We start from the raw sequence: 216,336 nt of genomic DNA, 5'->3' as shown, positions 1-216,336 counted from the left end.
CCACCCTCCCCGAAACCACGACGGCCCCCGAGGCTCAGCCTGAGCGCCGCCCCATCCGCGATCTGCCCGACGAGCTGATCAGCCAGATCGCCGCCGGCGAGGTGGTGGAGCGCCCCGCCTCCGTGGTGCGCGAGCTGGTGGACAACGCCCTGGATTCGGGTGCCCGCCAGATCACCGTGCGCCTGCTGGCCGGCGGCGTGCGCCTGATTGCGGTGGAAGACGACGGCTGCGGCATTCCGCGCGAAGAGCTGCCCGTGGCCTTGCGCCGCCACGCCACCAGCAAGATCACCGATCTGCATGACCTGGAAACCGTGGCCACCATGGGCTTTCGCGGCGAAGCACTGGCCGCCATTGCATCGGTGTCGGAAACCTCTATCCTGTCGCGCCCTGCGGGCCAGGAATCGGCCTATCTGCTCGATGCCCGCAGCGGCGAGCTGCGCCCCGCCGCCCGCAACCAGGGCACAACGGTGGAAGTCAAGGAACTGTTCTTCTCCACCCCGGCGCGCCGCAAATTCCTCAAGACCGATGCCACCGAACTGGCGCACTGCATTGAATCCGTGCGTCGCCATGCACTGGCTCGGCCCGATGTGGGCTTTGCCATCTGGCACGAAGGCAAGCTGGCCGAGCAGTGGCGAGCCGCCACCGGCACACCCGAAGAAGCCATCTCCAGCCGTCTGGCCGATGTGATCAGCGACAAGTTTGTCAGCAATTCTGTCACCGTGAATCACTGGGCAGGCCCGGTGCATGTCACGGGTCGCGCCGGCATTCCGGACGCTGCCCGCTCGCGCCCCGATCAGCAGTTTTGCTATGTCAACGGCCGCTTTGTGCGCGACAAGGTGCTCACCCATGCCGCCCGCGCCGCCTACGAAGATGTGCTGCACGGCACCAAGCAACCGATTTTTGCGCTGTATATCGAGATCGATCCGGCCCGCGTGGATGTGAACGTGCACCCCACCAAGATCGAAGTGCGTTTTCGCGACAGCCGCGAAGTGCACCAGGCCGTGCGTCACGCGATTGAAAACGCCCTGGCCACACCGCGCGCCGCCGCCGTGGTCGAAGCTGCCGCAGCGGAAGCCGCCAGCGACGCAGCCCGCCAACCGGGCCTGATTGCCGAAGCAGGCGCAGCCCCAGGCAAAGCTGCCACCCAGTCCTGGCCGCAAACCCGCATGGCTTTTGGCGAGGAACGTGTGGGCACGCCGGTCAGCGATCTGGCCAAGCTCTGGGCTCCCATGCGCGAAGAGCAAGCTGCGCCGGCAAGTACTGCGGCCCCTGTGGCCTCCGAACCGATCGCCCCGCCGCTGGCACCATCCACCGCAGCCTCCGAAGTGCCGAGCGTGGTTGAGACCTCAGCTCCTGTTCAAACCGCTGCTCCGGCAGCCACGGCGCCTTTGGTGTCGTCCGCAACGCCTGCTGCAACCCAGACCACGCCAGACAGCGATACCGTCAAGCACCGCCCATCGGGCCAAAGCAGCTATTTCACAAGAAATACGGCTTCAGCCCCGGCGGCATATACGCCAGCAGCTATCAAAGCTGAGGTAGTCCCTGCGACTTCAACACCATCCGCAGCGCCTGCACCAACTGCTGCCCGCACCACACCGGCAGCGGCCGACAGCGCCCCCGTCTGGCCACTGGGCCGGGCCGTGGCGCAAATTCACGGTGTCTATATCCTGGCCGAAAACAGCCAGGGCATGGTGATCGTGGACATGCATGCCGCCCATGAGCGCATCGTCTACGAACAGCTCAAGAACTCCGTCAACAGCAGCGACGGCGAGCAGCAGATTCCCAGCCAGCCGCTGCTGATCCCCGCCACATTTGCCGCCACGCCCGAGGAAGTGGCCACGGCCGAAGACCATGCCGAAACCCTGCTGGCGCTGGGCATGGAGGTCTCGCCCTTCTCACCCAAGACACTGGCCGTGCGCGCCGTCCCCGCCTCTCTGGCCCAGGGCGATGCCGTGGAGCTGGCCCGCAACGTGCTGGCCGAGCTGGCCCAGCACGACGCCAGCACCGTGGTGCAGCGCGCCCGCAATGAAATTATGGCCACCATGGCCTGCCATGGCGCCGTGCGCGCCAACCGCAAGCTCACCCTGGACGAGATGAATGCGCTGCTGCGCCAGATGGAAGTGACCGAGCGCTCGGACCAATGCAACCACGGCCGCCCCACCTGGCGCCAGCTGAGCATGAAGGAGCTGGACGCGTTGTTTTTGCGCGGCCGCTAAAGCAAGGAAGGCTGGCGGCGCTTGAAGCGCCTATTTAACAGCTACATTGTTTCCATCCATAACGATAGCGGGCCGGGAGATACAGGCCCCGGCCGCAGCCATGAATCCCACCGCCAGCGCAACGACGACCGTCAACCCCGAACCGGCCGAGGCCCAGTCCTTCATCGCCCGCGTGCGCGCCGCCCTGCCCCAGCTGCCGCCCACCGAGCGGCGCCTGGGCGAGTTTTTGCTGGATTTTCCCGGCAATCTTTCCAGCTATGCGGCGGCCGAGATTGCCAAGCTCACCGGCGTCTCCAACGCCACGGTCACCCGTTTTATCCGCCGCCTGGGCTATGAGAGCTATGAAGACGCCCGCCGCCATGCGCGCGCGCAGGGCGACAAGGGCTCGCCCCTGTTTCTGGCCGCTGCCGCCGCCCAGGGCGCGCCTACGGCCGATGTGATTGCCACCCATCTGCGCCAGGCCAGCGACAACCTGTCCGTCACCATCGGCCAGATTTCGGCCGCCCAGCTGGATGCGATTGCCAAGGCCTTGATTGCGGCGCGCCAGCTGCTGTTTGTGGGCTACCGTCAGAACCGCAACTTTGCCGCCTATCTGCGCTGGCAGCTGCTACAGGCCCTGGACATGCCCAGTCAGGTGATTCCCGGCGCCGGCGAAACATTGGGCGAATACGCAGCCCATCTGGGCGAAGGCGATGTGGTGGTGGTCTTTGCCCTGCGCCGCAGCGTGCCTGTGGTCAGCGAATTCGCGCGCCAGGCCAGGCAAATGGGGGCCAGGCTGCTGTGCATCACCGACCATGCCAGCCCCGCACCCGAAGCCGACTGGCTGCTGCGCGTACAGACCTCGGCCCCGGGCCCGCTGGACAATCATGCAGCGCTGTTCATGCTCTGCCACCTGATTGCCACCACCACCTTGCAGCAAAGCGGCCAGCCCGGTCGCCGGCGCATGGCCGCCATCGAAGCCAGCCACGATGCGCTGGACGAGCTGCGTTGATGGACTGAATTGAATTGAAGCTAGACGCTACCGAAACAGAAGCAGTTAGCGTTGTTTATTCATAGAGTTCACATGTATCCACATCTGAACTCCATGAATATCAAGCGCTAGCAGCTATCAGTTTCATACCTGCTCCAAGGTCTGCAGCTGCAAGCCCTTGAGCGCAGCCTGCACCGCTGCCACCACAGGCGAGAGCACGGGCACGGCAAAGCGCGGCGCCAGCCACAGCGCGGCTTCGGCCAGCGGGCCGCCGCCAATCACCACCGCCTGGGCGCCATCGCCGTCCACACAAGCGGCCACGGCTGCGGCCAGACGTTCGCACTGCAAAGCCGGGTCTGCGGCCAGCGCCAGGGGCTGGCCTTCTGCGATGCGGGTGCCGGTGAACCAGGGCGTCAAACCCAGGGCCGAGACCGAAGCCGCAATCGAGGCCTCCAACCCCGGCGTGGTGGTGGCAATGCCAAAGCGGCGCGGCAGGCCTTCGGCGTCGCGGGCCGCTTGCAACATGGCGGCTTCGCCTATGCCAAAGGTTTGCACCTGCGCAGGCAAGGCGGCCCGCAGCAAGTCCAGACCCGGGTTGCCAAACGCGGCCACGATGATGGCGCAGGGCCGGGGGCTGTCATCGGCGTCGGCAAACTCCCGCCCCAGCCTCAACACCTCCTGCTCGGCAATGGCCAGGCCGGCCTCATCGGTAATCATGGCCGCACCACGGGCGGCCGTCGCCGTTTGCAGGCGCACGCCGGCGGGCAGACAGGCCAGCGCCTGGCGGGCCATCAGCGCCGTGGTCTGCTGCGAGGTATTGGGGTTCAGCAACAGAATCTGCGCCGCCAGCGGCTTGTCTTGCGAATCTGGCAAAGCGCTCATGCTGTGCGCTCCTGACCGGCGGCCACGCCGCTGCGCGCCGCAGCTTCACTGTGCGCATGCGATTCGCCTCCCGCCCCCTCTTCGATGGAGCGGCCAAAAGTCTCGGGCGCAAACTGCACGGCAATCGCAAAAATGAAGTACATGGCGGCAATCATGCCGAACATGCCGGAGACACCGTGCAGATCGAACATCTTGCCCGCCAACGTCTGCGACATGGCGCCGCCAATCGTGCCCAAGGCCAGCAAAAATGAAGTGCCCAAGGCGCGGATGCGGGTGGGGTAAAGCTCGGGCGCAAAAATCCAGATGGAGGTGTTGAGCGTCAGCACGCAGAACTGGAAGATGGCGCCGCAGATCAAAATCATGGCCACGCTGTCGGTGAAGTTGCCAAAGGCCAGCCCCGCCAGACAGGCGGCAATCGCGCCCACGGTCAGCACACGCTTGCGCGGAAAGTAGTAGCCCATGGTGGAGGCGGCCACCGCCCCCAGCAGGCTGCCCACCTGCATGACGATGGTGAAGCTGAAGCTCTTGGTGATGGAATAACCCTGGGCCACCAGGATGGTGGGCATCAGCGTGAGCACCGACAGCTGGGCACCAAAAGTCATCCACGAGGCCAGGCCCACGGCAATGGTGCGGCGTGCATAACCGCCCTTGAAGATATCGGTGAACGAGCTGCGTTGAACGCTCTGCGCAGCAGCGCCCGGCTCTCCCGCTGCGTTCTTGCTGATGAATTCGCGCACCTCGTATTGGGCGTTGGCCAGCTTGCCCGATGCCAGCATGCTCAGCACCTGGTTGGCTTCATCAACCCGGCCCTTGGAGAGCAGAAAGCGCGGCGTCTCGGGCACGAAGCGGCGGTAGAAGACGATGAAGATGGCCGGCAGCACCAGGCAACCGAACAGCCAGCGCCAGGAATCCTCACCGGGGAACAGCGTGAACACGCCCAGCGCAAATGCCGGGGCCAGCATATTGCCCAGGCCGCCGCCGCCCACATTGATCAGCCCCACGGCCGTGCCGCGAAAGCGTGCCGAGCAGAACTCGGCCAGCATGGTCACCGCCGTGGTGATTTCCCCGCCCAGGCCAAAGCCGACCACAGCGCGGGCAATGGCCAAGAAGGCATAGTCCGGCGCCAGCGCGCACCCCACGGCGCCCAGCGTGAACAGGCCCAGATTCACATTGAGCATGAAGCGCCGCCCCAGGCGGTCTGCCAGATAACCCGACAGCAGCCTGCCCATGGCGGCGGCAAAGAAGGTGATGGTGTTCAGAAACCCGATGTCGGTGGCATCCAGCTTCCACTGTTCACGCAGCAGCGGCCCGACCAGACCCACGGCGTTTTGCTCGAACACGTCAAACAACACGCCGCAAACCACCAGAAAAATGATGCTTTTGTGCGAGCGCGTCACGCCAATCTGATTGAGCGCGCTCTCCAGCTGCTGCATTTGCGCTGCGCTGGCCATGCCTGACGCCGAGGGCGTTACGGGAATCTCTGCTGCCATACAAGCCTCCTGTGTTCCGTGAACCAAATGAAATTTCAGCGTTGCGAATATGAAATTATTTTTTCTTATTAGACAAGGTGAAATTTAAATTTCAAACACAGGTTTACCCGGCTTGCAGTCGCTTGGCTGCATTCGTTTCGCAGCGAGGGCCAAGCATCCGCAGATTTGGCGCCTCATAGTTTTGCCAAGTGAAATCCAAATTTCACAAATCAAAAGACATGGCAAAACAGATTCAGCACCAAGTTGGTGCTATCACATTTAAAGGCTCCCAAACGCTTGCTCATGGTTCTTTCCCAGGTAGCAAAGACAAGTTGTGAGCATCCAGATTTTTTTGCAACAGCAAGACCTGCGTTCATGCACCAGCTAAGTGCTTGCCACCGCTGAAAAAATACCCAAAACACGCACCAACAAATTGCACGCACGCACCAGAATTGCGCCGACGCGCACCGAAACTATGCATGAAGGCATAACTTTTTGGCATAATCTTGGTTTTGCTAGTTTGCACGCCCCCTGTTTAGTCAGAAAGTTCTCTTATGAAGTACGAGTCCGTAGGCCAGTTCCTGGAAGAAGTGGCACAACGCAACCCCGGCCAGCCCGAATTCCTGCAAGCCGTCACCGAAGTGATGGAAAGCCTCTGGCCCTTCATTGAGAAGAACCCCAAGTACGCTGAACACTCGCTGCTGGAGCGCCTGGTCGAACCCGAGCGCATCATCCAGTTCCGCGTCAGCTGGTCTGACGACAAGGGCCAGGTGCATGTGAACCGCGGCTTCCGCATCCAGCACAGCATGGCCATCGGTCCTTTCAAGGGCGGTCTGCGCTTCCACCCCTCGGTGAACCAGTCCGTGCTGAAGTTCCTGGCTTTCGAGCAGACCTTCAAGAACGCTCTGACCACTCTGCCCATGGGCGGCGGCAAGGGCGGTTCCGACTTCGACCCCAAGGGCAAGAGCCCTGCCGAAGTCATGCGCTTTTGCCAGGCTTTCGTGACCGAGCTGTTCCGTCACGTAGGTCCTGATACCGATGTGCCAGCTGGCGACATCGGCGTGGGTGGCCGTGAAGTGGGCTACATGGCCGGCATGTTCAAGAAGCTGTCGAACAACGCTGCCAGCGTGTTCACCGGCAAGGGCCTGTCCTTCGGCGGCTCGCTGATTCGCCCCGAAGCCACTGGCTACGGCACCGTGTACTTCGCCCGTGAAATGTTGGCCACTCGCGGCCAGTCCTTTGAAGGCAAGACCGTGTCCGTGTCCGGTTCGGGCAACGTGGCTCAGTACGCCGTAGAAAAGGCCATGGAGCTGGGCGCCAAGGTCGTGACCGTGTCCGACTCCTCGGGTACTGTGTACGACGCAGCGGGCTTCACCACCGAAAAGCTGGCCATCCTGATGGATGTGAAGAACCACAAGTACGGCCGTGTCAGCGACTACGCCAAGCTGGTTTCCGGCGTGGAATTCCTGGCCGGCAAGAGCCCCTGGTCCATCAAGGTGGACGTGGCCCTGCCTTGCGCTACGCAGAACGAACTGAACGAAACCGATGCCAAGACCCTGATCGCCAACGGCGTGCTGTGCGTGGCTGAAGGCGCCAACATGCCTTCCACCAACGAGGCCGCCCGCGCCTTCGAAGCTGCTGACGTGCTCTACGCTCCCGGCAAGGCATCCAACGCCGGTGGTGTGGCCACTTCCGGTCTGGAAATGTCGCAAAACTCGGCCCGTCTGTCCTGGCCTGCCGAAGAAGTGGACGCCCGTCTGCTGCAAATCATGCAAAGCATTCACGCCGCTTGCGTGAAGCACGGCAAGCGCGAAGACGGCACGATCAGCTACATCGACGGCGCCAACGTGGCCGGCTTTGTGAAGGTGGCCGACGCCATGCTGGCACAAGGCGTGATCTAAGCCTTCGCGCTGTTCACCCCCAACAAAAAAGGTCCTTCGGGACCTTTTTTGTTTGCCCGTTTCATGACCGCCACCCGGCTTTCACGCCTGCGTCACAGGTGCTCCCTAATCTGCATCGCTTGTTAATCAGATTGCAAGGATGTCCATCATGGAACGCCGCCGCTTCTTGGGCCATAGCCTGGCCACCAGCGCACTCGCCACCGGTGCGGGCCTGCTGCCGGCCCTGCTCAAGGCCCAGACAGCGCCCGCCGCCATCACCCGTGATGCGACCCGGGCCCTGCTGACGTCGGGTGTGCAAAGCGGCGATGTACTGGCTCACAACGCCGTCGTCTGGGCCCGTGCCAGCCGTGATGCACGCATGTGGCTGGAGTGGAGCACCACGGCCAGCTTTGCCAACAGCACCCGTTTGCGCGGCCCCGATCTGCTGGAGAGCACGGACGGCACCGGCCGCATCGAGCTGCAAGGCCTGCCGGCCGGGCAGGACATCTTCTACCGCGTGACGCTGGAAGACTTTGGCAGCGCCAATGTGCACTCGCCTGCGGTTCAAGGCCATTTGCGCACGCCGCTGGCCGGCGGCTCGCAAGCCAGCCGGCCGTTCCGGCTGGTTTGGAGCGGCGACACCGCAGGCCAGGGCTTTGGCATCAACGAGGCCTTTGGCGGCATGCGCATTTACGAGCAGATGCGCCGCACCAACCCCGATGTGTTCCTGCATAGCGGCGACACGATTTATGCCGACGGCCCCATCCCAGCCGAAGTCAAGCTGCGCGACGGCTCGGTGTGGAAGAACCTGGTCACACCCGAAGTCTCCAAGGTGGCCGAAACCCTTGACGAATTTCGCGGCCGCTATCGCTACAACCTGATGGATGCCAACGTGCGTGCCCTGGGCAGCGAGGTGGCACAGATCTGGCAGTGGGACGATCACGAAGTCACGAACAACTATTCCGATAGCAAGGACCTTACGTCCAACAAGGCCTACACAGAGAAAAACATCCAGCTGCTGGCCGCACGCGGCCAACGCGCCTTCATGGAGTACGCGCCCATGCGCCGCCTGGGTGCGCAAGAGCATCAGCGCATCTACCGCGTGCTGCCTCAGGGCCCGCTGGCCGATATCTTTGTGCTGGACATGCGCAGCTACCGTGGCCCCAACAGCCACAATCTGCAGACGACGGAGAGCGCCGGCACCGACTTTCTGGGCCGGCCCCAGCTGGCCTGGCTGATCGACGGCCTCAAGCAAAGCCGGGCCACCTGGAAACTGATTGCCGCCGACATGCCTATCGGCCTGTTTGTGCCCGACGGCAAAGATGCCGAAGGCCACCCTGTCTGGGAAGCGGTGGCCAATGGCGAGCACGGCACGCCCAAGGGCCGCGAGCTGGAAATGGCGCGCCTGCTCAAGGGCATCAAGGATGCAGGCATCAAGAACGTGGTCTGGCTCACGGCCGATGTGCACTACACGGCAGCCCACCACTACAGCCCGGAGCGTGCCCAATTCCAGGATTTCGACCCCTTCTGGGAATTTGTCTCCGGCCCGCTCAACGCCGGCGGTTTTGGCCCCAATGAAGCCGACAAGACCTTTGGCCTGGACGTGGTCTACAGCAAAGCGGCGCCGCACCAGAATTCAGCCCCCAGCGAGGGCTACCAGTTCTTCGGCCAGCTGGACATCGACCCGCGTTCGCAGGCGCTGACCGTGGTACTCAAGGACTTGAACGGCCAGTCGCTGCACACCCAAACGCTGCTGCCGCAACGCGCCTGAAGACCTAAGACGCCGCTGCCAAGCTAGGGCAGGCCCCATGGCCGACAGCTACCCCTCCCAAGTACAAAAGACAGGCCTCAACACCCTGTCTTTTTCATACCTTCTTTCGGGAGAAACTCATGCCATTCACCTACCGCGCCGGCTTTGCCAGCTTGCTGTGCAGCAGCGCCTTCATGGTGTTCAGCCAAAGCGCCATGGCCCAGACTAGTACGCCCCAGGCCAGCGGCCTGTCGCGCACCATGGTGGGCAAAGCCGATGTCTCCGTGCCCGGCCGCGAAGCCGTAGTGGCCAAAGTGGAAGTGGCTCCCGGCTCGCGCGCCGGCCGCCACACCCATCCGGGCGACGAGATCAGCTATGTGACCGAGGGCGAGGTGGATCTGCTGGTAGACGGTCAGCCGCCGCGCACCGTCAAGGCCGGCGAATCCTTTGTGGTGCCGGCAGGCGTGATTCACGATGCGCACAACGCCAGCAGTGCCGCCGTCAAGCTGGTGGGCGTGTATGTGGTGGAAAAAGGCAAGCCGTTGGCCACGCCCGCACCCTAAACCGCGGCACAAGAAAGCCAAGGCCAGAGCATGCTCCCGCCTTTTTCATGGGCGCTCGTCCGGATTATTTGCGCTTGGCCGCCGCATCGCACCAGCGCTGTGCCACCTGGGGCGAGGTGCTGCACACGGCATCGTGGGTGACCGTGGTCACGGCGCGCTCAAGCAGTTGGATATCGGCCTCGTGCTGACGAGCCACATGGGGATCCTCAAAGAAGATGGCGCGGTGGCAGCGCTTTTCCAGCACCAGATCGGCAATCTGCGCGTCTCCTCCCAGAGGGCCGCTGTTGTAGCGATCCACCCAGGGCTTGCCCGCGGGCCAGCCCTTGCTCCAGGCCAGCTCGTTGAGCTTCTGGCCCGTGGTGCCGGTGCCCACGCGGCGGCGATAACGTGAAAGCAGCTCGAAATTGCGGTCCACAAAATCCAGCATGGTGGGCTTCATGGCATCGTGGGCGATCAGCGCCAGCGTCTGGTTTTCATAGTCGTGAAAGCGGTCGGCATTGCGGTCGCGCGCCAGCCCGGCATGAATGCGCTCCATCTCTATCCAGTCGCGGGTCGATGCCACGGTGGAGAGAAACGGCTTGCCGTGAATCACGCACTGGCGTTTCATGGCCAGGGCCTCGGGGAAGATGGAGGAAGGATCGACCGGGTCCATCAGATAGATGGCGCCGTCCAGTGTGCGTTCGTCGCCTTCCATGCCCACCACTTCGGCGACCAGCTTCATCAGCCCGCCTTCGCGGCCATAGGGGTAGCGCACCAAGCCTTTATAGCCCTGCAACATGCCGGCAGCGGTGATCGCATCATAGGTGCGGCCCACCGCGTGAAAGCCAAGCTTCAGCTCCCGGATTCCCGCCTCGCAGGCGCGCAGCAGGGAAAACAGCGCGGCATCCTCGGTTTGGTGATGCAATTTGTTGGCGGCAAGCCCCAGGCAGATCGACATATCTAAACAGTCCTCAAACAGGCATCAGACGCTTATTGGAAAAGCGCAAGCAGCTACGAATAAAAGAGCATTCGTGATTCAAAACACCCACAAGAATAGCGCCAATTCATGACAGCAAAACCGGCACACGATTTGCCGCCGCCATACTTGCCCAGCACTTGACAGCCCACCCTGCACCCCATGCCTGCCTCAGCCCGCTTCTGGACACTGCGCCGCCTCCTACTCGCCCTGGGCCTGATCGTGCTTGCGGCCCTGTCGGTCTGGGGCATGCAGGTGCTGGACGCCAAGCAGCGCCTCTGGATTTTCCAGCCCAGCGACCGCAGCTGGTCCGGCGTCAACACCGCAGGCATGCAGGATGTCTGGATCGATTTCCGCAGCCGCGACGGCAGCGACGCCAGGCTGCCATGCGCTATGGATGCCGGCCAACAATCGCCAGGCCCCGCTGCTGCTTTATCTGCACGGAGCACGCTGGAATGTGAAAGGTTCCTCGCCCCGCATCCGGCGACTCAACGACATGGGCTTTTCCGTGCTGGCCGTGGATTACCGGGGTTTTGGTCAAAGCAGCAAAACCCTGCCGTCCGAAGCTTCCGCCACCGAAGATGCCCGCGCCGGCTGGGACTGGCTGGCCCGCAAAGCGCCGGACCGACCACGCTATATCTTTGGCCATTCGCTGGGCGGAGCGATTGCGATTGACCTGGCCGCCTCCGTCAAGGATGAATCCGGCGTTATGGTCGAGTCCACCTTCACCCGCATTGCCGACGTGGTCAGTTCCATGCGCTGGGGCTGGCTGCCCGTGGGGCCGCTGATCACGCAGCGCTTTGATTCGGTGAACAAGGTCGCCGCCATCGGCTCTCCCCTGCTGGTCGTGCACGGCTCGGCAGATCCGCTGATTCCCGTCGCTCTGGGCCAGCAGCTGTTTGAAGCCGCGCAAGAGCCCAAGCGCCTGATCCTGGTGGACGGCGCCACCCACCACAACACCCAGACCAAGGCCATGGCCCAGTACCGCTCGGCACTGCATGAGCTGTTCGGCCTGAACCTGACCAAAAGCAGGAGTTGAAGCCTGGGCACCTCACTTCAAAGATGTTTAGGCTATTTAAAAACCAGTTTTTATTATTTTTTTTTATAGAGATTTTTTCAGAATGCAGGCACTGGCCTTAGCGCCGTCACCTTGTGATTCCAGCCATGCATTCCCGTCGTACTTTTCTGCAGCAATCCCTGCTGGCCGTCTCTGCCGCTTCCACCGCGTCCTTTTCGCTGACTGCCCTGGCCAAAGCCACCGAAGGAGCGGCCATTCCGCAGGCCAGCCGCATTCTGGTCGGCTTTGGTGCCGGCGGCGGAATTGATCAACTGGCCCGCGTGTTGGCCGACAACATCGCTCCCCAGCTGGGCAAGGGCCATTACGTGGTGGTCGACAACAAACCCGGAGCGAATGGGCAAATTGCCGCCCAGACCTTGCTGAACGCGGCGCCCGACGGCAGCACCTATCTGATCGCTCCGCTGATCACGCCGGTGCTCTCGCAAATCGTTTACAAAAAGCCCGGCTACGACCCGGCTCGCGACTTTGCCCCTGTGAGCCTGCTGGCGCACTTCCAGTTTGGGCTGGCCGTACCGGCCAAGCACCCGGCACGCAATATTCAGGAGTACGTGGCCTGGCTCAAAGCCCATCCGCAGCAGGCCAATTTCGGCAGTCCGGCCGTGGGCAGCCTGCCTCACTTCTTCGGTCTGCTGCTGGGCGAAGCAGCCCAGGTCAACATCGTCCACGTGCCGTACAAGGGCGGTCCGGCCATGATGACGGACCTGATCAGCGGTCAGCTGGCCTCGGCCATACAGACCACCAGCGAACTGGCGCCTTTGCACAAAGAGGGCAAGGTGCGCATTCTGGGAACTTTCGGCACTGCGCGCACCAAAGAGCTGCCCGAGATTCCCACCTTCACCGAAGCCGGTTACCCCAAGGCCGTGGGCAGCGGCTGGTACAGCCTCTGGGCACGCAAAGGCACTTCGCCCCAGGCCATCGCCGCCGTCAACCAGGCCGTCAACTCCGCACTGAGCAACCCCAGCCTGCAGACCAAATGGAGCGAGCTGTCCTTGCAGCCCGATCCCCGCACACCCGCCGCGCTGGAGCAGCTGCGCGTCGCGGAAGTCGCCAAATGGCGCCCCGTGATCACCGCCTCCGGCTTTGCCATTGAATAACCCAGACCTTTGGCGAACTGATCCGATGACCGCTCCGAATATTGTTTTCATCCTGGCCGACGACTTGGGCTGGGCCGACCTCGGCGTCTATGGCGCCACCGACTTCAAGACGCCTCACCTGGACCGCCTTGCTGCCCAAGGCGTGCGCTTCAACCAGGCCTACGCCAACTCCGCCGTCTGCTCGGCCACGCGCATCGCGCTGATTACCGGACGCTACCAGTACCGCCTGCGTGCCGGCCTCGAAGAACCGCTGGCCCGCCATGGAGGCCAGCTGGGTCTGCCGCCCGAGCATCCCACCCTGCCCTCCCTGCTCAAGGACGCCGGCTACGACACCGCGCTGATTGGCAAATGGCATCTGGGCCAACCGCCCGCCTATGGGCCGCAGCGCAGCGGCTATGACTATTTCTTTGGCAACCACCATGGCGCCATCGACTATTTCACGCACAAACCCGGCGTGGGCGAACAGTTCGGCCGCGACCTCTGGCAAGGCAGCAAGCCCGTGGAGCGCACGGGCTACTACACCTATATCCTGGGCGATGAAGCCACCCGCTATGTGCATGAGCGCAAGAGCAGCGACAAGCCCTTTTTCCTCTCGCTGCACTTCACGGCACCGCACTGGCCCTGGGAGGGGCCGGACGACGAGCATGTCGCACACAGCATCAAGGACCTGTTTCACTACGACGGCGGCAGCCTGAAGAAGTACGGCGAGATCGTCGAGGCCCTGGACAAGGCCGTGGGCCAGGTGCTGCAAGCGCTTGATGACAGCGGCCAGGCAGACAACACCATCGTCATCTTCACCAGCGACAACGGCGGCGAGCGCTTTTCCAAGACCTGGCCCTTTACCGGCCAGAAGACCGAGCTGCTCGAAGGCGGCATCCGCGTGCCCACGCTGCTGCGATGGAGCGCCCGTATTCGGCCCCAGGTACAGGAGCAGGTCACGGCAACTTTTGACTGGCTGCCCACGCTGCTCGCTGCGGCAGGTGCCAGGCAGCACCCAGACTACCCCAGCGACGGCCAGAACATCCTGCCTATCCTGGAGGATCAGCTGGCAGGCAATGCAGCCCATGCCGACCGTACCTTGTTCTGGCGCTACAACTCCCAATCCCAGCGTGCCGTGCGACAAGGCCCCTGGAAATACCTCAAGATCAACGACAACGAATTCCTGTTCAACGTTGTCGAGGATGCCCGCGAACGCGCCAACCTCAAGCACCATCAGCCCGAGATCTTCGCCCGGCTGCGCCAGCAATGGGAGCAATGGGATCAGCAGCAGCTGCCAGCCGCCGAAGCCATTTACAGCCATGGTCTGTCTCCCGACATTCAGGCCGACCGCTATGTGCCCGCTCGCCTGAGCCAGGGCTAATAGCCGCAGAACAGGTGCAGCCACTGCAGCGGCACACCTGGTGCGTTATCCTTGGCAATCAGCAAAGCAGATGGTCCGGTCGTTCCGGGCCATTTGTTTTTGTGTTCTGCCCGCATCGTTTTCTGCCTCCCATGACTGTTCCACATCAGCTGCCCTGTATCGCCATTGCCGGCCCCACTGCCTCGGGCAAGACCGCCGCAGCGCTGGCGCTTGCAGACCGTCTGGCGCAGCGGGGGCAAAAAGCCGAGATCATCAGCGTGGACTCGGCCCTGGTCTATCGCGGCATGGACATAGGCACGGCCAAACCTTCTGCCGCCGAGCTGGCCGCCGTACCTCACCACCTGATCGACATCATCGACCCGCTGCAAGCCTATAGCGCGGCCGAGTTTGTGCGCGATACGCAGAGGCTGGTGGCTGAAATCCGCGAGCGCTCGGCCATCCCGCTGCTGGTGGGCGGCACCATGCTGTACTTCAAGGCCTTGATGGACGGGCTGGACGATATGCCGGCCGCCAACCCCGAGGTGCGCGCCCAGCTTGACGCCCAGGCCGCGCAACTGGGCTGGCCCGCCATGCACGCCCGACTGGCCGAAGTCGATCCCGTTACTGCGGCACGTCTGGCGCCCGCCGACAGCCAGCGCATTCAGCGCGCGCTAGAGGTATGGCAGGTTTCGGGCAAGCCGCTTTCGAGCTTTCACACCAGCAAAAGCAAAGCAGGTCCCGCAGAACAACTGGGCCTTGCAGCTCTTTTTTCTCTGGAACCCGAGAACCGGACCTGGCTGCATCAGCGCATCGCGCTGCGCTTCGACCTGATGCTGGAACAAGGTTTTCTGGGCGAAGTGCGCACGCTGCGTGCACGCGGCGATCTGCATCTGGATCTGCCCTCGATTCGCTGCGTGGGCTACCGCCAGGCCTGGGAGGTACTGGATGCCCATGAGGCCGATCCATCCAGACCGCTGGACATGGCGGGGCTGCGCGAACGCGGCATCGTGGCCACGCGCCAGCTGGCCAAACGCCAGATCACCTGGCTGCGCTCCATGCCCCAGCGCCAAGCCATTGCCTGCGATGCCCCGGATGCGCAAGCGCGGCTGCTGACGGCTGCCATGCAGCTGATTGATTCGGCAGCTTGATCCAACGCAGCAAGCCGGCAGCACCGGCATGCTTCAAGACCGGTTGTCACGCTCTAAGATGAGGACATGCCTCATCCATCTGCTGCCCCTGTCCTGCTAGAAGTCAAAGAACTGGCCAAGCGCTATGGCGATGATGCACAGAGCAGCACGGTATTCGAGCAGGTCAGCTGCAGCGTGCAGGCCGGTGAGTTTGTGGCCGTTGTGGGAGATTCCGGCGTGGGCAAATCCACGTTTCTCAACTGCCTGGCCGGGCTGGACTCCTGGCAGCAAGGCCGGATCCTGCACCAGGGCACCGATCTCTCCAGCCTGGACGAAACCCGGCGCGCCATCTGGCGGCGCCAGCACCTGGGTTTTGTGTTCCAGGCCTTTCATGTGCTGCCGCACCTGGATGTGGCGCAGAACGTGGCCCTGCCCCTGATGCTGCTGGGGCGCATGAATGCCCAGGGCCAGCAGCGTGTGGAGCAGGTGCTGCAAGCCGTGGGCCTTGCGGGCCTGGGTTCGCGCCTGCCCCAGCAGCTGAGCGGCGGGCAATTGCAACGCGTTGCCATTGCACGGGCTCTGGTGCACTCGCCGCCGCTGCTGCTGGCCGATGAACCCACGGGCAATCTGGACCCCGGCACGGCCCAGCAGATCATGGACTTGCTACTGCAGCAGACGCGGGAACAGCACACGGCGCTGGTGCTGGTCACCCACTCCAGAGAGGCCGCCCGTCGCGCAGACCGTGTGCTCAGGCTCACCGCGCAGGGCATGCAGAGGCAGGGGCAGATGCAGACTCCAACGCAGGCAAGCAACGCGTGATTTCCGGCCCGCCTCTTCTTCAGCTGCTGGCCAGCTTTTCCTGGCAGGAGCTGCGCCAGCACCCCTGGCGCACGGCCACGGCGCTGATCGCCATCATGCTGGGCGTGGCGCTGGGCTTTGCCGTGCATGTCATCAACCAGTCGGCACTAGACGAGTTCTCGCGCGCCGTGCGCAGCGTCAACGGCCAGCCCGACCTGCAGCTGCATGCCATGCAAGGCGGCTTGCCACTGGATCTTTATGCCCAGCTGGCACAGACCGAGGGCGTGGCCCTGGCCGTGCCCTGGATTGAAACCACGGTGCTGCTGCCTCGCAGCAAACAAGACAGCAATCCAGACCAAGCACCGCCCCCCACACCAGGCACGCGCGCAACCGCAGGCTCAGCACCAGGCACGCCACTGCGGGTCATGGGCAGCGATGCCCTGAAACTGGCACCCGTGGCGCCGGCCCTCATGCCCCGCCTGTTCGAAGGAAACAGCCGCCTGGATCTGTTTGCGCCCGATGCGGTTTTTCTCAATGCCGCCGCCTTGCAGGCTCTGAACCTGAAGCCGGATCAGGCGCACAACGCAGCACTGCAATGGTTTCAGAACGGCCAGCGTCAAACCCTGCGCATCGCCGGCACATTGGCCGCCGCCGGCGCGCCGGTGGCAGTCATGGATATTGCCGCCCTGCAGGAGCGGCTGCAGCGCTGGGGCGACATCGACCGCATTGACGTCTTGCTGGCAGAGAGCAGCTCGCGCAGCGCGTTGCTGACCCGCTTGCATCAGTTGCAGGCATGGCAGCCGCGCATACTGGTTCAGCAACCCGGCGACGACCAGCAGCGCATAGGCGAGATGTCACGCGCCTACCGCGTCAATCTCACAGTGCTGGCGCTGGTGGCCTTGTTTACCGGCGCCTTTCTGGTGTTCTCGGTACTGGCGCTGAGCGTGGCCCAGCGTGCGCCCCAGTTTGCGCTGCTGGCCGTGCTGGGTACCACGCCACGCCAGCGCCTGGCCCTTGTGCTGATGGAGGCTCTGGCCCTTGGCATCACCGGCAGCATGGCCGGTATTGCGCTGGGCACAGGCCTGGCCTGGCTGGCGCTAAACCTGCTTGGCGGCGATCTGGGCGGCGGCTTTTTTTCCAGCGTACAACCGGCGCTGCAATGGAGCCCGGCGGCCGCCCTGGTGTTTGCTTTGCTGGGAGTGGCGGCCACCGTGGCCGGAGCCTGGTGGCCGGCACGGGCCGCCATGGATTTACCGCCGGCGGCCACACTCAAAGGCCTGGGAGCCGGTCATGAAAAGCCCGCGCGCCTCGTACCGGCGCTGATCTTGCTGCTGAGCAGCGTGGCCCTGGCCTTCATGCCGCCGATAGCCGGCATCCCGCTGGCAGCTTATGCCGCCGTCGGCTTGCTGCTGCTGGGCGGCATGGCGGCCCTGCCCTGGCTTCTGGGCCGCGTGCTGGCGCTGATGCCCCAGGCCTTCAGACGGCGACCTCTGCCTTTGCTGGCATTCGAGCGCGCCAGGCGCATGCGCCACGCCACCACGGTGGCTGTCGGCGGCGTGGTGGCCAGTCTGAGTCTGGCGGTGGCGCTGACCGTCATGGTGACCAGCTTTCGCGGCAGTATGATCGAATGGCTGGATGCCGTGTTGCCGGCTCCGCTGTACGTGCGTGCGGCAGGCGGTTCCAGTCGGGTGGATGCCGCCCTGCTCCCGGCCGGCCTGGCGGCCCAGATTGCCCGGCTGCCCGGTGTGGAGCGCGCACAAGCCATGCGCACGACCACTTTGATGCTCAGCCCGCAAAACCCCGGCATCAGCCTGCTGATACGCCCTTTGAGGAGCCGGCCCGGCGAGCCGGCGCAGCAACTGCCCTGGGTGGCGGGCCCGGTGGAGTCCAGACATGCGCAAGTCAATGGACAAAAGCTGGTTGCCGTGCATATCAGCGAGGCCGTGGCCCAGCTGTATGACTTGAAGCCCGGCGACGACTGGCCGCTGCTTTCACAGGCTTTTAGCCGTCAAGCGAAGGATGGTCAAGCACAAGAAGCTCATTTTTATATAGCAAGCATCTGGCGTGACTATGTGCGCCAGTTCGGCGCCATTGCCATCGACTGGCAAGACTATCTGCGCCTGGGCGGCGATGCACGCGCCAGCGACATTGCCATCTGGCCCCGGAGCGCCGGCGCCCAGCCATCGACCCCAGCTTCTGCACCGATACAGACAGCCATAGCCGATATGCTGGCTGCCACGGGCCAGACCGTACCGGCTCTGGAATATGTGAGCAGCACCGCGCTGCGAGAGCGGTCTTTGCGCATTTTTGATCGCAGCTTTGCCGTCACCTACTGGCTGCAGGCCGTGGCCATAGCCATCGGTCTGTTCGGCATTGCCGCCAGCTTTAGCGCGCAGGTGCTGGCGCGGCGCAAGGAGTTTGGACTGCTCGCCCACCTGGGCCTGACGCGCCGCAATATTCTGGCCGTGGTGGCCGGCGAAGGCTTGGCCTGGACGGGCCTGGGAGCCATTGCCGGCACGCTGTTAGGCCTGGGCGTCGCCGTGATTCTGGTGCACGTAGTGAATCCGCAAAGCTTTCACTGGAGCATGGACTTGCGCCTGCCGCTGCTGCGGCTGCTGGCCTTGGCCGCTGCCGTGGTGCTGGCCGGCGTGGTCACGGCCTGGTTGGCCGGACGACAGGCTGCCAGCGCCGATGCCGTACTGGCCGTCAAGGAGGATTGGTAAGTGATCGAACTTCAACGCCGCCGCTATCTGCAGGCCGGACTGGCTGCGGGCGGCCTGGTGCTGCTGCCGCCCTCCTGGGGCCTGCCGGCCAAGACGCTGCAGTTTCCGCGCGACTTTGGCAGCCACCCTGAGCTGCAAACCGAATGGTGGTACATCACGGGCCAATTCCAGGCCGGCGGCAAACCCTGGGGCTTTCAGCTGACGTTCTTTCGCTCGCGCGTGAACGGTACGCAGGAGCTGCACTCGGCCCTGGCGGCAAAACAGCTGATTTTTGCCCATGCCGCACTGTGCGATGTACAAGGCCAGAAACTGCAGCACGATCAGCGCATGGCGCGCGCCGGTCTGGGGCTGGCCGGAGCCAGTGAAGCCGATACCCAGGTGCATATAAACGACTGGCGGCTGCAACGCCTGCCCCAGCCGGGCAAAAGCGCGGATCAGGGCAGTCGCTACCAGGCGCATCTGGCGGCCAAGGATTTCACGCTGGATCTCCAGTTTGAGAGCACACAGCCGGTGCTGCTGCAAGGCAAGGCCGGTCTTTCAAGCAAGGGACCGGATGCAGGACAAGCCAGCTACTACTACAGCCAGCCGCAGCTCAAGGTCGGCGGCTCCATCGTGGTCGGCGGCAAGCGTCTGGCCGTGGAGGTCGGCAGCGGCTTGCGCAACCGCGCCTGGCTCGATCATGAATGCAGCCAAGCCTTGCTGCACCCGGATGCGCAAGGCTGGGACTGGATTGGCATGAATCTGGACGACGGCAGCGCGCTGACCGCATTTCATCTGCGGCGCAAGAATGGCAGCGCCCTGTGGGCCGGAGGATCGTTTCGTGCAGCAGGCCAAACCCAGGCCCAGATATTTACTGCCGATCAGGTGCTGTTTGAGCCGCTGCGCTGGTGGACCAGCCCTCACAGCCAGACCCGCTACCCTGTGGCCTGGAGCGTGCAGACACCGGCCGGCCGCTACGAGGTTCAGGCACGGGTCGACGACCAGGAGCTGGACAGTCGCGCCAGCACCGGCGCCATCTACTGGGAAGGTTTGTGCGAGCTGAAGCGTGTGGCCGCCGACGGCAGCAAGCGGGTCGTGGGCAGCGGCTATCTGGAGATGACGGGTTATGCCAATGCGATGAAGCTCTGAGATGCGAAAAACTAAGGGCCGCTATCAGCGGCCCTTGGCATTTCAAGCTCCCTCTTATTTTTTCTTTTCCAGCCAGGCAATCAGCTCACCCATGATGCCCTTGCGGAACAGCAGCACGCACAGCACAAAGATCAGGCCGGTGACGATGGTGACAGACTCGCCCAGAGTGCCGAACCATTCCACGCCCGACAGACGCGCCAGGAAGCTGCCGAACTCGCCAATCTTGTTCTCCAGCGCCACCACCACGGCCGAGCCCAGAATGGGGCCGGACAAGGTACCCAGACCGCCCATCAACGTCATCAGAATGACGTGACCGGAGGTGGTCCAGTGCACATCGGACAAGGTGGCAAAGCCCAGCACCACGGTCTTGAGCGAGCCGGCCAGACCCGTGAGAGCTGCCGAGATCACAAAGGCCAGCAGCTTGAAGCGGTTGACGTCATAGCCCAGGGAGATGGCGCGCGGCTCGTTTTCCTTGATGGCCTTGAGCACCTGACCAAACGGCGAATGGATGGTGCGCACGATCAGCATGAAGGCAACCGTCACCACGGCCAGGGCCACGTAGTACATGACCAGATCGCTGCTCAGATCGATAATGCCAAACAACTTGCCGCGGGGTACGCCTTGCAGCCCGTCTTCACCGCCGGTGAACTTGGCTTGCAGCGCGACAAAGAACAGCATCTGCGCCAATGCCAGCGTGATCATGGAGAAATAAATGCCCTGGCGACGAATGGCCAGCCAGCCAAAGACCAGACCCAGCAGGCCGCCGAACACCGTGCCCAGCAACATGCCGATCTCGGGCGTCACGCCCCAGGCCTTGATGGAGTAGCCCGCGATATAGGCCGCACCGCCGAGAAAAGCGGCATGGCCGAAGGAAAGCAGGCCGGTATAGCCCAGCAGCAGATTGAAGGCCGAAGCAAACAGTGCAAAGCACATGAGCTTCATCACGAACACGGGATAGGCTCCCATGAAGGGCGCGACAATCAGACCCAGCAGCAGCAGGCCGTAGCCAATGGGCGCAATGCGTTGAACAAGCGTCTTGGATTTCATGTTGTGCCCCTCTTATTTTTCTTTACCGAACAAGCCTGCAGGGCGAATCAACAACACGATGACCATGATGAAGAACACGACGGTGGAAGATGCCTCGGGCCAGAACACCTTGGTCAGCCCTTCGATCACGCCCAGCCCCAGGCCGGTAATGATGGCGCCCATGATGGAGCCCATGCCGCCGATCACCACCACGGCAAACACCACGATGATGAGGTTTTGCCCCATCAGCGGCGTGACCTGGTAGACCGGCGCGGCCAGCACGCCGGCAAAGGCGGCCAGTGCGGCACCGAAGGCGTAGGTCAGCGTAATCATGACCGGCACGTTCACGCCAAAGGCTTCCACCAGACGCGGGTTTTCGGTACCGGCACGCAGATAGGCGCCGATGCGGGTTTTTTCGATCACAAACCAGGTGGCAACACAGACCACGATGGATGCCACAACCACCCAGGCGCGGTAGTTGGGCAGCACCATAAAGCCCAAATTGGTCGCACCCTCCAGCAATTCAGGCGTGTCGTAACCCAGACCGGACACGCCATAAACCGAGCGGAACACGCCCTCGATCAGCAGCGACAGCCCCAGCGTGAGCAGCAGGCCGTAGAGGTGATCGAGCTTGTAGATCCAGCGCAGCAAGAAGCGCTCTATCAGCACCCCCAAAATCCCCACCAGCACCGGCGACAGGATCAGCATCACCCAGTAGTTGATCTGGAAATAGCTCATGGCCATCCAGGTGATCATGGCGCCCAGCATGAACAGTGCGCCATGCGCAAAGTTGATGACGTTGAGCAGGCCGAAAATCACGGCCAGACCCAGACTCAGAATTGCGTAAAACGAACCGTTGACCAGACCTAAAAGGAGCTGGCTCATCAGGCCGGGCAATGAAACACCGAAGATTTCCATGGGACAGACGCTGGTGGTGCTAGTGGGGGCTAGTGGGTTTCAGAAGAGCTTCAAACCAGTGTGCGGATGCTTATTTCCAGAGCGCGCACTTGGTCTCGGCCTTGGTCGTCCAGACCGTGTCTGCAGGCAGCTTGTTCAAGACCTTGAGGTAGTCCCAGGGCTTGGTGGATTCGCTGGGCTTCTTGGCTTCGACCAGGTACATATCGTGGGCAAACGTGCCGTCCGGACGGATCACGCCCTTGCCGTAGAAGTCGTTGATCGGCGTGCTCTTGAGGTGGGCCATCACCTTGTCGGCATTGGTGGTCTTGACCGCTTCCACAGCCTTCAGGTAGTTCATGACGGCCGAGTAGTCGGCGGCCTGCACATCGGTGGGCATGCGCTTGGTCTTGGCAAAGAACTTGTTGGCGAATTTGCGTGATTCGTCATTCATGTCCCAGTACCAGCTGGTGGTGTGCAGCAGGCCTTCGGTGTTCTTCAGACCCAGGCTGTGAATGTCGGTCAGGAACACCAGCAGACCGGCGGTCTTCATGGTCTTGTTGATGCCGAATTCCTTGGCGGCCTTGACGGCGTTGATGGTGTCGCCACCGGCATTGGCCAGACCCAGGATGTGCGCCTTGGAGGCCTGAGCCTGCAGCAGGAAGGAAGAAAAATCCGAGGCATTGAGTGGGTGCTTGACCGAGCCCAGCACCTTGCCGCCCTTGGCCTGAATCACCTTGGTGGTGTCCGCCTCCAGCGCCTGACCGAAGGCATAGTCGGCCGTCAGAAAGAACCAGTCCTTGCCGCCGCGATCCACCACGGCGCCGCCCGTGCCCTTGGCCAGGGCCACGGTGTCATAGGCGTAGTGCACGGTGTAGGGATTGCATTGCTCGTTGGTCAGCGCCGAAGAGCCTGCGCCGCTGTTGAAGTGCACGCGCTTTTTCTCGTTGGCCACTTGCGAGACGGCCAGTGCCGTGCCGGAATTGGTGCCGCTGAAGACCAGCGAAATACCCTGGGTATCAATCCATTCGCGCACCTTGGAGGCAGCGATATCGGCCTTGTTCTGGTGGTCGGCGGAGATCAGCTCAATGGGCTGACCCAGCACCTTGCCGCCAAAATCGTCAATCGCCATCTGCATGGCAAGCGCGCCGTTCTTGCCTTCCACATCCGCATAAAGGCTGGACATGTCGGTCACAAAACCGATCTTCACTTTTTCCTGGGCCTGTGCCAGGGGGCTGGCCAGACCGGCCGCGACCAACATGCACGACAAAACGCTCAACTTTGCTTTCATCTCTGTCTCCTAAGGTGGAATCTGCGTTTATGAATGGGAAAAATCAGACGCCCAGCAATTCGTTGAGTACCGGCATCTTTGCCTTCAGCTCGGCTGCGCCAAAGCGCTCCACCACATGGCCGTGTTCCACCACATAAAAGCGGTCGGCCAGCGGTGCGGCAAAGTGGAAGTTCTGCTCCACCATGACCACGGTGTAGCCCTTCTGGCGCAGCGTGGTGATCATGCGGGCCAGGGCCTGCACGATGACGGGCGCCAGGCCTTCGGAGATTTCATCGAGCAGCAGCAGACGTGCGCCCGTGCGCAGGATGCGGGCCACGGCCAGCATCTGCTGCTCGCCGCCCGACAGGCGCGTGCCCTGGCTGTTACGGCGTTCGTAGAGATTGGGGAACATGGCATAGATCTCATCCACACTCATGCCTGGCTGACCCGTCTTGAGCGGCGGCGGCAGCAGCAGGTTTTCCTCGCAGGAAAGGCTGGCGAAGATGCCGCGTTCCTCGGGGCAGTAGCCCACGCCCAGATGGGCAATCTTGTGCGTGGGCAGATGAATGGTTTCCACGCCATTGATCTTGATCGAGCCCTTGCGCGAGCCGGTCAAACCCATGATGGCACGCAGCGTGGAAGTGCGCCCTGCGCCGTTGCGGCCCAGCAGGGTGACGACTTCGCCGGGCTGCACCACAAGGTCCATGCCATGCAGCACATGGGATTCGCCATACCAGGCATTCAGAGCCGAAATTTCAAGCGCCGCTGTACTTGTTTTATTCATTCGTATCACTCAAATCACGCACGAAACCATCACAGAGACCGCGAGGAAGGGCCGCCGCGCACCGAGACTGCCGTCCCTCTCAGGGGGAAGCCGCAAAGCGGCACCGAGGGATTCATCAATGCGCCCCCTGCAGCTGACCGTCGGTGGTACCCATATAGGCTTCCATCACCTGCGGATTGCGGGACACCTCTTCGTACGCGCCTTCAGCCAGCACGGCGCCACGCTGCAGCACGGTGATGCGGTCGGCAATGGTGGAGATGACTTTCATGTTGTGCTCCACCATCAAGATGGTGCGGCCGGCGGAGACCTTCTTGATCAGCTGGGTCACGCGATCCACATCCTCGTGACCCATGCCCTGGGTGGGCTCATCAAGCAGCATCAGCTCCGGCTCCATGGCCAAGGTAGTGGCGATTTCCAGCGCACGCTTGCGGCCGTAGGGCAGATTGACGGTGACCTCATCGGCCAGATCCTGCAACCCCACTTCGGCCAGCAACTCCATGGCGCGGTCGTTGAGCTGGTTAAGCGTCTTCTCGCTGGTCCAGAAATGAAAAGCCGTGCCCAGGCGGCGCTGCAAACCGATGCGCACGTTCTCCAGCAAGGTGCTGTGCGGAAAGACGGCCGAAATCTGAAAGGAGCGAATCACGCCGCGCCGCGCAATCTGTGCCGGCGCTTCCCGGGTGATATCTACGCCGTTGAAGCGGATGGCGCCCGAGGTCGGTTCCAGAAACTTGGTCAGCAGATTGAAGCAAGTGGTTTTGCCCGCCCCATTGGGACCGATCAAGGCATGAATCGAGCCGCGCTTGACGGCCAGATCGACCTTGCTGACGGCCGTAAATCCCTTGAACTCTTTGGTGAGGTGATGGGTTTCAAGAATGAGGTCGCTCATGTGCGCTGGGCCGTTCGTCCTGGATGCTGCAAAACAAATGTCGGGGCGCATCAGGTGTGCACTCCCTTCCCTTGCCTGGCATCTTGGGCCGTGATGCTGCACTGCCGCAGGGGGAAACTCCCAGGTTCCTTATCTGCAGCGCCTCATGTTTACCCTTCCTAGTCAACAAATACGGAGGATGCATAAACAGCAAACACTTACATGCAAAAACTTCACAAAACGAGAGTTTGCGCGACACCGCGACCGCGCGAGCAGTGCTGACTTCGCCGTCAGATATGGTCCAAACGGACTAATAGCTTGCGTATATAGCTATCAAAATTGATTATAAAAAGTAAGAAACAGCCATGACCCTGGCCTTCCGGTATGCGACCCTGATGCCGAAAACCCTTAGCTCGAAGATTCCCCTGTCTGCTGCTCAGTTACTAGCCTGACGCCGGCAAATATGCTTGAGCTTTGTCGCCCTAAATGAATTAAGCGACAAACAAGAGTTTTGCACTCTCATTTTTGTAGTGGTTGGCGCATGGATTGTCGCCATTTCGAATGCTTTGATAGTCAAAGTGCTTGATAGAAAAGCGCAAGCAGCTATCAAAACAGAGGAAGCAAAGACTGCGGCTTGAGGGCTGAGCCACAACAGTCTGTCTTACTGCAAGGTGCCGCTGCCGCCTTCGCCGGTTTCGGGCAAGGCCAGCGGCATCACGCCAATGCCCTCTTCCATCAGCTCCATGGCCTGCTCGGGGCTGGTCTGGCCGCGGATGGCGCGTTCGTCGGTTTCACCGTAGTGCATGCGACGGGCTTCCTGCGCGAAGTTCTTGCCCACGTCCTCGGTGTTTTCGGCCACCTTGCGTGACCACTGCACCCAGGCGGAATGCATGGCATGGAGCTGCTCGCGCGCCTGCGCCGTGAGCTCGGGGGCCGGGGACTTGGCCGGAACCGGAGATGCCGAGGGCTGCGCTGAATGCCGCTCGGTGACCGGCGCTGCCGGTGGAGGCTGCTGCGCACCCAGATTGAGGCGCGGAGCGCTCAGGCGCTTGACTATATTGCTGTCCCCGCAGCTGGGGCACTGCACGAGCTTGCGCGCCAGCTGGCTCTGGAAGTCGTCTTCCGAACCGAACCAGCCTTCGAACACATGGCCCGCAGAGCAATGAAGATCAAGCACTTTCATGAAATTCTCTTGAGCGCAGACGGAATACGGCTCCATCATGCACCCTGATTACGATCAATCCCGGCGATGCACCAGATAACGATAGACGAAGCCTGGGAAAGCCAGCGTCAGAAACAGGGTGCCGGTGATGGCATAGAACTCCCAGCCCTGTGGCGAGACCTGGCCTGCACGGCGCTCGAGCAGATAGCCCAGGCCGCCCACCAACAAATACAGCACCAGCATCTCGATCAGGCGCACCCACATGGGTTTACGGCCGGCCATCACCGGACCCGCAATGGCCAAACGCTGGTTGATAAAAGGCAAATTGGCTGCCACAAGGGCAGCCAAGATCACAAGCCAGATAGAAGCGGTGATAGACACGCTAAGGCATTCCTACAAATAAGGGGAGTAGGCGACAAGCCTCCCCCCTTTTGTCATCAGGAGGCCAGGGCACGCACGATGGCGTCGGCGCACAAGGCCATGAGGCCGCCCGGCAAGATGCCGAGCAACAGCACCAGCGCACCGTTGATGGTCAGAACCACGCGCACATCCAGAGGTGCGGACACGCTGGTGGCTGTGATTGGAGCATCAAAGTACATGACCTTGACCACGCGCAGGTAATAGAAAGCGCCAATCAGCGACATGATCACGGCAAACACGGCCAGACCGATGTGCAGCGTGCTTCCCGAAGAAATCAGCGCTTGCAGCACGGACAGCTTGGCGTAGAAGCCCACCAGCGGAGGGATACCGGCCATGGAGAACAGGCAGATCGCCATCACGCCGGCATAAAGCGGGCTGCGCTGGTTCAGACCGGCCAGGTCGGAGATCTCTTCGCTTTCAAAGCCTTCACGGGCCAGCAGCAAGACCACACCGAACGCAGCCAGAGCCGTCAGCACATAAGTGACGATGTAGAACATGGCCGAGCTGTAGGCGTTTTCCACGGTCGCGGGATCCACCTTGCCGTCCACCACGCCCGACATCAGGCCCAGCAGCACAAAGCCCATTTGCGAGATGGTCGAGTAGGCCAGCATGCGCTTGAGGTTGGTCTGCTGCAGACCGGCCAGGTTACCGATGAGCAGCGAGCACACGGCCAACACCATCAGCATCTGCTGCCAGTCGATGGCCAGCGGCAGCAAACCATCCACCAGCAGACGAATGATCATGGCAAAGGCCGCCAGCTTGGGAGCGCCACCGATCAAAGCGGTAATGGCCGTGGGAGCGCCCTGGTAAACGTCAGGCACCCACATGTGGAAAGGCACGGCGCCGAGCTTGAAGGCCAGACCGGCCACGATGAAGACCAGACCGAAAACCAGCACCTGGTGCTTGATTTCACCGGAGTTGATGGCCTTGAAGACCTGGCCGATATCCAGCGAACCGGTAGCACCGTAGAGCATGGACATGCCGTACAGCAGGAAACCGGAAGCCATGGCGCCGAGCACGAAGTACTTCATGGCCGCTTCCACCGAAGCGGTGTGATCGCGGCGCAAAGCCACCAGCGCGTAGCTGGACAGTGTCAGCAGCTCCAGGCCCAGGTAGATGACCAGGAAGTTGTTGCCGCCGATCATGATGAACATGCCCAGCAGCGACAGCATGGACAGGGTGAAAAACTCACCGCCGCGCAGCATGTCGCGTTCGGCCGCATAGGGGCGGCCGTAAACCATGGTGACCATCATGGCGACCGTGGCAAAGCACTTGAGCCAGTTGCCCATGGCGTCCGAGACAACCATGTTGCCCCAGCCGTAGAAGGTGTTGCCGCTAGAGGCATACATACCCTGCATCACTGCTACGACGAGCAAGGTGAGCATGGTCAGAACATAGGTGCCTGTGCGGCGGGCGCTTGTCACGCCCAAGTCCACCAAGGCGATGACGCAGGCCATCACCAGGAGAACAATCTCCGGGTAAATCGCCAGCCAGCTGATGTTGTCAATCATCTCGAGTCTCTCGTTTCAGTCTGGTCAGTTGAGCTTGCTGATAGCCACATGCTTGATCAGCTCGGCCACGGACACATCCATCACATCGGTGAACGGCTTGGGATACAGACCCATGACGAGCACGGCGACGGCCAGTACGCCCAGTACCAGGAATTCGCGGCAGTTGATGTCCTTGAGTTCCTTCACGTGGTCATTGGCCACAGGACCCAGGTACACGCGCTTGTACATCCACAGCGTGTAAGCAGCACCGAAGATCAGCGCCGTGGCAGAGCCCAGGCCAATCCAGAAGTTGTACTGCACGGCACCCAGAATCACCATCCACTCACCCACGAAGCCGGCCGTTGCAGGCAGACCGCAGTTGGCCATGGCGAACAGCAGGGCGAAGGCAGCAAACTTGGGCATGGTGTTGACCACACCGCCGTAAGCGGCGATTTCACGCGAGTGAACGCGGTCGTACAGCACGCCGATGCACAGGAACATGGCGCCGGACACAAAGCCGTGGGCAATCATCTGCACCAGACCGCCGGCGATGCCGAGGCTGTTGAACATGAAAAAGCCCAGGGTCACAAAGCCCATGTGTGCCACCGATGAGTAAGCCACCAGCTTCTTCATGTCGCGTTGCACCAGAGCCACCACACCCACATAGATCACGGCAATCAGCGACAGCGTGATCATCAGGCCGGACCACTGGTGCGAAGCATCAGGAGCGATAGGCAGCGAAAAGCGCAGGAAACCGTAGGCACCGAGCTTGAGCATGATGGCGGCCAGCACGGCGGAACCACCGGTAGGCGCTTCCACGTGAACGTCTGGCAACCAGGTGTGCACGGGGAACATGGGCACCTTCACGGCAAAAGCAGCGAAGAAGGCAAAGAAGATCAGCGTCTGTGCGGTGCTGGACAGCGGCAGCTTGTGCCAGTCCAGAATCTCGAAGCTGCCGCCCGACTGGGTATACAGGTAAATCAGGGCCACCAGGGTGAGCAGCGAGCCCATCAAGGTGTACAGGAAGAACTTGAACGCAGCATAGATCTTGTTTGGACCGCCCCAGATACCGATGATCAGATACATCGGAATCAGGGTGGCTTCAAAGAACACATAGAACAGCATGCCGTCCAGTGCGCTGAACACGCCGATCATCAGACCCGACAGGATCAGGAAGGCGGCCATGTACTGGTTCACGCGCTCGGTGATGTTCTGCCAGGAGGCAATCACCACGATGACCGTGATGAAGGCCGTCAGCGGCACAAACCACATCGAGATGCCGTCCACGCCCAGGTGGTAGTGGATATTGAAGCGCTCGATCCAGAGCGCTTTCTCGCCAAACTGCATGGCAGCTGTCGTGGTGTCGAAGCCGGTCACCACCGGAATCGTCACCGCCAGGCCAACCAGTGCACCGATCAGGGCCAGCCAACGCACCGCATTGGCCTGCCCTTCGCGGCCCATGGCCAGCAGGAGGGCGCCAAATGCAATTGGCACCCAGATTGAAAGACTCAACAAACCCATTTTTGTTATTCCTCTACTACTTGTTGAGCCACACGAAGTACGTCATGAGGGCAAAGATACCCAGCAGCATGACCAACGCGTAGTGATAGAGATAGCCTGTTTGCAGGCCACGCACCCATTGACCCAGCTTGGCCATGAGCTTCCAGGAACCGTTGACCACGGCGCCGTCGATGATGGCCTGATCGCCCACCTTCCAGAAGACGGTACCCGTGCCACGCGCACCGCGAGCGAAGATGTTTTCGTAGACCCAGTCCACGCCGTACTTGCCTTCCAGCATCTGATACAGACCGATTTTCTTGGAGAAGGCCATGATGGCCGCAGGAATCTCGGGCTTGACCATGTAGAACACATAGGACACCACCACACCAGCCAGTGCCAGCCAGAACGGCGCAGCCGTGAAGCCGTGCAGCGCCATGGGCAGCCAGCCGTGAATCTTCTCGGCCAGTTCTGCCATGGCACCGTGCTTGGCACCGTCCACGTAGATCACGCCCTTGAAGAAGTCGCCGAACAGCATGGGCATCAGCGCAATCGCGCCTATCACCACCGAAGGAATGGCCAGCAGCATCAGAGGACCGGTCACCACCAGTGGCGACTCATGCGGCTTGGCATCGTGGCCATGACCGTGGTGGTCATCGTGGGCGTGATGATCATCATGGTGAGCATCGGGATTCTGGTCGTAGCGCTCTTTACCGTGGAACACGATGAAGTACAGGCGGAACGAATAGAAGGCCGTGATGAACACACCAGCCAGCACCGCGAAGTTGGCAAAGCCAGCTGCAGGCAGGTTGGAAGCGTGCACCGCTTCGATGATGGCGTCCTTGGAGTAGAAACCGGAGAAGAACGGTGTACCGATCAGCGCCAGGTTGCCCAGCAGGAAGGTGATCCATGTGATGGGCATGTACTTGCGCACGCCGCCCATCCAGCGGATGTCCTGGTTGTGGTGCATGCCCATGATGACCGAGCCGGCCCCGAGGAACAGCAGCGCCTTGAAGAAAGCGTGGGTCATCAGGTGGAACACGGAAACCGAGTAGGCCGACACGCCCAGGGCGATGGTCATATACCCCAGCTGCGACAGCGTGGAGTACGCAATCACGCGCTTGATATCGTTCTGGATGATGCCCAGGATACCCATGAACAGGGCCGTGATGGAGCCGATCACCAAAATGAAGTTCAGGGCCACATCCGACAGTTCGTACAGAGGCGACATGCGCGAAACCATGAAGATGCCAGCCGTCACCATGGTCGCCGCGTGAATCAGCGCGGAGATAGGTGTCGGGCCTTCCATGGAGTCAGGCAGCCACGCGTGCAGCGGGAACTGGGCCGATTTGCCCATGGCACCGATGAACAGGCAGATGGCCGTCACCGTTACCAGCAGCCAGCCCGTGCCGGGCAGCTGAGTGTTCTGAATCTCGGGCAGCTTGGCAAAGATTTCAGAGTAGTTCAGCGTGCCGGTGTAGGCAGCGATAAGGCCAATACCCAGAATGAAGCCGAAGTCACCGACACGGTTGACCAAAAAGGCCTTCATGTTGGCGAAGATGGCCGATTCCTTCTTGTAGTAGAAGCCGATCAGCAGGTAGGACACCAGGCCCACGGCTTCCCAGCCGAAGAACAGCTGCAGCAGGTTGTTGCTCATGACGAGCATCAACATGGAGAAGGTGAACAGCGAGATATAGGAGAAGAAGCGGTTGTAGCCCTCGTCTTCTTCCATGTAACCCATGGTGTAGATGTGAACCATCAGCGACACAAAGGTCACCACGCACATCATCATGACCGTGATGGAATCGATCAGGAAACCGACCTCCATCTTCAGGCCGCCGACGACCATCCAGGTGTAGATGGTCTCGTTGAAACTGGCGCCGTCAAAGACAACGCTCTTGAACGTGAGGGCCGACAGGATGAAGGCCGCGAGCACGCCCAAAATGGTAAGAGAGCTGCTGCCGGCGCGACCAATCTTGTTGCCGCCGAAGGCTGTGCCCCAGATACCCGCTAGCGCGGAGCCCACCAGCGGCGCCAATGGCACCGCGAGCAGCAGGGATGCGGAAAGGGTTTGACTCATTCTTGAGAACCTTGCAAATAACGGCGGACTCAACCCTTGAGGGAGTTGAGGTCTTCCGCATCGATACTGCTCTTGTTACGGAACAGCAGCACCAAGATCGCCAGACCGATAGCCGATTCCGCAGCAGCCACCGTCAGGATGAAAAACACGAATACCTGTCCGTGCATGTCGCCCAGGTAACTGGAAAACGCGACGAAGTTCGTGTTCACGGCCAGGAGCATCAGCTCGATGGCCATGAGCAAGACGATCAGGTTCTTGCGGTTCAGAAAAATGCCAACAACGGCGATCGCGAACAGCATCGCGCCCAACGTCAGAAAGTGGCCCAGAGTAAGCGTCATGCTTTTGTCTCCACTGCTGGCGCCGAAGCTTCGGCGGCAGGTTGTTGTGCAGGCTGAGTGACCGATTGCTTGACCAGCTTGATGCGGTCTTGCGCACGTACACGAATCTGCTGCGCCGGGTTGACGGCCTTGCTGTCCTTGCGCTTGCGCAGCGTCAGGGCAATGGCGGCAATCATGGCCACCAGCAGGATCACGGCAGCGATTTCCACGGGGTACAGATACTCCGTGTACAGCAGCTTGCCCAGTTCATGGGTGTTCGAATAAGGAACGGTCTGTCCAGCAGCGTTGACGATGGTGGCACTTGCTGCCTTCACATCTTCCACATCGCCGAAACCACCCATCAGAACCATGCCCATTTCAACGGCAATCAGCAAACCGAAGGGGGCTGCATACCAGAAATGCTTCCAGAAGCCGCGGCGTATGTCCTCGATACGGATATCGAGCATCATCACCACAAACAAGAACAGCACCATCACGGCACCCAGGTACACCAGTACCAGGGCAATGCCGAGGAATTCAGCCTTGAGCAGCAGCCAGATAGCCGCAGCTTGCGAGAAGGCCAGAATCAGATTGAGCACGGCATGCACAGGGTTGCGCGCCGTGACCACACGGAAGGCCGCAAACAGCAGCACAGCCGAGAACAGATAGAAAAAACCAGTTTTGGCGTCCATGGATCGAATCTTTTCAAGTGATCAAGGAGCCGCTTCAGCGGTACTTGGCATCTGCTGCCTTGTTGGCAGCGATCTCGGTTTCATAACGGTCACCCACTGCCAGGAGCATGTCCTTGGTGAAGTAGAGGTCACCGCGCTTTTCGCCGTGATATTCAAAGATGTGCGTCTCGACGATGGAATCCACCGGGCAGCTTTCTTCGCAGAAGCCGCAGAAGATGCACTTGGTCAAATCGATGTCGTAGCGCGTGGTACGGCGCGAGCCGTCATCACGCACATCGGACTCGATGGTGATCGCCATGGCAGGGCACACGGCTTCGCACAGCTTGCAGGCAATGCAGCGCTCTTCGCCGTTGTCATAACGGCGCAAAGCGTGCAGGCCACGAAAGCGCGGCGACTGAGGAGTCTTTTCTTCGGGGAACTGCACCGTGATCTTGCGACGGAAGGTGTAGCGGCCGGTCAGGGCCATGCCCTTGGCCAGTTCCCAGAGCATGAAGCTCTTGAAGAAATCTTTGATTGAGAATGGAGTTGCAGCGACTGCAGACATGTGTACCCCGCTTATTTCCAGATGTTCCAAGGCGAGTACAGCCAAGCACCCACAACAACCAACCACACCAGAGTGACTGGAATGAAGATCTTCCAGCCCAGACGCATGATCTGGTCATAACGGAAGCGCGGGAAGGTGGCGCGAATCCAGATGAAGCAGGACACGACCAGGAAGGTCTTGATCGCCAGCCAGATCCAGCCTGGGATAAAGCCCAGGAAGTCCACCGGAGGCAACCAGCCGCCCAGGAACAGAATCACGGCCAGGATGGACACCAGCCACATGCTGGCGTATTCGGCCAGGAAGAAGACTGCGAAGCCCATGCCCGAGTACTCCACCATGTGACCGGCCACGATTTCGGCTTCGCCTTCCACCACGTCAAACGGGTGACGGTTGGTTTCGGCAACGACGGAGATCAGGTAGACCACGAAAATGGGCAACAAAGGCAGCCAGTTCCAGGACAGGAAGCTCACGCCCATGGCGGCGAACTGGCCCTGGCCCTGGCTCAGCACGATCTGCGTCAGGTTCATGCTGCCGGTCACCATGATGACGACCAGGAAACAGAAGCCCAGAGCGATTTCGTAGCTCACCATCTGTGCAGAAGCACGCAGCGCGCCCAGGAAGGCGTACTTGGAGTTCGAGGCCCAGCCGGCAATGATCACGCCATAGACTTCAATCGAAGTGATGGCCATCATCAGCAGCAGACCTGCGTTCACGTTGGACAGCGCCACATCAGGCGCAAAGGGAACCACCACCCATGCAGCCAGGGCCGGCATGATGGCCATGACGGGGCCAACGTAGAACAGGCCCTTGGCAGCGCGTGTGGGCTGGATCAATTCCTTGGTCAGCAGCTTCAGGCCGTCGGCCAGAGGCTGCAGCAAACCCATGGGGCCCACGCGGTTGGGACCCAGGCGAATCTGCATGAAGCCAAGGAGCTTGCGCTCCCACAGCGTCAGATAGGCCACGGCACCCAGCAACGGAGCCACGATGGCCACGATACCCAGCAAAATCCAGATGACGGGCCAGGCCGCATCGGTCCAGAACGGGGCGGTGGACAGGCCGGCACCCCAGGCTTTCAATGCGTCGATCATGCGGCGCCTCCCTCATGAGCCAAACGGGCGTCGGCCGTCAACTGCAGCGATGTAGCGCGGCGCACGATGCTGTCGAGCTGGTAAATGCTTGCGACCACGGGAGCTGGCAAGTTGCCGGCGGCAGTCACGGTCACGGCGGCAGCCGTGGCATTGTTCAGCGCCGTTGCGGGCACCTGGTTGGCACCGGCGGTGGCAACAGCCAGCACGTCTTGCGAAGTCTCGAAATCCACGCCTGACACGCCCATCAGATTGGAGAGCACGCGCAGCACCTTCCATGCGGGACGGGTATCGGCCAGAGGCTTGACCACGGCGTGGAAGCTCTGGACGCGACCGTCGGCATTGACGAAGCTGCCCGAGGTTTCGGTGAACGGCGCAATGGGCAACAGCACATCGCTGAATTCCATATTGGCCTTAAAGGGGCTCAACGTCACCACCATCTGGGCCTTGCCCAGTGCCTGCACCGCTGCCTTGCCGGCAGCGCTGTCGAACTGGGGTTCGGTGTTCAGCAAGATGGCAGCCTTCAGACCGCCAGCCAGCATCTGGCCTGCGTTCTGGCCGTTGGCACCGGGAGTTGCCTTGACCCATTGCGCGCCCACGGTGTTGGCGGCTTCAGTCAGGTAACCCACGCTGGCACCGGTTTGCTCGGCAATCCAGTTGGCCAGGGCCAGCAGTGCAGATGCCTGGGCATGGTGCGCAGCGGCATTGCCCAACAGCACGGCCTTTTGCTCGCCCTTGAGCAGCGAAGCCGCAATGGCTTGTGCTTCAGCATGTGCCTGACCTGCCACTGGCGCATTCACGCCCTTGGCTTCGGCCACGGCAGCGGCCACATCGGCCAGAGCCTGGGTCCAGTCGGCGGCTGCGACCACGGAGGCGGCGACGGGCAAAGCCCAGTCATACACTCTCTCATTGATAGCAAACACCGCACAGCCCTTCTTGGCTGCCTGGCGAATACGCTGTGCAAACAGCGGGTGATCCTTGCGCAGGTTGGAGCCCACGATCAGCGCGGACTGCAAATTGCTCAGTGCCGTGATGGGCAGACCCAGCCACTGCACGCCCTTGGCGGCGGTGAACTCGGCATTGCGCAGGCGGTAGTCGATGTTCTCGCTACCCAGGCCGCGTACCAGCTTGCCGGCCAGGAACAGTTCTTCCAACGTGCTGTGCGGGCTCACCAGAGCGCCGATGGCGTTTGCGCCATGGTCGTTCTTGATTTGCTGCAGACCATTGGCCACGTATTCCAGCGCGGTTTGCCAGTCGACTGGTTTCCACTCTCCGCCCTGCTTGAGCATGGGCTGAGTCAGGCGTTCGTCGCTGTTGAGCGCTTCGTAGGAGAAACGGTCGCGGTCGGCAATCCAGCATTCATTGACGTCGTCGTTCTCGAAAGGGACAACGCGCATGACCTTGTGGTTCTTGACCTGCACGATCAGGTTGGAACCTGTGGAATCGTGGGGCGACACCGACTTGCGGCGCGACAGTTCCCAGGTACGGGCGCTGTAGCGGAAAGGCTTGCTGGTCAACGCGCCCACCGGGCAGATGTCGATCATATTGCCCGAGAGCTCGGAATCCACCGTATCGCCCACCACCGTGGTGATCTCGGAGTGTTCGCCGCGGTGAATCATGCCCAGTTCCATGACGCCGGCCATTTCCTGGCCGAAGCGCACGCAACGGGTGCAATGGATGCAGCGGCTCATTTCCTGCATGGAAATCAGCGGACCAACGTCCTTTACAGGCACCACACGCTTTTCTTCTTCGTAGCGCGAGCTGCTGCTGCCGTAGCCAACTGCCAGATCCTGGAGCTGGCATTCGCCGCCCTGGTCGCAGATGGGACAGTCGAGCGGGTGATTGATGAGCAAAAACTCCATCACCGACTGTTGGGCCTTGATGGCCTTTTCGCTCTTGGTGCGCACGATCATGCCTTGCGTCACGGGCGTGGCGCAGGCGGGCATGGGCTTGGGAGCCTTTTCAACATCCACAAGGCACATGCGGCAGTTAGCCGCAATGGAGAGCTTCTTGTGATAGCAGAAGTGAGGAATATAGGTGCCGGCCTTCTCGGCAGCATGCATGACCATGCTGCCTTCCAGGACCTCTACCTTTTTTCCGTCCAGTTCAATTTCAACCATATGCTTGTCTCGCGATCAGGCGCTTACGCGGCCTGCTTGGAAGCGTTCTGGATCTTCGCTTCAAACTCGTGGCGGAAGTGCTTGATCATGGCACGCACCGGCATGGCTGCCGCATCGCCCAGCGCACAGATGGTGCGCCCCATGATGTTCACGGACACCGAGTCCAACAGCTCGATATCTTCCGGACGGCCTTCGCCGTGCTGAATACGATTGACCACGCGCCACAGCCAGCCCGTGCCTTCTCGGCAAGGCGTGCATTGGCCGCAGGACTCGTGGGAATAGAAGTACGACAGGCGCAGCAGGCTCTCGACCATGTCACGCGAATCGTCCATCACGATCACGGCACCGGAACCCAGCATGGAGCCTGCCTTGGAGATGGAGTCATAGTCCATCGTGCATTCCATGATGACGTCCGCAGGCAGCACCGGCGACGAAGAGCCCCCAGGGATCACGGCCTTGAGCTTGCGGCCGGTGCGCACACCGCCCGCCAGTTCCAGCAGCTTGCTGAAAGGCGTGCCCATGGGAACTTCGTAGTTGCCGGGCAGGTTCACATCGCCGCTGACCGAGAAAATCTTGGTACCGCCGTTGTTGGGCTTGCCGCATTCCAGGTAAGCCTGGCCGCCGTTGCGGATGATCCAGGGAACGGCCGCAAAGGTTTCGGTGTTGTTGATGGTCGTGGGCTTGCCGTACAGACCGAAGCTGGCCGGAAACGGTGGCTTGAAGCGGGGCTGACCCTTCTTGCCTTCCAGCGATTCCAGCAGCGCGGTTTCTTCGCCGCAGATATAGGCGCCGAAGCCATGGTGAGCATGCAGCTGAAAGCTGAAGCTGCTGCCCATAATGTTGTCACCCAGGAAACCGGCGGCACGGGCTTCTTCCAGAGCGGCTTCAAAGCGGTCATAGACCTCGAAGATTTCGCCGTGGATGTAGTTGTAGCCGATGCTGATACCCATCGCATACGCGGCAATGATCATGCCTTCGATGACGATATGGGGGTTGAACATCAGGATGTCGCGGTCCTTGCAGGTACCGGGCTCGCCCTCGTCCGAGTTGCACACCAGGTGCTTCTGGCCGGGGAACTGGCGGGGCATGAAACTCCACTTCAGGCCCGTGGGAAAACCGGCACCACCGCGGCCACGCAGACCGGATTCCTTCATGGTGGCAATGACCTGATCTTGCGTCAGACCTTCGCCGCCATCCTTGCCCAGCAGCTTGCGCAGGGCCACATAGCCGCCACGCGCTTCGTAGTCCTTGATGGACCAGTTGCTGCCGTTCAGATCCGCATAGATTTGCGGATCGATGTGGCGATCATGAAAGCAGGTTTCATTGCCTGTGGAGGCGAACTTGGCCAGCACGGCATTGGCAGCAGGATTGTTCAGGATCGTGCTCATGCCTTGCCCTCCGCTGCGCGCAGGCCGTCGACCAACTCGTCCAGCTTGTCATTGCTCATGAAGCTGCACATGCAACGATCGTTGACCAGCATCACGGGCGAATCGGCGCAGGCACCCAGGCACTCGGACTGCTGCAGCGTGAACAGACCATCTTTGGTGGTCTCGCCCATCTTGATGCCCAGCTTGTGCTCCAGGTGGTGCAGTGCCTTGTAGCCGTCACGCAGCTGGCAAGGCAGGTTGGTGCACACATTGAGCTTGTACTTGCCAACGGGATGCTGGTTGTACATGTTGTAGAAGGTGGTCACTTCGCGCACGGCGATTTCGGGCATGCCCAGGACCTCGGCAATCACAGCCTCGCTCTCCTGGCTTACCCAGCCCTGCTCCTGCTGCACGATGGACAGGCAGGCCATGACGGCAGACTGTTTCTGTTCAGCCGGATACTTGGCCACCTCACGCGCAAAGCGTTCTCTGGTCGCTGCGGTAATCATCGGTCAACGTCTCCAAACACGATGTCCAAGGTACTGAGCACCATCACGGCGTCAGCCAGCATGTGACCGCGGCTCATTTCATCGAGAGCGGCCATGTGCACGAATCCTGGTGGACGAATCTTCAAGCGATAGGGCTTGTTGGCTCCATCGCTGATCAAATAAATACCAAACTCACCCTTGGGGTGCTCGACGGCGGCATAGGCCTCGCCTTCGGGAACCGCGAAGCCTTCGGTAAAGAGCTTGAAGTGGTGGATCAGCTCTTCCATGTTGGACTTCATGGCTTCGCGATGCGGAGGAGCCACCTTGTGATTGTCCGTAATCACCGGGCCGGGATTGACACGCAACCAATCCACGCACTGCTTGATGATCTTGTTGGATTCGCGCATTTCAGCCACGCGAACCAGGTAACGGTCGTAGCAGTCGCCGGTCGCGCCCACGGGCACATCGAAGTCCATTTTGTCGTAGACATCGTAGGGCTGCGTCTTGCGCAGATCCCAGGCCACGCCGGAGCCGCGCAACATCGGGCCGGTCATCCCCCAGTTGATGGCACGTTCCGGAGTCACCACGCCGATATCGACGTTGCGTTGTTTCCAGATACGGTTATCGGTCAGCAGGGTTTCGTATTCGTCCGCGCACTTGGGGAAGCGCTGGGTAAAGGCTTCGATGAAGTCCAGCAGCGATCCCTGGCGGTCTTCATTCATCTGCTCCAATGCGCGCGCATTGTGCAGCTTGTTGGCCTTGTACTGGGGCATGGTGTCCGGCAGGTCGCGGTACACGCCGCCTGGTCGGAAATACGCCGCGTGCATACGCGCACCGGAGACTGCCTCATACATGTCCATCAGCGCTTCGCGCTCACGGAAGGTATAGATCAGAATGGTGGAGCTGCCGGCATCGTTGCCCGAGGAGCCCAGCCACATCAGGTGATTCATGATGCGGGTGATTTCCGAGAACATCACACGGATGTACTGGGCGCGCACGGGCACTTCCAGGCCCAGCAGTTTTTCAATGGCCAGACAGTAGGCGTGCTCGTTGCACATCATGGACACATAGTCCAGGCGGTCCATATAGGGCAGCGACTGGATATAGGTCTTGGTCTCAGCCAGTTTCTCGGTACCGCGATGCAGCAGGCCGATGTGGGGGTCAGCACGCTGCACCACCTCACCGTCGAGCTCCAGCACCAGACGCAGCACACCGTGCGCTGCCGGGTGCTGCGGACCAAAGTTCAGGGAATAGTTCTTGATTTCAGCCATGGTCTTCCGTCAGAAGGCGACGCGCGCCTTTAGTGCAGGCCTCCGCCGTAATTGTCTTCACGGATGATGCGCGGAGTGATTTCTCGCGGCTCGATCGTGACGGGCTGGTACACCACACGTTGCTGCTCGGCGTCGTAACGCATTTCCACATAGCCCGAGATGGGGAAGTCTTTGCGGAAAGGGTGGCCGATAAAGCCATAGTCGGTCAGGATGCGACGCAGATCGTCGTGGCCATCGAATACGATGCCGAACAGGTCGAAGGCTTCGCGCTCGAACCAGCCGGCGGCATTCCAGATGTCGTTGATCGAAGCGACCACGGGGAAATCGTCATCCGCGCAGAACACGCGCACACGCAGGCGCTGGTTCAAGGTCAGAGACATCAGGTGCGACACCACGGCAAAACGCGGGCCTTCCTTGCCCACTTCGGCATAGGTGGAGTAGTCCACACCGCACAGGTCCATCAGCATCTCGAACTTGCAGCCTTCTGCATTGCGCAGGATCTGCATGACTTCGACATACTGGTCCGCCGACACTTCCACCGTCACTTCGCCCAGAGCCAAGGTCACGTTACGTACCTTGTCGCCCAACGCCGAAGTCACCACATCCCGCAGTTTTTCGGGGTGAATTGCAATTGCAGTCATCTCAACCCTTTAAACGCGAGCAATGGTGTGAGTGCGGCGGATCTTCTGCTGCAGCTGGATGATCCCGTAGATCAACGCTTCTGCAGTCGGAGGACAGCCAGGCACATAAACATCCACCGGGACAATGCGGTCGCAACCGCGCACCACGGAGTAGCTGTAGTGATAGTAGCCACCGCCATTGGCGCAAGAGCCCATGGAAATCACCCAACGGGGTTCCGACATCTGGTCGTACACCTTGCGCATGGCCGGAGCCATCTTGTTGCACAAGGTACCGGCCACAATCATCAAGTCCGAGTGGCGGGGGCTGGCACGAAACACTTCGGAGCCGAAGCGACCGATGTCATAACGCGCAGCCGCTGCGTGCATCATTTCCACAGCACAGCAAGCCAGACCAAATGTCATGGGCCAGATCGACCCTGTTTTGGCCCAGTTCACCACCGCGTCATAGCTGGTGGTGACAAAGCCTTCCTTCATCACGCCTTCGATCATCGTGTTTCCTTAGAGTAGCCGCTCATTCCCAATCCAGGGCACCTTTTTTCCACTCGTAGGCAAAGCCCACGACCAGAACGGCCAGGAAGATGAGAACAGCAACGAATCCTGCTCCACCCACGTCCTTGAGCGCGACAGCCCAAGGCAGCAGAAATGCGATTTCCAAATCGAACAGGATAAACAGGATGGCGACGAGGTAGTAGCGCACGTCAAATTTCATGCGCGCATCTTCAAACGCCTCAAAACCGCATTCATAGGGAGAGTTCTTGGCCGCATCAGGACGATTGGGACCCAGAACGTAACCGAGCACCAGGGGCACTACACCCACAGCGATGCCAATAAGAATGAACAAGAGAACGGGAAGGTACTGATCGATGTTCATCAGTGTGGGCCTTGTATTAAAGACATGCCTCACCGATCACCGCCTGATCAGCAGGGCAGGCTTTTAGTTATGTGTTGGTGCCGTCGGCGAGACTCGAACTCGCACAGCTTTCGCCACTACCCCCTCAAGATAGCGTGTCTACCAATTCCACCACGACGGCTTCGTCTCAATTGTCCGGCAACCTCGGAAACCTTCGTTGCAAAGATTTTGATCCCCAGACAATCCATAGATTCTAGCTTGAAAAACCCCTGCTTTTAGGAGTTCTTCAAGTTTTCATCAAATTATTTCGCAGGAGTTTGCGCTGCACCTTCTGTGCCGGCTGCAGGAGCCACGGGAGCTGGCACGGATGCATCAGGAATGGCCGCAGGTGCAGCGGGTGCTGCAGGCGCGGTGACAGGCACATTCTCCAGCACGCTGCCGGAGCTGACGGGACGGTTATTACCCAGGTAGGCCAGAGCCAGGGTGGTAATGAAGAACACAGTGGCCAGAGCCGCCGTGGTACGCGACAGGAAGTTGGCACTGCCCGATGCACCGAAGAGGCTGCCGGAGCTGCCGCTACCAAACGAGGCACCCATGTCGGCGCCCTTGCCATGCTGAATGAGGATCAGGCCGATCATGGCCAACGCGGCCAGCATCTGGACCGCGAGAATCACGTTGGATAAGAATGAGACGTTCATATATAAACCTGCTAATTGTTTGCTCTGCTGCGCTTTGCCAAGGCAAGGCGCTTATTGCGCAGCCGCAATAATGGTCAAGAAATCCGCCGCCTTGAGAGCGGCACCACCCACCAGACCACCGTCGATATCGGCTTGCGCCAGCAACTGGGCCGCATTGACCGCATTCATGCTGCCACCATAGAGCAGCGGCACACGGCCCGCTTTTTCGGTAGCCGCCGCCAGCTGCGCACGCAGCACGGCATGCACTTCCTGGGCCTGCTCGGGGCTGGCCGTCTTGCCAGTACCGATGGCCCAGACGGGCTCATAGGCCACCACCAACTCGCTCACGCACAGACCCACCTGATGAATCACGGCCGCCAGTTGGCGTTTGACCACCACTTCGGTCTGACCGGCTTCGCGCTCCTGCAAGGTTTCACCCACGCAAACGATGGGAGTGATGCCCTTGGCCAAAGCAGCCTGCGCCTTCAGCGCAACCACCGCATCCGTTTCGCCATGGTATTGGCGACGCTCGGAGTGACCGACCAGCGCATAGCGCACGCCAAACTCCTTGAGCATGGCGGCAGAGTTTTCACCGGTGAACGCACCCTGCTCATGCTGGGACACGTCTTGCGCTGCCACATCAATAGCAGAACCCGCAAGCTCCGCCTGAATCTGAGCCAGATATACCGCAGGTGCAGCCACTGCCACACCGGCCTTGTTATCCGCAGGCAAGCCTTGCTTGAGTGCCTGCAGCAAAGCTGCGTTGGCAGCCAGGCTGCCGTTCATCTTCCAGTTGCCGACAATGAGTTTTTGCTTCATTTTTCCCAAGTCAAAACGATTTTTCCGGTGTGCTGACTCGACTCCATCAGCGCATGCGCTGCTGCTGCGTCGGCCGCATCGAATTCACGATAAATGGCTGGGCGCACGGTTCCGGCTTCCAACATGGGCCAAACCTTGCGCTGCAGCGCCTGCGCAATAGCGGCCTTGAAGGCCACCGAACGCGGGCGCAATGTGGAACCTGTAATGGTCAGGCGCTTGCGCAGCACCAGACCGGCATCGAACTCAGCCTTGACGCCGCCCTGCACCGCAATGATGACCAGACGACCATCGGCTGCCATGCATTGCACTTCGCGCGCTACATAGCTGCCGGCGACCATGTCCAGCACGACATTGACGCCCTCGCCTTGCGTGATGCGCAGCACTTCTGCGCCAAAGTCCTGGGTCTTGTAGTTGATGGCGTGATCGGCACCGAGCTTGAGGCAATCCTCGCACTTGGCGTCCGAGCCCGCCGTCACAATGACTTTGGCACCCCAGGCCTTGGCAATCTGAATGGCAGTAACGCCAATACCGCTGCTGCCGCCTTGCACCAGCAAGGTCTCGCCCGACTGCAGCGCACAACGATCGAACACATTGCTCCAGACCGTAAAAAAGGTCTCGGGCAAAGCAGCGGCCTGTACATCGCTAAAGCCTTGCGGCACCGGCAGACATTGCTGCACCGGCGCCACGCAGTACTGCGCATAACCGCCACCAGCGACCAACGCACAGACGCGATCGCCAATCTTCAATCCAGCTTGCGCCATGGCCGCTTCATCGCCGGAGACGATGATCCCCGCCACTTCCAGACCCGGAAGATCGGAAGCACCGGGCGGTGGAGCGTAATGGCCTTTGCGCTGCAGCACGTCAGGGCGGTTGATGCCGCTGGCGGCCACACGGATCAGCAATTCGCCCTCAGCCGCCACCGGCATGGGACGCACACCCATGCGCAGCACGTCGGGCGCGCCAAAGGCGGTGATTTCTACCGCACGCATTGTGTTGTGTTCCATATCAGAGCCTAGGTTTCAAAGTCAAATCAGGCTTGAGCCTTAATGGATCAAGCGCAAGAAGCTATCAATACAAGAGCATCCACAGCAAGGCAGCTCAAGCACAAACGGGAACCCTCCATACAGAGGATTCCCGCTCAGCGATTACTGCTGTTGCTGTTGTTGCTGGTCGTCAGCGCCGCCGCGGTTTTCGCGTGGCTCACGGTTCTCGCGGGGTTCGCGCGAGTCACGGTTCTGACGGGGAGCACGTTCGCGGTACTCGCGGGGTTCGCGAGGCTCACGCTCAGGCATGCCGGCGGGACGCTCGGTCAAAGCCTTCATGGACAGCTTGACGCGACCCTTGTCGTCGGTTTCCAGAACCTTGACCTTGATGACCTGACCTTCTTGCAGGTAGTCGGTCACTTTTTCCACACGCTCGTGAGCGATCTGGCTGATGTGCAGCAGACCGTCCTTGCCGGGCAGCAGGTTGATCAGAGCACCGAATTCCAGGATCTTGACGATAGGGCCTTCGTAGATCTTGCCGATTTCGACTTCAGCCGTGATCTGTTCGATACGCAGCTTGGCAGCTTCAGCCTTCGCGCCGTCAGTGGCGGCGATGGTGATGGTGCCGTCTTCCTCGATGTTGATCTGGGTGCCGGTTTCTTCGGTCAGCGCACGGATGGTGGCGCCGCCCTTGCCGATCACGTCACGGATCTTCTCGGGGTTGATCTTCATGGTGAACAGCTTGGGAGCGAAATCGGACACTTCGGTCTTGGCTTCGCCCATGGCTTCCTGCATCTTGCCCAGGATGTGCATGCGCGCTTCCTTGGCTTGTGCCAGTGCCACTTGCATGATTTCCTTGGTAATGCCCTGGATCTTGATGTCCATCTGCAAAGCCGTGATACCGCTGGTGGTACCGGCCACCTTGAAGTCCATGTCGCCCAAGTGATCTTCGTCACCCAGGATGTCGGTCAACACGGCAAAGCGGCTGTCTTCCTTGATCAGGCCCATGGCGATACCAGCCACGTGTGCCTTCATGGGAACGCCGGCATCCATCATGGACAGGCAGCCGCCGCAGACCGAAGCCATGGACGAGGAGCCGTTGGATTCCGTGATTTCCGACACCACGCGGATGGTGTAGGGGAACTCTTCCTTGGTGGGCAGGCAAGCGGCCAGAGCACGCTTGGCCAGACGGCCGTGGCCGATTTCGCGGCGCTTAGTCGAACCCATGCGGCCCACTTCGCCGGTGGCAAAGGGAGGCATGTTGTAGTGGAACAGGAAGCGGTCTTCGAACTCGCCGGACAGTGCGTCGATACGCTGTGCATCGCGCTCGGTGCCCAGAGTGGAGATCACCAAAGCCTGTGTTTCACCGCGGGTGAACAGGGCCGAACCGTGGGTACGGGGCAGCACGGAGTTGCGGATCTCGATGGGGCGCACGGTGCGGGTGTCGCGGCCGTCGATGCGGGGCTCACCGGCCAGAATTTGCGAGCGAACGATGCTGGCTTCGATATCGAACAGCATGCTTTCGACCTTGACGCCGTCAAACGCCACGCCTTGCTCGGTCAGGCCGGCCTTCACGTCGGCGTATGCCAGACGGCAAGCGTGCGTGCGCACTTGCTTGTTGCGCTCTTGATAAGCGGCGCGCAGCTTGGCTTCGCCCAGCTCGGCCACCTTGGCGATCAGAGCTTCGTCCTTGGCAGGCGCAGTCCAGTCCCACACGGGCTTGCCGGCGTCACGCACCAGTTCGTGAATGGCGTTGATGGCGACCTGGCCTTGCTCGTGGCCGTAAACCACGGCGCCCAGCATGACTTCTTCAGGCAGCTGTTGGGCTTCGGATTCCACCATCAGCACAGCGGCTTCGGTACCGGCAACCACCAGATCCATCAGCGAATCCTTGCGCTGGGTCTGACCGGGGTTGAGCACGTACTCGCCATTGATGTAACCCACGCGGGCCGCACCGATGGGGCCGTTGAAAGGCAGGCCGGACACCGACAGGGCGGCGGACACAGCGATCATCGCAGCGATGTCGGCATCCACTTCGGGGTTCAACGAGATGGTGTGGATGACCACGTGCACGTCGTTGTAGAAGCCTTCTGGGAACAGAGGACGGATGGGACGGTCGATCAGACGCGAAGTCAGAGTCTCCAGCTCCGAAGGCTTGGCTTCGCGCTTGAAGAAGCTGCCGGGGATCTTGCCTGCAGCATATGTCTTCTCGATGTAATCAACGGTCAGGGGGAAGAAATCCTGGCCCGACTTGGCAATCTTGGAACCCACCACGGTGGCCAGCACCACGGTGTCGTCGATATTGACCAGCACGGCGCCGGAGGCCTGACGGGCGATTTCGCCGGTTTCCATGGTGACCGTGTGCTGGCCCCATTGGAAAGTCTTGGTCACTTTATTGAACATGGTCATCTTGACTCCTTGTTTGATAGCCGAATGTGCACATCCAGCCTATAAGTGGAGTGCAAACAGAACACGATGCCATTCCAGTGCTGCGCTTAATGCTATGAATAGTGCAGCATTGGAATGACACAGCTTCGCTCTGTTTTGCTTTCTCCGAAGTAAAAAACGCCTGAGCTAGCGTGCTAACTCAGGCGTTTCGATCTTGCACTGTGCTTACTTACGCAGGCCCAGCTTGGCGATCAGAGCGGTGTAACGCTCAGCGTCCTTGGACTTCAGGTAGTCCAGCAGCTTACGACGACGGCTCACCATGCGCAGCAGGCCGCGACGACCGTGGTGGTCCTTGGCGTTTGCCTTGAAGTGAGGAGTCAGTTCGTTGATGCGAGCAGTCAGCAGGGCCACTTGCACTTCTGGGCTACCAGTGTCGTTTTCGGAACGAGCGTTAGCCTTGACAACTTCAGCCTTGATAGAGGCAGCGATCATTTTGTTTTCCTTGGAGATTGGCACTCGGCAGGCGAGCACCTTGGTTACTTGCGCCGGGGCTGGAAAGGCTCTGGCGTGCGTCTTGCACCATGCAAAACCTGTCGATTATATCAAGAGCCTCTCAACCCTCCCAAACACCCACCCCAAGCGCAGTCATGTGAGCCGCCGAGATCAAGGTAAACCCCGGCAAATCGAGCTGGTTTCAGACTCAACAATGCGCAGGTCTGCCACCTTCGAGGAAAGCACGATGCCCGCACTGAACTCCAAGTTTGTCGCCACTGTCGCTTTAGCTGTGCTGAGCGCAAGCCTGACCCTACGTACCCCGCAAGCACAGGCCGCGAGCACGAACAAAGCAGAAAAACGCCAAAGTGGGCGCATCAAGATCCAGAACATTCGCAGCAGTTCCGAAGAAACGCCTGCAGAGCGAGATCGCAGGCTGTATCGCGAATGCCAAGGCAGACCCAACGCCGGAGCTTGCGCGGGGTATACGCACAAACCGCCCAAAGGAAAGCGTTAAACATCCGCGGCTGCGTGACCGTCGGTCCAGGCTTCAACACGCACCTTTCGGGTGCAGTGGCTCCATCAGCCCAAGGAGCCGCTTATCCAGCAAACACGACCTTCAGTCCAAGTGCTACGCACAAAGCATTCAGCGCTATCTAGCATGGCGCCATGAATGCTAGTGTTAACCACACATCCAGGCACCCTTTTGGGCGCCCCCCTCAAAACTGTCCAGGCTTCACATCTATCGAGCTGCTGACAGTTATTGCCATTATTGGCGTACTTGCGGCCATTGCCGTTCCAAGCTTTAAGCCCATTATTCAACGCTGGAGCGTTCGATCCGTCACCGAATCCATGGTCAGCACCTTGTATTTGGCAAGAGCCGAAGCCATCAAACGCGGCGGCGGTGTGGTGATTCGAAAAAAAACCAACAACACCGATGGCTGCACACTTGCCCCCACCAATCAAGACTGGGGCTGTGGTTGGGGTATTTTTTACACCGACAACGCTGGCAATCTTGCTCCTATAAAAAGTATTTCCCCCGCCAAAGGCATTGAAGTCACCGTCGCCAGCAGTGGCGGATCGATTACTTTGGATCGCTGGGGAAAGATGAGCGGCATCAATGCCAAAGGCATCTACATATTACCCGCCGGTGGTAATTTAAACCCACCAGCACAAGGCATATGCAGCAGTTCCGGCGGAAGAATACGCGTCATCGGAGATCCGCCATGCACATAAAAACAAGCAGAAAACAAAATGGCTTTACTTTAATAGAGTCCTTGATCGCCATTCTACTAACAGCTCTCGGCATACTGGGGATATTAGGCGTTCAGATGAGAACTTTGGCAAATACCCAAGACACGATGCGCAGAACGCAAAGCATACGCCTGATCGAGGACTTGAGTGAGCGGATAAAAAATCAAACTAGCGGCATTGCCAACGCCAGTCAATACACGACAAGCTGGGTAGATTTAACGCAATCCATCACGACCCCTTCAGCCGATTGCACAACCACCAACTGCACTGCAGTTCAACTGGCTGATTTTGATAAAAATATTTGGCTCAACTCTGTCAAAAATAGTCTACCTCTTGGCAAGGTACGCGTTTTTGCAACTGCGGACGGAAAGTCTTTGGGCGTCATGCTGGCATGGCGCTCCAATGAAAGCAGCGCAGGAACTATGGCCGCAGCACAAGCCGTAGACGCCTCAGGAGCTACGGTGCAGTGCCCCAAACTCAACGCCAATGACGACAACAGTCCAAATATGAGTTGCCATCTTCAGTTCATCAGCCTGGAAGAACGATGCCAAACCATTGGATCAACTGCCTACTGCGCTTCTAATTAGTCGTCAACATGACTCATATATTTTCAAATAGCAGTTTTAAATGCAGGCCATATCAGCAAGGTTTGACATTGATTGAACTCATGATAGGTATTGCACTTGGATTGCTTGCGATTGCAGTTGCCATGGGGGCTTTACTCGCATCCAAAAATGCCAGCACTACGACCTCTGACAGCACTACCATGCAACAACAAGCGTCTTTTGTTTTTCGAGTGATTGGGCAACAGATACGCCAAGCGGGCAGTCTTTCTTTGAAACCTTCAGATAGCCATCTCGAAACCGCTCAATTCATTGATAGTACGTCACTGAGCAGCTATACAGCAATATCCGGAAAAGACGCCCCTGGCAGCAGCGAATATTTATTCACAGTTGTCTATCAAAATTCACCTAGTGAAAAACTTTATCCCATATCAAGTGGCACTGCCTCCACGGGAGCACAATTAAGAAATTGCCTCGGAGAAAACCCCTCGTCATCGCCACCCGCAGCACTTCAAAACGCCTTCAAGCGGGATGGCAACATACTGTACTGTGCCGGTACAGGTAGCAAACAGCCACTCATTGGTGGAGACTCGGCAAACGATATCAAAGTCAAAAATTTCCAGGTTCGTTATCTTAGACAAACCGGAGAGACGAATCCGACATTCACCTATGTCACAGCGGCAGCGCTCACAGATAAGATCTCTTGGTCACAGGTGCAATCCATCGAGGTGTGCCTTGAGTTGGAAGGCAGCGAAAATATAGATACGGTTGGATCAAGCTATATCAATTGCAACAATCAATCGGTGTCTCGCGGAAGTAGATTACGCAGCGTTTTTAGAAATACATTTCGATCTCGCAGCGATGCATGGCCAGTCAGCAATTGAAAGTCGAATTATGACTCCATCAACAAGAAAATTACAGCAAGGTGCGGCGCTATATGTCGTAGTCGTACTGGTTTTACTCTCCATGTTGATAGCATTATGGGCTTCGCGATCCGCCATTTTCAATGAGCTTGTAGCAGGCAACGATGCAGATTATCAGAGGGCCATGGAATCCGCCCAGGCCATGGTACAGGATGCGCAAGACGATATTTATCGACACCTTTACGATGGTACAAAATCCTCATTACGAACTGGCAGCACCCAGCAATTCCCGGGAAGTCAAACTATTTATTTTGGCAGCTGGAGTAATGGACTATCTGCACAAACTCTTCAGTGCAAAGATGCAATCTGCCTAAGAAGAACAAATGCAGAAGACTTCTGGAACGACCCTACGACCCTGCAATCCATGCTGACTCTTGGTGCCAGGTATGGACAATATTCCGGTGCAAAGCAAACAGGATCCACCACCATAACTCCTCCCAACCCCATCTTATCAATGACCGATGGAAATAAAGGAGCTTGGTACTGGATAGAGCCCATGCCTTACGGAACATCAGGATTAAGCCCTGGTGGAAATACAAGCAAGCTGATTCAAGGAACAAACACATCTGTAACCGATGCAGACATGGTTTTTAGAATTACTGCCTTGGCTTTTGGTATCAAAGGATCCAGTAGCAGCACAGCATTCAAAGATCATTCACCCACAACCGCAGTGATTCAAACAATAGTATCTATGCCGGCCATTACAGGTGAATAGCATGAAAAAAAAATCAACAACTCACATACTCACTTCATCTTTGATGCTTGCAGGGCTACTAACGCCTCATTATGTATTATCAACCCCCCTTAGCCTTGTACAGCGCCCAGCAGGCAGTGCAAGTGTGGAACCCGCACCCAATGTTATTATCTCCGTCGACGACTCTGGCAGTATGGGCGCGTCCGGAATCTCAAGCCTCAAAAGTGCACTAAAAGATACTTTTGCAGCGAGCAATATCCCAGACAACCGATTACGGATAGCATGGCAATCCATGAATGGCTGCGACGAAATCCCCAGCAGCAATTGCAGCAACAAAAATACACTAAAAATTCTAGATACCGCCCACCGCACCAATTTTCTAACTTGGGTTGACACCCTTGTGGCATCTGGCGGAACGCCTTCACACAAAATGGTCAGAAATGCGGGTGATTTTCTGATGCGTACAGATTTAGGAATTAACTCTCCTTGGGCAGAAATCCCTGGAACCAGGACAGGAAATATTCTGTCATGCAGAAAATCTTTTCATATCTTCATGACGGATGGCGGCTGGAATGGCTCTGCAAAGACCACAAATGCCATGATAGATGCAGACAGAGACACATACCCGGCCATAACAAAAACAAATATTGACAATATATCAACACCGCTACCAGATGGAGTCAACACCTACGACCCTTCACAGCCTTATGCCAATATTTATAAGGATGACTGGGGTGGAGAATATACTCGAAGCAATAAAAAAGATGCAATAAACACACTATCTGACTTGGCTTTTTATTATTGGTCGAGAGATCTACAACCATCCATCGCCAATGAAGTAAAGCCCATTATAAAAATTAGTGATCAAAAAACAATAACAGGATCAAATAATAGATCAATCACCTTTAGCCCATACTGGAATCCCGAGAACAATCCGGCAACTTGGCAAAATTTAATCACTTACACCATCGGCTTTAACAATGCCGCAAGCTGGGGCTCCTTGCTGACATGGGGTGGGACCACGCATTCCGGAGCCGACTACAATGATTTAGCCACAGGCGCAAAGAAGTGGCCTACCGTTTTATGCAATAATTCAAATAATTATGCATCCAATGGCAATCAATCCTGCGATGGATCTACTGGCTACAACGCTTACATAAATAGAGACAATCGCACTACTGAGTTATGGCACATGGCCATTAATAGCCGAGGGAAGTTTGTTCCCGCCAGCAATAGTGAAGACTTGAAAAATGCTTTCAAAGATATTGTAAGCAGCATCATTGAAGACACCACACAGCCCGTCACAGGTTATGCAGGCTCGTCAGACTCCATTAATGGAAATGACGCAAAACTTTACACATCCACCTATGATGCTAACGGCTGGAAAGGCGCAGTTTCCTCTCAAATAATAACTACAGAAACAGGCGCGTTATCAGACAATACTGACTGGGGCGTAAACACTAGCAATAGAGCCGCGAACACCGCAGATAAGCTCAATGCTCGCATCTCGCAAATCAGTAGTCGTCTGATATTAAGCAGCAATGGGATTGGTGGTATCAGCTTTAACTACACCAACCTCGGTGATGCGCAAAAAACAAGCCTCACCGCATCTCTAGCAAGCAACGCGACCAGCGCCGCCAGAACAGCACTTGGCACAGCCATAGCGGACTTTATTCGTGGAGATAACTCCAATTATGGAAAAACGGTCCAGGGACTGACCTTCAGAACAAGAACCTCCATACAAGGGGATATTGTTAACTCTTCAATATGGTATACCGGCGCCCCCAGCCAAGGCTACAGCCAGGCGGGCTATGCCTTGTTTGCAGAACGCCATAGTACACGCACCCCCATGCTTTATGTGGGTGGCAATGATGGAATGCTGCACGGATTCTCGGCGATTGATGGGCAGGAGAGGATTGCCTATGTTCCACAAGGCGTCATAGCCAATCTGCCACAACTCGCCAACAGCAGTTATAGCCACCGCTATTTTGTAGACGGCTCTGCATTTTCGGGTGACGTCGATATCGGTTCGACCAGTAGCAATGCTGCCGATCGTTGGCGCACAATGTTGATAGGTAGTCTGGGGGCAGGAGGTAAAGGCTACTTTGTGCTGGATGTGACTCAACCTGGAGCGACTGTATCTAGTGGATATGCAAGCAACTTCTCTACCTCAAATGCAGGTGGTCTGGTAGTCATGGACAACACAGCAGGAACTGATGCAGATATCGGAAATATTTTCAGCGCTCCGGTGGTTAGCGAATACAACTCGCAGATTTCGACTCAAGTTGTCAAAATGAACAATAACCGCTGGGCTGTAGTGATGGGCAATGGCATCAACAGCACAAATGAAAGACCGGTTCTGCTAATTCAATATCTGGATGGAAGTAAAGAGCTTTTGAAAATTACCGCAGCATCGTCCGGTGCCAATGCCAGCAGTAACGGATTGGCCGCTCCGCGCCTGGTAGACCTCAACGCAGACGGCACTCCCGATATCATCTATGCGGGTGATTTACGTGGGAATTTGTGGAAATTCAATGTTGCCAGCGATACATCACAAAATTGGGGCGTTGCTTTCAATGGATCACCTTTATTTACGGCCAGTTATACGGCCAACAATGCGACCACCATTCAACCAATTACAACAAGCCCCTTGGTCAGAATAAACAAAAGCGCGGGTGGACTAATGGTAGCGTTTGGCACAGGAATTAATGTTACCGAAGAGAATAGAACAGATATTTCCAAACAAAGCTTTTATTCTGTTCTTGATAACACGCGCTATAAGGTATGCATTGCAGGAGATAGCTCATGCACAGCGGGAAAAATTATCGTGGACGCGCAGGCTGCAACGCCTACCACAGTGAGCAAAAATAACTTAGTCGCCAGAAGTTTTTCAAATAATGCGATTGCAGGCTCCGGAAATAGTACAAATCAAGATTTCTGGAATATGGGCACTCAAACCGCACTCAGCTACCTCAACAGCAAAGGCTGGTATTTTGATTTACCTGAAACAGGAGAAAGGGTCATTCGAAACCCTGTATTTTATACAGCGTCCAGCAATGTTATCAACATACGCTCCGACGTTCCCGCATCCGGGGGGAACACCGAAGGAGAGACATGCGAGCCAACATCGACTCCCGCCAAGGCCTGGAGCAGTCTTTTGGGCATTGAATTTGGTCTCAAGCCAACACAACAGCTAATTGATACCAACGGAGATGGACTCTACAACTCATCGGATAATGGAACGAATCGAATGACAGACTCCCCACAGGGAATTTCATTTAAAACCGGCGCTGGCAAAGTAAACATCGGAAACCAGCAGACGTCCAAGACCGGAAAGCTGAGCAACCCTGTTTCGTCTCTGAATTGGCGCCAACTTCAGTGAAATCAAATCAAATGAATACCAAGAAAGAACAAAATGGATTTACGCTGATTGAGCTGATGATTACGGTGGCGGTTGTCGGAATCCTGACCTCCATCGCATATCCCAGCTATGCGGAATACATTCGTCGTGGGCATAGAAACGAAGCCAAAGCAGGTCTGCAGCAGGCCGCACTATGGATGGAGCGGGCCGCCACGGCCAACGGCATCTACCCCATCACCTCCGATAGCACACAAAAAACAGCCATGGACAAGATGCTGGGCCAATACAGCAGCGCTTACTACACCTTGAGTTTTTCAAGTTCAGATACATCCTCCTTTGTGCTACAGGCTATCCCCCAGGGGGGCCAAGCGTCAGACAAATGCAAAACGCTGACGTTCAATCAAGCAGGGCTCATGGGAGCCAACGGCAAAACCCAAGGCACCTCAGGCTACGACGCAGACTGCTGGGGCAAGTAATCCCTTCGAGGACTGCATTACCATCGTGGGCAAGATGACCCATCACACCCACTTCATGCAACTAGCGCTTGAGCAGGCCGCTCAAGCGCTTTTTCTTTCCTCACCCAATCCCCGCGTCGGTTGTGTGATCGTCGACTCTGCCGGCCACGTGATTGGCCAAGGCTTTACCCAGCAGGCTGGCGGCCCGCATGCCGAAGTGATGGCACTGCGTGATGCAACGGCCAAAGGTAACGATGTGCAGGGTGCCACTGCCTATGTAACGCTGGAACCCTGCTCTCACCACGGCCGTACCGGGCCATGTTGCGATGCCTTGATCGCCGCAGGCATTGGCAAGGTAGTAGGGGCATTGACTGACCCCAACCCGCAAGTAGCCGGCCGCGGCTTTGCCAGGCTGCGCGCCGCAGGCGTGAAGGTGGAGATCGGCCCTGGCGCTGCACAGTCGCGCGAGCTCAACATCGGTTTTTTCAGCCGCATGATTCGCGGTACGCCATGGGTTCGCATGAAGGCCGCCAGTTCGCTCGACGGCGCAACCGCCCTGCACAACGGTGCGAGCCAGTGGATCACCTCCCCTCAGGCCCGTGCCGACGGTCATGCCTGGCGCGCCCGCGCCTGTGCGATTTTGACGGGCATAGGCACGGTGCTGGAAGACAATCCACGCCTGAACGTGCGCGATATAGCAACGCCACGCCAGCCGCGTATTGCCGTGGTCGACAGCAAGCTGGACATACCGCTGGATGCTCATGTTTTGAAAGCACCTAGCGGCTGCCTTATCTACAGCTGCAGTGCAAATCAATCCAAAATCGATGCACTGCAAGCGTTAGGCGCTACTGTTATTCATGCACCCAATACGCATGGCAAGGTCGACCTGGCTGCTATGCTGCGCGATCTCGCCCAACGCGGCACCAACGAACTGCATGTAGAGGCCGGTTTCAAACTCAATGGCTCGCTGCTGCGCGAAGCGTTGGTGGACGAATTGCTGCTTTATCAGGCACCCAAGCTGCTGGGCGCGGGTGCCATGGGCATTGCCAATATCGGCCCGCTGGATACGCTGGACCAAGCAGTTGCTCTGGAGCTGCACGATGTGCAGCGCATGGGCCCGGATCTGCGCATCATTGCCCGTATCCAGAACCGCGCGGCTTTTTAAAGCACGACAGCACTTTGCAGATCAGAGCCAACGCTCCCGCCTCCGTCCGACAAGCAGCAGGCCAGCGCCGGGCTATATCTTGACCATGTCCGACCTTGCAGCCTCCGCATACTCAACCCCGCCATCCACAGCAGCGGCGGGCCGCATGGCATTTCTTGCTGCACTGGCTCTGACAGCGGTTTTGGCGGGCTGCGCAGCGCCTTTGCCACACGATGTGGAGCGCCCCATCTCTTCGGCTTTCAGCACACCCGAAGACACCGAGCTGGGCCGCCTGATCGCTACCGCCCGGCCGCCCACGACCAAACCCAATGCATCGGCTTTTTCCCTCCTGGCCGGCCCGCAAGCGGCCTATAGCAGCCGACTGGCCTTGGTTGACGGCGCCCAGCAAACCCTGGATTTACAGTATTACGCCATTCATGCCGACCAAAGCACCAGCCGGCTGTTGCGAAGCATTGTGCAGGCCGCCAGACGCGGCGTGCGCGTGCGCGTGCTGCTGGACGATTTTCACAGCACGGGGCCGGATGCACAGGTGATGCGCTTGGCCTTTGTACCGAATATCGAGATGCGCATGTTCAACCCGCTGGCTGGCTCGCGCAGCTCCAGCCTTGGGCGGGCCTGGACCATTCTTACGGACTTCCAGCGTGCCCAGCAGCGCATGCACAACAAGCTGTTCGTGGCAGATAACGCCCTGGCCGTGATCGGCGGGCGCAATCTGGGCGATGCCTACTTCGATGCGGCACAGGATGACAATTTCGTGGATCTGGATGTGCTGAGCGCGGGCAGCATCGTCAAAGACCTGTCTCACAGCTTTGACAGCTACTGGAACAATGTGCGCGCCTACCCCGTGCAATCGCTGATCAGCAAGCAGGATTTGCTGCAGCTGCAAGACCAGTTCAAACGCGAAGATCAAGCCCAGCATGCTTCAGAGACTGCCGCCCAGTCCCCTGCCGAGGCCCGCTCCAGCATCTGGGACGAAAAGCCCATGGACTTGCAAGGCGTCGCCTGGACCTGGGCACTGGCCGCCGTGCTGGCGGACAGCCCGGCCAAAATCCCCACCGAAGCCGACCAAAGCAGCAGCAACACGACAGACCCGGGCAGCCCGGGGCCGAGAGCACAGCTGCAGCACAGCGCTCCACCCCCTACCGGCTTGCACAGGCTGGCAGCTCCAGCGCAGCAGGCCGATTCTGTGGTCGATGGCTTGCTGACCCTGGTACGCAACGCCAGCAAAGACCTGCTGGTCGTCTCGCCCTACTTTGTGCCTGGGCCGGAAATCATGACCGCCTTCAGCGCCGCCCGCGAGCGCGGCGTGCGCATCCGCGTGCTAACCAACTCCCTGGCCTCCAACGATGCACCGCTGGCCCATGCTGGCTACGCACGCCATCGCAAGCAATTGCTGCAGATGGGGGTTGAGTTGTACGAGCTGCGCAGCGAGGCTGCCAATGTCAGTTCGGCGTTTCGTGCCGGCTCCACGGGTAGCTCGGGCGGCAGCACAGGCAAATCGCGCGCCATGTTGCACTCCAAACTGCTGGTGGTTGACGGTCGGCTGGTCGTGATCGGCTCCATGAACCTCGATCTGCGCTCACAGCTGCAGAACACCGAAATCGCCGTGCTGATTGCCAGCCGCTCCTTTGGCAGCCAGGCCGCCGGCAGCATTGAGGAAACCCTGTCGGAAAACAGCTGGCAGGTAGAAATAGCCAAGGATGGCGAGCTGATTTGGCGAGCCCCCAAGGACAGCGATCGCACCGATATGCGCACCGAGCCCGATGCCAGCCTGCCGCTGCGACTGATGCTGCAGCTGCTGGGCCCACTAGCTCCGGACCGGCTGCTTTAAATTCTCAGGCCGCCTCAGGCCAGGACCACTCCTGCGCCAGATCACGCTGCGGTAGCGCTGCCACCCAGGCGCTGATGGCCAGCTGATCGGTTTGCGTGCGCAGCTCCTGATAGGCAATTTCGGCTTGGGGAAAGCGTCTGCGCATCAGATTGAGCCATTGCTTCAGGCGCCCAGCACGCTGGCGCGGCTCCAGATCCTCGCAGACCATATGCCAGAAACGCTGCACCTGGGGCAGCAGATCGGGCCAGTCCACGGGCCGGGCTGCAGGCGCATCCTCCTGGCCCAGCGCCGCGCGAATCGCCAACGCCAAGCCCGGGTCGGCCACAATGCCGCGGCCCAGCATCAGATCCTCGCAACCCGAAACCTCCAGGCAGCGCAAAGCCTCCTCCACCGTCCAGATCTCGCCATTGGCCACCACAGGCACGCTCACCGCTTCGCGAATGCGCGGAATCTCCTCCCAATAGGCGGGAGGACGGTAGCCGTCGAGCTTGGTGCGCGCATGGACCACGATTTCGCAGGCACCGCTATCGGCCATGGCCTGGGCGCACTCCGTCATCAAGGTGCGGTCGTTGAAACCCAAACGCATCTTGGCGGAAACCGGCATATGCGCAGGCACGGCAGAGCGCACGGCAGAAACCACACGGGCAATCTGCTGCGGATCCTGCAGCAAGGAAGCACCGCCGCCATGGCGGTTGACCACCTTGGCCGGGCAGCCAAAATTCAGATCAATCCCCTCCGGCCCCAGGCGGGCCAGATTGGCCGCGTTTTCGGCCATGCTCACAGGGTCCGAGCCCAGCAACTGCGCACGCACGGGCACGCCTGCCAGCGTCTTGCTGCCATTGCGCAGCTCGGGCATGGTGCGCAGATAGACCTTGTCCGGCAGCACAGAGCCGGTGATGCGAATGAATTCGGAGACGCAGCGATCCGAGCCGCCCACACGGGTCAGCACATCACGCAGCACAAAATCCAGCAGCCCCTCCATGGGCGCAAGCAACAGTCTCATTTCGCGTACCGGAACAAATTTCAATAAAAAATGGCTAAAGCGCTTAAAGCTACATAAACAATAGCATCACCTGACCGCGTCGCATGTTTGAGCGGCAGCCGATTGTGGAGCATCCCAACCGCTTTGCTTTGCGCAAGACCCGAGATTCATACCTCTGTCATGGTCGTGACTTGCAATAGCCGCTTGATTTCACTCTTGCCGCTTTTACCGACTGCCATGTTGCTGCAAAAAACCGCCAAAGCCCTTGAAGAACTCCAGCCCGGAACCCGCATGCTGCCGCAGCGCGCGCGCTCCGTGCTGCTGATGGCAGGTGGCAAAAGTCTGGTCGAGCTGCAGCAAATGCTGGGCCTGGAACATGCACAACTGGCACAGCAGCTGATAAGTGAAGGCTATCTGCAACTGCAAACCGGCACGCCACAGCAAACAACAGGCATTCCGACAGGCATCCCAACCGCCGATCCCGCGCCAAGCCCGGCTGCACCTGCAATGGCACCATCTACCATGTCCATGGCCGGAACGCGCATGTATCTATTTGACCTGTGCGAGCGCCTGTTTGCCAACCGCCAAGAAGCACTGGCTCAGAGCCTGCGCCAGCAATTGCGTGCAGCGCGCGACATCATCAGCCTGCGCGAAGCAGGCTTGGCCATGCTTGATGCGGTACAGGAACATGCGGGGCAAGAGCGTGCCAGCGCCCTGCGTGAGCAGCTTTCGGCCTTGCTGGAAACGCATGCAGACATAGACGCGGATATCGCAGCCTGAGGCCGGGCTCCGTGCCTGGCGTCCGATTTCAGGCCCTGCTCAGCGCTTGGCCGCCAGTCGCCACAGCGAAGTCACTTCCGCCGCGCGGGCCGCATGCAGCGGATCTTCCCTGTCCTGCACCTTGCCATGGCGGGGGCGTATATCGTCACGTCCCAGCACCTCAAGACCAGCTTCATCTATCCAGGCTAGCAGGCTTTCGCGTGTGCGCAGTTTCAGGTGCTCGGCCAGATCGGACAAGATCAGCCAGCCTTCGCCGCCGGGCAGCAAATGCCCACGCAGGCCTTGCAAAAAGCCGCGCAGCATGCGGCTGTCTTCGTCATAAATGGCTTGATCCAGCAGCGATGCGGCCTTGCCCGGCAGCCAGGGCGGGTTGCAGACAATCAAACCGCTTTGGCCCTGTGGGAACAGATCGGCCTGCAGCAGCTCTGCCCGGGCACTCAATCCCAGGCGCTTCAGATTGTCCTTGGCACAGGCCAGAGCGCGCTCGCTCATGTCCGTGGCCAGCACTTTCTGCACTCCGCGCTTGAGCAGCAGGGCCGACAGCACGCCGGTACCCACGCCGATATCCCAGGCCACGGCCTTGCCGGCAGCCGGAATTTCCGCTTTGGCCACCAGGTCCAGATACTCGCCGCGCACGGGCGAGAACACGCCGTACTGCGCATGGATGCGGGCATTCTTGCCCAGAGCAGCAATCTCCACGCCCGCTTTGCGCCATTCATGGGCGCCCACGGCGCCCAGCAGCTCGCGCAAGGGGATCAGCACCGTCTTGGCACCGGCCTGGGTCGGTACCGGGCCCCAGGCTTCGGCACAGGCTTCGCTCCAGTCAGGAGCACGGCGCAAGGTGCAATGCCACTGCGCATCCAGCTCGATCAGAATGCTGGACAGCAGACGCGATCGCTGGGCCTGAGCCTGGCGGTGCAAATGAAAGGCGTGGGGAAAAACGGCCGCAGGGGCGCTGGCAGCCTTGGTGTTCTTGCGTGGAGCACGCTCCAGCCTACGGCTCAGCGCCAGCATCAGCTGGCGGGCATTGTGAAAATCGCCGCGCCAAACCAGGGCCGAGCCCTCACAGATAAGCTTGTAAGCCGCCTGGGCGGACAAAGTGTCGTCGGCCAGTTGCAGACGCTTGGGCTGCGGCATGGCACTTTGGGTGCGCCACAGGGCCTGATGTGTTTGATCAAGACCTTGCCACTGCAACAAGGTAAAGGCCAGGGAAGAGGATGTATCAGAATTCACGGCCTTACCTTGTGAGAAACGGCGAACGAAAGAGAGAGCGTTTAGCCGTTGAGAGGGCGCTTGACGCGCACTTCTTCGATCTTGATGCTGCCGATGACAGCTGTCTTGGCGGTAGACATTTCGCGCTTGAAGCCCGCCATTTCGTGGAAACGCAGGGCACGCTCGTTGCGCAGCGGGATCCAGGCGGTCACGTTGGTGCAGCCTTCTTCCAGCAGACCATCGCGGGCGGCATCCCACAGGGCGATGCCAACACCTTGACTCCAGTGAGCGGGAGAGGCATAGATTGCCCAAATCTCACCGGTGGTCTGGCGAGACTTCTCATCGCGTGAGCGGTCAAAACCGACGAAACCGACGATCTTGTCGCCTTCGATGGCAACCTGAACCTGGGGTTCGCAAAATTCAATGGCTTCGCGCCAGTAAGCCTGACGCTTTTCAACAGACGACATGGACTTCAACTGGTCGTCGGGGATCAGCCCACGGTAAGCCTCCAGTGCGGAAGCAGTATGGATCTGGGCAATCGCTTTTGCATCGCGAAGAGTGGCGGGACGAACCTGGATACTAGACATGGAAAAACCGGGACGTAAACATGTGAGAATAGGAAGGCCGCAATTGTCTACGGATTCCATTTTTAAGTACGCGCCATGGCAGTAAGCCATGCGCGCAAGTACGGCTGTCCGTAAATTCTTGCCCCAGGGCAAACGATGTGCTATGCGCTCACCAAAATGAAGCAGCTAGCACAAGCCCATCAAGGGTTTGCTTGAGATTTGATACAAAATTCAAACAGCTGCAACCCGCTCTATCGCCGCCATGGACGATGCGGAAGTTGCCCCCGCAGCAAGCGGATGCCGCGCCCCTACCGCTCGAATCCGGCTAAAACCAACGGCGCATGAAATCCATCACGCGATCGAATTTCTCGCCAAAAGGTGGATAAAGCAGGGAAGTGGCGGCCCAGCGCGACTGCACAAAGACGGCTTTCTGGTGCGTAAAGCGCAAAAATCCTTGCTCCGAATGGTAGGCACCCCAGCCGCTATCGCCCACACCGCCAAACGGCAGATTGTCGTGAGCCACATGCAGCAAGGTATCGTTCACGCAGACACCGCCGCTGACGGTGCGGGCCAGCACCGCATCGCGCTCGGTCTCGTTGTTGCCAAACCAGTACAGGGCCAAAGGCCTGGGACTGGCGTTGATGGCATTGATCACATCCTCGATGTGCTCGTACGAGATCACCGGCAGGATGGGGCCAAAGATTTCCTCTTGCATCAGCTGCATCTGCCCCGTGGTGCCAAACACCAGCGCCGGCGCCAGCTGACGCTCCACGGCCTCACCCCAGCTCGTCGCATCGCCTTCGGCCGCAGGCGCCGCCGCCTCGTGCATCCAGTGCACTTGCGCGCCCAGGCTCTGGGCCTGGCGCAGCATCTGCTTCAAGCGCGCCAGATGGCGCTTGCTGATGATGGCCGTGTAATCCGGGTTGCCCGAGATCGAGGGGTAGAGCTTTTGCACGGCAGCCCTGAAGGCCTCGGCAAACGCTTGCTCCTGTCCGCGCGGCAGCAGTACATAGTCGGGCGCAATACAGGTCTGACCCGCATTGACCAGCTTACCATAGGCAATCTTGAGCGCGACCTCCTGCATATCGCAGCTTTGCGAGAGTATGCAAGGCGACTTTCCGCCCAGCTCCAACGTGGTGGGCGTCAGATGCACCGCCGCCGCCTGGGCCACGCGGCGCCCTACAGCCGTGGAGCCGGTAAACAGCAAATGGTCGAACTGCAGACCCGAGAATTGCGTGGCGACGCCCGTATCGCCCTGGATCACACAAAATTCGTCGGGGGCAAAAAAACGGGCCACCAGCTCGGCCATCTTGGCCGAGGTGTGCGGCGTCAACTCGCTGGGCTTGAGCATGACGCGGTTGCCCGCAGCCAGCGCAGTGATGGCAGGCGCCAGCGACAGCTGCACCGGATAATTCCAGGGCGCGATGATGCCTACCACCCCCAGGGGCTGGCGCTCGACCCAGGCCTTGCCCGGCTGCAGCATCAGCGGAGTACGCACGCGCTGGCGCCTGGACCACACTCCCAGATGCTTGAGCGTGTGCTTGAGCATGTTACGCACCAGCATGAGATCAAGCATCTCCGTCCAGCGCTCGGAGCGCACGCCAAAGTCTGCCTGCACGGCGGCAGACAGCTCGGCACCGCTTTCCACCAGCATTTTCTGCAAGCGCAGCAGGCGCTCGCGGCGCACCAAAATGGGCACGTCCACCTGCGCGCGGCTGGCTTGGTATTGCAAGTCAAAAATGCGGTGCAAGTCCATGTAGTTCATGCCTGTCTGAAAAGCTCTTTAATCACAGCCTCAACCATAGCCTGAGACTGCGTAAACACGGCGTAAAAAAAGAGCCTGATGCATACAGCATCAGACTCTTTGGTACGAATGAGAGGCCGTCTGCAACCCAGTATGAGGGCTGCAGACGGCCTTGTCATTACGACTCGTGCACTTCGCGTGGCTGCACGTCGGTCACGTCGCCGGCGCCCGGCAGCACGCCACGACGCGAGCGCGAATCGCGTTCTTCAGCCGCAGAGGCCTTGCCCGACGATTGCGCCATCCACTCGGCACCCGAGCGGTACACCGTCTGCCAGCCGGCAAACGGGCTCATGCCGCCCATGCTCATGGGCATGATGGGCTGGCCGGTGAGCCTGGCCCACAGGGCACGCAGGCCCCAGAGCAGCGCCAGCGAGCCGGCCACTGCCATCAGGCACAGAAAGAACACCAGACCCACCAGCATCAGCACGATGCGGATGGCCCAACGGGTAGCGGTGGTGGCGAAATCGTTCAAAGCAAAACCTTTCTATTGCTCAAGAAGCTCAGGCAGTGCCCGCGGCCTCGAACCTGAATACCCCGGGCGCAGTGACCGGGTCCACTTGTACAGAGATGGTACTCTTGGGCAGGAACTTGCCTTCAAGTAACAACTTGGACAGCGGGTTTTCAATACGCTGCTGAATCGCACGCTTGAGCGGACGGGCACCGAACACGGGATCGAAGCCAACCTTGGCCAGCTCGGCCAGAGCCTGCTCGGACACCTGAATGCCCAGATCCATTTTCTCCAGACGACGCTCCAGCAGTTTGAGCTGAATCTTGGCGATTGCCTCGATATTGCGTGCGTCCAGCGCATGGAAGACCACGGTCTCGTCGATACGATTCAAGAATTCGGGTCGGAAATGGGTTTTAAGTTCCCCCCACACCGCTTCTTTGATGTCATCGGCGTCCTGACGCACCATGGCCTGGATCAAATGCGAACCAATGTTGCTGGTCATCACGATCACGGTGTTCTTGAAGTCCACCGTGCGACCCTGGCCATCGGTCAAGCGACCATCGTCGAGCACCTGCAGCAGCACATTGAAAACATCGGGGTGGGCTTTTTCCACCTCATCGAGCAGCAGCACGCTATAGGGCTTGCGGCGCACGGCTTCCGTGAGGTAGCCGCCCTCCTCGTAGCCCACATAGCCTGGTGGCGCACCAATCAGACGTGCCACAGAGTGCTTTTCCATGAATTCGCTCATGTCGATGCGCACCAAGTGGTCTTCGCTGTCGAACATAAAGCCTGCCAGCGCCTTGCACAGCTCGGTCTTGCCCACGCCGGTGGGGCCCAGGAACAGGAAGGAGCCTGTAGGGCGATTCGGATCGGACAGACCCGAGCGCGAACGGCGGATGGCATTGGCCACGGCAGAGATCGCCTCCTCCTGGCCCACCACACGCTCGTGCAGCTTGTCTTCCATGCGCAGCAGCTTGTCTTTTTCGCCCTGCATCATCTTGGCCACGGGAATGCCGGTGGCACGGCTCACCACCTCGGCAATTTCCTCGGCACCGACTTGTGTGCGCAGCAGCTGGTTGGCGGGCTTGCTGCCGCCTTCCTCTTCGTTCTGGGCTTCATGCAACTGCTTTTCCAAAGCAGGCAGCTTGCCGTATTGCAGCTCGGCCACCTTGTTGAAATCGCCTTTGCGCTTGAACTCCTCGATCTGCACGCGGATCTGGTCGATCTCCTTGCGGATCTGCTCCGAACCCTGGGCGCTGGCCTTCTCCGAAGTCCAGACCTCTTCCAGATCGGCGTATTCACGCTCCAGATTCTCGAGTTCTTCCTCAATCAAGGCCAGACGCTTTTGCGAAGCCTCGTCCTTTTCCTTCTTCATGGCTTCGCGCTCGATCTTGAGCTGAATCATGCGGCGCTCGAGCTTGTCCATGACCTCGGGCTTGGAGTCCATCTCGATCTTGATCTTGGCCGCAGCCTCGTCGATCAGGTCGATGGCCTTGTCCGGCAGAAAACGGTCGGTGATATAGCGGTGCGACAGCTCGGCCGCCGCCACGATGGCGGGGTCGGTAATGTCCACGTTGTGGTGGCTTTCGTACTTGACCTGCAGCCCGCGCAAGATGGCAATTGTGTCTTCCACCGAAGGCTCGTTAACCATCACCTTCTGGAAGCGCCGCTCCAGCGCCGCGTCTTTTTCGATGTACTTGCGGTACTCGTCCAGCGTGGTGGCACCCACGCAGTGCAACTCGCCACGCGCCAGGGCGGGCTTGAGCATATTGCCTGCGTCCATGGCTCCATCGGCCTTGCCGGCGCCCACCATGGTGTGGATTTCGTCGATGAAGAGAATGATCCGGCCTTCGTCCTGCGAGACTTCCTTGAGCACGGATTTGAGGCGTTCTTCAAAATCACCGCGGTACTTGGCACCCGCCAGCAGGCCAGCCATGTCCAGCGACAGCACGCGCTTGTTCTTCAGGGATTCAGGCACTTCACCGGCCACAATGCGCTGGGCCAGACCTTCCACGATTGCGGTCTTGCCCACGCCGGGCTCACCAATCAGCACGGGATTATTCTTGCTGCGGCGTTGCAGCACCTGAATGGCCCGACGGATTTCATCGTCGCGGCCGATCACGGGGTCAAGCTTGCCGCTGCGGGCACGCTCGGTCAGGTCCAGGGTGTATTTTTTGAGGGCTTCGCGCTGGCCTTCGGCTTCCGCGCTGTCCACGTTCTGCCCACCGCGCACGGCGTCAATGGCCGACTCCAGACTGGAGCGGCTGACACCGCTTTCCTTGAGCAAAGCGCCTGCACGGCTGGACGAGCCCGCGCCATCGGCCAGGGCCAACAAAAACAGCTCGCTGGCGATGAACTGGTCGCCACGCTTCATGGCCTCCTTGTCGGTGGCCTGCAGCAGACGGGCCAGCTCCGAGCCCACTTGCACGTCGCCTTGCTGCTGCACGCGCGGCAGATCGGCCATGGCCTTCTCGGCCGAGCTCTTGAGTTGCTGCACATTGCAGCCTGCACGCTGCAGCAGCGCGGACGGACCGTCGGGCTGGCGCAGCATGGCAACCAGCAGATGCAGAGGGTCGATGGTGGATTGATCGGCGCCCAGCGCAAGCGACTGCGCATCGGCCAAAGCTTCTTGAAATTTGGTAGTCAGTTTGTCAATTCGCATAGTGTGGGTCTCCACTCCATAACAGATTCATTGCTCATAATCTAAGCACATAGCGGAGATTTTCAAGGTCTGCGCCTGCAACAAAGTCTCCGGCTTGCGCCAGATCAAAGGCCATCCATCGCGGCACACCAGCGCCCGTCAAGCATCCTGCTGCAGCCGGGAAAACTGCGTAGGAGTCATGCCCAAATGCGTACGAAAGCTGCGCAGCAGGTGACTGGCGCTGGAAAAACCCGTCTGCGCCGCCACCCGGGCCAGCGTCGGCCTGTGTCCCGATGCCGCCAGCAAGCTGCGTGCCTGGCCCAGCCTGCGCTGCAGCACCCAGTCATGAACGGTGCAGCCCATGCTCTGGTGAAACATGCGGGCAAAGTGAAACTCCGACAGACAGGCCACCCGGGCCAGAGCCTGCAGCGTCAGCGCCTTGCTGTCTGCCAGATGCGCCTCGACATAGTCCAGCACCCGGCGGCGCGCCAGCGAAGACAGACCGCCTGCCACTCTGAGCGCAGCCTGTCTGCGCTGGGGCGTTGCCGATTGCAGCACCAGGCTGTCCAGCACCTGCTGACTCAACGTATCAGCTTGCAGCCAGCTGGCTGCATCGCTCCAGTCCAGCGCGTCCAGCGTCTGCGCCCAGCGCAGATAGGTGGCATCCTGGGCATAGATTTGCGGTGCAGGCGCATGGCTGCGCGGCTCGGCATCAAGCAGGCGCACCACACGCTCGGCCCAGGCCTGATCCGAAACGTAGAGATGCAGAAAGCGCACCGGCTCGCGCACCAGCCATGACGATTCATGCTGCGCCGGAAAAATGCAAAAACGCCCTGCCTCACCGCGCGCATCCGCATCGCCCTTGAGCTGCGAGCCCTTGCCACCCGCCAGATACACGCTGAGCGTGTGATGGCTTTGCCGGCTATAGACCACCTCGTCATCGCGATTGGCCCAGACCGCCAGTTGCAGCGACTGGGTCAGCTTCGCCTGCCGCTGCAGCTGCGCGTGCGACTGCGCCAGCACCTGACAAAGATGCTGTTGCGGTGGTCGGGATAAAGACTGCAAGGCAGGCGCGTGCATGGCCCATTGTGTCCCAGCGCTTCAACCAGGCCTGTGCATCCCGGCTTGCAGCGCCACAAAACCGCAGGAAAATGCAATGCCGCAACCAGGCCGCCGCGCATCATGGCCAGCATCTTGTGATTGCCGAGAAAGCCATGATGTTGCCTTTGTATGCCCTGGTCGTGCTGATCTGGGGCTCCACCTGGATCGCGCTGAAAATGCAGCTGGGCAGCGTGCCCATAGAGATCTCGATTGCCTACCGCTTTGGCCTGGCCGCCCTGGTTTTGTTTGCCTGGCTGGCCCTGAGCCGCCAGTGGAAAGTGCCGCGCGGCCCGGCCGTGCCGCGGGTGCTGGCACAGGGTCTGTGCCTTTTCAGTCTGAACTTTGTCTGCTTCATGCACGCCAGCGAGACGCTGACCAGCGGCCTCGCCGCCGTGGTCTTCTCCAGCGCCAGCATCTGGAACGCACTGCTGGCCCGACTGATCTATGGCCGCAGGCTGGCACCCCATGTGCTGGCCGGCAGCAGCCTGGGACTGACGGGTCTGGTCATTCTGTTCTGGCCCGAGCTGGCCCAGGGCCAGCATGCCAGCTGGCAGGGTCTGGCCTGGGCTCTGGGGGGAACGCTATGCTTTTCTTGCGGCAACATGCTCTCCGCCTCGCTGCAGAAGCTGGGCTACAAGCCGCTGCATACCAATGCCTGGGGCATGCTGGCGGGCACGCTACTGCTGGCGGTCTATGCGCTGATGGCAGGCCTGCCATGGACGTTCGACACCCGCCCCGGCTACACGGCGGCACTGCTGTATCTGGCGCTTCCCGGCTCGGTGATTGCCTTTACTGCCTATCTGACACTGGTGGGCCGACTCGGCCCCGAGAAAGCCGCCTATGCCACGGTGCTGTTTCCCATCGTGGCACTCAATATCTCGGCCCTGGTCGAGGGCTATGCCTGGACAGGCAGCGGCCTGCTGGGTCTGGCCCTGGTAATGGCCGGCAATGTGCTGGTCTTCAAGCCGCCGCGCTGGATGGTGGGACTGACACTTCAGAAATCGTAGCTTAATGCGCTTTATGCACAAGGGCTAGAGCCAAATTATTCATAGAATTTCAGATGCTGCATCCTCACCGCCCCACGCCAGCCGCACTGCGCAACTCAGACTAGCTCCAACGCGCCAGTGCCTGTTCATCGCTGACGCGGGCATCCACCCAGCGCGCGCCCTGCGGGGTTTCTTCCTTCTTCCAGAAAGGCGCTTCGGACTTGAGAAAGTCCATGATGAATTCGCAGGCCTCAAAGGACTTGCCGCGGTGGGCGCTGGTCACGGCCACCAGCACGATCTGCTCCATGGGTTGCAACAGGCCGATGCGGTGAATGACCTTTGCGCCGTAGATGTCAAAACGCTGCACGGCCTTGTCAATGATGGCTTCTATGCTTTTTTCGGTCATGCCCGGGTAATGCTCCAGCTCCATGCTGGAGACGGCATCGCCCTCGTTGCGGTCCCGCACCGTGCCCACAAAGCTGCAAACCGCGCCTACGCGCGCATCGCCGGCACGCAAGGCGGCGATTTCGGCACTGAGGTCAAAGTCCTGGGTCTGAATGGATACACGGGCAGCAGTCATGCCTGCATTGTCGCAGGCCAGCAGGGGAGGCGGGAGAGCATTAGGATGACGGATAACGCACAGAGCAGGCAGACACTGCCCTCGCCGCGACTTCTTCACGCCCATAAAGCCAGAGCCATGGTCACCCACACAATCAACACGCCCACCTACACGCTCTATCCGTCGCCGCGCAACGAGCATCGGATCATTTTTGAGTTCCAGGTTTTCGTGCCCCACCCCTACGCCATCATTTACCTGCCCGACTACAACTTCAAAGGCAAGGCCACGCTGTTCTCAGCCCACCGTGTGGCAGACGGCAAATCGGGCCACCTGGTGACTTGCGAGCTGGCCGAAGATCTGGCCCGCTTTGAGCGCCTGTTTGAACCCGATTGAGGCATTGACGCCATGGACGACACCAGCCAGATCCAGCCACCGCCCAGTTTTGCCGAACTGTTTCGCACGCGCAGCGGCAAGCTGTCCGCACCAATTGCCGAGGTCGTGGCCCGCTACGAGCTGTGCGAAGACCTGGCCAGCCATCTGACGGAGCAGGCACAGACGCTTTATCACTCGGGCAACTCGTCCGAAGAACAGGTGCTGCTGGGCATGCATGCCGGTCTGGCCTCCGAGGGTTCTGTAGTCAGCGCGGGCGAAGCCGGCTGGATCGTGCAGCGCATGGCCGAGTTGCTGGAATGGCGCGCACCCCAGCTGCCCGAGAACGGCGAAGATTAAAGAGAAATCAACCTCCAGCCCTTGTTGAACAAGCGCTGGCAGCTATCAAAACAAAAGCCGTGCAGCAAATACTGCACGGCTTTTGTTTTTTGCGTCTAAGCGCGTAGGCGCTGATTACTCGCCTGCTGATCCAGCGCTCTTCCAGTCCGCATAGCGGTTCAGAATGCGCTGCACTTGGCCATGGGTCCACTCCCCGCCCTTGGCGGCCGCAATGCCGCGGGCATTGAGTTCGGCCGCCATGGCCCGGTGGGTCAGGCCTTTTTGCAGCAGTTCGGCAAACAGCGCCTCATGCTGCCTGGCAAAGGCATCGGCTGCCGATTTGCGCTTTTCCACCGTGGCGCGGATATTCGCCGCCCCGGCCGTACCCAGCTTGACACCGCGCTCGCGCGCCTCGGCCAGCGCCTTGCGCGTGCGGGAGCTGATCTCGGGGTTGATTTCAGTGGAAAGCGAATCGGCAGTTTCGGTCATGGCATTACGGGTGGGATATAGCTCAGGGTCTGACCCAGGAACCATAACAGGAACAGTACCACCGGCGCATGCACCAGCAATTGCACAAAGTTGAAGCCGATCAGATCACGCGCCTTCAGACCCAGCACGCCCAGCAGCGGCAGCATGTAGAAGGGGTTGATCAGATTGGGCAGCGCTTCGGCCGCGTTGTAGATCTGCACGGCCCAGCCCAGGTGGTACTGCAAATCATTGGCCACCTGCATCACATACGGTGCTTCGACAATCCATTTGCCGCCGCCCGAGGGCAGGAAAAAGCCCAGCACGGCCGAGTACACACCCATGAGCACGGCATAGGTGTCGTGCGTGGCGAAGTTGGTGAAGAAGGTGGAGATATGGTGGGCAATGCTTGCACCCTCCGCGCCCTTGACTTCCGTCATGATGGCCGCAATCGCGCCGTACAGCGGGAACTGGATCATCACACCGGTGGTGGTGGGCACGGCGCGGGCCACGGCATCCAGAAAGCTGCGGGGACGCCAGTGCAACAAGGCTCCGGCCATCAGGAAAATCAGGTTGTAAGTGTTCAGCCCCGAAATCGCCTGAATGAAAGGCTTGCTGGAGAACTCCTCCACCATCCAGCCCACGGTCAGCGCCACCAGCAAGAGGATGAGAATCGGGCTGTGCTCCAGCCATTCACCGGGACGGGTGGGCTTGGACTGCTTGTGCACCACTTCGTCGCTGATGTCCACCTCGCACTGGGCCGCATCGCGCGCCGTCTTCTCGCCAGGCGCTGTCATATAGGCCACGACGATGGAGATCACCATCAGCACGCCCAGCAGCACACCCGACTGCCACAGGAAAATGGTCTGCGTGAACGGAATCACGCCCGTAATCGCCAGAATGCCGGGCGGCAGGCTGGCGGCATTGGCCTGCAGCTGCGCTGCCGACGAAGAAATGCCCAGCGCCCACACGGCACCCAGGCCCAGATAGACGGCGGCGCCAGCGGCACGGTAGTCCATCTTGATATCGGTGCGACGTGCCAGCGCCTTGACCAGCAGACCGCCAAACACCAGGCTCAGACCCCAGTTGAGCAGCGATGCAGTCAGGGACACAAAAGCCACCCAGGCCACGGCCTGGCGGCCATTGCCTGGAACGCGGGCCAGCGATTGAATCAGCTTGGATGCGGGCTTGGAGCTGGCCACCACATAACCGCCAATCACCACAAAGGCCATCTGCATGGTGAAGGGGATCAGGCTCCAGAAACCCTTGCCAAAGGCCTTGCTGGTTTCCTGTACCGGCGCGCCGATCGCAAATGCGGCCAGCACCACGATGGCAATACCGGCGACGGCAAACACCCAGGAATCAGGGAACCACTTTTCCGCCCAGCTCGCGCAGCGCATTGCAAAACGGGCCGTGCGGGTCTCCTCCATATTGACGTGAGTTGTCATGAGGTAACTCTTTCAGTTTCTTTTAGAAAGACGGGATTCTCATAGAGGCTCACTATTAAATGAATGAAATGATCCATGGGTAAACCCTGGTAGGTATTTGCACCGGTTGCGCTTCGTGCCGCGGCAATTCAATAAAAAGCGGCCTGCACATCACATGCAGGCCGCTTTGGACATTACCGGCAGCCGGAGCGCTGCCTACTATCAGCCTCCCGTCACCGGCGGGAAAAACGCTACTTCATCGCCGCTCTTGAGTGCTGCATCGCCCAGGCACATATCCTGATTCAGCGCCATGCGCACGGCCTTGCCGTGGGCCAGCGCTTCGGCGGCGGACGGGCTTTGCCCCATCAGCTCCTCGCGCAGCGCACCCACGGTGGCGGCGGCGGTCTGGCGCTGCTCGCTGCCTGTGCCCATGGCTTCTCGAATCGAGGCGAAATAACGCACGGTAATAGTGTTGATGCCGCTCATGCCATTAGCTCCGAAAACGGAATGAAGCTCACGCTGTCTCCCTCGGCAATCGTGGTGCCGGCGGGGTTGTCCACCACACCGTCACCCCAGGCGGTGGACGTCAGCACGCCCGAGCTCTGGTTTCTGAACAGCTCCAGCCCGCCACGCTGGTTATAGCGCACGCGCAGGAATTCGCGGCGCTTGTCGCCCTTGGGCCAGACAAAATCGGCCCGCGCCTGTATGGCACGCGGCAGCACGTTCTGCACGCCTTGCAGGCGCAGCAGGAATGGGCGCACCAGCACCTGGAAGGTCACAAAGCTGGAGACGGGATTGCCGGGTAGACCGATGAAATGGGCAAAGCCATGGTCTTTGCGGTTCACGCGGCCGTAGGCAAACGGCTTGCCGGGCTTGATGCTGATCTGCCAGAGATCGAGCTGGCCCAGCTGCTGCACGGCGGGCTTGATATGGTCTTCCTCGCCTACGGAGACGCCGCCGCTGGTGACGATCACATCATGGTTTTGCGCCGCTTGCTCCAGCGCCTTGACGGTGGCTTCGCGGTCGTCGGGAACAATGCCCAGATCCGTCACTTCACAGCCCATGCGCAGCAGCAACGCACGCAGGAAAAAGCGGTTGCTGTTGTAGATGCTGCCAGGCTTCATGTCCTGTGGCGCAACAGTGCCGGGCATGACCAGCTCGTCGCCCGTGGAGAACATGGCCACGCGCGGCTTGCGCGCCACGGCCAGCGTGGCAAAACCCATGCTGGCGGCCAGACCCAGATGGGCAGGCGCGAGGCGGGTGCCCGCCACAATGACGGTGGCGCCCTGCTGGATATCGTCACCCGAGAGGCGAACCCACTGTCCGACCTCGGGCCTGGACTTGATGCGCACACGGCCGTCGTCCAGCACTTCGCAGTCTTCCTGCATGACGATGGCATCGGCTCCAGCCGGTACGGGCGCGCCCGTGAAGATGCGGGCCACCGTGCCTGCGGCCAGAGCATCCGGCGCCGTGCCGGCGGGTATGCGCTGGGAAACGGGCAGCACGGCATCGCCGCTGGCGCATTCGGCCGCACGCACGGCATAGCCGTCCATGGCCGAGTTGTCTTGCGGCGGCACCTGCAGCGGCGAGACGGCGGCCTCCAGCAGCACGCGGCCGTCGGCATCAAAGGTATCGACCTGCTCGGAGCCCGTCAGCACCAGGGCGTGTGCCAGCAGCTCCTGCAAAGCCTCGTCCAGCGGTTTGAGGGGCTTGCGTGGTGTTTGCATTGCTTTGTCCTTGTTCAATTTCTGTACTCCAGCTGCGGGCCCCGGGCCAGCAGCCATTGCAGCACTTGCTCGGGCCGGTTCAAGTCCAGTACCGGCTGCGTGGGCAGCTGCGGCAAATCGGCGGCCGCATCGGTCGCCACCGCCAGTACCCGGGCATCCTGCGCATACAGCGGCTGCAGAGGCTTGCCGCTGTCCAGCCGGTCCTGCTGATGGCGCCAGACCTCGATCTTGGGCAGATCGCCATGCTTGAATCCCTCGATCAGCACCCAGTCCACCGCCGGATCCAGCTGCGCCAGCATCTGCTGCACCGACAGCTCCATGGGTTGGGGGTACTCGCGCATCAGCGCCAGTCGCTGATCGGAAGCCAGCAGCACCTCATAGGCCCCGGCCTTGCGATGACGCCAGCTGTCCTTGCCCTCACGATCCACATCGAAGTGGTGGTGGGCATGCTTGATGACCGAGACCTTGAGCCCACGCTGCGTCATCAGCACCACCAGAGCCTCAACCAGCGTGGTCTTGCCTACGCCCGAATATCCGGCAAAGCCTATGACCTTCATGCCAGCAGCATCCCGAAATACTCACAATTTAATAGCTTCATGCGCTTATGGTAATTGGGCATAAAGCCAATTTGACTCTAAAAAATAGAAAAGCACCTGCAGCCGGGCTCCAGGTGCTTTCAAGCTTAACGCTGCCCCGTTTTACTTGCAGTTTTCAGCGATAAAGGCCTTGACCTTTTCCACATCGCAAGCCATCACCACCACGCGCTTGGGCAGGGCTTCGATGCCCTCAAACTTGGCAGGACGATCGGGCAAGCGGCCCAGGGCCTCTTCGATCGTGGCGGCGAACTTGATGGGCAAGGCGGTTTCCAGCACGATCATGGGCTGGCCATCCAGGTATTCGCGCGCCACCTTCACGCCGTCGGCCGTGTGGGTGTCGATCATCTGACCGAAGCGCTGGTACGTGTCCTTGATCGTGGCCAGGCGATCGGCGTGCGTACTCTTGCCGCTCACAAAACCATATCGGGCAGCCGCGTCCTTGAAGGCTGGATCTGCGCTCAGATCGAATTGACCGTCCTTGGCCACACCCTGGTCAAACAGCTGCTTGGTACGTGCGCCATCGCGGCCGACCAGGTCGAACACAAAGCGCTCGAAATTGCTGGCCTTGGAGATGTCCATCGAGGGGCTCGATGTCTCATAGGTGTTGGCCGCGCCGCGCACCTGATAGACGCCGGTACGGAAGAACTCGTCCAGCACATCGTTTTCGTTGGTGGCCACCACCAGCTTGGCAATCGGCAGACCCATCTGGCGTGCCACATGGCCGGCGCAGATGTTGCCGAAGTTGCCGCTGGGCACGGCGAAGCTCACTTTTTGCTCGTTCGAGCTGGTGGCTTGCAGATAGCCGGCAAAGTAATACACCACCTGGGCCAGCAGACGCGCCCAGTTGATGGAGTTGACGGTGCCGATCTTGTACTGGGCCTTGAAGGCGTGATCGTTGCTGACGGCCTTGACGATGTCCTGGCAGTCGTCAAACACGCCTTCGATGGCGATGTTGTGGATGTTTTCGTCCTGCAGGCTGAACATCTGTGCCTGCTGGAAGGGACTCATGCGACCGTAAGGGCTGGTCATGAAGACACGCACGCCTTTTTTGCCGCGCATGGCGTATTCGGCCGCGCTGCCGGTATCGCCACTGGTGGCGCCCAGAATATTCAGCTCTTCGCCGCGGCGGGCCAGTTCGTACTCGAACAGATTGCCCAGCAGCTGCATGGCCATGTCCTTGAAGGCCAGCGTGGGGCCGTTGGACAGGGCTTCGATATGCAGCATGCCTTCCAGCTGGCGCACGGGAACGATGGCCTCGGTGCCGAAGACTTCCTGGGTATAGGTCTTGGCGCACAGGGCGCGCAAATCGTCGGCCGGAATGTCGTCGATGTATAGCGACAGAATCTCGAACGCCAGCGCGGCATAGCCCTGGGTGGCCAGGGTTTCGCGCAGCTGGCTCAGCTTGGCATCGTCAATCTGGGGATAGCTCTCGGGCAGGTACAGACCGCCATCGGGCGCCAAGCCTGCCAGCAGAATGTCACAAAAACGCTTGCGGTCTGCGTGACCGCGGGTGGACAGATACAGCATCTCAAACTCGCCAAAAACTAAAATTCAAAACGGGCAGCCAAAACGGGCAGAACTTACGCCGCCAAGCGCAACATTATCGGTCAGCAGGCTGGCATTCACTAGGCGTAAATGCAGAGACCGGTCAACGCGGTTTCACCTGAACGGTTAGCTCAAGCCAATCAGGGCTGGAAATAGCGCTCTGCATCGGGCTTGAGATAGGGTTTCAGTTTCTTGAACGAAATATCCACCCCGCTGCCCAGACACGCACCCATGGCGTGGCCAATGCCCGAGATCACAAAGCTCATCTTGTCCGGCTTGTTCAGCATCAGCGCCATGTATTCAGGCAAAAAATCGTTGCACTCCCTGTCGTCATGTGGCTCGGGTTGACTGGCAAGATTCTTTTGAATGAAGCCCGACATCTGCGGGCTGAACTCCAGCCTGTACTCCCCATACTTCGCGCCCGTGAACAGACGTGTGAAGTCCATATAACCGCCGCGCAGCAAGTCCAGCACAAACGGATCGAAATGGTTGTTGGGGTGAGCACCACCACATCCGTTGGAACCCGACTCCACCACGCTCATCAACGCAGTGGATAGATAGCTGACCTTGATTTCTTCATTGTTGTAGTTGCCCAGCGAGCCTGCTTCCGGGCCGCTGCTCAGGTAAATCGAGCCCACACAGCCCAGCGCCTCCAGGTTCATGCCCCAGTGGCGCTGCTCCAGCACGGCATTGGTTTGGCTCAGAATTTTGGCATCAGGGTGACGCGTAAGACGTGGATACCAGAACTTGGTGCGTGGGTCCTGCACCGGGCGCCAGGCCAGCGATGGATTGATCACAACCTCTTTGCCCTGCTCCAGCTTTTGCTCTGCCATTTTCAGATAGTCATAGGGCGTGCTTTGTGCAGAAAGGGCTACGCCTTGTGAAACACTGCTCCCGTAGCCCTGAACAATTGCATTGGTCACAGCCTCTACGCCATGTGGCGCTATCTTTTCAGGATCGTACTTCGCAATGTGTTTAAGGCTTAGAGGCAGTTTTTTGCCTTGAAAACCATCGACCCACTCCCCCACCAAAGCCTCACCCTGGAGGCGCAACCGCCACTGCATGCTGCGCTGTTTGGCATCTGCAAACAAAGGCATATCCGTCTGAGCGCGACGCCATTCGTCATTGACCGGCAGTGCTTCTGCCAAAGCGCCCAGAGTGCCTTTGAGCGGGATGTCGACACCATTGCGCACATAAAAGTAACGCCCTTCGCGCTCACCGCCTGCCTTGGGCTGACCCAGCTCCATCACCACCTCCGCCCGACCCAGTGTGCCGCGATAGACATCTACGGGCGCAGCCTGCGCGCCCGTCGCCGCAAAAGCAAAAAAGGCCGGCGCCATGAGGCGCCAGCCTTTGAGAAGACCTGCAGTGCGCTCATCGCACTGAACAGGGACAAATCCGGGTTGAGTGCAATCAGACATGCCAACCTCCGAAACCATCATGTTGGGAACGGCCACTGACCTAGGTCAGTGACACCAAGCAAGGGCCGACCCGCAGCGATGGTGTCGTCCCCTTCCGCGAAGCAGAGAGGGGGAAGCGGCGGGGCCGCCTAGGCAAAGCCGCTCAGGGGGTGAACTCCAATCAGTTCAGCTCTTCCTTGCGGATGCGGTTGATGGGCGCCAGCACGGTGGGCAGGCTCTGGATTTCGGCCAGCGCCTTGTCCATATCGCCTTCGCGCGTATCGTGCGTGAGGATGATGAGGTCGGTCTGGGTCGAGCCCTCGCCACCCACTTCATCGGCTTCGCGCTGCAGCACGGCATCGATGCTGATGCCGGTGTTGGCCAGAATACCGGTGATCTTGGCCAGCACGCCGGCTTCATCGGACACGCTGATGCGCAGGTAGTAGCTGGTCACCACTTCGCTCATGGGCAGCACGGGCAGATCCTTGCCGGCTTCGCGCAGCGTGTGGCTCTGGAAGGCCAGAGGCGGCACGCGGTGGGCCGCGTCAGCGCCTTGCAGACGGGCGATGTCCACCAGATCGGCAATCACGGCCGAAGCGGTGGGCTCGGAACCTGCGCCCTTGCCGTAGTACAAGGTGGTGCCCACGGCATCGCCATGCACGACCACGGCGTTCATCGCGCCTTCCACATTGGCGATCAGGCGCTTGGTAGGCACCAGCGAAGGGTGAACGCGCAGCTCGATGCCCTTGTCCGTGCGCTTGGTGATGCCCAGCAGCTTGATGCGGTAGCCCAGTTGCTCGGCGTACTTGATGTCGGCCGAAGACAGCTTGGTAATGCCTTCCACGTGCGCCTTGTCGAACTGCACGGGAATGCCGAAAGCGATGGCGCTCATCAGCGTGGCCTTGTGGGCGGCGTCCACGCCTTCGATGTCGAAGGTCGGGTCGGCTTCGGCGTAACCCAGACGCTGGGCTTCCTTGAGCACCACGTCGAAGTCCAGGCCCTTGTCGCGCATTTCGGACAGGATGAAGTTGGTTGTGCCGTTGATGATGCCGGCCACCCACTGGATGGAGTTGGCGGTCAGACCTTCGCGCAGCGCCTTGATGATGGGAATGCCACCAGCCACAGCGGCTTCATAGGCCACGATCACGCCCTTCTCGGCCGCGGCCTTGAAGATTTCAGAGCCGTGCACGGCCAGCAGCGCCTTGTTGGCGGTGACCACATGCTTGCCGGCGGCAATCGCTTCGAGCACCAGGGCCTTGGCAATGCCGTAGCCGCCAATCAACTCGACCACCACGTCGATCTCGGGGTTGGCGATGATTTCGCGGGCATCGCCAACCACCTTGGCCTTGTCACCCACCACGCTCTTGGCGCGCTCGGTATCCAAGTCGGCCACCATGGTAATTTCAATGCCACGACCCGCACGACGGCGAATCTCGTCTTGGTTGCGTTCCAGCACATTGAAAGTACCGCTGCCCACGGTGCCAATGCCTAACAGGCCTACTTGGATTGGTTTCATAAACTACTTCAGGTCAAAAAAACACTTGAGCCCTTGATTGACAAGCGCTTCAAGCTATCAAAAAGAAAGTGTTACGCGGCCTTTTCAGCCTTGCTTGCCTTGAGCACCCTGGCATCGACCGCCTTGGGCTTGTCGGTGCCGTGGCGCTTGCGGTACTTCTCGAGGAAGGAAGCCAGACGGTTGATGGCTTCGCGCAGATCGGCGTCATGCGGCAAAAAGACAATCCGGAAGTGATCGGGGTTGGGCCAGTTGAAGCCCGTGCCCTGCACCAGCATCACCTTGGTTTCCTGCAGCACTTCGAGGAAGAACTCCTGGTCGTCCTTGATGGGATAGACCTCGGGGTCCAGGCGCGGGAACATGTATAGCGCACCCTGGGGCTTGACGCAGCTGACGCCGGGAATGGCGTTGATCAGCTCCCAGGCCAGATCGCGCTGCACGCGCAGCCGGCCGCCTTCCTGCACCAGTTCGTCAATGCTCTGGTGACCGCCCAGGGCCGTCTGCACGGCCCACTGGCCGGGCACATTGGCGCACAAACGCATGTTCGAAAGCATGTTCAAGCCTTCGATGTAATCCTTGGCAGGCTTTTTGTCGCCCGAAATCACCATCCAGCCCGCACGGTAGCCGCAGGAGCGGTAAGCCTTGGACAGGGAGTTGAAGGTCAGGGTCAGCACGTCGATGGACAGGCTGGCCAGAGGCACGTGCTTGGCATCGTCGTACAGCACCTTGTCATAGACCTCGTCGGCAAAAATGACCAAGCCGTGCTCGCGCGCCACCTCCACGATTTCCAGCAGCAACTCCTTGGAGTACAGCGCGCCTGTGGGGTTGTTGGGGTTGATGACCACGATGCCCTTGGTGCGCGGCGTGACCTTGCTGCGCAAATCCTTCATATCGGGCATCCAGCCGTTGGCCTCGTCGCACATATAGTGCACGGGCGTGCCGCCCGAGAGGCTGGTGGCCGCCGTCCACAGCGGATAGTCGGGGGCCGGCACCAGCATTTCATCACCGGTATCCAGCAAGGCATTGGTGGCCAGGCTGATCAGCTCGGAGGCGCCGTTGCCCAGGTAGATATCGTCCAGCGTCACGCCCTTGATGCCCTGATGCTGGGTTTCGTGCATCACGGCCTTGCGGGCGGCAAAGATGCCCTTGCTGTCGGAGTAACCGGCCGAGTTGGGCAGGTTGCGGATCATGTCCTGCTGGACTTCCTCGGGCGCATCGAAGCCAAACACGGCCAGATTGCCGATATTGAGCTTGATGATCTTCTGGCCATCGTCTTCCATCTTCTTCGCCGCGTCCATGATCGGCCCGCGGATGTCATAACAGACGTTGGCAAGTTTGGCGGATTTTTGAACGGTTTTCATGCGAATGAAGGGGGTAAGGATTTCAAGCACGCCATGATGCACGTTACACCACGGTGAAACCTATAATTTGACCACAGTTCCGCCGAGCAGCAATGTCCCCACCCTCGCTGCATGGAGACCCCAGCCATCGCCCCCGCAATCGCCTGCGATTGCGCACACTCTTGCACCATGAAATTCCAGGCCGACAAATCCGACGCGCAATCCATCACCGGCTATGGCCCGGGCTGGCTGGCGGTAGACAAGCAAAACTACGCGCACAGCCTGCTGCTGGGCTCACACGGCCTGCTCAAGGAATGGAATTGCCGAAAGTTCGAGGATCTGACTGCCGAGCACTTTGAAGAGCTGGCAAAGCTCGATGCGGAAGTCATCATTTTTGGCAGCGGCAGCAAGAACCGCTTTCCGCCGGCCGCCTGGCTCAAGCCTTTGATGGCCAGACGCCTGGGCCTGGAAACCATGGATACCCCAGCAGCCTGTAGGACATACAACATCCTTTCTGGCGAAGGCCGTAACGTGGTTGCGGCCCTACTCTTGGAGTAGACTCCTCGCCCCTCATTGAGGCAAATACGTATTTCAGGGTAAAATCGCAGGCTGCGGCTGGGGGTAATTCGCAACAAAAATAACAATATCGACGAACACCCTCGGCATTTCAACGAATACACCCGAGAGATACAAGCGCATGGCTATCGTTGTCAACAAACCCCTTCCCGAATTCGAAGCCAACGCAACCGGCGGGATCAAGGTGTCCAACACCTCCCATACAGGCCAGATTCTGATCCTGTATTTCTACCCCAAGGACAATACGCCCGGTTGTACCACGGAAGCTATGCAGTTCCGCGACAAGTACAAGGACTTTGTGAAGGCCGGTGCTACGGTGTTCGGTGTGTCTCGCGACAACATGAATTCGCACAACGACTTCAAGGGCAAGCTCGAGCTGCCCTTCGAGTTGATCGCTGATACCGAAGAAAAGATGTGTCACATGTTCGGCGTGGTCAAGAACAAGATCATGTACGGCAAGAAGGTCAAGGGCATCGAACGCTCCACCTTCCTGGTCGGCGCAGACGGCCTGCTGGCACAAGAGTGGCGCGGCCTCAAGGTTCCCGGCCATGTGGACGAAGTGCTCGCGGCGGTCAAAGCCATGAAGACACAAGACAAAAAGGTTGCCTAAACCAGCGCCTTGAGACTTTGAAGCACCGACACACCGCGATTCAAAGTCTTTATCGTGCTGCAGCTGCCAAGAATCGAGAAATCTGCCTTCCAAGGCTGCTGAGCTATGCATAATGGGCCCATGCCCCAGTGCAACAGAGTTTCTCTTTTTCACCCGATCAAAGCCGCCTCGGTTTCCAGGCGGCTTTGTGCTTTTTGACCCTTGTTGAGGAACGGTTCGTCCACTATGCCCCTGCCTCCCGCACCCGGCCACCGCGCCGCAAAGCTTTCCGCAGAAGCCTTTTTGTCCAGCCACAATCCCAAGAATGTGGCGGCAGTCAACGACGATCTGAATACTGCTGCAACGGCCACGCCGGCCGCTGCAGCCAACGGCAAGGCGCGCCGCAGCACGCCCGCTGCCAACGGCCAAGCGGCTCCGGCAACAACCTCCGCCACCAGAGCGCGCGGCCGCAAGACGCCAGACACAAGCCCGGCAGCTCCAGTCACCGCAGCTGCGGCCAACCCCGCCACACCTACGGGCAAGAGCGCCACTCGCCGCGCGCGCCACTCGCGCACCGGCCCCAAGACGCTGTTCGTGCTGGACACCAATGTGCTGCTGCACGATCCGTCCAGCCTGTTCCGCTTTGAGGAGCACGATATCTTCCTGCCCATGGTGGTGCTGGAAGAGCTGGACAACCATAAAAAGGGCATGACCGAAGTGGCGCGCAACGGCCGCCAGGTCAGCCGTACGCTGGATTCGCTGGTAGCCTCCCAGCCCGCCGACGGCCTGGACAAGGGCTTGCCGCTGAATGCCACCGGCCAGCGCAGCGCTCTGGGTACGCTGTACTTCCAGACCCATGCACTGACCGCTGCCCTACCTGACAGCCTGCCCCAAGGCAAGGCCGACAATCAGATCCTGGGCGTGGTTGCCGCTTTGCGCGAACAGCACAAGGAACGCGAAGTCGTGCTGGTGTCCAAGGACATCAATATGCGCGTCAAGGCCCGCGCGCTGGGTCTGGCCGCCGAGGACTACCAAAACGACAAGGTGCTGGAAGACGGTGATCTGCTGTATTCCGGCGCCATGGCCCTGCCCCGCGATTTCTGGGCCAAGGCCGGCAAGCATGTGGAAAGCTGGCAGGAAGGCGCCATCACCTATTACCGCGTCAGCGGCTCGGTGGTGGATCAGCTGATGATCAATCAGTTCGTTTACTACGAAGCACCGGGCGAGCCCAACCTCTATATGCGCGTGACTGAAATCCGCGACAAGACAGCGGTGCTCAAGACCTTGCGCGATTTCGGCAACCCCAAGAATGCCGTCTGGGGCGTGTCCACGCGCAACCGCGAGCAGAACTTCGCCATGAATCTGCTGGTCAACCCCGAGGTGGACTTTGTCACCCTCACCGGCACGGCCGGCACCGGCAAGACCTTGCTGGCCCTGGCCGCCGGCCTGGCCCAGGTGCTGGACGAACGCCGCTATACCGAAATCATCATGACCCGCGCCACTGTGAGCGTGGGCGAGGACATCGGTTTTCTGCCCGGCACGGAAGAGGAAAAAATGGGGCCCTGGATGGGCGCACTGGACGACAACCTGGAGTTCCTGGCCAAGGGTGATGGCGGCAACGCCGGCGAATGGGGGCGCGCAGCCACCAATGAGCTGATCCGCAGCCGCATCAAGATCAAGAGCATGAACTTCATGCGCGGCCGTACTTTTCTGAATAAGTACGTGATCATCGACGAGGCGCAAAATCTGACCTCCAAGCAGATGAAGACCTTGATCACCCGTGCCGGCCCCGGCACCAAGATCATCTGCATGGGCAATCTGGCGCAGATCGACACCCCCTACCTGACCGAAGGCAGCTCGGGCCTGACCTATGTGGTGGACCGCTTCAAGGGCTGGCCCCACAGCGGCCACATCACGCTGGCACGCGGCGAACGCTCGCGTCTGGCGGACTTTGCTAGCGAGGTGCTCTAAGCCATGGCGATCAGCTGGATCAGCGCACTCAAGATGGTCCCCTGGGGCGATGTGATCAAGGCCACACCCCAGGTGGTCAAAGCCGCCCAGGGTCTTCTGAAGAAAAAAGAGGAGCAGGCCGAAGCCCATGCCCAGAGCGATGCCGCTCAGCAGACCAGCCAGCGCCTGTCGCCGCCCCAATCTTCGGGCGAGCAGGCCTTGTTGCTGATTCGTGGCCTGGACGAGCGCATTGACCAGCTGGAACAATCCCAGCGCCAGTCGCTGGAGATCATCGAGAAGCTGGCCCAGCAAAATGCACAGGTGGTGGCCACCGTGGGCGCCTTGCGCATTGGCGCCCAGCGCTTGGCCTGGGCTTGCGGCGTGCTGGCGGCAAGCCTGATAGGTCTGAGCATCTACGTGCTGCGCAGCTGAAACGCTGACGCGACAAGCAAAAGCCCGCAGGCATCATGCCTTGCGGGCTTTTTTATGGATGTCAATTAATGAGCTACCAGCGCACAGCACTCACAGACTTCAGACTGAAAACCATCTGAAGTCCTTTGAAGCAATGCGCTAGCAGCTATGCTTTTAATACTCGTCGCTGCCGTAACCGGCAGCCAGATTTTCGAAGCGCGTCTGGTTCTTCTGGAAGTAGAGCTTGCAGGTACCTGTAGGGCCGTTACGCTGCTTGCCGATGATGACCTCGGCAATATTCTGCTCCTTGGACTCTTTGTTGTAGTAGTCGTCGCGGTAGATGAACATGATGATGTCGGCATCCTGCTCGATGGCGCCCGATTCGCGCAGGTCGGACATCATGGGGCGCTTGTCGGTGCGCTGCTCCACCGAGCGGTTGAGCTGGGACAGCGCAATCACCGGGCATTGCAGCTCCTTGGCCAGCATCTTCAAGCCCCGGGAAATTTCACCCAGCTCGGTGGCACGGTTGTCCGAACTGGCGGCCGAGCCCGAACCACTCATCAGCTGCAAATAGTCGACCACGATCAGACCCAGCTTGCCGCACTGGCGCGCCAGGCGACGGGCGTTGGCACGCAGCTCGGTGGGCGAGAGGCCGGGCGTCTCGTCAATGTGCAGCGACACGGTGCGCAGGCGCTCGATGGCCTCGGTCAGACGCGGCCACTCATCGTCGTTGAGCTTGCCGGTGCGCAGATTGCCCTGGTTGACGCGACCGATGGAACCCACGATACGCACCGCCAGCTGAGCGGCACCCATTTCCATGGAGAAGATGGCAACCGGCAGACCTTCGTTGAGCGCCACATGCTCGGCAATATTCACCGCAAACGAGGTCTTGCCCATAGAGGGGCGCGCGGCCAGCACCACCAGGTCACCAGCCTGCAGACCCGAGGTCATGCGATCCAGATCGACAAAGCCCGTAGGCACACCGGTCACATCCATGGGGTTGTCGGCCATCTCCTGAACCCGGTCCAGCAAGTCCACCACCAGGGTGTCCAGTGACTGAAAGCCCTGCTTCATGCGCGAGCCTTCTTCGCCGATGGCCAGAATCTTCTGTTCGGCCTCATCCAGAATCCGCTCCACCGTCTTGCCCTGCGGGTTGAAGGCATTGGTGGCAATGTCATCGCTGGCCGTGACCAGCTTGCGCAAGATGCCGCGCTCGCGCACGATTTCCGCATAGCGGCGGATATTGGTGGCGCTGGGCACGTACTGTGCCAGCTGATTCAGGTACAGCAGGCCGCCGATTTCCTCGGCCTTGCCCATGCCCTGCAGATGCTCGTACACCGTGATCACGTCCGCCGGTTTGCTGGCATTGATCAGCTTGGCAATCGCCTCGTAAATCAGCTTGTGCTCGTGGCGGTAGAAGTCGCCCTCACCCAGCAAGTCCCCCACCCGCTCCCAGGCACTGTTATCGAGCAGCAGACCGCCAAGCACGCTGGATTCGGACTCCATGGAGTGCGGCGGCACGCGCAACTGCGCCACCTGCTGGTCCGCGATGGGCGGCACCGGCGCGAAAGCATCATCAAGATCAAGCGGGGGCATTACAGACGACATGAAATTCCTAGAGACAGCCTTGCATCGTAGCGGGAGGCAGAAGCTTAGTCACTCCAGGGTGACTATAAAAACAGGCGCAAGATATTGCCGCCAAAAACAAAAAACCGCCCGAAGGCGGCTTTTTGTCATCACTGAAGAAACTTCAGGGATTAGGAGTGGTCACCGTACACCGACACGGAGACTTCTGCAGCCACATCAGTGTGCAGAGCCACCACAACAGTAGCGTCGCCAACCATCTTCAGAGGACCGTTAGGCATGCGCACTTGCGACTTGTTCACTGGGAAGCCGGCCTTGACCAGTTCTTCAGCGATGTCGGCATTGGTGATGGAACCGAACAAACGGCCATCAACGCCAGCCTTTTGCGTGATCTTCACAGCAGCGCCGTTGAGCTTTTCGCTCAGGGCTTGGGCAGCAGCCAGCTTTTCAGCAGCAGCCTTTTCCAGTTCCACGCGCTTGGCTTCGAATTCAGCCTTGGCAGCAGCCGTGGCGCGACGAGCAGAGCCCGTAGGAATCAGGAAGTTGCGAGCGTAGCCGTCCTTGACCTTGACGATATCGCCCAGGTTACCCAGGTTAACAACCTTGTCGAGCAGAATGATTTGCATGTTCGTGCTCCTTAGATCTTGTGCTGGTCAGAGTAGGGAACCAGAGCCAGGAAGCGAGCGCGCTTGATGGCAGTGTTCAGCTGACGTTGGTAGATGGCGCGCGTGCCGGTCAGGCGTGCGGGCACAATCTTGCCGTTTTCAGCGATGAAGTCACGCAGGGTGTCCACATCCTTGTAGTCGATTTCTTCGACGCCGGCGACGGTGAAGCGGCAGAAGCGCTTGCGCTTGAACAGCAGCGACTGGGTGTTGCGCTTAGGACGCTTGTCCTTGTTGAATTTCTTGAACGTGGCCATTTCTGGACCTCTTGAAAATTAGTTTTGTTGAATGTCCTGAATGTGCAGAACCAGCATCTTGGTGTTGCGCGGAGTTGCCAGAAAGCCTTGAAAGCTCCATTGACTACCCGGTGCCTGGCGGGCCAGCTTCTCAGCCAGCGGACCAAAGGCCACAGCCTTGACAGATGCCATCACGTTGCGTGCACTGCCGGCTTCCTGTTGCTGCGAACTGTGTTCGATACGCAAATCAAGAGCTGGCAATCCGGCGGGGGTGTAACGCAGAGCATTCAGCTCGGCGAGGGTTCCCGTCAAAGCAACGTGGTTTTGCACTCCTTCAGAGTTACTTGATGCTTAGGCGTGCTCGGCTTGATTAGCCTTGCGTGCTTCTTCGCGCTCAACTGTCTTCATCATCGAGGAAGGAGCTGTATCAGCCTTCTTCTTTTGAACAGTCAGGTGACGCAGCACTGCATCGTTGAACTTGAAGGCATGTTCCAGTTCAGCCATCACAGCCTGGTCGGCTTCGATGTTCAGGCACATGTAGTGAGCCTTGGCGAGCTTGTTGATCATGTAAGCCAGCTGACGACGGCCCCAGTCTTCTTCGCGATGCACCTTACCGCCACCAGCGGCAATCATGCCCTTGTAGCGTTCCAGCATGGCGGGAACTTGCTCGCTCTGATCCGGATGGATCAACAAAATGATTTCGTAATGACGCATCACAACTCCTTTTGGGAAAACGCCGCCCACTGCGTCTTGTAGTGGTGCGGCAAGGCAAAACGTTAGATTCTAGCGTACCCGTCCAGTATCTGTACACTTGAGGCCGCATAAACCCGGTGTTGCAGCCGGGGTAACCCCACCAGAGATCTTCTGGAATGCAGTTGCAGCACGGCAGCTGACAACTGCGCGCCCCATCACCCTGGCAAGGCTTGAAATTGTGCCTGCGATGCCTATCTGGTGAAGGAATCGTCTTTAGTTACTTGATTGAAGCCCTCTGACTATGTCTGAAAACAACAAACTCAACCCTTTGCACGACGCAGCCCCCGAGGAAATCGAGGCTGCCATGGCCGCCAATGCTTCGGACGAGGTGGAACGTCTGAAGGCCGAGCTGGAAGAACTCAAAGCCAAGAGCAGCGAACTGGCCGACCAGTATCTGCGCGCCAAGGCCGAAGCCGAAAACGTGCGCCGCCGCGCCGATGACGACGTGAGCAAAGCCCGCAAGTTCGGTATCGAAAGCTTTGCCGAAAGCCTGCTGCCAGTGTGCGACAGCCTGGACGCCGCTTTGGGCATCCAGAACGCCACGCCCGAGCAGTTGCGCGAAGGCGCCGATGCCACCTTGCGTCAGCTGACGCAGGCCCTGGAGCGAAACAAGGTCATCGCCATCAACCCGGCCGCCGGCGAGAAGTTCGACCCCCACTATCATCAGGCCATCAGCATGGTGCCTGCCGAGCAGCCCGCCAACACCGTGGTGAGCGTGCTGCAAAAAGGCTACATGATCGCCGACCGCATTCTGCGCCCCGCCCTGGTGACAGTGGCCCAGAGCTAAAGCGGCGCCAGGTAACTTGTGCGGCGCAGCACAAATTTGTGAGTGACGGCTCTTGAAGCCGCCCGCAACGCCCACAAGTGACTAATCAAGCAAATATTCAACAAATTACGGAGAAAAACATGGGAAAAATTATCGGTATTGACCTGGGCACCACCAATAGCTGCGTGGCCATCATGGACGGCAACACCACACGTGTGATCGAGAACAGCGAAGGCGCTCGCACCACACCTTCCATCGTTGCCTATCAAGAAGACGGCGAAATCCTGGTCGGCGCCTCCGCCAAGCGCCAGGCCGTCACCAACCCCCGCAACACCATCTACGCTGCCAAGCGTCTGATCGGCCGCAAGTTTGACGAAGCCGAAGTTCAAAAAGACATCGCTCTGATGCCCTTCCAGATCGTCAAGGCCGACAACGGCGACGCCTGGGTGCAAGTGCGCGACCAGAAGCTGGCCGCCCCCCAGATCAGCGCCGAAGTGCTGCGCAAGATGAAGAAGACCGCCGAGGACTTCCTGGGCGAACCCGTGACCGAGGCCGTCATCACCGTGCCCGCCTACTTCAACGACGCTCAGCGCCAGGCCACCAAGGATGCCGGCCGCATCGCCGGTCTGGAAGTCAAGCGCATCATCAACGAACCTACCGCTGCGGCTCTGGCCTTTGGCCTGGACAAGGCTGGCAAGGGCGACCGCAAGGTGGCCGTGTATGACCTGGGTGGCGGTACGTTCGACGTGTCCATCATCGAAATCGCCGATGTGGACGGCGAAAAGCAATTCGAAGTGCTGTCGACCAATGGCGACACCTTCCTGGGCGGCGAAGACTTCGACCAGCGCGTCATCGAGTACATCATCTCCGAGTTCAAGAAGGAACAAGGCGTTGACCTGTCCAAGGACGTGCTGGCCCTGCAACGCCTGAAGGAAGCTGCCGAAAAGGCCAAGATCGAACTGTCGAACTCGGCCCAGACCGACATCAACCTGCCCTACATCACGGCTGACGCATCGGGTCCCAAGCACCTGAACATCAAGCTGACCCGCGCCAAGCTGGAATCGCTGGTGGAAGAGCTGATCGAGCGAACCATCGCTCCTTGCCGCACCGCCATCAAGGACGCCGGTATTTCTGTGTCCGACATTGACGACATCATCCTGGTCGGCGGTATGAGCCGCATGCCCAAGGTGCAGGAAAAGGTCAAGGAATTCTTCGGCAAGGAACCCCGCAAGGACGTGAACCCTGACGAAGCCGTGGCCGTGGGCGCTGCCGTGCAAGGCCAGGTGCTGGGTGGCGAGCGTTCCGACGTGCTGCTGCTGGACGTGACTCCTCTGTCTCTGGGTATCGAAACCCTGGGCGGCGTCATGACCAAGATGATCACCAAGAACACGACCATCCCTACGAAGTTCGCACAGACCTTCTCGACGGCCGAAGACAACCAGCCTGCCGTGACCATCAAGGTGTTCCAGGGCGAGCGCGAAATGGCTTCGGGCAACAAGCTGCTGGGTGAGTTCAACCTGGAAGGCATTCCACCTTCGGGCCGTGGCATCCCTCAGATCGAAGTGACTTTCGACATCGACGCCAACGGTATCTTGAACGTCTCTGCCAAGGACAAGGCGTCCGGCAAGGAAAACAAGATCACCATCAAGGCCAACTCCGGCCTGTCGGATGAAGAAATCCAGAAGATGGTCAAGGACGCCGAGCTCAACGCTGCCGACGACAAGAAGAAGCTGGAACTGGTGCAAGCCAAGAACCAGGGTGAAGCTGCCGTCCACAGCGTGACCAAGAGCCTGGCCGAACACGGCGACAAGCTCGATGCGGCTGAAAAGTCGGCCATCGAAGCTTCCGTGAAGGAACTGGAAGAAGCCTTGAAGGGCGAGGACAAGGACGCCATCGACGCCAAGACCACGGCCTTGATGACCACCAGCCAGAAGCTGGGCGAGAAGATGTACGCCGACGCACAAGCCTCTGCCGGCGGTGCACAAGCCGCAGCCTCCAGCGCGGCCGGTGCCAGCGCATCGTCTGCCGCGGCCGACGACAACGTGGTTGACGCTGAAGTCAAGGAAGTCAAGAAGGACTAAGCGCAGGCTGGTTTTTGCCTGAGCACTGACCACTTGCCGCCGCGCCAGACTCTGATAAGGGACTGGCGCGGCGTTCCTGTTCTACCCGACCGGAAACCAACATGTCCAAACGCGACTATTACGAAGTTCTGGGCGTTGCCAAAAACGCCTCGGACGAAGAAATCAAGAAGGCTTATCGCAAACTGGCGATGAAGCACCACCCCGACCGCAACCAGGGTGAAAAGGCCAAAGAGGCCGAAGAGCAGTTCAAGGAAGTCAAAGAGGCTTACGAGATGCTCTCGGACGCCCAGAAACGTGCGGCCTACGACCAGTACGGCCACGCGGGCGTGGACCCCAACCGAGGCATGGGTGGCGGCGAAGGCTTTGGCGGTTTTGCCGAAGCTTTTGGCGACATCTTTGGCGATATGTTCAGCCAGGGCCGTGGCGGCCGGGGCGGTGGTGGCCGTCAGGTCTATCGCGGCAACGATCTGAGCTACTCCATGGAAATCAGCCTGGAAGAAGCCGCCAAGGGCAAGGACGCGCAAATCCGCATCCCCAGCTGGGACAACTGCGACAACTGCCATGGCAGCGGCGCCAAGCCCGGCACCAGCGCCAAGACCTGCTCCACCTGCAACGGCATGGGCAGCGTGCAGATGCGCCAGGGATTTTTCAGCGTGCAGCAATCGTGCCCACACTGCCGCGGCACCGGCAAGATCATCCCCGAGCCCTGCACCAGCTGCGGCGGCCAGGGCAAGGTCAAGCGCCAGAAGACGCTGGAAGTGAAGATTCCTGCCGGCATCGACGACGGCATGCGCATTCGCTCCGCCGGCAACGGCGAGCCAGGCACCAATGGGGGCCCGGCAGGCGATCTGTATATCGAGATCCGCATCAAGGACCACGATATCTTCGAGCGCGACGGCGACGATCTGCACTGCAATGTGCCGGTGAGCTTCATCACCGCCGCCCTGGGTGGCGAGATCGAAGTCCCCACGCTGGCTGGCAAGGCTGCGATTGACATCCCCGAAGGCACGCAGGCCGGCAAGCAGTTCCGTCTGCGCGGCAAGGGCATCAAGGGCATTCGCTCCAGCTACCCCGGCGATCTGTATTGCCACATCGTGGTGGAAACGCCGGTCAAGCTCACCGAGCACCAGCGCAAGCTGCTCAAGGAGCTCGATGAGTCGCTGAAAAAAGGCGGCTCCAAGCACTCGCCCAGCGGCGAAAGCTGGACCGATCGCCTGAAGAGCTTCTTCAGCTAAACCGACGCCCAAGCGGTAGCAAAAAGCCCGTAAGCCACCTGATTTCAGGTGATTTACGGGCTTTTTCTATATCAATCAAGCACTGACCGCTATCGAATTTGAATCAGATAAGGCTCAGGATTCCTTGACCGGCTTCCACTGCTGCGCCTTGCGCTGCACGCGCACACGATCTGCCGGCTTGAGTTCCTGTTGCGCCGCTTGCAGGCGCGATTGCAGCGAAGGATCTTTGAGCTGGGCCACCAGCAGCCAGAAATAGGCCTGCTCCGCGCTCTTCTCCACTCCCTGGCCGCTGGCATAGACCGCTGCCAGATTGGACTGAGCCAACGTATAGCCCTGCTTGGCCGCGCGCTCAAACCACTGGGCAGCACGGCCCATATCCTGCGGCACGCCCTGGCCGTTGGCATAGAGAAAGCCCAGAGTGGACTGCGCCGAGGCATTGCCCTGCTTGGCGGCTTTCTCCATCCACTGCGCAGCGCGGCCCAGATCCTGGGGCACCACCACGCCTTCGGCATAAATCATGCCCACGTTGTATTGGGCATCGACCAGGCCTTGCTCCGCCGCTTTCTCGAACCAGCGCAGCGCCGCCTTGCCATCTTCCTTGGTGCCGCGGCCGCCAGACAGCATCACGCCCAGGCTGTACTGACCCGTGGCTTCACCACTTTCCGCCGAGCGCTGAAACCACTCCAGAGCGCGCGCCTCATCCTTGGCCACACCGCGGCCTTCGGCATACATCAAACCCAGATTGTTCTGGGCAATGCCATCGCCTTGCTGGGCCGCCTTGCCATACCACTGAGCAGCCAGCGCATCGTTGCGCACCACGCCACGCCCGTTGGCATACAACACGCCCAGATCCGACTGGGCAGGAGCAAAGCCCTGATCTGCCGACTTTTGATACAGCTGCACGGTCTGCGACAGATCCTGAGGCAGGCCTCTGCCAAAGCGATAGCGCGAACCCAACGCGTACTGGGCCTTGGCGTCGCCTGCGGCCACTGCCTGGCGCAAGGCTGCGATGTCTCTGGCCTCGTCCGGCGCTGCGGCATTCGGCGTGCTCGCAGGTTTGGCAGGCGTCCATTGCTCCAGGCCCGTTGGACCTGCCACGGCTGCGGCCGCACCTACGGCAGCGGCGCCAGCCACGGCGGCGCGGCCACCGCGCGCCTGCTTGCCTTTGCGGCTATTGCCTTGCACAGCGGTATCCCGTGCCGCAGACTTGGGGGCCGGTTTGGCTGCGGCCTTGCCGGGCTTGGCTGCAGGTTTGGCCGCTGGGCGGGAGGCACTGGAAGCATTGGTCTTGGCATTGACCGCCGTCTTGCCCTTGGCCTGGGCCGGCATGAAAGCGACAGAGCCCAGGGACAGAACCAAGGACAGAGAGATCGTCATCCAGCAGGCCACAGGCTTGGCCGGGCGCAGGGTCACTTGGGTGCCTGCAGGGCAGGCCAGGAATTGCGGGCTATCCGGCGGCGAAGGGAAGGTAGCGGTCATAACTCACATTTTTGCAGCATATGCCTGAGGCAGCAGGCCACTTTACCGAGGATTCACAGCTTGTTTCAGCTTTGTGTGCTTTGCCTCATGAAACAGGCTTGAAATCCTGCACCAGCTCAATCACGCCCAGCGCTTTCAGCTATGAAATTGAAAGAGACATAACAGCCTGCACAGCGCAGTCGAGTCATCGCCAAACAGCAGGTGGCTCATCGTAAAATCATGACCCATTACCCAGCAAGGCATCGTGCTTGAAGATGGATAAACGATAATTTATCGGTAAAAATACACACAACTTCTCTAAACGAGAAGACTAGAGCCCCACCATGAAGAATTCAGAGCGCAGTTTTGCACGGCGCATAGACCTCACCTCCCTGCAGCTGTTTGTTGCCGTCTGCGAACTGGGCAGCATAGGCCGCGCCGCCGAGCGTGAGTTCATCGCCGCCTCGGCCGTGAGCAAGCGCCTGTCCGATCTCGAAGCCACCGTCGATACCGCCCTGCTGTACCGCCACAGCCGCGGCGTCACGCTGACGCCCGCTGGCGAGAGCCTGCTGCACCATGCACGCAATGTGCTGTATGGCTTGGAGCGCATGCAAGGCGAGCTCAGTGAATACGCCGACGGCGTGCGCGGCCACGTGCGCATTCACGCTAATATGTCGGCCATCGTGCAGTTTCTGCCCGAAGACCTGGGCGTTTTTGCCCGCGAGCACAACCAGATCAAGATCGATCTGCAAGAGCATCTGAGCCCCGACGTGCTCAGCGCCGTGGCCGAAGGCACGGCCGACATCGGCATCTGCACTTTGGGCAACAACGGGGCAACCTCTGCCACCCAGACCACCGTACAGCTGAGCCAGGGCAATGTGCAACTGCAGCACCGTGCCTACCGCGAGGATAGATTGGTCGTCGTCGTTCCCGAGCAGCATGCACTGGCCGAACGCGAAAGCGTTGCCTTTGCCGAAGTGCTGGAATGGGACATCGTCAGCCTGCACGCCGGCTCCTCCATCAGCCTGACCATGCGCGCTGCCGCCGCCACGGCCGGCCATGCGCTGCACCAGCGCATTCAGGTCACCAGCCTGGACGCCATGTGCCGCATGATCGACAACGGCCTGGGCATTGGTCTTTTGCCGGATCGCGCTTTCGAGCTCATGCATGGCGTGGGCCATTTGCGCGCCGTGCACCTGAGCGATGACTGGGCCCGCCGCGAACTGCGCGTGGTGGCCCGCGACTTTGAAGCCCTGCCCGTGACCACCCGCCTGCTGGTGGAACACCTGTGCCCTGCAGGCGCAGCGACAACAACACATAGCCCGGCTTGACGCGCATACGCCGCCCAAGCCTCCTCCACGATTACCCAACGACCACGAGACAACCATGGGACGCACCCTCTACGACAAGATTTTTGACGAGCACGTCATCCATACTGAAGAAGACGGCACCTCCATCCTCTACATCGACCGGCATCTGGTCCATGAAGTGACCAGCCCCCAGGCCTTTGAAGGCCTGCGCGTGGCCGGCCGCAAGCTGTGGCGCATCAGCTCCGTGGTGGCCACTGCCGACCACAACACGCCCACCACCGGCTGGGAGCGCGGCTATGACGGCATTGACGACCCAATCAGCAAAGAGCAGATCGTCACGCTCAACAGCAATATTGCCGAGTTCGGCTCGGCCGCCTTCTTCCCCTTCATGGACAAGGGCCAGGGCATTGTGCACGTCATGGGCCCCGAGCAAGGCGCAACCCTGCCCGGCATGACCGTGGTCTGCGGGGACAGCCACACTTCCACCCACGGCGCTTTCGGCGCGCTGGCCCACGGCATCGGCACTTCGGAAGTCGAGCACGTGATGGCCACCCAGACGCTGCTGGCCAAGAAGGCCAAGAACATGCTGGTGCTGGTCAACGGCAAGGTCGCCCCCGGCGTGACCGCCAAGGACATCGTGCTGGCCGTCATCGGCAAGATCGGCACGGCTGGCGGCACGGGCTACACCATCGAGTTCGCGGGCGAAGCTTTCCGCGACCTGTCCATCGAAGGCCGTATGACCGTCTGCAACATGGCCATCGAAGCCGGTGCGCGCGCCGGCCTGGTGGCCGTGGACGACAAGACCATCAGCTACGTCAAGGGCCGCCCCCTGGCCCCCACCGGTGCCGAGTGGGATGCCGCCGTTGCCTACTGGAAGACGCTGCACTCCGATGCCGATGCGAAATTCGACCGCGTGGTGGAATTGAACGGCGCCGACATCGTGCCTCAGGTCACCTGGGGCACCTCGCCCGAGATGGTGCTGGGCATCGACGCCTGCGTGCCCGATCCCGACAAGGAAAAGGACAGCAACAAGCGCGGCGCCATCGAGCGCGCGCTGACCTATATGGCGCTGGAGCCCGGCAAGCCTTTGAACGACATCTTTGTGGACAAGGTCTTCATCGGTTCCTGCACCAACAGCCGCATCGAAGACATGCGCGAAGCCGCTGCCGTGGTCAAGAAACTGGGCCAGAAAGTGGCCAGAAACATCAAGCTGGCCATGGTGGTGCCCGGCTCCGGCCTGGTCAAGGAGCAGGCCGAGCGCGAAGGCCTGGATGTGATCTTCAAGGCCGCCGGCTTTGAATGGCGCGAACCCGGTTGCAGCATGTGCCTGGCCATGAATGCCGACCGCCTGGAGCCCGGCGAGCGCTGCGCCTCCACCAGCAACCGCAACTTCGAAGGCCGACAAGGCGCCGGTGGCCGCACCCATCTGGTCAGCCCGGCCATGGCTGCTGCAGCCGCCATCCACGGCCACTTTGTCGATATCCGCAAGTTCGCCTAAAAATCTTTCAGCGAGACAGAGCATGAAGCCTTCCGTCACGATTCTTTTGATCGGCCTGGCCTTCACCATGGCCGCCTGCAACACCGTCAAGGGCCTTGGCCAGGACGTGCAAAGCGCAGGCAGCGCCATCGAGCGCGCCGCTCGCTGAACCCCTTGATCCTTGGAATTCACGCCATGCAAAAATTCACCGTGCACAAGGGCCTTGTCGCCCCCATGGACCGCGAAAACGTCGATACCGACGCCATCATCCCCAAGCAGTTCCTCAAGTCGATCAAGAAGACCGGCTTTGGCGTGAACCTGTTTGACGAATGGCGCTATCTGGACCAGCCCGGCCAGCCCGGCGTGCCCGAATCGGATCGCAAGCCCAACCCCGACTTCGTGCTCAACCAGCCGCGCTACAAAGGCGCATCCATCCTGATTGCGCGCAACAACTTCGGCTGCGGCTCCAGCCGCGAGCATGCGCCCTGGGCGCTGGATCAATACGGTTTTCGCGCCGTGCTGGCCCCCAGCTTTGCCGACATCTTCTTCAACAACTGCTTCAAGAACGGCCTGCTGCCCATCGTCTTGCCCGAAGCCGTGATCGAAGAGCTGTTCAATGCCGTCCATGCCTTCCCCGGCTACGAGCTGACCATCGATCTGGAGCGCCAGGTCATTGTTCGCCCCCAGGGCGAAGAAATCCCTTTCGACGTGATCGCCTTTCGCAAGTACTGCCTGCTCAACGGCTTTGACGATATCGGCCTCACGCTGCGCCACGAAGACAAGATCAAGGCCTTCGAAGCCGAGCGTCTGGCCACCAAGCCCTGGCTGGCACACACTCTGGTTCAGAAGTAACTATCAATAAATGAGCTGCTAGCGCTTTGAATTCGTAGATTTCAATATCAATTGAATCTAAAGTCTATGAATAATGGGCGTAAGCAGCTATCAAATTAAAAGGAACATCATGAAGATCGCAGTTCTGCCCGGAGACGGCATCGGCCCAGAAATCATTGCGGAAGCCGTCAAGGTTCTGAACGCTCTGAACCTGGACCTGCAAATGGAAACCGCCCCCGTGGGCGGCGCGGGCTACGAGGCCTCCGGTCACCCCCTGCCTCCCGCCACGCTGAAGCTGGCACAGGAAGCCGACGCCATCCTGTTCGGCGCCGTGGGCGACTGGAAGTACGACACGCTGGACCGCCCTCTGCGCCCCGAGCAAGCCATTCTGGGCCTGCGCAAGGCTCTGGGCCTGTTCGCCAACTTCCGTCCCGCCATCTGCTACAAGGAACTGACCCACGCCTCCAGCCTCAAGCCCGAGCTGGTTGCCGGCCTGGACATCCTCATCATCCGCGAGCTGACGGGCGACATCTATTTCGGCCAGCCACGCGGCCGCCGCGAGGCACCGGACGGTCACTTCCCCGGTTCCGAAGAAGCTTTCGACACCATGCGCTACTCGCGCCCCGAGATCGAGCGCATTGCCCATGTGGCCTTCCAGGCCGCCCAAAAGCGCGACAAGCGCGTGACCAGCGTGGACAAATCCAATGTGCTGGAAACCTTCCAGCTGTGGAAGGACGTGGTCACCGAAGTCGCCAAGCAATACCCCGATGTAGCGCTGGACCACATGTACGTGGACAACGCCGCCATGCAGCTGGTCAAGGAACCCAAGCGCTTTGACGTGGTGGTCACCGGCAATATGTTCGGCGACATCCTGTCCGACGAAGCCTCCATGCTGACCGGCTCCATCGGCATGCTGCCCAGCGCCAGCCTGAACGACAAAAAGCAAGGCCTGTACGAGCCCAGCCACGGCTCGGCCCCCGACATCGCCGGCAAGGGCATTGCCAATCCGCTGGCCACCATCCTGAGCGCCGCCATGATGCTGCGCTTCAGCCTGGGGCAGGAAGCGGCCGCTCTGAAGATCGAAGCCGCCGTGCAACAAGTGCTGGCCGACGGCCTGCGCACCGCCGACATCTACAGCGAAGGCACGACCAAGGTCAGCACCGCCCAGATGGGCGACGCCGTGGTCAAGGCCCTGGCCTCGGTATAAGGCTCAAGCACCGCTGAACGCAGGGGCACCCAGGCGCCCCTGGGTTCAGCGGCAAATTTGCAGGACCACCGTGCTGATTGATGCGGTTTCAAGGCGTAAATCAGCAAAACGTCAAAATTAATATGAATTTTTCGTCGGATTGACGAATACATTTATCATTTTTAACGAAGAGTGATTTCAGCAGATTGGCTAGAATCACTGCACTTATGTTTGCCACACGCCTTTTCATCACTGAAATCACAACACCTGCTGCTCAAGCCGGTGTGGACGCGTGCGCAATCACCATTAAGACGATTACCGGCTGACCCAGCCCGGTTCGTCGTGCGCCCTTTCCGGCCTAGACGAGCCGGACGAAGCAGTCTCAAGCTACTGTTTTCAATACTGAAAGGGCGTTTCAAATGAGCAAGCAACTAGTGGGTTTGGTGGGCTGGCGCGGCATGGTCGGTTCCGTGCTGATGGACCGCATGCAAGCCGAAGGCGACTTCGAGCTGATCGAGCCTGTGTTCTTCTCCACCTCCAATGCCGGCGGCAAGGCTCCGGCCATGGCCAAGACCCACACCCAGCTCAAGGATGCCAACGACATCGCCGAACTGTCCAAGTGCGACGTCATCATCACCTGCCAAGGCGGTGACTACACCAAGGACGTGTTCCCCAAGATCCGCGCCGCCGGCTGGAACGGCCACTGGATCGATGCCGCATCTTCGCTGCGCATGGAAGACAACGCAGTCATCGTGCTGGATCCCGTCAACGATGATCTGATCAAGACCAAGCTGGCCGCCGGCGGCAAGAACTGGATCGGCGGCAACTGCACCAACTCCATCTTGCTGATGGGCCTGGGCGGCCTGTTCAAGGCCGGTCTGGTGGAATGGGTCTCCTCCATGACCTACCAGGCGGCATCGGGCGGCGGCGCCAACCATATGCGCGAACTGCTCAAGGGCATGGGCGTGGTCCACGCTGCCGTGGCCGACGAGCTGGCCACGCCGGCTTCCGCAATTTTGGAAATCGACCGCAAGGTTGCCACCACCATCCGCGAAGACGTGCCCACCGAATTCTTCGGCGCCCCTCTGGCCGGCGGCCTGATCCCCTGGATCGACGCCCAGCTGGACAACGGCCAGTCCAAGGAAGAGTGGAAGGGCCAGGCCGAAGTCAACAAGATCCTCGGCACCGAAGCCACCATCCCCGTGGACGGCCTGTGCGTGCGCATCGGCGCCATGCGCTGCCACAGCCTGGCCCTGACGCTCAAGCTCAAGAAGGATCTGTCTCTCGAGGAGATCGAAGCCCTGATCAAGAACGGCAACCCCTGGGTGAAGTTCGTGGCCAACGAGCGCGCCCTGACCGTCAAGGAACTGACGCCAGCCGCCACCACCGGCGGCCTGGAAGTGGCTGTGGGCCGCGTGCGCAAGCTGAACATGGGCCCCGAGTATGTGTCGGCCTTCGTGATCGGTGACCAGTTGCTGTGGGGCGCTGCCGAGCCTCTGCGTCGCATGCTGCGCATTTTGCTGGCCGCCTGATTGCTGCCACCAAGCATTTGATGCCCATCCGGGCAGGGCTCTGATTCGCTACGCGGATTTGAGTCAGCACAAACAGCGCCATGTCATCGTCCAGATGCATGGCGCTTTTTCTTGACTTGGCCGCCGCTGCGGCACAATCTCAGCCATGTAACATGGCAGAAACAGCCCTGGCTTTGGCTCTGCCGGCTCCACCTGCACCGCTGCACAGCAGCCAGCATCGATACACTGGCTTGTATCTCGTTGCCATTCGGCAACATTCCTCTGTTTCACCCACCAGGCTTTTGCTCACAATGCGATAGCGTGGTTGACAATGCAAACCACGTACCCGGCTCAACGAGACTCTTTTTGAACTGGGTAAATTTCAATTACAAATGTGCATGGATGAGTCTGGCCAAAAGAAAAAGATTGCTCGCCCGATTGCACATATCAACGCTTGATGCCCTATGCAACGCTGGAAACTCTCTGCGCTCGCCGCTGCGACCCTTGCCTTCTCAGGCTTAACTTCCTCTAACGCATGGGCACTCGCACTGGGCCGCATCACCGTACAGTCCGCTCTTGGCGAGCCTCTGCGCGCCGAAGTGGAGATTCCTCAGCTGACCTCTGCCGAAGCAGACAATCTGCAGGCCAGTATTGCCTCGCCAGCCGCTTTCCGCTCCCAGGGCGTGGAATACTCAGGCATTGCCAGCTCTGTGCGCATCAAGGTGCAAAAGCGCGCCAATGGCACGGCCGTGCTCCAGCTGAGCAGCTTCCAACCGGTCAACGATCCTTTTATTGACCTGGTCATCGATGCCAACTGGACGTCCGGCAATCTGCAGCGTAGCTACACCCTGCTGCTGGACCCGCCCGCCGCACGCCGCCCGGCTCCCGTCGTCACGGCCGCCGCCCAGACCTCGGCTCCTGAAGTGGCTCCTCGTCCCCGCCCCATTCCACCGCTGGCTGCAGAGCGACCAATCGAGCGCGCCGCCTCCTCTGTGCGCAACAAGCGCGGCAGCGAGGAAAGCACCCCGCGCAAGCGCGCAGCGGAAACAACTTCGCCAACTGCACAGGTCGCAGGCGAGAAGAGCATCAAGATCAAGCCGGGCGACACCGCCAGCCGGCTGGCTGCCCGCTATCGCCCCGCAGGCGTTTCGCTCGATCAGATGCTGGTCGCTATGCTGCGCAGCAACCCGCAGGCATTTGTCAACGACAACGTGAACCAGATGCGCAGCGGCGCCGTGATCGAAGTGCCCGACGCTGGAGCTGCCAAGGCCACATCGCCGCGCGAAGCACGTCAGATCCTGGCTGCCCAGTCGCGCGACTTCAACGAATTCCGCCGCCTGCTGGCGGGCGCTGCGCCATCCGTGCCCGTGGAAGCGGCAAGCCGCACGGCGTCGGGCCAGGTCCAAGCCCAGGTGCAGGACGCCAAGCCCGGCACAGCTGCTCCCGACAAGCTCACTCTGTCCAAGGGCGCCGTCAAAGCCGTGGCCGAGGACGAGAAGCTGGCCCAGCAAAAGCAATCGGCAGACCAGTCCAACCGTGTCGATGAGCTCAAACGCAATATCGCCGAACTGAACCAGATTGCCGCGGCAAGCAAGCCCGATGCTGTTCCGGCCACTGGAGCAGCGGCAGACCCCGCTGCGCCGACCACCGCCGCAACAGACAGCACCAAACCGGCTGCAGCCCCGGATCCATCTGCGACTGCAGCTACCGAAAATGCAGCACCCGCTGCCGCTGCCGCTAGCGCGCCAACGGCGGCGCCCGCTCCGGCACCCAAGCCTGCCCCCGTGGCGGCACCAGCTCCCGTCCCGGCAGAACCTGGTTTTATCGACAACCTGCTGGCAGACCCCACGATCCCGCTGGCAGGCGCGGCCATTCTGGCCCTGCTGCTCGGTTATGGCGGCTACCGCGTGGCACAGCGCCGCAAGGCTGCAGCCGTCGCGGGCGACAGTACGCTGATTGACAGCCGACTCGACTCCTTTTTTGGCAGCAGCGGCGGCCAGCGCGTGGATACCGGCATCAGCAGCCAGATGTCGGGCCACTCCATGCATTACTCGCCCAGCCAACTCGACGCCGGCGATGTGGACCCTCTGGCCGAAGCCGATGTGTACCTGGCCTACGGCCGTGATCTGCAAGCCGAGGAAATCCTCAAGGAAGCGCTGCGCAGCACTCCGAGCCGCCTGGCCCTGCATCAAAAGCTGGGCGAAATCTACGCCAAGCGTCACGACCGCCTGTCTTTTGAGGCCACCGCCAACCATGTCTACGCCCTGACCCAGGGCCAGGGTGTGGAATGGCAGCGTCTGTCCGATCAAGGTCGCATTCTCGATCCCGACAACGCCCTCTACCAGCCCGGCGGCAGCCCCCAGCCCCGCTCGGCAGCCAGCGCTCAGGCGTTCATGCCCTCCCAGTTCTCGGCCACCGAACCCGCATCGACCCAAATGGGCCGCGTCGCAGCCGCCTCGGCCGTTACGGCGGTGGGAGCCGCCGGCTTGGCTGCAGCCCATCAAACGCTTCAGTCAGGCTATCAACCACCCCACGATGACCGTGAAGGCCCCGCCACCTTGCCGCTGGACATGGATCTGGGCATGGACCTGGATCTGCCCGGCGGTCTGGCCGATGCCAGTCTTTCCTCGCAGCCAATGCCTATGGAAGCCCATATTCCTCAGCCCAGCGCTCAGGACTTTGACGCTCTGGAGTTCAGCGACTCCCGGCCCGCAGCCCAGCCCCCTGCAGCAAGCCTGCCCACATCGGCGCCCCCCCCGGCCGACAACAGTCTGAACATGGATTTTTCGGCTATGGAGGCCTTCACGCCACCGATTGCGCCCGCCGACAACAGCCAGGCTTTTGCCGCCACCTCGCTGGACGCGCTGGAGTTCAATCTGGACAGTTTCACCCTGCCCCTGACCCCATCTGCAGCAGAAACCCGCGCACCTGGTCTGACCGAGGAGCGCGCAACCGAACAGCAGCCTCCGGAGCCAGCCAAAGACCCGGTCGCCAACAGCCATATCATGGACTTCGATCTTGGCGGCCTGAGCCTGGATCTGGGCGGCGGCCCTGCCTCCAGCCCCGCGCCGACCGCAGTGGCTGCCGCGCCGACCACGCCTGAGGATCCCCTAGCCACCAAACTGGCCCTGGCTGAGGAATTCAATGCCATTGGCGATGCCGACGGTGCGCGTACACTGATAGAAGAAGTGATTGCCGAAGCCCACGGCGATCTCAAGACCAAGGCCCAGAGCCTGCTCTCCCAGATTGGTTGAAATTTGATGTATTTGAACCCCGCGCCAGGGGCATTGCCATGCGCATAGCTCTTGGCGTCAGCTACAACGGTCAGGCCTACAACGGCTGGCAAAGCCAGTCCTCAGGCAACACCGTACAAGACAAACTCGAAGCGGCCCTGGGCCGCTTTGCTACTGAAAAAGTCTCCACCGTCTGCGCCGGCCGCACCGATGCAGGCGTCCACGGCCTCATGCAGGTGGTGCACTTTGACACCGAGCTGGAGCGTGCTCCCTATTCCTGGGTGCGCGGTACCAACACCTTTTTGCCGCCCGATATCGCCGTGCAATGGGCCCACCCCGTCGCTGAAGACTTTCACTCGCGTTTTTGCGCCACCGGCCGCCGCTATGCCTATGTGCTGCTGCAGTCGCCCGTGCGCCCCAGCGTGGAGGCCGGCCGCGTGGGCTGGATGTTCTACCCTCTTGATGGCGAGGCCATGCAGCAAGGCGCCAGCTACCTGCTGGGCGAACACGACTTCAGCTCGTTTCGCGCCTCGGCCTGCCAGGCCAAGAGCCCGGTCAAGACCCTGTACGACATCCGCATCACGCGCCGCCTGATCAGCGGCGGCTCCCAGGCCGCCGCCAGCGCCATGCGCCCCGGCGACGAGCCCATGGAATGCTGCTACTGGCGTTTCGAATTTGACGGCAGCGCATTCCTGCACCACATGGTGCGCAACATCATGGGCTGCCTGATCAACATCGGCCAGAAGCAATGCCCGCCCGAGTGGATGCAGCAGGTGCTCGATGCCCGCTCGCGCGATGCCGCCGCCCCTACCTTCGCGCCGGATGGTCTTTATTTTCTCGGCCCCATGTATGAGGAAAAATGGGGCCTGCCCACCCGTACGGCAGCCTATGACTGGCTACCCTGACGCCATGCACAGCACACAGCACCGAACCCGAATCAAGATCTGCGGCCTCACCCGTGAAGAGGACGTGGATGCCGCCGTGGCCGCCGGAGCCGATGCCATAGGCTTTGTGCTCTATGCAAAAAGCCCGCGTGCCGTATCGGTGGCCCGCGCCGCCGAGCTGGCCAGGCGCCTGCCGCCTTTTGTCACGCCCGTGCTGTTGTTCGTGAACGAGCCCGCTTCCAATGTGATAGCTGCCTGCGAAGAAATACCGGGCGCTTGCGTGCAATTTCACGGTGATGAATCGCCAGCACAATGCCTGGAGGCCACCTTGGGTACCCGGGCATGGATGCGGGCCGCCCGCATACCCCTTGGGGATGACGCCAAGCAGTTCGACCTCGTAGAATATGCCCAACGATATTCAAAAGCCCAGGCCATCCTGCTCGACGCCCATGTCGACGGTTATGGCGGAGGCGGAAAAACATTCAATTGGTCACTCCTGCCAACAAGCGTCGCCTCTCACCTCGTTTTGTCTGGTGGACTCACGCCTGCAAACGTGACCGATGGCATCTTGCAAGTGCGCCCTCGCGGGCTGTCGCTGGCCGTTGATGTGAGCTCTGGTGTCGAGGCCGACGGCCCCGATGGCAAGCCGCTCAAGGGCATCAAGGACGCCCACAAGATTCACCGCTTCATCGCTGCCGTGCGCGCAGCGGATGCCCCAAATTTGCAGACGACACATGTTTGACTACCAATTCCCCGACGCCCGCGGCCACTTCGGCCGCTACGGTGGCAGCTTTGCCAGCGAAACCCTGACCCACGCCCTGGTCGAGCTGCGCGAGGCCTATGCCAAGTACCAGAACGACCCGGCCTTCATTGCCGAGTTCCAGTCAGAGCTGGCCCACTATGTAGGCCGTCCCTCGCCCGTCTATCACGCCTCGCGCATGTCGCGCGAGATGGGCGGAGCCCAGATCTACCTCAAGCGCGAAGACCTCAACCACACCGGTGCCCACAAGATCAACAATGTGATCGGCCAGGCAATGCTCGCCAAGCGCATGGGCAAGCCACGCATCATTGCCGAGACCGGTGCCGGTCAGCACGGCGTGGCCACGGCCACCATCTGCGCCCGCTACGGCCTGGAATGCATCGTCTACATGGGTGCCGAGGACGTGAAACGTCAAAGCCCCAATGTCTACCGCATGAAGCTGCTAGGCGCCACCGTCGTGCCTGTGGAATCGGGCAGCAAGACCTTGAAGGACGCCCTCAACGAAGCCATGCGCGATTGGGTGGCGAATGTGGACAACACCTTCTACATCATTGGTACGGTGGCTGGTCCCCACCCCTATCCCATGCTGGTGCGCGACTTCCAGAAAGTCATTGGCGACGAGTGCCTGACGCAGATGTCCGAATTTCTGGGTGCTGACCAGCAGCCCGACGCCGTGGTGGCCTGCGTGGGCGGCGGCAGCAATGCCATGGGTATTTTCTACCCCTACATCCCCTACGAAAACACCCAGCTGATCGGCGTGGAAGCCGCCGGTGAAGGCCTTGAGAGCGGCAAGCACTCGGCCTCGCTGCAAAAAGGCAGCTCGGGCGTGCTGCACGGCAACCGCACTTTCATCCTGCAAGATGAAAACGGCCAGATCACCGAAACCCATTCCATCAGCGCCGGCCTGGACTACCCCGGCGTAGGCCCAGAACACGCCTGGCTGCAGGAGCTCGGCCGCGCCCAATACGTGGGCATTACCGACCAGGAGGCGCTGGACGCCTTCCACTACCTGTGCCGTGCTGAAGGCATCATTCCCGCGCTGGAATCCAGCCATGCCGTGGCCTATGCCATGAAGCTGGCCAAGACCATGCGCGCCGACCAATCCATTCTGGTCAGCCTCTCCGGTCGTGGCGACAAGGACATCGGTACCGTGGCCGATCTCTCGGGGGCCGAATACTTTGACCGCCCCTCCATGCGCGGCCTCACCGTCAAGGGTGGGCCAACGCATGACGGCGCCAAGACAGCCCACGGCACCAGCGCTGCGGGAGGAAACAACAAGCTATGAGCCGCATCACCACCACTTTTGACGCACTGCAGGCCGAAGGCCGTAAGGCCTTGATCCCCTACGTCACGGCAGGCTTTCCGTTCGCCGCCATCACCCCTTCCCTCATGCACGGCATGGTGGAAGCTGGTGCCGATGTGATCGAGCTGGGCATCCCCTTCTCCGACCCCATGGCCGACGGTCCCACCATCCAGCGCGCGGGCGACCGCGCCATCGCCAACGGTGTGGGTCTCAAGCAGGTGCTAGCCTATGTGGCCGAGTTCCGCCAGAAAAACACCACCACGCCCGTGGTGCTGATGGGCTATGCCAATCCGGTGGAGCGCTACGACCAGATCCACGGCGACGATGCTTTCGTCAACCAAGCCGCCCAATCCGGCGTGGACGGCATGCTGATCGTGGACTACCCGCCCGAAGAGTGCGAAGAGTTCGCTGCCAAGCTCAAGGCCCGCGACATGGATCTGATCTTCCTGCTGGCCCCCACCAGCACCGAAGAGCGCATGCAGCAGGTGGCGCGCGTGGCCAGCGGCTATGTGTACTACGTCTCGCTCAAGGGCGTGACGGGCTCCGGCACACTGGACACGAGCGCCGTGGAAGCCATGCTGCCCCGTATCCGCCAGCATGTCAGCATTCCCGTGGGCGTGGGTTTTGGCATCCGCGATGCCCAGACCGCCCATGCCATCAGCCGCGTCGCCGATGCCGTGATCATCGGCAGCCGCATCATCGACCTGCTCGACGGCCAGCCGCACGAGAAGATCGTGCCCCTGGCAATAGACTTCCTGCGCGGTGTGCGTAAGGCTCTCGACGCATAATGCTGCCCTGAAATCAGCCTCCCCCTGAGCGGCATTGCCGCTTCCCCCTTGAAAGGGGGACGACAAGCTCGCAGCGGGGCGGCCCTTGCTCGCTGTCCCTGACGGGATTGCGCCAGTGCCTGCGCCGCGCCGCTCTTATGGGTTGCGGGTGGCGCGCAGTGCAGTGGAAACTGAAAAGGAAACACCATGTCTTGGCTTGAAAAACTTCTGCCTGCAAAAATCCAGCAGACCAACCCGACGGAACGCGTACAGCAGATTCCCGAAGGTCTGTGGATCAAATGCCCCAGCTGCGAAAGCGTGCTGTACAAGACCGATCTGGAAAAGAACCAGAACGTCTGCCCTACTTGCGGCCATCACCACCGCATTGGCGCGCGCGCGCGCCTGAACCATTTCCTCGATGCCGAGGGCCGTTACGAAGTCGGCCAGGAAGTCATTCCTGTCGATCCGCTCAAGTTCAAGGACAGCCGCAAGTACCCCGAACGTCTGAAGGAAGCGCTGGAGAACACCGGCGAGACCGATGCCCTGATCGTCATGGGTGGCTCGGTCAAGAGCATCAATGTGGTCGTGGCCTGCTTTGAATTCGACTTCATGGGCGGCTCCATGGGCTCCGTGGTCGGCGAGCGCTTTGCCCGTGGCGTGGAAACCGCCATCGAGCAAAAAGTGCCCTTCATCTGCTTTACGGCCACCGGCGGTGCCCGCATGCAGGAAGGCCTGCTGTCGCTGATGCAAATGGCCAAGACCAATGCGGCGCTGACCCGCTTGGCCAAAAAAGGCCTGCCCTACATCTCGGTGCTGACCGACCCCACCATGGGTGGCGTCTCCGCCGGCTTTGCCTTCATGGGCGATATCGTGATGGCCGAGCCCAAGGCCTTGATCGGCTTTGCCGGCCCCCGCGTGATCGAGACCACCGTGCGCGTCAAGCTGCCCGAAGGCTTCCAGCGCGCCGAGTTCCTGCAGGAAAAAGGGGCTGTGGACATGATCGTGGACCGCCGCGAACTGCGCGACCGCGTCTCCAGCTCGCTGGCCATGCTGCAGCGCCTGCCTGCCGACGCCGTGGCATAAGCCAAAGCGCTAGCAAAAACAAAGCGGCCCGCGCAGATCCTGTCTGCGCGGGCCGCTGTTTTTATGCTCAGACCAGGCTTACAGTCCCGTGCTGACAATGGCGCGCAAGCCCCAGGCCTGCACATAGGCCAGCACCATCAGCAGCACCTGCAGCGCAATCAGGCCGATCAAGGCCGAGAAATCCACGTTGCCGACCAGGGGCACGAGCTTGCGTATCGGCTTGAGCAGCGGATCGGACAGACGCTGCAACACGCCGGCAATCGGCGAGTGAGGCTGGACCCAGGACAGGATGGCAAACACCAGCAAAATCCCCATCAGTCCCGACAAAGCCACTTTGGCCAGAGCGCAGAGTGCCAACCAGGGCAGAGCCAGCACCGAGCCTGCGGCCCCCGTGAGCAGCCACAGCAGCAGCATCTGCACCAATACCAGCAAGATGGCGGCCAGCAGGCTGGGCATATCCCAGCGCCCCTTGGTGGGAAACGCCTTGCGCAGCGGCAGAACAATCCAGTCAGTCAGGGCAAAAACCAGCTGGCCCACGGGATTGCCGAACGGCACCCGCTGCTGTTGCATGTAAAGACGCAGCAGACAGGCGCCGCTGATCAGGCCGACAACAATGTCCAGCACAAAGGTAAGAATCTCAAACAGCATGGAAGGTGTTCAGTCCAAAGAAGTGAAAGGCGGTAGCGCCGGTTCCATGGGATGATAGCCGCCCACCATGACCGATAGCATCACCCTGCATTCTCTGCCCCTGTTCCCCCTGGGCACCGTGCTGTTTCCCGGCGGCCTGCTCAGCCTGCGCGTATTCGAGGTGCGCTATCTGGACATGGTCCGCAAATGCCAGGCGGCCAAGGCACCGTTTGGCGTGGTGGCCTTGCAAGCCGGGCAGGAGGTGCGTAAACCCGGCGCCCAGCCCGAACAGCTGCACCCCGAGGGCGTGCTAGCCCAGCTCGTGCAGCTTGACAACTCCCAGCCCGGACTGATGCAGCTGCAATGCCGGGGAGAACAGCGTTTTCATATCGCCAGTAGCTGGCAGTTGCCCCACGGCCTGTGGGTGGCCGATGTGCAATTGCTGGCCGATGACCCGCAGGTCGCCATCCCCGACCACCTGCGCAGTGTGGCCCGCGCCCTGGCCCAGGTGCTGCAGCAACTGCGCGCACGGGCACAAGACCCCGACCACAGCCAGCTGCCCACGCCGCAGCAACTGGACGATTGCGCCTGGGTAGCCAACCGCTGGGCCGAGCTGCTGCCGCTGCCTATCCTGATCAAGCAGCAGCTGATGACGCTGGACAATCCCTTGCTGCGCCTGGAGCTGGTGGCCGATGTGCTGGAAAAAAGCGGCATTGGTGCCTCTGACGAGGATTGAAGCCAAAAAATCAGTAAAAACAGCCTAAACCCCTTAGTTCACAAGCGCATATAGCTATGAATAAAGGAGTTTTCAAGCCAGTGCAGCGGTGCTTGGAACCGGGCATACCGCAGTCACTTCACGCCCATTTGCCACAGCTGCGCCCGGCCGGCGTCAAAAAACTTAAAATCGCAGGTTTTGGGCCGTCACTGGCGACCCATCCGCCCACTTTTTTGGTCTTCAACCGGCGTTTGACGCTGGCGCTCTCATTTTCATGACTGAACAAAACACCTCTTCCGCGGTAGAAAACACCGCCCCTCAGGACGAAAACAAACTCATCGCTGAGCGCCGCGAAAAACTCAAAGCCTTGCGCGAACACGCCAAGGCCCAGGGTGTTGCCGCTTTCCCCAACGACTTCAAGCCCGCCGACCGCGCTGCGGCCCTGATTGCCGCCCACGCCGAGCAGGCGCCCGAAGCCCTGGAAGCCGCAGCTGTCACCGTCAGCGTAGGCGGGCGCATGATGCTCAAGCGCGTCATGGGCAAGGCCAGCTTTGCCACGATTCAGGATTCCACCGGCCGCATCCAGCTGTATGTAACCCGCGACGCCGTGGGCGAAGAGCTGTATGCCGACTTCAAGAAGTGGGACCTGGGCGACATCATCGGCGCCGAAGGCGTGCTGATGAAGACCAAGACCGGCGAGCTGTCGATCAAGGTCACCCAGATCCGCATGCTCACCAAGAGCCTGCGCCCCATGCCCGACAAGTTCCACGGCATGGCCGACCAGGAACAGAAGTACCGCCAGCGCTACGTCGATCTGATGATGGACGATGAAGCCCGTACCCGCTTCATCGCCCGCAGCAAGGCCGTAGCCGGTCTGCGTGAGTTCATGGTGCAAAACGGCTTCCTGGAAGTCGAGACCCCCATGCTTCACCCCATCCCCGGCGGTGCCAACGCCAAGCCGTTTGTGACGCATCACAACGCGCTGGACCAGGAGATGTACCTGCGCATTGCGCCCGAGCTGTACCTCAAGCGTCTGGTGGTCGGCGGTTTTGAGCGCGTGTTCGAAATCAACCGCAACTTCCGCAACGAAGGCATCTCGGTGCGCCACAACCCCGAGTTCACCATGATGGAGTTCTACGCGGCCTACTGGAACTACCGCGACCTGATGGACTACACCGAAGCGCTGATCCGCGACGCCGCCCAAAAGGCCGTGGGCACGCTGCACCTGACTTACGGCGGCAAGGCCGTGGATCTGGAAGCCCCGTTCGAGCGCCTGACCATTGTGGAAGCCATCGTCAAGTACACCGAAGCCGGTGACAACGTGAATGACCGCGAATGGCTGACCAATGCCCTGAAGAAGCTGGGCATGAAGGAAGAAAAGGACAAGCTGTCCACCCGCACCCTGGCCAGCCTGCAGGTGCTGTACTTCGAGGAAGTGGTGGAAGAAAAGCTGTGGAACCCCACCTTCATCATGGAACACCCCACCGAAATCTCGCCGCTGGCCCGTGCCAATGACGAGCGCCCCGAAGTGACTGAGCGCTTTGAGCTCTACATCACCGGCCGCGAATTCGGCAACGGCTTCTCGGAACTCAACGACGCCGAAGACCAGGCTGCGCGTTTCAACGCCCAGGTCAACGCCAAGGACAGCGGTGACGACGAAGCCATGTACTACGACCATGACTTTGTGCGCGCTCTGGAATACGGCATGCCTCCCACCGGCGGCTGCGGCATCGGCATTGACCGCTTCATGATGCTGCTGACGGACAGCGCCAGCATCCGCGACATCATCCTCTTCCCCGCGCTGCGTCGCGAAAGCTGATCCGGCGCCTTGAGCGGCGCCTTCACCAGCACCTAACAGGCGACTGCATGCCCGACTTGCCATTGGCAAGACAACGGGCATGCAGTCGCCTGTTGTCATCTCTGCGCGCACGGCCCAGGCATTCAGAGGCCTGGCTGCGGCTCAATTGCCCGAAGCAGGCCATGGCTATACTGCCTCGCATGCACATTCCTCAATACTGGGCACAGGTCAGACTGCGTCACCAGACCGGCATCCGCCATGGTGCCAGTGTTCAGCGCTGGGGCTGGTCCGACAGCAGCCAGATGGATGCCGAGGCCCATGCCCGCCAGCGTGCCCAGCAAGCACTGGATGCCTTGCTCAACGCGGGTAGTGCCCGGCCGCTGGATGCGGGCTTTGAACGCATGGAATGGCGCGGCGAGTATGGACTCAATGGCGCCACCCCCATTCGGGAAGAAGTGCTGGAGCGCCGCGGCGAGACCGTGATGACGCGTAACAGCTATGGCGCGCACTGCCTCAATACGGAGCGGGTGGCGATTGCGGACGTGGATTTTCCTGCCACCAGGCCGGGACCCGGCTTTCCCGTCAAATCCCTGATTCTTTTAGCCATTGCGCTTCCCTGGCTATGGCTCACCCCGCTGGCCTGGAGTGCGGCGTTGCTGACCCTCATGGTCGTAACCGCCATGACGGGCTTGTTTTTCATCTCGCAGCTCAAAAAATGGCTGGCATGGCGCCAGCGCCAACAGTCGGAACAGGGAGCAGCCTCTGCTGCAGACCAGGCCATTGCCCGCGTGCATCAGACCGCGTCCAGGCACCCGGACTGGGGGTTGCGCATCTACCAGACACCCAAGGGTCTACGCATCATCGTCACCCATGCCGCCTGGGACTATCAGGCACCTGAAGTGCAAATTTTGTTCAAGGAACTGGGCGTCGATCCCCTGTATGCCATGCTGTGCGAGAAGCAGCAGTGTTTTCGCGCGCGGGTGAGCGCCAAGCCCTGGCGCATGGGCATGAGCGGCCTGTCCAGTACGGAGCGGCGCTGGCCTCTGCCCCCCGAGCACATGCAGGCACGCCGGCAATGGACTCTGGAATACGAGAAAAAGGCCGCCCAGTTCGCGGCCTGCCAGTTTCGGGAGCAACTGGGCAATCCTGTGCTCTGCGTTCAGGCACAGAACTTTGTTCAATGGCACGATACGGCTAGCAAGGCCCAGAGCACCCTGCCGCTGGCGTGAGGCACGTCTTACATACGAAGGAGAAAATATCGCGTACAAGGTAACAACCTATTACGATTTTCCTCGTACGTTTCGCTGGCGCGTCTCCCGACGATTCATATCTTCACAGGATTTCGAGCAAAACCAGCCCATGACAGCCTCATCTTTCACTGCCTCAACCAATCCGGCCATCGAGTCTACGGGCGCACGTTTTTCTTCGCCCGATGCCCCGGCGCCGTTTTCCGTGCTCGTGGTGGAAGACCAGCCTTCCATGCGCTCTGCGCTGGTGGCCGAACTGAAATCTGCGGGGGTCTCTCAAGTCCTTGAAGCCGAGAATGGCCGCACGGCACTAGCCCTGTTTCGCAGTGAACGCCCCGATCTGGTGCTGCTGGACATTCGCCTTCCCGGTGAGGACGGCTACTGGGTGGCCCGCCAACTGCGCGAGGCCGAGCCCGGCGAGTGGACGCCCATCATCTTTCTCTCTGGCCTGGATAACGATCTGGACGTCTGGCGCGGCATTGAGGCCGGAGGCGACGACTACCTGGTCAAGCCGGTCAAGCCTATTGTGCTGGTGGCCAAGCTGCGTGCCATGCGCCGCCTGCTCGATATGCGCCGCCGTCTGGTCACGCTATCTGGCGAGTTGCATCTGGCCAACCAGAAACTCAACGAGATGGTGGAGATGGACTCGTTGACCGGCCTGGTCAACCGCCGCGGCATGGATCGCATGCTGCACGCCGAGATTATGGCCGCCAGCCGCGAAGGCAAGCCGCTGACGCTGATGCTTTGCGACCTGGATCACTTCAAGCGTTTCAACGACACCTATGGTCACTTGCAGGGCGACGAGTGCCTCAAACATGTGGGCCGCTTGCTGCGCGATGTCTGCGTGCGCCCGCGCGATGTGGCGGCCCGCTATGGCGGCGAGGAATTTGCCCTGATCTTGCCCAATACGCCGCGCTCCGGCTCCATGACTTTTGCGCGCGCCCTGGGTCAGATGCTCAAGGCCCGAAAAATCCGCCCTCCCGACGCGCCCGAAGATTTTCAACTGACGCTTTCCGGCGGCATCACCACCTGCATTCCAGACGCCAACACCAGTGCCGAAGCCATGCTCATGCGTGCCGATGAAGCCTTGTATGCGGCCAAAAGCCAGGGCAGAAATCGCTTCTTCAGCTTCGAGATGCAGATGGATACCGTCGAGCAGCGACAGCTTTGACGCTTGACATAGCACCCTCCATGGCGCTGCCTGCCATGCCTTGTCTCAATAGACGCTAGGATGACCTCCTAGCGTTTTTTATTCTTTGGTTATGCGTCGTCTTCAAATGCACCTGCCCGAATGGATGCAGGAGTGGCTGGAAGTCCTGATTCCCGGGCTCCAGATTTTTCTCATCATTGTGGCCGCCTGGCTGCTCAACCGCCTGTTCAAGCGCATCATCTCGCGCGTGGGCCAGCACTACGACCTGCCGCACGAGCTGCTGATGCCGCTGCGCGGCGTGGTGCGCTGGGTCATCATTGCCGCCACCATCTTGCTGCTGCTGGAGCGACTCGGCATGTCAGCCACCGTGCTGTGGACGGCCTTCACCGGCTTTGCCACCGTGGGAGCGGTAGCCTTCTTTGCCGCCTGGAGCGTGCTCTCCAACCTGTTTTGCGCCATGCTCATCGTCACCGTCGGCCCCTTCCGCCTGGGCGATTACATCGAGGTGCTGGATACCGCCGAGAAGCCCGGAGCCAAAGGCCGGGTCATCGATCTGAACATGCTCTACACCACACTGCAGGACGATAGCGCCCCAGCCGGTATTCCCAATCTGCTGCAGATTCCCAACTCGCTGATCTTCCAACGCGTGATTCGCCGCTGGAAGGGCGGCATGCCCGTCGACACGTCCCCCGCCAGCGAGCATGAGGAAGCCAGCGCCATAACTCTCACCACCCCGGCCCACACGCCCCAGGCCTGATGGGCCTTTCCTGCATCGCTGCGTCAAAAAGGCTTCCCAGGAAGCCTTTTTGATGGGCGTAGAACGTGTTTACGATCTCTACGCAGCCGCGTTGAGGCGCAATCGGGATGAGTTCGAAGCGATGTGGTGCAGCTTGCACCGAGGTGCAAGCAAGCCGCGGCGCGAAGAAATCGCCCGATTTCGCCTCAACCCTTAGGGCCAGTGCCTTTGCGGGCGCGGCGCCGAGGAGATCGTAAACACGTTCTTAAGGCTTTCTGGGCTTGACCTTGCCCGCAGCCAGCTTGGCCTTGGTGCGCGCCGCTTCGATATCTGCAGCACGCGCCAGCGCCACGCCCATGCGGCGCTGCACAAAGCTCTCGGGTTTGCCGAACAGGCGCAGATCCGTGCCCTCAATCGCCAGAGCTTCGTCCACCCCGTCAAACACTAGGCCTTCGGCATCTTGGCCGCCATAGATCACGGCGCTGGCGCCGGGGTTGCGCAAACTGGCGTCCACAGGCAGGCCCAGAATGGCGCGGGCATGGAGCTCAAACTCGCTTTGCCACTGCGTGATCAACGTGACCAGCCCCGTGTCATGCGGGCGAGGCGAGACCTCGCTGAACCAGACCTGCTCGCCCTTGACAAACAGCTCCACGCCAAACAGGCCCAAGCCGCCCAGATCATCGGTGACGGCCTTGGCAATCTGGCGGGATTTTTCCAATGCCGCAGGATGCATGGGGTGCGGCTGCCAGCTCTCCACATAGTCGCCGCTTTGCTGAACATGGCCTACGGGCTCGCAAAAATGCGTTTGTACCTGACCATCGGCCCCCTTGGCCCGCACAGTCAGCTGGGTGATTTCATAGTCAAAGTCGATGAAGCCTTCCACAATCACACGGCCCTTGACCACACGGCCGCCGGCCATGGCGTAGTCCCAGGCTTTTTGCACATCGGCAGGGCCGTCAATCTTACTCTGACCCTTGCCCGAGCTGCTCATCACCGGCTTGACCACGCAAGGGTAGGCAATGGCAGGCTGGCCGTCCGTGCCATCGATAGCAGCCTGCAGTTCGGCCAGCGAATCGCAAAAGCGGTAGGGGCTGGTGGACAGGCCCAGAGTTTCGGCCGCCAGACGGCGAATGCCCTCGCGGTCCATGGTCAGACGCGCGGCACGGGCCGTGGGAATGCAGGTAATGACGCCAGCGGCCTCCAGCTCTTCGAGCATGGGCGTGGCAATGGCCTCGATCTCTGGAACCACCAGGTCGGGCTTGACCTCCTCAATCAAGGCCTTGAGCTGGGCCGGATCGCTCATGGTGATGGTGCGCGCATGGTGAGCCACCTGCTGACCGGGCGCATTTTCATAGCGGTCCACCGCAATGGTTTCCACGCCCAGGCGCTGCAAGGCCATCAGCACTTCCTTGCCCAGTTCGCCGCTGCCCAGCAGCATGACTTTGGTGGCGTGGGGAGACAGAGGGGTTCCGAGAGTGGTCATAAAAATCCGGCAGGTAAATGCGTAAAAAAGGCTTTGGCGCGAAACCACGCCAAAGCCCCGATCATAGGTGCTGCGCCAGCAGCTTAGGGCAAGACCACGGCCTGTGCGCCCACCTGTACGGCACGCCCGCCTCGTGCCCTCACATGGGCCAGTGCCTGCTGCATATTGGAGAAACAGAAATTCGGATAACCGGCATGCGCAGCCACAACCTCCAGCGGCAGATGCGGCTGCTCGGCATCGCTCAGCAGTGCAGCGCGATAAAGCTCCCAGTGATTAAAGCCAGCTTCCTGCGCCAGCATGCGCAGCACATGCTTGCGCTGCACCAGGGCGCGCTGCTCAAACAACTGGGGCAGCGTCAAACCCTGCAGCAGCTGCGCGGCCATCAAGCGCCGCAGCACGGGAAGGGACTGAGCCAGCGACGAAGCCCCGGCCTGACGATGCAGCCGCTTGGCTGCACGCAGCACGGCCGAGACACGCTCAGTGCCGGACGCTTCGAAAGAAGGGATAGAAGACGAGATATGCATACCAACTCCTGTTACAGGGCATGCCTCGCTGCGAGCCCGGAATGGTATGCAAGCCAGAGGCTTGCGCTGATCAAGAAATCAAGGTGCGTTTGCTTTTGCGAGATGGGCGACCTTTCAGCCCGACGCCTATTTTAGCGGCGACCGCAGCATCACGTGCTCCACTTATTCATTTCTTCAAAATCAGTAGCAAACAGCGCATACCTGACAAGCGCTAGAGCCGGTTTCATTCAATGCGTGATCTGGCCTTGCAGGCTGCCGCGCTGTGGAATTTGGCCGGTTTCAAAGTCCATCTCGCTGGTCCAGACCGCGTCATCCCAGTTCCAGTTGCTGCTGGCCTGCTCCAGGCTGAGCACATGGACACCGCTGGCGTCCTTGACTCGCTCCTTGAGCCAGCCTATCTGGTCGCTGCGCACAAAGACCAGACAGCCCACACTCCAGTCGGCCGTGGTGATGCCCAGCGATTGCAGCTGCGGCAGCAGCGGCGCATACCAACGCTCCACCCGCTCGTTGAGGCGGTTGACCAGACCCAGCGGATAGCCCGAGGCGCTGACCTCCACCACATAGACCTGGCGGCGCGCCGGGCGCAGCACCACAAAGGCCGGACATTGCCAGCCTTCGGTGACTTCATAACGGGGGGCAACAAAGGTTTCGCCATTGGCCGTGAGCAGCTGCATCACGGCTTCTTCATGTCGATCCATGCGGAGTCTTTCCTGTGTAGAGGCTCACATTGTTGCGCAATCCGCCTGCGCGGCTCTCAAGCCTCACCCAGACAGATGCCGATATCGCGCGCCATGGTGATCAGATCGCTGTCAAGCGGTACGGTACGCTGGGTATTGGCCACATCGGCAATAGCGACCGAGCCGATCTGGCCGTTTTGCAGCGTCACCATGCGCCCAAACTGGCCGCCAATCACCAATTGCGCCGCATGGTGACCAAAGCGCGTGGCCAGCACCCGGTCAAACGGCGTGGGATCGCCGCCACGCTGCACATGGCCCAGTACCGTGGTGCGCACCTCGCTTTGGAGATGCGACTGCAGACGCTCGCGCAGCACATGGCCCACGCCGCCCAGGCGCACCGGATCGGGGCTGTGCTCTATGCGCTCGCGCACCGTCAGGCTGGCACCGCTTTCCTTGGCGCCCTCGCCAATGCAGATGATGGTGTAGCGCTGGCGCTGCTCGCGCGCCTTGCAGACATCGATGATGGCCTGCAGGTCAAAGTCGATCTCGGGCAGCAGGATGACGTCGGCCGCACCGGCAATGCCGGACTCCAGTGCCAGCCAACCGGCATGGCGGCCCATGGTCTCTACAATCATCACGCGGTGGTGACTCATGGCCGTGCTTTCGATGCGGCGCAGGCTCTCCGTCACCGTGGCCACGGCCGTATCAAAACCGAAGCTGCGCTCGCAGCTGGCAATGTCGTTGTCAATGGTCTTGGGCACGCCCACACACTGCAGCCCGATCTGACGCAGGCCGTGAGCCAGGCTCATGGTGCCGTCGCCGCCTATGACCACGGCCACATCCAGGCCCAGCGCCTGCACATTGCTGCGCACCTGATCCAGCGTGGCCTGATTGCGCAGCGGGTTCGCGCTGTTGCTGGTGCCCAAAATCGTGCCGCCCATGTGCAAGATGCCGCTGACCTCGTCCCAGGACAAGGGTTTGACGCGCGGAGCATCGCCCATCAGGCCTTCAAAGCCGTCGGCAATGCCCAGGACCTCGCACTGGCCATGGTTGATCAAGGACTTGGTGACCGCTCGGATCACCGCATTGAGGCCAGGGCAATCGCCGCCACCGGTCAGCACACCAACGCGCATGGGTTCGCTCTCCAAAGAGTCTTAAAAGCACATCATCCCATGAGAAAGTAGCCGTGAAGCCTTCGCATAATTGCCCTGCGGTTGAGACTGCTTCGCCCCAGCTGAGCACTGCGCGCGTCTCAATGGTTTTGGATCGAATCTTCCACCCGGATCTGCTGGCGCTGGGGCTCCAGCAACCAGCGCTGCTGGTGAAACTCGGTCACGCTGTCGCGGTGAGCCACCGAGACCAGGGCCCCGCCTCGCTGCTGAACCAGCTGCACCAGTTGCGCATAGATACTGGCTTCGGTGACGTTGTCCAGCGCACTGGTAGCCTCGTCGGCAAACACCCAGGCCGGACGCTTGAGCAAGACCCGCGCCACCGACAGACGCTGCTGCTCGCCGCCGGACAGGCGGCTGTTCCAGGCGGCCTGTCTATCGAGCTGCTCCTGCAGCTGCGGCAGCTGTGCATCCCGCAAGGCCTGCTTAAGCTGCTCGTCGCCATAGAGCGCGGCCAGCTCGGGATAGGCCAGGGCATCGCGCAGACTGCCATTCGGGAAGTAGGGGCGCTGGGGAATGAACATGGCATCCAGCGGCCGCTCCACCCTGCCCCGCGCAAACGGCCAGATACCGGAGAACACCCGCAGCAGCGTTGATTTTCCGCTGCCAGAAGGCCCGCTGATCAGCAGGCGCTGCCCTGGCTTTACCTGCAAGTTGGCAGCGGCTAGCATGCAGCGCCCGTCGGGCAAAAACACATCCAGTGCCTGGGCCTGCAGCTGCGCTGCCGGCGTGATCTGCACGCCTTCGTCGCCGTTTTTTTGTGCCTCATCCTGCGCACGCAGGCTGCCGTCAAACCCTGCCAGACGCTCGGTAGTCGCCCTCCAGGCGGCGATATCGGCGTAGTTGTTGACGATCCAGCTCAGCGAGTCCTGCACCTGGCCGAAGGCCGAAGAGATCTGCATGAGTTGGCCTAGCTGAATGGCACCGCTGAAAAAGCGCGGCGCCGCAATGATGAAAGGAAAGACCACGGCTGCCTGACCAAAGAAATTGGTGAACCAGATCAGGTTTTTTTGCTTTTTGACCAAATTCAGATAATTGCCCAGCGCATCGCGAAAGCGCAGGCCGATCTGCTCGCCCTCTACGCGTTCGCCCCCGTCGAGAGCAATCGCTTCAGCGTTCTCGCGCACCCGGATCATGTGATGGCGAAAATTGGCCTCCAGCTGCTGCTGACGGTTGTTCAGCCAGACCTGGGGTTTGCCGATCCAGAAGGTCAGCGCGCTGCCGGCCAGGCAGTACAGCACGGCCATCCAGACCATAAAGCCCGAGATATGCCACTGCCCGCCGCCCAACAAAGCCGGCAGACGAACATCCATCACGGCACTCAGCCCCCAGAGAATGCCGACAAAGCTCACAAAAGTGACTGCAGCATTGAGCAGCCCCATGGACAGCGACACGGTATAGGTGGTGAAAAGATTCAAGTCCTCCTGAATACGCTGATCGGGATTGTCCGGCGCTCCATCACCGCCATAGCGGCTCAGCTCCATACGGTAGAAGGCCTTGGCCGACAGCCAGCGCTGCAGCATGTGGTCGGTCAACCAGCGCCGCCAGTTGAGCTGCAGCAGCTGCGTGAGATAGAACTTGTAGACCGCGATGACGATGTAGATCAGCGCCAGCCAGAGAAAGCGCCACAGCTGCTGCCAGAACACATCGGCCTGCTTGTTTTGCAGCGCGTCATAAAACACCCGGTTCCACTCGTTGATCTGCACCAGCATGAAGACCGCCGCCAGATTGAGCGCCACGATGGCGCTCAGCAGACCCCAGGCTTTCCACTTTTCTTCGGACTGAAAATACGGTCGGGTCAGGGCAAAGGCCTGGCGAAATGCGCTCAGTCGGTCTTTGCGGGGCACCAGCTCTGGTTTCATGGGATTCATGCAAGCTTTCGGTGATTCATGAAGTTCGACGGCGACAGGTGGATCAACGCCTGGATTGCAGCCTAAACAGACTCGCTGAGGCCAAGCTTAAATGCCATCGGCTGCAACCGCTTTGGGCTCTTCGGGCGCTCCGCGCATAAAAAAATCCGCTGCCTTTGTTGCAAAGACAGCGGATTCGTCAAAAGGTATCAGTACGGGCTTAAGGCAGCAGATCCAGTGCCTGCAGATAGGCGGGCTGGCGCATCAAATCATCCCAGGGCTGAGGCACGGTCTCCGGCAGCAGCGAGACGCGGCGGGATTCAGAATCTTCGTCGGGCAGCCAGCGGCCATCGCGCAAAGCCATGTCCATGCCGTCGAGCAGCTCGTCCACATGCGCGCCCAGGCCCAGACTCTGGTTGCACAGCAGCACCATATCGCAGCCGGCATTCAGCGCGGTCAGCGCAGCATCGGTATAGCTGATGACCTCGCCGTTGATGCGGCGGGCGCCTTCCATGCTCAGGTCGTCGCTGAAGATGGCGCCGTCAAAGCGCAGACGGCCGCGCAGAATATCCTTGAGCCACTTTTCGCTAAAGCCCGCCGGGCGCTTGTCCACCTTGGGGTAGATCACATGGGCCGGCATCACCGCCGTGAGCACGCTGGACAGCCAGGGGTAAGGCGCGGCGTCTTCGCTGAGGACGGCCGTGAGACTGCGCGTATCGACAGGAATATCCACATGGGAGTCGGCCTTCACAAAGCCATGGCCGGGGAAGTGCTTGCCGCAATTGCCCATGCCGGCTTGCAGCAGGCCTTGCATCAGGCTTTTGGCCAGAACCGTCACCACGCGCGGATCGCGGCCAAAGCTGCGGTCGCCTATGACCGAGGACTCGCCATAGTCCAGATCCAGCACCGGCGTAAAGCTGAAATCCACGCCGCAGGCGCGCAGCTCGCAGCCCAGCACATAGCCGGCCGCCGTGGCGGCATTCATGGCGCGCATGGCGCCGCTACCTTCGCGGTATTTTTTGCCAACGCCGTCATCCATCCACAGCTCGCCAAAGGCGCGCATGGACGGCAGATGAGTGAAACCATCGGTCTTGAAGCGCTGCACGCGGCCGCCTTCATGGTCCACGCAGATCAGCAGATCGGGTTTGACGGCCTTGATATCGGCGCACAGCGACACCAGAGCCTCGCGGCTTTCCCAGTTGCGGGCAAACAAGATGATGCCGCCCACCAGAGGATGGGACAGACGCTGGCGATCCACATCGCTCAAAGCCTTGCCGGCGATATCGATGATGAGAGGAGCATGCATACCAGTAGATTCGTTAGTGTTCATCTTGTCGATTCGACTTAAATAGGAGACTAAGGCTTAAAAAACGCGCACGCTAGGCCAGCAAACGCCGCGCAAGGGCCGCCCCGTAGCGCTGGCGTTGTCCCCAGGGGGAAGGCGCAAAGCGACTCAGGGGGATGCTTATCGCTTCTCAACCACGCAGAAGCTGGCGGCGTAGTCGCTCTCGTCGGTGACCGACAAATGGACTGTGAGCTGGTTTTTCTCAAACCACTCCTTGAGCTCGCCATGCAGGCGAATCGCCGGCTGGCCGCTGGGCAGCTTGATGACTTCGCAATGCCGCCAGGTCATGGGCATACGCATGCCCATGCCGATCGCCTTGCTGAACGCTTCCTTGGCCGAAAAACGCGTGGCCACATAGCGGATGCCGCGCTCCGGCCAGCGTTCGCTGCGCGCGCGCCAGGTGGCCAGCTCGCCCTCGGCCAGCACCTTCTGTGCAAAACGCTCGCCATGCTTTTCCAGGCTCTCGCGAATGCGGCGTACATCGCAGATATCGGTGCCTATGCCGTAGATCATGCTTTACTCCTCATGAGCCAAATCAGGCTCAAGCGCTTATGCGACAAGTGCTAACAGCTATGGTTTCAGGATTGCTTTAGCGCCATGCCGGCGTCAATGACCGCCTGATAGGCTTTCACGGTTTCGGCATAGCCCAGCTCCAGCGCATCGGCAATCAAGGCGTGGCCGATCGAGACTTCGGCCAGACTGGGCGTACGCGCCACAAAAGCCGCCAGATTGTCACGGTTCAGGTCATGCCCGGCATTGATGCCCAGACCCGCATCCAGCGCGGCCTGTGCGGCCTGGGCATAGACCTGCAGCTGATGCTCCTGATCGGCCTTGCCCCAGGCGGCGGCAAATGGCTCGGTATACAGCTCCACCCGGTCGGCACCCACCGCCTTGGCGGCTGCCATCTGCTCGGGGATGGGGTCCATGAACAGGCTCACGCGCACACCCAGCGCCTTGCATTCAGCAATCAGCGGCGCCAGGCGCTGGGCATCCTGGGGAAAGGTCCAACCATGGTCGCTGGTGAACTGGTCTTCGCTGTCGGGCACGAAAGTGGCCTGGTGCGGGCGGGTCTGGCGGATGAACTCCATCAGATTCTGCGTGGGATTGCCCTCGATATTGAACTCGGCCTGCGGCCAGGCCTTGAGCAGCGCATGCAGCTCGTAAACGTCTTGCGCGCGGATATGACGCTCATCGGGGCGCGGGTGGATGGTGATGCCCTGGGCGCCGGCCTGCAGGCAGATCTCTGCCGCTCGCGTCACCGAGGGAATGCCCAGATGCCGCGTGTTGCGCAGCAGGGCCACCTTGTTGACATTGACGGACAGAGCCGTGCGCGGGGAAGCAGAAGAAGTGTTCATAGCGATTGCAAATCCATCATCAGCTGGCGGGTGCGCAGCATGTTTGAGCCGCAATGGTATTGCAGAAGATGGCGCAGCTGCGGCTTCAGGGCCTGGGCCACTTCGGGCTCGGCCAGGCAGTGCAGGGTTTTGGGAAAGGGCTGAGAAGTCTGCAGTGCCAACTCTATGGCCCGCCACTGGCTGCCGGTCAGCGCGGCGCGCTCATGCGTGGCAGCCTGGCGCAGCCCTCCTTCGGCCACCAGCGCGTAGCGGGCAACGCTGTTGACCGCGCCCAGCGTGGCGCTTTCTTCGCTCAGCTGGGGCAGATGGCCTAACTCGCGCAGCAGCACCAGCTCGAACGCCCGCAGCACCGGCTCTATGGCTTCCGTCGTGCCGCCGTGCTGGCCGGCCAGCACCCTCACCACACCGGCGTAGATATCGAACAGCGCGGCATAGGGATCGTCACGCGCCAGCAGGCGCATCAGCAGCTCGTTGAGATACATGCCGGACCACAGGGCATCGCCCTGCGGCATGACATGGCCGCCCATCCATTCCGCGCCCTTGAGCGAGTGAATCTCGGCATTGCCCTCGGCCCCCAGCGTGTAGCTGACCTTGATGGGCTGCAGGGGCAGGAGCACGGGGCGAAAGTTGGAAGTCGGCCGCTTGACGCCCTTGGCCGCCAGCGCCACCCGGCCGCGGTGGCGCGTGAAGACCTCCAGAATCAGGCTGGATTCGCTCCAGTCGTACTGATGGAGGATGAAGGCGGGTTCGTCACTGACGCGTTTGGCGGCCACAGCTGTGCTTCAGATAAAAGAAAAGGCCTCAGCAGAGGCCTTGGAGCAGAAATGATAGCTTGCAGCCCGGTTGCAGATTCGGGCTGCAAAAGCCATCACTCGTAGCCGAAGGATTTGACGCGGGCTTCGTCATCAGCCCAACCGGAACGCACCTTGACCCATACTTCCAGGAAGACCTTGGCATCCAGCAGCTTTTCCAGCTCCTGGCGCGCTTCGGTGGAGATGCGCTTCAGGCGCTCGCCGCCCTGGCCGATCACCATGGCCTTGTGGCCATCGCGCTCCACCACGATCGTGGTGGCGATGCGCATGAAGCGCTTGTGGGTCTTGCTGGGCTCTTCCTCGAACTTGTCGATGACCACGGTCGAGGTGTAAGGCAATTCGTCGCCAGTAAAGCGGAACAGCTTTTCACGCACGGTTTCGGCCGCCAGGAATTTCTCGCTGCGGTCGGTCAGCTCGTCCTCGGCATAGAACCAGGGCTGCTGCGGCAGGTACTTGCCGCAGATGCCGTACATGCGTTCGATGTCCTTTTTGTTCTTGGCCGACATGGGCACGAACTCGGCAAAAGGATGGCGCTCCTGCATGTCGCGCAGCCAGGGAGCGATTTCCTGGCGACGACCCACGGTGTCGAGCTTGTTGGCAATCAGCAGCGTGGGAATGCCGGGCTTGAACAGGCTCAGCACCTTGGCATCGGCCAGCGTGAAGCTGCCCGCTTCCACCACGAACAGGATCAGGTCCACATCGCCAATCGCGCCCATCACCGTCTTGTTCAGCGATTTGTTCAGCGCGGTCGAGTGCTTGGTCTGAAAACCCGGGGTGTCCACAAACACGAACTGCGTATCGTCCTTGGTATGGATGCCGGTGATGCGGTGGCGCGTGGTCTGCGCCTTGCGCGAGGTGATCGAGATCTTCTGGCCCACCAGCGCATTCATCAGCGTGGACTTGCCCACGTTGGGCTTGCCCACGATGGCGATCAGGCCGCAGCGCTGCTCTTCAGGGGCGTAGATGCGGGCCGGTTCGGCAGGCACGACTTCCTCGCGGACGACGGCGGAGATGGCACCGGGCTTGGCCGCAGCCAGCATGGCGTCAATATCGGCCTGGGTCTGGGTATTTCCAGCGCTTTTTTTCGGCTTGGCGCTTGCAGCACCTGCGGTGCTTGCTAGCTTTTTCTTAGCAGCATCGGTCATGACTTTTTAACTTTCAATTGTTCAAGGACTGCAGCGGCTGCAGCCTGTTCGCCCGCACGGCGCGAGCTGCCTGTGCCTTGGGCGCTGATATTCCATTCCGTCACCGTGCAACCCACGGTGAAGATCTGCTTGTGTGCCACGCCCGAGATATCCAGCACCTCGTAGTGTGGCAGCTTCATGCGTTTGCCTTGCAGCAATTCCTGCAGGGCGGTCTTGGGGTCTTTCTCGGCCGCACGCATCTGGGGGTTGATATCGACGCCATCAAAAAGATGGTGCACGACTTTTTCCCCTGCGGAAAAACCGGCATCCAGGTACACAGCGCCAATCAGCGCCTCCACGGCATCGGCCAGGATGGAGGGCCGTTGCTTGCCGCCGGATTTGGATTCACCTTCACCCAGGCGCAGCAAATCGGGCAGCTGCAGCCTGAGTGCGATCTTGTGCAAAGTTTCCTCACGCACCAGATTGGCGCGCACGCGCGAGAGATCGCCCTCGGGCATGGAGGCCAGCCGTGCATACAGCAGGCTGGAGATGGCCAGACTCAGCACCGAGTCGCCCAGAAACTCCAGGCGCTCGTTGTTGTCAGCCGAAAAGCTGCGGTGCGTGACGGCACGTTGCAGCAAAGCCGGGTTGGCAAATTGGTGCTGCAGCCTTTGCTGCAGCGCGATAAGAGCAGGTTCCACCAAAAAGGTCTATTTCTTAAAACGGTAAACAAGATAGGCCGGGCCTACCAGGGGAATTTCTCGGGAGTATTCATAGCCGACCACCACCTTGTCATTGACTTTGGTGACTTGCAGATCGTTGCCGCTGACGGACTTGATGTCGTCAATCGCAGCAGCGCGGTCAAAGCTGGCCTTGACCTCGGCCACGGTCAAGCCTTCGGCAGCCGCCTTGTTGGCAGCTTTCTTGATGGCTTGATTTTCCAAAAAGATGGGCACCGATTGTGCGCCAACCGCCACCACAGCGACCACGATGGCCACCATAAACACCAGTCCGATAAAGGACAGGCCGCGCTGACGCGAACGATTTGCCAATGTCTTCATGCTTTTCCCCTCCTCAAGGCGGGCTGTTGATGGCCCGCGCTGCCAGAAAATCGGTCAATGCCTGTCAGTTAAAACCGCCGATGCGCTTGAGATCACCGAAGTTCATCCAGACAAAAAACGCCTTGCCGACGATATTCTTGTCCGGCACAAAGCCCCAGTAGCGCGAATCCAGCGAGTTGTCGCGGTTGTCGCCCATCATGAAGTAATGACCTTCAGGCACCTTGCAGGTCACGCCTTCCACGCTGTAGCTGCAGTTCTTGCGGTACTCGTGGTCGCTGGCACCCTGAATAAAGGGCGGCACATCGTTGTTCACGATGATGCGGTGCGGCTTTTCACCCAAAGACTCGTCGAACTGCTTGAAGTAACGCATCGCATCGCGATCCAGAAAATCAGGCAGCTCGGTCGTTGGCACGGGCGTGCCATTGATGGTCAGACGCTTGTTCAGATAGGCCACCTCATCGCCGGGCAGACCCACCACGCGCTTGATGTAGTCCAGATTGGGCTGTGGCGGGTAGCGAAACACCATCACATCGCCACGCTGGGGGCTGTTGCCTTCGATGATTTTTTTATTGATCACGGGTAGACGCACACCGTAGGTGAACTTGTTCACCAGGATCAGGTCACCCACCATCAGTGTGGGAATCATGGAGCCCGAAGGAATCTTGAAGGGCTCGAACAGAAAGGAGCGCAGCACGAACACGATGGCAATCACCGGGAACAGGCCGGCCGTCCAGTCCAGCCACCAGGGCTGCATGAGGATGCGGCCCTTGGCTTCTTCCGAGACTTCGATATCCGTCTTGGCAATGCCCATGCGATCAAGCTCGGCACGGCGCTCTACCGCAGCGCGCTCCACAGCGGCTACCGCGTCGCGGCGCTTGGGCCAGAAATACATGCGCTCGGCCACCCAGTAGATGCCGGTCACCAGCGTGGCCAGGAACAGCAGCAGCGCAAAGTTGCCTTCGATGGCTCCCATGTACCAACCGCCGATATAGGCGACAAAAGACGCCAGAACGACGGCCGTAATCCATTGCATGACTTGCATCAATCCTCCACTTGCAGGATGGCGAGGAACGCTTCCTGCGGCACTTCCACCGAGCCGATTTGCTTCATGCGCTTCTTGCCGGCCTTTTGCTTTTCCAGCAGCTTGCGTTTGCGCGAAACGTCGCCGCCGTAGCACTTGGCCAGCACGTTCTTGCGCATGGCCTTGACGGTTTCGCGCGCAATGATGTTGGCGCCGATGGCGGCCTGAATCGCCACGTCAAACATCTGGCGGCTGATGATTTCGCGCATCTTGGCCACCACGGCACGACCGCGGAAAGTGGCTTGCGAGCGGTGAACAATGATGGACAGAGCATCGACCTTCTCGCCGTTGAGCAGAATGTCGACCTTGACCACATCCGAGGCGCGGTATTCCAGGAACTCATAGTCCATGGAGGCATAGCCACGCGATACGGACTTGAGCTTGTCAAAGAAGTCCAGCACGATTTCGCCCAACGGCATTTCATAGGTCAGCATGACCTGGCGGCCGTGGTAAGCCATGTTCTTTTGCACGCCGCGCTTCTGGTTGGCCAGCGTCATCACGGGGCCCACATAGTCTTGCGGCATGTACAGATGCACGGTCACGATGGGCTCGCGGATTTCTTCCATGCGGCCCTGGTCGGGCATCTTGGAGGGATTTTCCACCTGGATGACTTCGCCGTCGGCCTTGACCACTTCGTAGACCACGCTGGGAGCGGTCGTGATCAGGTCCTGGTCGAACTCGCGCTCCAGGCGCTCCTGCACGATTTCCATGTGCAACAGGCCCAGGAAGCCGCAACGGAAGCCAAAGCCCAGCGCCTGCGAGACTTCGGGCTCGTACTGCAGTGCCGCATCGTTGAGCTGCAGCTTTTCCAGCGCGTCGCGCAGCTGGTCGTATTCGGAGGCTTCGGTAGGGTACAGACCCGCAAACACCTGAGGCTTGACTTCCTTGAAGCCGGGCAACGCCTTCTCGGCAGGGCCCAGATTGTTCGGCAGCTTTTTTTCCAGCGTGACGGTATCGCCGACCTTGGCGGCCTTCAGCTCCTTGATGCCGGCAATGATGTAGCCCACCTCGCCGGCCTTGAGCGCATCGCGCGGCTGGTTGGCAGGGGTGAACACGCCGATGTTGTTGGCTTCATAGGCTGCGCCCGTGGCCATCATCTTGAAGCGCTCGCCCTTTTTGAGCTGACCGTCGACCACGCGCACCAGCATCACGACGCCCACATAGGGGTCGAACCAGCTGTCCACGATCATGGCGCGCAGCGGAGCATCAGGGTTGCCCTTGGGGGCTGGCACCTTGGCCACAATGGCTTCCAGAATCTCGTCGATACCCATGCCGGTCTTGGCCGAGCAGGGAATGGCGTCCGTGGCGTCGATGCCGATCACGTCCTCGATCTCGGCCTTGGCATTGTCGGGATCGGCATTGGGCAGATCCATCTTGTTCAATACCGCAAACACTTCCACGCCCAGATCCAGCGCTGTGTAGCAGTTGGCAACGGTCTGAGCTTCCACGCCCTGGGAGGCATCGACCACCAGCAGGCCGCCTTCGCAGGCCGACAACGAACGCGAGACTTCATAGGAGAAGTCCACGTGACCGGGGGTGTCGATCAGGTTCAGGTTGTAGACATTGCCGTCCTTGGCCTTGTACTGCAGCGCAGCCGTTTGCGCCTTGATGGTGATGCCGCGCTCTTTCTCGATGTCCATCGAGTCAAGCACCTGCGCCTCCATATCGCGCTCGGCCAAGCCGCCACAACGCTGGATCAAACGGTCCGCCAGTGTCGACTTGCCGTGGTCGATGTGCGCAATGATGGAGAAGTTACGGATGTGATTCATCAACGAGAAAGACGACTAGAAAATTGGAAAAATGGGGTCTGGATGCCAAAGAAAAAAGGGCGCGTCCATTTGCGGCGCGCCCGTAACCAACAATCTCTGGCAACTGCGATAGTTGGGACTTCATTGTAGGCAAAACTGGCCGCAAACCAAGACCCAGCAAGGCTTGACAATTGTTTGTTTGTATTGATCGAATTCACTTATAAACAGTTTATCAACAATACGAAACAAGCTTTTTGCCCATCAGCTTCCGGAAATTGCAAAGGCTTTTGCACCGCTGTCAAAGCGCTGAAATCAGCCGCTTTTTTGCGTTCGACCACCATGCATTTGCGTTGGATTCTACCCAATGGCATAGGGGCACTGAGAGTGCGGGACAAGCATGTCTTTCGGAGAGCGCAAGACCTGCCTGTCCGGCGCTGGTTATTTGCTGGGGCGAATCAGCACGTACTGAGCCCATTCTCCACGGCGCACCAGTACATTTACGGGTTTACCCTTATCCGCCTTGGCCCATGCGCTCTCAAAACTCTTGAGATCGTTCACCTCGGTATTGGCCAGTTGCAGGATGACATCGCCCTCGCGCAGACCGACACGCGCAGCCGCATCAGTAGCCGCCATCACGCGCACGCCGCCCTTGACGCCCAACTCCTTCTTCTGAGCCACCGTCAACTCGCCCAGAGTCAGGCCTAGCGCCTTGTTCTCCAGCATGCCCTGAGGCGTCTTGCTGTTGCCGGCCGCCGCCTTGGCCTTGAGGACATCGTCAGGCTCAACCTCGGCAATCACCATGTTCAAGTCCATGAGCTTGCCGCGACGCAGCACGGTAATCATGCTCTTGGTGCCGGGCTTGGTATTGCCCACCAGACGCGGCAGATCGGAGACTTTTTCAATCGTCTTGCCGTCGAACTTGGTGATCACGTCGCCGGCTTCCACGCCCGCCTTGGCGGCTGGGGAGTCAGCTTCGACGGCCGAAACCAGCGCGCCTTCCGCCTTGCCCAGGCCTATGGACTCTGCCACCTCCTTGGTCACAGGGCCGATCTGCACGCCGATACGTCCACGCGTCACCTTGCCGCTGGCACGCAGTTGCTCGCTGACGCGCACGGCTTCATCCACCGGAATGGCGAAGCTGATGCCCATGAAGCCGCCGGAGCGCGAATAGATCTGGCTGTTGATGCCCACTACTTCGCCGCGCATATTGATCAACGGACCGCCCGAATTGCCGGGGTTGATGGCCACATCGGTCTGAATAAAAGGCAGGTAGTCGCCGGTATCGCGCTGCTTGGCCGAGACAATGCCGGCCGTCACGGAATTTTCCAGACCGAAGGGCGAACCGATGGCCATCACCCACTCGCCTACCTTCAGGCGGCCGACATCGCCGATCTTGACGGCAGGCAGGCCCTTGGCCTCGATCTTGACTACGGCCACGTCCGTACGCTTGTCGCTGCCCACGATCTTGGCCTTGAACTCACGCTTGTCGGTCAGCGTCACGATGACTTCGTCCGCACCTTCGACCACGTGGGCATTCGTCATCACATAGCCGTCCGCCGTGAGGATGAAGCCCGAACCCAGACCACGAGGCTGCTCTTCGCCCTGTTGACCGCCGCGCGGCGTGCGCTGGCGGGGAATATTGGGCACGGGCAGACCAAAGCGGCGGAAAAACTCCAGCATGTCTTCGTCCATGCCCAGGCTCTCGCCCGCGCTTTTCGAGACCTTCTCCAGCGTGCGAATGTTCACCACCGAGGGGCCGACCTGGTCCACCAGATCCGTGAAGTCCGGCAGGCCGCGTGCCGTGGCGGCGCTTTGGGCCTGGGCGGCCGACACCGGCAGCATGGCCGCAGCACCGGCAGCAGCCACCATCATCGCGCTGGCCAGGGCGGTTGCCTTGGCACGGGTTGCGAACATTGTCCAGGCTTGGGTGCGCATAGTCATGGTTTCCTTGCTCGATTTTCGAGACCGCATACAGGGGAGAAAAATGGACATTTCAGACCCACAGCTTCTCATTCTGGCAAAGCCTCCGCACCGGCGAAAGCGCGGCAAGCCGCGCTCGGGCCATATTTACCCTCTGTTTACCCGCAGGCCAACAGCATGGAAGGCGAAAAGACTTAAAAAGGATAGCTGTAAGCGCTTGAGTTTCAATGCTTCTCAATATAAACATCATTGAGTCACGTCAAAACCAAGCGCAAGCCGCTCTCATATTGATGAGCAGCAGGCCAAGAAGTTCCGGCACACGGGCCGAATTCAGCGGCGTTGCGCGGACTGGGAAGTCGCAAAATTGGCGTTACGCAAAAAGCTGGCCGGCATCTGCAGATTGGCAGCGCTGCTGAACTGATTGCGAGATGTGAGCAACTCGTCCAGGCGTGGATCGCGCAGCATCACGCTTTGCCCGTTGGGCGTGGTGACGGCCACCACGGTGGACGACTGGGCATCGGCACCCAGGGCAATCTGAGCATCATCCGCTTCGGGAGCCGCAATGCCTGCCAGTGCAGCAGAGGCGCCCTGGGCCACGGCAGCGACGCTCTGCGGGCTCAACGCGGCCAGCTGAGCACCTGCATGCCCCTGGTCTGCGCCACCGCCCAGCAGGGCACCCCAGCCAATGGCGGCCACCGCCGCTACCGAGGCGAAACCGGCGGCCATCTTCCAGCGAAACACCGAAGCATTGGCCGCACCGCGATGAAGCTGAGACGGCTGCGCCGCCTCCGCCGCAGCCACCTGCTGCAACTGCCCCAAGGGCATGTTGCCGGCACCACCCGTGACAGCGCGCGGTTCGCGCTCCATGTGGGCGCGAACGCCGGAAAGAATATCGTGCTGGCTGTGATGGGCCAGCTCGGGCGAGCGCAGCACGTCGCCGATCAGGTGGTACATGCGCCACGACTGCTGGCCTTCGTCGCTTTCCGCGTAGACCAGCACACCCGGCATGGAAGGCGACGTGGCCTCGCCATCTACCAAAGCCGAAAGCTGTTCGCGTTGAGTCTGATCGTCATTCATGTAGTTCACCTGCTCGTTGCCCATCACCTGTAGCCCTGATCCGGCCTGTTTACCAGCGCTTGCCGCTTTGGCGCTCCAGCAAGGGTTTGACCTTGACCGAAATCGCCTCGCGGGCCCGAAAAATGCGCGAGCGCACCGTGCCAATAGGGCAATTCATGGCCAAGGCGATCTCGTCATAGCTCAAGCCCTCGATCTCGCGCAGCGTCACCGCCTGGCGCAAATCCTCGGGCAAAGCCTCCATGGCAGCGTTCACGGCCGCAGCAATTTCCTGGGCGGCGAGCACGGTCTCCGGAGTCTCATGGGTGATTAGTTCCTGTCCCGAGCGAGAAGTTTCATCCTCGTCACCACCAGTGTGTAACGCGCTCTCGGTGATGATGGGCGAACGCTTCATGTCCATCAACGCCTTCTTAGCCGTATTCACCGCAATCCGGTACAGCCAGGTGTAGAACTGGGCCTCGCCCCGAAACTGGTGCAAGGCCTTGTAGGCGCGGATAAACGTTTCCTGGGTGATGTCCTGCACCTGATCCACGTCGCGCACCATGCGCCCCACCAGCCGCTCGATACGACGCTGGTACTTGATGACCAGCAACTCGAAAGCCCGGGTATCGCCGGCATTGGCGCGCTCGACCAGGGCCAGATCACTGTCTGCGGAAGGTGTTGGAAAATCGGGAGGTGTCATGAAAACCAATGCAGCGCATCGCTTTAACCTACATGGGACTCAGCCCTGCTTTGCCAGCGATACGGCCGGTGAATATACCGCACGGCGCAAATCGCCCCATTGAACGGGGCTGCGCCGCTGCGACAAATATAGCCAGACCACGCCCGTCTCTCCCTTCCACAGCCCCTGCTTTACCGGACGTTTACGGGCCTTGAGCCAGAGCCAGCTGCCGCCATCGAGACCGACTTCCAGCACCACAGGCTCCGCTACCTGCCCTACGGCATGCGATAGATGCTGAGCCTGCAGCGCCCAACACTCACCATTCCATAGCAGTACACCGCCAGCCCATCTACGCCAAAACCCGGAAAGTGTCAGAGTCGCCACCAGCAGCAAAGCGACGGCCAGCGCACGTTGCCAGAACGTGGCCGCTGGCTGGGCTGCCCAGGCCAGCAGTACGCCAGCTACCAGCAAGCCCGCAAACAACAAGGCCCAAAGCGCCCACGGTGGGCGCTCGAACGCATAAGCAGTGGCGGGGGCACGGTAACGCACGGGCATGAGAGCAGTGTGCAAACAAGGCCGACAGCAGAGCAAGGGAAAAACCCGGGCCACAAAAACAAAAGCCCGACTACGGGAGTCGGGCTTGTTGATCAATGAACCGGCAGACCTGGGTCGCCGGCACATTCAAACGAACTTCAGATGCGCTTGAATACCAGCGTACCGTTGGTGCCGCCGAAACCGAAGTTGTTCTTCACAGCCACTTCCAGTTTGGCATCACGCGCGATATTGGCGCAGTAGTCCAGATCGCAATCGGGATCCTGGTTGTCCAGGTTGATGGTCGGCGGGATCTTCTGATCATGCAAAGCCATCACGGTGAACACGCTCTCGATACCACCGGCGCCACCCAGCAGGTGACCCGTCATGGACTTGGTGGAGCTGACCACCAATTTCTTGGCGTGCTCGCCCATTGCCGCCTTGATGGCATTGGACTCGTTGATATCGCCCAGCGGAGTCGATGTACCGTGGGCATTCAGGTAATCGACCTGATCCTGGTTCACACCGGCATTGCGCAAGGCGTTGAGCATGGCGCGGCGAGGGCCGTCCATATTGGGCGCAGTCATGTGACCGGCATCGGCACTCATGCCAAAGCCGGACAGTTCCGCATAAATCTTGGCACCGCGGGCCTTGGCGTGTTCGTACTCTTCGAGCACCATCACACCGGCACCTTCACCCAGCACAAAGCCATCACGGTCTTTGTCCCAGGGGCGCGAAGCAGCCTTGGGGTCGTCGTTGCGCGTGGAAAGCGCACGCATGGCGGCAAAACCGCCCACACCCAGAGGAGATACGGTGGCTTCGGTACCACCGGCGACGACGATGTCGGCGTCGCCATATTCAATCATGCGTCCGGCTTCACCGATGCAGTGCAGACCTGTGGTGCAGGCTGTCACGATCGACAGATTTGGCCCCTTGAAGCCAAAGCGCATAGACACATGACCGGCCACCATGTTGATGATGGAGGCAGGCACGAAGAACGGCGTAACGCGGCGAGGACCGCGGGCAGCCAGTTCTGCGTGGGTGTTTTCGATCAGCGGCAGACCTCCGATGCCCGAACCGATCACGCAAGCAATGCGTGTGGCCAGATCATCGGTCAATGCCTCACCCGTGGGCAGGCCTGCATCGAGAACCGCTTGTTCCGCAGCCGCAATGCCGTAATGAATGAAGCTGTCCATGGAGCGCGCTTCTTTGGCGCTCATGTATTTCTCCACATCGAATCCCTTGACCTCACCCGCAATCCTGCAGGAGAAATTCGACGTATCGAACTTCGTGATGAGGTCAATGCCGGACTTGCCGGCCAGGAGGTTGGCCCAGGCCTCCCCCACCGTGTTACCCACGGGGGAAATGCAACCCAGGCCGGTCACGACAACGCGACGACGGCTCATGCGTTCAAACCTTTAACTGATCGCTGGAAAAGACCTATTAGGCCTTTTGGTGGGTGTTGGCGTAGTCGATGGCGTTTTGCACCGTCGTGATTTTTTCAGCGTCTTCATCGGGGATTTCGATGCCGAATTCATCTTCCAGGGCCATCACCAGTTCGACCGTGTCCAGGGAGTCAGCGCCCAGGTCAGCCACGAAGGCCTTTTCGTTGGTCACTTGGGACTCTTCAACGCCGAGTTGTTCAGCAATGATTTTTTTGACACGTGCTTCGATATCGCTCATGGTTTCCCTCAGGGGGTTGTGAATGAACCCGCGATTCTAGCCGGTTCGGGCCTAAGACCCTTTGCGGCTGGCCGTCGCGAGAAAACGGCCTCTGAACTTGCAAAAATGTTCAGCTTCTGGCAGCAACTGCGGCAAACGCCACAGAACTACCCGAAATTTCTTACATGTACATGCCGCCGTTGACGTGCAATTCCTGCCCCGTCACATAGCCGGCACCGGCGGATGCCAGGTAGGCCACCGCATGTGCGATGTCGCTGGGCTGGCCCAGATCACCCATGGCGATCTGCGCCTTGAGCGCCTTTTTCTGTTCTTCCGGCAGGTCTGCCGTCATATCGGTCGCGATAAAGCCAGGGGCCACGCAGTTGACGGTAATGCCGCGGCTGCCCAGCTCCTTGGCCAGGGCGCGCGTCATACCGGCCACACCGGCCTTGGCCGCAGCGTAGTTGGCTTGCCCTGCGTTACCCGAAGCACCCACCACGCTGGTGATGCTGATGATGCGGCCAAAACGCTGCTTCATCATGGGGCGAATAGCCGCACGGCTGACACGGAAAACAGCCTTCAGATTGGTGTCCACCACGGAATCCCAATCACCGTCCTTCATGCGCATGGCCAGGGTATCGCGGGTAATACCTGCGTTATTGACCAAAACATGCAGGCCACCGTCGTTCTTGACGATGGAGTCGATCAGCGCGTCCACGGCAGCGCCGTCGGTCACATTGAGGTTCACGCCACGACCGCCAAAAGCGGCCAGGGCCTGGGAAATTTTTTCAGCACCGGAATCGGTGGTGGCCGTGCCGACCACTAGATAGCCCTTAGAGGCCAGCTCCTGCGCGATGGCAGCGCCGATGCCACGGGTGGCGCCGGTAACCAGGGCGATTTGGCGAGCTTGACCAAGAGTGGTCTGGTTATCAGTCATGCGAGCAATTCTTTCACGTCAGCCAGGGTGGCTGGGTCATACAGTGCGGCACCCGTCAGGTCCGCGTCAATTCGCTTGGTCAGGCCCATCAGCACCTTGCCTGGACCGCATTCGACCAGATGGCCGATGCCACGGGCCTTGATGGCCTGCACGCACTCCACCCAACGCACCGGGCCGAAAGCCTGACGATACAGGGCATCGCGAATGGCATCGGCGTCCGCTTGGACGGTGACATCGATGTTGTTGATGACGGGAATCTGGGGAGCCGCCAGAGTCAGGGCTGCCAGAGCAGCCTTGAGCTTCTCGGCCGCAGGCTTCATCAGGCTGGAATGGAAAGGCGCGGACACCGGCAGCGGCAGCGCACGCTTGGCGCCTGCGGCCTTCACGGCTTCGCAAGCCTTCTCTACGGCCAGTTTGCTGCCGGCGATCACGGTTTGCGCGGGATCGTTGAAGTTCACGGCCTCCACCACTTCAGCGCCGCCCAGCTGGGCCGTCACTTCGGCGCAGATGGCCTGCACCTTGACGGCGTCCATACCCAGCACGGCAGCCATGCCGCCCGTACCCACAGGCACGGCATCCTGCATGGCCGCAGCACGCAGGCGCACCAAAGGCGCAGCCTGAGCCAGGGTCAACACACCAGAAGCCACCAGAGCCGAGTACTCACCCAGGGAGTGACCTGCCACGGCATCGGGCATGGCGCCACCTTCGGCCTGCCAGACACGCCAGGCAGCCACTCCGGCCACCAGCATCACGGGCTGAGTGTTGGTGGTCAGCGCCAAGGCTTCCTTGGGGCCTTCCTTGATCAGCTGACCCAGGTTCTCACCCAGAGCGTCAGAGGCTTCGGCAACGGTTTGCGCCACCACGGGGTGATCACCCCAGCCGTCCAGCATGCCCACAGACTGCGAGCCCTGGCCGGGAAATACCAATGCGAACTTTTTCATATTTCTTAGTATAAAAAGTACTTCAAACGCTTATAGATCAAGCGCCTATAGCTACATCTTGAGGAGTACAGCACCCCAGGTAAAGCCGCCGCCCACGCCTTCGAGCAAAACGGTCTGGCCTTTCTTGACCTGCCCGTTGCGCACGCCATGATCCAGAGCCAGCGGAATCGAGGCCGCCGAGGTATTACCGTGCTGATCGACGGTCACCACCACCTTGTCCATGGACAGCTTGAGCTTGCGCGCCGTGCTTTGCATGATGCGGATATTGGCCTGATGGGGAATCAGCCAGTCGATATCGGCATCCGTCATACCGGCTTTTTCCAGCGTGGCACGCGCTGCCTTGTCCAGCACGCTGACCGCGAGCTTGAACACGGCCTGGCCGTCCATCTTGAGCACGGGGTCGCCCAGCACATTGCCGCCAGACACATGACCGGGCACGCAGAGAATGCCCACATGGCTGCCATCGGCATGCAGCTCGGTGGCCAGGATGCCAGGCTCTTCCGAAGCTTCCAGCACCACGGCGCCTGCGCCGTCGCCAAACAGCACACAGGTGGTGCGATCGTTGAAATCCAGAATGCGGCTGAACACTTCGGAGCCCACCACCAGCACGCGCTTGGCAGCGCCGGACTGAATCATGGAATCCGCCACCGTCAGGGCATAGACAAAACCGCTGCACACAGCCTGCACATCAAATGCGGGGCAACCATTGGTAATGCCCAGCTTGTGCTGCAGGATGGCCGCAGTCGAGGGGAAGACCATGTCGGGCGTTGAGGTCGCGACAATGATCAGATCGATATCCGAAGGTGCAATGCCGGCCGCCTCGATGGCCTTCTTGGAAGCCTCGCAGGCCAGATCGCTGCTGGTCACATCGGGAGCGGCGAAATGGCGAGCGCGAATGCCGGTGCGCTCGACGATCCACTCATCCGAGGTTTCAAGCCCACGCTGGGCCAGCTCGGCAGCCAGGTCGTTATTGGTCAGGCGGCGGGGCGGCAGGTAACTACCGGTGCCAATGATGCGTGCGTAGCGTCTCATATCTTCTATCAGGGCGCCGACGTTCCTTGTTCCGACTGCACTGCCAGCAGCAAAGGCGCTGCGGCAGCGATGCGGCTGCGGACACGGTCAAGCAAATTGTTGCGTGCCGCATCATACGCGCGCTGCAATGCGTGCTCGAAAGCGATTGCATCCGCAGAGCCGTGGCTTTTGAATACCAGGCCCCGTAGACCCAAAAGGGCCGCGCCGTTGTAGCGGCGATGATCCACGCGCTTCATCAGCGCAGATAGCACCGGATAAGCAATGATGGCGGCAATTTTTGTAAAGATGTTGCGCTTGAACTCTTCCTTCAAAATACCGGAGATCATGGAAGCCACGCCCTCGGTGGTCTTGAGGGAGACATTGCCCACAAAGCCGTCACAAACGACTACATCCACCAAGCCCTTGAAGGTATCGTTACCTTCCACGTTGCCGTAGAAGTTGAGATTGCCGGCCTCGCCGGCCGCACGCAGCAACTCGCCCGCGCGCTTGATGACTTCGCTGCCCTTGATCAGCTCTTCGCCAATATTGAGCAGACCCACGGTGGGAGCTTCCACATTCTTGAGCGCAGAAACCAGAGCCGAACCCATGAAGGCAAATTGCAGCAAATGCTCTGCCGAGCAATCCACATTGGCACCCAGGTCCAACATGGTGGTGTCGGTACCCTTGGAGTTGGGCAGACCAAAAGCAATAGCAGGCCTGTCAATACCCTCAAGGGTTTTAAGCACATAGCGCGAAATAGCCATCAGCGCACCAGTATTGCCCGCAGATACGGCAGCCTGGGCCTTGCCATCCTTGACCTGGGCAACGGCCACGCGCATGGACGAATCCTTTTTCCTGCGCAAAGCGATTTCCACCGGGTCGTCCATGGCCACGACCTCGGAGGCCGGCACGATGGTGGCACGTTCATGCTTGAAATTTTCCAGCTCCTGCGGCTTGCCAACCAGCAAAAGATGGGCATCAGGGTGGGTTTCAAGAAACTGACGGCACGCCGCCAGCGTGACGCGGGGGCCATGATCGCCCCCCATGCAGTCAACAGCCAAAGTGATCATGGGTCCGCTAGAGCCTGGAGTAAGAAGTGACATTGACAAAACCGGCCAACACAAGTGATCAGGCTTTGCAAATATCACTTTAAAAAAACAAAAGCCCGCGCTACAAAATATGTAGCAACGGGCCTTACGAGAGCAGTCGTCGCTTAGGCTTCGGACTTGTTCTTCAGCACTTGACGGCCACGGTACACGCCGTTGGGGCTGATGTGGTGACGCAGGTGAGTTTCGCCAGTGGTGGCTTCCACTGCGATTCCTGGCACATTCAGTGCGTTGTGTGAACGGTGCATGCCGCGCTTGGAGGGAGACTTCTTGTTTTGCTGAACAGCCATGGTGGCTCCTAGTATCTTGAAAGGGTTGGTAAGACGGCTTATGCAAACAAACAGACAAGACGTTTGTCCTTGCGATACGCCATTGGCGCACCCTTGTTTGCACAAACCCTAAAAAAACGCGATCAGCCCATTAAAGACACGAGGGGATTCGCGCGAAGCTCACGATTATAGCTCAAACGCATTTCGTGAATTCATGCGAATGCATTTCCCCAACGCATCAGTCGGCTGACTTGCCTACATCCAGAGAGCGCAGCACATCAAAAGGGTTTTCCTTCTGAGTGTTGGCCTCTTCAAAGTCAGTGTCGCTGGACTGGAGCGTGACGGGTTCGGGACAGGCATCATGACGCGGCACCACAGGCACCTCCATCAGCAACTCGTCCTCGATCAGCTCCAGCAGATTGAACTCACGACTGAGCGCGAGCACATCTTCTTCACTGTCGTCATCTTCCAGTTCTGCCGTGGCTTCGTCATCGACGAAGCGAAATGACCTATCAACCTCGAGGGGAATGGAGGCCATTGTCAGGCAGCGCTGGCACACCATGGGCAGCCCCACTTCGGCATAGACGTGCAGCCACACCTTGCCGGCACCACCGGCTTCCTCGACCAGCTCGCCTTCGACTTCCCAGCGCACTTCGGGTTCAACCCCTGTATGCGGCTGGGCATCCTGGGCCAGACGGGTAAAGGCCGACAATGGTGCCTGGCCCTGTAGAAGACCTGCAGCCTGTGCAAATGCATGCACATCCAGCCGGGTCGCAGAAAAATCCTTGCTCATGGCGCCAGTGTAAGAGAATCCCAATATGCCTGACTCCCTTGTTGCCGAGCGCCTGTTGCGCCCGCTGATTCTGGGCTCCACCTCACGCTACCGCCGTGAGCTGCTGAGCCGCCTGCAATTGCCGTTTGAAACGGTCTCCCCCGAGGTGGATGAAACCCCTCTACCCGGAGAAACTCCTCTGGATCTGTCATTGCGACTATCCCGCGCCAAAGCCCTGGCCGTGGCCGCGCTGCACCCAGGTGCGATCGTGATCGGCTCCGATCAGGTGCCCGAGCTTGATGGTCAGCCGCTTTCCAAACCCGGAACGCATGAACGTGCCACCGAGCAGCTGCGCCAGATGAGCGGCCGCCAGATGAACTTTCACACCGGCGTCTGCGTGAGCTGTGTCGAAACCGGCTTTACCGAAGCCAGCGTGGTGACGGTGCAGGTGCGCTTTCGCCAGCTGAACGATGCCGAGATCGAGCGCTATCTGCGCGCCGAGCAGCCCTATGACTGCGCGGGCTCCGCCAAGAGCGAAGGCCTGGGCATTGCCCTGCTGGATGCGATTGTGAGCGACGACCCCACGGCGCTGATCGGCTTGCCGCTGATTCGCACCTGCCAGTTGTTGCGCGCTGCGGGAGTGGTACTGCCATGAGCGAGCAAAACCCCTCCACCGCGACCAAAAAGCAAGCTGGCACCCTTTATCTGGTGCCGGCTCCACTCGATTTTGGCTGCGATAGCCAGACCGCACTGACCGAGGTGCTGCCCGAAGGCACGCTGCGCACGGCCGCCGGCCTGACCCACTGGATCAGCGAGAACGCCAAGAGCGCCCGCGCCTATCTCAAGCGCATTGATGCCCTGTATCCGCTGGCCGCGACACTGCAAGCCCAGGACATTGCCGAGCTGCCGCGCGAAGCCCATAAAAAAGGCGACCACGGCAACAAGGGTGCGGCGATTTTTGACCCCAAGCCCTTGCTGGCTCCGGCTCTGGCCGGCCACGACATGGGCTTGATCAGCGAAGCCGGCATGCCGGCCGTGGCCGATCCCGGCAGCTCCATCGTGCGCTGCGCCCATGATCTGGGTCTGCGCGTGGTGCCGCTGATCGGCCCGGTTTCGCTGCTGCTGGGTCTGGCAGCCAGCGGACTCAACGGTCAGAACTTCGCCTTTGTCGGCTATCTTCCGCAAGACGCGGGCGAGCGCCTGAGCCGCATCAAGGAACTGGAGAACCTGGCCCTGCGCCAGGGTCAGACCCAGCAATTCATTGAGACGCCCTACCGCAACGCCGTGCTCTGGCAGGCCCTGCTGCAGACGTTGCAGCCCAACACCCGTCTGGCCCTGGCCAGCGGACTGACGCTGGCAACCGCCCGCATCGAAAGCCGTCTGGTGCGCGAGTGGCGCCAGCGCAATGCGCCACCGGACAATCGCACACCCGTGGTGTTCTCCATCGGCCGCTAAAGCAGCCTTACACCACCCAACAAAAAAGCCCGCTGCAGATACAGCGGGCTTTTTCATTCACAACGGATTTGATAGCTATCAGCGCTTATGCAGCAAGCGCCAACAGCCAATTTCATTCAAATTATCAGCGAATCGTGGGCAACATGCCGCGCATGGCTTGCACCGAGCCTGCGCCAATGGCCGCACCAAATTTCTTGGCCAGGCGTTCGGCCACGTTATCGCGGCGGGTGTAATCCACCACATCTTCGGCCTTGACCACTTCACGGGCCACATAGTCCAGGCTGCCGATCTTGTCGGCCAGCCCCATTTCCACCGCCTGCTGACCGGTCCAGAACAGGCCGCTGAACATTTCCGGGGTTTCCTTGAGCTTGGCGCCGCGGCCTTTTTTCACGACACCGATGAACTGCTGGTGAATCTGGTCCAGCATCTGCTGGGCGTATTCGTGCTGCTTTTCAGACATGGGGCTGAAAGGATCCAGAAAACCCTTGTTTTCGCCCGCGGTGAGCAGACGGCGCTCCACGCCCAATTTATCCATCACACCGGTAAAGCCAAAGCCATCCATGAGCACGCCTATGCTGCCCACGATGCTGGCCTTGTCCACAAATATCTCATCGGCCGCAGAGGCAATGTAGTAAGCGGCCGAAGCGCAGCTTTCTTCCACCACCGCGTACAAAGGCTTGTCGTACTTGGCCTTGAGACGAATCATTTCGTCATTGATGATGCCGGCCTGCACCGGACTGCCGCCGGGAGAGTTGATCAGCAGCACCACGGCGCGGGAACCCGAATCCTCGAAGGCGCTGCGCATGGCGGCCACCACGAACTCGGCCCCGGCATCTGCTCCGGAAGCGATTTCACCCTTGATCTCCACCACCGCCGTGTGAGGCGTGGTGGTGGCCTTGGTGGCCGTGTCCTTGAAGAACACCATCCACAGCACCAGCAACACGACAGCCGACCACAACAGGCGACTGGCAAAGCGCCAGCGGCGGGCAGCGCGCTGCTCCTTGATGGAGGCAAAAACCAGCTTTTCCAGCACATCGCGCTCCCAGCCGCTTTTGCCGGACGCAGAACTAGCAGCCTGCTCGGCCGAAGCTTGTGCATCTGCAGGCGCTGCAGCGGGCGACCACAAATCAGCCCCTTTCAGCGGGGCATCCGAGCCATGGTTATCCGGTGTATTAGGAGCACTCATCTCAAAACTCAATAGGTTTTAGTTGGGGGCCAGTATGCCAGCGCACCAGGGCATCGCTCTCGCTCAGGTCAATTTTGATCAATCCACCACGGCAAGGCCCGCCGACGCAGGCCCCGCTGTCAGGCGCATAAGCGGCGCCATGGGTGGAACACAGCAGCCAGCGTCCGCTGTCGTCGAAAAACTGGCCGGGCTGAAAGTCCATCTCCATGGCGACATGGCTGCAGCGGTTGAGATAGGCATGCACCCGCCCCTCGTAGCGAATGGCAAAAGCGCGGCATCTCTGGCCGGCGTAGACCACATCGAAGGCCACGGCCGGGCCGCCATCCTGCAGCTCGCCGCTGGCGCACAGTTCTATGAGGTCGACCGCTTCGCTCACGTCCAATCCTCAGGCGTTGGCAATCAGCCACCGATGCAGTTCAACAGCCGATTCGGCCACGAACAAGGGATTGAACTGACCAAACGCATCGGGGGCATGGGCGCCATAGGACACGCCCACGCAGGCACAGCCCGCATTCACGGCCATTTGCAGGTCATGGGTGGTGTCGCCAATCATCAGCACGCGCTCGGGCTCCACGCCGAACTCGGCCATCAACTCCTGCAACATCAGGGGATGGGGCTTGCCCGCAGTCTCATCCGCCGTGCGCGAGCCGTCGAACATGCCTTTGAGCTGCTGATCCTGCAGCGCGTCATTGAGCCCGCGACGGCTTTTGCCGGTAGCCACGGCCAGCCAGTGGCCGCGTTCGCGCAAGTCCTTGAGCATGGGAAGCACGCCGTCAAACAAGCAGATATCGTCCTGGTGCTTGATGAAGTGAAAGCGGTAGCGATTGCCCAGCTCGGTGTATTTTTCCGGCGGCACATCGGGCGCGGCTTTCGCCAGCGCAGGCACCAAAGCCATGCCGATCACATAGGCCGCCTGCTCGTCGCTGGGCACGGTGCCACCCACATCACGCACCGCTTCCTGAATGCTGCGAGTGATGATGGCGGTGGAGTCCGCCACCGTTCCATCCCAGTCGAATGCGATCAAGTCAAAGCGGCGATTGCGCATGGCGCTATCATTTTTATTAGTCATGCAATCCTGAAAGCTAGGGTTCAGCGGACAAAATCCGCCAGTTCCGGCGGCAACTCGGCGCGCAATTCCACGCGCTCGCCACTGGCCGGATGATTGAACTGCAAGCGCCAGGCATGCAGAAACATGCGCTTCAGGCCATGCTTTTGCACACGGCGATTGAGGTCGAAATCACCGTATTTGTCATCCCCCACAATGGCGTGGCCTTGCGAAGCCAGGTGCACCCGAATCTGGTGGGTACGGCCGGTCTTGATGGTCACCTCCAGCAAGCTCATGGCAGGCAGGCCCTGCAAAGGCCTGGCCTCAAACAGCTGACGTACCTTGACCAGGGTCACGGAACGCATGCCGTCCGGGTCGTCGGCCGTGGTCACGCGCACGCGGCGCTCGCCGTCGGCCTGCAGATACTTGTGCAGCGGCAGATCAATGACCTTTTTATTGCCGGGCCATGCGCCCTGCACCAGGGCCAGATAGGTCTTGCCCGTCTCGCGCTCACGGAACTGATCCTGCAGATGGGTCAAAGCAGAACGCTTTTTGGCCACCAGCAAAATGCCCGAAGTTTCACGATCCAGCCGGTGGGCCAGCTCCAGAAACTTGGCTTCGGGCCGCGCCTGACGCAGCTGCTCGATCACGCCGAAGCTCACGCCCGAGCCGCCGTGCACGGCCACGCCGGCCGGCTTGTCTATGGCCAGAATGTGTTCGTCATCCAACAGCGCGGGAAACTCCTTAGCCGGCGCCGGACGCTCGGCTTTTTCCGCCACTTTTTCGGAGATTCGCACCGGCGGAATCCGCACCGTATCGCCGTCTTGCACGCGCGTCTCCGCGCTCACCCGTCCCTTGTTGATACGCACTTCGCCACTGCGGATGATGCGATAGACATGGGTCTTGGGAACGCCTTTTAAATGGCGCATGAGAAAGTTGTCCAGACGCTGTCCTGCGGAGTCGGCATCGACTTCAATCAGCCGCACGGAGACTGCGGCCGTATTCTGGGACCGGTCCTCGCCCGGTTTGCCCTCTATAATGTGTTTCACCTGTGCCGCGATAGTTGTAAGTGGTTGATTCGCATGGAGTTTAGTCCATGCAGCCATTTCCCACCGCACAGGCAGGTCGATGCCCGCCCGTTTTACCCACACAAATTGCAGTAAAGATGACTGCGGCAGTCTGGGGAATTCTGGCAAAGGCTGACGAATTGAAACATTGATACGGAATCTCAACCCGGCAGTTGCAGTGGAGCCAGACGCTCCCAACTGTCGGTCCCAAACGAGCATGTGGATCTTTTGGACATGGATGATCAGCCTCTGGGGCAGCAAAAAGCCTGCGCCCAAGCATCGTCACGTCCACAAGCGACCACCCACCTCCCCCGCACGTGCACTGACCCTTTTTTTCGCGCGTCTGCGTGCACGGCCCTTCCCGCTCGTACCCTGGCCTGTGCCTTCGCTGCTGACTTGAAACAAAGACAGCAGCAATCCGGCACCCTTCCGATTCCCTATCGTTTCAACGCGTCCGTCTGGCATCTCGGCTCCTATTGAGCCTGTCTTTGATTATTACCAGTCAAAGGCACGCGGGACTGACGGCAATTGGCCGCTGACCGACGTGCCTCAAAACGATTAGAGGAAACGCATCATGAAACGGATGCTGATTAACGCTACGCAGCCCGAAGAACGCCGTTTGGCCATTGTCGACGGCCAGAAGCTGCTGGACTACGAGATCGAAATCGAAGGTCGCGAACAACGCAAAGGCAATATCTACAAAGCCGTTGTGACCCGTGTGGAGCCCTCGCTGGAAGCCTGCTTTGTGGACTACGGTGAAGACCGCCACGGCTTTCTGCCTTTCAAGGAAATCTCCAAGCAATACTTTGCCGAAGGCGTCTCTCCCAGCCAGGCTCGCATCAACGATGTGATCCGTGAAGGCCAGGAGTTGATCGTCCAGGTCGAAAAAGAAGAGCGTGGCAACAAGGGCGCCGCCCTGACCACCTTCATCTCCCTGGCCGGCCGCTATGTGGTGCTGATGCCCAACAACCCCCGTGGCGGTGGCGTTTCGCGCCGCATTGAGGGCGAGGACCGCGCCGAGCTCAAGGAAGCCATGGACCAGCTGGAATACCCCAAGGGTATGTCCATCATTGCGCGCACCGCCGGCATCGGCCGCACCGCGCCCGAGCTGCAGTGGGACTTGAACTATCTGCTCAAGCTGTGGAACGCCATTGACGGCGCCGCCAAGGGTGCCAAGGGCGCCTTCCTGATCTATCAGGAATCGAGCCTGGTGATCCGCGCCATCCGCGACTACTTCAACGGCGACATCGGCGACATCCTGATCGACACCGACGATATCTACGAGCAGGCCCAGCAGTTCATGGCCCACGTCATGCCCGAGCATGCCGCCCGTGTGAAGCGCTACCGCGACGACGCCCCCCTGTTCTCGCGCTTCCAGATCGAACACCAGATCGAATCGGCCTACTCGCGCACCGTGATCCTGCCGTCCGGCGGCGCCATCGTGATCGACCACACCGAAGCCCTGGTTTCCGTGGACGTGAACTCGGCCCGCGCCATCAAGGGCGGCGACATCGAGGAAACCGCGACCCGCACCAACCTGGAAGCCGCCGACGAAGTGGCCCGCCAGATGCGTTTGCGCGATCTGGGCGGCCTGATCGTGATCGACTTCATCGACATGGAAGAGTCGAAGAACCGCCGCGAAGTGGAAAACCGCCTGCGCGACGCTCTGCGCCAGGACCGTGCCCGCGTGCAGTTCGGCACCATCAGCAAGTTCGGCCTGATGGAAATGAGCCGTCAGCGCCTCAAGCCCGCCCTCTCCGAAGGCGCGCACATCAACTGCCCACGCTGCGGCGGTTCCGGCCACATCCGCGATACCGAATCCTCGGCTCTGCAAATCCTGCGCATCATTCAGGAAGAGTCCATGAAGGACAACACGGCCGCTGTGCACTGCCAGGTGCCTGTGGAAGTGGCCTCCTTCCTGCTCAATGAAAAGCGCAGCGAAATCACCAAGATCGAGCTCAAGCAGCGCGTCAACGTGATCATGGTGCCCAACAAGTCCATGGACACGCCGCATTACAAGCTTGAGCGCCTGAAGCACGACGATGCCCGCCTGGAAACCATGGAAGCCAGCTACAAGCTGGCCGAAGAGGTGGAAGACGTGACCACCGTCACCCGTCGCTCGCAGGAACCCACCAACAAGCAGACTCCCGTCATCAAGGGCGTGCTGCCCGATGCACCAGCTCCGATTGCCGAGCCCCGTGCACCGCGCCAGCCACGCACAACTGCGGCTCCAGTACCTGCCGCGACGCCCGCAGCAGCCCGCCCTGCAGCGCGCGAGCAAGGCTTCCTGGCCTGGCTCAAGAACCTGTTCGGCTTTGGCGCTCCGGCAGCCGTGGTGGCTCCTGAACCCGTAGTGCAGGCTCCTGCAGCCCGTGAAGGCCGTCGCAGCGAAGGCCGTGGCGGTGACCGCAACGAGCGTGGCGAGCGTGGTGAACGCACTGACGGCCGCCGCCGCAACAACGAGCGCGGCGCTGAACGTGGTGGTGAGCGCAACGAGCGCAATGCCGGCGAACGTGGCGATCGCCAGGATCGCAACGGCGGCGACCGCAACCGCCGCAACGGCGGCCGTGATGGCGAGCAACAGCGCAACGAGCGCCAGGATGCACGCCAGGAAGGCCGCCAGCAGGAGCCACGCGCAGAACGCGGTGAACGCAATGAGCAGCGCAACGAGCGCGGTGGCAACCGCCAACGTGGCGAGCGCAACGAGCGTCGCGAAGCCCAGGTCGCAGATGTGGCACTGAACGCCAACGAAGAGCTCAACGACCAGGCTCAGGAAGCGCGTGAACCACGCGAGCCTCGCAACGAGCGCAATCGTGGCGAGCGCGGCGAACGTGGTGAACGTTCCGAGCGCAGCGGCGAAGGCCGTCGCGAACGCCAGCCCCGCAATGCAGATGCCCAGCCTCTGGCCCAGCCCGTGATGGGCGAAGGCCCAGTGGGTGACGCAGGCAACGAGCCGGCACAGGACGGCCAGGCCGAGGGCGAGCAAGCCCGTGAGCCACGCCAGCGCCGCTCCCGCGACCGCTACGGCCGCGACCGCCGCGAACGTGGCGAGCGCGCACCGCGTGAAGGCCAGGAAGCGCAAGCCCTGGGTTTTGCTCCCGAGCAAAACCAGGATGCGCCAGTCCAGCCCACGGCGGACAGCGTGGCTGAAGCCCCGGTGCAAGAACAAGGCTCGCGCCGCAGCTACTTTGATGCCGTTTCGGCTCCAGCCGTTGATACAGCTGCGCAAGAAGCTACGGAAACCGTAGCACCTGTGGCAGCAACATCGGTCGCGGCAGCACCGGTGGCAGTAGCAGCCGTGGCCGAAGAAGCTGTTGCACCAACGGCAACACCGGTCAGCGCGCCTGCAGCCGAAGTGGCCGAGGTCGCTCCCGTGGCAGCACAGCCGGCTGCAGAGCCCGTCGCTCAGTCCGTTGTGCAGCCCCTCGTTCAGCCTGCTGCCCAGGCAGTGGCTGAAGCTGCTGCCCCCGGCATGCCCCAGCTGCAAGCTTATGAGCTGCCCGTGTCCGAGCTTCAAGCCCTGGCAGCCGCCTGTGGTCTGCAGTGGGTGAACTCCGACTCCGCCAAGATTGCCGCCGTGCAGGCGGCCATTGCAGCCGAGCCCAAGCCTGTGCACATCCCACGCGAGCGTCCTCCCGTGGTCGTGCTGGACGAAGGCCCGCTGGTGCTGGTCGAGACCCGCAAGGACTTGAGCCTGATGCCTCTGCCATTCGAGCAGGAAAGCGCTACGGCCAACTAAGACGACATCCGGCGTCTTAGCTGCCAAGCACGGGGCCAACAGCATTTGTCTGCTTGCAGACAAGGCCGTTGGCCCCGAATCGTTTGAGTGACCCCTTCCCTGATTCACCCCGCCATGCTGTTTTTGATCTCTCCGGCCAAATCGCTGGACTATGAAACCCCGCTTCCCCAGGACCTGCCGCATACGCTGCCGGTCTTCAAGAAGCAGCCGCTGGAGCTGATTGCCGTACTGCGCCAGAAAGCGCCTCAGGACATTGCCGAACTCATGAGCATCAGCGACAAGCTCGCCGTGCTCAACGTGGCTCGCTACGAGGCCTTCAGCAGCAAATTCAGTGACAAGAATGCCCGCCAGGCCGTGTTCGCCTTCAACGGCGATGTGTATGAAGGCCTGAATGCCCACAGCCTCAACCCCCGGGAGCTGGACTGGGCCCAGGAACATGTGCTGATCCTGAGCGGCCTGTACGGCGTGCTGCGCCCGCTGGACTGGTTGCAGCCCTACCGCCTGGAAATGGGCACTCGCCTGGCCACGGACCATGGCAGCAACCTCTACCAGTTCTGGGGCACGCAGATCGCCGAGCATCTGAACCAGCGCTGCACCGAACTGCCCGAAGCCGAGCGCACCGTGGTCAATCTGGCCTCGCAGGAATACTTCAAATCCGTGGATCGCAAGACGCTCAAGGCCCCGGTGGTCGAGTGCGTGTTCGAAGACTTCAAGGGCGGCAAGTACAAGATCATCAGCTTCCACGCCAAGCGCGCACGCGGACTGATGATGCGCTGGGCCGTGCAGCACAAAGCCAGAAAGCCGGCCGATCTGCGCAAGTTCGATCTGCAAGGCTATGCTTTCAGCGACAGCGCCTCCACACCGGAACGGCTGGTATTTCGCCGCCAGCTTGAAGCGTGAAAGTGCTTACATATCTTCAATCGCTTGTGATTGAATTTGTGTACGGACCTCACTAGCATCCTCACCATGAGCATCTCCACCCAAGCCGATCACCCTGTTCCTGCCGGCCTGACACCCGAGCTGATGCAATGGGTGCGCAGCCAGAGTGCAGCAGGCATTTCCCTGCCCACCTTGCTGCAGTCCATGCGCGATGTGGGTTGGGCCGAGCATCTGGCCCGCCGGGCCCTGGCCCTGCCGGAGGACGGGGATCTGCCGCCGCCGTTCACGGCACGCCAGGCTGAGGTCCAGGTCGTCGCTCATGCATCAGGCGTGCCCGGGCCCGATCTGAGCAGCAATCCCTGCAGCGTCCATGCCGGCGACCGTGAGGTCCATGTGCTGATAAGCATGCACAACCCCCGTGTGGTGGTGTTTGGCAATCTGCTCTCGCCCGAGGAGTGCGATGCCATCATCCACTCCGCCCGCCCGCGCATGCAGCGCTCGCTGACCGTGCACAACCAAAGCGGCGGCGAAGAAGTCAACGACGACCGCACCAGCAACGGCATGTTTTTTCAGCGCGGCGAAACCGATGTGGTGCGCCTGGTGGAAGAGCGTATCGCCCGGCTGCTGAACTGGCCTCTGGAAAACGGCGAAGGCCTGCAAGTGCTGCACTACCGGCCCGGCGCCGAGTACAAGCCCCACCACGACTACTTTGCGCCCCATGAGCCGGGCACTCCCAGCATTCTCAAGCGCGGCGGCCAGCGCGTGGGAACCCTGGTCATGTACCTGAACGAGCCAACGCGCGGCGGCGGCACCACGTTCCCCGAAGTGCCGCTGCAAGTCGTGCCGCGACGCGGCAATGCCGTGTTTTTCAGCTACGACAGACCCGACCCTGCCACCCGTACGTTGCACGGCGGTGCGCCGGTACTGGAAGGCGAAAAATGGATTGCCACCAAGTGGCTGCGCGAGCGCGAATTCAAGTAAAAACCTATTCAAGCCCAATCAATACAAGCGCAAGCAGCTCACTTTTTTACTAGCGGCTCTTGCCTCTCACCATGTCTATGAATACTCCTGAACAATCCCAACTGGGCAAAAGCTCGGCCTATGTCGATCAGTACGACGCTTCGCTGCTGTTTCCTCTGCCCCGCCTGGAAAAGCGCGAGGAAATCGGAGCCGGAGCCAATCCCCCCTTCTTCGGAGCCGATCTGTGGACGGGCTATGAGCTGTCCTGGCTGAACCCGCGCGGCAAGCCCCAGGTGGCTCTGGTGCAGTTCACCGTGCCCTGCGAAACCCCGAATCTAATTGAGAGCAAATCGTTCAAGCTCTACCTGAACAGCTTCAACAACTCGCAGTTTTCCGATGCGGCCGAGGTGCAGGCCAGGCTGCGCGCCGATCTGTCCGAAGCCGTCTGGCGCGGCAGCAACAAAAGCGGCAGCATAGGCGTGCAAGTGCTTCAAGCCGACCGCTTTGATGCCCAGCAGATCAACGAGCTCGACGGCCTGCTGCTCGACCGCCTGGATGTGGAATGCAGCCGCTACACGCCGGCGCCCGAACTGCTGAGCGCCAAGCACGAGGAAGCGCCCGTGCATGAAACCCTGGTCAGCAATCTGCTCAAGAGCAACTGCCTGGTAACCGGCCAACCCGACTGGGGCAGCGTGCAGATCCACTACAGCGGCGCGCAGATCGATCAGGAAGGCCTGCTGCAGTATCTGGTGAGCTTTCGCAACCACAACGAATTCCATGAGCAGTGCGTGGAGCGCATCTTCATGGACATCTGGACACGCTGCAAACCCATCAAGCTCTCGGTCTATGCCCGCTACACCCGCCGCGGCGGCCTGGACATCAACCCCTTGAGAACCAGCCACCCCGGCGCCCTGCCGGCCAATGTGCGCACGGCCCGCCAGTAAGCAGAGCTGCCTTATTTCCCCCAGGGCCAATCATGCGCCAGCAGCGCCTCGGCGTGGCGCAGGTCCTGCTTGCGCAGCCACAGGCCGTTCATGCCGTGCAGCAGCTGCTCCACCTCGGCCTGTCCCCACATCGGCATGCTGACCAGCTGACGCGGCGGCGGCTCCTGCACGCCAGCCTCGCTGCCGTCCTGGGGCTGCGTCTCTATCCAATGCAGACCCTGGGCATCCCAGCCCGTGAGCAGCGGCGTGTGTGCTGCCAGTTCCAGCGTGCGCAACTCCTTTTCCACGGGGTTGAGCCAGTGCAGCTTCCAGAGATCCGGCCGGCCGTAGCGGCTCTCCACCAGCTCCAGCACCGCCCAGCCTTCGCCGGCAGGATGAGGACAGGCACAAGGGCCGGTGCCGCATAGCACCGCGCCGCTGCGCGTCAGCGTCACGCCATCGATGCGGCGCTCATCCCGGCTCCAGTCATTGTTGATGCGCTCGTTCAGCCCACCCCACCACCACAGGGCATCGCCGCGCGCTGCATCGCGCCAGACATAGTCGCCATCGGCACAGGGGTGCTGTATCTGCCTGACCTCGCGCCAGCGCGGCAGCAGACGCCACAGACCTTGAGCGTCAGGAGCCATGCTTGCCAGCAGGTAAACCGGTCTCCAGTCGGCCCGTGCCAGATGGCTGTAGGAGACGGATTGCACGGGCCAGCGCCAGCCGCCCGCACTCGCATCCCAGCCCTGGTCTTGCAAGCTGCCCACCAGAGCCACCAATTCCACACGGGCAGCCATGCCGCCATTTTCCTCAGGCACCGGCCGCATGCGCTCCACAGGCCATGGCAGGTCCACCGCCTGCATGCGCTCGCCGTCCCAGATCTGAATCGGCCCGCTGCCGCCGCGCATCGGCGCCCGGCCATGGGGCATGAGCACGACCCAACGCCCCTGCACCACCAGATGCTCGAGTGCCCAGTGACCGCTGAAGTGCTTCTCGCCCCATTGCAGACTCCAGGCACTGGTTTCGCCCTGCTCGTCCCTGGCCGGCTTGCTCAGCGTCCAGATCAACGGCCGGCCTTTGAGCGGCTCGCTTTGCGCACGCCACAGCTCGGGGTGGGAAGGATCGCGAATCCAGCAAAAGCGGTTGAAGGGAATTTGCTGCAACTGCACCCGCCCGTCCTTGCCATGGGCGACGCAGCCGTCGATGGCGCTCATGACGCAGCTGATGCCGGTACCGTCGTGCAGGCGTTCGGTCTGCGGCGTATCCAGCTGTACGCGCTGCAACACGGTCCGGCCGGCCCAACTCAGCGGCGGCAGCGGCGACTCATCCGCCCCGTCCGGCCAGCAAATGCTGGCGGCCCAGGACTTGCGATCAGGGGGCAGGCATTGCGACCATTGCTGCCAGCCCAGCTCGGCGCTCCAGACCGCCAGCACCAGTTGACTGGCCGCGTTCTGGGCCGCATAGGCGTACAAGGCCAGCCCTTTCCCGTCTTCGCTCCATACCATGGCATGGTTTTCATCCAGCAACCAGGGCGTGGCAGAGCCGCCCATCAGCAGTTGCCAGTTCGGTCGCAGCAGCGGCTCCAGCGGTCTGTCCAGATGGCGCAGCGCCGCAGGCCAATGGCGCTCCAGTGTCAGCTCCGGTGCCGGCGTGTTGGCAGGCGCAGCAGCCAGACCCGGCGGCTGCTCTGCGGCCTGGGCCGGCACAAAGTCCGCAGGCACCCAGATATCGCGCAGCGCCACCAAAGCCTGCGCTGCGGCCGTAACATGCTGCTGCAGCCATGCCTCGAAGCTGGCATCCGACATCACCACATGGGCATCGTCGGCCATGCCGCTTTCGTTGAGCGTCTCCCCGCTCCAGCGCGGCAAGCGCCAGTGCACGGATTCAAGCGCCTGGCCTTCGTCCGGCAGCAACCGCCAGCTGCGGCGGGACTTTCTATCCACAAGTTGCGCCACCTCGGAGTCGTAAAAGCCTGTGCGCAGCCAGCGCCCGTCAAACGAGGTCTGCATGTCCGACTCCCAGACCTGCGGCAGATACACGCCGTCAGCGCACATCACATCGCCCCAGACCGGGCCGCCCATACCGCGCTCGCCCTGCATGCGAAAACTCACATCTTTTTGAGTCTCTGGCGTTTTGTCCGCCATCGCATCACGCTCTCTATCTGATAGCAATTGAGCGCTCCCATCCCGCGCGGGCTGTGCCTTGGGCAAGGGCAGCTCCTGGCGCGTCTGCACTCTGGCGGCCTGCCTGACGAGCCAACCCAAAACACACAGGGCCAGCACGGCCAGGCCCACCAGGGTGAGAAAAATTTTCATGCTCCGATCCTAACCAAGGCAGATGCAAAAAAGGCAGCCGAAGCTGCCTTACCTGCAATGCGCTGGCGGTCCAACACCGTCAAAGGTGAAACACATCCACCGAGCGCTCCAGCGTGTGGGCACTCATGCGCAGCGAATCGGCCGAACCGGTGGACTGCTCGGCCAGGGCCGCATTTTGCTGCGTCACGAAATCGAGCTGGGCAGCGGCCTCGTTGACCTGGGCCACGCCAATCGACTGCTCGCGCGTGGCAATGCTGATCTGGTGCACCAGATCGCTGACACGGTCCACGGCACTCACCATGCTGGCAATGGTCTCGCCTGCTGCATGCATGCGCGCATTGCCGTCGTTGATGCCTGCCACCGTGCTGTTGATCAGGCCGCTGATCTCCTTGGCCGCCCCGGCGCTGCGCTGGGCCAGAGCCCGCACTTCAGCCGCCACCACGGCAAAGCCACGGCCTTGCTCCCCGGCACGGGCGGCTTCCACGGCCGCGTTCAAGGCCAGCAGATTGGTCTGGAAGGCAATGCTTTCGATCACGCCAATGATCTCGCTCATACGGGTGGACGAGCCGCGGATATGCTCCATGGCCGCTCCCATTTCATGGATGACGGCGCCGCTGCGGCCGGCCAAGGCACGGCTTTCGTCGCTGGCGCGCGCCATGAACTGGGCGGTATCGGCCGTCTGCGCCACCGTGCCCGAAATTTCTTCGATGGACGAGGCCGTCTGCTGAAGACTGCCCGACTGCGCCTCGGTACGTCCCGCCAGATCAAAGCTGCTTTGAGCCATTTCCTGGGCCGTATGAGCAAAGCTGCGCACCTCGGTGCGCACATCGCCAACCACGGCGCGCAGATTGATCTGTATCTGCTGCAGGCGCTGCATCAGCGCACCCATGGCACCGCTGTACTGCTGCCTGGACTGGGTGCTGAGATTGCAGCTGGCCAGATCGGCAGCGAAACGGCTGGCTTCTTCCAGCCCATTCAGGCAACGCCGCTGAAAACGCCACAGCAGCAGGCCGCCGCCCACAAGCAGCGCCGCCAGACGGCTACCCCACGCTGCCGAGCCTTGCAGGCCCAGCAGATCGGGCAGCATCACCAGCAGCGACAGCAAGGCCAGAAGCCACGCCATGCGGGCCAGCAAGCCCACATCCTGCAAGCCTTGCCACCAGCCCATCAGACCCAGACGGCGCAGCTCACCACCGCGCAGGCGCATGCTGACCTGGCCGGTTTCCGCCTCGCTGCGCATGCTGGCATACAGCTTTTCGGCCGCTTCAATTTCTACGGCCGAGGGTTTGGTGCGCACCGACAGATAGCCGCTGGGCCTGCCGCCTTCCATGATGGGAGTGACATTGGCACGTACCCAGTAGTGATCGCCGTTTTTGCGGCGGTTCTTGACCAGGGCCGTCCAGGGGTAGCCATGGGCAATGGTGCGCCACATGTCCTTGAAGGCTGCGGCAGGCATGTCCGGGTGGCGAATCAGGTTGTGAGGCTGGCCAATCAGCTCCTCATAGGCATAGCCGCTGACCCGCACAAAAGCCGGGTTGCAGTGGGTTATTTCGCCCTTGGTGTTGGTGCTGGAAACCAGCAGCTCGTCGCCCGGGAAATCGTAGTGGTACTGCGTCACCGGCAGATTCAATCGCATGTCACCCGCTCCTCCAATAATCCATTTGATTTGATCTGATGTGATGTATTGGCCGATTGCAAATGACTGCGCCATTGCTTCAGATACAAAAGCTCACACCTTCGGATCATCGCACAGGGTCTACCCTTGCAGCAGGCATTTAGAACAGCGACGCCGTATAAGGGTCGGATTCATTGACCGAAGTCAAGACCTGGGGTCTGAGCAGCGCATCGCGGGCCGCCGGATCATGGGCCGTGGCCTCCCAGTCGGCCAGACGGATCAGACCGCCTACCTTGACGCCCAGCAGGCGCAGCCGCTTGCCCAGAGGCACGCGCTTCAAGCATTGGCCCGCGGCCTGCCGTATGGTCTGGCCGTCCTGCATGGGCAGGGCCAGCGTCTGATCTCGCGTGGCGATCTTGAAATCGTCAAAGCGCAGCTTGATGCCCACCGTGCGCCCCACATAGCCTTTGCGCTGCAGGTCGTCGGCCACGCGCTGACACAGATCCGTAAAGATGGCGCCCAGCTCGGCCCTGTCATGCACGGCATGCAGATCGCGCTCGAAAGTAGTCTCGCGGCTCATGGAAACCGGCTCGCTCTCTGTCTCCACCGCCCGCTCGTCGCGCCCCCAGGAGGCATCGTGCAGCCAGTGGCCGTAGGACTTGCCAAACCAGTGCACCAGCTGCGGCAGGCTTTGCTGCGCCAGCTGACCTATGGTCTCCAGGCCCAGGGCCTTGAGCTTGGCGTCCGCCTTGGGGCCTATGCCGTTGACCTTGCGGCAGGCCAGCGGCCAGATCTGCGCTTGCAGATCCTCGGCCTGGACGATGGAGATGCCGTTGGGCTTGTTGAATTCGCTGGCCATCTTGGCCAACAGCTTGTTGGGTGCCACGCCCACCGAGCAGGTCAGGCCCGTGGCCTCGAAAATGCTTTTCTGGATCAGACGCGCCAGCACGCGCCCGCCTTCGCGCTGGCCGCCCGGCACTTCGGTGAAGTCTATATAGACCTCGTCCACGCCCCGGTTCTCCATGACGGGGGCAATGGAGAGGATCACCTCTTTGAAAGCTCTGGAAAAGCGCCGGTACTCGGCAAAGTCCACCGGCAGCAAGACCGCCTGCGGGCACAGCTTGGCGGCCTTCATCAGCCCCATGGCCGAGCCCACGCCGAACTGCCGCGCCGCATAGGTGGCCGTGGTGATGACGCCGCGCCCCGTGTAGTCCTTGAGCAGGGGAAAATCCGCCACCGGAATCTGGCCCAGCGGCAAGTGCGCATACCGCGCCAGCAGTTCGTCATCCGGCGCACGCCGCCCACCGCCAATAACCACGGGCAGCCCCTTGAGCTGCGGGTAGCGCAGCAGCTCCACGGAGGCGTAGAACGCATCCATGTCCAGATGGGCTATGCGCCGCGGCGGCAGCTTGACGGATAAATCGCTCACCCTGCCGATTGTGCCTGCGCAGGCAGAAATCAGCGGGGCTTGCCCGCCATCACCCGGTCAGTGGTGTGCTGCCTTTTGAACGGCTTTCTGCACTGCCTGCTGAGCCCGCTTTTCTGCCAGTTCCCGCTTGATCTCTTCGGCCTCGTCAAAACGCATATCGGCATAGCTGACCCAGGTCTTGCGCTTGACCAGCCAGTAGCCCAGCCAAAACACCAGGAACAGCGGAATGCCCAGATAGGTAGAGACCACGCCACCCCAGTCGATACGGTCTTCCAGAAAGGCTTGATAGTTCTGGCCCAGCGTCACCACCAGGCACAGCACAAACGCAAAGATCGGGCCGAAGGGGAAAGCGCCTGCCTTATAGGGCAGCAGGCCCACATCGTGGCCATGCATCACATAACCACGGCGAAAGCGGTAGTGGCTGACGGCAATGCCCAGCCAGACGATGAACTCCGTCATGCCGGCCAGATTCAGCAGCCAGATATAGACGGCCTGCGGGCTGTACAGGGAGGAAAACAGGCACAGGCTGGCAATCAGCGTGCTGCCGATCAGCGCATACAGCGGCACGCCGTTCTTGGTCAGCTGAGAGAACATGCGCGGTGCATTGCCCTCGGTGGCCATGTTGAAGAGCATGCGCGTGGCCGCATACATGCCGGAGTTACCGGCCGACAGCACCGAGGTCAGAATCACCGCGTTCATCACCGTGGCCGCCGACAGCAGACCAGCATGCTGGAACACCAGCGTGAACGGGCTCACCGCAATATCGGCCACATCGGTGCGCAACAGCTGCGGGTCGGTATAGGGAATCAGAAAGCCGATGACGATGATGGCCAGTACATAGAACAGCAGAATGCGCCAGAACACCTGGCGAATGGCACGCGGCACGTTTTCGCGCGGGTTCTCGGATTCGCCAGCAGCAACGCCGACCAGCTCCGTGCCCTGAAAGGAATAGGCCACGATCATGGCCACGCCCACAAAGGTGGCGAAGTTGCCGACGAATGGCGCATCGCCCGTGGTCCAGTTCTCGAAACCGGGCACATGACCGTTGCTGATGATGCCGAACAGAATCAATACGCCGGTGATCAGAAAGGCCACCACCGCCACCACCTTGATCAGCGCGAACCAGTACTCGGCCTCGGCAAAACCTCGGGCCGAGAACGCATTCAGGCCCACCATCAGCAGCAAAAACAAGCCGCTCCAGAGAATGCCCGGCACGTTGGGGAACCAGTAGGCCATCACCAACTGTGAGGCCACCAGATCCACCGCCACCACCACGGCCCAGCTGAACCAGAAGTTCCAGCCCAGGGCAAAGCCAAAGCCGCGATCCACATAGCGGGAGGCATAGGTCGAGAAGGAACCTGCGACCGGCATGAAGGCGGCCAGCTCGCCCAGGCTGGTCATGATGTAGTACACCATGATGCCAATCAGCAGATAGGTCAGCACCGCGCCGCCGGGACCCACCTGGGCAATGGCAGAGCCCGAAGCCACGAACAGGCCCGTGCCGATGGCTCCGCCGATGGCAATCATGCTCAGGTGGCGCTGCTTGAGCACCCGGTGCAGCTGGGGTGCCGGCGCCTTGTCTTGCTGCGACTCAGAGGCTGGTGCCTGCATCTGGCCGGAGTTTGTGTTGGACATAAAGTCTTGTGCTTTTGAGTTTTGAGCCCGCAAGCAACCGACGCCACAACGCAAAAAAGCGATCCTGACGATCGCCGCAAAGGACAAAGGAATGAAGCATATGAGCGCAGCGCACGACCCGCCAGGCCGATGCACCCTCTCTCTCAGCAACCCCGATCGGGTGCTCCAACAGCAAAACGGTGGTACCGCCTCGCCAATTGATGGGCATAAGCCATCATTTTGCCTAAAACCCTTGGTCAACATATGAGCCCCGGGCAATGCAGGGGCGTGGCCTGGGGCTGATTTCGGGGACTTGACAGAAAATATCGCTATGAAAATACGAGCATACTGCGCTTTATTTTTATGGACTCAAGGCCGGTTTGACCATATATCACGCTCACCCGCGGCTAAAGAACCTAAACCTGCAGGCAGATCAGCACCAGGCCCAGCATCATCAGCCCCATGCCCAATTTCTCGGCACCCGAGAGTTTTTCGCTGAACACGCGACGCGAAACCAGGTAGCTGAACACCACCTCCACCATGCCCAGCGTGCGCACCGGCGCTGCACCCTGCATGGCATAGGCGGTAAACCAGGCCAGCGAAGCGGCGGCGCCCATGCTGCCTGCCAGCAGCGAAATACGCCAGGCCCGAACAATGGGGCGCAAGCCTTCAGCATGGGTTTTAGCAATCCAGCCGCCCAGGCCCACGCTCTGCAGCGTCTGAGCAATCAACACCCCCCAGGCACCAGACAGCCAGGGCGATGTCAGGCCTAACTGCGCCAGCTCCACCGCCCCGCCTCTAAAGCCTATGGTGGCCAGCGCAAAGCAGGCGCCGCAAATCAGGCCATACAGCGATGACTTGCTGGCCCAGGCCGACAAGGTGAACAGTTGCCCACGCGGCGGCAGCGAAAGCATGAGCACGCCCACCGTGGCCAGTACCATGGCGGCCAAGGCCATGGCGCTTGGCAACTCGTGCAAGAACATGGCAGCAAACAAGGCCACCTGCAGCACCTCGGTTTTGGACAGTGTGACCGCCACCGCAAAGTTGCGCTCCTTCATGGCCAGCAGCAGCGCTGCGGTAGCACCCACCTGGAAAAAAGCCCCCAGCGCAATCCAGCCCAGATAGGCCCAGGAGAACTGCGGCAGCTCACGCGGGCCCGAGCCCAGGCCATACAGCGCCAGCAAATACACGGCAGCAAAAGGCAGGCCGTAAAGAAAGCGCACCAGCGTGGCGGGCAAAGTGCCTATCTGAGCGGTCAAGCTGCGTTGCGCCGTGTTGCGCACCGTCTGCGCGGCCGCAGCAAACAGCACCACGGGCACCCATAAATATTCCAGACCAATGCCCGCCATGTACGCACACCCTCTTCAATTCGTCACAAGATAAGCGCCAGCATAGACCTCATGACCGGCGCCCGCTTGCGCGATTGGCGCGGTGAGCATGCTTGAGGCAAGGCTGCAGCAAACGCGACCCCAGCCCTGCCCGGAGCTGGAATGACCTCAATGGCTCATGTCTCGCCCGTACGGCTTTGCGCCACAAAGCGCGAGGGCGAAACACCCATCTGCATCTTGAATGCCAGGCTGTAGGCACTGTGGCTTTCGTAGCCCACATGCAAGGCCACTTCCACAATCGGCCGCCCGGCCAGCAGCAACGGCAACGAGGCCAGCAGCCGCGCGCGCTGGCGCCAGCGTCCAAAACCCATGCCTGTGGCCTTTTCAAAATGGCGGTGAAAAGTCTTGCTGCTCATGGCCAGATCGGCAGCGCAGCGTTCTGCCGTTCGCAGGCTGCCGGGCTCGTCCTGCAGTTGCTCGCACAACTGCGCCAGCCTGAGGTTCTCGGGCCAGGGCAAATGAAAGACGGGCTCATCCGGCAGGCCTAACTCCTCCAGCAACAGCGCTACCAGCAATTGCTCGCGCCTGCCGCGCTCACCGTCAACCGGCCAGTGCGCCACTTCAGAAATCAAGGCCCGCAGCAAGGCCGAAACAGGCATGACGCAGTCACGCTGCGGCAAGCGCTCAAATTCGGCTGCCGCCAGCTGCGCCCGGTTGACCAGCAGGCTGCGCACACGCACGGCCCCACGCATATGCAGACTGTGCTGGGCAAACGGCGTGAGCCACACGGCCTTGCTTGGCGGTACCAGCCAGCGCCCATGATGGGTCCGCACCTCGAGCACGCCTTGCACGGCATACAGCAGTTGGCACTGGGCATGGCTATGCAATTCAACCTCCTGCCCGGCGGCGAAATCCACCGCCACGCCCACCACCGGTAGGGCCGCATTTTCATGGGGTGCCCAGTCGAGCGCATGCGGCGACACGGCCGGTAGTTTGCGCAAGCGTTTGGTGGAAGTGGCTACAGACGGCATGACAGGCAAGAAATGTCTATTTTTCAACAACTATTGCCAGATTCTATAAAGACAGTCAGATACCGTTTTTTTATGCTTGAGCCAACTCTCTCTATCGCTCCATCCCGTCCCGCCATGCGTGCTTCACTGCCTTTGCTACGACTAAGCCCTGCCCTGACCCACGGCCGGAGTCGGCATGCGCGCGCTGCCCATATCCATCACTCCCCCTGACTCCGGCCTCGCTCAACAGATGCATGCATCTGCAGGGGAGTGTGAACCACACACCTCTTTCTTTTTCTGAGCGAAGCAGCCATGTTGAAAAATCCGCAGACCAAATACCAGCCCTACCCCAGCGTCGATATGCCCGAGCGCCAATGGCCTTCGCAACGCATCACGCAAGCTCCCGTCTGGCTTTCCACTGATTTGCGCGACGGCAATCAGGCTTTGTTCGAGCCCATGAACCGCGAGCGCAAGCTGCGTCTGTTTCAAGAGCTGGTGAAGCTGGGCTTCAAGGAGATCGAAGTCGGCTTTCCATCCGCCTCGCAAACCGACTATGACATGGTTCGCCAATTGATCGACGGCGCGCTGATTCCTGCCGACGTGACGCCCATGGTCATCACCCAGTTGCGCGAGGACCTGATCCGCCGCACGGTGAGCAGCCTGTCGGGGGCACGCCGCGCCATCGTTCATTTCTACAATGCCGTGGCCCCGGCCTTCCGGGAAATCGTCTTCGGCATGCAGGTTTCTGAAATCATCGCCATGGTGGAGCAACACATCTACCTGCTGCGCGAGCTGACCGATCTGCAACCCGAGACCGAATGGGTGCTGCAGTACTCGCCGGAAACCTTCTGCATGGCCGAGCTCGACGTCTCTCTGGCCGTGTGCAACGCCGCCATTCGCGCCTGGAATGCCGGGCCCGATCGCCCCATGATCATCAATCTGCCCACCACGGTGGAGGTGAGCACGGCCAATGTGTTTGCCGACCAGATCGAGTGGATGAACAAGCGCCTTGAGCGGCGCGAGCATATTGTGCTTTCCGTCCACCCCCACAATGACCGGGGCACGGGCGTGGCCTGTGCCGAGCAGGCGCTGCTGGCCGGTGCCCAGCGCGTGGAAGGCTGCCTGTTTGGCAATGGCGAACGCAGCGGCAATGTCGATCTCGTCACCGTGGCCTTGAATCTCTACACGCAGGGTGTGGCGCCGGGCCTGGATTTTTCGGATATTGCCGCCGTGGCCCGCATTGCAGAAGAATGCACGGCCCTGCCCATTCACCCTCGCCACCCCTATGTGGGCGATCTGGTGTTTACCGCGTTCTCGGGCTCACATCAGGATGCAATTGCCAAAGGCTTTGCCGCGCAAAAGCCCGGCGCGCTGTGGCGCGTGCCCTACCTGCCCATAGACCCCAAGGACCTGGGCCGCACCTATGACAGCATCGTGCGCGTCAACAGCCAATCGGGCAAAGGCGGCATCAGCTATTTGCTGCAGCGCGACCATGGCGTTCTCATGCCGCGGCGCATGCAGGTGGAGTTCAGCGCCATCGTACAAAAGCTGGCGGACAGCAGCGAAACCGAGCTGGCCAGCGAGGCCTTGTGGCAACTGTTCGAACACACTTATCTGCATGCCACAGCCGGCCAGTGGCGCTATGTACGCCATCAGCTTTCCGAGCATGCACAAGGTGCACACATCCTCATCGAGGTGACGGACGACAACGGCCGGCAATCGAGCCTGCAAGGCAGTGGCAACGGCCCGATGGATGCGGCTGCAGCAGCCATCAGCGCCGCCTTGGCCCAGCCGCTGCGCATAGATCACTACGAGGAGCGCAGCCTGGGTGCGGGCGCTGGCGCATCGGCCCTGGCGATTGTGGAAGCCGCGCTGCCCGGTGCTGCGGGCACGCGTTTTGGCGCCGGCATGCATGCCAACCTCGTGACGGCATCGGTGCAGGCCGTGGTGATGGCGGCCAACCGACTGATGCAAGAGGGAGCTGCGCAGTTCAGCTCGTCGGAGCAGAGCCGACCCGCCTGCGCTGCCTGATACCTGAATGGGTGTGCTGCATTGCAATGTTCATGACTAGAAAGTCAAACGCAAAACAAGCAAAAGCCGAGCACAAACCGAGCAAAAAACCGGGCGCTGAACCGGCCCGGTGCGTGACTAAAATGACTTGGCGCTTTGGCCCTGATCCCGTTCACCTGCAACCGCCCCGTGCTGTTGCAACTGCGGCACGCCCATTGCAGATCCAACAGCAGCCCATGCTCTGCCAGCGCCAGCAGCAAGCCAGCACCGGCACAGCCAGCCAGCCAGCAAGCAAGCAAGCAAACCCAATACCCGCACCAACCCAGCACAGTGGCCTATCCAGGCCGTTGTGCTCTGTTGCGCGGCCCTGCTAGCCCCCTTTTTGTGACTTCAAAGAAAAATGACAGGGAAAAAATGAAAACACCGATTGCACACTTTTTATCTGCCACCGCCCTGCTGCTGGCCAGCACGCTGGCCATGGCCCAGCCTGCAGACCTGCTGCACAAGGCACAGGCCGGCAATGCCCAGGCACAGCTCGACCTGGGTCTGCTGTATGCAGAAGGTCGCGGCGTGGCACAAAGCGACGAGAAGGCCGTGCAATGGTTTCGCCTGGCCGCAGCGCAAGGCGATGCGCTGGGCCAGAGCAGCCTGGGTCTGATGTACGACCAGGGCCGTGGCGTGACGCAAAACGACCAGGAGGCCGTCAAGTGGTACCGCCTCGCTGCGGCGCAAGGCGATGCCAGTGGCCAGTTCAATCTCGGCGTGATGTATGACGATGGCCGCGGCGTGGAGCAAAGCGACCAGGAGGCCGTCAAGTGGTATCGCCTTGCCGCAGCGCAAAACCATCTCGATGCCCAGTACAACCTGGGGCTGATGTATGTCAACGGCCGCGGCGTGGAGCAAAGCGATCAGGAGGCCGCCAAATGGTTTGCTCTCACCGCCGCCAAGGGCCATGACTCGGGCCAGGTCAACCTCGCCGTGATGCATGCAACCGGTCGCGGCGTGCCGCAGAACGAGAAGGAGGCAGCCAGATTGCTGGGCCTGGCCGCAGAGCAAGGCAATGCGACGGCACAAGTCAACCTCGGCACGATGTTTGAAGAAGGACGCGGAGTCAAACGCAGCCTGTCCCAGGCCTATTTCTGGTATGCCCTGGCCGCTGCACAAGATCTGGAAGACACGGAGTCGCTACGCGATGCCGCAGCCCAGAAGCTCAAGCCGGCAGAGCGCGCCGCGCTGGACAAGAAGATCAGCGCCTGGAAACCCAAGACGGCCAGCCGCTGATTTTCCGCATGTGAATCCACGGCTTTTGACACACAGGCAAGCAATGAAAAAACAACGCAACCATTCACTCGCTCACCTCTTTTGCGCCGCCGCCCTGCTGCTCTCCAGCACGCTGGCCATGGCGCAACCCGCAGATCTGCTGCAAAAAGCCCAGGCCGGTGATGCCCAGGCGCAGTTCAAGCTCGCCGCCGTCTATCTCACGGGCCGTGGCGGGCCCAAAAACTATGATGAAGCTGCCAAATGGTTCAAGCTGTCTGCAGAGCAAGGCCATGCGGAAAGCCAGGCCAACATTGGCCTGATGTACGGCCGTGGACGCGGTGTGCCGCAAAGCGATGAGGAGGCCGTCAAGTGGTATCGCCTGTCCGCAGAGCAAGGCGATGTCGATGGGCTGTTCAATCTGGCAGTGATGTATGACGACGGCCGTGGTGTGGCGCAAAACCAGGAAGAAGCCGTCAGGCTGTACCGTCTGGCGGTGGCGCAGAACCATGTCTCCAGTCAAAGCAATCTTGGCTATATGTACGACCACGGCCGCGGCGTGGCGCAGGACAGCAAGGAGGCCTTCAAGTGGTACCTGATTGCGGCCGAACAAGGCGATGCCAACAGCCAGTTCAACGTCGGCTCCATGTATGCCTTGGGCCGTGGCGTGCCGCAAAGCTGGCCCAAAGCTTATTTCTGGGCCTTGCTGTCGGCCAAGGATGGCGAGATGGATTCGGCCAAACAGCAGGAAATCATCGCCAAGAAGTTAAGGCCGGCACAACGCGCCAAGGTACAGCTGCAAGTGCAGGAATGGAAACCCCGCACCAGCCAGCCCTGACCCCGCAGGCGCAAACGGTGCTTGAGAGGCGCTGGCAAGGCACAGCCCAGCCATGCGCCCCTTCAGCCTTGCAGATCAGATCTCTGCAAACGGTTTGGGGTAGGTACCGGGCAGCAGGATTTCGGTGCCCACCCTGTTGATATTGGTGTGACCGCAAAAAGCCATGGTGGTGTCCAGCTCCTTGTGGATGATCTGCAGCGCCTTGCTCACGCCCTCCTGGCCGTATGCGCCCAGACCGTAGAGAAAGCTGCGGCCGATCATGGTGCCTTGCGCACCCAGGGCACGGGCCTTGAGCACGTCCTGGCCGCTGCGGATGCCGCCATCCATCCAGACCTCGATATCTTTGCCCGCAGCTTCGGCAATCGAAGGCAATGCCGCAATCGATGAAGGCGCGCCATCAAGCTGGCGACCGCCGTGGTTGCTCACGATCAACGCATCGGCGCCGCTTTGCGCGGCCAGGCGTGCATCTTCGGCATCCATGACGCCCTTCAGAATGATCTTGCCGCCCCAGAGTTTCTTGATCCACTCCACATCGCTCCAGTTCAGACGGGGGTCGAACTGGTCTGCCGTCCAAGAGGACAGCGAAGACACATCGCCCACGCCATCGACGTGGCCGACGATGTTGCCAAAGCTGCGGCGCTTGGTTCCCAGCATGCCCAGGCACCAGCGCGGCTTGGTGGCCAGGTTGATGAGATTTTTGAGGGTGGGCTTGGGCGGAGTGGACAGACCGTTCTTGATGTCCTTGTGGCGCTGGCCCAGGATCTGCAGATCCAGCGTCACCACCAGCGCCGAGCAATTGGCTTCCTTGGCCCGGTTGATCAGGCGCTCCATGAAGCCCTTGTCGCGCATCACATACAGTTGAAACCAGAACGGATGGCGGTCGGTGTGCTGGGCAATATCTTCCAGCGAGCAGATGCTCATGGTCGACAAGGTGAACGGAATGCCAAAGGCCTTGGCCGCCTTGGCCCCCAGGATTTCCCCATCGGCATGCTGCATGCCGGTCAGTCCCGTGGGCGCAATGGCCACCGGCATGGCCACGTCCTGGCCGATCATGGTGCTGCGCGTGCTGCGCCCTTCCATATTTACGGCCACGCGCTGGCGCAGCAGAATTTTCTGGAAATCATCTTCGTTGGAACGATAGGTGCCCTGGGTATAAGAACCCGAATCCGCATAGTCGTAGAACATGCGCGGCACGCGGCGCTGGGCCACCACACGCAAATCCTCGATACAGGTGACTTTGGAAAGATCAGCTGCCACAGTTAAACCCCTCATTTTCTCGTTGCGCCCGATGGTAGTGCGCTTGTGCGGTTTGGGTGCATCACTCAGGTTTGAAGTGATTTACGCCGGTATTGAAATTTTCTGCAGCCCGCTCGAATCGAGGGCTAACGCTAGTGCAGGAAGCCGCGCCCGCCGCCACCATCGCCGGCACAGATATCAAAGAGGAGACAAGAGAGATGATTTGGCAACAGGTCTACGACCCCCTATCGAATATGTGGCTGTCCACCTTGCTTGCGGCAATTCCTGTCGTGGTGATGCTGGTTGGCCTGGGCTTTTTGCACATGAAGGCCCACCTGGCTGCCGGCGCGGGCCTGGTGGCCGCGCTGATTATTGCCGTCTTCGTCTACAACATGCCGGCCGACATGGCAGGCCGCGCTGCCTTGTTTGGCGGCTTCACCGGTCTGCTGCCCATTGGCTGGATCGTGCTGAACATCATTTTCCTGCATCAGCTGACCGAGCAAAACGGCAGCTTCAAGGTGTTGCAGGATTCGCTGTCGGGCATCACTCCCGACCGCCGCATTCAGCTGCTGCTGATTGCCTTTGCCTTTGGCGCCTTCTTCGAAGGTGCAGCAGGCTTTGGCACGCCGGTGGCCGTGACGGCCGCCATCCTGATCGGTCTGGGCTTTTCGCCTCTGGCCGCCTCCGGCCTGTCGCTGATCGCCAATACCGCACCCGTGGCCTTTGGCGCTCTGGGCACGCCGGTGATCACCCTGGCCAAGGTCCACGGTTACGACCTGATGGAAGTGACGGCCATGATTGGCCGCCAACTGCCCTTCTTCTCGGTGCTGGTGCCGTTCTGGCTGATCTGGGCTTTCGCCGGCCGCAAAGGCATGATGGAAATCTGGCCCGCCATTCTGGTGACCGGCGTCTCGTTTGCGATTCCCCAGTATCTGGTGTCCAACTTCATCGGCCCCGAGCTGGTGGACATCATTGCCGCCATTGTTTCCATGGTCAGCCTGGTGCTGTTCCTGCGTGTCTGGCAGCCCAAGAAGATCTGGACCTCGGCCTCGCTGCGCGGCAAGGACGTCAGCGCCGCCGAAGCCAAGCCGCCGCAACCCGTGGTCAAGCACAGCCGCTCGGCTCTGATCGCCGCCTGGACGCCCTGGCTGATTCTCTCGATCTTTGTGTTCATCTGGGGCCTGCCTCCGGTCAAGGTCTGGCTCAACAGCATCTTCGCTCCTGCCTTCCCCATGACGGGCCTGCACAATCTGATCGAGAAAATGCCACCCGTGGTGCCTCAGCCCACCAAGGAAGGCGCGGTCTATACGCTGAACCTGCTATCCGCCACCGGCACCGGCATTCTGCTATCGGCCGTGATCAGTGCGCTGGTGATGAAGTACAACCCCGTCGCCATTGTTCGCACCTTCTTCAAAACCATCTGGTTGGTGAAATATTCGCTGCTGACCATCGTGCTGATGCTGGCCCTGGGCACGCTGACTCGCTACTCTGGCACCGATACCACCCTGGGCCTGGCCTTTGCCAACACCGGTATGTTCTACCCCTTCTTCGGCACCTTGATGGGCTGGCTGGGCGTGGCGCTGACGGGGTCCGACACGGCTTCAAACGTGCTGTTTGGCGGCATGCAGAAAGTGGCGGCCGAGCAGCTGGGCCTGTCGCCCAACCTCATGGGCGCGGCCAACAGCTCGGGCGGCGTGATGGGCAAGATGATCGACGCCCAGTCCATCGTCGTGGCCTCCACCGCCACCCGCTGGTTCAACCATGAAGGCGACATCCTGCGCTATGTGTTCTTCCACTCGATTGCGCTGGCCTGCCTGATGGGTCTGTTTGTGACCATGCAGGCCTATGTCTGGCCCTTCCACCTGATGGTGAACTAAGCACTCTTTTTATAAGAGCAAATGCCGCAAACACAGCAATGTGTTTGCGGCATTTTTGCGTCCACTTTCTGGCTTGCGACGCCCATCTTGCATCGCTTTATCGCATGCAGAAATATCTGGGACAGGTTCCACAGCCTGCAAAATTGGTATTACCAATTAATCATTAAATCCAAGGGAAAACCACTAATTTATTCATTAAATTCGATTTCTATAATGCGCTCCACCTGAGCATTACTCATATTGGTAATACCAATTTAAACCAAAGCACAAGCAGCCGCCCGAAACCGGGAATGGCACGGCCCGCTTGCTACAGCTTTTATTAAAAATGGACGGGAAGACTTCTGGAGAGCCAGGAGGCTTGCCCTGACCGCGCATATCCAGGAGATCAAGGCAATGCAAGAAATCTGGTCGCAGAACTACGACCCCGCAGGCAATGTGTGGGTGTCGGCGCTGGTGGCGCTCATACCCATACTGTTTTTCTTCCTCGCCTTGACCAAGCTGCGACTCAAGGGCTATGTGGCGGGCACCATCACGGTGATCCTGTCGCTGGCCGTGGCGCTGCTCTTTTATCGCATGCCGGTCGCCAACGCCTTGGCGGCGGGCGTCTATGGGTTCTTCTACGGTCTGTGGCCCATCGCCTGGATCATTGTCGCGGCGGTGTTTCTGTACAAGGTTTCGGTCAAGACCGGGCAGTTCGACATCATCCGTTCGTCGATTCTGTCGGTCACGGAGGATCAGCGCCTGCAACTGATCCTGGTGGGTTTTTGCTTCGGAGCCTTCCTCGAAGGTGCCGCCGGCTTTGGCGCGCCCGTGGCCATCACGGCAGCACTGCTGGTGGGCCTGGGCTTCAAGCCCCTGTACGCGGCCGGCCTGTGCCTGATCGGCAACACCGCTCCCGTGGCTTTTGGCGCCATGGGCATTCCCGTCATCGTGGCCGGTCAGGTCTCGGGCATCGACCCCATGGCCATCAGCCAGATGGCGGGTCGCCAGTTGCCGTTCATGACCATCATCGTGCTGTTCTGGCTCATGGCCATCATGGACGGCTGGCGCGGCGTCAAGGAAACCTGGCCTGCGGTGCTGGTCGGCGGTGGCAGCTTTGCGCTGACCCAGTTCCTGACCGCCAACTACATCGGCCCCGAGTTGCCGGACATCACCTCGGCCATCGTCGCCCTGGTGACGCTGACGACCTTTCTCAAATTCTGGCAACCCAAGCGCATCTTCCGCTTCGAGACCGAGCCCGGCAGCGTGAAAACCCATACCACCGCCCCCATCAAGCTGACGGCCGGCGTGGTATTCAAGGCCTGGTCGCCCTTCATCATCCTGACGGCGATGGTGACGATCTGGAGCCTCAAGCCCTTCAAGGCCTTGTTCGCCGCGGGCGGCGCACTGTCCGGCACGGTCTTCAACATTCCCGTGCCCATGCTGCACAACCTGGTGCAGAAGATGGCTCCCGTGGTGGCCGCGCCCACGCCCTATGGCGCGGTGTACTCCTTCAACTGGCTGTCGGCCACCGGCACGGCCATTGTGATTGCGGCCGTTCTGGCCATTCTCTATCTGCGCCTCAAGCCTGCGGTCGCGCTCAAGACGCTGGGCGAGACCTTCAAGGAACTGGCCTTGCCCATCTACTCCATCGGCATGGTGCTGGCCTTTGCCTTTATCGCCAACTACTCCGGCCTGTCCACCACACTGGCCATGGCGCTGGCCCATACCGGCAAGGCGTTTGCCTTCTTCTCGCCCTTCCTGGGCTGGATCGGCGTGTTTCTGACGGGTTCGGACACCTCGGCCAATGCCCTGTTCGGCGCCCTGCAGGCCACTACCGCCGCACAACTGGGCCTGCCCGAAGTTCTGGCCGTGACCGCCAACACCACGGGCGGCGTGACCGGCAAGATGATTTCGCCTCAGTCCATCGCCATCGCCTGCGCAGCCGTGGGCCTGGCGGGCAAGGAGTCGGATCTGTTCCGCTTCACCGTCAAGCACAGCCTGGCCTTCCTGGTGCTGATCGGCATCATCTGCACGCTGCAGGCCTATGTGTTTCCGTGGATGATTCCCACCACGTAAAACTCCCGGTAGATTCCATGCCCGCCCCACGCCTGTCCGACCGCGTTGCCCAGCAACTGCAGGAGCTGATCCAGAGCACCCATCTCCAAAGCGGCGACAAGCTGCCCACGGAGCGGGCGCTTGCCGAACAGCTGGGCGTGTCGCGCACGGCGTTGCGCGAGGCCATTCAGAAGCTGTCCAGCCGGGGTCTGCTCGAAAGCCGAGTCGGTGCCGGCACCTTTGTCTGCTCGCGCGTGCCGCTGTGGCACCAGCAGGCTGTCGCGCCGCTGGAGCCGCTGCTGCTCGACGATCCCCAGTACCGCTATGACGTGCTCGAAGCACGCCAGGCGCTGGAGCTCAGCACCGCCTGGTATGCGGCCCAGCGCGCCACCGCCAAGGACAGGGATCGCATTCGCCACTGCTTTGACGACATGCTGCTCCACCAACAGGCGCACGATGCAGCCAGCGCGGCCCGCTCGGATGCCCAGTTCCATCTGGCCATCGCCGAAGCCTCGCACAACGCCGTGCTGGTGCAACTGATGGGCAGTCTTTTCGAGCTGGTGCTGGGAACCGTGGCCCAGAACCGACGCCTGATGTTCGTCCACGACGATCCCTCGACGCTGGAGCATCTGACGCACCAGCACCAGAACCTCATGCAGGCCATTCTCGACGGTGAGCCTGAGCAGGCCAGAAGCGCCATCGGCCAGCACCTGGTCTATGTGCACGACAAGCTTTCCGAGTCCGATGCGGACGCCGCCCGGCGCAAGCGGTTGGACAGACTTTCATCCACCGCTGCCTTTCTCTCATGATCATCTCCTCCACCACCGACTACCGCGCGGCCGCACAAAAGCGTCTGCCGCCCTTTCTGTTCCACTACATCGACGGCGGTGCCTACGCCGAGAAGACACTGGCCCGCAACGTCGATGACCTGGCCGACGTAGCCCTGCGCCAGCGTGTGCTTAAGGACATGAGCCAGCTCGATACCGGCATCGAGCTGTTCGGCGAGAAGCTCTCGATTCCCGTGGCGCTCTCGCCCGTGGGCCTGACCGGCATGTACGCACGCCGCGGCGAGGTGCAGGCCGCCATGGCGGCCGATCAAAAAGGCATTCCCTTCACCCTGTCCACCGTCTCGGTCTGCCCCATCGAGGAAGTCGCTCCCAAGCTCAGCCGCCCGATGTGGTTTCAGCTTTATGTGCTCAAGGACCGGGGCTTCATGAAGAATGCGCTGGAGCGCGCCCAGGCCGCAGGCGTCTCCACCCTGGTATTCACCGTGGACATGCCCGTGCCCGGCGCACGTTACCGCGATGCGCATTCGGGCATGAGCGGCCCCAATGCCGCCATGCGCCGCTATCTGCAGGCCGTGACGCATCCGCACTGGGCCATGGACGTGGGGCTGATGGGCCGTCCGCACACCCTGGGCAATATCTCGACCTACCTGGGCAAGAACGTCAGCCTCGAAGACTATATGGGCTATCTGGGTGCCAACTTCGACCCTTCGATCTCCTGGTCGGATCTGGAGTGGATCCGTGATTTCTGGAAGGGCCCGATGGTCATCAAGGGCATCCTCGATCCCGAGGACGCCAAGGATGCCGTGCGCTTTGGCGCCGACGGCATCATCGTCTCCAACCACGGCGGTCGCCAGCTCGACGGCGCGCTGTCATCGGCACGCGCGCTGCCGGCCATTGCCGATGCCGTCAAGGGGCAGATCAAGATTCTGGCCGACTCGGGCATACGCAACGGCTTGGACATCGTGCGCATGCTGGCACTGGGTGCCGACTGCACCATGATCGGCCGCGCCTTCATCTATGCCTTGGCGGCCGAAGGCGGTGCGGGCGTGAGCAATTTGCTGAACCTGCTGGAGAAGGAAATGCGCGTGGCCATGACGCTGACCAGCGTCAAGAATGTGTCGGAGATCACGGGCAATCTGCTGGTGCGCGGGAACTGATCCCGCTACTCAACGGCGGCGCGTAGGCTTGACGTCTTCAGGCCCTGCCGCCAGGGCGCCGGCGCCACGAACCTCCAGGCGCACGCTGTCCAGCAGCTTTCCCGAAGCATCGAGCAACTCCAGGCGGTGGCGACCGGGCCAGGGCAACCAGCCCAGCTGGCTGCCGCGACCCAGCTCGCGCGAGATCTCGCTGATCAACGGCGTGACGGCTGGCGCCGCTTTGGCCGGGCTCTGCGCCGGCACGGCCACGCGCTGCGAGACCAGGCGCCAGCGCAGGCTGTTGTCGCGCCAGTCCTGTTCGGACGCCATGCCGGCCTGACGGGCCACCAATTGCACGCGCTGGCTGTCGGGCGGGATGTCCGGGTCCAGCGCCAAAATCGTGCCATTGGCAGGCCGGGAGATGCGCACGGCAGATGCAGCGTTTTGTGTGGCACCTTGCGCTCTGCTTGCACCACTTACAGATCGGTTATGCGTTGAAGTGCTTGCAGATAGAGCGGTAACAGCTATGTGATCCATAGCAAAAACCGTCTGCTGCGTTCCGGCGATAAACCACTCGCTGCGGGCGCTCTCCAGCGGTATCGAGCTGCCCTGGCCGGAACCGAACTCTATGCCTTGTTGCACCAGCCCCTGGGGAGGCTTGGGCGCGCGACTGGGCTGGGATTGGTGCAGAAAACCCATGATGGAGGCCCACACCGGCGCCGCTCCGCTGGTGCCGCTGACGGAATGCATGGCTTCGCCGCGCGCATTGCCCACCCACACGCCAACCGTGTAGCGCTGAGACCAGCCCACGGCCCAGTTGTCGCGCATGTCCTTGCTGGTGCCGGTCTTGACGGCGGTCCAGAAACGCGTGGCCAAAATGCTGTCCGTACCGAAGGTGGGCGCGCGCGCCATATTGTCCGAAAGAATATCGCCCACGATAAAGGCCGCGCGTGCATCCAGCACCTGTACCGACTGGCTGCTTGCAGCTGCCGCCGGTGCATCGCTCTTGCGCGCCGCCTTGCCAGGCAAGGTCCAGCTCACCGGCTGCCACTGCCCGCCATTGCCCAGGGCACGGTAGGCATTGGTCAGATTGAGCAGCGCCACTTCCGAGCTACCCAGAGCCAGGCTGAAGCCGTAGTAACCGCCGCTTTCGCGCAGCGGCAGACCCAGGCGCTGGAGCTGCTCGAAAAACGCATCGGGCGTGACCATGACCAGGGCTCTCACCGCCGGCACGTTGAGCGAGGACGCCAGTGCCGTGCGCGCCGAGACCCAGCCCTTGAAGCGGCGGTCGTAATTCTGCGGAATGTAGAGGCCGCTTTGCGTGGGAATATGGGCCGAGGAATCCTCGATCAGCGAGGCCGCCGTCATGCGCTTTTCGCCAATCGCCTGGGCATACAGAAAAGGCTTGAGCGTGGAGCCGGGCTGACGCAAGGCGGTGACGCCATCGACCTCCGAGGCCTGGCTCAGGGCGCCGGAGGAGCCCACCCAGGCCAGAATTTCGCCCGTGGCGTTGTCCAGCACCACGGCGGCGCCGTCTTCCACATTGCGGCCTTGCAGTTCGCGCAAATGCTGCTGCAGGCTGCTCACGGCAAAACGCTGCAGCGGCGCACTCAGGGTGGAAGGCACGCGCTGCAAGCCCTTGTTCTGCGGCTGCGCCAGCCAGCGTCGGGCAAAGTGCGGTGCCACGCCTTCGCTGGGCACCCACTGGCGGCGCTGCAACACGCTGTTGGCATACAGCTGCATGGCCGTGCAGTCACGCGCTGCCACATCATCGGGCACCATCACCTGCAGCACGCCGCAAGCACGCTGCGCCACCCGCTCCACCGAGGCATTGGGCGCACGCACCAGGGCCGCGGCAATCGCTGCCTCACGCGCATCCAGCCCGTGCGCGGCCTTGCCGAACAAGCTCTCGGACAGTGCATCGATGCCCACGATCTCGCCCCGAAACGGCACCAGATTCAGATAGGCCTCAAGCACCTGATCCTTACGCCAGCGCCGGTCCAGCACCTGGGCTGCCACGGCCTGCCCCACTTTCTGCACCACGCTGCGCCCGCCCGCGCCCTGGCGCCAGTCGCCGTCGAGCAAACCGGCCAGTTGCATGGTGATGGTGCTGGCACCGCGCGTTCGGGTGTTCCAGAGATTGCCCCAGGCAGCCGAACTCACCGCCGCCCAGTCCACACCGCTGTGCTCATAAAAGCGCTTGTCCTCGCTCAGCACCAGGGCCGTGCGCAGCGCCTGGGAAACATCGTCCAGCGCCACCCAGGAGCCGCGGCGCACCGTGCTGTCGGTGCGCACGCGCTGCAGCACCTGGCCTTCGCGCGACAGCAGCACGCTCTCCGAAGAGCGGTGTTCGCGCCTGACTTCCTCATAACTGGGCAGTGCATGGGCGGCACCGGCCACACAGGCCAGCAGCACGGCAGCCAGCAGCTGGCGCTGCCGGCGAGCGAAGTGGGTGCCGCTAGGAATTTCAGGATTGCCGGGTATCTGGTCCGTCACTTGGGTCATGGGCTCTCAGCTTGGCCCGCTGCCGTGCGGGCCTTTGCGGCCCATTGTCCCAAAGTTGAAGCGGCACGGCGCCGGCAAAGAAAAAGGCAGTTCAAAGAACTGCCTTGATAAGGAAGTGAGGCCTAAGAACCTCAAAGTCCGGGGCCTATGCCTTTGCGGAACTTGAAGGCCAGGATCACCATGAGCACGCCAAACACCACGGCGTAGGCGGCCAGAACCCAGAGCATGGCCATCATGCCCGCAGCGGGCTGCGCCAGCACAAAACCGCCGAACAGCACCGAGATCAAGCCACCGAGGATCAGCACCCATTCACCCTGAATTTCCTTGCGCAGCCGGATGGCGACCAGAATCTGCAACACCCCGGTCACCAGAGCCCAGATGGCTATGTACATGGTGAGCACCAGGCCGGTGATGGCCGGGTTGATCACGGTCATTACCCCCACGGCCACGCCTATCAGCCCCCAGATCAGCAACACCCACCAGTGACGGCTGTGGTTGCGGCTGCGCAGGGCGGCATACACGCCCAGCAGCCCGTCCACAAACACATAGGCCCCGAAGATCAGAAGCAAGGCCGCAGCCGATGCCTGGGGCTGCAGCCAGGTCAGCACACCGAACGCAATGGCCGCCACGCCGCGCAGCAGCAAGGACCACCAGGTGCGGTGCAACATGGTTGAAAAAGAAGGCAACACAGTTGGCATACGCGATTCCTCCACATGTTTTAAAACTTCAACGCCATCAGCGGCAACAGTCACCTTGCCCCGCGCATCGGCACTTGTCTGTCAGAACATATGCTGATCCGGCCATGGCTTGACAAAGCACAAGCCTGCCTGTTTCACATCAGGTTTTCCCTGCCAATTTCAATAACACGGGCTGGTGATCGGAGGCCTGCGTACTCTGATCCACGCGCCACTCACGAACCTGATCGCGCAGGCTGTCGCTGACCCAGATGAAATCGCAGGCGCCGGGCTCGGCCCCCCACTGGCGGTCGATCAGTCTGAAGGTGAGCGGCTGCGGCAGATCGCTATGCAGCACATGCCAGCTGTTGTGCCACCGGCCGCTGCGCAAGCCTTGCAGCGCATTGGCTGCCCAGGGCGCGGACAGCTGTGCATATTCGCTCTCATGGGGTTCAAAGTTGAAATCGCCACACAGCAGCGCATGCTCGGTATGCGGCTTGGTCTGGTAGGGCGAGCCATCGGCAGCGGGCTGCGGCGGCAGATTGGCCATGGCGCAGGCCTGCATATGCAGTTCACGCAGAGCTGCGGCCTGTGCCTGGCGCTGCAGCCTGGAGAAATACTCGAGATGCGTGGTCATGATGCGCACCGGCCCCAGACCGGGCTCATGCACCGTCACCACCGAGCACATGCGCGGCATGCAGCGCATATGGGCATCGGCAGGGTATGGCAGCGGATAGTGCTGGACCTGCAGCACCGGCAGCCGCGTGGCGATCAGATTGCCAAAGCGCTGCCGGCCCTGTGGCGTGAACTCATCCACCGATGCTCCGAAGAACAGCTGCCAGCCGGGCAGCAAAGCCTGCAGCTGCGCCACCTGATCTCCGGGCTGACCCTGCAAAGCACCATAGTTGACGGCGATCTCCTGCAGGCACAGCACATCCAGCCCCTCCTGTCCGCCCATCTGCAGCGCATGGCCCACGATGCGTTCCACGCTCACCACGCCATCCATGCCGCAGCACCACTGCGTGTTCCAGGTCAGCAATTGCATTGCCCAGCCCCTTTATTCAAAAGAAATTCGGCTTGCGCCTTTATGTTGAAAGCGTAGACAGCTATGAATTTAATACTTTTCATCCCTGCTGAGGCGCAAAAAAGCCCCGCCTGTTTCCAGACGGGGCTTGCGCTGTGCAGGCAAGGCTTGCGCCTTACTTGGGCATGCTCACCTTGACCTTGGCATTGGGCGCTTCGCCAAACATCTCGGGAGCGTAAAGCGCCTCGACGCGGGTGGGCGGCAGGGCAAAGTCGCCGGCGTTGTTCAGGCGTACCGTGTACTCCACCTTGGTCGTGCCTGCGGGCAGGTACTGGTAGTAGGCACGGTAGGCCTCGAAGCTGCGCTCTTCATACGCCAGCCAGCCCGCACCCTCCTTCTTTTCACCGGCCGAGGCAATGGCCGAATCGCGCCCCAGACCGCCGCCCAGAATGGTGGCGCCTGTGGGGATGGGATCGGTGATCGCCACCCAGGTCATATCGGTCTTGGCCTGCACCTCCAGCGACACGCGCAGCACATCGCCACGCGTGAACTGGCCGCTGCCGAACAAGCTCTTGTCGGCCTGCTCCACCGGCGTCACCGTGCGCTTGATGCTGTAGCCCGAGGCAAACGGCGCCTTGAGCTGCACGGCAGCCACGGATTGCACCGTCAGCCAGGGCTTGCCCGTGCCTTGCTGGGTGACCGTCAGCTGACCCTTGCCGGCCTTGGCCCAGGGCATGAACATGGTGTTGTTCATCAGGCCGCCGGCACGCACAGGCTCGCCAAACGCGCTGTTGGCATGGGCCTGGCCTTGCAGGTCTTCCGAGGTGGCACGCTTGACCTGCGCCCAGTCCACCTTGGCCTCGTTACCGCCCAGTGCAGCCACCGTGGTGCCAGCCACCGGCACGGATTCGAACTTCTGCGAGAAGCGGCGCAAGGCCAGCGCACCCCAGAGGTTGGCCGTGGTCGTGCTCCAGGCACCTGCCTGCTGACGGCCGATAAAGCCGCTGACCAGGCGCGGCATGTCGTCACTCCAGCCGCCATCGTTGAGCGTGGCCAGAATCAGGCGCGCCAGATTCACGTCGGGGCCTTGCATCAGCCACCACCAGCTGTCGTCCTGCTCATTGCTGAAAGCCACACGCGTGCCGTTGAAGGTCAGGCGGCCGCGCAGAATCTGCATGGCCTGGGCCAGCTTCTCGTCGCGCTGCGGCAAGTCCTTCATGCGCTGCAACACCGTCACCCAGTCGATCACCGTATGGGTAGGCCATTGGTTGGGCGTGATGTTGATGCTGTCGAGCATGCGCGCCGTGGCCTTGCCCGACAGGGCCAGGGCGGAAATGGCCGCCAGCTTGCGCACTTCCAGATCCTTGCGCGGACTCCAGAAATCACGCTTGATGCGGCCTTCCACAAAGGCGATCAGCGCATCTTCCATCTGCGCACGTTCGGCCGCCGGCACCACAAAGCGCTTGTCCACGCCTTGCGCATAGGCCGACATGTTCAGCAAGTGGGCCGTCAGCGTATCGCTGCCGGTATTGCCCGCTCCCTCGCGCGGCGGGAAGTAGTTGGCCAGGCCGTCGCCGTCCAGATAGTTGGGCAGCTGGGCCATGGTGCGGCTCCACAGCTCGGCATTGTTCATGCCCACGGCCTTGCTGGTGGTTTGCTCCAGGCAGGAGTAGGGATAGCGGGCCCACCAGTCGCGCACGCCGGGCAGACCTTCGGTCAGCTTGGGCACCAGCGACATCTGCAGGCCGCCACGGCCGGGCAGCGCATCGGCAGGCGGCGCCACCGGCACGCTGTAGCTGCCATCCACCTGCACCAGCGTGGCCTGCTGCACGCTCAAAGGCACGGCAGGAACAATGCGCTGCGAGACCTTGAGCGCGTCTTGCGCCGCATCGCTGCCACCGGCCGTGTCACGGGCGGAGATTTCCCAGATCAGCGCTTCGGCGCGGGTGCCGCTCAGCTGGGCCGGGGCTTTGACCTCCCAGGCCACTTCGCGGGCTTCACCGGCAGGAATCTCCACGCTCTGAGTCTTGAGCTCCAGCAGCGTGGCGCGCGGCGCCACTTCCACCTTCATGGCCTTGGCCGAGGTGTTGCGCAGCGTGACCTGGGCGCGGAACAAATCGTCCTCGCGCACCAGCGGCGGCAGGCCGCTGATGATCTGCAGATCTTGCGTGGTGCGAATCGCCGTCTGGCCGGTGCCAAACAGGCTGACGCCGGAGTCGGCCACGGCCACCACCTGGAAGGTGGTCAGCGCGTCGTTAAGCGGCACCTCGATCTGGGCCCGGCCATTGGCATCGAGCACCACATCGGGCTTCCACAGCAGCAAGGTGTCGAGCAGCTCGCGCGTGGGGCTGCGGCCACCGCCACCGCCGGCAGGCACGGCTTTTTTGCCATAGTGGCGTCGGCCAATCACTTCCATCTGGGCCGTGGCGGTCTGCACGCCCCATTCGCGGCGCGTCAGCATAGCGTCCAGCAGATTCCAGCTGCTGTTGGGCATGAGCTCCAGCAGCGCCTGATCCACGGCAGCCACGGCCACCCGCGCACCAGCCGCCGGCTTGCCATCGGGCAGCGTGGCCTGGATGCTGACCTTGGCCGTGCCGCGCACCTTGTAGCTGCTCTTGTCTGCAGCCAGCTTCACGTCAAGGCTATGACCCTTGGTGCCCACGCGAATTTCGGACATGCCGAAGCGGAAGGCCGGCTTGGACAAATCCACCATGGCCGTGGGCGCCACATATTCCTTGCCCTCGTGCCAGAAGGCATTCCACCATTCACGCGGCGACATAAAGCCCCAGGTGAAGAAGCTGTACCAGGGCACTTCGCGCAGACGCCCGCGCAGGGCCAGCACGCTCACATAGACGTTGGGCCCCCAGTTGTCCTGTACCTTGACTTCCACCGTGGGGTTCTGGCCGTTGAGTTCCACCACCTGGGTGCTGACCACGCCCTCACGCTCCACGGCGACCAGAGCGGTCGCGCTGCGGAAAGGCATGCGCACCTGAAAGCGCGCCGTCTCGCCAGGCTCGTAACTCTTGCGCTCGGACAGCACATCCATGCGGTCATGGTCTTCGCCGCCGAACCAGATCTCGCCCTTGCCGGTCACCCAGACGCTGGTTGCAGCCTGCGTGCTGCGGCCTTCCTTGTCGGAGGCTGTGACTATGAGTTCGACTTCGCCGGGCTGGGACAGCAGGGCTTCGCACTGCAGCACGCCATGGCTGTCGGTGTTGCCCGAGCAGACCGTGCCCAGCGATTTGAGCGTGGTCTGGTTGTCATAGCTGTAGAAGCCTCCCACCAGACGCTTGCGGCTGGAGGTGGTGATGCGGGCCACGGCATCCACCTTGACGGCAACCCCGGGGGCAATCTTGCCGCTGGTGTCCAGCGACAAGGCCTGGAAGCTGAGCTTGCGGTCTACCGAAATCCAGCCTTCGGAGCGGATACCGGCCACGACGGCGGCAGGCCACAGGGTGTGGGTGCTGCTGATGGTCTGCACCTCGCCATTGGGGTCGGCATAAGTGGCTTCCATCACCAGATCGCGCGCCTGCTTTGCCGCCGGCAGCTTGTCTATGGTGACATTGCCCAGGCCGTTGCGGTCCAGCGTCACGGCCAGCTTGTCGGCCACGACCTTGCTTTCCATGCTGGCCGTGACTTCCTCGTCGTCGCTGCTGCCCGACTGGTTGGCGCTGCGTGGCGCACTGAAGCTAAAGCCATCCCAGCCGGGGAAATTCACATACTTGTTCTGCAGCACCGCGGATACCTTGACCGGCAGATTGGCCGCCGCGCCCCCCGCGACATAGTTCAGCTGCACCTGGGCAGGCACGCTGCTCACGTTGTACAGAGCCGCCTTGGCCTGCGGGCCTATGCTGCCCGACATCACCGGCAGACGGAACTCCTCGACCCGGAAGATGCCGGTGCTGAAGGAGCGGCGGCGCTCATTGCCGCCGTTGGCATAACCCAACTCCACCTGGTACTCGCCCAGCTTGGCCGTCTTGGAAGTGGCGAATTCGCTGACCGCGCTGGTGTTGTTCCAGTTCAGCGCCTGCGTAAAACGCTGGCCGCTGCCCAGATGGGTGATCGTCAGCTGGTTGGGGTAGTCCTGCGGCTTTTCGAAGCCCGTGGAGTTCTTGCCTGGGCCGGTCAAGACGCGCAGATAGTGCTTCATGGAGACGGTCTCGCCGGCTCGGAACAACATGCGGTCAAACACCGTATGCGCCACTTCATCGCGCCTGGCGCTGGAGCTGGTGGGCACGTTGAAGCGCCAGGGCTCAATGCCTTTTTGCCAGCTGCTCCAGGTAAATGCCAGTTCCTGGCCCGCGCTGGTATTGGCACGAGCGCTCACAAAATAAGAAGCGCTGCGATAACTGCCTTCCTGGTTGCTGCAGGCCGGAGGGTTGGGGGCCAGCCCCTCAAACGTCGCAATACCCTGCTCGTTGCTCACGGCAGAGATCAGGGCGCGCCCATTGCAATCCGACACCTGCACCGTGGCGCCGGCCACCACCTTGCCCTTGTCCAGCGTAGTCACCCAGGCCACGGAGTTTTCACGACCGAGCTTGAAGTGCACGGCCAGATTGGTCACCAGGGCCGAGGTGCGCACATACATGGTGCGACCCGCGCCATAGCCTTCATCGAGCAGCGATTTGCCCAGCAGCGGCGAAGCGATTTCCACCACCTGAAAGCCGGGACTCAAGGGAATGCCTACCACTTCGAAGGGACGTGGATCGCCACGCGAGGCCTTGGGCATCTCCAGCGTCTTCACCTGGCTTTTGCCTTCGAGCAGCGAGAGCATGCGCGTCTGCACATAGTTCTTGTTGTTGTCGTCGATGACGGGCGGCAGCACGCGCACATCCCGCGCGGCCCGCTTGCGCGAGATGTTGTAGCTGTCGTAATCCTCGATCTTGTGCAGCCAGGCAATGATGTCGGCGTCCGATCCACCCTTCATGGTGCGAATCACGCTGGCATCCAGCGATTGGGCCGTCAGATCGGGTTCCACATTGCGCAAGGTCACCGGCAGCAGGGCCGGACCGTTGGGGCCTTCGGCAAAGCGCTCCACGATGCCGAAAGGCGATGCGGCAAACTTGGCCAGAGGCGGCATATTGCCTGTGGCCGTGGCCAGCGGGAACATATTGCCGTTGGTCAAGCTACGTCCGGCTGCATCCTTGAATTGCGGCGGCAACTCGATCGTGTATTTGGCATTGGCCGCCATGGTGGCGGGGAAGCTGATGCTGTCCACCAGCGAATCATCGGCCAGCTTGTCGCCACCTTGTTCGATGACGGGAGCCACGGCCGCAGCGCCGCTCTTGAGGCGAATGCCCTCGATCAGCTTGCGCGGCACCGGCGCGCTGAACGACAGGCGCATGGGACGAATCGGCAGGCAGGCGGCATTGGCATTCTCGCGCTCGCAGCTGAAATCGGCGGTGAACGGTGCTCGCACCTCGTATTCATAGCGCTGCTCGTCCTTGCTGACCAGGCCGTTGGCCATGGCCACGCCCTTGCCATAGACCAGCGTCATCTTGCTGCCCGAAGTCAGGCGGCGATTGCAGCTCAGAACCGCATAGTTTTGCGGGCGCTGGCCGGCCTCTTTTTCCCAGCCCTGTTGCTTGAGCACGGCATCGCGGTCCTTGCCCGTGATGAGTTGCACGGGAATGCGTTCACCCACACCTTCCGAGGTGCACCAGACATGCTTTTGCAGGCTGTCCGCCGTGGCCGCGCCGGTCAGCTTCAAGGCAAAGTATTGCTGCTCGTCAATCTCGTTCCAGGTATCGGGAGCAATGCTTTGAATTTGCGGGCCACCGGTTTGAAATTGATAGCTGGCAGCGCCCGTCAATGCTGTACCAGAGACGGTTTTAAACTGGGGATTTAGCTTGGCCGTGCAGCGCACGCCCGCTGGCAGGTTCTGGACGAAGTCGTAAACCCATTCCTTTTCGCTGTTCCAGCGGCCCGTGCCTTTGGCGGCTTCGGCATCCGTACATTGCAGCGTGACGGGGGCCGCAGCCTTGGGGTCGCCAAAGCGCACACCCGCGCCGTCGAGCTGCACCACCACCTGACCCACCTTGCTCACATCGCCCTGCGGACTGAACTGGCGCACGCCCACGGCCTGGGCCGCCGTGGCGGCCAGCCCCCACAGCAAACCTGCTCCCAAAAGCCTGCGCCAAGCCTTTGTACTCGCTTGCGCCCCGGTCCTTATCGTGTACGGCACGGTCATTGCAGCTACTCCCTCCGGGCAGGGCTTGCACCCTGTCCCACTGTTTGAATCTGATGTCTGGCCCGGCGCCGCATTGGCCTGGCCTGCAGCGCAAAACAACAAAGCCCTGCACCGCAAGCGGCGCAAGGCTTTCAGGCGAATGCTGCGCGCAAGGGCTATTGCGGCTGGAAACCGCTGCGGCGAATGATACCGGCCCAGACTCGGGTATAGGCACTTTCACGTACGGCCAACTGCTCGGGATTCATGTATCCAACTGTAAGACCCAGCGCGGTCAACTGGGCATAGACATCGCGCTGCTGCAACACCTTGGCCACGGCCGCCGAGAAGCGGTTCACAAAAGCCTGGGGCACGCCCTTGGGGGCGTAGATGCCGTAGTAAGGCGTGTCTTCAAACCCTTTGATGCCCTGTTCGAGCAAAGTGGGCACTTCGGGCATGGTGCTCTGACGCTTGGCGCCCATCACGCCGATCACGCGCAACTTGCCTGCCTTGTGGTTCTCCATGAAGTCCGGTACGGAGCCGATTCCGGCCGGAATCTGGTTGCCCAGCATATCGGCCAGCATGGGAGCGCTACCGCGGTATGGCGCCGCGACCAGATCCAGTTTGTAGTGTTCAGCCAACAGTTTGGTCAGGAATTCCGGCGTGGAAGCCGGTGCCGGAATACCCACGGTGCCGCGCCTGGCCTCGCCGCGCACCCAGGCCGCGTACTCGGCCAGATTCCTGGCCGGCGTGTTGCTGGAGACGGCCAGCGCATTCACAAACGTGGCAATGCCGGCCACGGGCACAAAATCCTGTTGCGGCTCGAAGCCTGGCTTTTTCACCACCTGGGGCAGGATGGAAATCGTGTGGTCGTGGCTGAGAAACAGGGTATGGCCATCAGCGGGGGCCGCCTTGAGCAGCTGAGCTGCAATCTGACCGCCAGCGCCGGGGCGGTTGTCCACCAGCACCGTGCTGCCCAGTTCGTCCTTGAGCTTTTCCGCCAGCAGGCGCGCAATCGCATCCGAGCCGCCGCCGGGCGGAAAGCCCACCAGGATGCGTATGGGCTGGCCCGTGTGGGACTGCGCCCAGCTCAACGGAGCCAGAGTGGACGCTGCCGCCACCCCCATACCGGCACGCAGCCACTGACGACGAGATTGAGCCATTGAGTTCTCCCTGTGATTTTTGCGATTATCCAAAACAAAAGCGCCCGGCAAAGGGCGCTTTTAAGGCGTGAAAACTACGCCGTCATCTGCTCAGGCCGATCAGGCCAGACGGGCCTGATGCTTGGCCAGCTGCAATCTCACCTGTGCCGGCGCCGTGCCACCCAGGGTGTTGCGGGCATTGAGCGAGCCTTCCAGGCTCAGGGCTTCAAACACATCGGCTTCGATATTGGGATTGAAAGCCTGCAGCTCGGCCAGGGGCAGCTCGGTCAGATCCACGCCTTTTTGCTGCGCCAGCTTGACGGCATGGGCCACGGTTTCGTGGGCATCGCGGAAGGGCAGGCCCTTCTTGACCAGATAGTCGGCCAGATCGGTGGCCGTGGCATAGCCCTTCAAGGCCGCAGCGCGCATGTTCTCGGCGTTGACGGTAATACCGCCTTCCTTGACACCGGTGGCGGGGTTGACTTGGCCGCCAATCATCTCGGCGAAGATGCGCAGCGTGTCCTTCAAGGTGTCCACGGTGTCGAACAGCGGCTCCTTGTCTTCCTGGTTGTCCTTGTTGTAGGCCAGGGGCTGGCCCTTCATCAAGGTGATCAGACCCATCAGATGACCGACCACACGGCCGGTCTTGCCGCGTGCCAGCTCGGGCACATCGGGGTTCTTCTTCTGGGGCATGATCGACGAGCCGGTGGTGAAGCGGTCGGCTATTCGGATGAAGCCGAAGTTCTGGCTCATCCAGATGATCAGCTCTTCCGACAGACGGCTCACGTGCACCATGCACAGCGAAGCAGCAGCGGTGAATTCAATCGCAAAGTCGCGGTCGCTGACGCCGTCCAGAGAATTTTGCGACACGCAGGCTTCGCCTTGGTCATTCACCATGCCCAGACTCTTGGCCACGCGCTCGCGGTCCAGGGGGTAGGTGGTGCCGGCCAGAGCGGCCGAGCCCAGCGGCAGCACGTTCACGCGCTTGCGCACATCCAGCATGCGCTCGGCATCGCGCTTGAACATTTCCACATAGGCCAGCATGTGGTGGCCAAAGCTCACGGGCTGGGCCACTTGCAGATGGGTGAAGCCCGGCAGGATCACGTCCACGTTCTGGGCAGCCACTTCCACCAGCGACAGCTGCAATTCTTTCAACAGGCCTTCGATCATGTCGATCTCGCCGCGCAACCACAGGCGCACATCGGTGGCGACCTGGTCGTTGCGGCTGCGGCCGGTGTGCAGGCGCTTGCCGGCATCGCCCACCAAGGCGGTCAGGCGCGCTTCGATATTCAGGTGCACGTCTTCCAGATCCAGCTTCCACTCGAAAGTGCCGGCTTCGATTTCGGAAGTGATCTGCGCCATGCCCTTCTGAATGGAGGCAAAGTCATCGGCGCCAATGATCTTCTGGGCCGACAGCATTTCGGCGTGGGCCAGGCTGCCCTGGATGTCGGCCTGCCACATGCGCTTGTCAAAGAACACGCTGGAGGTATAGCGCTTGACCAGGTCGCTCATGGGTTCGGAGAACAGGGCAGACCAGGCTTCGGCCTTGGTATCGAGCTGGTTGTGCGAAGGAGCAGATGTAGACATGTGAGGGCAACAATCCCGTAAAACCACAGGCCCGGCCATCAGGGCGATGGCGATGCGGCTGTGCAAAGCAGAAACCGCGATTTTATCGGCCCGCCTCCGCAAACCGAAGCAACTGCCGCAAGAGCCATTGCCGGCCACTGCGACAAAGCCCTTGACGAGCAGCATACACTTCTCATTTGATAGCTACATACGATTGACTGATAAGGTCTACATCGGTATTTAACTTGAAAATCAGGTTCTCAAGCCTGTCTGCAGGTCTTTGCGATCAAGCCACAATTTCGGCGGCTCGCTCCCCTGATCTTCTCTCGCGCACGGCCGCACCGCTGCCGCCACGCCCTGCTTTCGCATGAATTCCCGCTCTTCCCTGGTTTCCGGCTCCGTGTTCGCCCTGGCCGCCTGTGCGCTTTGGGGCGCCATTTTTCTGGTGCCCACCTTGTTGCCGGAGTTCTCCCCGCTGCAAATCACTTTTGGCCGTTTTGTGCTGTACGGCGTGGTGGCCTTGTGCATTTTTCTGCCCCAGGCGACGCGGCTGCTGCCCAGGCTGCGCAAAGCCGATGTCCGGCATCTGATCTGGCTGGCCCTGACGGGCAACATCATCTACTTTGCGCTGGTGGCCACCTCGGTGCAGTGGATAGGCATGGCAATCACTTCCTTGATCGTGGGCCTGGTGCCGGTCATGGTGCCGCTGCTGGGCCGCAAGACCTCGGGCGCGGTTCCTCTCAAAAGCCTGCTCGCCCCCATGGCCCTGATCCTGGCCGGCATTGTGCTGATCAACGTCCATGCGCTGAGCGGCGAAACAGGTAGCAGCCAGCAGCCGGGTCGCTATCTGCTGGGCGTGGTCATGGCCGTGCTGGCCGTCATCTGCTGGAGCCGCTACGCGCTGGACAACACCCGCTATCTGGCGCAAAGCCGTTTCAACGGCACGCAATGGTCCACGCTCTGGGGCCTGGCCGTCGGTCTGATCAGTGCTCTGCTGTGGGCGGTTCTGTGGCTGGTCTCACCCGGCGACGCTGCGCCGGCCATTCCTGCCCAGCGCTGGCAGATGTTCTGGCTGCTGAATCTGGCCGTGGCGATTTTCTCGTCCTGGCTGGGCAACTGGATGTGGAATGCCGCCAGCCAGCGCCTGCCCATCACCCTGGTGGGCCAGTTGCTGGTGTTCGAGACCTTGTTCGCGCTGGCCTACCACTTCATCCATGTGCGACGTCTGCCCCAGCTCACCGAGCTGGCGCCCATGCTGCTGATTCTGGCCGGTATTGCCTGGTCGCTGCAGCGCTTTACCCAGGCGTCAAAGGCCGGTGCCAGGGCGTAGTTGCCAGTTTGAGCCGGCTCAAACCGGGTGCCATCAACCGGCAAAACAGTAGGCGCCTGTTTCAGCCAGCGGGCAGACTCTCCATAATCCGGCCATGCCGCACGCTTTGCCAGCTCTCGCGCGGCAGCTGAACTGCCGCCATGACCCGCCCTGTTTTTTCACCTCCTCTGCACACCAGGCCCAGCGCTCTGGTGTTTGACGCCTGCAACGCCGGCGTGATGCTGCGCGCCGTGCTGTTTGTGCAACTGGTCATTGCCACGGCCGCTATGTTCGGTGCAGATTCGCTGTGGGAGTGGCTGTCCAGCATGTCGCTGCTCACCGCCGCCAGCCTGCCCGGCACGCTGGTGTGGCTGATTACGGCCTGCAGCCTCAAATACCAGCTGCAGCGCATGAGCATGCGCGGCCAGTATCTGGCGGGCGTGCTGTTGGGCGCCCTGGCCGGCCTGTATGCCTGCGCCATGCTGAGCTTTATCGGTCTGAGCAAGCCGCCCTGGTTGGCCAGCGCAGTGACCGGCGGCCTGCTGGCCGCCTTGCTGGTGACCGCTCTGGTGCTGCGTGCCCGTGGCAATACACCGGCCCAGACCCAGGCCCGCTTGGCCGAGCTGCAATCGCGCATACGCCCGCATTTTCTGTTCAACACGCTCAACAGTGCGATCGCCCTGATACGGGCCGAGCCGGCCAAGGCCGAGACCATGCTGGAGGACTTGAGCGATCTGTTTCGCTACGCGCTGGCAGAGCCGCACAGCACCACCACGCTGGCCCAGGAAATCGAGCTGGCCCAGCGCTATCTCTCCATTGAGCAGGTGCGCTTTGGCGAGCGTCTGCAATTGCAGTGGCAGCTCGATGAAAGCGCGCACCACGCGCTGCTGCCGCCACTGCTGCTGCAGCCGCTGGTGGAAAACGCCATACGCCACGGTGTGGAGCCCAGCACAGCCGGCAGCAAGCTGCAGGTGCGCACCGAACGACGTGGCGAACAGGCCTTGATTCATATCGTCAACAGCCTGCCCGCCGCTGGCGAAAAGCGCCCCGAAGAACGCCCCGACAAGGGCAACGGCATTGCGCTGGAGAATGTGAAAGCCCGGCTGTCGCTGCTGCACGATTTGAACGGCAGCTTCAGCGCCGGTGAGCACAAAGGGCTGTTCGTGGTGCGCATCAGCGTGCCACTGGAGCCTCAGCCATCCGCCCCATCCACCACCCCAAGCCATGCAAATACTGATAGTCGATGACGAGGCGCTGGCCCGTGCCAGATTGCGCACGCTGCTTGGCGATTGCCATAGCGACAGCGGCCACGGCCACCATGTGCTGGAGGCGGCCGATGCCGTGCAGGCCCGCGCCCTGCTGCTGGCCAAGCGCCCCGCGCCCATCGAGCTGGTGCTGCTGGACATACATATGCCGGGCCAGGACGGCCTGGAACTGGCCGAGACCTTGCGCAACTTTCCCCATCCGCCCGCGATTGTGTTTGTCACCGCCCATGCCGGACATGCGCTGCAAGCCTTCGAGCTTGATGCTGCCGACTACCTGACCAAGCCGGTGCGACTGGAGCGGCTCAAGCAAGCCTTGCTCAAGGCCGAGCGCAGCAACCAGATTCAGGCCCTGGCCCTTGATGACAGTGCGCCCTCACTCCTGATTCAGGAGCGCGGGACCACCATCAGGCTGCCGTTGACCGAGGTACGCTATCTCAAGGCTGAACAAAAATACATCACGGTTCGCACCGTGAGCCGCCACTACATCCTCGATGGCGCTCTGGCCGAACTGGAAACCCGCCACAGCCAGCAGCTGCTGCGCGTACACCGCAACACTCTGGTGGCGCGCGGCGCCATGCGCAGCCTGGAAAAATACGAGGACCACGAGGAAGGCGAAGGCTGGGGCCTGCGCCTGCAAGGCGTGCCGGAGCTGCTGCCCGTCTCGCGGCGGCAACTGCCGGCCGTCAGAGCCGTGCTGCGCGGAGAGGCCGAAGCGCTCTAGCAACAAAAAATGGCAGCCCAGGCTGCCATTTGTGCGTTCAGATTCCGTTCACTCAGTGTGTATGCGGATGGGTGTGTGCTGCACCGCTGGCCAGTGTGACCAGCGCAATGCCCAGCAAAAGCCAGAACACCTGCGCCGCAGTCTCCTTGGAGCTCAGGCGCTTTTGCAGTTGCGGAATCAGATCCGCCAGTGCCACATAGATAAAGCTGCTGGAAGCCACCGTAAGAAAGTAAGGCAGCAAATCGTGCAGCTGGCCGATCAGGAAGTAACCGGCAATACCGCCCAGCGTGGTCACCGCACCGGCCATGGACACCTTGATCAGCGCCACACGGCGGTTGGTGCTGGACTGGCGCAGCACCACGATGTCGCCCATATGGTGCGGCACTTCGTGGGCCAGCACCGAGATGGCGGCAATCAGGCCCAGACGCATATCGGCCATGAAGGCCGAAGCAATCAGCACGCCATCGCCAAAGCAATGCACGCTGTCGCCGGTCAAAATGGCCCAGCCGCCCTTGCGATGGCCGTGATCATGCCCATGGCCGTGTGAATGGCCATGTCCATGCTCGTGTTCATGATCCTCCTGCGGCAAGGCATGGGAGTGCTCATGGCCGTGGTGCCATAGCTCGGCCTTGGACAGCAGAAAGAAAAACACCAGGCCGACCAGCAACACCACGAACAAGTCATGCGCCTCGCCATGGCTCTCGAACGCCTCGGGCAGCAGATGCATGAAGGCCGTAGCCAACAAAGCGCCTGCGGCCAGACTCAGCAAACGCTGCGGCATGACCCCGGGCGAACGCGCCCCACCCCAACCCATCAACAAGGCGGCCACCCAAACACTGCCAATACCAGCAGCCAGGGTGGCCAAAATGATTGCTACCAACGTCATAGCGATTTATGCATTAACCGTATGCCTTTGCAGGCGAAACCAGGGGATTTTGGCAGAATGCGCCCGCTCGCGCGGTGCCGCTGCGGCTATCCCCATGACAACGACCCGGAACCATCTTGTTCCCGATCTATCGTTTCACCTTAGCAAAGCTGTCAAGCCCCCCGGCTTCATGCCACGCCATGCTTGGCAAACCAGCCCAGCATCCGCTCCCAACCGTCCTTGGCCGCATATTCGCGGTAGCTGGGCCGGTAGTCGGCGTGAAAGGCGTGCGGAGCCTCGGTGTAGACCACAAACTCCGAGCTCCTGGCCGCGTCGGAGCCCTGTTTGAGCGCCGCATCCATGGCCTGCACGGATTCCAGCGGAATGCCCGCATCCCTGCCGCCGTACAAGCCCAGCACCGGGGCCTTCAGGCTGGCAACCTGCTCAATCGGCTGCTCCGGCTGCAGCAGCGTCTCCAGGCCTTGCATGCGCCCATACCAGGCCACGGCGGCTTTCACCGGGCCGTGCGCGGCATACAGCCAGGTGATGCGGCCGCCCCAGCAAAAACCGGTCACGGCCAGCTTTTTCACGTCGCCGCCGTTGTTGGCCGCCCATTGCACGGCGGCATCCAGATCGGTCATCACCTGCTCATCGGGCACCCGGGCAATCACCTCGTTCAGCAGCTGGGCTATTTCGGTATAGGCCATGGGGTCGCCCTGGCGCACAAACAGACGCGGGGCAATCGCCATATAGCCGGCACGCGCCAGGCGGCGGCAGGTATCGGCAATGTACTCATGCACGCCGAAAATCTCGGAAATCACCAGCACCACCGGAGCTGCAGACTTGCCGGCAGGCACGGCGCGGTAAGCCGGCAGCTTGTAGCCGTTGACATCGATATGAATTTCACCCTCGGTCAGCCCGTCTGCAGGCGTGCTGATGGCCGTCTGGGCCATGACAGGCCCGGCCGCCGCCGCATACCCCAGGCCCAATCCAACGCCCAGAGCCAGCTGCAGCGCACTGCGGCGCGGCAGCGCTGCACCAGCTACCCCGCCCTTGGTCGCCAACAGGGAGTCCATATCGGATCGCAAATCATCAAACTGCATTCAAGATCTCCTTGCAACACATCCACAAACTGCTGTGCTCCGCCAGAGCCGTCGGCATCCGAGCATCGCGCTTACCACCTCTATCACTATGAAAAATAGAGCTGCATGCGCTTTCTCATCAATGGGTTTATCGCATTTTTATCGAAAATTGGCGAGCTGGCTTACTCCAGTGCCCTGACGGAAATCGGCGGCCTACTGGGTTTGCTGGGAACGTTGTCCAGCCAGTAGGAGATGCTTTTCCAGGTGCTGGACCAATGCGCTACATAGACTTGCGAAGCCTCGGTCGTCATGCTGCTGGGCTCCTGCCGCAGTTCGCGGATCAGACGCTGGGTATCGTCGCGCACGGTGATGGCATGCAGGCCCCGGGCCACCCGCGCCCGCTCTGTAGCTCCCATGCCGCTCGGCACAAACCAGGCCATCCAGCCCGGTTGCACCGTGGGCAGCCGCCATTGAGCAAACGTGGGAAACGGCGAAGGGTCCGCCGAGCCTGAAGTGGCCAGAATCTGCAAACGCGGCCGAATTCTGGCGGCATTCTTGCCCTGAAAAATGCGTTGGAATTCGGCGCAGTGATCGAACAGCAGATCCAGCCTGCCATCGAGCAAGGCTTCCATGCTCATTTCCGCACTTTTGGAGAACACTTCCGGTTGCCAGCGCACACCGGTTTTTTTCTCCATCGCCCTGACCCAGACATCGGGAGCCCCTTCGATAAACGGCAGGCCGATACGCAGCGGACGCCCCAGGCCCGCAGCCCAGCTGCCAAGCTCTTCGGCCGTGCGCGGCGGCACATCCTGCGCCGAGACCAGGCACCAGGAACGCTGCAAGACCAGTTGCACCACCAGCACAGGAGGGCTGCTGTGCCGGCTCACCGCGTCATCGTGCAGCTTGCTGTTCATTCCCGTGGTCAGCATCATCAAAGTCCGGTCGGGATCGGAAGTCTTGAGTGCCTCATAGACGCCATCCACATCCCGCCCCCGCGTGGAGGCCGGAATCACGACCTTGCCGCCCAGATACAGGGGCAGCAGACGTGCATAGTGCTGCGTCAGCGGCTCGGCCACCTCGCCGCGCGGCACGGCCTGAACCAGCTGCCAGCTGCCTTTTTGCGAACCAATGCCTGCACCCGCCGCACTGGCATCACCAGCCGGCCAGCCAAGCCAGACCAGGACCAAAGCGGACACAAAAAAACTGGCAGCAGTTTTCAACATATGCAATGCATCAATTCACAGGCATGGACACCGAAATGCTGTGGACTATGCCATGACTTGGCTCTGGCCCCCGGAGCCTGCGACAGCATAGACGTTGGTCGTGCTTTGCCTTCAGTGCGCCTTTTCCCAATTGGCGCCAAAGCCCACTTCGGCCAGCAAGGGCACCTGCAGCTCGGCCACCTGGGCCATCAGACGTGGAATCTCGGTGCGCACCCATTCCCGGTCGGCTTCGGGCAATTCGAACACCAGTTCATCGTGCACCTGCATGATGACCAGCACCTCGGGCTTTTCCGCATCCAGTCTGGCCTGAACGGCCACCATGGCCTTCTTGATCAGGTCGGCCGCCGTGCCTTGCATGGGCGCGTTGATGGCGGCGCGCTCGGCGGCTTTCTTGCGCGGGCCGTTGCCACCGTTGATCTCGGGCAACACCAGGCGGCGGCCGAACACGGTCTCCACATAGCCCTGGGCATGGGCCAGCTCCACAGTCTGCTCCATATAGCGCTTCACACCGGGGTAACGCTGGAAGTACTTGTCGATATAGGCAGCGGCGGCCTTGGTCTCGATGCCCAGGTTCTTGGCCAGACCAAAGCTGCTCATGCCGTAGATCAGGCCGAAGTTGATGACCTTGGCATAGCGGCGCTGCTCGCTGCTGACTTCGTCCACACTCACGCCAAAGACTTCAGCCGCCGTGGCACGGTGCACATCCAGGCCGTCGCGGAAGGCATTGAGCAGGGCTTCATCACCGCTGAGGTGGGCCATGATGCGCAGCTCGATCTGCGAGTAGTCGGCGCTGGCAATCAGCTTGCCCTCGGGAGCGACAAAGGCTTCGCGCACGCGGCGGCCTTCGGGCGTGCGCACGGGAATGTTCTGCAGATTCGGGTCGTTGCTGGACAAACGCCCCGTCACTGCCACGGCCTGGGCGTAATGGGTGTGGACGCGGCCGTCCGTGGGCAAAGCCATCTGCGCCAGCTTGTCGGTATACGTGCCCTTGAGCTTGGACAGAGAGCGATGCTCCAGCAGCTTGGCGGGCAGTGGATAGTCCTCGGCCAGCTTTTCCAGCACTTCTTCGTCGGTGCTGCGCGCGCCGGTAGCGGTCTTCTTGACCACGGGCATGCCCAGCTTGTCGAAGAAGATTTCCCCCAGTTGCTTGGGAGAGGACAGATTGAAGGGCTGGCCGGCAATCTCGTAAGCCTCTTGCTCGAGTTTCAAGATACGCGCGCCCAGATCATTGCTCTGGCGCGCCAGTTCGCCCGCATCAATGCTCACGCCATTGCGCTCGATGCGAAACAGCGCTTCGCTGGTCTGCATCTCCAGCTCATAAATATGCAGCAAACCGGCGCTGGCCTGAATCCTGGGCCACAGCACGCCATGCACATCCAGCGTCTGGTCGGAATCCTCGCAGCTGTACGCTGCGGCCTTGTCCACCGGCACCTGGGCAAATGGAATCTGGCCCTTGCCCTTGCCGCACAGGTCTTCGTAGCTGATGCCGGTGCGGTTCACATGGCGCAGCGCCAGACTTGTCAGGTTGTGCGGGCGGTCGGCCTCCAGCACATAGGATTGCAGCATGGTGTCGTGCGCATAGCCGCGCACGGTGATGTCATGGTTGGCAAACACATGCTGGTCGTATTTGACGTTCTGGCCCAGCTTTTTCTTGGCTGCATCTTCCAGCCAGGGCTTGAGCCTGGACAGCACCATCTCCATATCCAGCTGCTCGGGCACCTCCATGCCTTCGTGGCGCAACGGAATATAGGCCGCCTCACCTACAGCCACGCTGAAAGAAATGCCGACAATCCGAGCCCGCATTTCGTCAAGGGAGTCGGTTTCGGTGTCGATGGCGGTCAGCGCGGCCGTATCGATCTTGCTCAGCCATTCATCAAGCTGGGCCTCGGTCAGGATGGTGGTGTAGAGCACATCGCGCTGCTGGGCCGCCACAGCCACTTCGGTTACCGCCGCATCATCGGCATCAAACAAGCCGCCCTGGGCGCTGTCGACCTTGCCCGCCTTGGCTGGCTTGCCTGCCTTCGCCGGAGCCGCTTCAGAAACAGGAGCACCCAGCGAACGCACCAGGCCCTTGAAGCCGTATTTTTCATAAAAGGGTGCCAGACCCGCATGATCCGGCTCGGCCAGTACCACGCCGTCAAGCTGCGGCAGGCCGCCGATGTAGTCAGCCAGGTCGCAATCGGTCTTCATGGTCACCAGCTGGCGGCTCAGCGCCAACTGACCGCTGGCAATCGCATCACGCAGGTTCTGGCCCGCCACACCCTTGATGCCTGCGGCGTTAGCTATCAAATTGTCCAGCGTTCCATGCTCTTCCAGCCACTTGGCGGCAGTCTTGGGGCCGACCTTGGTGACGCCGGGCACGTTGTCCACGGTATCGCCCACCAGGGCCTGGTAGTCGACCATCAGCGCAGGCGGCACGCCGAACTCGGCCGTCACGCCGGCTACGTCGCGCTTTTTGCCGTTCATGGTGTCGATGATGGTCACATGCTCATTGACCAGCTGGCTCAAGTCCTTGTCGCCGCTGGAGACGATGACCTTGATGCCTTGCGCGGCCGCCATCTGCGCCAGCGTGGCGATCACATCATCGGCTTCCACACCGGGCACGGCCACCACTTTCCAGCCCAGCAGCTGCACCACCTCATGGATGGGGGCAATCTGCTCGCGCAAATCGTCGGGCATGGGCGAGCGCGTGGCCTTGTACTCGGTGTACATCTCATCGCGAAAGGTCGGGCCCGAGGCATCAAACACGCAGACGGCGTAATCGGCCTGCACATCCTTGCGCAGCGCCTGCATCATATTGATCATGCCGCGTATCGCGCCCGTGGCCGGGCTGGCCGGATTGCCGGGCTCGGCGCGCAAATCGGGCATGGCGTGGTAGGCGCGGTACAGGTAGCTGGAGCCGTCGATCAGCACCAGGGTCTTGGAATTGCTCATGGGCGAGATTGTGCACGTGCACCGGCATTAACCATGCAAAGCACTGCGGCCCCTGCCCCCATGGGAGTCGGGGACGAAGGCCAGCTGACAATCTGCAACTCGCCCTACAATTGAGCCATGCGCGCCACCCATTTGTTCATCCTCCTCAGCCTGGCTGCCGGTTCCGTACTGGCCCAGACCTCCACTCCGGCCCCTGCCCAGGCTGCAGCTCCTGTTGCCCAGGACAAGACGGAGAACTCTGCTGCACCCGGCAAGCACAACCAGCGGATCGAACACATCCGTGTGGAAGATGCCGGCAGCCGTGTGGATGAAACCCGCGTGGGCGGCCAGACCCAGAGCATTACCGTGCAACCCAAGGTGGGCACCATGCCCGAGTATGAAGTGCAGTCCAACGACGGCGCGAGAGCGGCCCGTAACCGTGACAACAACAGCGGCGACACCACGGGCAGCCGGGTCTGGAATGTGCTGAAGTTCTAAGTCTCAGCGCCAGCGCCCCCATTGAATGACAGGGCAGTGCCACCCAGCACTGCCCTGTTGCATATTGAACCTGACTACCTGACCGGTATAGAGCCGGCATTTTTCCCCATCATGGCTGTTTTCACTGAAGTCTCTGAAAAAGATGCACGCGATCTGCTGCGCCGTCTCTCCCTTGGCACGCTTACGGGCTTGCGCGGCATTCAAGGCGGCATTGAAAACACCAACTATTTTCTGAGTACCGACCAGGGCGAATGGGTGCTGACCCTGTTCGAGCGCCTCTCGGCCGAGCAGTTGCCGTTTTACCTGTACCTGATGAAGCACCTGGCCCAGGCCGGCATTCCCGTTCCTGACCCTCAGGCCGAAACCCGCAGCGGCGACATCTTGCTCAAGGTCTGTGGCAAACCGGCTGCCATCGTCAACCGCCTGGCCGGCAAGAGCCAGCTGGCACCTCAGCCCGTGCATTGCGCCGCCGTGGGCGACATGCTGGCCCGCATGCATCTGGCAGGGCAAAGCTATGAGCGCCAGCAGCCCAATCTGCGCGGCCTGCCCTGGTGGAACGAAACCACGCCCGTGGTCTTGCCCCATCTGGAGCAGCCAGAAGCGGCCATGCTGCGCAGCGAACTGGCCTACCAGAACCATGTGGCGGCATCAGCCGCCTATGCGGCACTGCCGCGCGGCCCGGTGCACGCCGATCTGTTCCGCGACAACGTAATGTTTGACGACGACAAGCTCACCGGCTTCTTCGACTTCTACTTTGCCGGCGTCGATACCTGGCTCTTCGATCTGGCGGTCTGCCTGAACGATTGGTGTATCGATCACGCAACAGGTGCGCACCTAGAGGCGCATGCCAAGGCCATGCTGGACGCCTACCAGGCCGTGCGCCCGCTGACGGCGGCCGAGCGCGAGCTGTTCAACGCCCAGCTGCGCGCAGCCGCCCTGCGTTTCTGGGTGTCGCGCCTGTGGGATTTCCATCTGCCCCGCGAAGCCGCCCTGCTGACCCCCCACGACCCCACCCACTTCGAGCGCGTGCTCAAGCAGCGCATCGCCCATCCCCAAAGCCTGGCCTGAGGCTTGCGGCAGCGCTCCGCGCGTTGCCCGTACCGTCCAAGCTGCCGGACAGCACGGGGCTATTGATGGCCCCGTGCGCATGAACCGGGTAAAGTGCGCGCATCAGCTTTTGCCAAGCGGCGCGAAAGCATTTTTTTCTTCCCATGAAACTCCAAATCGTTCCTGCCCGCACCGGCTGGCTGTGGGTGCAGCTGGGTCTGCGCACTTTCAAAAGCCAACCTCTGGCTTTGGCGGCCCTGTTTTTCCTGTCCATGGCCAGCATGTCGCTGGTTTCCGTGCTGCCCCTGATCGGCCCGGTGATCGCGCTGGCCCTGCTGCCCTCCGTGTCCCTGGCCATGATGGTGGCGGCGTCAGAAGCCGCCCATGGCCGCAAGCCCACGCCGGCGCTGCTGCTGGTGGCATTTCGCAACGGCTCGCAGCGCATGCACTCCATGCTGGTGCTGGGCGGGCTGTATGCCGCTGGCTTTCTGCTCGTCATCGGTGCATCCACGCTGATTGACGACGGCACCTTTGCCAGCGTTTATATGGGCCAGACGCCCATGTCCCGCGAGATCGCCGAAATGCCCGAATTTCAGTCCGCCATGTGGCTGAGCATGGGTCTGTACCTGCCTTTGTCGCTGCTGTTCTGGCATGCACCGGCGCTGGTGCACTGGCACAACATCTCGCCCATCAAATCCCTGTTCTTCAGCTTTGTCGCCTGCGTGCGCAATATTGCGGCCTATGCGGTATTCGGCATCTGCTGGGTGGGTGTCTTTATTGCCAGCGGCACGCTGCTGGCCCTGGTCACCGGGGTTCTGGCCAGCGTGATCGGCGCTGCCGCTGGCGCAATCATGGTGACCATGGCGCTGATGCTGGCCGCCATGTTCTTCACCTCCCTGGTCTTCACCTTCCGCGATTGTTTCAGCCCGCCCGATGAGCCAGGCGATGCCCAGTCTCAGGCCAACCCACCCGGCTTGCCGCCTGCGGCACACTGAAAGCCAGCCACCACATCAAGCCCCGGCCCTTCAGCCGGGGCTTTTTTGTGCGCCGTGCTGCGCGGCAGCTGTCACCGCTTCGTCACGCAACTGCAACAACTGTGACACGAGGAGTTTCTAGCATCGAGGGCGATCGGGCCTTGGCGAGGCGTTGCGGCCCGTCAAGCCAATCCAACCCCACTACAAATCCCTCATGTCTCAAACTCTGCTCAGCCGCCGCAAAGCCCTGCAATTCCTGTCGGGCGCTCCCATGCTTCCCATTGCGTCTGCCTTTTCGGCCTCCAGCCTGCTGGCAGCCTGTGGCGGTGGCGATGATGCGCCGATCGCTCCCGCGCCCGTCGCCAAGAACTATGTCTCGGCCACCTTCACCAGCATGGCAGCCCCCACACTGGCCAAGCCTGCCGACATGGCCACCATGTTCATGGCATCGCAGATGAAGGTCACTTTTGACGACAAGAGCGAACAAAGCTACGACCTGAGCTACCAGCCCTTCTTCGTGACCGGCGACGAAGTATCGGACGGCAAGGGCGGCAAGATCCTGTCTGGCGGCTACTTCGACATCTTCAACAACAAGATCATCGACAGAACCGTCTCCGGCCAGGAACGCCACTTCTTCTCCGATTCCCCCGACGGCACCTCGCTGCTCACCGTGCCCAATGCCAAGGTGGACGGTGTCAAGGGCCAGCCTGTGTTCGCCGTGGTGCAGTTCGAATACACCACTTGGGCCCAGGACGGCAAAACCGATATGTACGGCAAGCTGCCTTCGCCCATCGCCGTACTGACGCTGGATCAGGACCAGAGCACCGGCAAGCTGAGCCTGGTCAAGTATCACAATGTCGACACCTCCAAGGTCCACGGTCTGTGGATCACCTGCGGCGCCAGCCTCTCGCCCTGGGGCACGCATCTGTCCTCGGAAGAGTACGAACCCGACGCCTTCAGCATCGCCAGCAACACCATGTTCCAGGACTACAGTCAGAACCTGTACGGCGACAAGACCAAAGCCAACCCCTATCACTACGGTCACATGCCCGAAGTGATCGTGAACGTCGACGGCACCGCCACGATCAAAAAGCATTTCTGCATGGGCCGTATCTCCCATGAACTGGTCCAGGTCATGCCCGACCAGCGCACCGCCCTCATGGGCGATGACGCCACCAACAGCGCCTATTTCGTGTTTGTGGCCGACAAGGAAAAAGACCTGTCCTCGGGCACGCTGTACGCAGCCAAGGTCGGTGCCGGCTTCTCCATCGACCCCGCCGCCAAGAGCGCCGCACCGCTGACCTGGATCAAGCTGGGCTCGGCCACCAGCGCCGAAATCGAGAACCTGGCCAACACGCTCAAGCCCACGGACATCATGACCGTGAGCAAGACCGACCCCAGCGACGCCAGCTACACCAAGATCGTGAGCAACGGCAAGACCGAGTGGATCAAGATCAACCCCGGCATGGACAAGGCCGCCGCCTTCCTCGAAACCCACCGCTATGCCGCCTTCAAGGGTGCCAGCCTGGGCTTCACCAAGATGGAAGGCACCACCGTCAACGCCAAGGACAAGATCGCCTACTCGGCACTGCAGAACGTGCAAAGCTCCATGGTCGCCGGCAACGCTGCCAACGTACCAGGCAATGGCGTCTCCGTCCCCAAGCAATTGGTGGCTGGTGTGGTGATGGCGCTAAACCTCAAGGGCGGCCAGAAGGACACGACGGGCGGCGCCATCAACAGCGAATGGATGCCCGTGGACACTGCTCCTTTGCTGGCCGGCGAGGATCTGCTGGACACCGATGGCAAGACACTCAAAGGTGACGCTCTGGGCAACACGGCCAATCCGAACAAGATTGCCAACCCCGACAACCTCAAGTTCTCGGAAAAAATGCGCACCTTGTTCATCGGCGAGGACAGCGGTCAGCACGTCAACAACTTCATGTGGGCCTACAACGTGGACACCAAGCAGCTGTCGCGCCTGCTGTCCGTGCCCGCAGGCGGTGAGTCCACAGGCCTGCATGCCGTGGACGAAATCAACGGCTGGACCTACATCATGAGCAACTTCCAGCACGCTGGCGACTGGGGCGGCATCCACGCCAGCGTCAAGACCCAGCTGGATCCGCTGATCAAGGCCAACTACAAAGACAAGTTTGGCTCGGCAGTCGGCTACATCACGGCCTCGCCCGCCCAAATGAAGCTCAGCGCCAAATAAGCGTCGCCCCAAAAATAAAAGCCGCAAGCTGGCAACAGCTTGCGGCTTTTTTCATGCCTGGTCAGTTGGTTGGTGCTTCAACTCACAATGGTCAGCTTGGCGATGGACAGCGCCAGCCATTTGGTGCCGTGGCGGCCAAAGCTGACCTGGGCGCGCGCATCGTCGCCCGCGCCTTCCACCGCCAGCACCTTGCCTTCGCCAAACTTGTTGTGGAACACGTTCAACCCGGCCTTGATGCCATGCGAAGGTTCGGCCTTTTGCTTGGGCACGGGCGGGCTGGCAAAAATCTCGCTGGTACTGCCAGCACGACCACCCCAGCCAGAGTTGGAGCCAAATCGACCTCCAGCGCCTGCTCCATATGCGCCACCAGCTCCTGAATTGGGAGTAAACGTGCCAAAACCCGCCTGCCTGGGTGTGATCCACTTGAGCGCTTCTTCGGGCAGCTCGTCAAAAAAGCGGCTTTTGACGTTGTAGCGCGTCTGGCCGTGCAGCATGCGCGTCTGCGAATGGCTCAGATACAGGCGCTTGCGGGCCCGGGTGATGGCCACATAGGCCAGGCGCCGCTCTTCCTCCAGGCCGCCACGGTCCATCATGGCGTTCTCGTGGGGGAACAGGCCTTCTTCCACTCCGCCGATGAAGACAGCGTCAAACTCCAGACCCTTGCTGGCATGCACCGTCATCAGCTGCACGGCATCCTGCCCGGCCTGGGCCTGGTTGTCGCCGGCCTCCAGGGCCGCGTGCACCAGAAAAGCCTGCAGCGGCGACAGCGTCTCGCCCGTGTCGGCATTGACCAGGCTGGCCAGCGTGCCCTCGGCAGGCTTGAGCGGCTCGTTGAGCAGCGGGGCGCGGGGGTCCAACCCCTGGCTGACCGGCGACTGCGTGATCGCGGACGTGCCGCTGTGCTCATCAAGCGGCAGCGCCACGGCGTCGCGACCAAAGCCTTCCTGGGTGACAAAGCTCTCGGCCGCCGTCACCAGTTCCTGCAAGTTCTCTATGCGGTCCGCACCTTCTTTTTCGCTGCGGTAGTGCTCGATCAGCCCGCTTTCCTCTTCTATGGTCTCAATGATTTCGCGCAGCGTCTTGCCTTGCGTGCGCTCGCGCAGCACATCCATCTTCGCCACAAAGCCCTGCAGCTTGGTGCCTGCAGTACCGCCCACGGCGGTGACGGCGTCGTTCAGCGAGGTGCCGCTGCTGCGCGCCGTGTCTTGCAGCACTTCCACCGTGCGTGCGCCGATGCCGCGTGGCGGAAAGTTCACCACCCGCATAAAGCTGGTGTCGTCGTGCGGGTTCTCCAGCAGGCGCAGATAGGCCAGGGCGTGCTTGATTTCGGCACGTTCAAAAAAGCGCAGGCCGCCGTATACGCGGTAGGGGATCGAAGCGTTGAACAGCGCCGATTCGATCACCCGGCTTTGCGCATTGCTGCGGTAGAGCACGGCAATTTCCTGGCGCTTGAAGCCATCGCTTTTCACCAATTGCTTGATCTCGTCCACCATCCACGATGCCTCGGCCAGATCGCTGGGCGCCTCATAGATGCGCACCGGCTCACCCGGGCCTTGATCGGTGCGCAGACTCTTGCCCAGGCGGTTGCTGTTGTGGCTGATCAGCGCGTTGGCGCAATCGAGGATATTGCTGTGACTGCGGTAGTTCTGCTCCAGCTTGATCTGGTTGCGCACATCGAACTCGCGAATGAAGTCCGCCATATTGCCCACGCGCGCACCGCGAAAGGCGTAGATGCTCTGGTCGTCGTCGCCCACGGCAATCACGCTGGAGCTGGAGACAAAGCGCCCTTCCACCACATCGCCCGCCAGTTGCTTGAGCCACTGGTATTGCAGCTTGTTGGTGTCCTGAAACTCGTCCACCAGCATGTGCTGAAAGCGGCGCTGGTAGTGCTGGCGCAGATGAACATCGTCACGCAGCAGCTCGAAGCTGCGCAGCATCAGCTCGCCAAAATCCACCACGCCTTCGCGCTGGCATTGCTCTTCGTAGAGCTGGTAGATCTCGACCTTTTTGCGCGTATCGGGGTCGCTGACCACCACGTCGCCGGGGCGCATGCCTTCTTCCTTGCAGCCGGCAATGAAGTACATCAGCTGCTTGGGCGAAAAGCGTTCGTCGTCCACATTGAACTGCTTGCACAGACGCTTGATGGCCGAAAGCTGATCCTGCGTATCCAGAATTTGAAACGCCTGGGGCAGCTTGGCCGCCTGATAGTGGGCGCGCAGCAAGCGGTTGCACAGGCCGTGGAAGGTGCCGATCCACATGCCGCGCACGTTGTAGGGCAGCATGGCCGACAGACGGGCCAGCATTTCCTTGGCCGCCTTGTTGGTGAAGGTCACGGCCAGAATCGAGCCCGGCGTGGCCTGGCCGGTCTGCAGCAGCCAGGCAATACGCGTGGTCAGCACCCGCGTCTTGCCCGAACCGGCACCCGCCAGAATCAGCGCATGGCCTGCGGGCAGGGTGACGGCCGCCAGTTGCTCGTCATTGAGGTTGGCGAGCAAGGGGGAATGATGGGCAGAGGAAGCGCCCTCAGGCGTGGCGTCAAGCAGGTCGATCGGGAACATAGCCTGCCATTGTAGAAACGCCGTGGACACCTTGCGTCTTGCTGCTGCATTCAGGGCTTTGCTCGCTATCAATCAAAGAGCTTCTTGTGCTTTCAAGGCAATGATTTCCAATTGATTTGCATATGAAATTCAATCAGCACCGGCGCAAGCAGCTCCTGATTTAAAAACTCCTTCGCATTTGCCACCGCGACATGCGTGTTGGCAGCTGGCATCGCTGGCCGCAGCCATTCCATACAAAACATAAGAAATTGCATATACCCTCCATAAGCATATGGAAGGCCCCTCAAACCTCGCTCGCCGTATAGAATCGGTCACCGGGCCCAAGTTTCTTGTGGTCCGGTTTTTTTTGCCCTGATTTTCCTCGGGCGCCTGAAAGCCGGCCTCCAAGCCAAGCGCCCCATCACGGATGGATGTTCCTGCCGTGACCTTTTATGGAGCTTGGAATCAAATGGAAATCTTCGACTACGACAATGTTCTGCTACTGCCCCGCAAGTGCCGCGTGGAAAGCCGTGCGGAATGTGACACCAGCGTAGAGTTGGGCGGCCGCAGCTTCAAGCTGCCCGTGGTACCCGCCAACATGAAGACAGTGGTGGACGAGAAGATCTGCACCTTCTTGGCACAAAACGGTTTCTTCTATGTGATGCACCGTTTCGACATCGACAACGTGGCTTTCACCAAAGAGATGCAGGGCCAGGGCCTGTTCGCATCCATCTCGCTGGGCGTCAAGCAGCCCGACTACGACACGGTGGACCGTTTCGTGGCCGAAGGCATCTGCCCCGAGTACATCACCATCGACATCGCCCACGGCCATGCCGACAGCGTGAAGAACATGATCCAGTATCTGAAGGCCAAGATTCCCGCAGCCTTCGTGATCGCCGGCAATGTGGGCACGCCCGAAGCCATCATCGATCTGGAAAACTGGGGCGCCGATGCCACCAAGGTCGGCATAGGCCCGGGCAAGGTCTGCATCACCAAGCTCAAGACCGGCTTTGGCACGGGCGGCTGGCAGCTGTCGGCGCTCAAGTGGTGTGCCCGCGTGGCCACCAAGCCCATCATTGCCGACGGTGGCATCCGCAGCCATGGCGACATTGCCAAGAGCATCCGCTTTGGCGCAACCATGATCATGATCGGCTCGCTGTTTGCCGGACATGAGGAATCGCCCGGCCAGACCGTGGAAGTGGACGGCGCGCTGTTCAAGGAATACTACGGTTCGGCCTCGGACTTCAACAAGGGCGAGTACAAGCACGTGGAAGGCAAGCGCATCCTGGAACCCGTCAAGGGCAAGCTGGCCGATACGCTGACCGAGATGCAGCAGGACACCCAGTCCTCCATCAGCTACTCGGGCGGCAAAAAGCTCATGGACATCCGCAAGGTCAACTATGTGATCCTCGGTGGTGACAATGCCGGCGAGCATCTGCTGATGTAAGCGCGGCAAGCGCAACTCACCAGCGCGAAGGTGAACCTCCAAAAAAAACATCAAGGGCAGCTCAGGCTGCCCTTTTTGTTGCCCCGGTATTTCAGCGCGCTCAGGCACAACTGAACTTCGCTGGCGCTCTGGATTGATCTGGCCTTGAGGCCTTAGCATGGCAGCATTCAAGACACAACAAGGGTTCCAAAGAGATGAGCACCGCTTTGAAAATTGCAGTTCTGGGCACGGGAATGATGGGCCTGCCCATGGCACGCCGATTGGCCGATGCCGGACATGAAGTCCATGCCTGGAACCGTACCCAGGCCAAGGCCGAGCCGCTGGCCGCACATGGCGTGAAGATTCACGAACATGCCGCCGATGCCGTGCGCGGCGTGGACTTTGCGGTGAGCCTGCTGGAGAACGGCGCCATCGTGGGCGATGTGCTGTTCACTCTGGGCGTGGCCGCTGCCATGCCCAAGGGTTCGCTATTCATCGACATGGCCTCCATCCAGCCCCGCGAGGCACGCGAGCACGCCGACAAGCTCAAAGCACTGGGCGTGCAGCATCTCGACGCCCCCGTCTCCGGCGGAACGCTGGGCGCCGAAGCCGGCACGCTGGCCATCATGGTCGGTGGCAATGAGGCCGACTTCAGCCGCGCCCAGCCTGTGTTTGCCGCCCTGGGCCGCGCCACCCATGTGGGCCCGCATGGTGCCGGCCAGCTGGCCAAGCTGGCCAATCAGATGATTGTGGGCATCACCATCGGCGCCGTGGCCGAAGCCCTGCTGCTGGCCGAGCACGGCGGCGCAGACCCGGCCAAGGTGCGCGAAGCCATCTCCGGCGGCTTTGCCGACAGCCGCATCCTGCAAGTGCATGGCGAACGGATGGTCAACCATGACTTCGCGCCCCGTGGTCGCATGACGGTGCAGCTCAAGGACATGCGCAACGCCATCGCCACGGCCGAGGAAATCGGCTTCGACGCCCCGATTACCGACTTGCTGGAGCAGCTTTATGCAGAGGGCGTGAAGAACGGTCTTGGCGACCTGGATCAGGCCGGTTTGTTCGTGGAACTGCAGCGCCGCAACGCTTTGGATTGAAAAAATCGAGGGTTTTCCTGCGAGCCCTCAAAAAATACTGCATAATTGCGGTCTTGCTTGTTACGCAAGCAGTGTGTGGGGCTCTTAGCTCAGCTGGTAGAGCAGCGGACTCTTAATCCGTTGGTCGAGTGTTCGAATCACTCAGGGCCCACCAATTCAAAACGCCAAAGTTCATCTCGGACTTTGGCGTTTTTCGTTTCCGGCGTGCAAAACTCCCCTGCAATCAACTTGATCCGGCAACAGACTACAAACGGCGCACCCACCACTCCCTAGCATGAGGCTTGACGACTCCTCCGGGCACACCCGCATCCGGACTTCTCAAAAAGGCTCATTCATGTCTGAATTCGACATTCAACTGCTGATGACCGCCTTGATCAGCGTCTTGCTGCTGGTCGCTCTGATTATTTCGCGCATACGCATGCACCCGCTGCTGGCCTTGCTGCTTGTCTCCATCGGCGCGGGCTTTGCCACCCATATGGAACCGGCCAGCATCGTGAAAAACATCACTGACGGTGCCGGAAAGACCTTGGGTGCCGTGGGTGTGGTGATTGCCCTGGGCGCCATGCTGGGCAAGATTCTTGCCGATGCCGGCATTACCGAGCAGATCGCCAATGCCATTTTGCGCGGCTCCTCCAAGCGCATGATTCCCTGGGCCATGACGCTGGTGGCCTTTATCGTCGGCATCCCCATGTTCTTCGAAGTGGGCCTGGTAGTCATGCTGCCGCTGATTTTCAGCGTGGCCCGCAAGCTCGAAACACAGGAACGCTTCAAAGGCTCGGCCTATGTCTATGTCGGCGTGCCGGTGATTGCCGCGCTGGCTGCCATGCACGGCATGGTGCCACCCCACCCCGGCCCCCTGACCGCCATCGCCACGCTCAAGACCACGGTCGGCCCCACCATGCTCTACGGCTTTCTGGCCGCCATTCCGGCGCTGATACTGGGCGGCCCTCTGTATGGCGCGTTCATCGCTCCCCGCATGACGACGCGCCCCGAGCAGGCTTTGCTGGACCAGTTCACCATTGCCGAAAAGCAGGACAACCGCCAGGCACCCAGCGTGGCACTGGGCGTGCTGGCCGCACTGCTGCCGGCCATTCTGATGCTGATTCACGCCCTGACCGAGACCTTTCTACCCAAGGCATCGGCTGCGGCCCATGTCTCGGCCTTCTTGGGCAATCCCTTGATTGCCATGCTGCTGGGCGTGCTGTTTGCCATCGTCACCCTGGTGTATGCACGGGGCGGCGATGCCGAAAAGCTGCGCGAGAGCCTGGGCAAAAGTCTCAAGCCCATTGCCGGCATCATGCTCATCATTGCCGGCGGCGGGGCTTTCCAGCAAATGCTGACCAGCGCCAAGGTCGGCGACGCCATCGTGCACCTGACCCAGCAATTCGCCTTTCCGCCGCTGATTCTGGGCTGGCTGATCGCCATGCTGCTATCCGTTTCCACCGGTTCGGCCACCGTGGGTATTGTGGGTGCCGCCGGCTTGCTGGCACCGCTGGCCGGCGCAGACCCCAGCCTCAACCTACCCTTGCTGGCACTGGCCATTGGCAGCGGCTCCCTGTTCTTCAACTACGCCAACCACGCCGGTTTCTGGATGGTCAAGGAATCCTTTGGCATGACCATGGGCGAAGCCACCAAGACGATCTCCGTCGTGCAGTCCATCGTCTCGTTGGTCGGCTTGCTGATGGTGCTGCTGTTCAACGCCTTCTGAAGCGCTGCGGCATCAAGCCGCCACCCGATCAAGCCAGCATAAGCCGCTGCATATGAGCGCAAACCCTCGCCATGCCGCTAAAGTGTGGCTCTCGGGGTATTGCAGCGCCTGCCACCTTGCCGCAGAGCAGGCAATACCCCACCCGGACTCAAGAACTCATGCAAAACAACTTTTCCACGTTCTGGCGCGGACCGCGCTGGACACTGGCCGTGCTGCTGGCCATTCTGGGCATGTTGGGCCCCTTCTCGGTGGACACCTACATCCCGGCCTTCTCCGGCATCGCCCAGGCTCTGGGCGCCACACCGCTGGAGATGCAGCAAACGCTGTCGGCCTATCTGTTTGGCTTTGCCTTCATGAACCTGTTCCACGGCGCGCTGGCGGACAGCTTCGGCCGCCGCCCCGTCATTCTCTGGGGCCTGGTCATGTTCACACTGGCATCTGCGGGCTGCGCCCTGTCCCAGAACATCACGCAACTGGTGATGTTCCGCGCCCTGCAAGGCCTGTCCACGGGAGCGGGGATTGTGGTGTCCCGTGCCATTGTGCGCGACATCTTCCCACCCAATCAGGCCCAGAGCCTGATGGCGCAGATCACCATCTTCTTTGGCATCGCCCCGGCCCTGGCTCCCATGCTGGGCGGCTGGCTGTTCGTGCATCTGAACTGGCAAGCCGTGTTCTGGTTCCTCACCGCCATAGGCGTCGCACTCTGGGCCATCAACCTGCGTTTTCTGCCCGAATCGCTGCCGGCCGACAAACGCCAGCCTTTCCGCTTCAAGCCGCTGATGCAGGGTTACGGAACGCTGTTTACCGACCCGCGCTTTCTGCTGCTGGCCTTTGCCAGCGGCGTGCCGTTCAACGGCATGTTTCTCTATCTGCTGTCGGCCCCCGCCTTCCTCGGTGATTTGCTGCACCTGGAGCCCACGCAGTTCTTCTGGTTCTTCATCGCCATGATTGGCGGCATCATGGCCGGCAGCTGGACCAGCGGGCGTCTGGCAGGCCGCATCCCGCCCAAGCGCCAGATCCGCCATGGCTTTCTGATCATGGTCGTGACCTCGCTGATCAATCTGACGGCCAATCTGATCTGGCCGGCCCATGTCAGCTGGGCGCTGATTCCCATCAGCCTGTTCTCCTATGGTTGGGCGCTGATGGTGCCGGTCGTCACGCTGCTGGTGCTGGACATCCACCCCACGCGCCGCGGCCTAGCCTCGTCGCTTCAGGCCGTGGTGGGCTCGGTCGCCAACGGCTTTGTGGCCGGAGTGATTGCACCCCTGGTCATGCATTCGGCCGTGCTGCTGGCCATTGGCTCCATCAGCATGCTGGTGATCGGCCTGCTGTCCTGGATGCTGCTGCACCACTACTGGCCGGAAATTGGCCGTCACGCCTCGGAGACCTGATCGAAAAAAGGAGCTGCCAGCGATTGACCATCATGGGTTCTCATATGAAAAGTCATTGAAACTCATGAATTACTTGCGCTAGCAGCTCCTTATTCAGGATCAAGCTGATATGAAAAAAGCCGGTTCAATGAACCGGCTTTTTTGTTGACCCAGGTGCCGCAGCACCTTAATCAGTGTCGATCAACGCTCGTCGCGACGGGGGGCACGGGGCTTGCGCTCAAAGCCACGGTCGGCACCACGATCACCGTGGGGCTGATAAGGCTTGCCAGCGCTTTGACCAAAGGCCGGACGACGATCACCGCCGCCAAAGCCACGCGATTCGCCACCGCGAGCACCGGCGTGAGCGCCGTCACGGCTGGCGCCGCCACCAAAGCTCTTGCGGGCACCGAAGTCGCCGCCTTCACGGCGCTGACCGCCGGCAAATCCGCCGCGATCGCCGCCGAAGCCGCCGCGGTCGTTGCCGCGCTCGCCGCCACGGTCAAAGCTGCGTTCCTGACGTTCGCCGCCAAAAGCGGGACGTGGAGCTGCATCACGGCCGGCAAAACTACGCTCGCCGCCACGATCAGCGCGAGGTGCGCCGAAGCCAGGGCGATCACCGCCACGGTCGTTGTTGAAACGGTCGCCACCGCGATCGCCACCAAAGCCGCCACGGTCGCCACCGAAGCTGCGCTCGTTGCGATCACCACCACGGCCGGCGCCGAAGCCGCCGAAACCGCTCTTGCGGCCATAGCCTTCGCCATCACGGCGAGCACCGTAGCCACCACGGCTACCGCCGCCACCACCACCGCCACGGCGGCCATCACGCTCACCGGCTGCAGGGAAACGTTGTACAGGCTCCAGACCTGGCAGCACTTCAGCCTTGAACTGCTGACGGGTATAGCCTTCGATGTCGAACACACGGCGACGATCGCGGAACTCAGCGAAAGTCACAGCCGTGCCTTCGCGGCCAGCACGGCCGGTACGACCAATGCGGTGGGTGTAGTCCTCGGCCTTCATGGGCAGACCGTAGTTGAATACGTGGGTAATGGTGGGCACGTCAATGCCACGGGCAGCCACATCGGTTGCCACCAGGATTTGCACCTGACCATTGCGCAGCGCCATCAGGCGACGGTTACGCAGACCCTGGCTCAGAGCACCGTGCAGGGCCACGGCAGAGAAGCCGTCTTGCTGCAGATCGGTAGCCAGACCGTCACATTCCACTTGCGTGGAAGCAAACACGATGGCCTGGTTGATGCTGCTGTCACGCAGCCAGTGGTCCAGCATCTTGCGCTTGTGCTGGGCGTTGTCGGCCCAGAACAGCACTTGTTTGATGCTGGAATGCTTTTCCTGGGGCGAATCAATCGTCAGCTTCTTGACGCCAGAACCGTTGTCATGCATTACACGCATGGCCAGCTGTTGCACGCGGGGTGCAAACGTAGCGCTGAACATCATGGTCTGCTTGCGCTGAGACGTCATCTGGTTGACTTCAGCCAGATCGTCGGAGAAGCCCAGATCCAGCATACGGTCGGCTTCGTCAACCACCAGGAACTGCACCTTGTCCAGCTTGATTTGCATGGAGCGCTGCAGATCCAGCAGACGGCCAGGGGTTGCAACTACCAGATTGGCGTTTTGCAGCTTGGCGATCTGCAGCTGATAAGGCATACCGCCCACGACGTTGGCGACACGGATACCACGGCAGTGTTTGACCAGCTCGATAGCGTCATGCGCTACTTGCTGAGCCAGTTCACGTGTAGGGCACAGAATCAGGGCACCGGGAACGGCAGCCTTGAAATTGCGGGGGTTGGTCGGGTCCTTGCGGCGATTGCGCTTGGGCAATGGCTGGCCATTGGCCGCAGCTTCTGCGCACTGACGATCGAATTCGGCGTTCAGTTCGGCTTCTTCGTCAGCCTTCTGGTTAATCAAGGTGTGCAGCACGGGCAACAGGAAAGCAGCAGTCTTGCCGGAGCCAGTCTGGCTAGACACCATCAGGTCCACAAACGCCTGATCGCCACCACTGCTCATGGCCAAGGGAATGGCCTGCATTTGCACGCTGGTAGGCTTGGTGTAGCCCAGATCGGCAACAGCCTGCACCAGCTCAGGAGCCAGGCCCAGTTCTACAAAGCCATTAGGCTCGTCAGCAACTTGCTCTTCTTCAGCCAGCTCTTCGCTTGCCAGTTCAATGCCGTTTTCTTCGGCATCAGCGGCTGCCAGCATGGCATCCAGACGGGATTCAATTTCAGGAGAAGACAAAGAGATATCAGCAGCGGCCACTTGGCCCTGCTCCAGGGATTTTTCGGTCATGGAAAACTCACGAAAAAAGCAGCGCAGCCAGCGATCTGCCCACTTTTTTGACGGTTGGTTCAACATCCACCGTCAGACTTTGACTGCCCGTTCGCAAAAGGGGCAGATGGGCGTATAGCTTTTACAGGTGCCGGCCGGTTTTGAGCCGCTGCACGCAAGTAAAAAGAACCCGGTGTGTGATGGTGATGCGCAAAATTACCCATGGATCGGGTAAGCAATGGATTGTCTCACGCCCCGGGTTTTCCCGCAAGCCCCCAGGGCTATCTAAATCTTGGCCAGGACGATTTATTTTGAAAAAATCAGACGCTGAGCAACTCTTTGCGGTAGTGCTGCAGCTCGTCAATCGACTCATGCACATCGGCCAATGCCGTATGGCGCTGGGCTTTCTTGAACGAGGTATAGGCCACGGGCTTCCAGCGTCTGGCCAATTCTTTCAGAGTGCTGACGTCGATATTGCGGTAGTGAAAGAAGTTGTTGAGCTTGGGCATGTAGCGCTCCATGAAGCGCCGATCCTGCGCAATGCTGTTGCCGCACAGCGGCACCTTGCCCTTGGGCACGTACTTGGAGAGAAAGGCAATCAGCGCAGCCTCGGCCTCGGCTTCCGTCACGGTGGAAGCTTTCACGCGCTCGATCAACCCGCTCTTGCCATGCGTGCCCTTGTTCCAGGCATCCATGCCGCCCAGCAATTCGTCCGACTGGTGAATGGCAAACACCGGACCTTCCATGCGGATTTGCAGATCGGCGCTGCTGACCACCACGGCAATTTCAATGATGCGATCGCGGTCGGGATTCAGCCCCGTCATTTCGCAGTCCAGCCAGACCAGATTGAGGTCGGACTTGGATAAAACAGGCTGGGGAGCAGGAGCAGCTTCTATGACTGCGACGGAATCGGTAGGAATGCAGGAGGCTTCAGACATGGCATAAATTGTCGCCTACACTGCCAAGACATGGCTTCCAACCCCGATTTTTCACTCTCGCTGTCGCTGCTGTTTGCTGCGGCCGTGGTTTTGCAATGGCTGCTGCGTGTCTGGCTGGTTTCGCGCCAGGTGCGCCACGTCGCGGCCCACCGCGCGGCCGTGCCTGCGGCCTTTGCCCAGCACATCAGCCTGGCAGCCCATCAGAAAGCGGCCGACTACACCCTGGCCAAGGCCAAGGTATCGCTGATCGACATGACCCTGTCTGCCGCCGTGCTGCTGTGCTGGACGCTGCTGGGCGGACTCGACGCTCTGAACCTTTGGCTGTTCGATCTGCTGGGTGCCGGCATGTGGCAGCAACTGGCCCTGCTGGGCGGTTTTGCACTGATTTCGGCGCTGATCGAGCTGCCGCTGTCCCTCTACCAGACCTTCAAGCTGGAACAGCGCTTTGGCTTCAACCAGATGACGCTCAAGCTCTGGCTGGGAGATCTCGCCAAATCCACCCTGGTGGGCACGCTGGTGGGCCTGCCGATTGCCGCGCTGATCCTCTGGCTCATGGGCTCGACCGGTTCCTGGTGGTGGCTGTGGGCCTGGGCCAGCTGGACGGGCTTCAATCTGTTGCTGATGTGGATTTTTCCCAGCTTTATTGCCCCTCTGTTCAACAAGTTCGAGCCGCTGGCCGATGAAAGCCTCAAGGCCCGCGTCACGACGCTGATGCAGCGCTGCGGCTTTGCGGCCAAGGGCTTGTTCGTAATGGACGGCAGCCGCCGTTCGGCCCATGCCAATGCATATTTCACCGGCTTTGGCAGCTCCAAGCGGGTGGTGTTTTTCGACACCTTGCTCAAGCAGCTGAGTCCTGAAGAAGTGGAAGCCGTGCTGGCCCATGAGCTGGGCCACTTCAAGCACAAGCACATACTGCGCCGCATGCTGATGATGTTTGGCGTGAGCCTGCTGGGCTTTGCCTTGCTGGGCTGGCTGAGCCAGCAGCTATGGTTTTACTCGGGGCTGGGCGTGACGCCCATGCTCACGGAGAGCTTCACCCTCTCCAGCCAGAACAATGCCATGGCCTTGCTGCTCTTCATGCTGGCCGTGCCGGTGTTCGCCTTTTTCATTACCCCGCTGATGTCGGCCATGTCGCGCCGCGACGAATTCGAGGCAGACGCCTATGCCATGCAACAGGCCGACGGCGGCCAGCTGGCTTCGGCGCTGCTCAAGCTTTACGAGGACAATGCGTCCACACTCACGCCAGATCCCTGGTATGTGAGCTTTTACTACTCACACCCACCGGCTGTGGACCGCCTGGCACGTATGCCTGCGCCGTCGGGCAGCTGGTGAATCAACGGACAGACACACCATGACCCCCACACGTTTGCAGCAAAAGGACTGGTCCCAACTCCCCCGCGTTGCCATCGCAGCCCATGAGCTGCGCCAGCAACTGCCCACACTACCGGGCTGGGAGCTGGACGAAAAGCGCGAGAGCGCAGCCATCACCAAGACGTTTGCCTTTGCCAATTTCTATGAAACCATGGCGTTTGTGAATGCGCTGGCACTGATTGCCCACCAGCAGGATCACCACCCCGATCTGGAGGTCAGCTATGGCCGCTGCACCGTACGCCTGAACACCCACGATGTGGGCGGCATCTCGGCCACCGACATGGATTGCGCACGCCGCATCAACGCTTTGCTGGCCGCATGAAAAAGACATTCGGTAAACAGCAGGGTGCCGAACGCGCCCAGTTGCTGGAAGGATTGGTCGTCTCCAGCCATGGCCGTCACTGTGTGGTGGAAGCCGCCGGCGGCGCACGCCATATCTGCCATCCACGCGGCAAAAAAGGCCAGGCCGTGGTTGGCGACCAGGTGCAGTGGCTGCTGCCACCCGAAGGCCAGGGCGAGGCTGGCACGATAGAGAAAGTGCTGCCGCGCAAAAACCTGTTCTACCGCCAGGACGAGATACGCACCAAGAGCTTTGCCGCCAATCTCGATCAGGTGCTGATCCTGATCGCGGCCGAACCGGTTTTCTCCGAAAGCCAGCTGGCGCGGGCCTTGATTGCCGCCGAAGCCACACAGATCAAGCCCATCATCGCCCTGAACAAGCGCGATCTGACCGAGGCTTTTGCTTCGGGCTGGCAACGCCTGGAGCCTTATCGCCAGATGCGTCACGGGCAGGAAAAGCACCACTACGAAGTGTTGCCGCTGTCCCTGACCACCGATGGCGAGACGGACAAGGCCTTGCTGATGCAATACCTGCAGGGCAAGCGCACGCTGGTGCTGGGCCCTTCGGGCTCGGGCAAGAGCACGTTGATCAATCTCTTGATTCCCGGCACCAATGCCGCCACCAACGAGATTTCTCAGGCACTGAACTCCGGCAAGCACACGACGACGACCACCAGTTGGTACTGGATGGATGAGACGCGCGAAACCGCCTTGATCGACTCGCCCGGCTTTCAGGAGTTCGGCCTGCGGCATCTGCAGCCCACGGACCTGCCCAAATACATGCCCGATATCGGCGCGCTGGCCGACCAGTGCAAGTTCTACAACTGCACCCACTTGCACGAACCCGGCTGCGCCGTGATGGCGCAAGTCGAGGCCACCGGCAGCGAACACTGCATCAGTGCCAACCGCTACCGGATCTACGGTGACCTGTTCGACGAGCTGAGCCAGGAACAGCGCTACTGAGCACGCGAAAAATCAAGCAAAAATGCCCCGATCTTCGGGGCATTTTTGATGAAAACAAACTCAAACGCTTATGAATAAAGCGCCATCAGCTATCAAAAAAGGACTGATCAGCCCAGCAGGCGCGCAAAGGTGAGCAAGGCCAAGAGCAGCAGCCACACCACCACCGAGCGCCAGACCAGGCCGACCACGCTGCGCAAATGGCCCAACTCGGGCTCACGGCCCGGGGTCACCTCGCTGCCGGGATCCCACTGGCTGTCTTCTGGCTCATCGCCATAGCCGGCGTCGCGGCGGCGCAAGGCTTCGCCGCCCAGGCGCACGTTGATGGCACCTGCCGTGGCGGCCAGAATCACGCCGTTGTTGTCATTGGGAAAGCGCTGGGCATAGAGGCGCCAGTTATCTATGGCTTCTTCAAAGCTGCCCACCATGGCAAACGACAGCGCAGTCAGCCGGGCCGGCAGCCAGTCAATCACATACCAGGCCCCCATAGCGGCTTTTTGCAGGCGCTCGCTGACCGGGGGTTGAGCACCTTCAAGCCCTTTGCGCGACCATGCGCGCGCAAGGTATTCGGCCATGCGGTACAACACTGCACCCAGCGGCCCCAGACCCACGGCGGCCAGCACCGAGAACCAGAACAGCACGCCGAACACATGACGGTGCGCAGCCAGCACCGAATACTCGATCACATGGCGCACCACTTCGCTGCGCGGCACCTCGCTGGCATCCACTTGCTGCCAATCGGCCAGTTCCTGGCGCGCCGTCAATTCATCGCCGGCATCCAGGGCATCGCGAATCCGCGTGAAATGATGGCTGAACTGCCGAAAGCCCAGTGTGGCGTAGAGCACGGCCACGTTCCAGACCATGGCCACAGGCCAGCCGATGAATTCCAACAAGCCCCAGTAAATGCCGACAACGAGAATGCTGGGCAGCAGCACGGCCATGGCCCAGGCCAGCCAGCCGTGGTGGGGCCTGCCCGCATCAAAGTTGCGGCGTGCGGTCACAGTCCACGCTTTGTAACCCGTGTGTACCAGATTGGATCGGGCCAGCGGGCGCGCCTGCTCGATCAGCAAGGCGATCAGGATGGCAAAAAAGCTCATTGGCCCATCATACCGGCGGGTTTTACCCGCCTGTTACACCGACCGATTCAGGCCGATAAAAAACGGTAAAGATTGCGCAGCATGCCTGCCGTCGCACCCCAGATATAGCGCTGCTGCAGCCCGTCCTGATAAGGCATGGCAAACCATTCTCGGTCCACCCCCTGCCATTGCATGCCATGGCGTTCGTGGTGAGCGGGGTTGAGCAAGAACGACAGCGGCACCTCGAACAGATCGGCCACCTCACCGGGAGTGGGAAAATAGCTGGGCTGAGGATGGATCAGCGCCACCACCGGTGTGATGTGAAAAGCCGTGCCCGTGACATAGACCGGCAGACGCCCCAGCACCTCCACATTCCTGGGCGTCAGGCCGACTTCCTCATGGGCTTCGCGCACGGCCGTGACCTCGGCCGAGCCATCCTGCGGATCGCGTTTGCCGCCGGGAAAGGCAATCTGCCCGGAATGGGTGGAGAGCCCGGCAGAGCGCACCGTCAGCAGCACGGTAGGCTCTTCCCGCAAGACAATCGGCACCAAGACCGCGGCATCGAAAGGCAGACGGTCGGTAAAGCGCTTTTCAATCATGTCCTCGGGCTGCCACAGAGGCGGCTGGGCAAAGCGCTGGCGCAAGGCCTGGGGCGTCTGCTGCGCTGCAGGAACCGCCGGCAGGCCGCTGTCTATGCCAATCAGTGGCGCCTCACGAGGATCGGTGATACCGGTATAGCGCGGAATCTCGGCACCAGAAACCGCCAAAAGAGAGGGAGCAGAAGTGGGCATGCGTGCAAGGTCGAAAACCACCAGCCATGAAGGTGGGGAATAAAAAAGCCGCTACAGACAAACTGTAGCGGCTTTCGCTTCCTAGCGTGGGCCAACGGGGCTTGCGCCCTGTCTCCCACGCATCGCGCGCAATTAAGCTGCTGTTGCAGCAGCCTTGTTGACGCGCGAAGGCAGCTTTTCCTTGATACGAGCAGACTTGCCGCTACGTTCACGCAGGTAGTACAGCTTGGCACGGCGCACATCGCCGCGACGCTTGACTTCGATGCCAGCGATCAGGGGGGAGTAGGTTTGGAACGTACGTTCCACGCCTTCACCGCTGGAGATCTTGCGCACTGTGAAGCCGCTGTTCAGGCCGCGATTACGCTTGGCAATCACCACGCCTTCGTAAGCTTGAACGCGCTTACGGCTGCCTTCCACCACATTCACGCTCACGATGACGGTGTCACCGGGGGCGAATTCGGGGATGGTCTTGTTCAGGCGAGCGATTTCTTCTTGCTCGAGAGTCTGGATCAGGTTCATGATTTTCATCCACCTTGATCTTGTCCGCGCCAGAATTGGCAAGCGCCGGGATTGACGCCATGGCTGCATTCAAAGTTGCTTGCTCAAGGCAGACAGCTTCGCTCCTTGCAGCGGCCGGATAGAGGATCAAAGAGCCTTGGATTATAGCTTGGGCGCGTTTTTTGCCAAAAACCCTTCGTCTTTGGCGTTCAGCAAGCCTTGTTCGCGCGCCTGCACGATCAGCTCAGGCCGGTGGGAAGCAGTGATGCGCAGCCGCTGATCACGCCTCCAGCGCTCTATATGTGCGTGGTGGCCAGACAACAGTTCGGGCGGAACTTCCTGGCCGTTCCAGACTTCGGGGCGAGTGTAATGCGGACAGTCCAGCAGGCCGTCAAGCGCCGGATTGAAGCTGTCTTGCTGAAAACTGCCTTCATCGTTGAGCACGCCGGGCTGCAGACGCGCCAGCGAATCCAGCAGCACCATGGCTGCCAGCTCGCCGCCGGACAGCACAAAATCGCCCAGACTCAGCTGATGGCTGACATAGGTATCGATAAAGCGCTGGTCAATGCCTTCGTAGCGACCACACAGCAGCACGGCACCTCGACTTTCGGCCCACTGCGCCACCACCTCGTGCTTGAGCGTGGTGCCAATGGGAGAGAACAGCAGCAGCGGCGCGGGCTCAAGCTGCTCTTGCGCATCCTCTGCGGCACGGGCAGCGCGTATGGCTTGAAGGCAATGCAGCAGTGGCTCGGCCATCATCACCATGCCGGGACCGCCGCCAAAGGGGCGGTCATCCACACGGCGGTAGTTGCCTTCGGCGTAATCACGCGGATTCCACAAGTGCACCGCAACCTGGCCAGAGCTGTAGGCGCGACGCGTTACCCCGCTTTCCAGAAACGGGGTAAACAACTCGGGAAACAGGGTAATGATGTCAAAGCGCATGTTGTACAAGCGTCATAAGCTATTCAATTAATAGCAAAACGCATTCAGTCTCAGTAGTCGGCTTGCCAGTCAGCCACGATGGTCTTGCCGGGCAAGTCCACGGAATCCACATAGGCATCGACAAACGGAATCAGGCGCTCCTGCTCCTTGCCGTCTTGCTCGTAACCCAGGATCAACACCGTTTGCGGTCCGGTGGACAGCAAATCCCGAACCACGCCCAGCGCCACGCCTTCACGGTTCACCACCGACAGACCCAGCAGGTCTACCCAGTAGTACTCGCCGTCATCGGTCTTGGGGAAATGCTCGCGTGCCACAAACACACGGGCGCCGCGCAGAGCTTCGGCTGTATTTCGGTCTTCCACCACAGGCGAGGTGGCGACGATGGTGTCGGAGTGCACACGCGCCTGCTTGACGGGCAGCAACACCGTGCCGGTGAACTGCTTGGCACCTTTTTCGGCAGGCAGCAAAAACCATTCCTTGGCCGCAAACAGCGCTTCGGGGTCGCTGCTGAAGGCCATGACCTTGAACCAGCCTTTGATGCCCCAGGCATCGGCAATGCGTCCTACCTCCACCGCATCAGCAGGCAGGGTTGTGGCTTCGAGGGCGGGCATATGGCTCATGGCTTTGGTCAGAATAATCAATCGGGAAAACAATGAAAAACGGGTTCCGTCAGACAAGCTGACGGAACCCGCTTAATGGAATTGCCTTGAGGGCAGCGACCTAAAAATTAGGCAGCAACCTTCTTTGCAGCTTCCTTGATCAGGCGTTCAGCGGTATCGGAAGCTTGGGCACCCACGCTCTTCCAATAGTTCACGCGATCCAGGACAACACGCAGGCCTTCTTCAGCGCCACGGGCGCTGGGGTTGTAGAAACCCAGACGCTCGATGAAGGCGCCATCGCGACGAACGCGCTTGTCAGCAGCAACAATGTTGTAGAACGGACGAGCCTTGGAGCCGCCGCGAGACAGTCGAATAACAACCATGATTTTTCCTTTGGGTGGTCACGGCAGTGCTATAAAAGTGTGCACTCCCGCGCAGGTTTTCTTGCGACGTTTGAGACACGCGACATGGCCACCCGGCCAGCGACACGCCGTAAAACACGCGATTATATCGAGTTTGAGAATTCATGCCCATCATTCGACCCGCCTGCGAGCAGGATATCGCGGCCATCACCGCCATTTATCGGCATCACGTTCTCAACAGCACAGGCACTTTCGAGGTAAAACCGCCCTCCGATGCCGAGATGAGCCGCCGCCGTCAGGATGTGCTCGGCAAAGGCCTACCCTATCTGGTGGCCGTCAATGAGACGGGCCAGGTACTGGGCTTCGCTTATGCCAACTGGTTCAAACCCCGGCCGGCCTATCGATTTTCGGCCGAAGACTCGATTTACGTGGCCGAATCCGCGCGTGGACAAAGAATTGGCGCACTGCTGCTCCATGCGCTGTGCGAGGCCTGCCAAGCCGCCGGCGTACGCAAACTGATTGCAGTCATCGGAGATAGCGACAACGCAGCTTCCATTGGCGTACACGCCGGCAGAGGTTTCAGCCATGCAGGCACGTTATCCAGCGTGGGGTGGAAATTCGGCCGCTGGCTGGACATCGTGATGATGGACAAGAGCCTGGGTGAGGGAGATAGCTCTTGCCCCGAATAAAGCTGCATGAATAATGAACTCAGCGCGGCGCAATACCGCAACCCTGAACGCTGTTCGAGATCGCTTTTCCTCTGCCCGCCATGAGTTCTACCCCCTCCCTTGCCGCACGCCCTGCTCGCAGCAAAAGCAAAACCCTGGCCACCTGGCTGGCCTTTCTGGGTGGCCCGCTGGGCTTGCACCGTTTCTATCTATATGGGCTGGGAGACTGGATGGGCTGGCTGCTGCCGGTGCCCACAGCGCTCGGCATCTACGGCATAGAGCGTGTACAGCAACTGGGTCAGGACGATCAGCTGAGCTGGTTTCTGATTCCGCTGCTGGGTTTCAGCATGGCAGGCTGCGCCTTGCGCGCCATCCTGTATGGACTGACCGATATCAGGCAATGGAATCTGCATTTCAATCCCGGCCAGCCAGCAGAAACCGCTGCAGGCCAGACCCGCTGGGCCACGATTTTCGGCGTGGCACTCGCGCTGATGGTGGGGGCCACGGTACTGATGGCCAGCATTGCCTACAGCTTTCAGCACTACTTTGAATATCAGGTGCAAGAGGCACGCAAGATTTCCCAATGAGCCAGCGCCTCAGAAAGCTTAAACCGGCCACTTTCGCCGGCCCATATGAAACGCAATGTCACATCCAATCGATGACAACTGTAGGAATTCAGCGGGCAATCATGTAGGCAGTTGTGTTTTTGAAATATTTGACGCCGACTTCCATCACATTTGTTTTCAATGCAACCACAATGTCACAGACAGAGATCTGGATTCGAGCACTGAGCTGATGTGCATCGCCTTCGGGTAGATCACGGGTTTTCATCTGACCCAACCTCGGCAAACGAACCAGCTTCCACCAGCGGCCAATGTTTGCTTCAAGAGGTTCTCATGCAAGCACCCCATGACAAGCCCTGTACAGCTGACGCCAGCACGCCCACCAGCTTTTCTGCGGCCACGGGATTGGTAGGCGCTTACGGAGAGCAGCTGTTTCGCATCCTAGAACAGGCCGCCAGCGGCTATGTGCTGCTGGATTCGCAAAATCGTGTTCAGCGCTGGAACGAAGGCTATCTAGGCCTTTTCCCATGGCTGTCACCGCTGGTCAGAACAGGGGTGGCCTTTGAGAGCTTGCTGCAATTCACACAAACCATCCCCAGCCAGCACAGCAGCACAATTGCCCAGCTCGGTGAATTGAGCAACGCACACCGTCTGTTGCTTGCCAAACAGCAGACCAGCCTGGAGCAGCAACTGCCCGACGGTCGTGGCATCACCCTGGCGGCCAGCCCACTGTCTGCCGGCTACACCCTCATCACCTACCGCACCATCGCCCAGCAGCACAGCGACAGCCTGGCCTTTTTCGACTCGCTCTCCAATCTGCCCAACCGCAGGTTGCTGCTGGATCGCCTCTCTCACGCCATGATCCAGTCCGAACGCACAGGCTGGCGCGGCGCCTTGCTCAACATTGATTTGCAGCAGCTCAAGGCCGTCACTCAGGGAGCAGCCATAGCCGGCCTGGTGGCGGAGATCACCCAACGCCTGCTGGGCTGCGTGCGAGCCAACGACACGGTTGCGCGCGTGGACGAAGCACATTTCGTCGTCATGATTTCGGATCTCTCACCCGATGTGGAGCTTGCCCAATTGCTGGTCGAACGCATGGGCGAGCGGCTGCTCGAGAGCCTGGGTGCACCCTATCTCGTCAACGGCCGCAGCCAGCCGCTGCAAGCCCATATCGGAGCCACGCTGTTTGGGCCTCATTCACGCTCCGCCACCGAGCTGCTGAGCCAGGCCGAAGCCGCCATGTACAAGCTGCGCGATGAGGACCCCAAGGGCTTGCACTTCTTCAAGCCCGAGCCGCAATTGCCGGCGCAGCGCCTGCAGATGGAGCAGGAACTGCGCGAGGCCCTGCGCCTGGGGCAGTTCCAGATGCAGTACCAGCCCCAGTACTCCCAGCAAGGTGAGATGACCGGCCTAGAAGCCCTGCTGCGCTGGCACCAACCCAGGCGCGGCGTGGTGCCCCCCCGCATGTTCATCACGGTGGCAGAGGAAAGCGGCATCATTGTTCCCCTGGGGCTCTGGGTGATTCAGGCCGTGTGCGAGCAGATCGCGTTGTGGAAAAGTGACCCGCAGCTGTGCACTCTTCCCGTTGCCGTCAACATCAGCCTGC

The 216,336-nt window shown here is 60.9% G+C and carries 190 protein-coding genes, 2 tRNA genes and 1 pseudogene (1 of these 193 only partly in view); 81 read left to right on the top strand and 112 right to left on the bottom strand.

The genetic code is table 11. The annotated features are described in order from the left end of the window. On the top strand, nucleotides 1-2,216 hold a 2,216-nt coding region (mutL, locus tag ACNAZA_RS03015), incomplete at its 5' end, for a DNA mismatch repair endonuclease MutL (protein ID WP_415794892.1). Between the two features lie 100 nt (nucleotides 2,217-2,316). Beyond that, nucleotides 2,317-3,207, top strand: coding sequence for a MurR/RpiR family transcriptional regulator (locus ACNAZA_RS03010; protein ID WP_415794891.1), 891 nt, complete (start codon nucleotides 2,317-2,319; stop codon nucleotides 3,205-3,207). Nucleotides 3,208-3,330: 123 nt separating this feature from the next. On the opposite strand, the gene ACNAZA_RS03005 is transcribed toward ACNAZA_RS03010, so the two are convergent. Together ACNAZA_RS03005 and ACNAZA_RS03000 are read right to left on the bottom strand one after the other, a co-directional pair. Continuing rightward, nucleotides 3,331-4,068, bottom strand: coding sequence for an aspartate/glutamate racemase family protein (locus tag ACNAZA_RS03005; protein ID WP_415794890.1), 738 nt, complete (start codon nucleotides 4,066-4,068; stop codon nucleotides 3,331-3,333). Further along, nucleotides 4,065-5,558, bottom strand: coding sequence for an MFS transporter (locus ACNAZA_RS03000; protein ID WP_415794888.1), 1,494 nt, complete (start codon nucleotides 5,556-5,558; stop codon nucleotides 4,065-4,067). Before ACNAZA_RS03000 ends, ACNAZA_RS03005 begins: the two co-directional genes overlap by 4 nt. Nucleotides 5,559-6,091: 533 nt before the next feature. On the opposite strand from ACNAZA_RS03000, the gene gdhA reads away from it, so the two are divergent. From gdhA to ACNAZA_RS02985, 3 genes are all read left to right on the top strand, one after another. Continuing rightward, nucleotides 6,092-7,438, top strand: a complete 1,347-nt coding sequence (gene gdhA / locus ACNAZA_RS02995; protein WP_415794887.1) for an NADP-specific glutamate dehydrogenase — start codon at nucleotides 6,092-6,094, stop codon at nucleotides 7,436-7,438. A gap of 148 nt (nucleotides 7,439-7,586) precedes the next feature. After that, nucleotides 7,587-9,188 carry an alkaline phosphatase D family protein gene (locus ACNAZA_RS02990; RefSeq protein ID WP_415794886.1) on the top strand — a complete coding sequence of 534 codons (1,602 nt, stop codon included), beginning with the start codon at nucleotides 7,587-7,589 and terminating at the stop codon, nucleotides 9,186-9,188. A 173-nt stretch (nucleotides 9,189-9,361) separates the two neighbouring features. Continuing rightward, complete coding sequence (locus ACNAZA_RS02985; protein WP_415794923.1) at nucleotides 9,362-9,730, top strand: cupin domain-containing protein; 369 nt, start codon at nucleotides 9,362-9,364, stop codon at nucleotides 9,728-9,730. 64 nt (nucleotides 9,731-9,794) lie between these two features. Here the strand turns inward: ACNAZA_RS02985 and ACNAZA_RS02980 are convergent, their stop codons facing one another. After that, on the bottom strand, nucleotides 9,795-10,667 hold the full coding sequence (locus ACNAZA_RS02980) for a methylglyoxal synthase (protein ID WP_415794885.1): 873 nt from the start codon (nucleotides 10,665-10,667) through the stop codon (nucleotides 9,795-9,797). A 180-nt stretch (nucleotides 10,668-10,847) separates the two neighbouring features. Here ACNAZA_RS02980 and ACNAZA_RS02975 point away from each other — a divergent pair. The 7 genes and pseudogenes from ACNAZA_RS02975 to ACNAZA_RS02945 all read left to right on the top strand — a co-directional run bounded on the left by ACNAZA_RS02975 (nucleotide 10,848) and on the right by ACNAZA_RS02945 (nucleotide 19,972). After that, nucleotides 10,848-11,724 (top strand): annotated as a pseudogene (locus tag ACNAZA_RS02975) (alpha/beta hydrolase). Between the two features lie 125 nt (nucleotides 11,725-11,849). Then, entirely contained in the window at nucleotides 11,850-12,857 is a 1,008-nt protein-coding gene (locus tag ACNAZA_RS02970; protein ID WP_415794884.1) for a tripartite tricarboxylate transporter substrate-binding protein, read from the top strand. Nucleotides 12,858-12,882: 25 nt separating this feature from the next. Continuing rightward, nucleotides 12,883-14,217: a sulfatase family protein gene (locus ACNAZA_RS02965; RefSeq protein WP_415794883.1), complete on the top strand. Its 1,335-nt coding sequence runs from the start codon at nucleotides 12,883-12,885 to the stop codon at nucleotides 14,215-14,217. Nucleotides 14,218-14,348: 131 nt separating this feature from the next. After that, nucleotides 14,349-15,344 carry a tRNA (adenosine(37)-N6)-dimethylallyltransferase MiaA gene (gene miaA, locus ACNAZA_RS02960; protein ID WP_415794882.1) on the top strand — a complete coding sequence of 332 codons (996 nt, stop codon included), beginning with the start codon at nucleotides 14,349-14,351 and terminating at the stop codon, nucleotides 15,342-15,344. Between the two features lie 66 nt (nucleotides 15,345-15,410). Further along, complete coding sequence (locus tag ACNAZA_RS02955; protein WP_415794881.1) at nucleotides 15,411-16,142, top strand: ABC transporter ATP-binding protein; 732 nt, start codon at nucleotides 15,411-15,413, stop codon at nucleotides 16,140-16,142. Further along, on the top strand, nucleotides 16,139-18,844 hold the full coding sequence (locus ACNAZA_RS02950) for an FtsX-like permease family protein (RefSeq protein ID WP_415794880.1): 2,706 nt from the start codon (nucleotides 16,139-16,141) through the stop codon (nucleotides 18,842-18,844). The genes ACNAZA_RS02955 and ACNAZA_RS02950 overlap by 4 nt, the downstream gene beginning before the upstream one ends. Beyond that, nucleotides 18,845-19,972: a lipocalin-like domain-containing protein gene (locus tag ACNAZA_RS02945; protein ID WP_415794879.1), complete on the top strand. Its 1,128-nt coding sequence runs from the start codon at nucleotides 18,845-18,847 to the stop codon at nucleotides 19,970-19,972. A 54-nt stretch (nucleotides 19,973-20,026) separates the two neighbouring features. On the opposite strand, the gene ACNAZA_RS02940 is transcribed toward ACNAZA_RS02945, so the two are convergent. The 5 genes from ACNAZA_RS02940 to ACNAZA_RS02920 all read right to left on the bottom strand — a co-directional run bounded on the left by ACNAZA_RS02940 (nucleotide 20,027) and on the right by ACNAZA_RS02920 (nucleotide 24,832). After that, a complete protein-coding gene (locus ACNAZA_RS02940) occupies nucleotides 20,027-21,019 on the bottom strand; it encodes a branched-chain amino acid ABC transporter permease (RefSeq protein ID WP_415794877.1) in 993 nt (330 codons plus the stop codon). A gap of 12 nt (nucleotides 21,020-21,031) precedes the next feature. Next, the gene (locus tag ACNAZA_RS02935; RefSeq protein WP_415794876.1) at nucleotides 21,032-21,916 is read right to left on the bottom strand and encodes a branched-chain amino acid ABC transporter permease; all 885 of its coding nucleotides are present in this window, start codon (nucleotides 21,914-21,916) and stop codon (nucleotides 21,032-21,034) included. A gap of 70 nt (nucleotides 21,917-21,986) precedes the next feature. Further along, nucleotides 21,987-23,183 carry an ABC transporter substrate-binding protein gene (locus ACNAZA_RS02930; RefSeq protein ID WP_120966657.1) on the bottom strand — a complete coding sequence of 399 codons (1,197 nt, stop codon included), beginning with the start codon at nucleotides 23,181-23,183 and terminating at the stop codon, nucleotides 21,987-21,989. A 43-nt stretch (nucleotides 23,184-23,226) separates the two neighbouring features. Next, nucleotides 23,227-23,946, bottom strand: coding sequence for an ABC transporter ATP-binding protein (locus ACNAZA_RS02925; protein WP_120966656.1), 720 nt, complete (start codon nucleotides 23,944-23,946; stop codon nucleotides 23,227-23,229). Nucleotides 23,947-24,061: 115 nt separating this feature from the next. Next, entirely contained in the window at nucleotides 24,062-24,832 is a 771-nt protein-coding gene (locus ACNAZA_RS02920; RefSeq protein WP_415794875.1) for an ABC transporter ATP-binding protein, read from the bottom strand. A gap of 446 nt (nucleotides 24,833-25,278) precedes the next feature. Here ACNAZA_RS02920 and ACNAZA_RS02915 point away from each other — a divergent pair, with 446 nt between their 5' ends. Next, nucleotides 25,279-25,449, top strand: a complete 171-nt coding sequence (locus ACNAZA_RS02915) for a hypothetical protein (protein WP_415794874.1) — start codon at nucleotides 25,279-25,281, stop codon at nucleotides 25,447-25,449. A 23-nt stretch (nucleotides 25,450-25,472) separates the two neighbouring features. On the opposite strand, the gene ACNAZA_RS02910 is transcribed toward ACNAZA_RS02915, so the two are convergent. The 22 genes from ACNAZA_RS02910 to rpsO form a co-directional block, all read right to left on the bottom strand. After that, a complete protein-coding gene (locus ACNAZA_RS02910) occupies nucleotides 25,473-25,994 on the bottom strand; it encodes a DUF1178 family protein (RefSeq protein ID WP_415794872.1) in 522 nt (173 codons plus the stop codon). A gap of 54 nt (nucleotides 25,995-26,048) precedes the next feature. Further along, on the bottom strand, nucleotides 26,049-26,354 hold the full coding sequence (locus ACNAZA_RS02905; protein WP_120966652.1) for a DUF2818 family protein: 306 nt from the start codon (nucleotides 26,352-26,354) through the stop codon (nucleotides 26,049-26,051). A gap of 56 nt (nucleotides 26,355-26,410) precedes the next feature. Next, complete coding sequence (nuoN, locus tag ACNAZA_RS02900) at nucleotides 26,411-27,904, bottom strand: NADH-quinone oxidoreductase subunit NuoN (RefSeq protein ID WP_415794871.1); 1,494 nt, start codon at nucleotides 27,902-27,904, stop codon at nucleotides 26,411-26,413. Nucleotides 27,905-27,928: 24 nt separating this feature from the next. Continuing rightward, the gene (locus tag ACNAZA_RS02895; RefSeq protein WP_415794870.1) at nucleotides 27,929-29,404 is read right to left on the bottom strand and encodes an NADH-quinone oxidoreductase subunit M; all 1,476 of its coding nucleotides are present in this window, start codon (nucleotides 29,402-29,404) and stop codon (nucleotides 27,929-27,931) included. A 16-nt stretch (nucleotides 29,405-29,420) separates the two neighbouring features. Then, nucleotides 29,421-31,460 (bottom strand): NADH-quinone oxidoreductase subunit L, encoded by a 2,040-nt coding sequence (gene nuoL / locus ACNAZA_RS02890; protein WP_415794869.1) that lies wholly within the window; start codon nucleotides 31,458-31,460, stop codon nucleotides 29,421-29,423. Nucleotides 31,461-31,489: 29 nt separating this feature from the next. After that, complete coding sequence (gene nuoK / locus ACNAZA_RS02885) at nucleotides 31,490-31,798, bottom strand: NADH-quinone oxidoreductase subunit NuoK (protein WP_120966649.1); 309 nt, start codon at nucleotides 31,796-31,798, stop codon at nucleotides 31,490-31,492. Further along, nucleotides 31,795-32,469 carry an NADH-quinone oxidoreductase subunit J gene (locus tag ACNAZA_RS02880; protein WP_415794868.1) on the bottom strand — a complete coding sequence of 225 codons (675 nt, stop codon included), beginning with the start codon at nucleotides 32,467-32,469 and terminating at the stop codon, nucleotides 31,795-31,797. Before ACNAZA_RS02880 ends, nuoK begins: the two co-directional genes overlap by 4 nt. A gap of 34 nt (nucleotides 32,470-32,503) precedes the next feature. Continuing rightward, nucleotides 32,504-33,013: an NADH-quinone oxidoreductase subunit NuoI gene (gene nuoI, locus ACNAZA_RS02875; protein ID WP_415794867.1), complete on the bottom strand. Its 510-nt coding sequence runs from the start codon at nucleotides 33,011-33,013 to the stop codon at nucleotides 32,504-32,506. Between the two features lie 11 nt (nucleotides 33,014-33,024). After that, nucleotides 33,025-34,101 (bottom strand): NADH-quinone oxidoreductase subunit NuoH, encoded by a 1,077-nt coding sequence (gene nuoH / locus ACNAZA_RS02870; protein ID WP_415794866.1) that lies wholly within the window; start codon nucleotides 34,099-34,101, stop codon nucleotides 33,025-33,027. Then, entirely contained in the window at nucleotides 34,098-36,218 is a 2,121-nt protein-coding gene (nuoG, locus tag ACNAZA_RS02865) for an NADH-quinone oxidoreductase subunit NuoG (RefSeq protein ID WP_415794865.1), read from the bottom strand. The genes nuoH and nuoG overlap by 4 nt, the downstream gene beginning before the upstream one ends. Before the next feature lie 23 nt (nucleotides 36,219-36,241). Further along, entirely contained in the window at nucleotides 36,242-37,606 is a 1,365-nt protein-coding gene (gene nuoF / locus ACNAZA_RS02860; protein ID WP_120966644.1) for an NADH-quinone oxidoreductase subunit NuoF, read from the bottom strand. Beyond that, nucleotides 37,603-38,094: an NADH-quinone oxidoreductase subunit NuoE gene (gene nuoE / locus ACNAZA_RS02855; RefSeq protein ID WP_415794864.1), complete on the bottom strand. Its 492-nt coding sequence runs from the start codon at nucleotides 38,092-38,094 to the stop codon at nucleotides 37,603-37,605. Before nuoE ends, nuoF begins: the two co-directional genes overlap by 4 nt. Then, nucleotides 38,091-39,344: an NADH-quinone oxidoreductase subunit D gene (locus ACNAZA_RS02850; protein WP_120966642.1), complete on the bottom strand. Its 1,254-nt coding sequence runs from the start codon at nucleotides 39,342-39,344 to the stop codon at nucleotides 38,091-38,093. The genes nuoE and ACNAZA_RS02850 overlap by 4 nt, the downstream gene beginning before the upstream one ends. 29 nt (nucleotides 39,345-39,373) lie before the next feature. Beyond that, nucleotides 39,374-39,985, bottom strand: coding sequence for an NADH-quinone oxidoreductase subunit C (locus ACNAZA_RS02845; RefSeq protein WP_120966641.1), 612 nt, complete (start codon nucleotides 39,983-39,985; stop codon nucleotides 39,374-39,376). A gap of 9 nt (nucleotides 39,986-39,994) precedes the next feature. Then, a complete protein-coding gene (locus ACNAZA_RS02840; protein ID WP_027016838.1) occupies nucleotides 39,995-40,474 on the bottom strand; it encodes a NuoB/complex I 20 kDa subunit family protein in 480 nt (159 codons plus the stop codon). Between the two features lie 22 nt (nucleotides 40,475-40,496). Beyond that, nucleotides 40,497-40,856, bottom strand: a complete 360-nt coding sequence (locus ACNAZA_RS02835; protein ID WP_120966640.1) for an NADH-quinone oxidoreductase subunit A — start codon at nucleotides 40,854-40,856, stop codon at nucleotides 40,497-40,499. A 75-nt stretch (nucleotides 40,857-40,931) separates the two neighbouring features. After that, nucleotides 40,932-41,016, bottom strand: a tRNA-Leu gene (locus ACNAZA_RS02830). 121 nt (nucleotides 41,017-41,137) lie between these two features. Next, the gene (gene secG, locus ACNAZA_RS02825) at nucleotides 41,138-41,533 is read right to left on the bottom strand and encodes a preprotein translocase subunit SecG (RefSeq protein ID WP_120966639.1); all 396 of its coding nucleotides are present in this window, start codon (nucleotides 41,531-41,533) and stop codon (nucleotides 41,138-41,140) included. A gap of 51 nt (nucleotides 41,534-41,584) precedes the next feature. Beyond that, nucleotides 41,585-42,331, bottom strand: coding sequence for a triose-phosphate isomerase (tpiA, locus tag ACNAZA_RS02820; protein ID WP_415794863.1), 747 nt, complete (start codon nucleotides 42,329-42,331; stop codon nucleotides 41,585-41,587). Next, the gene (locus ACNAZA_RS02815; protein WP_415794922.1) at nucleotides 42,328-43,320 is read right to left on the bottom strand and encodes an NAD(P)H-quinone oxidoreductase; all 993 of its coding nucleotides are present in this window, start codon (nucleotides 43,318-43,320) and stop codon (nucleotides 42,328-42,330) included. The genes tpiA and ACNAZA_RS02815 overlap by 4 nt, the downstream gene beginning before the upstream one ends. A gap of 156 nt (nucleotides 43,321-43,476) precedes the next feature. Continuing rightward, on the bottom strand, nucleotides 43,477-45,723 hold the full coding sequence (gene pnp, locus ACNAZA_RS02810; protein WP_415794862.1) for a polyribonucleotide nucleotidyltransferase: 2,247 nt from the start codon (nucleotides 45,721-45,723) through the stop codon (nucleotides 43,477-43,479). A 204-nt stretch (nucleotides 45,724-45,927) separates the two neighbouring features. Continuing rightward, nucleotides 45,928-46,194, bottom strand: a complete 267-nt coding sequence (gene rpsO / locus ACNAZA_RS02805; protein ID WP_099738165.1) for a 30S ribosomal protein S15 — start codon at nucleotides 46,192-46,194, stop codon at nucleotides 45,928-45,930. A 247-nt stretch (nucleotides 46,195-46,441) separates the two neighbouring features. Here rpsO and ACNAZA_RS02800 point away from each other — a divergent pair, with 247 nt between their 5' ends. From ACNAZA_RS02800 to ACNAZA_RS02760, 9 genes are all read left to right on the top strand, one after another. Then, a complete protein-coding gene (locus ACNAZA_RS02800; RefSeq protein ID WP_415794861.1) occupies nucleotides 46,442-46,711 on the top strand; it encodes a hypothetical protein in 270 nt (89 codons plus the stop codon). A 152-nt stretch (nucleotides 46,712-46,863) separates the two neighbouring features. Further along, entirely contained in the window at nucleotides 46,864-47,430 is a 567-nt protein-coding gene (locus ACNAZA_RS02795) for a GspH/FimT family pseudopilin (RefSeq protein ID WP_415794859.1), read from the top strand. Beyond that, complete coding sequence (gene pilV, locus ACNAZA_RS02790) at nucleotides 47,421-48,035, top strand: type IV pilus modification protein PilV (protein ID WP_415794857.1); 615 nt, start codon at nucleotides 47,421-47,423, stop codon at nucleotides 48,033-48,035. Before ACNAZA_RS02795 ends, pilV begins: the two co-directional genes overlap by 10 nt. 8 nt (nucleotides 48,036-48,043) lie before the next feature. Continuing rightward, complete coding sequence (locus ACNAZA_RS02785) at nucleotides 48,044-48,895, top strand: PilW family protein (protein WP_415794856.1); 852 nt, start codon at nucleotides 48,044-48,046, stop codon at nucleotides 48,893-48,895. A 10-nt stretch (nucleotides 48,896-48,905) separates the two neighbouring features. Then, the gene (locus ACNAZA_RS02780; RefSeq protein WP_415794855.1) at nucleotides 48,906-49,649 is read left to right on the top strand and encodes a pilus assembly PilX family protein; all 744 of its coding nucleotides are present in this window, start codon (nucleotides 48,906-48,908) and stop codon (nucleotides 49,647-49,649) included. A gap of 1 nt (nucleotide 49,650) precedes the next feature. Further along, nucleotides 49,651-53,010, top strand: coding sequence for a pilus assembly protein (locus tag ACNAZA_RS02775; RefSeq protein ID WP_415794854.1), 3,360 nt, complete (start codon nucleotides 49,651-49,653; stop codon nucleotides 53,008-53,010). An 11-nt stretch (nucleotides 53,011-53,021) separates the two neighbouring features. Further along, entirely contained in the window at nucleotides 53,022-53,465 is a 444-nt protein-coding gene (locus tag ACNAZA_RS02770) for a type IV pilin protein (RefSeq protein ID WP_415794853.1), read from the top strand. A 34-nt stretch (nucleotides 53,466-53,499) separates the two neighbouring features. Then, nucleotides 53,500-54,609, top strand: a complete 1,110-nt coding sequence (gene ribD, locus ACNAZA_RS02765) for a bifunctional diaminohydroxyphosphoribosylaminopyrimidine deaminase/5-amino-6-(5-phosphoribosylamino)uracil reductase RibD (RefSeq protein ID WP_415794921.1) — start codon at nucleotides 53,500-53,502, stop codon at nucleotides 54,607-54,609. A gap of 145 nt (nucleotides 54,610-54,754) precedes the next feature. After that, the gene (locus tag ACNAZA_RS02760) at nucleotides 54,755-56,440 is read left to right on the top strand and encodes a phospholipase D-like domain-containing protein (protein ID WP_415794852.1); all 1,686 of its coding nucleotides are present in this window, start codon (nucleotides 54,755-54,757) and stop codon (nucleotides 56,438-56,440) included. 4 nt (nucleotides 56,441-56,444) lie between these two features. Here the strand turns inward: ACNAZA_RS02760 and ACNAZA_RS02755 are convergent, their stop codons facing one another. Next, nucleotides 56,445-57,443, bottom strand: a complete 999-nt coding sequence (locus ACNAZA_RS02755; RefSeq protein ID WP_415794851.1) for a tRNA dihydrouridine synthase — start codon at nucleotides 57,441-57,443, stop codon at nucleotides 56,445-56,447. 216 nt (nucleotides 57,444-57,659) lie between these two features. Here ACNAZA_RS02755 and ACNAZA_RS02750 point away from each other — a divergent pair, with 216 nt between their 5' ends. After that, nucleotides 57,660-58,202 (top strand): hypothetical protein, encoded by a 543-nt coding sequence (locus tag ACNAZA_RS02750; protein WP_415794850.1) that lies wholly within the window; start codon nucleotides 57,660-57,662, stop codon nucleotides 58,200-58,202. Nucleotides 58,203-58,241: 39 nt separating this feature from the next. Here ACNAZA_RS02750 and ACNAZA_RS02745 read toward each other — a convergent pair whose 3' ends face one another. The 6 genes from ACNAZA_RS02745 to ACNAZA_RS02720 all read right to left on the bottom strand — a co-directional run bounded on the left by ACNAZA_RS02745 (nucleotide 58,242) and on the right by ACNAZA_RS02720 (nucleotide 65,953). Beyond that, a complete protein-coding gene (locus ACNAZA_RS02745; protein ID WP_415794920.1) occupies nucleotides 58,242-59,399 on the bottom strand; it encodes a methyltransferase in 1,158 nt (385 codons plus the stop codon). 77 nt (nucleotides 59,400-59,476) lie between these two features. Then, entirely contained in the window at nucleotides 59,477-60,001 is a 525-nt protein-coding gene (locus ACNAZA_RS02740; protein ID WP_120966626.1) for a GNAT family N-acetyltransferase, read from the bottom strand. A 304-nt stretch (nucleotides 60,002-60,305) separates the two neighbouring features. Continuing rightward, the gene (locus ACNAZA_RS02735) at nucleotides 60,306-61,745 is read right to left on the bottom strand and encodes a coniferyl aldehyde dehydrogenase (RefSeq protein ID WP_415794849.1); all 1,440 of its coding nucleotides are present in this window, start codon (nucleotides 61,743-61,745) and stop codon (nucleotides 60,306-60,308) included. Nucleotides 61,746-61,902: 157 nt separating this feature from the next. After that, a complete protein-coding gene (locus ACNAZA_RS02730; RefSeq protein WP_120966624.1) occupies nucleotides 61,903-62,256 on the bottom strand; it encodes a hypothetical protein in 354 nt (117 codons plus the stop codon). 28 nt (nucleotides 62,257-62,284) lie between these two features. Continuing rightward, nucleotides 62,285-64,894: an ATP-dependent chaperone ClpB gene (gene clpB, locus ACNAZA_RS02725; protein ID WP_415794848.1), complete on the bottom strand. Its 2,610-nt coding sequence runs from the start codon at nucleotides 64,892-64,894 to the stop codon at nucleotides 62,285-62,287. A gap of 138 nt (nucleotides 64,895-65,032) precedes the next feature. Beyond that, nucleotides 65,033-65,953, bottom strand: coding sequence for a helix-turn-helix domain-containing protein (locus tag ACNAZA_RS02720; protein WP_415794847.1), 921 nt, complete (start codon nucleotides 65,951-65,953; stop codon nucleotides 65,033-65,035). A 134-nt stretch (nucleotides 65,954-66,087) separates the two neighbouring features. On the opposite strand from ACNAZA_RS02720, the gene ACNAZA_RS02715 reads away from it, so the two are divergent. Next, a complete protein-coding gene (locus ACNAZA_RS02715; RefSeq protein WP_415794846.1) occupies nucleotides 66,088-66,981 on the top strand; it encodes a DMT family transporter in 894 nt (297 codons plus the stop codon). 100 nt (nucleotides 66,982-67,081) lie between these two features. Here ACNAZA_RS02715 and moaE read toward each other — a convergent pair whose 3' ends face one another. Continuing rightward, complete coding sequence (gene moaE / locus ACNAZA_RS02710) at nucleotides 67,082-67,540, bottom strand: molybdopterin synthase catalytic subunit MoaE (RefSeq protein WP_415794845.1); 459 nt, start codon at nucleotides 67,538-67,540, stop codon at nucleotides 67,082-67,084. 117 nt (nucleotides 67,541-67,657) lie between these two features. On the opposite strand from moaE, the gene ACNAZA_RS02705 reads away from it, so the two are divergent. Beyond that, nucleotides 67,658-67,912, top strand: a complete 255-nt coding sequence (locus tag ACNAZA_RS02705; RefSeq protein WP_415794844.1) for a hypothetical protein — start codon at nucleotides 67,658-67,660, stop codon at nucleotides 67,910-67,912. Nucleotides 67,913-67,924: 12 nt separating this feature from the next. Further along, a complete protein-coding gene (locus tag ACNAZA_RS02700; protein WP_415794843.1) occupies nucleotides 67,925-68,248 on the top strand; it encodes a hypothetical protein in 324 nt (107 codons plus the stop codon). Nucleotides 68,249-68,362: 114 nt separating this feature from the next. Here ACNAZA_RS02700 and ACNAZA_RS02695 read toward each other — a convergent pair whose 3' ends face one another. The 9 genes from ACNAZA_RS02695 to ACNAZA_RS02655 all read right to left on the bottom strand — a co-directional run bounded on the left by ACNAZA_RS02695 (nucleotide 68,363) and on the right by ACNAZA_RS02655 (nucleotide 78,261). After that, on the bottom strand, nucleotides 68,363-68,716 hold the full coding sequence (locus tag ACNAZA_RS02695; protein ID WP_415794842.1) for a recombinase family protein: 354 nt from the start codon (nucleotides 68,714-68,716) through the stop codon (nucleotides 68,363-68,365). Then, entirely contained in the window at nucleotides 68,713-70,140 is a 1,428-nt protein-coding gene (locus tag ACNAZA_RS02690) for a short-chain fatty acid transporter (protein ID WP_415794841.1), read from the bottom strand. The genes ACNAZA_RS02695 and ACNAZA_RS02690 overlap by 4 nt, the downstream gene beginning before the upstream one ends. A gap of 201 nt (nucleotides 70,141-70,341) precedes the next feature. Beyond that, the gene (moaD, locus tag ACNAZA_RS02685) at nucleotides 70,342-70,605 is read right to left on the bottom strand and encodes a molybdopterin converting factor subunit 1 (RefSeq protein WP_415794840.1); all 264 of its coding nucleotides are present in this window, start codon (nucleotides 70,603-70,605) and stop codon (nucleotides 70,342-70,344) included. Further along, nucleotides 70,602-71,846 carry a molybdopterin molybdotransferase MoeA gene (locus tag ACNAZA_RS02680; RefSeq protein ID WP_415794838.1) on the bottom strand — a complete coding sequence of 415 codons (1,245 nt, stop codon included), beginning with the start codon at nucleotides 71,844-71,846 and terminating at the stop codon, nucleotides 70,602-70,604. Before ACNAZA_RS02680 ends, moaD begins: the two co-directional genes overlap by 4 nt. A 14-nt stretch (nucleotides 71,847-71,860) precedes the next feature. After that, nucleotides 71,861-72,403 carry a molybdopterin-guanine dinucleotide biosynthesis protein B gene (mobB, locus tag ACNAZA_RS02675; RefSeq protein ID WP_415794837.1) on the bottom strand — a complete coding sequence of 181 codons (543 nt, stop codon included), beginning with the start codon at nucleotides 72,401-72,403 and terminating at the stop codon, nucleotides 71,861-71,863. Between the two features lie 141 nt (nucleotides 72,404-72,544). Next, on the bottom strand, nucleotides 72,545-73,969 hold the full coding sequence (gene thrC, locus ACNAZA_RS02670; RefSeq protein ID WP_415794836.1) for a threonine synthase: 1,425 nt from the start codon (nucleotides 73,967-73,969) through the stop codon (nucleotides 72,545-72,547). Between the two features lie 158 nt (nucleotides 73,970-74,127). Continuing rightward, complete coding sequence (locus ACNAZA_RS02665; RefSeq protein WP_415794835.1) at nucleotides 74,128-75,408, bottom strand: hypothetical protein; 1,281 nt, start codon at nucleotides 75,406-75,408, stop codon at nucleotides 74,128-74,130. Between the two features lie 160 nt (nucleotides 75,409-75,568). Then, the gene (locus ACNAZA_RS02660) at nucleotides 75,569-76,903 is read right to left on the bottom strand and encodes a homoserine dehydrogenase (protein WP_415794834.1); all 1,335 of its coding nucleotides are present in this window, start codon (nucleotides 76,901-76,903) and stop codon (nucleotides 75,569-75,571) included. Between the two features lie 71 nt (nucleotides 76,904-76,974). Beyond that, complete coding sequence (locus ACNAZA_RS02655) at nucleotides 76,975-78,261, bottom strand: pyridoxal phosphate-dependent aminotransferase (protein ID WP_415794833.1); 1,287 nt, start codon at nucleotides 78,259-78,261, stop codon at nucleotides 76,975-76,977. A gap of 168 nt (nucleotides 78,262-78,429) precedes the next feature. On the opposite strand from ACNAZA_RS02655, the gene ACNAZA_RS02650 reads away from it, so the two are divergent. The 4 genes from ACNAZA_RS02650 to ACNAZA_RS02635 all read left to right on the top strand — a co-directional run bounded on the left by ACNAZA_RS02650 (nucleotide 78,430) and on the right by ACNAZA_RS02635 (nucleotide 81,787). Next, nucleotides 78,430-78,798, top strand: a complete 369-nt coding sequence (locus ACNAZA_RS02650; protein ID WP_415794832.1) for an Mth938-like domain-containing protein — start codon at nucleotides 78,430-78,432, stop codon at nucleotides 78,796-78,798. Nucleotides 78,799-78,937: 139 nt separating this feature from the next. Then, nucleotides 78,938-79,426 (top strand): peroxiredoxin, encoded by a 489-nt coding sequence (locus ACNAZA_RS02645; protein WP_120966608.1) that lies wholly within the window; start codon nucleotides 78,938-78,940, stop codon nucleotides 79,424-79,426. A gap of 225 nt (nucleotides 79,427-79,651) precedes the next feature. Beyond that, a complete protein-coding gene (locus ACNAZA_RS02640; RefSeq protein ID WP_415794831.1) occupies nucleotides 79,652-81,376 on the top strand; it encodes a PhoH family protein in 1,725 nt (574 codons plus the stop codon). Between the two features lie 3 nt (nucleotides 81,377-81,379). Then, nucleotides 81,380-81,787 (top strand): hypothetical protein, encoded by a 408-nt coding sequence (locus ACNAZA_RS02635; RefSeq protein ID WP_415794830.1) that lies wholly within the window; start codon nucleotides 81,380-81,382, stop codon nucleotides 81,785-81,787. A gap of 153 nt (nucleotides 81,788-81,940) precedes the next feature. Here the strand turns inward: ACNAZA_RS02635 and dnaB are convergent, their stop codons facing one another. The 5 genes from dnaB to rpsF all read right to left on the bottom strand — a co-directional run bounded on the left by dnaB (nucleotide 81,941) and on the right by rpsF (nucleotide 84,962). Next, nucleotides 81,941-83,374, bottom strand: coding sequence for a replicative DNA helicase (gene dnaB, locus ACNAZA_RS02630; RefSeq protein ID WP_415794829.1), 1,434 nt, complete (start codon nucleotides 83,372-83,374; stop codon nucleotides 81,941-81,943). A gap of 149 nt (nucleotides 83,375-83,523) precedes the next feature. Further along, nucleotides 83,524-83,976: a 50S ribosomal protein L9 gene (rplI, locus tag ACNAZA_RS02625; RefSeq protein ID WP_120966604.1), complete on the bottom strand. Its 453-nt coding sequence runs from the start codon at nucleotides 83,974-83,976 to the stop codon at nucleotides 83,524-83,526. An 11-nt stretch (nucleotides 83,977-83,987) separates the two neighbouring features. Then, nucleotides 83,988-84,269, bottom strand: a complete 282-nt coding sequence (rpsR, locus tag ACNAZA_RS02620; protein ID WP_158386426.1) for a 30S ribosomal protein S18 — start codon at nucleotides 84,267-84,269, stop codon at nucleotides 83,988-83,990. Nucleotides 84,270-84,287: 18 nt separating this feature from the next. After that, on the bottom strand, nucleotides 84,288-84,578 hold the full coding sequence (gene priB, locus ACNAZA_RS02615; RefSeq protein WP_120966602.1) for a primosomal replication protein N: 291 nt from the start codon (nucleotides 84,576-84,578) through the stop codon (nucleotides 84,288-84,290). Between the two features lie 21 nt (nucleotides 84,579-84,599). Beyond that, nucleotides 84,600-84,962, bottom strand: coding sequence for a 30S ribosomal protein S6 (gene rpsF / locus ACNAZA_RS02610; protein ID WP_120966601.1), 363 nt, complete (start codon nucleotides 84,960-84,962; stop codon nucleotides 84,600-84,602). A gap of 280 nt (nucleotides 84,963-85,242) precedes the next feature. On the opposite strand from rpsF, the gene grpE reads away from it, so the two are divergent. The 3 genes from grpE (at nucleotide 85,243) to dnaJ (ending at nucleotide 89,083) form a co-directional block, all read left to right on the top strand. Beyond that, the gene (gene grpE, locus ACNAZA_RS02605; protein ID WP_120966600.1) at nucleotides 85,243-85,788 is read left to right on the top strand and encodes a nucleotide exchange factor GrpE; all 546 of its coding nucleotides are present in this window, start codon (nucleotides 85,243-85,245) and stop codon (nucleotides 85,786-85,788) included. Nucleotides 85,789-85,907: 119 nt separating this feature from the next. Further along, nucleotides 85,908-87,848: a molecular chaperone DnaK gene (gene dnaK / locus ACNAZA_RS02600; RefSeq protein ID WP_415794828.1), complete on the top strand. Its 1,941-nt coding sequence runs from the start codon at nucleotides 85,908-85,910 to the stop codon at nucleotides 87,846-87,848. 101 nt (nucleotides 87,849-87,949) lie between these two features. After that, nucleotides 87,950-89,083, top strand: coding sequence for a molecular chaperone DnaJ (dnaJ, locus tag ACNAZA_RS02595; RefSeq protein WP_415794827.1), 1,134 nt, complete (start codon nucleotides 87,950-87,952; stop codon nucleotides 89,081-89,083). A gap of 114 nt (nucleotides 89,084-89,197) precedes the next feature. Here the strand turns inward: dnaJ and ACNAZA_RS02590 are convergent, their stop codons facing one another. Then, nucleotides 89,198-90,412, bottom strand: a complete 1,215-nt coding sequence (locus tag ACNAZA_RS02590; protein ID WP_415794919.1) for a tetratricopeptide repeat protein — start codon at nucleotides 90,410-90,412, stop codon at nucleotides 89,198-89,200. A gap of 473 nt (nucleotides 90,413-90,885) precedes the next feature. On the opposite strand from ACNAZA_RS02590, the gene ACNAZA_RS02585 reads away from it, so the two are divergent. The 12 genes from ACNAZA_RS02585 to accD all read left to right on the top strand — a co-directional run bounded on the left by ACNAZA_RS02585 (nucleotide 90,886) and on the right by accD (nucleotide 104,886). Further along, nucleotides 90,886-91,872 carry a LysR substrate-binding domain-containing protein gene (locus ACNAZA_RS02585; protein ID WP_120966597.1) on the top strand — a complete coding sequence of 329 codons (987 nt, stop codon included), beginning with the start codon at nucleotides 90,886-90,888 and terminating at the stop codon, nucleotides 91,870-91,872. Between the two features lie 55 nt (nucleotides 91,873-91,927). Further along, nucleotides 91,928-93,349, top strand: coding sequence for a 3-isopropylmalate dehydratase large subunit (leuC, locus tag ACNAZA_RS02580; RefSeq protein WP_415794825.1), 1,422 nt, complete (start codon nucleotides 91,928-91,930; stop codon nucleotides 93,347-93,349). 22 nt (nucleotides 93,350-93,371) lie between these two features. Then, complete coding sequence (locus ACNAZA_RS02575; RefSeq protein ID WP_043007199.1) at nucleotides 93,372-93,497, top strand: entericidin A/B family lipoprotein; 126 nt, start codon at nucleotides 93,372-93,374, stop codon at nucleotides 93,495-93,497. Nucleotides 93,498-93,523: 26 nt separating this feature from the next. Further along, nucleotides 93,524-94,180 carry a 3-isopropylmalate dehydratase small subunit gene (leuD, locus tag ACNAZA_RS02570; RefSeq protein WP_415794824.1) on the top strand — a complete coding sequence of 219 codons (657 nt, stop codon included), beginning with the start codon at nucleotides 93,524-93,526 and terminating at the stop codon, nucleotides 94,178-94,180. A gap of 109 nt (nucleotides 94,181-94,289) precedes the next feature. Then, nucleotides 94,290-95,366: a 3-isopropylmalate dehydrogenase gene (gene leuB, locus ACNAZA_RS02565; protein ID WP_415794823.1), complete on the top strand. Its 1,077-nt coding sequence runs from the start codon at nucleotides 94,290-94,292 to the stop codon at nucleotides 95,364-95,366. A gap of 398 nt (nucleotides 95,367-95,764) precedes the next feature. Next, nucleotides 95,765-96,877, top strand: coding sequence for an aspartate-semialdehyde dehydrogenase (gene asd, locus ACNAZA_RS02560; RefSeq protein WP_415794822.1), 1,113 nt, complete (start codon nucleotides 95,765-95,767; stop codon nucleotides 96,875-96,877). 443 nt (nucleotides 96,878-97,320) lie between these two features. Further along, on the top strand, nucleotides 97,321-100,110 hold the full coding sequence (locus tag ACNAZA_RS02555; RefSeq protein WP_415794820.1) for a FimV/HubP family polar landmark protein: 2,790 nt from the start codon (nucleotides 97,321-97,323) through the stop codon (nucleotides 100,108-100,110). Between the two features lie 38 nt (nucleotides 100,111-100,148). Further along, a complete protein-coding gene (gene truA / locus ACNAZA_RS02550; RefSeq protein WP_120970746.1) occupies nucleotides 100,149-100,994 on the top strand; it encodes a tRNA pseudouridine(38-40) synthase TruA in 846 nt (281 codons plus the stop codon). Beyond that, on the top strand, nucleotides 100,978-101,715 hold the full coding sequence (locus ACNAZA_RS02545; protein ID WP_415794818.1) for a phosphoribosylanthranilate isomerase: 738 nt from the start codon (nucleotides 100,978-100,980) through the stop codon (nucleotides 101,713-101,715). Before truA ends, ACNAZA_RS02545 begins: the two co-directional genes overlap by 17 nt. After that, nucleotides 101,708-103,018 (top strand): tryptophan synthase subunit beta, encoded by a 1,311-nt coding sequence (trpB, locus tag ACNAZA_RS02540; protein ID WP_415794817.1) that lies wholly within the window; start codon nucleotides 101,708-101,710, stop codon nucleotides 103,016-103,018. The genes ACNAZA_RS02545 and trpB overlap by 8 nt, the downstream gene beginning before the upstream one ends. After that, nucleotides 103,015-103,824, top strand: a complete 810-nt coding sequence (trpA, locus tag ACNAZA_RS02535) for a tryptophan synthase subunit alpha (RefSeq protein ID WP_415794816.1) — start codon at nucleotides 103,015-103,017, stop codon at nucleotides 103,822-103,824. Before trpB ends, trpA begins: the two co-directional genes overlap by 4 nt. Nucleotides 103,825-104,010: 186 nt before the next feature. Then, entirely contained in the window at nucleotides 104,011-104,886 is an 876-nt protein-coding gene (gene accD / locus ACNAZA_RS02530; RefSeq protein ID WP_415794815.1) for an acetyl-CoA carboxylase, carboxyltransferase subunit beta, read from the top strand. A gap of 78 nt (nucleotides 104,887-104,964) precedes the next feature. Here the strand turns inward: accD and ACNAZA_RS02525 are convergent, their stop codons facing one another. Then, a complete protein-coding gene (locus tag ACNAZA_RS02525; RefSeq protein ID WP_415794814.1) occupies nucleotides 104,965-105,534 on the bottom strand; it encodes a YggT family protein in 570 nt (189 codons plus the stop codon). A 67-nt stretch (nucleotides 105,535-105,601) separates the two neighbouring features. Between ACNAZA_RS02525 and ACNAZA_RS02520 the strand changes: the two genes are divergently transcribed. From ACNAZA_RS02520 to ACNAZA_RS02500, 5 genes are all read left to right on the top strand, one after another. Next, entirely contained in the window at nucleotides 105,602-106,249 is a 648-nt protein-coding gene (locus ACNAZA_RS02520) for an LON peptidase substrate-binding domain-containing protein (RefSeq protein ID WP_415794813.1), read from the top strand. Nucleotides 106,250-106,502: 253 nt separating this feature from the next. Beyond that, nucleotides 106,503-108,047: a lysine--tRNA ligase gene (gene lysS / locus ACNAZA_RS02515; protein ID WP_415794812.1), complete on the top strand. Its 1,545-nt coding sequence runs from the start codon at nucleotides 106,503-106,505 to the stop codon at nucleotides 108,045-108,047. A gap of 161 nt (nucleotides 108,048-108,208) precedes the next feature. Then, complete coding sequence (locus ACNAZA_RS02510) at nucleotides 108,209-109,255, top strand: hypothetical protein (protein ID WP_415794810.1); 1,047 nt, start codon at nucleotides 108,209-108,211, stop codon at nucleotides 109,253-109,255. A gap of 130 nt (nucleotides 109,256-109,385) precedes the next feature. After that, a complete protein-coding gene (locus ACNAZA_RS02505; protein WP_415794809.1) occupies nucleotides 109,386-110,444 on the top strand; it encodes a GGDEF domain-containing response regulator in 1,059 nt (352 codons plus the stop codon). 91 nt (nucleotides 110,445-110,535) lie between these two features. After that, nucleotides 110,536-111,180 carry a mechanosensitive ion channel family protein gene (locus ACNAZA_RS02500; protein WP_205589351.1) on the top strand — a complete coding sequence of 215 codons (645 nt, stop codon included), beginning with the start codon at nucleotides 110,536-110,538 and terminating at the stop codon, nucleotides 111,178-111,180. A gap of 244 nt (nucleotides 111,181-111,424) precedes the next feature. Here ACNAZA_RS02500 and purT read toward each other — a convergent pair whose 3' ends face one another. The 26 genes from purT to ACNAZA_RS02370 all read right to left on the bottom strand — a co-directional run bounded on the left by purT (nucleotide 111,425) and on the right by ACNAZA_RS02370 (nucleotide 136,293). Then, nucleotides 111,425-112,642 (bottom strand): formate-dependent phosphoribosylglycinamide formyltransferase, encoded by a 1,218-nt coding sequence (purT, locus tag ACNAZA_RS02495; RefSeq protein WP_415794807.1) that lies wholly within the window; start codon nucleotides 112,640-112,642, stop codon nucleotides 111,425-111,427. Nucleotides 112,643-112,725: 83 nt separating this feature from the next. Beyond that, the gene (locus tag ACNAZA_RS02490; protein WP_415794806.1) at nucleotides 112,726-113,166 is read right to left on the bottom strand and encodes a hypothetical protein; all 441 of its coding nucleotides are present in this window, start codon (nucleotides 113,164-113,166) and stop codon (nucleotides 112,726-112,728) included. Nucleotides 113,167-113,393: 227 nt separating this feature from the next. After that, complete coding sequence (locus tag ACNAZA_RS02485) at nucleotides 113,394-113,864, bottom strand: hypothetical protein (protein WP_415794805.1); 471 nt, start codon at nucleotides 113,862-113,864, stop codon at nucleotides 113,394-113,396. 56 nt (nucleotides 113,865-113,920) lie between these two features. Further along, nucleotides 113,921-114,976, bottom strand: a complete 1,056-nt coding sequence (locus ACNAZA_RS02480; protein ID WP_415794804.1) for a 6-phosphofructokinase — start codon at nucleotides 114,974-114,976, stop codon at nucleotides 113,921-113,923. A 119-nt stretch (nucleotides 114,977-115,095) separates the two neighbouring features. Continuing rightward, a complete protein-coding gene (locus ACNAZA_RS02475; protein WP_415794803.1) occupies nucleotides 115,096-116,883 on the bottom strand; it encodes an ABC transporter ATP-binding protein/permease in 1,788 nt (595 codons plus the stop codon). 199 nt (nucleotides 116,884-117,082) lie between these two features. After that, nucleotides 117,083-118,168, bottom strand: a complete 1,086-nt coding sequence (gene nagZ / locus ACNAZA_RS02470; protein ID WP_415794802.1) for a beta-N-acetylhexosaminidase — start codon at nucleotides 118,166-118,168, stop codon at nucleotides 117,083-117,085. Nucleotides 118,169-118,327: 159 nt separating this feature from the next. Next, a complete protein-coding gene (gene acpS / locus ACNAZA_RS02465; protein WP_120966577.1) occupies nucleotides 118,328-118,720 on the bottom strand; it encodes a holo-ACP synthase in 393 nt (130 codons plus the stop codon). Between the two features lie 65 nt (nucleotides 118,721-118,785). Beyond that, complete coding sequence (locus ACNAZA_RS02460) at nucleotides 118,786-119,562, bottom strand: pyridoxine 5'-phosphate synthase (RefSeq protein ID WP_415794801.1); 777 nt, start codon at nucleotides 119,560-119,562, stop codon at nucleotides 118,786-118,788. After that, nucleotides 119,559-120,335 (bottom strand): DNA repair protein RecO, encoded by a 777-nt coding sequence (recO, locus tag ACNAZA_RS02455; RefSeq protein WP_120966575.1) that lies wholly within the window; start codon nucleotides 120,333-120,335, stop codon nucleotides 119,559-119,561. The genes ACNAZA_RS02460 and recO overlap by 4 nt, the downstream gene beginning before the upstream one ends. 95 nt (nucleotides 120,336-120,430) lie before the next feature. Continuing rightward, nucleotides 120,431-121,519, bottom strand: coding sequence for a GTPase Era (era, locus tag ACNAZA_RS02450; RefSeq protein ID WP_120966574.1), 1,089 nt, complete (start codon nucleotides 121,517-121,519; stop codon nucleotides 120,431-120,433). Then, entirely contained in the window at nucleotides 121,516-122,199 is a 684-nt protein-coding gene (rnc, locus tag ACNAZA_RS02445; RefSeq protein ID WP_120970737.1) for a ribonuclease III, read from the bottom strand. Before rnc ends, era begins: the two co-directional genes overlap by 4 nt. A 9-nt stretch (nucleotides 122,200-122,208) precedes the next feature. Continuing rightward, nucleotides 122,209-122,559, bottom strand: coding sequence for a DUF4845 domain-containing protein (locus tag ACNAZA_RS02440; protein ID WP_120966573.1), 351 nt, complete (start codon nucleotides 122,557-122,559; stop codon nucleotides 122,209-122,211). A 64-nt stretch (nucleotides 122,560-122,623) separates the two neighbouring features. Continuing rightward, nucleotides 122,624-123,601: a signal peptidase I gene (gene lepB, locus ACNAZA_RS02435; RefSeq protein ID WP_415794800.1), complete on the bottom strand. Its 978-nt coding sequence runs from the start codon at nucleotides 123,599-123,601 to the stop codon at nucleotides 122,624-122,626. Then, nucleotides 123,601-125,409 carry a translation elongation factor 4 gene (gene lepA, locus ACNAZA_RS02430; RefSeq protein WP_415794799.1) on the bottom strand — a complete coding sequence of 603 codons (1,809 nt, stop codon included), beginning with the start codon at nucleotides 125,407-125,409 and terminating at the stop codon, nucleotides 123,601-123,603. Before lepA ends, lepB begins: the two co-directional genes overlap by 1 nt. Nucleotides 125,410-125,826: 417 nt before the next feature. Then, nucleotides 125,827-127,260: a DegQ family serine endoprotease gene (locus tag ACNAZA_RS02425; RefSeq protein ID WP_415794918.1), complete on the bottom strand. Its 1,434-nt coding sequence runs from the start codon at nucleotides 127,258-127,260 to the stop codon at nucleotides 125,827-125,829. A 378-nt stretch (nucleotides 127,261-127,638) separates the two neighbouring features. Beyond that, nucleotides 127,639-128,385 carry a sigma-E factor negative regulatory protein gene (locus ACNAZA_RS02420; protein ID WP_415794798.1) on the bottom strand — a complete coding sequence of 249 codons (747 nt, stop codon included), beginning with the start codon at nucleotides 128,383-128,385 and terminating at the stop codon, nucleotides 127,639-127,641. 49 nt (nucleotides 128,386-128,434) lie between these two features. Further along, nucleotides 128,435-129,064: an RNA polymerase sigma factor RpoE gene (rpoE, locus tag ACNAZA_RS02415; protein ID WP_415794797.1), complete on the bottom strand. Its 630-nt coding sequence runs from the start codon at nucleotides 129,062-129,064 to the stop codon at nucleotides 128,435-128,437. Between the two features lie 39 nt (nucleotides 129,065-129,103). Continuing rightward, nucleotides 129,104-129,598, bottom strand: coding sequence for a hypothetical protein (locus ACNAZA_RS02410; protein WP_415794795.1), 495 nt, complete (start codon nucleotides 129,596-129,598; stop codon nucleotides 129,104-129,106). 137 nt (nucleotides 129,599-129,735) lie between these two features. Beyond that, complete coding sequence (gene fabF, locus ACNAZA_RS02405) at nucleotides 129,736-130,980, bottom strand: beta-ketoacyl-ACP synthase II (protein WP_415794794.1); 1,245 nt, start codon at nucleotides 130,978-130,980, stop codon at nucleotides 129,736-129,738. Between the two features lie 37 nt (nucleotides 130,981-131,017). After that, nucleotides 131,018-131,257: an acyl carrier protein gene (acpP, locus tag ACNAZA_RS02400; RefSeq protein ID WP_003058049.1), complete on the bottom strand. Its 240-nt coding sequence runs from the start codon at nucleotides 131,255-131,257 to the stop codon at nucleotides 131,018-131,020. Between the two features lie 160 nt (nucleotides 131,258-131,417). After that, nucleotides 131,418-132,173 (bottom strand): 3-oxoacyl-ACP reductase FabG, encoded by a 756-nt coding sequence (gene fabG, locus ACNAZA_RS02395; protein ID WP_415794793.1) that lies wholly within the window; start codon nucleotides 132,171-132,173, stop codon nucleotides 131,418-131,420. After that, nucleotides 132,170-133,114 (bottom strand): ACP S-malonyltransferase, encoded by a 945-nt coding sequence (gene fabD, locus ACNAZA_RS02390; protein WP_415794792.1) that lies wholly within the window; start codon nucleotides 133,112-133,114, stop codon nucleotides 132,170-132,172. Before fabD ends, fabG begins: the two co-directional genes overlap by 4 nt. Before the next feature lie 51 nt (nucleotides 133,115-133,165). Then, nucleotides 133,166-134,146: a beta-ketoacyl-ACP synthase III gene (locus ACNAZA_RS02385; RefSeq protein WP_120966564.1), complete on the bottom strand. Its 981-nt coding sequence runs from the start codon at nucleotides 134,144-134,146 to the stop codon at nucleotides 133,166-133,168. Between the two features lie 8 nt (nucleotides 134,147-134,154). Beyond that, entirely contained in the window at nucleotides 134,155-135,195 is a 1,041-nt protein-coding gene (gene plsX, locus ACNAZA_RS02380; RefSeq protein ID WP_415794791.1) for a phosphate acyltransferase PlsX, read from the bottom strand. Between the two features lie 143 nt (nucleotides 135,196-135,338). Further along, nucleotides 135,339-135,521, bottom strand: a complete 183-nt coding sequence (gene rpmF, locus ACNAZA_RS02375; RefSeq protein ID WP_003058062.1) for a 50S ribosomal protein L32 — start codon at nucleotides 135,519-135,521, stop codon at nucleotides 135,339-135,341. 217 nt (nucleotides 135,522-135,738) lie between these two features. Next, nucleotides 135,739-136,293 (bottom strand): YceD family protein, encoded by a 555-nt coding sequence (locus ACNAZA_RS02370; RefSeq protein WP_415794790.1) that lies wholly within the window; start codon nucleotides 136,291-136,293, stop codon nucleotides 135,739-135,741. A gap of 25 nt (nucleotides 136,294-136,318) precedes the next feature. On the opposite strand from ACNAZA_RS02370, the gene ACNAZA_RS02365 reads away from it, so the two are divergent. Both ACNAZA_RS02365 and ACNAZA_RS02360 read left to right on the top strand, forming a co-directional pair. Next, the gene (locus tag ACNAZA_RS02365; protein ID WP_415794789.1) at nucleotides 136,319-136,927 is read left to right on the top strand and encodes a Maf family nucleotide pyrophosphatase; all 609 of its coding nucleotides are present in this window, start codon (nucleotides 136,319-136,321) and stop codon (nucleotides 136,925-136,927) included. After that, the gene (locus ACNAZA_RS02360) at nucleotides 136,924-137,727 is read left to right on the top strand and encodes an SAM-dependent methyltransferase (protein WP_415794788.1); all 804 of its coding nucleotides are present in this window, start codon (nucleotides 136,924-136,926) and stop codon (nucleotides 137,725-137,727) included. The genes ACNAZA_RS02365 and ACNAZA_RS02360 overlap by 4 nt, the downstream gene beginning before the upstream one ends. A 124-nt stretch (nucleotides 137,728-137,851) precedes the next feature. Here ACNAZA_RS02360 and ACNAZA_RS02355 read toward each other — a convergent pair whose 3' ends face one another. From ACNAZA_RS02355 to ACNAZA_RS02340, 4 genes are read right to left on the bottom strand one after another with little or no spacing between them, the layout of a single operon-like run. After that, entirely contained in the window at nucleotides 137,852-138,913 is a 1,062-nt protein-coding gene (locus ACNAZA_RS02355) for a S49 family peptidase (protein WP_415794787.1), read from the bottom strand. 1 nt (nucleotide 138,914) lies between these two features. Next, entirely contained in the window at nucleotides 138,915-139,289 is a 375-nt protein-coding gene (locus tag ACNAZA_RS02350) for a Rieske (2Fe-2S) protein (protein ID WP_415794785.1), read from the bottom strand. A gap of 9 nt (nucleotides 139,290-139,298) precedes the next feature. Continuing rightward, nucleotides 139,299-139,982, bottom strand: a complete 684-nt coding sequence (locus tag ACNAZA_RS02345; RefSeq protein WP_415794784.1) for an HAD family hydrolase — start codon at nucleotides 139,980-139,982, stop codon at nucleotides 139,299-139,301. Between the two features lie 20 nt (nucleotides 139,983-140,002). After that, entirely contained in the window at nucleotides 140,003-141,007 is a 1,005-nt protein-coding gene (locus tag ACNAZA_RS02340; RefSeq protein ID WP_415794783.1) for an RluA family pseudouridine synthase, read from the bottom strand. Between the two features lie 592 nt (nucleotides 141,008-141,599). Here ACNAZA_RS02340 and ACNAZA_RS02335 point away from each other — a divergent pair. The 4 genes from ACNAZA_RS02335 (at nucleotide 141,600) to queF (ending at nucleotide 147,547) form a co-directional block, all read left to right on the top strand. Continuing rightward, a complete protein-coding gene (locus ACNAZA_RS02335) occupies nucleotides 141,600-144,764 on the top strand; it encodes an Rne/Rng family ribonuclease (protein WP_415794782.1) in 3,165 nt (1,054 codons plus the stop codon). 114 nt (nucleotides 144,765-144,878) lie between these two features. Then, the gene (gene yaaA, locus ACNAZA_RS02330) at nucleotides 144,879-145,664 is read left to right on the top strand and encodes a peroxide stress protein YaaA (protein WP_415794917.1); all 786 of its coding nucleotides are present in this window, start codon (nucleotides 144,879-144,881) and stop codon (nucleotides 145,662-145,664) included. Between the two features lie 66 nt (nucleotides 145,665-145,730). Continuing rightward, nucleotides 145,731-146,624, top strand: a complete 894-nt coding sequence (locus tag ACNAZA_RS02325) for a 2OG-Fe(II) oxygenase (protein ID WP_415794780.1) — start codon at nucleotides 145,731-145,733, stop codon at nucleotides 146,622-146,624. Between the two features lie 77 nt (nucleotides 146,625-146,701). Continuing rightward, complete coding sequence (queF, locus tag ACNAZA_RS02320; protein ID WP_415794916.1) at nucleotides 146,702-147,547, top strand: NADPH-dependent 7-cyano-7-deazaguanine reductase QueF; 846 nt, start codon at nucleotides 146,702-146,704, stop codon at nucleotides 147,545-147,547. Nucleotides 147,548-147,558: 11 nt separating this feature from the next. Here queF and ACNAZA_RS02315 read toward each other — a convergent pair whose 3' ends face one another. The 6 genes from ACNAZA_RS02315 to ACNAZA_RS02290 form a co-directional block, all read right to left on the bottom strand. Further along, nucleotides 147,559-149,844 carry a hypothetical protein gene (locus ACNAZA_RS02315; protein ID WP_415794779.1) on the bottom strand — a complete coding sequence of 762 codons (2,286 nt, stop codon included), beginning with the start codon at nucleotides 149,842-149,844 and terminating at the stop codon, nucleotides 147,559-147,561. 79 nt (nucleotides 149,845-149,923) lie between these two features. After that, the gene (locus ACNAZA_RS02310; RefSeq protein WP_415794778.1) at nucleotides 149,924-151,480 is read right to left on the bottom strand and encodes a methyl-accepting chemotaxis protein; all 1,557 of its coding nucleotides are present in this window, start codon (nucleotides 151,478-151,480) and stop codon (nucleotides 149,924-149,926) included. 139 nt (nucleotides 151,481-151,619) lie between these two features. After that, nucleotides 151,620-152,837, bottom strand: a complete 1,218-nt coding sequence (locus ACNAZA_RS02305) for a Y-family DNA polymerase (protein ID WP_415794915.1) — start codon at nucleotides 152,835-152,837, stop codon at nucleotides 151,620-151,622. A gap of 108 nt (nucleotides 152,838-152,945) precedes the next feature. Continuing rightward, entirely contained in the window at nucleotides 152,946-154,523 is a 1,578-nt protein-coding gene (locus ACNAZA_RS02300) for an amino acid permease (protein ID WP_415794776.1), read from the bottom strand. A gap of 395 nt (nucleotides 154,524-154,918) precedes the next feature. Next, the gene (locus ACNAZA_RS02295; protein ID WP_415794775.1) at nucleotides 154,919-155,851 is read right to left on the bottom strand and encodes an EamA family transporter; all 933 of its coding nucleotides are present in this window, start codon (nucleotides 155,849-155,851) and stop codon (nucleotides 154,919-154,921) included. A gap of 155 nt (nucleotides 155,852-156,006) precedes the next feature. Next, the gene (locus ACNAZA_RS02290; RefSeq protein WP_415794774.1) at nucleotides 156,007-156,861 is read right to left on the bottom strand and encodes an AraC family transcriptional regulator; all 855 of its coding nucleotides are present in this window, start codon (nucleotides 156,859-156,861) and stop codon (nucleotides 156,007-156,009) included. Between the two features lie 291 nt (nucleotides 156,862-157,152). Here ACNAZA_RS02290 and ACNAZA_RS02285 point away from each other — a divergent pair, with 291 nt between their 5' ends. From ACNAZA_RS02285 to ACNAZA_RS02275, 3 genes are all read left to right on the top strand, one after another. After that, nucleotides 157,153-158,871, top strand: coding sequence for a 2-isopropylmalate synthase (locus ACNAZA_RS02285; protein ID WP_415794773.1), 1,719 nt, complete (start codon nucleotides 157,153-157,155; stop codon nucleotides 158,869-158,871). A gap of 393 nt (nucleotides 158,872-159,264) precedes the next feature. Further along, the gene (locus ACNAZA_RS02280) at nucleotides 159,265-160,131 is read left to right on the top strand and encodes a tetratricopeptide repeat protein (protein WP_415794771.1); all 867 of its coding nucleotides are present in this window, start codon (nucleotides 159,265-159,267) and stop codon (nucleotides 160,129-160,131) included. Between the two features lie 43 nt (nucleotides 160,132-160,174). Continuing rightward, entirely contained in the window at nucleotides 160,175-160,945 is a 771-nt protein-coding gene (locus ACNAZA_RS02275) for a tetratricopeptide repeat protein (RefSeq protein WP_415794770.1), read from the top strand. A 75-nt stretch (nucleotides 160,946-161,020) separates the two neighbouring features. Here ACNAZA_RS02275 and ACNAZA_RS02270 read toward each other — a convergent pair whose 3' ends face one another. Then, nucleotides 161,021-162,202: an alpha-hydroxy acid oxidase gene (locus tag ACNAZA_RS02270; RefSeq protein WP_415794769.1), complete on the bottom strand. Its 1,182-nt coding sequence runs from the start codon at nucleotides 162,200-162,202 to the stop codon at nucleotides 161,021-161,023. A 197-nt stretch (nucleotides 162,203-162,399) separates the two neighbouring features. On the opposite strand from ACNAZA_RS02270, the gene ACNAZA_RS02265 reads away from it, so the two are divergent. The 4 genes from ACNAZA_RS02265 (at nucleotide 162,400) to lldD (ending at nucleotide 168,040) form a co-directional block, all read left to right on the top strand. Next, nucleotides 162,400-164,058, top strand: a complete 1,659-nt coding sequence (locus ACNAZA_RS02265; RefSeq protein WP_415794767.1) for an L-lactate permease — start codon at nucleotides 162,400-162,402, stop codon at nucleotides 164,056-164,058. 393 nt (nucleotides 164,059-164,451) lie between these two features. Next, nucleotides 164,452-166,116: an L-lactate permease gene (gene lldP / locus ACNAZA_RS02260; protein WP_415794766.1), complete on the top strand. Its 1,665-nt coding sequence runs from the start codon at nucleotides 164,452-164,454 to the stop codon at nucleotides 166,114-166,116. Between the two features lie 17 nt (nucleotides 166,117-166,133). After that, nucleotides 166,134-166,904 carry a transcriptional regulator LldR gene (lldR, locus tag ACNAZA_RS02255; protein ID WP_415794765.1) on the top strand — a complete coding sequence of 257 codons (771 nt, stop codon included), beginning with the start codon at nucleotides 166,134-166,136 and terminating at the stop codon, nucleotides 166,902-166,904. Beyond that, the gene (gene lldD / locus ACNAZA_RS02250; RefSeq protein ID WP_415794764.1) at nucleotides 166,901-168,040 is read left to right on the top strand and encodes an FMN-dependent L-lactate dehydrogenase LldD; all 1,140 of its coding nucleotides are present in this window, start codon (nucleotides 166,901-166,903) and stop codon (nucleotides 168,038-168,040) included. Before lldR ends, lldD begins: the two co-directional genes overlap by 4 nt. A 9-nt stretch (nucleotides 168,041-168,049) precedes the next feature. On the opposite strand, the gene pbpC is transcribed toward lldD, so the two are convergent. The 6 genes from pbpC to argH all read right to left on the bottom strand — a co-directional run bounded on the left by pbpC (nucleotide 168,050) and on the right by argH (nucleotide 181,117). After that, nucleotides 168,050-170,524 (bottom strand): penicillin-binding protein 1C, encoded by a 2,475-nt coding sequence (gene pbpC, locus ACNAZA_RS02245; RefSeq protein ID WP_415794763.1) that lies wholly within the window; start codon nucleotides 170,522-170,524, stop codon nucleotides 168,050-168,052. A gap of 131 nt (nucleotides 170,525-170,655) precedes the next feature. Next, nucleotides 170,656-171,222, bottom strand: a complete 567-nt coding sequence (locus ACNAZA_RS02240; RefSeq protein WP_120966538.1) for an HdeD family acid-resistance protein — start codon at nucleotides 171,220-171,222, stop codon at nucleotides 170,656-170,658. Between the two features lie 139 nt (nucleotides 171,223-171,361). Then, nucleotides 171,362-172,243, bottom strand: coding sequence for an endonuclease/exonuclease/phosphatase family protein (locus ACNAZA_RS02235; protein ID WP_415794762.1), 882 nt, complete (start codon nucleotides 172,241-172,243; stop codon nucleotides 171,362-171,364). A 154-nt stretch (nucleotides 172,244-172,397) separates the two neighbouring features. Beyond that, nucleotides 172,398-178,412, bottom strand: a complete 6,015-nt coding sequence (locus ACNAZA_RS02230) for an alpha-2-macroglobulin family protein (protein ID WP_415794761.1) — start codon at nucleotides 178,410-178,412, stop codon at nucleotides 172,398-172,400. 155 nt (nucleotides 178,413-178,567) lie between these two features. Continuing rightward, nucleotides 178,568-179,551, bottom strand: a complete 984-nt coding sequence (locus tag ACNAZA_RS02225) for a Bug family tripartite tricarboxylate transporter substrate binding protein (RefSeq protein ID WP_415794760.1) — start codon at nucleotides 179,549-179,551, stop codon at nucleotides 178,568-178,570. Nucleotides 179,552-179,650: 99 nt separating this feature from the next. Beyond that, nucleotides 179,651-181,117, bottom strand: coding sequence for an argininosuccinate lyase (gene argH, locus ACNAZA_RS02220; protein WP_415794758.1), 1,467 nt, complete (start codon nucleotides 181,115-181,117; stop codon nucleotides 179,651-179,653). A gap of 346 nt (nucleotides 181,118-181,463) precedes the next feature. Between argH and ACNAZA_RS02215 the strand changes: the two genes are divergently transcribed. The 3 genes from ACNAZA_RS02215 (at nucleotide 181,464) to ACNAZA_RS02205 (ending at nucleotide 184,391) form a co-directional block, all read left to right on the top strand. Continuing rightward, nucleotides 181,464-182,426, top strand: coding sequence for a DMT family transporter (locus ACNAZA_RS02215; protein WP_415794757.1), 963 nt, complete (start codon nucleotides 181,464-181,466; stop codon nucleotides 182,424-182,426). A 140-nt stretch (nucleotides 182,427-182,566) separates the two neighbouring features. Then, nucleotides 182,567-183,652, top strand: coding sequence for a sensor histidine kinase (locus tag ACNAZA_RS02210; protein WP_415794756.1), 1,086 nt, complete (start codon nucleotides 182,567-182,569; stop codon nucleotides 183,650-183,652). Then, nucleotides 183,630-184,391 carry a LytR/AlgR family response regulator transcription factor gene (locus ACNAZA_RS02205; RefSeq protein ID WP_415794755.1) on the top strand — a complete coding sequence of 254 codons (762 nt, stop codon included), beginning with the start codon at nucleotides 183,630-183,632 and terminating at the stop codon, nucleotides 184,389-184,391. The genes ACNAZA_RS02210 and ACNAZA_RS02205 overlap by 23 nt, the downstream gene beginning before the upstream one ends. 52 nt (nucleotides 184,392-184,443) lie before the next feature. Here ACNAZA_RS02205 and ACNAZA_RS02200 read toward each other — a convergent pair whose 3' ends face one another. The 4 genes from ACNAZA_RS02200 to polA form a co-directional block, all read right to left on the bottom strand. Further along, nucleotides 184,444-185,277, bottom strand: a complete 834-nt coding sequence (locus tag ACNAZA_RS02200) for a ZIP family metal transporter (RefSeq protein ID WP_415794754.1) — start codon at nucleotides 185,275-185,277, stop codon at nucleotides 184,444-184,446. 167 nt (nucleotides 185,278-185,444) lie between these two features. Next, nucleotides 185,445-186,359 carry a dienelactone hydrolase family protein gene (locus ACNAZA_RS02195; protein ID WP_415794752.1) on the bottom strand — a complete coding sequence of 305 codons (915 nt, stop codon included), beginning with the start codon at nucleotides 186,357-186,359 and terminating at the stop codon, nucleotides 185,445-185,447. Nucleotides 186,360-186,520: 161 nt separating this feature from the next. Then, on the bottom strand, nucleotides 186,521-187,561 hold the full coding sequence (locus ACNAZA_RS02190) for a type 2 periplasmic-binding domain-containing protein (protein ID WP_415794751.1): 1,041 nt from the start codon (nucleotides 187,559-187,561) through the stop codon (nucleotides 186,521-186,523). A gap of 111 nt (nucleotides 187,562-187,672) precedes the next feature. Then, nucleotides 187,673-190,495, bottom strand: coding sequence for a DNA polymerase I (gene polA / locus ACNAZA_RS02185; protein WP_415794749.1), 2,823 nt, complete (start codon nucleotides 190,493-190,495; stop codon nucleotides 187,673-187,675). 117 nt (nucleotides 190,496-190,612) lie between these two features. On the opposite strand from polA, the gene ACNAZA_RS02180 reads away from it, so the two are divergent. The 4 genes from ACNAZA_RS02180 (at nucleotide 190,613) to ACNAZA_RS02165 (ending at nucleotide 195,205) form a co-directional block, all read left to right on the top strand. Continuing rightward, nucleotides 190,613-190,972: a hypothetical protein gene (locus tag ACNAZA_RS02180; RefSeq protein WP_415794748.1), complete on the top strand. Its 360-nt coding sequence runs from the start codon at nucleotides 190,613-190,615 to the stop codon at nucleotides 190,970-190,972. A 111-nt stretch (nucleotides 190,973-191,083) separates the two neighbouring features. Further along, a complete protein-coding gene (locus ACNAZA_RS02175) occupies nucleotides 191,084-192,040 on the top strand; it encodes a homoserine kinase (RefSeq protein ID WP_415794914.1) in 957 nt (318 codons plus the stop codon). 143 nt (nucleotides 192,041-192,183) lie between these two features. Then, on the top strand, nucleotides 192,184-193,014 hold the full coding sequence (locus ACNAZA_RS02170; RefSeq protein WP_415794746.1) for a BPSS1780 family membrane protein: 831 nt from the start codon (nucleotides 192,184-192,186) through the stop codon (nucleotides 193,012-193,014). A gap of 193 nt (nucleotides 193,015-193,207) precedes the next feature. Further along, entirely contained in the window at nucleotides 193,208-195,205 is a 1,998-nt protein-coding gene (locus tag ACNAZA_RS02165; RefSeq protein ID WP_415794745.1) for a PhoX family protein, read from the top strand. A gap of 77 nt (nucleotides 195,206-195,282) precedes the next feature. Here ACNAZA_RS02165 and ACNAZA_RS02160 read toward each other — a convergent pair whose 3' ends face one another. Together ACNAZA_RS02160 and ACNAZA_RS02155 are read right to left on the bottom strand one after the other, a co-directional pair. Further along, complete coding sequence (locus ACNAZA_RS02160; protein ID WP_415794744.1) at nucleotides 195,283-197,763, bottom strand: UvrD-helicase domain-containing protein; 2,481 nt, start codon at nucleotides 197,761-197,763, stop codon at nucleotides 195,283-195,285. 92 nt (nucleotides 197,764-197,855) lie between these two features. Then, nucleotides 197,856-198,017 (bottom strand): hypothetical protein, encoded by a 162-nt coding sequence (locus tag ACNAZA_RS02155; RefSeq protein ID WP_415794743.1) that lies wholly within the window; start codon nucleotides 198,015-198,017, stop codon nucleotides 197,856-197,858. A 194-nt stretch (nucleotides 198,018-198,211) separates the two neighbouring features. On the opposite strand from ACNAZA_RS02155, the gene ACNAZA_RS02150 reads away from it, so the two are divergent. From ACNAZA_RS02150 to ACNAZA_RS02130, 5 genes are all read left to right on the top strand, one after another. Then, nucleotides 198,212-199,189 carry a GMP reductase gene (locus ACNAZA_RS02150; protein WP_415794742.1) on the top strand — a complete coding sequence of 326 codons (978 nt, stop codon included), beginning with the start codon at nucleotides 198,212-198,214 and terminating at the stop codon, nucleotides 199,187-199,189. A gap of 194 nt (nucleotides 199,190-199,383) precedes the next feature. Further along, nucleotides 199,384-200,265: an NAD(P)-dependent oxidoreductase gene (locus ACNAZA_RS02145; protein ID WP_415794741.1), complete on the top strand. Its 882-nt coding sequence runs from the start codon at nucleotides 199,384-199,386 to the stop codon at nucleotides 200,263-200,265. A gap of 78 nt (nucleotides 200,266-200,343) precedes the next feature. Further along, nucleotides 200,344-200,419, top strand: a tRNA-Lys gene (locus ACNAZA_RS02140). A gap of 180 nt (nucleotides 200,420-200,599) precedes the next feature. Beyond that, nucleotides 200,600-201,973: a GntP family permease gene (locus tag ACNAZA_RS02135; RefSeq protein ID WP_415794740.1), complete on the top strand. Its 1,374-nt coding sequence runs from the start codon at nucleotides 200,600-200,602 to the stop codon at nucleotides 201,971-201,973. A 158-nt stretch (nucleotides 201,974-202,131) separates the two neighbouring features. Further along, the gene (locus ACNAZA_RS02130; RefSeq protein WP_415794739.1) at nucleotides 202,132-203,364 is read left to right on the top strand and encodes a multidrug effflux MFS transporter; all 1,233 of its coding nucleotides are present in this window, start codon (nucleotides 202,132-202,134) and stop codon (nucleotides 203,362-203,364) included. 180 nt (nucleotides 203,365-203,544) lie between these two features. Here ACNAZA_RS02130 and ACNAZA_RS02125 read toward each other — a convergent pair whose 3' ends face one another. Beyond that, entirely contained in the window at nucleotides 203,545-205,644 is a 2,100-nt protein-coding gene (locus ACNAZA_RS02125; protein WP_415794738.1) for a DEAD/DEAH box helicase, read from the bottom strand. 299 nt (nucleotides 205,645-205,943) lie between these two features. Continuing rightward, nucleotides 205,944-206,561: an oligoribonuclease gene (gene orn / locus ACNAZA_RS02120; RefSeq protein WP_276209252.1), complete on the bottom strand. Its 618-nt coding sequence runs from the start codon at nucleotides 206,559-206,561 to the stop codon at nucleotides 205,944-205,946. Nucleotides 206,562-206,591: 30 nt separating this feature from the next. On the opposite strand from orn, the gene ACNAZA_RS02115 reads away from it, so the two are divergent. The 3 genes from ACNAZA_RS02115 to rsgA are packed head-to-tail and all read left to right on the top strand — an operon-like array spanning nucleotide 206,592 to nucleotide 209,234. Then, entirely contained in the window at nucleotides 206,592-207,893 is a 1,302-nt protein-coding gene (locus tag ACNAZA_RS02115) for a M48 family metallopeptidase (protein WP_415794737.1), read from the top strand. Between the two features lie 19 nt (nucleotides 207,894-207,912). Next, on the top strand, nucleotides 207,913-208,254 hold the full coding sequence (locus ACNAZA_RS02110) for a 4a-hydroxytetrahydrobiopterin dehydratase (RefSeq protein WP_415794736.1): 342 nt from the start codon (nucleotides 207,913-207,915) through the stop codon (nucleotides 208,252-208,254). Continuing rightward, nucleotides 208,251-209,234, top strand: a complete 984-nt coding sequence (rsgA, locus tag ACNAZA_RS02105) for a ribosome small subunit-dependent GTPase A (protein WP_415794735.1) — start codon at nucleotides 208,251-208,253, stop codon at nucleotides 209,232-209,234. The genes ACNAZA_RS02110 and rsgA overlap by 4 nt, the downstream gene beginning before the upstream one ends. Before the next feature lie 107 nt (nucleotides 209,235-209,341). Here the strand turns inward: rsgA and ACNAZA_RS02100 are convergent, their stop codons facing one another. From ACNAZA_RS02100 to rpsP, 6 genes are all read right to left on the bottom strand, one after another. Further along, nucleotides 209,342-210,328 (bottom strand): CobD/CbiB family protein, encoded by a 987-nt coding sequence (locus ACNAZA_RS02100; protein ID WP_415794733.1) that lies wholly within the window; start codon nucleotides 210,326-210,328, stop codon nucleotides 209,342-209,344. A 47-nt stretch (nucleotides 210,329-210,375) separates the two neighbouring features. Then, nucleotides 210,376-211,098: a CoA pyrophosphatase gene (locus tag ACNAZA_RS02095; protein WP_415794731.1), complete on the bottom strand. Its 723-nt coding sequence runs from the start codon at nucleotides 211,096-211,098 to the stop codon at nucleotides 210,376-210,378. Nucleotides 211,099-211,230: 132 nt separating this feature from the next. After that, nucleotides 211,231-211,617 (bottom strand): 50S ribosomal protein L19, encoded by a 387-nt coding sequence (gene rplS, locus ACNAZA_RS02090; protein ID WP_120970718.1) that lies wholly within the window; start codon nucleotides 211,615-211,617, stop codon nucleotides 211,231-211,233. Between the two features lie 141 nt (nucleotides 211,618-211,758). After that, complete coding sequence (trmD, locus tag ACNAZA_RS02085; protein ID WP_415794730.1) at nucleotides 211,759-212,538, bottom strand: tRNA (guanosine(37)-N1)-methyltransferase TrmD; 780 nt, start codon at nucleotides 212,536-212,538, stop codon at nucleotides 211,759-211,761. A 50-nt stretch (nucleotides 212,539-212,588) separates the two neighbouring features. Further along, complete coding sequence (gene rimM / locus ACNAZA_RS02080) at nucleotides 212,589-213,158, bottom strand: ribosome maturation factor RimM (RefSeq protein ID WP_415794729.1); 570 nt, start codon at nucleotides 213,156-213,158, stop codon at nucleotides 212,589-212,591. A gap of 107 nt (nucleotides 213,159-213,265) precedes the next feature. After that, nucleotides 213,266-213,520 carry a 30S ribosomal protein S16 gene (gene rpsP / locus ACNAZA_RS02075; RefSeq protein ID WP_120966513.1) on the bottom strand — a complete coding sequence of 85 codons (255 nt, stop codon included), beginning with the start codon at nucleotides 213,518-213,520 and terminating at the stop codon, nucleotides 213,266-213,268. Between the two features lie 143 nt (nucleotides 213,521-213,663). On the opposite strand from rpsP, the gene ACNAZA_RS02070 reads away from it, so the two are divergent. After that, the gene (locus ACNAZA_RS02070) at nucleotides 213,664-214,188 is read left to right on the top strand and encodes a GNAT family N-acetyltransferase (RefSeq protein WP_415794728.1); all 525 of its coding nucleotides are present in this window, start codon (nucleotides 213,664-213,666) and stop codon (nucleotides 214,186-214,188) included. An 80-nt stretch (nucleotides 214,189-214,268) separates the two neighbouring features. Continuing rightward, complete coding sequence (locus ACNAZA_RS02065; protein ID WP_415794727.1) at nucleotides 214,269-214,754, top strand: TM2 domain-containing protein; 486 nt, start codon at nucleotides 214,269-214,271, stop codon at nucleotides 214,752-214,754. 88 nt (nucleotides 214,755-214,842) lie between these two features. Here ACNAZA_RS02065 and ACNAZA_RS02060 read toward each other — a convergent pair whose 3' ends face one another. Then, entirely contained in the window at nucleotides 214,843-214,998 is a 156-nt protein-coding gene (locus tag ACNAZA_RS02060) for a hypothetical protein (protein WP_415794726.1), read from the bottom strand. A 65-nt stretch (nucleotides 214,999-215,063) separates the two neighbouring features. Here ACNAZA_RS02060 and ACNAZA_RS02055 point away from each other — a divergent pair, with 65 nt between their 5' ends. Continuing rightward, nucleotides 215,064-216,336: the 5' portion of a putative bifunctional diguanylate cyclase/phosphodiesterase gene (locus ACNAZA_RS02055; protein WP_415794725.1), read on the top strand. 503 nt of this gene lie beyond the right edge of the window; 1,273 of the gene's 1,776 nt are visible here — the first part of the coding sequence; it begins with the start codon at nucleotides 215,064-215,066; its stop codon lies off the right edge, out of view.

It is taken from the genome of Comamonas aquatilis, from assembly GCF_965139575.1.
Lineage (GTDB): Bacteria > Pseudomonadota > Gammaproteobacteria > Burkholderiales > Burkholderiaceae_C > Comamonas > Comamonas aquatilis.
This window is presented reverse-complemented; position numbering and strand designations above follow the sequence as displayed.

Coding starts and splice junctions, on each gene's coding strand:
- ACNAZA_RS03010 (WP_415794891.1), top strand. CDS start 2,317: ATGAATCCCACCGCCAGCGCAACGACGACCGTCAACCCCGAACCGGCC.
- ACNAZA_RS03005 (WP_415794890.1), bottom strand. CDS start 4,068: ATGAGCGCTTTGCCAGATTCGCAAGACAAGCCGCTGGCGGCGCAGATT.
- ACNAZA_RS03000 (WP_415794888.1), bottom strand. CDS start 5,558: ATGGCAGCAGAGATTCCCGTAACGCCCTCGGCGTCAGGCATGGCCAGC.
- gdhA (WP_415794887.1), top strand. CDS start 6,092: ATGAAGTACGAGTCCGTAGGCCAGTTCCTGGAAGAAGTGGCACAACGC.
- ACNAZA_RS02990 (WP_415794886.1), top strand. CDS start 7,587: ATGGAACGCCGCCGCTTCTTGGGCCATAGCCTGGCCACCAGCGCACTC.
- ACNAZA_RS02985 (WP_415794923.1), top strand. CDS start 9,362: ATGGTGTTCAGCCAAAGCGCCATGGCCCAGACTAGTACGCCCCAGGCC.
- ACNAZA_RS02980 (WP_415794885.1), bottom strand. CDS start 10,667: ATGTCGATCTGCCTGGGGCTTGCCGCCAACAAATTGCATCACCAAACC.
- ACNAZA_RS02970 (WP_415794884.1), top strand. CDS start 11,850: ATGCATTCCCGTCGTACTTTTCTGCAGCAATCCCTGCTGGCCGTCTCT.
- ACNAZA_RS02965 (WP_415794883.1), top strand. CDS start 12,883: ATGACCGCTCCGAATATTGTTTTCATCCTGGCCGACGACTTGGGCTGG.
- miaA (WP_415794882.1), top strand. CDS start 14,349: ATGACTGTTCCACATCAGCTGCCCTGTATCGCCATTGCCGGCCCCACT.
- ACNAZA_RS02955 (WP_415794881.1), top strand. CDS start 15,411: ATGCCTCATCCATCTGCTGCCCCTGTCCTGCTAGAAGTCAAAGAACTG.
- ACNAZA_RS02940 (WP_415794877.1), bottom strand. CDS start 21,019: ATGAAATCCAAGACGCTTGTTCAACGCATTGCGCCCATTGGCTACGGC.
- ACNAZA_RS02935 (WP_415794876.1), bottom strand. CDS start 21,916: ATGGAAATCTTCGGTGTTTCATTGCCCGGCCTGATGAGCCAGCTCCTT.
- ACNAZA_RS02930 (WP_120966657.1), bottom strand. CDS start 23,183: ATGAAAGCAAAGTTGAGCGTTTTGTCGTGCATGTTGGTCGCGGCCGGT.
- ACNAZA_RS02925 (WP_120966656.1), bottom strand. CDS start 23,946: ATGAATAAAACAAGTACAGCGGCGCTTGAAATTTCGGCTCTGAATGCC.
- ACNAZA_RS02920 (WP_415794875.1), bottom strand. CDS start 24,832: ATGAGCGACCTCATTCTTGAAACCCATCACCTCACCAAAGAGTTCAAG.
- ACNAZA_RS02910 (WP_415794872.1), bottom strand. CDS start 25,994: ATGAAAGTGCTTGATCTTCATTGCTCTGCGGGCCATGTGTTCGAAGGC.
- nuoN (WP_415794871.1), bottom strand. CDS start 27,904: ATGATTGACAACATCAGCTGGCTGGCGATTTACCCGGAGATTGTTCTC.
- ACNAZA_RS02895 (WP_415794870.1), bottom strand. CDS start 29,404: ATGGGTTTGTTGAGTCTTTCAATCTGGGTGCCAATTGCATTTGGCGCC.
- nuoL (WP_415794869.1), bottom strand. CDS start 31,460: ATGAGTCAAACCCTTTCCGCATCCCTGCTGCTCGCGGTGCCATTGGCG.
- nuoK (WP_120966649.1), bottom strand. CDS start 31,798: ATGACGCTTACTCTGGGCCACTTTCTGACGTTGGGCGCGATGCTGTTC.
- ACNAZA_RS02880 (WP_415794868.1), bottom strand. CDS start 32,469: ATGGACGCCAAAACTGGTTTTTTCTATCTGTTCTCGGCTGTGCTGCTG.
- nuoI (WP_415794867.1), bottom strand. CDS start 33,013: ATGTCTGCAGTCGCTGCAACTCCATTCTCAATCAAAGATTTCTTCAAG.
- nuoH (WP_415794866.1), bottom strand. CDS start 34,101: ATGATCGACGCATTGAAAGCCTGGGGTGCCGGCCTGTCCACCGCCCCG.
- nuoG (WP_415794865.1), bottom strand. CDS start 36,218: ATGGTTGAAATTGAACTGGACGGAAAAAAGGTAGAGGTCCTGGAAGGC.
- nuoF (WP_120966644.1), bottom strand. CDS start 37,606: ATGAGCACGATCCTGAACAATCCTGCTGCCAATGCCGTGCTGGCCAAG.
- nuoE (WP_415794864.1), bottom strand. CDS start 38,094: ATGATTACCGCAGCGACCAGAGAACGCTTTGCGCGTGAGGTGGCCAAG.
- ACNAZA_RS02850 (WP_120966642.1), bottom strand. CDS start 39,344: ATGGCTGAAATCAAGAACTATTCCCTGAACTTTGGTCCGCAGCACCCG.
- ACNAZA_RS02845 (WP_120966641.1), bottom strand. CDS start 39,985: ATGACTGCAATTGCAATTCACCCCGAAAAACTGCGGGATGTGGTGACT.
- ACNAZA_RS02840 (WP_027016838.1), bottom strand. CDS start 40,474: ATGATCGAAGGCGTGATGAAGGAAGGCTTTGTCACCACCAGCTATGAC.
- ACNAZA_RS02835 (WP_120966640.1), bottom strand. CDS start 40,856: ATGAACATCGATCAGTACCTTCCCGTTCTCTTGTTCATTCTTATTGGC.
- secG (WP_120966639.1), bottom strand. CDS start 41,533: ATGAACGTCTCATTCTTATCCAACGTGATTCTCGCGGTCCAGATGCTG.
- tpiA (WP_415794863.1), bottom strand. CDS start 42,331: ATGAAGCAAAAACTCATTGTCGGCAACTGGAAGATGAACGGCAGCCTG.
- ACNAZA_RS02815 (WP_415794922.1), bottom strand. CDS start 43,320: ATGCGTGCGGTAGAAATCACCGCCTTTGGCGCGCCCGACGTGCTGCGC.
- pnp (WP_415794862.1), bottom strand. CDS start 45,723: ATGACCATGTTCAATAAAGTGACCAAGACTTTCCAATGGGGCCAGCAC.
- rpsO (WP_099738165.1), bottom strand. CDS start 46,194: ATGATCGCTGCCTCTATCAAGGCTGAAGTTGTCAAGGCTAACGCTCGT.
- ACNAZA_RS02800 (WP_415794861.1), top strand. CDS start 46,442: ATGCCCGCACTGAACTCCAAGTTTGTCGCCACTGTCGCTTTAGCTGTG.
- ACNAZA_RS02795 (WP_415794859.1), top strand. CDS start 46,864: ATGAATGCTAGTGTTAACCACACATCCAGGCACCCTTTTGGGCGCCCC.
- pilV (WP_415794857.1), top strand. CDS start 47,421: ATGCACATAAAAACAAGCAGAAAACAAAATGGCTTTACTTTAATAGAG.
- ACNAZA_RS02785 (WP_415794856.1), top strand. CDS start 48,044: ATGACTCATATATTTTCAAATAGCAGTTTTAAATGCAGGCCATATCAG.
- ACNAZA_RS02780 (WP_415794855.1), top strand. CDS start 48,906: ATGACTCCATCAACAAGAAAATTACAGCAAGGTGCGGCGCTATATGTC.
- ACNAZA_RS02775 (WP_415794854.1), top strand. CDS start 49,651: ATGAAAAAAAAATCAACAACTCACATACTCACTTCATCTTTGATGCTT.
- ACNAZA_RS02770 (WP_415794853.1), top strand. CDS start 53,022: ATGAATACCAAGAAAGAACAAAATGGATTTACGCTGATTGAGCTGATG.
- ribD (WP_415794921.1), top strand. CDS start 53,500: ATGACCCATCACACCCACTTCATGCAACTAGCGCTTGAGCAGGCCGCT.
- ACNAZA_RS02760 (WP_415794852.1), top strand. CDS start 54,755: ATGGCATTTCTTGCTGCACTGGCTCTGACAGCGGTTTTGGCGGGCTGC.
- ACNAZA_RS02755 (WP_415794851.1), bottom strand. CDS start 57,443: ATGAGACTGTTGCTTGCGCCCATGGAGGGGCTGCTGGATTTTGTGCTG.
- ACNAZA_RS02750 (WP_415794850.1), top strand. CDS start 57,660: ATGTTGCTGCAAAAAACCGCCAAAGCCCTTGAAGAACTCCAGCCCGGA.
- ACNAZA_RS02740 (WP_120966626.1), bottom strand. CDS start 60,001: ATGTCTAGTATCCAGGTTCGTCCCGCCACTCTTCGCGATGCAAAAGCG.
- ACNAZA_RS02735 (WP_415794849.1), bottom strand. CDS start 61,745: ATGAACTACATGGACTTGCACCGCATTTTTGACTTGCAATACCAAGCC.
- clpB (WP_415794848.1), bottom strand. CDS start 64,894: ATGCGAATTGACAAACTGACTACCAAATTTCAAGAAGCTTTGGCCGAT.
- ACNAZA_RS02720 (WP_415794847.1), bottom strand. CDS start 65,953: ATGCACGCGCCTGCCTTGCAGTCTTTATCCCGACCACCGCAACAGCAT.
- ACNAZA_RS02715 (WP_415794846.1), top strand. CDS start 66,088: ATGATGTTGCCTTTGTATGCCCTGGTCGTGCTGATCTGGGGCTCCACC.
- moaE (WP_415794845.1), bottom strand. CDS start 67,540: ATGACTGCTGCCCGTGTATCCATTCAGACCCAGGACTTTGACCTCAGT.
- ACNAZA_RS02705 (WP_415794844.1), top strand. CDS start 67,658: ATGGTCACCCACACAATCAACACGCCCACCTACACGCTCTATCCGTCG.
- ACNAZA_RS02700 (WP_415794843.1), top strand. CDS start 67,925: ATGGACGACACCAGCCAGATCCAGCCACCGCCCAGTTTTGCCGAACTG.
- ACNAZA_RS02695 (WP_415794842.1), bottom strand. CDS start 68,716: ATGACCGAAACTGCCGATTCGCTTTCCACTGAAATCAACCCCGAGATC.
- ACNAZA_RS02690 (WP_415794841.1), bottom strand. CDS start 70,140: ATGACAACTCACGTCAATATGGAGGAGACCCGCACGGCCCGTTTTGCA.
- moaD (WP_415794840.1), bottom strand. CDS start 70,605: ATGAGCGGCATCAACACTATTACCGTGCGTTATTTCGCCTCGATTCGA.
- ACNAZA_RS02680 (WP_415794838.1), bottom strand. CDS start 71,846: ATGCAAACACCACGCAAGCCCCTCAAACCGCTGGACGAGGCTTTGCAG.
- mobB (WP_415794837.1), bottom strand. CDS start 72,403: ATGAAGGTCATAGGCTTTGCCGGATATTCGGGCGTAGGCAAGACCACG.
- thrC (WP_415794836.1), bottom strand. CDS start 73,969: ATGCTGTATCTGTCCACCCGCGGTCACGCAGACCGCAAGCGTTTTTGT.
- ACNAZA_RS02665 (WP_415794835.1), bottom strand. CDS start 75,408: ATGTCTGATTGCACTCAACCCGGATTTGTCCCTGTTCAGTGCGATGAG.
- ACNAZA_RS02660 (WP_415794834.1), bottom strand. CDS start 76,903: ATGAAACCAATCCAAGTAGGCCTGTTAGGCATTGGCACCGTGGGCAGC.
- ACNAZA_RS02655 (WP_415794833.1), bottom strand. CDS start 78,261: ATGAAAACCGTTCAAAAATCCGCCAAACTTGCCAACGTCTGTTATGAC.
- ACNAZA_RS02650 (WP_415794832.1), top strand. CDS start 78,430: ATGAAATTCCAGGCCGACAAATCCGACGCGCAATCCATCACCGGCTAT.
- ACNAZA_RS02645 (WP_120966608.1), top strand. CDS start 78,938: ATGGCTATCGTTGTCAACAAACCCCTTCCCGAATTCGAAGCCAACGCA.
- ACNAZA_RS02640 (WP_415794831.1), top strand. CDS start 79,652: ATGCCCCTGCCTCCCGCACCCGGCCACCGCGCCGCAAAGCTTTCCGCA.
- ACNAZA_RS02635 (WP_415794830.1), top strand. CDS start 81,380: ATGGCGATCAGCTGGATCAGCGCACTCAAGATGGTCCCCTGGGGCGAT.
- dnaB (WP_415794829.1), bottom strand. CDS start 83,374: ATGTCGTCTGTAATGCCCCCGCTTGATCTTGATGATGCTTTCGCGCCG.
- rplI (WP_120966604.1), bottom strand. CDS start 83,976: ATGCAAATCATTCTGCTCGACAAGGTTGTTAACCTGGGTAACCTGGGC.
- rpsR (WP_158386426.1), bottom strand. CDS start 84,269: ATGGCCACGTTCAAGAAATTCAACAAGGACAAGCGTCCTAAGCGCAAC.
- rpsF (WP_120966601.1), bottom strand. CDS start 84,962: ATGCGTCATTACGAAATCATTTTGTTGATCCATCCGGATCAGAGCGAG.
- grpE (WP_120966600.1), top strand. CDS start 85,243: ATGTCTGAAAACAACAAACTCAACCCTTTGCACGACGCAGCCCCCGAG.
- dnaK (WP_415794828.1), top strand. CDS start 85,908: ATGGGAAAAATTATCGGTATTGACCTGGGCACCACCAATAGCTGCGTG.
- dnaJ (WP_415794827.1), top strand. CDS start 87,950: ATGTCCAAACGCGACTATTACGAAGTTCTGGGCGTTGCCAAAAACGCC.
- ACNAZA_RS02590 (WP_415794919.1), bottom strand. CDS start 90,412: ATGCCGGCCCAGGCCAAGGGCAAGACGGCGGTCAATGCCAAGACCAAT.
- ACNAZA_RS02585 (WP_120966597.1), top strand. CDS start 90,886: ATGAAGAATTCAGAGCGCAGTTTTGCACGGCGCATAGACCTCACCTCC.
- leuC (WP_415794825.1), top strand. CDS start 91,928: ATGGGACGCACCCTCTACGACAAGATTTTTGACGAGCACGTCATCCAT.
- ACNAZA_RS02575 (WP_043007199.1), top strand. CDS start 93,372: ATGAAGCCTTCCGTCACGATTCTTTTGATCGGCCTGGCCTTCACCATG.
- leuD (WP_415794824.1), top strand. CDS start 93,524: ATGCAAAAATTCACCGTGCACAAGGGCCTTGTCGCCCCCATGGACCGC.
- leuB (WP_415794823.1), top strand. CDS start 94,290: ATGAAGATCGCAGTTCTGCCCGGAGACGGCATCGGCCCAGAAATCATT.
- asd (WP_415794822.1), top strand. CDS start 95,765: ATGAGCAAGCAACTAGTGGGTTTGGTGGGCTGGCGCGGCATGGTCGGT.
- ACNAZA_RS02555 (WP_415794820.1), top strand. CDS start 97,321: ATGCAACGCTGGAAACTCTCTGCGCTCGCCGCTGCGACCCTTGCCTTC.
- truA (WP_120970746.1), top strand. CDS start 100,149: ATGCGCATAGCTCTTGGCGTCAGCTACAACGGTCAGGCCTACAACGGC.
- ACNAZA_RS02545 (WP_415794818.1), top strand. CDS start 100,978: ATGACTGGCTACCCTGACGCCATGCACAGCACACAGCACCGAACCCGA.
- trpB (WP_415794817.1), top strand. CDS start 101,708: ATGTTTGACTACCAATTCCCCGACGCCCGCGGCCACTTCGGCCGCTAC.
- trpA (WP_415794816.1), top strand. CDS start 103,015: ATGAGCCGCATCACCACCACTTTTGACGCACTGCAGGCCGAAGGCCGT.
- accD (WP_415794815.1), top strand. CDS start 104,011: ATGTCTTGGCTTGAAAAACTTCTGCCTGCAAAAATCCAGCAGACCAAC.
- ACNAZA_RS02525 (WP_415794814.1), bottom strand. CDS start 105,534: ATGCTGTTTGAGATTCTTACCTTTGTGCTGGACATTGTTGTCGGCCTG.
- ACNAZA_RS02520 (WP_415794813.1), top strand. CDS start 105,602: ATGACCGATAGCATCACCCTGCATTCTCTGCCCCTGTTCCCCCTGGGC.
- lysS (WP_415794812.1), top strand. CDS start 106,503: ATGACTGAACAAAACACCTCTTCCGCGGTAGAAAACACCGCCCCTCAG.
- ACNAZA_RS02510 (WP_415794810.1), top strand. CDS start 108,209: ATGGCTATACTGCCTCGCATGCACATTCCTCAATACTGGGCACAGGTC.
- ACNAZA_RS02505 (WP_415794809.1), top strand. CDS start 109,386: ATGACAGCCTCATCTTTCACTGCCTCAACCAATCCGGCCATCGAGTCT.
- ACNAZA_RS02500 (WP_205589351.1), top strand. CDS start 110,536: ATGCGTCGTCTTCAAATGCACCTGCCCGAATGGATGCAGGAGTGGCTG.
- purT (WP_415794807.1), bottom strand. CDS start 112,642: ATGACCACTCTCGGAACCCCTCTGTCTCCCCACGCCACCAAAGTCATG.
- ACNAZA_RS02490 (WP_415794806.1), bottom strand. CDS start 113,166: ATGCATATCTCGTCTTCTATCCCTTCTTTCGAAGCGTCCGGCACTGAG.
- ACNAZA_RS02485 (WP_415794805.1), bottom strand. CDS start 113,864: ATGGATCGACATGAAGAAGCCGTGATGCAGCTGCTCACGGCCAATGGC.
- ACNAZA_RS02480 (WP_415794804.1), bottom strand. CDS start 114,976: ATGCGCGTTGGTGTGCTGACCGGTGGCGGCGATTGCCCTGGCCTCAAT.
- ACNAZA_RS02475 (WP_415794803.1), bottom strand. CDS start 116,883: ATGAATCCCATGAAACCAGAGCTGGTGCCCCGCAAAGACCGACTGAGC.
- nagZ (WP_415794802.1), bottom strand. CDS start 118,168: ATGCATGCTCCTCTCATCATCGATATCGCCGGCAAGGCTTTGAGCGAT.
- acpS (WP_120966577.1), bottom strand. CDS start 118,720: ATGATCTACGGCATAGGCACCGATATCTGCGATGTACGCCGCATTCGC.
- ACNAZA_RS02460 (WP_415794801.1), bottom strand. CDS start 119,562: ATGAACACTTCTTCTGCTTCCCCGCGCACGGCTCTGTCCGTCAATGTC.
- era (WP_120966574.1), bottom strand. CDS start 121,519: ATGACCGATGCTGCTAAGAAAAAGCTAGCAAGCACCGCAGGTGCTGCA.
- ACNAZA_RS02440 (WP_120966573.1), bottom strand. CDS start 122,559: ATGAAGACATTGGCAAATCGTTCGCGTCAGCGCGGCCTGTCCTTTATC.
- lepB (WP_415794800.1), bottom strand. CDS start 123,601: ATGCAAGTCATGCAATGGATTACGGCCGTCGTTCTGGCGTCTTTTGTC.
- lepA (WP_415794799.1), bottom strand. CDS start 125,409: ATGAATCACATCCGTAACTTCTCCATCATTGCGCACATCGACCACGGC.
- ACNAZA_RS02425 (WP_415794918.1), bottom strand. CDS start 127,260: ATGATGGTGGCTGCTGCCGGTGCTGCGGCCATGCTGCCGGTGTCGGCC.
- ACNAZA_RS02420 (WP_415794798.1), bottom strand. CDS start 128,385: ATGAATGACGATCAGACTCAACGCGAACAGCTTTCGGCTTTGGTAGAT.
- rpoE (WP_415794797.1), bottom strand. CDS start 129,064: ATGACACCTCCCGATTTTCCAACACCTTCCGCAGACAGTGATCTGGCC.
- ACNAZA_RS02410 (WP_415794795.1), bottom strand. CDS start 129,598: ATGCCCGTGCGTTACCGTGCCCCCGCCACTGCTTATGCGTTCGAGCGC.
- fabF (WP_415794794.1), bottom strand. CDS start 130,980: ATGAGCCGTCGTCGCGTTGTCGTGACCGGCCTGGGTTGCATTTCCCCC.
- acpP (WP_003058049.1), bottom strand. CDS start 131,257: ATGAGCGATATCGAAGCACGTGTCAAAAAAATCATTGCTGAACAACTC.
- fabG (WP_415794793.1), bottom strand. CDS start 132,173: ATGACTGATAACCAGACCACTCTTGGTCAAGCTCGCCAAATCGCCCTG.
- fabD (WP_415794792.1), bottom strand. CDS start 133,114: ATGAAAAAGTTCGCATTGGTATTTCCCGGCCAGGGCTCGCAGTCTGTG.
- ACNAZA_RS02385 (WP_120966564.1), bottom strand. CDS start 134,146: ATGAGACGCTACGCACGCATCATTGGCACCGGTAGTTACCTGCCGCCC.
- plsX (WP_415794791.1), bottom strand. CDS start 135,195: ATGATCACTTTGGCTGTTGACTGCATGGGGGGCGATCATGGCCCCCGC.
- rpmF (WP_003058062.1), bottom strand. CDS start 135,521: ATGGCTGTTCAGCAAAACAAGAAGTCTCCCTCCAAGCGCGGCATGCAC.
- ACNAZA_RS02370 (WP_415794790.1), bottom strand. CDS start 136,293: ATGAGCAAGGATTTTTCTGCGACCCGGCTGGATGTGCATGCATTTGCA.
- ACNAZA_RS02365 (WP_415794789.1), top strand. CDS start 136,319: ATGCCTGACTCCCTTGTTGCCGAGCGCCTGTTGCGCCCGCTGATTCTG.
- ACNAZA_RS02360 (WP_415794788.1), top strand. CDS start 136,924: ATGAGCGAGCAAAACCCCTCCACCGCGACCAAAAAGCAAGCTGGCACC.
- ACNAZA_RS02355 (WP_415794787.1), bottom strand. CDS start 138,913: ATGAGTGCTCCTAATACACCGGATAACCATGGCTCGGATGCCCCGCTG.
- ACNAZA_RS02345 (WP_415794784.1), bottom strand. CDS start 139,982: ATGACTAATAAAAATGATAGCGCCATGCGCAATCGCCGCTTTGACTTG.
- ACNAZA_RS02335 (WP_415794782.1), top strand. CDS start 141,600: ATGAAACGGATGCTGATTAACGCTACGCAGCCCGAAGAACGCCGTTTG.
- yaaA (WP_415794917.1), top strand. CDS start 144,879: ATGCTGTTTTTGATCTCTCCGGCCAAATCGCTGGACTATGAAACCCCG.
- ACNAZA_RS02325 (WP_415794780.1), top strand. CDS start 145,731: ATGAGCATCTCCACCCAAGCCGATCACCCTGTTCCTGCCGGCCTGACA.
- queF (WP_415794916.1), top strand. CDS start 146,702: ATGAATACTCCTGAACAATCCCAACTGGGCAAAAGCTCGGCCTATGTC.
- ACNAZA_RS02315 (WP_415794779.1), bottom strand. CDS start 149,844: ATGAAAATTTTTCTCACCCTGGTGGGCCTGGCCGTGCTGGCCCTGTGT.
- ACNAZA_RS02310 (WP_415794778.1), bottom strand. CDS start 151,480: ATGCGATTGAATCTGCCGGTGACGCAGTACCACTACGATTTCCCGGGC.
- ACNAZA_RS02305 (WP_415794915.1), bottom strand. CDS start 152,837: ATGGATGCGTTCTACGCCTCCGTGGAGCTGCTGCGCTACCCGCAGCTC.
- ACNAZA_RS02300 (WP_415794776.1), bottom strand. CDS start 154,523: ATGTCCAACACAAACTCCGGCCAGATGCAGGCACCAGCCTCTGAGTCG.
- ACNAZA_RS02295 (WP_415794775.1), bottom strand. CDS start 155,851: ATGGCGGGCATTGGTCTGGAATATTTATGGGTGCCCGTGGTGCTGTTT.
- ACNAZA_RS02290 (WP_415794774.1), bottom strand. CDS start 156,861: ATGCCGTCTGTAGCCACTTCCACCAAACGCTTGCGCAAACTACCGGCC.
- ACNAZA_RS02285 (WP_415794773.1), top strand. CDS start 157,153: ATGTTGAAAAATCCGCAGACCAAATACCAGCCCTACCCCAGCGTCGAT.
- ACNAZA_RS02280 (WP_415794771.1), top strand. CDS start 159,265: ATGAAAACACCGATTGCACACTTTTTATCTGCCACCGCCCTGCTGCTG.
- ACNAZA_RS02275 (WP_415794770.1), top strand. CDS start 160,175: ATGAAAAAACAACGCAACCATTCACTCGCTCACCTCTTTTGCGCCGCC.
- ACNAZA_RS02265 (WP_415794767.1), top strand. CDS start 162,400: ATGATTTGGCAACAGGTCTACGACCCCCTATCGAATATGTGGCTGTCC.
- lldP (WP_415794766.1), top strand. CDS start 164,452: ATGCAAGAAATCTGGTCGCAGAACTACGACCCCGCAGGCAATGTGTGG.
- lldR (WP_415794765.1), top strand. CDS start 166,134: ATGCCCGCCCCACGCCTGTCCGACCGCGTTGCCCAGCAACTGCAGGAG.
- lldD (WP_415794764.1), top strand. CDS start 166,901: ATGATCATCTCCTCCACCACCGACTACCGCGCGGCCGCACAAAAGCGT.
- pbpC (WP_415794763.1), bottom strand. CDS start 170,524: ATGACCCAAGTGACGGACCAGATACCCGGCAATCCTGAAATTCCTAGC.
- ACNAZA_RS02240 (WP_120966538.1), bottom strand. CDS start 171,222: ATGCCAACTGTGTTGCCTTCTTTTTCAACCATGTTGCACCGCACCTGG.
- ACNAZA_RS02235 (WP_415794762.1), bottom strand. CDS start 172,243: ATGCAATTGCTGACCTGGAACACGCAGTGGTGCTGCGGCATGGATGGC.
- ACNAZA_RS02230 (WP_415794761.1), bottom strand. CDS start 178,412: ATGACCGTGCCGTACACGATAAGGACCGGGGCGCAAGCGAGTACAAAG.
- ACNAZA_RS02225 (WP_415794760.1), bottom strand. CDS start 179,551: ATGGCTCAATCTCGTCGTCAGTGGCTGCGTGCCGGTATGGGGGTGGCG.
- argH (WP_415794758.1), bottom strand. CDS start 181,117: ATGTCTACATCTGCTCCTTCGCACAACCAGCTCGATACCAAGGCCGAA.
- ACNAZA_RS02215 (WP_415794757.1), top strand. CDS start 181,464: ATGAATTCCCGCTCTTCCCTGGTTTCCGGCTCCGTGTTCGCCCTGGCC.
- ACNAZA_RS02210 (WP_415794756.1), top strand. CDS start 182,567: ATGACCCGCCCTGTTTTTTCACCTCCTCTGCACACCAGGCCCAGCGCT.
- ACNAZA_RS02205 (WP_415794755.1), top strand. CDS start 183,630: ATGCAAATACTGATAGTCGATGACGAGGCGCTGGCCCGTGCCAGATTG.
- ACNAZA_RS02200 (WP_415794754.1), bottom strand. CDS start 185,277: ATGACGTTGGTAGCAATCATTTTGGCCACCCTGGCTGCTGGTATTGGC.
- ACNAZA_RS02195 (WP_415794752.1), bottom strand. CDS start 186,359: ATGCAGTTTGATGATTTGCGATCCGATATGGACTCCCTGTTGGCGACC.
- ACNAZA_RS02190 (WP_415794751.1), bottom strand. CDS start 187,561: ATGTTGAAAACTGCTGCCAGTTTTTTTGTGTCCGCTTTGGTCCTGGTC.
- polA (WP_415794749.1), bottom strand. CDS start 190,495: ATGAGCAATTCCAAGACCCTGGTGCTGATCGACGGCTCCAGCTACCTG.
- ACNAZA_RS02180 (WP_415794748.1), top strand. CDS start 190,613: ATGCGCGCCACCCATTTGTTCATCCTCCTCAGCCTGGCTGCCGGTTCC.
- ACNAZA_RS02175 (WP_415794914.1), top strand. CDS start 191,084: ATGGCTGTTTTCACTGAAGTCTCTGAAAAAGATGCACGCGATCTGCTG.
- ACNAZA_RS02170 (WP_415794746.1), top strand. CDS start 192,184: ATGAAACTCCAAATCGTTCCTGCCCGCACCGGCTGGCTGTGGGTGCAG.
- ACNAZA_RS02165 (WP_415794745.1), top strand. CDS start 193,208: ATGTCTCAAACTCTGCTCAGCCGCCGCAAAGCCCTGCAATTCCTGTCG.
- ACNAZA_RS02160 (WP_415794744.1), bottom strand. CDS start 197,763: ATGTTCCCGATCGACCTGCTTGACGCCACGCCTGAGGGCGCTTCCTCT.
- ACNAZA_RS02155 (WP_415794743.1), bottom strand. CDS start 198,017: ATGCAATTTCTTATGTTTTGTATGGAATGGCTGCGGCCAGCGATGCCA.
- ACNAZA_RS02150 (WP_415794742.1), top strand. CDS start 198,212: ATGGAAATCTTCGACTACGACAATGTTCTGCTACTGCCCCGCAAGTGC.
- ACNAZA_RS02145 (WP_415794741.1), top strand. CDS start 199,384: ATGAGCACCGCTTTGAAAATTGCAGTTCTGGGCACGGGAATGATGGGC.
- ACNAZA_RS02135 (WP_415794740.1), top strand. CDS start 200,600: ATGTCTGAATTCGACATTCAACTGCTGATGACCGCCTTGATCAGCGTC.
- ACNAZA_RS02130 (WP_415794739.1), top strand. CDS start 202,132: ATGCAAAACAACTTTTCCACGTTCTGGCGCGGACCGCGCTGGACACTG.
- ACNAZA_RS02125 (WP_415794738.1), bottom strand. CDS start 205,644: ATGACCGAAAAATCCCTGGAGCAGGGCCAAGTGGCCGCTGCTGATATC.
- orn (WP_276209252.1), bottom strand. CDS start 206,561: ATGTCTGAAGCCTCCTGCATTCCTACCGATTCCGTCGCAGTCATAGAA.
- ACNAZA_RS02115 (WP_415794737.1), top strand. CDS start 206,592: ATGGCTTCCAACCCCGATTTTTCACTCTCGCTGTCGCTGCTGTTTGCT.
- ACNAZA_RS02110 (WP_415794736.1), top strand. CDS start 207,913: ATGACCCCCACACGTTTGCAGCAAAAGGACTGGTCCCAACTCCCCCGC.
- rsgA (WP_415794735.1), top strand. CDS start 208,251: ATGAAAAAGACATTCGGTAAACAGCAGGGTGCCGAACGCGCCCAGTTG.
- ACNAZA_RS02100 (WP_415794733.1), bottom strand. CDS start 210,328: ATGAGCTTTTTTGCCATCCTGATCGCCTTGCTGATCGAGCAGGCGCGC.
- ACNAZA_RS02095 (WP_415794731.1), bottom strand. CDS start 211,098: ATGCCCACTTCTGCTCCCTCTCTTTTGGCGGTTTCTGGTGCCGAGATT.
- rplS (WP_120970718.1), bottom strand. CDS start 211,617: ATGAACCTGATCCAGACTCTCGAGCAAGAAGAAATCGCTCGCCTGAAC.
- trmD (WP_415794730.1), bottom strand. CDS start 212,538: ATGCGCTTTGACATCATTACCCTGTTTCCCGAGTTGTTTACCCCGTTT.
- rimM (WP_415794729.1), bottom strand. CDS start 213,158: ATGAGCCATATGCCCGCCCTCGAAGCCACAACCCTGCCTGCTGATGCG.
- rpsP (WP_120966513.1), bottom strand. CDS start 213,520: ATGGTTGTTATTCGACTGTCTCGCGGCGGCTCCAAGGCTCGTCCGTTC.
- ACNAZA_RS02070 (WP_415794728.1), top strand. CDS start 213,664: ATGCCCATCATTCGACCCGCCTGCGAGCAGGATATCGCGGCCATCACC.
- ACNAZA_RS02065 (WP_415794727.1), top strand. CDS start 214,269: ATGAGTTCTACCCCCTCCCTTGCCGCACGCCCTGCTCGCAGCAAAAGC.
- ACNAZA_RS02060 (WP_415794726.1), bottom strand. CDS start 214,998: ATGAAAACCCGTGATCTACCCGAAGGCGATGCACATCAGCTCAGTGCT.